The sequence below is a fragment of the Phyllobacterium sp. 22229 genome (assembly GCF_052056495.1).
In the GTDB taxonomy this organism is placed as follows: domain Bacteria; phylum Pseudomonadota; class Alphaproteobacteria; order Rhizobiales; family Rhizobiaceae; genus Phyllobacterium; species Phyllobacterium myrsinacearum.
Genome location: NZ_JBQEPA010000001.1, coordinates 294,546 through 461,781, shown reverse-complemented (window position 1 = coordinate 461,781; position 167,236 = coordinate 294,546). Strand labels below are relative to the sequence as shown.

Annotated in this window: 167 protein-coding genes, 6 tRNA genes and 1 pseudogene (1 of these 174 running past the window's edge); 112 read left to right on the top strand and 62 right to left on the bottom strand. The window is 58.7% G+C overall.

Translation table 11 applies throughout. From position 1 onward, the window contains the following. Window positions 1–49: 49 nt before the first annotated feature. Window positions 50–1,117, top strand: a complete 1,068-nt coding sequence (locus ACTJJ7_RS02335) for a peptidoglycan DD-metalloendopeptidase family protein (RefSeq protein ID WP_440965112.1) — start codon at window positions 50–52, stop codon at window positions 1,115–1,117. Between the two features lie 56 nt (window positions 1,118–1,173). Here ACTJJ7_RS02335 and ACTJJ7_RS02330 read toward each other — a convergent pair whose 3' ends face one another. Further along, entirely contained in the window at window positions 1,174–2,037 is an 864-nt protein-coding gene (locus ACTJJ7_RS02330) for an ATP-binding protein (protein WP_440965087.1), read from the bottom strand. A 163-nt stretch (window positions 2,038–2,200) separates the two neighbouring features. Between ACTJJ7_RS02330 and yajC the strand changes: the two genes are divergently transcribed. From yajC to ACTJJ7_RS02310, 4 genes are read left to right on the top strand one after another with little or no spacing between them, the layout of a single operon-like run. Beyond that, window positions 2,201–2,539, top strand: a complete 339-nt coding sequence (yajC, locus tag ACTJJ7_RS02325) for a preprotein translocase subunit YajC (RefSeq protein ID WP_105732596.1) — start codon at window positions 2,201–2,203, stop codon at window positions 2,537–2,539. 56 nt (window positions 2,540–2,595) lie between these two features. Continuing rightward, a complete protein-coding gene (secD, locus tag ACTJJ7_RS02320; RefSeq protein WP_440965085.1) occupies window positions 2,596–4,857 on the top strand; it encodes a protein translocase subunit SecD in 2,262 nt (753 codons plus the stop codon). A 4-nt stretch (window positions 4,858–4,861) separates the two neighbouring features. Beyond that, complete coding sequence (locus ACTJJ7_RS02315; protein ID WP_105732598.1) at window positions 4,862–5,251, top strand: Mth938-like domain-containing protein; 390 nt, start codon at window positions 4,862–4,864, stop codon at window positions 5,249–5,251. Window positions 5,252–5,278: 27 nt separating this feature from the next. Further along, complete coding sequence (locus ACTJJ7_RS02310) at window positions 5,279–6,115, top strand: phytoene/squalene synthase family protein (protein WP_440965083.1); 837 nt, start codon at window positions 5,279–5,281, stop codon at window positions 6,113–6,115. Between the two features lie 46 nt (window positions 6,116–6,161). On the opposite strand, the gene trmFO is transcribed toward ACTJJ7_RS02310, so the two are convergent. The 3 genes from trmFO to ACTJJ7_RS02295 form a co-directional block, all read right to left on the bottom strand. Continuing rightward, window positions 6,162–7,571: a methylenetetrahydrofolate--tRNA-(uracil(54)-C(5))-methyltransferase (FADH(2)-oxidizing) TrmFO gene (gene trmFO, locus ACTJJ7_RS02305; protein WP_440965081.1), complete on the bottom strand. Its 1,410-nt coding sequence runs from the start codon at window positions 7,569–7,571 to the stop codon at window positions 6,162–6,164. A gap of 80 nt (window positions 7,572–7,651) precedes the next feature. Beyond that, a complete protein-coding gene (locus ACTJJ7_RS02300; protein WP_440965079.1) occupies window positions 7,652–8,596 on the bottom strand; it encodes an aldo/keto reductase in 945 nt (314 codons plus the stop codon). A 295-nt stretch (window positions 8,597–8,891) separates the two neighbouring features. Further along, complete coding sequence (locus tag ACTJJ7_RS02295; protein ID WP_091878374.1) at window positions 8,892–9,038, bottom strand: DUF1127 domain-containing protein; 147 nt, start codon at window positions 9,036–9,038, stop codon at window positions 8,892–8,894. Between the two features lie 269 nt (window positions 9,039–9,307). Here ACTJJ7_RS02295 and ACTJJ7_RS02290 point away from each other — a divergent pair, with 269 nt between their 5' ends. Beyond that, window positions 9,308–10,420: a DUF2157 domain-containing protein gene (locus ACTJJ7_RS02290; RefSeq protein WP_440965077.1), complete on the top strand. Its 1,113-nt coding sequence runs from the start codon at window positions 9,308–9,310 to the stop codon at window positions 10,418–10,420. Then, window positions 10,417–10,974, top strand: coding sequence for a GDYXXLXY domain-containing protein (locus ACTJJ7_RS02285; RefSeq protein ID WP_440965075.1), 558 nt, complete (start codon window positions 10,417–10,419; stop codon window positions 10,972–10,974). Before ACTJJ7_RS02290 ends, ACTJJ7_RS02285 begins: the two co-directional genes overlap by 4 nt. Before the next feature lie 64 nt (window positions 10,975–11,038). Here ACTJJ7_RS02285 and ACTJJ7_RS02280 read toward each other — a convergent pair. The 4 genes from ACTJJ7_RS02280 to ACTJJ7_RS02265 all read right to left on the bottom strand — a co-directional run bounded on the left by ACTJJ7_RS02280 (window position 11,039) and on the right by ACTJJ7_RS02265 (window position 17,712). After that, a tRNA-Leu gene (locus ACTJJ7_RS02280) sits at window positions 11,039–11,121 on the bottom strand. An 89-nt stretch (window positions 11,122–11,210) separates the two neighbouring features. Next, entirely contained in the window at window positions 11,211–13,292 is a 2,082-nt protein-coding gene (locus tag ACTJJ7_RS02275) for a prolyl oligopeptidase family serine peptidase (RefSeq protein WP_440965073.1), read from the bottom strand. A 143-nt stretch (window positions 13,293–13,435) separates the two neighbouring features. After that, window positions 13,436–16,609 (bottom strand): efflux RND transporter permease subunit, encoded by a 3,174-nt coding sequence (locus ACTJJ7_RS02270; RefSeq protein WP_440965071.1) that lies wholly within the window; start codon window positions 16,607–16,609, stop codon window positions 13,436–13,438. After that, window positions 16,606–17,712 carry an efflux RND transporter periplasmic adaptor subunit gene (locus tag ACTJJ7_RS02265; RefSeq protein WP_105732606.1) on the bottom strand — a complete coding sequence of 369 codons (1,107 nt, stop codon included), beginning with the start codon at window positions 17,710–17,712 and terminating at the stop codon, window positions 16,606–16,608. The genes ACTJJ7_RS02270 and ACTJJ7_RS02265 overlap by 4 nt, the downstream gene beginning before the upstream one ends. 694 nt (window positions 17,713–18,406) lie before the next feature. Here ACTJJ7_RS02265 and tig point away from each other — a divergent pair. Next, window positions 18,407–19,831 carry a trigger factor gene (gene tig / locus ACTJJ7_RS02260; protein WP_440965069.1) on the top strand — a complete coding sequence of 475 codons (1,425 nt, stop codon included), beginning with the start codon at window positions 18,407–18,409 and terminating at the stop codon, window positions 19,829–19,831. Window positions 19,832–19,901: 70 nt separating this feature from the next. Here the strand turns inward: tig and ACTJJ7_RS02255 are convergent, their stop codons facing one another. From ACTJJ7_RS02255 to phaC, 9 genes are all read right to left on the bottom strand, one after another. Next, window positions 19,902–20,618 (bottom strand): 3-keto-5-aminohexanoate cleavage protein, encoded by a 717-nt coding sequence (locus tag ACTJJ7_RS02255; RefSeq protein ID WP_440965067.1) that lies wholly within the window; start codon window positions 20,616–20,618, stop codon window positions 19,902–19,904. 73 nt (window positions 20,619–20,691) lie between these two features. Beyond that, on the bottom strand, window positions 20,692–21,525 hold the full coding sequence (locus ACTJJ7_RS02250) for an AraC family transcriptional regulator (RefSeq protein ID WP_130270559.1): 834 nt from the start codon (window positions 21,523–21,525) through the stop codon (window positions 20,692–20,694). 84 nt (window positions 21,526–21,609) lie between these two features. Then, entirely contained in the window at window positions 21,610–22,395 is a 786-nt protein-coding gene (gene radC / locus ACTJJ7_RS02245; protein WP_440965065.1) for a RadC family protein, read from the bottom strand. 14 nt (window positions 22,396–22,409) lie between these two features. Next, window positions 22,410–23,240: a type I methionyl aminopeptidase gene (gene map, locus ACTJJ7_RS02240; RefSeq protein WP_105732611.1), complete on the bottom strand. Its 831-nt coding sequence runs from the start codon at window positions 23,238–23,240 to the stop codon at window positions 22,410–22,412. 18 nt (window positions 23,241–23,258) lie between these two features. Continuing rightward, window positions 23,259–23,960, bottom strand: a complete 702-nt coding sequence (sfsA, locus tag ACTJJ7_RS02235) for a DNA/RNA nuclease SfsA (RefSeq protein ID WP_440965062.1) — start codon at window positions 23,958–23,960, stop codon at window positions 23,259–23,261. A 56-nt stretch (window positions 23,961–24,016) separates the two neighbouring features. Beyond that, window positions 24,017–24,139: a hypothetical protein gene (locus ACTJJ7_RS02230; protein WP_264319114.1), complete on the bottom strand. Its 123-nt coding sequence runs from the start codon at window positions 24,137–24,139 to the stop codon at window positions 24,017–24,019. A 422-nt stretch (window positions 24,140–24,561) separates the two neighbouring features. Continuing rightward, window positions 24,562–24,636 (bottom strand) — tRNA-Glu (locus tag ACTJJ7_RS02225). A 145-nt stretch (window positions 24,637–24,781) separates the two neighbouring features. Next, window positions 24,782–26,008 (bottom strand): D-Ala-D-Ala carboxypeptidase family metallohydrolase, encoded by a 1,227-nt coding sequence (locus ACTJJ7_RS02220; protein ID WP_440965060.1) that lies wholly within the window; start codon window positions 26,006–26,008, stop codon window positions 24,782–24,784. 322 nt (window positions 26,009–26,330) lie between these two features. After that, complete coding sequence (gene phaC, locus ACTJJ7_RS02215; RefSeq protein WP_105732614.1) at window positions 26,331–28,151, bottom strand: class I poly(R)-hydroxyalkanoic acid synthase; 1,821 nt, start codon at window positions 28,149–28,151, stop codon at window positions 26,331–26,333. Window positions 28,152–28,399: 248 nt separating this feature from the next. Here phaC and ACTJJ7_RS02210 point away from each other — a divergent pair, with 248 nt between their 5' ends. The 8 genes from ACTJJ7_RS02210 (at window position 28,400) to ACTJJ7_RS02175 (ending at window position 37,602) form a co-directional block, all read left to right on the top strand. After that, on the top strand, window positions 28,400–28,744 hold the full coding sequence (locus ACTJJ7_RS02210; protein WP_105732615.1) for a hypothetical protein: 345 nt from the start codon (window positions 28,400–28,402) through the stop codon (window positions 28,742–28,744). 186 nt (window positions 28,745–28,930) lie between these two features. Continuing rightward, window positions 28,931–30,148 (top strand): LL-diaminopimelate aminotransferase, encoded by a 1,218-nt coding sequence (locus ACTJJ7_RS02205; RefSeq protein ID WP_105732616.1) that lies wholly within the window; start codon window positions 28,931–28,933, stop codon window positions 30,146–30,148. Between the two features lie 75 nt (window positions 30,149–30,223). Next, window positions 30,224–31,540 (top strand): homoserine dehydrogenase, encoded by a 1,317-nt coding sequence (locus ACTJJ7_RS02200; RefSeq protein ID WP_130270610.1) that lies wholly within the window; start codon window positions 30,224–30,226, stop codon window positions 31,538–31,540. Window positions 31,541–31,703: 163 nt separating this feature from the next. Next, window positions 31,704–32,366, top strand: coding sequence for a VOC family protein (locus ACTJJ7_RS02195; RefSeq protein ID WP_440965057.1), 663 nt, complete (start codon window positions 31,704–31,706; stop codon window positions 32,364–32,366). A 217-nt stretch (window positions 32,367–32,583) separates the two neighbouring features. Beyond that, window positions 32,584–33,573 carry a class II fructose-bisphosphatase gene (glpX, locus tag ACTJJ7_RS02190; RefSeq protein ID WP_105732619.1) on the top strand — a complete coding sequence of 330 codons (990 nt, stop codon included), beginning with the start codon at window positions 32,584–32,586 and terminating at the stop codon, window positions 33,571–33,573. 151 nt (window positions 33,574–33,724) lie between these two features. Then, window positions 33,725–34,366: a hypothetical protein gene (locus tag ACTJJ7_RS02185; protein WP_440965055.1), complete on the top strand. Its 642-nt coding sequence runs from the start codon at window positions 33,725–33,727 to the stop codon at window positions 34,364–34,366. Window positions 34,367–34,437: 71 nt separating this feature from the next. Further along, window positions 34,438–36,228, top strand: coding sequence for a single-stranded-DNA-specific exonuclease RecJ (recJ, locus tag ACTJJ7_RS02180; RefSeq protein WP_440965053.1), 1,791 nt, complete (start codon window positions 34,438–34,440; stop codon window positions 36,226–36,228). A gap of 129 nt (window positions 36,229–36,357) precedes the next feature. After that, window positions 36,358–37,602 carry a Y-family DNA polymerase gene (locus tag ACTJJ7_RS02175; protein WP_130270618.1) on the top strand — a complete coding sequence of 415 codons (1,245 nt, stop codon included), beginning with the start codon at window positions 36,358–36,360 and terminating at the stop codon, window positions 37,600–37,602. Window positions 37,603–37,692: 90 nt separating this feature from the next. On the opposite strand, the gene ACTJJ7_RS02170 is transcribed toward ACTJJ7_RS02175, so the two are convergent. After that, window positions 37,693–37,950, bottom strand: a complete 258-nt coding sequence (locus ACTJJ7_RS02170) for a YjhX family toxin (protein WP_105732623.1) — start codon at window positions 37,948–37,950, stop codon at window positions 37,693–37,695. A 212-nt stretch (window positions 37,951–38,162) separates the two neighbouring features. Beyond that, complete coding sequence (locus ACTJJ7_RS02165) at window positions 38,163–39,116, bottom strand: GlxA family transcriptional regulator (protein WP_440965050.1); 954 nt, start codon at window positions 39,114–39,116, stop codon at window positions 38,163–38,165. Between the two features lie 115 nt (window positions 39,117–39,231). Between ACTJJ7_RS02165 and ACTJJ7_RS02160 the strand changes: the two genes are divergently transcribed. Further along, window positions 39,232–39,873, top strand: coding sequence for an HD domain-containing protein (locus tag ACTJJ7_RS02160; RefSeq protein WP_105732625.1), 642 nt, complete (start codon window positions 39,232–39,234; stop codon window positions 39,871–39,873). Window positions 39,874–39,882: 9 nt separating this feature from the next. Here ACTJJ7_RS02160 and ACTJJ7_RS02155 read toward each other — a convergent pair whose 3' ends face one another. The 5 genes from ACTJJ7_RS02155 to ACTJJ7_RS02135 all read right to left on the bottom strand — a co-directional run bounded on the left by ACTJJ7_RS02155 (window position 39,883) and on the right by ACTJJ7_RS02135 (window position 42,719). Beyond that, window positions 39,883–40,506: an ATP-dependent Clp protease proteolytic subunit gene (locus ACTJJ7_RS02155; protein ID WP_440965048.1), complete on the bottom strand. Its 624-nt coding sequence runs from the start codon at window positions 40,504–40,506 to the stop codon at window positions 39,883–39,885. Between the two features lie 36 nt (window positions 40,507–40,542). After that, window positions 40,543–40,923 carry an SRPBCC family protein gene (locus ACTJJ7_RS02150; protein WP_440965046.1) on the bottom strand — a complete coding sequence of 127 codons (381 nt, stop codon included), beginning with the start codon at window positions 40,921–40,923 and terminating at the stop codon, window positions 40,543–40,545. Next, window positions 40,920–41,234 (bottom strand): ArsR/SmtB family transcription factor, encoded by a 315-nt coding sequence (locus ACTJJ7_RS02145; RefSeq protein ID WP_105732628.1) that lies wholly within the window; start codon window positions 41,232–41,234, stop codon window positions 40,920–40,922. The genes ACTJJ7_RS02150 and ACTJJ7_RS02145 overlap by 4 nt, the downstream gene beginning before the upstream one ends. A 137-nt stretch (window positions 41,235–41,371) precedes the next feature. Next, complete coding sequence (locus ACTJJ7_RS02140; protein ID WP_105732629.1) at window positions 41,372–41,857, bottom strand: anthrone oxygenase family protein; 486 nt, start codon at window positions 41,855–41,857, stop codon at window positions 41,372–41,374. A 1-nt stretch (window position 41,858) separates the two neighbouring features. After that, window positions 41,859–42,719, bottom strand: coding sequence for an NAD(P)H-binding protein (locus tag ACTJJ7_RS02135; protein WP_440965043.1), 861 nt, complete (start codon window positions 42,717–42,719; stop codon window positions 41,859–41,861). A gap of 107 nt (window positions 42,720–42,826) precedes the next feature. Here ACTJJ7_RS02135 and ACTJJ7_RS02130 point away from each other — a divergent pair, with 107 nt between their 5' ends. Further along, complete coding sequence (locus tag ACTJJ7_RS02130; protein WP_440965042.1) at window positions 42,827–43,474, top strand: TetR family transcriptional regulator; 648 nt, start codon at window positions 42,827–42,829, stop codon at window positions 43,472–43,474. Between the two features lie 555 nt (window positions 43,475–44,029). On the opposite strand, the gene ACTJJ7_RS02125 is transcribed toward ACTJJ7_RS02130, so the two are convergent. Further along, entirely contained in the window at window positions 44,030–44,665 is a 636-nt protein-coding gene (locus ACTJJ7_RS02125; protein WP_440965040.1) for a cysteine hydrolase family protein, read from the bottom strand. 201 nt (window positions 44,666–44,866) lie between these two features. On the opposite strand from ACTJJ7_RS02125, the gene gatB reads away from it, so the two are divergent. From gatB to ACTJJ7_RS02100, 5 genes are all read left to right on the top strand, one after another. Then, window positions 44,867–46,369, top strand: coding sequence for an Asp-tRNA(Asn)/Glu-tRNA(Gln) amidotransferase subunit GatB (gatB, locus tag ACTJJ7_RS02120; protein ID WP_440965038.1), 1,503 nt, complete (start codon window positions 44,867–44,869; stop codon window positions 46,367–46,369). Window positions 46,370–46,372: 3 nt separating this feature from the next. Next, window positions 46,373–46,882: a GNAT family N-acetyltransferase gene (locus tag ACTJJ7_RS02115; RefSeq protein WP_105732633.1), complete on the top strand. Its 510-nt coding sequence runs from the start codon at window positions 46,373–46,375 to the stop codon at window positions 46,880–46,882. After that, window positions 46,879–47,367, top strand: coding sequence for a GNAT family N-acetyltransferase (locus ACTJJ7_RS02110; protein WP_440965036.1), 489 nt, complete (start codon window positions 46,879–46,881; stop codon window positions 47,365–47,367). Before ACTJJ7_RS02115 ends, ACTJJ7_RS02110 begins: the two co-directional genes overlap by 4 nt. A 70-nt stretch (window positions 47,368–47,437) precedes the next feature. Then, complete coding sequence (locus ACTJJ7_RS02105; protein WP_105732635.1) at window positions 47,438–47,836, top strand: NADH:ubiquinone oxidoreductase subunit NDUFA12; 399 nt, start codon at window positions 47,438–47,440, stop codon at window positions 47,834–47,836. Window positions 47,837–47,920: 84 nt separating this feature from the next. Continuing rightward, window positions 47,921–48,358: a DUF2155 domain-containing protein gene (locus ACTJJ7_RS02100; protein ID WP_440965034.1), complete on the top strand. Its 438-nt coding sequence runs from the start codon at window positions 47,921–47,923 to the stop codon at window positions 48,356–48,358. Window positions 48,359–48,402: 44 nt separating this feature from the next. Here the strand turns inward: ACTJJ7_RS02100 and ACTJJ7_RS02095 are convergent, their stop codons facing one another. The 8 genes from ACTJJ7_RS02095 to ACTJJ7_RS02060 form a co-directional block, all read right to left on the bottom strand. Next, a complete protein-coding gene (locus tag ACTJJ7_RS02095; RefSeq protein WP_440965032.1) occupies window positions 48,403–48,810 on the bottom strand; it encodes a VOC family protein in 408 nt (135 codons plus the stop codon). Window positions 48,811–48,970: 160 nt separating this feature from the next. Then, window positions 48,971–49,585 carry a leucyl/phenylalanyl-tRNA--protein transferase gene (gene aat, locus ACTJJ7_RS02090; protein ID WP_440965030.1) on the bottom strand — a complete coding sequence of 205 codons (615 nt, stop codon included), beginning with the start codon at window positions 49,583–49,585 and terminating at the stop codon, window positions 48,971–48,973. Continuing rightward, window positions 49,582–50,946 carry an acetyl-CoA carboxylase biotin carboxylase subunit gene (gene accC, locus ACTJJ7_RS02085; protein WP_114949233.1) on the bottom strand — a complete coding sequence of 455 codons (1,365 nt, stop codon included), beginning with the start codon at window positions 50,944–50,946 and terminating at the stop codon, window positions 49,582–49,584. The genes aat and accC overlap by 4 nt, the downstream gene beginning before the upstream one ends. Window positions 50,947–50,958: 12 nt before the next feature. Continuing rightward, window positions 50,959–51,435, bottom strand: coding sequence for an acetyl-CoA carboxylase biotin carboxyl carrier protein (gene accB / locus ACTJJ7_RS02080; RefSeq protein ID WP_114949232.1), 477 nt, complete (start codon window positions 51,433–51,435; stop codon window positions 50,959–50,961). A 38-nt stretch (window positions 51,436–51,473) separates the two neighbouring features. Next, window positions 51,474–51,917, bottom strand: a complete 444-nt coding sequence (aroQ, locus tag ACTJJ7_RS02075; RefSeq protein ID WP_105732638.1) for a type II 3-dehydroquinate dehydratase — start codon at window positions 51,915–51,917, stop codon at window positions 51,474–51,476. A gap of 239 nt (window positions 51,918–52,156) precedes the next feature. Continuing rightward, on the bottom strand, window positions 52,157–52,945 hold the full coding sequence (locus ACTJJ7_RS02070; RefSeq protein WP_105732639.1) for a DsbA family protein: 789 nt from the start codon (window positions 52,943–52,945) through the stop codon (window positions 52,157–52,159). A 52-nt stretch (window positions 52,946–52,997) separates the two neighbouring features. After that, on the bottom strand, window positions 52,998–54,392 hold the full coding sequence (locus ACTJJ7_RS02065) for a M48 family metalloprotease (protein WP_440965110.1): 1,395 nt from the start codon (window positions 54,390–54,392) through the stop codon (window positions 52,998–53,000). A 196-nt stretch (window positions 54,393–54,588) separates the two neighbouring features. Then, on the bottom strand, window positions 54,589–57,510 hold the full coding sequence (locus ACTJJ7_RS02060; RefSeq protein WP_440965028.1) for an Rne/Rng family ribonuclease: 2,922 nt from the start codon (window positions 57,508–57,510) through the stop codon (window positions 54,589–54,591). Between the two features lie 782 nt (window positions 57,511–58,292). Here ACTJJ7_RS02060 and ACTJJ7_RS02055 point away from each other — a divergent pair. The 3 genes from ACTJJ7_RS02055 to prfB all read left to right on the top strand — a co-directional run bounded on the left by ACTJJ7_RS02055 (window position 58,293) and on the right by prfB (window position 63,537). After that, window positions 58,293–59,546 (top strand): N-acetylmuramoyl-L-alanine amidase, encoded by a 1,254-nt coding sequence (locus ACTJJ7_RS02055; RefSeq protein WP_245420978.1) that lies wholly within the window; start codon window positions 58,293–58,295, stop codon window positions 59,544–59,546. A gap of 289 nt (window positions 59,547–59,835) precedes the next feature. Beyond that, entirely contained in the window at window positions 59,836–62,295 is a 2,460-nt protein-coding gene (locus ACTJJ7_RS02050; RefSeq protein ID WP_105732642.1) for a penicillin-binding protein 1A, read from the top strand. Between the two features lie 113 nt (window positions 62,296–62,408). Then, window positions 62,409–63,537 (top strand): peptide chain release factor 2 gene (prfB, locus tag ACTJJ7_RS02045; RefSeq protein WP_105732643.1). Its coding sequence is split into 2 segments (ribosomal slippage): window positions 62,409–62,477 and window positions 62,479–63,537, totalling 1,128 coding nucleotides; the frame shifts between segments, so codons are not numbered across the junction. Between the two features lie 91 nt (window positions 63,538–63,628). Here the strand turns inward: prfB and ACTJJ7_RS02040 are convergent. Together ACTJJ7_RS02040 and bcp are read right to left on the bottom strand one after the other, a co-directional pair. Beyond that, window positions 63,629–64,921, bottom strand: a complete 1,293-nt coding sequence (locus tag ACTJJ7_RS02040) for a M23 family metallopeptidase (protein ID WP_245420979.1) — start codon at window positions 64,919–64,921, stop codon at window positions 63,629–63,631. A gap of 117 nt (window positions 64,922–65,038) precedes the next feature. Beyond that, complete coding sequence (gene bcp, locus ACTJJ7_RS02035) at window positions 65,039–65,506, bottom strand: thioredoxin-dependent thiol peroxidase (RefSeq protein WP_440965025.1); 468 nt, start codon at window positions 65,504–65,506, stop codon at window positions 65,039–65,041. Between the two features lie 202 nt (window positions 65,507–65,708). Between bcp and ACTJJ7_RS02030 the strand changes: the two genes are divergently transcribed. Then, complete coding sequence (locus ACTJJ7_RS02030) at window positions 65,709–69,053, top strand: RNA-binding protein (RefSeq protein ID WP_440965023.1); 3,345 nt, start codon at window positions 65,709–65,711, stop codon at window positions 69,051–69,053. A 28-nt stretch (window positions 69,054–69,081) separates the two neighbouring features. On the opposite strand, the gene tyrS is transcribed toward ACTJJ7_RS02030, so the two are convergent. Then, on the bottom strand, window positions 69,082–70,335 hold the full coding sequence (gene tyrS / locus ACTJJ7_RS02025; RefSeq protein WP_440965022.1) for a tyrosine--tRNA ligase: 1,254 nt from the start codon (window positions 70,333–70,335) through the stop codon (window positions 69,082–69,084). Window positions 70,336–70,446: 111 nt separating this feature from the next. On the opposite strand from tyrS, the gene ACTJJ7_RS02020 reads away from it, so the two are divergent. Beyond that, window positions 70,447–71,580, top strand: a complete 1,134-nt coding sequence (locus ACTJJ7_RS02020; protein ID WP_440965020.1) for an anhydro-N-acetylmuramic acid kinase — start codon at window positions 70,447–70,449, stop codon at window positions 71,578–71,580. Window positions 71,581–71,628: 48 nt separating this feature from the next. Here ACTJJ7_RS02020 and ACTJJ7_RS02015 read toward each other — a convergent pair whose 3' ends face one another. Next, the gene (locus ACTJJ7_RS02015; RefSeq protein ID WP_342588452.1) at window positions 71,629–72,372 is read right to left on the bottom strand and encodes an alpha/beta hydrolase; all 744 of its coding nucleotides are present in this window, start codon (window positions 72,370–72,372) and stop codon (window positions 71,629–71,631) included. Between the two features lie 138 nt (window positions 72,373–72,510). Between ACTJJ7_RS02015 and ACTJJ7_RS02010 the strand changes: the two genes are divergently transcribed. The 7 genes from ACTJJ7_RS02010 to ACTJJ7_RS01980 all read left to right on the top strand — a co-directional run bounded on the left by ACTJJ7_RS02010 (window position 72,511) and on the right by ACTJJ7_RS01980 (window position 79,940). Then, the gene (locus ACTJJ7_RS02010; protein ID WP_440965017.1) at window positions 72,511–73,686 is read left to right on the top strand and encodes a cysteine desulfurase family protein; all 1,176 of its coding nucleotides are present in this window, start codon (window positions 72,511–72,513) and stop codon (window positions 73,684–73,686) included. 168 nt (window positions 73,687–73,854) lie between these two features. After that, window positions 73,855–75,384: a Fe-S cluster assembly protein SufB gene (gene sufB / locus ACTJJ7_RS02005; protein WP_105732650.1), complete on the top strand. Its 1,530-nt coding sequence runs from the start codon at window positions 73,855–73,857 to the stop codon at window positions 75,382–75,384. A gap of 90 nt (window positions 75,385–75,474) precedes the next feature. Then, the gene (gene sufC / locus ACTJJ7_RS02000) at window positions 75,475–76,230 is read left to right on the top strand and encodes a Fe-S cluster assembly ATPase SufC (RefSeq protein ID WP_105732651.1); all 756 of its coding nucleotides are present in this window, start codon (window positions 75,475–75,477) and stop codon (window positions 76,228–76,230) included. Window positions 76,231–76,241: 11 nt separating this feature from the next. After that, window positions 76,242–77,513 carry a Fe-S cluster assembly protein SufD gene (gene sufD, locus ACTJJ7_RS01995; protein WP_105732652.1) on the top strand — a complete coding sequence of 424 codons (1,272 nt, stop codon included), beginning with the start codon at window positions 76,242–76,244 and terminating at the stop codon, window positions 77,511–77,513. A gap of 77 nt (window positions 77,514–77,590) precedes the next feature. Further along, window positions 77,591–78,832 carry a cysteine desulfurase gene (locus ACTJJ7_RS01990; RefSeq protein ID WP_130270650.1) on the top strand — a complete coding sequence of 414 codons (1,242 nt, stop codon included), beginning with the start codon at window positions 77,591–77,593 and terminating at the stop codon, window positions 78,830–78,832. A gap of 5 nt (window positions 78,833–78,837) precedes the next feature. Further along, entirely contained in the window at window positions 78,838–79,257 is a 420-nt protein-coding gene (locus ACTJJ7_RS01985; RefSeq protein WP_130270652.1) for an SUF system Fe-S cluster assembly protein, read from the top strand. A gap of 143 nt (window positions 79,258–79,400) precedes the next feature. Next, window positions 79,401–79,940, top strand: a complete 540-nt coding sequence (locus ACTJJ7_RS01980) for a DUF1236 domain-containing protein (protein ID WP_440965013.1) — start codon at window positions 79,401–79,403, stop codon at window positions 79,938–79,940. 53 nt (window positions 79,941–79,993) lie between these two features. On the opposite strand, the gene ACTJJ7_RS01975 is transcribed toward ACTJJ7_RS01980, so the two are convergent. Then, window positions 79,994–80,614: a hypothetical protein gene (locus ACTJJ7_RS01975; RefSeq protein WP_199537960.1), complete on the bottom strand. Its 621-nt coding sequence runs from the start codon at window positions 80,612–80,614 to the stop codon at window positions 79,994–79,996. Window positions 80,615–80,739: 125 nt separating this feature from the next. Here ACTJJ7_RS01975 and sufA point away from each other — a divergent pair, with 125 nt between their 5' ends. Then, complete coding sequence (gene sufA, locus ACTJJ7_RS01970; RefSeq protein ID WP_440965011.1) at window positions 80,740–81,114, top strand: Fe-S cluster assembly scaffold SufA; 375 nt, start codon at window positions 80,740–80,742, stop codon at window positions 81,112–81,114. A gap of 79 nt (window positions 81,115–81,193) precedes the next feature. Continuing rightward, window positions 81,194–81,514 (top strand): TfoX/Sxy family protein, encoded by a 321-nt coding sequence (locus ACTJJ7_RS01965; protein ID WP_440965009.1) that lies wholly within the window; start codon window positions 81,194–81,196, stop codon window positions 81,512–81,514. A gap of 38 nt (window positions 81,515–81,552) precedes the next feature. Here the strand turns inward: ACTJJ7_RS01965 and ACTJJ7_RS01960 are convergent, their stop codons facing one another. From ACTJJ7_RS01960 to ACTJJ7_RS01950, 3 genes are all read right to left on the bottom strand, one after another. Further along, the gene (locus ACTJJ7_RS01960) at window positions 81,553–81,954 is read right to left on the bottom strand and encodes an NUDIX domain-containing protein (protein ID WP_440965007.1); all 402 of its coding nucleotides are present in this window, start codon (window positions 81,952–81,954) and stop codon (window positions 81,553–81,555) included. 11 nt (window positions 81,955–81,965) lie between these two features. After that, entirely contained in the window at window positions 81,966–83,495 is a 1,530-nt protein-coding gene (locus ACTJJ7_RS01955; protein ID WP_440965005.1) for a DEAD/DEAH box helicase, read from the bottom strand. A gap of 189 nt (window positions 83,496–83,684) precedes the next feature. Then, window positions 83,685–84,458 carry an NAD kinase gene (locus ACTJJ7_RS01950; protein WP_105733116.1) on the bottom strand — a complete coding sequence of 258 codons (774 nt, stop codon included), beginning with the start codon at window positions 84,456–84,458 and terminating at the stop codon, window positions 83,685–83,687. 155 nt (window positions 84,459–84,613) lie between these two features. Between ACTJJ7_RS01950 and ACTJJ7_RS01945 the strand changes: the two genes are divergently transcribed. Beyond that, a tRNA-Thr gene (locus ACTJJ7_RS01945) sits at window positions 84,614–84,689 on the top strand. 131 nt (window positions 84,690–84,820) lie between these two features. Here ACTJJ7_RS01945 and ACTJJ7_RS01940 read toward each other — a convergent pair. The 3 genes from ACTJJ7_RS01940 to ACTJJ7_RS01930 form a co-directional block, all read right to left on the bottom strand. Then, window positions 84,821–85,201 (bottom strand): pyrimidine dimer DNA glycosylase/endonuclease V, encoded by a 381-nt coding sequence (locus ACTJJ7_RS01940; protein ID WP_440965002.1) that lies wholly within the window; start codon window positions 85,199–85,201, stop codon window positions 84,821–84,823. Window positions 85,202–85,286: 85 nt separating this feature from the next. Then, a complete protein-coding gene (locus ACTJJ7_RS01935) occupies window positions 85,287–85,556 on the bottom strand; it encodes a hypothetical protein (protein WP_440965000.1) in 270 nt (89 codons plus the stop codon). A 96-nt stretch (window positions 85,557–85,652) separates the two neighbouring features. Then, a complete protein-coding gene (locus ACTJJ7_RS01930; RefSeq protein ID WP_440964998.1) occupies window positions 85,653–86,183 on the bottom strand; it encodes a cytochrome b in 531 nt (176 codons plus the stop codon). A 237-nt stretch (window positions 86,184–86,420) separates the two neighbouring features. Here ACTJJ7_RS01930 and ACTJJ7_RS01925 point away from each other — a divergent pair, with 237 nt between their 5' ends. From ACTJJ7_RS01925 to ACTJJ7_RS01915, 3 genes are all read left to right on the top strand, one after another. After that, window positions 86,421–86,954 (top strand): cupin domain-containing protein, encoded by a 534-nt coding sequence (locus tag ACTJJ7_RS01925; RefSeq protein WP_440964996.1) that lies wholly within the window; start codon window positions 86,421–86,423, stop codon window positions 86,952–86,954. Window positions 86,955–86,988: 34 nt separating this feature from the next. Beyond that, a complete protein-coding gene (locus ACTJJ7_RS01920; protein WP_440964994.1) occupies window positions 86,989–87,897 on the top strand; it encodes an aminoglycoside phosphotransferase family protein in 909 nt (302 codons plus the stop codon). Window positions 87,898–88,090: 193 nt separating this feature from the next. Further along, window positions 88,091–89,194, top strand: coding sequence for an ABC transporter substrate-binding protein (locus ACTJJ7_RS01915; protein WP_440964992.1), 1,104 nt, complete (start codon window positions 88,091–88,093; stop codon window positions 89,192–89,194). Window positions 89,195–89,303: 109 nt separating this feature from the next. Here ACTJJ7_RS01915 and ACTJJ7_RS01910 read toward each other — a convergent pair whose 3' ends face one another. Continuing rightward, window positions 89,304–89,879 (bottom strand): transglycosylase SLT domain-containing protein, encoded by a 576-nt coding sequence (locus ACTJJ7_RS01910; RefSeq protein ID WP_105733118.1) that lies wholly within the window; start codon window positions 89,877–89,879, stop codon window positions 89,304–89,306. A gap of 256 nt (window positions 89,880–90,135) precedes the next feature. Here ACTJJ7_RS01910 and ACTJJ7_RS01905 point away from each other — a divergent pair, with 256 nt between their 5' ends. Together ACTJJ7_RS01905 and ACTJJ7_RS01900 are read left to right on the top strand one after the other, a co-directional pair. After that, entirely contained in the window at window positions 90,136–91,140 is a 1,005-nt protein-coding gene (locus ACTJJ7_RS01905) for an alpha/beta hydrolase (RefSeq protein ID WP_440964990.1), read from the top strand. 374 nt (window positions 91,141–91,514) lie between these two features. Continuing rightward, window positions 91,515–92,501 (top strand): sterol desaturase family protein, encoded by a 987-nt coding sequence (locus tag ACTJJ7_RS01900; protein WP_105732665.1) that lies wholly within the window; start codon window positions 91,515–91,517, stop codon window positions 92,499–92,501. 16 nt (window positions 92,502–92,517) lie between these two features. Here ACTJJ7_RS01900 and ACTJJ7_RS01895 read toward each other — a convergent pair whose 3' ends face one another. From ACTJJ7_RS01895 to rlmB, 3 genes are all read right to left on the bottom strand, one after another. Beyond that, window positions 92,518–93,111, bottom strand: a complete 594-nt coding sequence (locus ACTJJ7_RS01895; RefSeq protein ID WP_105732666.1) for a YceI family protein — start codon at window positions 93,109–93,111, stop codon at window positions 92,518–92,520. Next, the gene (locus tag ACTJJ7_RS01890) at window positions 93,108–93,722 is read right to left on the bottom strand and encodes a cytochrome b (protein ID WP_440964988.1); all 615 of its coding nucleotides are present in this window, start codon (window positions 93,720–93,722) and stop codon (window positions 93,108–93,110) included. Before ACTJJ7_RS01890 ends, ACTJJ7_RS01895 begins: the two co-directional genes overlap by 4 nt. A gap of 113 nt (window positions 93,723–93,835) precedes the next feature. Continuing rightward, window positions 93,836–94,699, bottom strand: coding sequence for a 23S rRNA (guanosine(2251)-2'-O)-methyltransferase RlmB (rlmB, locus tag ACTJJ7_RS01885; protein WP_105732668.1), 864 nt, complete (start codon window positions 94,697–94,699; stop codon window positions 93,836–93,838). Window positions 94,700–94,958: 259 nt separating this feature from the next. Between rlmB and ACTJJ7_RS01880 the strand changes: the two genes are divergently transcribed. From ACTJJ7_RS01880 to tuf (ACTJJ7_RS01870), 3 genes are all read left to right on the top strand, one after another. Then, window positions 94,959–95,043: transfer RNA gene (locus ACTJJ7_RS01880), tRNA-Tyr, on the top strand. 122 nt (window positions 95,044–95,165) lie between these two features. Next, window positions 95,166–95,239: transfer RNA gene (locus ACTJJ7_RS01875), tRNA-Gly, on the top strand. 239 nt (window positions 95,240–95,478) lie between these two features. Continuing rightward, entirely contained in the window at window positions 95,479–96,654 is a 1,176-nt protein-coding gene (tuf, locus tag ACTJJ7_RS01870) for an elongation factor Tu (protein WP_105732669.1), read from the top strand. A 103-nt stretch (window positions 96,655–96,757) separates the two neighbouring features. Here the strand turns inward: tuf (ACTJJ7_RS01870) and ACTJJ7_RS01865 are convergent, their stop codons facing one another. Further along, a complete protein-coding gene (locus ACTJJ7_RS01865; RefSeq protein WP_130502060.1) occupies window positions 96,758–97,222 on the bottom strand; it encodes an STM3941 family protein in 465 nt (154 codons plus the stop codon). A gap of 405 nt (window positions 97,223–97,627) precedes the next feature. Between ACTJJ7_RS01865 and ACTJJ7_RS01860 the strand changes: the two genes are divergently transcribed. From ACTJJ7_RS01860 to ACTJJ7_RS01805, 12 genes and pseudogenes are all read left to right on the top strand, one after another. Continuing rightward, window positions 97,628–98,575 carry a hypothetical protein gene (locus ACTJJ7_RS01860; RefSeq protein ID WP_440964986.1) on the top strand — a complete coding sequence of 316 codons (948 nt, stop codon included), beginning with the start codon at window positions 97,628–97,630 and terminating at the stop codon, window positions 98,573–98,575. Between the two features lie 232 nt (window positions 98,576–98,807). Then, window positions 98,808–98,883 (top strand) — tRNA-Trp (locus tag ACTJJ7_RS01855). Window positions 98,884–99,108: 225 nt separating this feature from the next. Then, the gene (gene secE / locus ACTJJ7_RS01850) at window positions 99,109–99,309 is read left to right on the top strand and encodes a preprotein translocase subunit SecE (protein ID WP_091886799.1); all 201 of its coding nucleotides are present in this window, start codon (window positions 99,109–99,111) and stop codon (window positions 99,307–99,309) included. 23 nt (window positions 99,310–99,332) lie between these two features. Continuing rightward, window positions 99,333–99,863, top strand: coding sequence for a transcription termination/antitermination protein NusG (gene nusG, locus ACTJJ7_RS01845; protein WP_105732672.1), 531 nt, complete (start codon window positions 99,333–99,335; stop codon window positions 99,861–99,863). A 138-nt stretch (window positions 99,864–100,001) separates the two neighbouring features. Further along, window positions 100,002–100,430, top strand: a complete 429-nt coding sequence (gene rplK, locus ACTJJ7_RS01840; RefSeq protein WP_105732673.1) for a 50S ribosomal protein L11 — start codon at window positions 100,002–100,004, stop codon at window positions 100,428–100,430. A 4-nt stretch (window positions 100,431–100,434) separates the two neighbouring features. Next, entirely contained in the window at window positions 100,435–101,133 is a 699-nt protein-coding gene (gene rplA, locus ACTJJ7_RS01835) for a 50S ribosomal protein L1 (RefSeq protein WP_105732674.1), read from the top strand. Between the two features lie 348 nt (window positions 101,134–101,481). Then, window positions 101,482–102,000, top strand: coding sequence for a 50S ribosomal protein L10 (rplJ, locus tag ACTJJ7_RS01830; protein WP_105732675.1), 519 nt, complete (start codon window positions 101,482–101,484; stop codon window positions 101,998–102,000). Window positions 102,001–102,047: 47 nt separating this feature from the next. Continuing rightward, the gene (gene rplL, locus ACTJJ7_RS01825; RefSeq protein WP_105732676.1) at window positions 102,048–102,425 is read left to right on the top strand and encodes a 50S ribosomal protein L7/L12; all 378 of its coding nucleotides are present in this window, start codon (window positions 102,048–102,050) and stop codon (window positions 102,423–102,425) included. A 194-nt stretch (window positions 102,426–102,619) separates the two neighbouring features. Beyond that, a complete protein-coding gene (rpoB, locus tag ACTJJ7_RS01820) occupies window positions 102,620–106,774 on the top strand; it encodes a DNA-directed RNA polymerase subunit beta (RefSeq protein ID WP_105732677.1) in 4,155 nt (1,384 codons plus the stop codon). A gap of 143 nt (window positions 106,775–106,917) precedes the next feature. After that, window positions 106,918–111,126 (top strand): DNA-directed RNA polymerase subunit beta', encoded by a 4,209-nt coding sequence (gene rpoC / locus ACTJJ7_RS01815; RefSeq protein ID WP_105732678.1) that lies wholly within the window; start codon window positions 106,918–106,920, stop codon window positions 111,124–111,126. 288 nt (window positions 111,127–111,414) lie between these two features. Next, the gene (locus ACTJJ7_RS01810) at window positions 111,415–112,302 is read left to right on the top strand and encodes a DMT family transporter (RefSeq protein ID WP_440964983.1); all 888 of its coding nucleotides are present in this window, start codon (window positions 111,415–111,417) and stop codon (window positions 112,300–112,302) included. 33 nt (window positions 112,303–112,335) lie between these two features. Beyond that, window positions 112,336–112,488 (top strand): annotated as a pseudogene (locus ACTJJ7_RS01805) (DNA-directed RNA polymerase subunit beta'); the annotation flags it as partial. A 57-nt stretch (window positions 112,489–112,545) separates the two neighbouring features. On the opposite strand, the gene ACTJJ7_RS01800 reads toward ACTJJ7_RS01805, so the two are convergent. The 3 genes from ACTJJ7_RS01800 to ACTJJ7_RS01790 form a co-directional block, all read right to left on the bottom strand. After that, the gene (locus ACTJJ7_RS01800) at window positions 112,546–113,358 is read right to left on the bottom strand and encodes a CPBP family intramembrane glutamic endopeptidase (RefSeq protein WP_440964981.1); all 813 of its coding nucleotides are present in this window, start codon (window positions 113,356–113,358) and stop codon (window positions 112,546–112,548) included. Window positions 113,359–113,500: 142 nt separating this feature from the next. Further along, window positions 113,501–113,782 carry a hypothetical protein gene (locus tag ACTJJ7_RS01795; protein ID WP_105732680.1) on the bottom strand — a complete coding sequence of 94 codons (282 nt, stop codon included), beginning with the start codon at window positions 113,780–113,782 and terminating at the stop codon, window positions 113,501–113,503. 24 nt (window positions 113,783–113,806) lie between these two features. Next, on the bottom strand, window positions 113,807–115,549 hold the full coding sequence (locus tag ACTJJ7_RS01790; RefSeq protein ID WP_130273171.1) for an ATP-binding cassette domain-containing protein: 1,743 nt from the start codon (window positions 115,547–115,549) through the stop codon (window positions 113,807–113,809). A 476-nt stretch (window positions 115,550–116,025) separates the two neighbouring features. On the opposite strand from ACTJJ7_RS01790, the gene ACTJJ7_RS01785 reads away from it, so the two are divergent. The 38 genes from ACTJJ7_RS01785 (at window position 116,026) to ACTJJ7_RS01600 (ending at window position 141,879) form a co-directional block, all read left to right on the top strand. Beyond that, window positions 116,026–116,892 (top strand): McbB family protein, encoded by an 867-nt coding sequence (locus tag ACTJJ7_RS01785; RefSeq protein ID WP_130273170.1) that lies wholly within the window; start codon window positions 116,026–116,028, stop codon window positions 116,890–116,892. A gap of 21 nt (window positions 116,893–116,913) precedes the next feature. Then, window positions 116,914–117,720, top strand: coding sequence for a nitroreductase family protein (locus ACTJJ7_RS01780; protein WP_130273169.1), 807 nt, complete (start codon window positions 116,914–116,916; stop codon window positions 117,718–117,720). Beyond that, window positions 117,704–118,876 (top strand): YcaO-like family protein, encoded by a 1,173-nt coding sequence (locus tag ACTJJ7_RS01775; protein WP_130273168.1) that lies wholly within the window; start codon window positions 117,704–117,706, stop codon window positions 118,874–118,876. The genes ACTJJ7_RS01780 and ACTJJ7_RS01775 overlap by 17 nt, the downstream gene beginning before the upstream one ends. 502 nt (window positions 118,877–119,378) lie before the next feature. After that, window positions 119,379–119,750, top strand: a complete 372-nt coding sequence (gene rpsL, locus ACTJJ7_RS01770) for a 30S ribosomal protein S12 (protein ID WP_008121760.1) — start codon at window positions 119,379–119,381, stop codon at window positions 119,748–119,750. Window positions 119,751–119,810: 60 nt separating this feature from the next. Continuing rightward, window positions 119,811–120,281, top strand: coding sequence for a 30S ribosomal protein S7 (rpsG, locus tag ACTJJ7_RS01765; RefSeq protein WP_105732683.1), 471 nt, complete (start codon window positions 119,811–119,813; stop codon window positions 120,279–120,281). A gap of 33 nt (window positions 120,282–120,314) precedes the next feature. Continuing rightward, complete coding sequence (gene fusA, locus ACTJJ7_RS01760) at window positions 120,315–122,402, top strand: elongation factor G (protein ID WP_105732684.1); 2,088 nt, start codon at window positions 120,315–120,317, stop codon at window positions 122,400–122,402. Between the two features lie 66 nt (window positions 122,403–122,468). Next, complete coding sequence (tuf, locus tag ACTJJ7_RS01755; RefSeq protein ID WP_105732669.1) at window positions 122,469–123,644, top strand: elongation factor Tu; 1,176 nt, start codon at window positions 122,469–122,471, stop codon at window positions 123,642–123,644. Window positions 123,645–123,706: 62 nt separating this feature from the next. Beyond that, window positions 123,707–124,015 carry a 30S ribosomal protein S10 gene (gene rpsJ, locus ACTJJ7_RS01750; protein ID WP_008124902.1) on the top strand — a complete coding sequence of 103 codons (309 nt, stop codon included), beginning with the start codon at window positions 123,707–123,709 and terminating at the stop codon, window positions 124,013–124,015. A 25-nt stretch (window positions 124,016–124,040) separates the two neighbouring features. Beyond that, window positions 124,041–124,778, top strand: coding sequence for a 50S ribosomal protein L3 (rplC, locus tag ACTJJ7_RS01745; protein ID WP_105732685.1), 738 nt, complete (start codon window positions 124,041–124,043; stop codon window positions 124,776–124,778). Beyond that, a complete protein-coding gene (rplD, locus tag ACTJJ7_RS01740; protein WP_105732686.1) occupies window positions 124,778–125,398 on the top strand; it encodes a 50S ribosomal protein L4 in 621 nt (206 codons plus the stop codon). The genes rplC and rplD overlap by 1 nt, the downstream gene beginning before the upstream one ends. Beyond that, a complete protein-coding gene (locus ACTJJ7_RS01735; protein ID WP_105732687.1) occupies window positions 125,395–125,688 on the top strand; it encodes a 50S ribosomal protein L23 in 294 nt (97 codons plus the stop codon). The genes rplD and ACTJJ7_RS01735 overlap by 4 nt, the downstream gene beginning before the upstream one ends. A gap of 20 nt (window positions 125,689–125,708) precedes the next feature. Then, window positions 125,709–126,542 (top strand): 50S ribosomal protein L2, encoded by an 834-nt coding sequence (gene rplB, locus ACTJJ7_RS01730; RefSeq protein ID WP_105732688.1) that lies wholly within the window; start codon window positions 125,709–125,711, stop codon window positions 126,540–126,542. A gap of 15 nt (window positions 126,543–126,557) precedes the next feature. After that, window positions 126,558–126,836, top strand: coding sequence for a 30S ribosomal protein S19 (rpsS, locus tag ACTJJ7_RS01725; protein WP_008124912.1), 279 nt, complete (start codon window positions 126,558–126,560; stop codon window positions 126,834–126,836). A 2-nt stretch (window positions 126,837–126,838) separates the two neighbouring features. After that, window positions 126,839–127,228, top strand: coding sequence for a 50S ribosomal protein L22 (gene rplV, locus ACTJJ7_RS01720; protein WP_008124914.1), 390 nt, complete (start codon window positions 126,839–126,841; stop codon window positions 127,226–127,228). Next, complete coding sequence (gene rpsC, locus ACTJJ7_RS01715; RefSeq protein WP_105732689.1) at window positions 127,228–127,935, top strand: 30S ribosomal protein S3; 708 nt, start codon at window positions 127,228–127,230, stop codon at window positions 127,933–127,935. The genes rplV and rpsC overlap by 1 nt, the downstream gene beginning before the upstream one ends. Before the next feature lie 41 nt (window positions 127,936–127,976). Continuing rightward, window positions 127,977–128,390, top strand: coding sequence for a 50S ribosomal protein L16 (gene rplP / locus ACTJJ7_RS01710; protein WP_091877000.1), 414 nt, complete (start codon window positions 127,977–127,979; stop codon window positions 128,388–128,390). Window positions 128,391–128,402: 12 nt separating this feature from the next. After that, complete coding sequence (gene rpmC / locus ACTJJ7_RS01705; RefSeq protein ID WP_105732690.1) at window positions 128,403–128,603, top strand: 50S ribosomal protein L29; 201 nt, start codon at window positions 128,403–128,405, stop codon at window positions 128,601–128,603. A gap of 11 nt (window positions 128,604–128,614) precedes the next feature. Further along, entirely contained in the window at window positions 128,615–128,857 is a 243-nt protein-coding gene (gene rpsQ, locus ACTJJ7_RS01700; RefSeq protein WP_099999158.1) for a 30S ribosomal protein S17, read from the top strand. An 84-nt stretch (window positions 128,858–128,941) separates the two neighbouring features. Continuing rightward, window positions 128,942–129,310, top strand: coding sequence for a 50S ribosomal protein L14 (gene rplN / locus ACTJJ7_RS01695; RefSeq protein ID WP_008124924.1), 369 nt, complete (start codon window positions 128,942–128,944; stop codon window positions 129,308–129,310). 11 nt (window positions 129,311–129,321) lie between these two features. Beyond that, a complete protein-coding gene (gene rplX, locus ACTJJ7_RS01690) occupies window positions 129,322–129,636 on the top strand; it encodes a 50S ribosomal protein L24 (protein ID WP_105732691.1) in 315 nt (104 codons plus the stop codon). Then, window positions 129,629–130,192, top strand: coding sequence for a 50S ribosomal protein L5 (rplE, locus tag ACTJJ7_RS01685; RefSeq protein ID WP_105732692.1), 564 nt, complete (start codon window positions 129,629–129,631; stop codon window positions 130,190–130,192). Before rplX ends, rplE begins: the two co-directional genes overlap by 8 nt. Before the next feature lie 25 nt (window positions 130,193–130,217). Continuing rightward, complete coding sequence (gene rpsN, locus ACTJJ7_RS01680) at window positions 130,218–130,523, top strand: 30S ribosomal protein S14 (protein ID WP_105732693.1); 306 nt, start codon at window positions 130,218–130,220, stop codon at window positions 130,521–130,523. Between the two features lie 12 nt (window positions 130,524–130,535). Then, window positions 130,536–130,934, top strand: coding sequence for a 30S ribosomal protein S8 (rpsH, locus tag ACTJJ7_RS01675; RefSeq protein WP_091876988.1), 399 nt, complete (start codon window positions 130,536–130,538; stop codon window positions 130,932–130,934). A 25-nt stretch (window positions 130,935–130,959) separates the two neighbouring features. After that, the gene (gene rplF, locus ACTJJ7_RS01670) at window positions 130,960–131,493 is read left to right on the top strand and encodes a 50S ribosomal protein L6 (RefSeq protein WP_105732694.1); all 534 of its coding nucleotides are present in this window, start codon (window positions 130,960–130,962) and stop codon (window positions 131,491–131,493) included. 12 nt (window positions 131,494–131,505) lie between these two features. After that, window positions 131,506–131,868: a 50S ribosomal protein L18 gene (rplR, locus tag ACTJJ7_RS01665; protein WP_105732695.1), complete on the top strand. Its 363-nt coding sequence runs from the start codon at window positions 131,506–131,508 to the stop codon at window positions 131,866–131,868. A gap of 101 nt (window positions 131,869–131,969) precedes the next feature. After that, complete coding sequence (rpsE, locus tag ACTJJ7_RS01660; RefSeq protein ID WP_105732696.1) at window positions 131,970–132,533, top strand: 30S ribosomal protein S5; 564 nt, start codon at window positions 131,970–131,972, stop codon at window positions 132,531–132,533. 66 nt (window positions 132,534–132,599) lie between these two features. Further along, the gene (gene rpmD, locus ACTJJ7_RS01655) at window positions 132,600–132,800 is read left to right on the top strand and encodes a 50S ribosomal protein L30 (RefSeq protein ID WP_105732697.1); all 201 of its coding nucleotides are present in this window, start codon (window positions 132,600–132,602) and stop codon (window positions 132,798–132,800) included. A gap of 20 nt (window positions 132,801–132,820) precedes the next feature. Then, entirely contained in the window at window positions 132,821–133,297 is a 477-nt protein-coding gene (gene rplO / locus ACTJJ7_RS01650) for a 50S ribosomal protein L15 (RefSeq protein ID WP_105732698.1), read from the top strand. Between the two features lie 217 nt (window positions 133,298–133,514). Next, entirely contained in the window at window positions 133,515–134,855 is a 1,341-nt protein-coding gene (gene secY, locus ACTJJ7_RS01645; protein ID WP_130269410.1) for a preprotein translocase subunit SecY, read from the top strand. Then, window positions 134,852–135,502: an adenylate kinase gene (locus ACTJJ7_RS01640; protein WP_105732700.1), complete on the top strand. Its 651-nt coding sequence runs from the start codon at window positions 134,852–134,854 to the stop codon at window positions 135,500–135,502. The genes secY and ACTJJ7_RS01640 overlap by 4 nt, the downstream gene beginning before the upstream one ends. A 211-nt stretch (window positions 135,503–135,713) precedes the next feature. Then, entirely contained in the window at window positions 135,714–136,082 is a 369-nt protein-coding gene (rpsM, locus tag ACTJJ7_RS01635; RefSeq protein ID WP_008124949.1) for a 30S ribosomal protein S13, read from the top strand. 136 nt (window positions 136,083–136,218) lie between these two features. Next, window positions 136,219–136,608 carry a 30S ribosomal protein S11 gene (gene rpsK, locus ACTJJ7_RS01630; RefSeq protein WP_008124952.1) on the top strand — a complete coding sequence of 130 codons (390 nt, stop codon included), beginning with the start codon at window positions 136,219–136,221 and terminating at the stop codon, window positions 136,606–136,608. Window positions 136,609–136,717: 109 nt separating this feature from the next. Beyond that, the gene (locus ACTJJ7_RS01625; RefSeq protein ID WP_105732701.1) at window positions 136,718–137,731 is read left to right on the top strand and encodes a DNA-directed RNA polymerase subunit alpha; all 1,014 of its coding nucleotides are present in this window, start codon (window positions 136,718–136,720) and stop codon (window positions 137,729–137,731) included. 67 nt (window positions 137,732–137,798) lie between these two features. Further along, a complete protein-coding gene (gene rplQ / locus ACTJJ7_RS01620) occupies window positions 137,799–138,227 on the top strand; it encodes a 50S ribosomal protein L17 (protein WP_091876971.1) in 429 nt (142 codons plus the stop codon). Window positions 138,228–138,360: 133 nt separating this feature from the next. After that, the gene (locus tag ACTJJ7_RS01615) at window positions 138,361–138,603 is read left to right on the top strand and encodes a type II toxin-antitoxin system Phd/YefM family antitoxin (RefSeq protein ID WP_440964978.1); all 243 of its coding nucleotides are present in this window, start codon (window positions 138,361–138,363) and stop codon (window positions 138,601–138,603) included. Beyond that, on the top strand, window positions 138,603–139,025 hold the full coding sequence (locus ACTJJ7_RS01610) for a type II toxin-antitoxin system VapC family toxin (RefSeq protein WP_440964977.1): 423 nt from the start codon (window positions 138,603–138,605) through the stop codon (window positions 139,023–139,025). Before ACTJJ7_RS01615 ends, ACTJJ7_RS01610 begins: the two co-directional genes overlap by 1 nt. 98 nt (window positions 139,026–139,123) lie before the next feature. After that, window positions 139,124–140,551 (top strand): DegQ family serine endoprotease, encoded by a 1,428-nt coding sequence (locus ACTJJ7_RS01605; RefSeq protein ID WP_105732704.1) that lies wholly within the window; start codon window positions 139,124–139,126, stop codon window positions 140,549–140,551. 17 nt (window positions 140,552–140,568) lie between these two features. Further along, window positions 140,569–141,879, top strand: coding sequence for a replication-associated recombination protein A (locus ACTJJ7_RS01600; RefSeq protein ID WP_440964976.1), 1,311 nt, complete (start codon window positions 140,569–140,571; stop codon window positions 141,877–141,879). A gap of 90 nt (window positions 141,880–141,969) precedes the next feature. Here ACTJJ7_RS01600 and ACTJJ7_RS01595 read toward each other — a convergent pair whose 3' ends face one another. Beyond that, window positions 141,970–143,748 carry a glucan ABC transporter ATP-binding protein/ permease gene (locus tag ACTJJ7_RS01595; protein ID WP_105732706.1) on the bottom strand — a complete coding sequence of 593 codons (1,779 nt, stop codon included), beginning with the start codon at window positions 143,746–143,748 and terminating at the stop codon, window positions 141,970–141,972. Between the two features lie 205 nt (window positions 143,749–143,953). Between ACTJJ7_RS01595 and crcB the strand changes: the two genes are divergently transcribed. Genes crcB through ACTJJ7_RS01570 form a run of 5 tightly spaced genes read left to right on the top strand, consistent with a single transcriptional unit; the run spans window position 143,954 to window position 146,808 of the window. Beyond that, window positions 143,954–144,331, top strand: coding sequence for a fluoride efflux transporter CrcB (gene crcB / locus ACTJJ7_RS01590; protein ID WP_440964975.1), 378 nt, complete (start codon window positions 143,954–143,956; stop codon window positions 144,329–144,331). 36 nt (window positions 144,332–144,367) lie between these two features. After that, window positions 144,368–145,357 carry an RluA family pseudouridine synthase gene (locus ACTJJ7_RS01585; protein WP_105732708.1) on the top strand — a complete coding sequence of 330 codons (990 nt, stop codon included), beginning with the start codon at window positions 144,368–144,370 and terminating at the stop codon, window positions 145,355–145,357. A 35-nt stretch (window positions 145,358–145,392) separates the two neighbouring features. After that, the gene (locus ACTJJ7_RS01580; protein WP_440964973.1) at window positions 145,393–146,184 is read left to right on the top strand and encodes an ATP12 family chaperone protein; all 792 of its coding nucleotides are present in this window, start codon (window positions 145,393–145,395) and stop codon (window positions 146,182–146,184) included. 48 nt (window positions 146,185–146,232) lie between these two features. Beyond that, on the top strand, window positions 146,233–146,511 hold the full coding sequence (locus tag ACTJJ7_RS01575) for a type II toxin-antitoxin system RelE/ParE family toxin (RefSeq protein WP_130269405.1): 279 nt from the start codon (window positions 146,233–146,235) through the stop codon (window positions 146,509–146,511). Between the two features lie 9 nt (window positions 146,512–146,520). Further along, on the top strand, window positions 146,521–146,808 hold the full coding sequence (locus tag ACTJJ7_RS01570; RefSeq protein ID WP_130269404.1) for a HigA family addiction module antitoxin: 288 nt from the start codon (window positions 146,521–146,523) through the stop codon (window positions 146,806–146,808). Window positions 146,809–146,859: 51 nt separating this feature from the next. Here ACTJJ7_RS01570 and glnA read toward each other — a convergent pair whose 3' ends face one another. The 5 genes from glnA to uvrA all read right to left on the bottom strand — a co-directional run bounded on the left by glnA (window position 146,860) and on the right by uvrA (window position 153,250). Next, entirely contained in the window at window positions 146,860–148,269 is a 1,410-nt protein-coding gene (glnA, locus tag ACTJJ7_RS01565) for a type I glutamate--ammonia ligase (RefSeq protein WP_105732709.1), read from the bottom strand. A gap of 73 nt (window positions 148,270–148,342) precedes the next feature. Further along, complete coding sequence (locus tag ACTJJ7_RS01560) at window positions 148,343–148,681, bottom strand: P-II family nitrogen regulator (protein WP_008123000.1); 339 nt, start codon at window positions 148,679–148,681, stop codon at window positions 148,343–148,345. Window positions 148,682–148,917: 236 nt separating this feature from the next. Next, window positions 148,918–149,340: a type II toxin-antitoxin system VapC family toxin gene (locus tag ACTJJ7_RS01555; protein WP_440964969.1), complete on the bottom strand. Its 423-nt coding sequence runs from the start codon at window positions 149,338–149,340 to the stop codon at window positions 148,918–148,920. Then, on the bottom strand, window positions 149,340–150,251 hold the full coding sequence (locus tag ACTJJ7_RS01550; RefSeq protein ID WP_440964967.1) for a DUF72 domain-containing protein: 912 nt from the start codon (window positions 150,249–150,251) through the stop codon (window positions 149,340–149,342). The genes ACTJJ7_RS01555 and ACTJJ7_RS01550 overlap by 1 nt, the downstream gene beginning before the upstream one ends. Before the next feature lie 77 nt (window positions 150,252–150,328). Next, the gene (uvrA, locus tag ACTJJ7_RS01545) at window positions 150,329–153,250 is read right to left on the bottom strand and encodes an excinuclease ABC subunit UvrA (RefSeq protein WP_105732711.1); all 2,922 of its coding nucleotides are present in this window, start codon (window positions 153,248–153,250) and stop codon (window positions 150,329–150,331) included. Between the two features lie 435 nt (window positions 153,251–153,685). Here uvrA and ACTJJ7_RS01540 point away from each other — a divergent pair, with 435 nt between their 5' ends. From ACTJJ7_RS01540 to ACTJJ7_RS01530, 3 genes are all read left to right on the top strand, one after another. After that, the gene (locus ACTJJ7_RS01540) at window positions 153,686–154,219 is read left to right on the top strand and encodes a single-stranded DNA-binding protein (RefSeq protein ID WP_130269402.1); all 534 of its coding nucleotides are present in this window, start codon (window positions 153,686–153,688) and stop codon (window positions 154,217–154,219) included. Window positions 154,220–154,725: 506 nt separating this feature from the next. Then, complete coding sequence (locus ACTJJ7_RS01535; RefSeq protein WP_440964964.1) at window positions 154,726–155,784, top strand: LacI family DNA-binding transcriptional regulator; 1,059 nt, start codon at window positions 154,726–154,728, stop codon at window positions 155,782–155,784. A 105-nt stretch (window positions 155,785–155,889) separates the two neighbouring features. Beyond that, entirely contained in the window at window positions 155,890–156,327 is a 438-nt protein-coding gene (locus ACTJJ7_RS01530) for a YqaA family protein (RefSeq protein ID WP_440964963.1), read from the top strand. An 8-nt stretch (window positions 156,328–156,335) separates the two neighbouring features. Here the strand turns inward: ACTJJ7_RS01530 and ACTJJ7_RS01525 are convergent, their stop codons facing one another. Further along, the gene (locus ACTJJ7_RS01525) at window positions 156,336–156,743 is read right to left on the bottom strand and encodes a DUF2000 family protein (RefSeq protein ID WP_105733120.1); all 408 of its coding nucleotides are present in this window, start codon (window positions 156,741–156,743) and stop codon (window positions 156,336–156,338) included. A 19-nt stretch (window positions 156,744–156,762) separates the two neighbouring features. Here ACTJJ7_RS01525 and ACTJJ7_RS01520 point away from each other — a divergent pair, with 19 nt between their 5' ends. Both ACTJJ7_RS01520 and ACTJJ7_RS01515 read left to right on the top strand, forming a co-directional pair. Next, window positions 156,763–157,656 carry an AraC family transcriptional regulator gene (locus tag ACTJJ7_RS01520; protein WP_440964960.1) on the top strand — a complete coding sequence of 298 codons (894 nt, stop codon included), beginning with the start codon at window positions 156,763–156,765 and terminating at the stop codon, window positions 157,654–157,656. Between the two features lie 51 nt (window positions 157,657–157,707). After that, window positions 157,708–159,003, top strand: a complete 1,296-nt coding sequence (locus tag ACTJJ7_RS01515; RefSeq protein WP_440964958.1) for an NAD(P)/FAD-dependent oxidoreductase — start codon at window positions 157,708–157,710, stop codon at window positions 159,001–159,003. Between the two features lie 4 nt (window positions 159,004–159,007). Here ACTJJ7_RS01515 and ACTJJ7_RS01510 read toward each other — a convergent pair whose 3' ends face one another. After that, a complete protein-coding gene (locus tag ACTJJ7_RS01510; protein WP_105732717.1) occupies window positions 159,008–159,637 on the bottom strand; it encodes a MarC family protein in 630 nt (209 codons plus the stop codon). 316 nt (window positions 159,638–159,953) lie between these two features. Here ACTJJ7_RS01510 and gyrA point away from each other — a divergent pair, with 316 nt between their 5' ends. Continuing rightward, entirely contained in the window at window positions 159,954–162,674 is a 2,721-nt protein-coding gene (gyrA, locus tag ACTJJ7_RS01505; RefSeq protein WP_245421013.1) for a DNA gyrase subunit A, read from the top strand. On the opposite strand, the gene ACTJJ7_RS01500 is transcribed toward gyrA, so the two are convergent. After that, on the bottom strand, window positions 162,671–162,829 hold the full coding sequence (locus ACTJJ7_RS01500) for a hypothetical protein (protein ID WP_162800146.1): 159 nt from the start codon (window positions 162,827–162,829) through the stop codon (window positions 162,671–162,673). The two genes, gyrA and ACTJJ7_RS01500, sit on opposite strands and share 4 nt — an antisense overlap. A gap of 193 nt (window positions 162,830–163,022) precedes the next feature. On the opposite strand from ACTJJ7_RS01500, the gene coaD reads away from it, so the two are divergent. From coaD to tgt, 5 genes are read left to right on the top strand one after another with little or no spacing between them, the layout of a single operon-like run. Beyond that, window positions 163,023–163,514, top strand: coding sequence for a pantetheine-phosphate adenylyltransferase (gene coaD / locus ACTJJ7_RS01495; RefSeq protein ID WP_105732719.1), 492 nt, complete (start codon window positions 163,023–163,025; stop codon window positions 163,512–163,514). 38 nt (window positions 163,515–163,552) lie between these two features. Beyond that, window positions 163,553–164,137: a peptidylprolyl isomerase gene (locus tag ACTJJ7_RS01490; RefSeq protein WP_105732720.1), complete on the top strand. Its 585-nt coding sequence runs from the start codon at window positions 163,553–163,555 to the stop codon at window positions 164,135–164,137. Between the two features lie 22 nt (window positions 164,138–164,159). Next, window positions 164,160–164,669 (top strand): peptidylprolyl isomerase, encoded by a 510-nt coding sequence (locus tag ACTJJ7_RS01485; RefSeq protein ID WP_440964955.1) that lies wholly within the window; start codon window positions 164,160–164,162, stop codon window positions 164,667–164,669. 17 nt (window positions 164,670–164,686) lie between these two features. Then, window positions 164,687–165,766 (top strand): tRNA preQ1(34) S-adenosylmethionine ribosyltransferase-isomerase QueA, encoded by a 1,080-nt coding sequence (gene queA, locus ACTJJ7_RS01480; RefSeq protein ID WP_440964953.1) that lies wholly within the window; start codon window positions 164,687–164,689, stop codon window positions 165,764–165,766. Continuing rightward, on the top strand, window positions 165,763–166,896 hold the full coding sequence (tgt, locus tag ACTJJ7_RS01475) for a tRNA guanosine(34) transglycosylase Tgt (RefSeq protein ID WP_440964951.1): 1,134 nt from the start codon (window positions 165,763–165,765) through the stop codon (window positions 166,894–166,896). The genes queA and tgt overlap by 4 nt, the downstream gene beginning before the upstream one ends. Here the strand turns inward: tgt and ACTJJ7_RS01470 are convergent, their stop codons facing one another. Beyond that, on the bottom strand, window positions 166,897–167,236 hold the 3' portion of the coding sequence (locus tag ACTJJ7_RS01470; RefSeq protein WP_440964949.1) for a TetR/AcrR family transcriptional regulator. 239 nt of this gene lie beyond the right edge of the window; the window shows 340 of its 579 coding nt (coding positions 240–579); its start codon lies beyond the right edge, outside the window — the gene reads right to left on this strand; it ends in the stop codon at window positions 166,897–166,899.

The following is a 167,236-nucleotide window of genomic DNA, read 5'->3' as shown; positions in this document are numbered from 1 at the left end:
CGCTGGTCAGAGGGGAAGCCTGCACAGTCATACTGGTACCTCAGCGGAAATGGAATCGGCTTGGGTACCAGCTTCTGCGCTTCCGCCGGTCTCCTCGCAGCCGGTGCGTCAGATCGCCAACAATGCCCCCGTTCGCCAGCAGGTGGCATCGGCGCAGCCCATGGGCAATGTGCAGGCTCCGCCGCTTGCCGCGCCAGCGGGAACGCTGAAGACGCCTGACGGCCGCGAAGCGCGCATGCCGACCAAGCCGGCGACACCGGGGCAGGCATCCGCCAACACGGCGGCCATTCTTCCACAAGCCCCGCAGGTCAAGGACCGGAACGGCGCGGCAACGACGACGGCCAACAATACGACGCCACCCAGCCATGCCGGTTCCTACACGGTTCAAAGCGGCGATACGCTGCATGCGATCTCCCGCAAGACGGGCACCAATGTCGAGGCCATCAAGCAGGCCAACAACATGAAGGACGGCACCGTTCGTGTTGGCCAGTCGCTGGTCATTCCGGCGTCAAGTGCCTCGATGGCGCAGAATGTCGCCAACAACATGAAATCGAAGGGTTCCGTCGATCAGGTGAAGACCGCCGCGACGCCACCGGTTGAACAGCCGAAGGTTGTTGCAAGTACAGCGCCGAACGCGGCGATTGCTGCGCCGCAGGCCGACGGCCAGGCAAAACCCTATACGCCGCCGCAGGCGAGCGAAAAGGTGATCGACGATGCCGAGAAGGATGTTGCATCAGCACCGTCCGCCACGGGTGCATCGCAGATGCGCTGGCCGGTTCGCGGCCGGGTTGTCGCCAATTACGGCAAGGGCAATGACGGTATCGACATTTCGGTTCCCGAAGGCACGCCGATCAAGGCCGCTGAAAACGGCGTGGTCATTTACTCCGGCGATGGCCTGAAGGAGTTCGGCAACACCGTTCTCGTGCGCCACGACAATGGTCTGGTCACGGTTTACGGCAATGCGAGCAAGCTGAACGTGCAGCGCGGCCAGAAGGTGAAGCGCGGCGAGGAACTTGGCCGGTCGGGCATGACAGGCAATGCGACATCGCCAAAGCTGCACTTCGAGGTGCGCAAGAACTCGACCCCGGTCGATCCGACGAAATTTCTCGAATCCTGATCGGGTCAGGTTTGAATCAGAAGGCCCGCGCAGCGATGCGCGGGCCTTTTCGTTTGTCAGAGCTTCTTGCCGAGACGTCCGGCCAGATCCTGCGTGAACTGCCACGCGACACGGCCGGAGCGTGAACCGCGGGTGGTCGACCATTCCAGCGCTTCCGCATGCAATTGTTCCTTCTGCATCGGCAGGTCGAAATGCGCGGCATAGCCATCGATCATCGATAGATAATCGTCCTGGCTGCATTTGTGGAAACCGAGCCATAGGCCGAAGCGATCCGACAGGGACACTTTTTCTTCAACGGCTTCGGATGGGTTGATTGCCGTCGAGCGCTCGTTCTCGATCATGTCGCGCGGCAACAGATGCCTGCGGTTCGAGGTGGCGTAGAAGATGACATTGTCGGGACGGCCTTCCACGCCGCCTTCCAGCGCCGCCTTCAATGACTTGTAGGACGTATCGTCATGGTCGAAGGAAAGATCGTCGCAGAACAGGATGAAACGATATTTCGTGTCCTTGATGGCTGCCATCAGGGAAGGGAGGCTGTCGATGTCCTCGCGGTGGATCTCAACCAGCTTCAGCGTGCCGGTATCGTCGGGTGCGGCCATGTTGACGGAGGCATGGACGGCCTTCACCAGGGATGACTTGCCCATGCCGCGGGCGCCCCACAAAAGCACGTTGTTGGCCTGCAACCCATCGGCAAAGCGCTTGGTGTTGTCGAAGAGAATATCCCGGACGCGATCGACCCCGCGAATGAGTGAAATATCGACCCGGTTGACCTTTTTGACGGGGTCGAAGGCAAGTTTGTCCGGGTTCCAGACAAAGCAATCCGCCGTATCGAGATCGACGGGTTGCGGTTTTGGCGGTGCCATGCGCTCCAGCACTGCAATCAGACGGTCAAGCTTATCTGCCAGCAATTCCTCGGACATTCTTATCAAGCCTTTGTTTTTTCTATGTTCAAGCCACTATCATGTTGATGGGAAATCGAAAAGCGCGGTACGGGATTTTGCACGGTTGCTTTTCCCATTCCAAACATTGTATTGCGCAGGCTCTATAAACTTTCAAACACGTATTACTCTGGAGATTGTCTCTATGTTCGTAACTCCCGCATATGCACAGACAACAGGTATCGGTGGTGCGCCGGAAATGCTGATGAGCATCCTGCCATTCATCCTGATTTTCGTGATCATGTACTTCCTGATCATCCGCCCGCAGCGCACGCAGATGAAGAAGCGCGAAGAGCAGCTCAAGAACATCCGCCGTGGCGATACGATCATCACCGGCGGTTTCGTTGCCAAGGTGACGAAAGTGTTCGATGACAGCGGTGAACTCGAGGTCGAAATCGGCGAGGGCGTCAAGGCTCGCGTCATCCGCGCACTGGTGTCCGATGTGCGCGTCAAAGGTGAACCGGTTGCCGATAACAAGAAATAAGTCATAGTGACGGGGCGGCATCAGGCCGCCCTGTTGATTCTTGAGGTCGGGACTGCATGCTCTATTTTAGCCGCTGGAAGACACTTCTCATCTGGGCCGTTGTTCTCGTCGGCGTGATCCTGGCTCTGCCAAATCTCTTTACGCCCATCCAGCTGGCGAACCTGCCGAACTGGCTGCCGAAGAAGCAGCTTGCCCTCGGACTTGATCTGGAAGGCGGCTCGCGCATACGGCTGCAGGTGGACAAGGACAAGCTGGCGCAGACCGGCGCGGCCATCGAGGTGATGAACCGCCGTCTCAGCGAACTCGGCTATGCCAATCCCAATGTGGAGAGCCAGAGAAGCGGGCGTGTGCTGGTCGAGGTTTCGGGTTTGTATGACTCGCAGCTGCTCAAGGATATTCTGAGCCTGACCGGCCAGCTGAGCTTCCGCATGATCGATACATCCGTGCCGGTGCAGCAGGCGATTGACGGCACGCCGCCGGAAGGTTCGGATGTTGTCTATTCCTTTGACGATCCGCCCGTGGCTTACCTCGTCAAGAAGGAGGCCATCGTCACCAACCAGAATTTCGTCGGGGCGCAGGCGGGTGTCGATACGGCCACCCAGCAGCCGGTCATCACCTTCAAGCTGGACAGCGCCGGGGCAGAACGGTTCTCCACTGCGACAAAGGAAAACATCGGAAAGTCCTTCGCCATCGTGCTTGACGATCAGGTGCTGTCCGCACCGGTGATCAGCGAAGCCATTCCCGGCGATACGGGCCAGATCACCGGCAATTTCGACCTGTCCGGTGCCAGCAACCTTGCCATCGTCATGCGTGCCGGAGCATTGCCTGCACCTGTCACCGTGATTGAAGAACGCTCAGTCGGTACCGACCTTGGCGCCGCCGCCGTGTCTGCAGGCAAGATCGCTGCGCTCATCGGCGCCGGTCTCGTCATCCTGTTCATGTTGCTGACCTATGGCCTGCTGGGCGTGATTGCGAGCATCGCGCTTGTTGTCAACATCGTCCTGATCCTGGCGGTTCTGACCGTGTTCGGCGTGCCGCTCAGCCTTGCAGGCGTAGCCGGTATCGTCCTGACCATCGGCATGGCGGTGGACTCCAACGTTCTGATCTATGAGCGCATTCGTGAAGACCGGCGCGCTGGCTTTTCGGTCATTCAGGCCATCGATTCCGGATTTGCCCGCGCGCAGGCCACGATCGTCGATGCCAATGTGACAACGCTGATCGCTGCGCTCGTCCTGTTTATCCTGGGCACCGGCCCCGTGCATGGCTTCGCCGTCACGGTCACCATCGGCATCGTCACCACGCTGTTCACCACCTTCACGCTGACGCGCTGGATGGTATCCGCCTGGGTGCAGTGGTCGAAGCCCAAGGAAGTGCCGCGCGCGCCGCTGAAGCTCGTTCCCAACAACACCAAAATACCCTTCATGCGCCTGCGCGGGCTGACGCTGGGTTTCTCCGCGCTGTCGAGCATTGCCGTCATCGTGCTGTTCCTTGTCGTCGGCATGAATTTCGGCATCGATTTCAAAGGCGGAACCATGGTCGAGATCGCCTCCAATGAAGGGCCGATCGATCTGGACGATGTCTACAGCCGGCTGGATGACCTGAACATCGGCGATGTGAAGATCGAGCCGTTCAAATCGGACAGCCGGGCGCTGATCACGGTCGGCAGTCAGCGCGAGGGCGAAAACGCCGAGCAGACCGTCGGTGTCAAGATCCGCGGCGAGCTTGATCAGGATTATGAATTCCGTCGGGTTGATGTCATCGGCCCGACCGTATCGGGCGAGCTTGCCAAGGCAGGCGGACTGGCGGTCGCGCTCTCTCTGGCGGCAATCTTCGCCTATGTGTGGTTCCGCTTCGAATGGCACTTTGCCCTTGGCGCAATCATCGCGACCATCCATGACGTGGTGCTGCTGCTTGGCATGTTCATTGTCTTCCAGATGGAGTTCAATCTGTGGAGCATTGCGGCGCTTCTGGCCATTGTCGGCTATTCGCTCAATGACACGGTGGTGATTTACGACCGCGTCCGGGAAAACCTGCGGCGGCATGGCAACAGCGTTTCGCTGTCGGCGGTTCTCGATGCCTCGATCAACCAGACATTGTCACGCACCATCCTGACATCGCTGGCCACCTTCCTTGCGCTGGTCGTGCTCTATGCCTATGGCGGCGACGATGTCCGCTCCTTTGCGCTGACCATCGCGGTCGGTATTGTCGTTGCGACCTATTCGTCGATCTTCATTGCCGGGCCCTTGCTGATGCTGTTCGGGCTCAAGGGACGCGATGTGATCGACGATGCTCACCCCGCCGGGCAGAGCGGGGCATAACGCCGTGGCCAAGGGCATTGAAATCCGTGACGCACATTTTCCGGGCCGGGCACCCATCGATGCCTATGGCAATGGCGGATTCCGGTTTGCCGACATGTCGCATCGCGGGTCTATTTTGTGCCTGCCATCGGGCATCCATGGCTGGGCACCGAAGATCGAAACTGCCCTGACGGCGGAGGATCTGGCGCTTGTGTTCAAAGAGGCCGCCGATATCGAGATTCTGCTGGTGGGAACGGGCACCGAGTTGCGCCGCCTGCCGCAGGCCCTGCGTGACCTTTTGCGCGAGCACCGCATTTCCTCCGATCCCATGAGCACCGGCGCGGCCGTGCGCACCTACAATGTTCTGCTGGCGGAAGACCGCGCCGTCGCCGCGGCACTGATTGCAGTGGATTAAACCAGCGGTTCTCTGTATCTCAACCCCATGAACGCGAACCAGACCCACTGCCTGCAATTGCTGCGCGATGCCGACCCCGACCGCTACCTCTCGGTGCTTTATGCGCCGGAGGACAAGCGGGGTGCCCTGGCCGCCCTTTACGCATTCAATGTCGAGATTGCCCGTATCCGCGACCTGATCCATGATCCGCTGCCGGGCGAGGTGCGCCTGCAATGGTGGCGCGATCTGATCAACGGCACGGAGCATGGCGAGGCCGTCGGCAATCCGGTGGCGGCGGCGCTGCTGGAGGCGATCAAGGCACATAATCTGCCGCGCGCCGCCTTCGACAATTACTGCGAAGCCCGCATTTTCGACCTTTATGACGATCCCATGCCCAGCCGCAACGATCTTGAGGGCTATTGCGGCGAGACGGCCTCGGCCTTGATCCAGCTTGCTTCTCTTGTGCTTGATGCGGAAAAGGCGCCCGCCCATGCGGATATGGCTGGGCATGCGGGGGTTGCGCAGGCCATTACCGGCCTTCTGCGTCTCCTGCCGCTGCACCGGCGGCGCGGTCAGGTCTATATCCCGGCCGATATTCTTTCTGCCGTCGGCTGCAGCGCCGAAACAGTGCTTGACGGCGCCGACAAGGACGGGGTCAAGCGCGCCATCGATGCGATGATTGCACTGGCGGAAGATCATCTCGGCAAATACGAGGCCGGTGCAAAATCGCTCCCCGCCGCTTTGCGTCCGGCCTATCTGCCGGTCAGCCTGACGAGAACCTATCTGAAGGGGATCAAGGCCAGCGGCGCCGCCGCAGCCGATGAAACAGCGGTGGTTTCACCGTTGAAGCGCCAGTGGGTGATGTTCAGGGCATCCATGCGCTAGCCTTGGATGGTGTTAGCGTTGTGCGTGTTTCGACACGCTTTGCTCGTTACTCCGCAGCCTCGGCCACCGCAGGCAGGCCCAGCCATGCCCGGCAATCCGCAAGTGCGCGCGCGCTCATGGCCCGTTTCTTGGCGTTGGTCTTTTCCTTGCCGCGCAGCCGTTTGCCTTCTGACTTCGGTGCCTCAATCGACGGGAACAGGCCGAAATTGACATTCATCGGCTGGAAGGAGCGTTTGCCGGGCTCTTCATCACTGACGATGTGACCGCCGGTGATGTGTCCGAGCAGCGCGCCGAAGGCCGTGGTGAGCGGCGGCGGTGTCAAAGTCTGCCCTAGTCTTTCCGCCGCGGCGAACCGTCCGGCAAGCAGGCCGATGGCCGCCGATTCCACATAGCCTTCGCAGCCGGTGATCTGACCGGCAAAGCGCAGGCCCGGACGGGATTTCAGCTGCAGCGTCGGATCCAGCAGGATGGGCGAATTCAGGTAGGTGTTGCGGTGCAGGCCGCCCAGCCGCGCAAACTCCGCATGCTCGAGGCCGGGGATCATCCGGAAAATCTCGGTCTGCGCCCCGTATTTCAGCTTCGTCTGGAAACCGACCATGTTGTAGAGCGTGCCAAGCGCATTGTCCTGCCGCAGCTGCACGACGGCATAGGCCTTGACCGTGGGGTTGTGTTCGTTGGTCAGGCCCATCGGCTTCATCGGGCCGTGACGCAGCGTTTCGACACCGCGTTCGGCCATGACTTCGATGGGCAGGCAGCCGTCGAAATAGGGCGTGCCTTCCCATTGCTTGAATTCGGTCTTGTCGCCGGCAATCAGCGCCTGCACGAAAGCCTCATACTGCTCCTTGGTCATCGGGCAGTTGATGTAGTCCTTGCCGGTGCCGCCGGGGCCAACCTTGTCATAGCGCGACTGGAACCAGCAGGTGTTCATGTCGATGCTGTCGAAATGCACGATGGGTGCAATGGCATCGAAGAAGGCGAGGGCATCGGCGCCGGTCTGCCTGCCGATGGCTTCGGCCAGCGATGGTGCCGTCAACGGCCCGGTGGCGATGATGACCTTGTCCCACTCTGCCGGGGGCAGGCCGGTGATCTCTTCGCGCTCGATGGTGATCAGCGGGTGGACTTCAAGCTTCGCCGTGACGGCCTGGGCAAAGCCATCGCGATCCACTGCCAGCGCGCCGCCCGCGGGAACCTGATGGGAATCGGCCGATGCCATGATCAGCGAATTGGCGAGACGCATTTCCGCATGCAGCACGCCGACGGCGTTGGTTTGCGCGTCATCGGAGCGGAACGAGTTGGAGCAGACAAGCTCGGCGAGATCCTGCGTCTTGTGCGCGTCCGTGCCGCGAACAGGACGCATCTCGTGCAGGATGACGGGAATGCCTGCCTCGGCGAGTTGCCATGAAGCTTCGGAACCGGCGAGACCGCCGCCAATGATGTGTACGGGTGTGTGTGACATAAGACCCCAATAAACCGTTTGGCGTCCGGCTTCAATGGTGCAAAAGCCGCTGCGGATACTCCGCAGCGGCCTGCGGTGTGTCAGGCGCTGGCTTTGTCGAGTTCGGCGATGTCCGCCGTGTCGAGTGTCAGCGTTGCCGCCTTGATCAGGCTTTCCAGCTGTTGCAGCGACGTGGCGCTGGCGATGGGGGCGGTGACGCCTTCGCGTGCCATAATCCAGGCCAGGGCAATCTCGGCCTGCTTGGCGCCATGCTTGGCTGCAACCGCGTCCAGCGCCGCGAGGATGCGGTAGCCGCGCGCATTGAGATAGGCTTTGACAGCGCCGCCGCGCTGGCTCTGTCCAAGATCGGCTTCGCTGCGGTATTTGCCCGAGAGAAACCCGCGTGCAAGGCTGAAATAGGTGATGACGCCGATATCCTCGGCCATGCACAGGTCGCGCAGCGCGCCATCATAGCCGGCGCGGTCATAGAGATTGTATTCCGGCTGGAGCACGTCATAGCGCGGCAGGCCATCGGCCTTGGCGGTGTCGAGCGCCGCGCGCAGCTGGTTCGCATCGTAATTGGACGCGCCGATGGATTTGATCTTGCCGGCTTTCAGCAGCTTGTCATAGGCGGCGAGTGATTCCGCATGCGGCGTTGCCGGATCCGGCCAATGGGAGAGGTAGAGATCGATGGCATCCACCTGCAGGCGCTTCAGCGATGCTTCGACGGCCTCGGCGATATTGGCGGCCTGAAGGTTCTTGCCCTTGCCCATGTCGCCGCCGACCTTGGTGATGATGATCATCCTGTCGCGGGTGCCGCGGGATTTCATCCATTCGCCGATGATGGTTTCCGATTCACCGCCGCTGTTTCCCGGAACCCAGCTTGAATAGACATTGGCGGTATCGACCGTGTTGAGGCCCGCATCGGCAAAGCGGTCAAGCAGGTCAAAGGAGGTTTTCTTGTCGGCGGTCCAGCCGAAGACATTGCCGCCGAAAACCAGCGGAGCAATCGACAGGCCTGTGCGGCCAAGAGGGCGTTTGTGCATGGTAAGTCTCCCGGGGAGGACGTGAAGGGGGACTCAGACTGTAGAACTCCGGCGTTCGTCTTTCCAGCCTGGCTTTGACCCGAATGGTCGCAGGCGTGGATTGCAACGGACGTCGTTTGAAATGCAGGCGGTGAGCAGATGTCTCGAACCGCATACCCCCGAAACAACAACACCCACCGCGGGAGGAGGTGCGGTGGGTGCCGTTTTGTAAAGACCGGCTGGGAGGAGGAGTGCCGGCCTTTGATCGCGGGGGCTCTGGGAGGAGGATGAACCCCGGCGATATTCTGTTATGCGATTAGCGTACTGCGGACTTCTTGGCGACGAACGGGATGTCCGAGCGGGAGATGCCCAGGTCGTTCAGTTCGCGGGTCGACAGACGGTTCAGCTCGGAAACCGTGTCACGGTAACGGCGCCAGTTGCTGTAGGAGCGGATAAGGTTCATTTCATTCACCATTCGGTTCAGTTGTTTCGTTGATCACTCTTGATCGTTGAGCTGAAGATAGTGGATGCCTTGGCGAATGTGCAGAGCCAAGTTTGCAGATCAGCTATGCATATGTTGCATTGCATCATTAATCGATTTTAATTGCTGCGTCGCACAAATGTCATCTTCATGACCTTTAGCCCGAATCCGGCTGCAATTGCGTTTTCAATGTGGCTGGCATTATCAGGGGCAGGACCCTAATCTTACATCTCGAGTCGGGAGCAGAATGCATGATAGTCGGTTTTACCCTGCGCAAGCACATTGCACGGTGGCAGCGTGACGGGTTGATCGATGACGCCACGGCGGAGCGCCTGCGCAAGGATATTGCCGGGCAGGGCCCGGGTTTCGGTCTGGGGAATGTTTTGGCCATACTGGGCGTCATTCTGCTTGGCGCTGCCCTGCTGTCGCTGATTGCCGCCAATTGGGAAGCCATGCCGCGCCTTGTTCGCGTCGGATTGATCTTTGCCGTGCTCTGGTGCGGTTATCTCGGCGGCGCATGGCGGGCGAACAAGGGCGATGCGATTTTCAGTGAGGCGCTCTATCTCCTTGGGGCCATCGCCTTCGGTGCGGGGATCGCCCTGGTCGGCCAGATGTATCATCTGTCGGGGGATGTGGCGTCCGCGGCGCTGCTCTGGGCTGGAGGGACGGTTGTCGCCGCGCTGCTCCTGCGGTCATCGACCCTTGCTGCCGCCAGCATCGTGATTGCCGGTTTCTATCTCGTTGCCAGCCTGGAACCGGAAACGGCATCGCGCCTGTCCTATATCTGGATCGTTCCGGTCTTTGCGGTGATTGCGGCGGGCCTGATATGGTATACGGGCGCGCAGGTGGCCCGGCATTTTCTCGCTGTCCTCGTGCTGGCCTTTGTCTGCATCGTTCACTTCGACAGGGATGTCACTGTCGTCTTGTGGATGACGCTGATTGCCGGACTGGGGCTGTTTCTGCTGGACGCCTTGTATCCGTACATACTGGACCGGGCGACCGGATGGAGCATCGGTCTTGGCGCTTATGGATTTCTCGCGGTGCAGATGGTGCTGCTGATTTTCCAGTTCAACGATCACATCTTTGCCCGGACTCGCGATGTCATGACGGGTATTGTCATCCTTGCCGTGGCGATCGCCGGTCTGGCCCTGTCGGGGCATCGCAATCTCGCGATACGGTGGAGCGCCTATGGATTGTTTTCGCTTGAGGTCCTCTACATCGCTTTCGAGACCATCGGCACGATGATCGGCACGGCGGGCTTCTTCCTGACCGTCGGCGTGCTTGTCCTGTTGCTTGCGGTGTTCGTTATCCGCATGGAGCGCCGTCTTCACAAAAAGAGTCTGGTGAAAGGTGCAGCATCATGAAAACAAAGTATTTTTTGCTGCCGGCTTTGATTGTTGCGCTTCTGCAGTCGGGCGCGCTTTATGCCATGGTGGAAAAGCACGCGATGATTTTGCGCCACGGCACAATGATCACGCTGGCCACGCAGCCGGTCGATCCGCGTGACCTGTTGCGCGGCGAATATGTGCGGCTCGGCTATGGGATTTCATCCGTCGAAGCCGACAAGGTGAGCGGCACCAAGCCGGATACCACCGGTCTTGCCGACATCTATGTCACGCTGAAAGAGGGGGCGGATGGCCGGTGGGGTCTTACTGGTGCCTCCTGGCAGAAACGCCGGGATCTGGCGGCGGGCGAAGTCCAGATGCGTGGTCAGACGCTGACGGGTGCCATGGGCGCCTTTGCGGTGCAGTACGGCATTGAACGCTATTACCTCCCAGAAGGATGGGGCCGTGCGGTCGAGAAGGTGCAGGGCGAACGCGGGGTCGATGCGGTGATTGCCGTCTCCGGTTCGGGTGAAGCCCAGATTCGCTCGCTCAAATACAATGGACGCCTGCTTTATCAGGAGCCGGCATACTGAAGCAGCGCGTCATCGCGCAGCTTTGAAGAAGCCATTCAACCTATTGAAATATTTGAAAAAAGAGTGGTGCGGATAGAGGGACTCGAACCCCCACGGTCTCCCGCCAGAACCTAAATCTGGTGCGTCTACCAATTTCGCCATATCCGCAGATGAGGGCCGTATCCGGCCCTCAAGCGCCGGTCTCTATATCACCCTCTTTCCGGGGGTCAAAGGAAAAAGCCGCCGCTTGAACAGGATTACGCCGGCGTCCAGCCGATTGCATCCCGCAGGAAGGCGTAGCCCAGCGCAATGAAGCTGGCACGCTCCCTGTTGTCCTTGCCATATCCGTGTCCGCCCGCCTCTGGCTCATAGAAAGAGGCGGTGTAGCCGAGTTCCTGCAGCTTTGCCGCCATCTTGCGGGCATGTCCGGGGTGTACGCGGTCATCCCTGCGGGTTGTGGCGATGAGGATCGGCGGATAGGGGCGGCCGGGTACAGCCGCGTGATAGGCCGACATTTCCTTCAGGAAGGCCCAGTCTTCCGGCTTGTCCGGGTCGCCATACTCGTCGACCCAGCTCGCCCCGGCGAGAAGCTTGTTGTAGCGGCGCATGTCGATCAGCGGAATGGTGCAGAACAGGGCGCCGAAGCGTTCGGGATAGCGCGTCAGCATGTTGGAAATCAGCAGGCCGCCATTGGAGCCGCCTTCCGCCGCGATACGGTCCGGCCGTGTGACGCCGCGCCGCACGAGATCGGCGGCCACGGCGGCAAAATCATCGTGGGAGAGCTTTTTGCCTGCGCGGCGCCCGGCATCGTGCCAGGGCGTGCCGAATTCGCCGCCGCCGCGCAGATTGGCGACCACGCTGGTGCCGCCGCGCTCGAGCCACAGCTTGCCCACGGATGCGCTGTAATAGGGCTCCATCGACAGGCCAAACCCGCCATAACCGGTCATGTGCACCGGTGCATCGCCGGTTTCGGCCCTGGGGCCGATCTGCGTATAGGGGATCGACTCGCCGTCGCTGGAGATCGCCTCGTGCCGGGTCACCACCAGTCCGGTGGCGTCGAAGACCGCAGGACTTTGTTTCAGCAGCGTGGGCGCAGCCAGTGTGTCGGGTTCGGCAATGTCGAGGAGCAGGACCTGCGCTGGGGTTATCGGGTCCTGCGCCGCAACCAGCAGTTCCCCATTGGTGTGGTTGTGTTCGACATCCAGCGACCAGACGTGGACCATGCCTTCGGCCGGCAGAACGGCGATGGGCCGCCTCGTCCATTTGCCAGTAGCAGGCTCGAAAATCTCGAAGCGCGGCGCAAGATTGTCGAGATAGGAGACGACCAGTTTCTTGTCGTTCCAGAAGAACCCTTGCAGGGCGCGGCGCGGTGCCGGTTCGAACAGAACCTGGAAATCACGGTCTCCGGCGAGAAATGCCTGGAGCGAAATGCCGAGCAGCGTGTCGGCGGGGTGGGTAACACCGGCGACTGTCCAGTCTTCCCTCGGCTTGACCGTCAGCCATTGGTCGTAGGAATTCCACCATGCTGTCGCAGGCACATCCATGCGCTGCCTGGGGCCGCTGCGATCGCCCTGCCAGCCAGCGGTTTCAAAGAAGGAACGCTGTTCGACAAACCAGAGGCGTTCGCTGCCCGTGCTGTGATCGATGTCGACGCCAACAGCCATGGAGTCCGGCGGGCATTCAAAAATCACGGCCGCTGCCAGCGGATCGGTCCCGCGGGGCCACAGGCGGACGGTGCGCGCATAGCCCGATTGCGTGGCCATGCCGTCGCCAAGGGCGCTTGATATCAGCACCGTGTCATGATCGAGCCAGCCAAGACCGCCCTTTGCCTCGGGAAGGTTGAATCCATCCGCGATGAACCGCAGCGTTTCCAGATCGAACTCGCGGTTGACCACCGCATCGCTGCCGCCGCGCGACAGGGAGAGAATGGCGCGTTGCCGCTTCTCCGGCTCGATCTGCGCGCCCGCCCAGATCCAGTCGTCATTTTCGGCTGTGGCCAAAGCGTCGATGTCGAGCAGAAGTTCCCATTCGGGCTCCGGCGTCTTGTAGGACACCATGGTGGTCCGGCGCCACAGGCCGCGCGGGTTCTTCTCGTCCTGCCAGAGGTTGTAGAGGTAATCGCCGCGCCGTGCGACCATCGGGATCTTGTCCGGCCGGTTGAGAATGGCGGTCAAAACATCGCGGTCATGCTCGAACTGCTGGCCGCCGAAGCGCTGCATGGCGATGGCGGATTGTTTCTCCACCCATTCAAGCGGTTTTGCGCCGTCGATTTCTTCGAGCCAGATGCGCGGATCGTCATCGGGAGCATCGATGGTCGGGCGAATATCCTGATTGGTCATGAGCGTCACTTTCCCTTGGAATCTGCCAGGCAGTGTCTTGAAAGCACGGTTTTTTGCAATGCCTCAAACCATCAAATTCGGCATCGATGAAAAATCGCGCCGGTGATGAGCCGGCGCGATCTTTCGTATTGGAGGCTTTGACCTTAGTGGGCCGCTGCTTCTTCCGCCGGTTTTTCGACCGGAGCCTTCTTGCGTCCGAAGGAACGGAGCGCAACGTAGAACACCGGTGTGAGGAACAGGCCGAAGAAGGTCACGCCCAGCATGCCGGAGAACACCGCCGTGCCGAGTGACTGGCGCATTTCCGCGCCGGGGCCCTGGGCAATCATCAGCGGCACGACACCGAAGATGAAGGCAAAGGCGGTCATCAGGATCGGGCGCAGCCGCAGACGGCTGGCTTCGATGGCGGCTTCGACCGGCGTTGCACCTTCCGCCTGATGCTGGCGGGCGAATTCCACGATCAGGATCGCGTTCTTCGCCGCCAGGCCGATCAGAACGACAAGGCCGATCTGAGTCAGGATGTTGTTGTCCATCCCGCGCAGGAACACGCCGATCAGCGCGGCCAGAACCGCCAGCGGCACGATCAGGATGATCGCCAGCGGCAGCACCCAGCTTTCGTACTGCGCGGCAAGGGCGAGGAAGACGAACACCACCGACAGTCCGAAGATCAGGATTGCCGTGTTTCCGGTCTGCCGTTCCTGAAGTGCCAGTTCCGTCCACTGGAACGTCGTTCCGCTGGGCAGCGTCTTGGCGGCAAGGGCCTCCATCTTGTCGAGCGCCGTACCGGTGGAAACCCCGGGCGCGGCGTTGCCCTGCAGCGGCACCGATACATACATGTTGTACCGCTGCACGAGCGAGGGGCCGTTGGTGTCCTTGATGTTGATCAGCGTGCCCAACGGGACCAGAGCGCCCGTTGCCGAGCGTACTTTCAGGGCAAGGATGTCGGTTCGATCAAGCCGGTATTGCTGGTCGGCCTGCGCCCGCACCTGATAGACGCGGCCGAAGGCATTGAAGTCATTGACATAGGAGGTGCCAAGGTTGGTGGATAGCGCCTCAAAGATGTTGGGAATGGGCACATTCAAGGCCTGCGCCTTGTCACGGTCCACCTCCAGGAAATATTGCGGGCTGTTGGCGGAGAACGTGGTGTAGACGCCGGTCAGGCCCGGTGTCTGATTGGCTTCGCCCATCATCTGATAGGCCAATCCCAGGACGCGGCGCATATCGGAGCTGTCGCGGTCGAGGAGCTGCATCTTGAAGCCGCCGGCATTGCCGACACCGCGGATCGGCGGCGGCGGCACGGCGATGATGAAGGCCTCCTGAATGCTTTGCAGGCTGCCATAGACCTGGCCAATGATGGAATTGGCCGTTTGTCCATTCTTGATCCGCTCGGCGAAAGGCTGGAACGGAACGAACACCACGCCGGAATTCGACGCATTGGTGAAGGTCGCGCCGTTGAACCCGGCAAAGGCAATGGCGTTGCGCACGCCCGGAATGCCCTTGATGATCTTCGATGCCTTTTCGATCACCGCGTCCGTGCGGGCGAGCGAAGCGCCGTCGGGCAGCTGGACGACGACGATGGCATAGCCCTGATCCATCGGCGGCACAAAGCCGCGGGGGATCGTCACCGCCATGAACCAGGTGGCGACCAGCAGCCCTGCGAACACCAGCAGGGAGGCGAGGAGGCCGATGGTCGACCCGACGAGATGCCGGACAATCCAGGAATAGCCGTTCGCCATCCTGTCGAAGCCGGTGTTGAAGCCATTGGCCAAGGCCCGGCCAAACCGCGCCAGAGGGTTGTTGGAGACCGCATGGCCGTGCGGGCGCAACACGATCGCTGCAAGGGCAGGAGAGAGTGTGAGCGAGTTGATGGCCGAAATGGCGGTTGCTGCCGAGATGGTCACGGCAAACTGGATGTAGAACTGGCCCGATATGCCGGGAATGAATGCTGTTGGCGCGAACACCGCAATCAGCACCAGCGAAATGGCGATAACGGCGGTTCCCACCTCATCCATGGTCACATGCGAGGCCTGTTTCGGGCTCATGCCCGCCGCAAGGTTTCGCTCGACGTTCTCCACCACGACGATGGCGTCGTCCACCACGATACCGATGGCAAGGACCAGACCGAACAGGGTCAGCATGTTCAGCGAGAAGCCGAAGGCCGAGAGGATGGCGAAGGTACCGATCAATGAAACCGGGATGGCCACGATCGGGATGATCGCCGTCCGCCAGGATTGCAGGAAGACGAGAACGACCAGCGCCACGAGGATCACGGCTTCGAAGATCGTCTTGTAAACGTCGGAGATCGATTCAGCGATGAACTCCGTCGGATCATAGACGATGTCGTATTTCAGGCCCGGAGGAAAATCCTTGGAGAGTTCCGCCATGGTGGACCGGATTGATTCTGCGGCGGCCAGCGCATTGGTGCCCGGACGGCTGAAGATACCCAGCGCAACGGCAGGACTGCCGTCGAGATAACTGTTGGTTACATAATCCTTGGCGCCGAGTTCAATGCGCGCGACATCCTGCAACTGTACCAGTCGGCCGTCACCGCCGGTTTTGACGATGACATAACGGAATTGCCGCGCATCGCTGAACCGGCCCTGCATGGTGACCGTGTACTGGAAGGCGCTTGTGCCCGGTGTGGGCGGTCCGCCAATGGCACCGCCATTGACCTGCACGTTCTGGTCGCGCAGTGCCTGAACCACGTCAGCCGATGTCATGGAGTAGGCGGCGAGTTTCTGCGGATCGAGCCAGATACGCATGGAATATTGCCGTTCGCCGAAGATGGTGACTTCGCCGACGCCGTCAAGCCGCAACAGCACGTCGCGGATGCGGGTGTTGGCGTAGTTGGAGGCATAGAGCTGGTCATAACGGTTGTCAGGCGAAAGCACGTGCACGACCATCATCAGGTCGGGCGAGCTTTTCGTCGTGGTGATGCCGTTGCGCTGCACGTCCTGCGGCAATTGCGGTACGGCAATGGCGACGCGGTTCTGTACCAGAACCTGTGCCTTGTCGAGATCGGTGCCGAGCTTGAAGGTGATGGTCAGCGCCATCGAACCATCGGCGGTCGAGTAGGAAGACATATAGAGCATGTCCTCGACGCCGTTGATCTGCTGTTCGATGGGGGTGGCGACCGTGTTGGCAATGGTTTCGGCATCGGCGCCGGGATAGGCGGTGCGCACGACAATGGTCGGCGGCGCGATTTCCGGATACTGGGCGACGGGAAGCTGCGTGTAGGCGATACCGCCGACAATCAGCAGCACAATCGACAGGACGGATGCGAAGATCGGCCTGTCGATGAAAAAATGCGCAAATCTCATTGGCCCGCCTCCGCAGCCTTCACCTCCGGCGGAAGCTGGACGACGTCGGGTTTGACCTTGATGCCGGGGCGAATCCGCATCAGGCCGTTGACCACGATGGTCTCATCGCCGGTTATGCCGCTGCGGATCACCCGGTAACCGTAGAGTTTGGGGCCGAGACGCACGGGCTTGGTCGTGACCGAGTTGTCCGCATTGAGGACATAGACAACCCGCTCGTTCTGATCGGAGCCAACCGCTTCGTCAGGCACCAGAATGCCCTTATAGGTGTTCGAGGCGGCCACTTCGACCCGGCCGAACAGCCCTGGCTGCAGCACGAAATCCGGATTGTTGAAGCGGGCACGCACCCGCATCGTTCCGGTGGCATCATCGAGCCGGTTCTCGGCAAAATCCAGCTTGCCCTTGAAGGGCGGCTGATTGGAATCGGTCAGCTTGACCGTCACTTCGAGGCCGCCACCGCCTTCCTGCAGATTGCTGCCGTTTTCACGCGCCGTCTTGGCATAGGACAGGAGGTTGCGCTCATCCACGTCGAAATAGAAATCGATCGGATCGAGCGAAACGATGGTTGTCAGGATGGTGTTGTTGGCATTGACGAGATTGCCGACGGAAATGAGCCTGCGGTCGATGCGGCCATCCTGCGGTGCCGTGATCTGCGTATAGTTCAGGTTGAGCTGCGCCGCATCGACGGCGGCCTGGGCGCCGGCCACGCTGGCCTGACCGGCGAGATAGGCGCGGCGCTGATCGTCCAGCGTCGATACGGACAGCGTGCCGCTGCCGGTGAGCGACTGGGTGCGCTTGAACTGGGCTTCCGCATAGGTTTCCGTTGTTTTGGCCACTTCCAACGCGGATTGGGCCTGCGCCAGGGCGGATATATAGGGGCGCTGGTCGATGGTGAAGAGCGGATCGCCCTTCTTGACCAGTGAGCCATCCTTGAAATGCACGGTATCGAGATAGCCGTCGATGCGCGAGCGCACCGAAACCTGATCGACAGCTTCAAAGCGGCCGATGAATTCATCGCTGTCGATGACATCGCGGACAACAGGCTTTGCCACCGTGACGGTTGGAGGCGGGGGCGCAGTCTGCGCCAATGCCGGAGAGGCGGCCATAAGCGCAATTGCAACACCGATTTTGAAGGTAGAGAGAGAATTCCGTGACAAGGGCAGGCCTCCATGACGATCAGACTTCCAGGCATATCGGGATGCCTGGGCATCGCGGTTCAGCGCTGGTGATTCATCGTACGGCCAAGGGTCAGGTGATGAGCTGACCCGAACAGCTGGAATGCTGGCGCCGCAGACAAACAAGTCAATTTCTCAGATTGTATCGATTTAGTATTTAGTTTCGATAGGGACCAGCGCAAGGGCAGTTCCAAATTCCGTGAAGGCATATTTCCAGTTGGCTATCGATGGTCCCCACACGGGGAAGATTTGCACAGTTGCACATTGTTGTCATCAGGCAAATATTCACGTGTTGTTGTGATCATGAAAGTGGCTGACCTGCCGTGCACAAGTTTGTCCGACCCTGAGGCTCTGCCATTGATTTTTGTACGCAGTGCAAGTAAATGGAGCCACCAATCGGTAAGGGTGCAATTTCTTGCGCGGCTTTGTGACGGGTTCTGTGATATGAATTGTGTCACAAAAAATGAGCTGAAAGAGAAATAAAGCAATAAAATCAACGTGGATGGTGAGGGCATGGCTCGCCCCATCTGCACCAGAAGCCACGATGGCAGACAGTTTTTCTCCCGCAAATTGGCTCAAAGGCCGGCGACGGCGGGACAAATGTTAAAAAAGTGAAGGTTTGGACATGCAGGTTACTGAAACGCTCAACGAAGGGCTGAAGCGCGAGATCAAGGTCGTCGTTCCGGCTAAGGATCTGGAAGCAAAGCTTTCCGAACGCCTCCAAGGTGCCAGCGCCAAGGCGCGCATCAATGGCTTCCGCCCCGGCAAAGTGCCGCTCAATCACCTGCGCAAGATGTACGGCAAGTCGTTCATGGCTGAAGTCGTCAACGAGATCCTCAGCGATTCCTCGCGCACGATCCTTGCAGAGCGCAACGAAAAGTCGGCGACCCAGCCGGAAGTTGCGATGACGGAAGACGAGAAGGAAGCGGACAAGGTTCTGAACGGCGAAGCCGATTTCGAATTCACCCTGAACTACGAAGTCCTGCCGGTCATCGAGCTTAAGGACGCCTCCAAGATCAGCGTCACGCGCGAAGTCGTCGATGTGACGGACGCGGAAGTTGAAGAGCAGGTCAAGCGCGTTGCCAGCTCCGCCCAGACGTTCGAGCCCAAGAAGGGCAAGGCCGAAACCGGCGATCGCGTCACCATGGACTATCTCGGCAAGATCGACGGCGTGCCGTTCGATGGCGGCGCCGACACCGATGCGACCCTGATCCTCGGTTCGGGCCAGTTCATTCCCGGCTTCGAAGATCAGCTGATCGGCACCAAGGCTGGCGACGAAAAGCAGATCAAGGTGACGTTCCCGGCTGAATACGGTGCAGCGCACCTCGCCGGCAAGGATGCAACCTTCGACATCACCGTCAAGGAAATCGGCAAGCCGGGCGAACTCGAAATCAACGACGAGACCGCCAAGAAGCTCGGCATCGAAAGCGCCGACCGTCTGCGTCAGGTTATCCGCGAACAGATCGAAAGCCAGTACGGCTCGTTCACCCGCCAGAAGGTCAAGCGTCAGATTCTCGATGCGCTCGACGGCGAGTACAAGTTCGAATCGCCGGAACGCCTGATCAATGCCGAGTTCAACAACATCTGGGCACAGATCGGCCAGGACCTCGCACAGGCCGGCAAGACGTTCGAAGACGAAGAGACCACGGAAGAAGAAGCACGCGAAGAATATCGCAAGCTGGCTGAACGCCGCGTTCGTCTTGGCCTCGTTCTCTCCGAAATCGGCAACAAGGCCGGTATCGAAGTGACCGAAGAGGAATTGCAGCGCGCCGTTTACGATCAGGTTCGCCAGTATCCGGGCCAGGAACAGCAGATCTATGAATTCTTCCGCAAGACTCCGGAAGCGATCAACAATCTGCGCGCTCCGATCTTCGAAGAAAAGGTTGTCGATCACCTTCTCACCTCGATCAACGTCACCGACAAGAAGGTGACGAAGGAAGAGCTGATGGCTGAAGACGAGTCGGATGAAAAGTCCGGCGAAGCCAAGAAGCCTGCCAAGAAGGCAGCGCCGAAGAAGGCCGCCAAGAAGAAGACCGAAGACGAAGCGTAAGCTTTTTATCATTCACATTGGAAAGGCCGCCTTCGGGCGGCCTTTTCATTTTTGCCGTGTGGCAACAGTCTCAGCGGGGTGCGAGGGCAAGGGCGGCGCGGATCAATTCGGCATTATCCCCAGCCATTCGTCCCGAGGCCAGGAGATTGCCGTCCTCCAGGCCGATACGGCTGTCAAAACCCCTCGCCATGGCTTCGCCGTAGATGGGCCAGACGCTGGCTTCATCGCCGTGCATGAGGATAGGCAGTGTATTGCCTGCCTTGCGCAGAACCGCCTGAATACCATCGGCGGCCCGCAATCCCTCGTCGATGTCCTGCTCGTTGATTTCGATCAGCACGCGCAAGCATTTTGCCGCATCCTTCAGGCCGACAAAGCGCTGCGCATCGCTGACGGACCAGAGCCCCGCTTCGACGCCGATTCCCTTGCCGAGCACAAGCGCAATCATATCCTCAGCGTCTTCTTCGATCAGGTTGATCGAGACGTAGTCGGGCAGGGTCGTCCAGCGGCGGATGGGTTCCTGCCGCGACAGGCCGCCGGGAGGGATACGCCAATGGGTGGAAAGGCCGACGGGAATGCCCGGCACGGCCGAACGAACGGCCTGCAGGGTTTCGGCGATATGCTCCGGCTCCAGCGTTTCCGCTCCATCCGGCCCACGCGGATGGATATGCAGCTCGCGGGCGCCAGCGGCCACGGCGAGCGCGGCGTCGCTGGCGATTTCCGTTGCTGTAAACGGAAGCGCCGGGTGAAAATCCCGCATGCGTCCGCCATTCAGACATGCCTGCAACATGGTGGTGTCTCCGCTACAAAGACCCATCATAGCGGATTTCCTCCTGACAGCACTCCGTCAGCATGGATCGAGGTCACGGCTCGACGGGAATCCAGATCTCCATTCCGCCATTGCCGGTCCGCGGGTCGAATTCCGGACCATAACGTTCGAAATTCGGCGCGTCTGCCACCGTGCGGCCGGATTCGGGCAGCCATTTGCCCCAGATCGTCATGATCGTGCTGCGAATGGTCGAAATATGCGCGCGATGGGAAAACACCAGATAGGTCTGGCCGGGGATGCGTATGCGGGCAAATTCCGGCGGTACATCGGAAAAATCCCTGACTTCGGCACCTGCGATGTAGTCGAAATTGTCCGCGTCATCGCTGTTGCAGCAGACGCCATAGGCGACGTCGCCGATCTGGCCGGTGATATGGCCGAAATAGGGGGTGAAACGCTGCCATTGCGCCGGAATGCCGCTGCTGGTTTGGCAGGTGTATCGCTCGCCTATGCCGGCAATGAGCATGGGTTTGCCGTTCTCGATGCGCGGCTCCTCGATATCGGTGATAAATTGTTCGTCCATTTTGATCGGCTCCACCAATGGGATGTTGCGGGTATGGCGCTGTGCGCGGACCTGTTCGGGTGTCAGGCCGAACTGATCGCGGAACGCCCGTGTGAAGGCCTCATGGGAGCTGTAGCCGGCATCGAGCGCGACGCTGAGAATATCCGGAGCGCCGTCGCACAGGGATTTTGCCGCTTCGGACAACCGGCGTCCACGGATGTGGCTGCTGACGGAACGGCCGGCAAAAACGCCGAAGGCGCGGGACATGTGAAACCGCGACAGGCCCGCCACAGCGGCGATGTCGTCGAGCGTGATCTCCTCGGCGAAATGACTTTCCACATACCAGATCGCTTTCTCAACCGAATTCATGCAACTCTCCATTGAGACACGGCACAGCAATACACGGTACCGGCGGCGTGCATTTGATCACGCTTGCGGTTCGATCCGCCAGCCTCAGAAGAGTTTCATGCCCTTCAGGCTGGCATGGCCGTTCTTGCCGATAATGATGTGGTCATGAACGATGATTCCCATCTGTCCGCCGATGCTGGCAATGGTCTTTGTCATCTCGACATCCGCCTTCGACGGCGTCGGGTCGCCCGAGGGATGATTGTGGACGAGAATGAGCGCGCTTGCCGACAATTGCAGGGCGCGGGCGATCACCTCACGCGGATAGACCGGGGTATGGTCGACGGTGCCCACCTGCTGCACCTCGTCGGCAATCAGCGTGTTCTTCTTGTCGAGAAAGAGGATGCGCAGTTGTTCGCGTGATTCATGCGCCATGGCCGCGGTGCAATAGTCGATCAGTTTGTTCCATGAGCCAAGTGTCATGCGTTCGCCCATGCCGCTGCGCATGGCCCTGTGGGCGAGGGCGGCGATGAATTTGAGATCAAAGGCCACGGTCGGGCCGCAGCCCTTTACCTCCCGCAGGAGATGTTCCGGCGCGCCGAGGACCTCCGCCAGGCTGCCGAAGCGGGCGAGAAGCGCCTTGGCCAGCGGCTTGGTGTCGCCCTGCCTGATGGGGCGGTACAGCAGCATTTCCAGCATTTCATAATCGGCAAAGCCCTGATGGCCGATTTTCTGGAAACGCTCCTTCATCCGCTCGCGATGGCCGGTGTAATGCGGCTCCGCGGGATGGCTATTGGATGTACCGGCGGCTTTCTCAACACCAGGTTGTTTCGGCAGCGGTTTCGGTGAGGGCTCTTTGAAGAAGAAGGTCTTGGGTGGCTCGTCTTCGCTCATGGGCCCCGGCGTTCCTAATCGAGTTTCAAACCCGGAGCGAACAGGCCAGCGGGTGAGAGGGTGAAGACTTCACAGCCGTCCTTGGTGACGCCGACCGTGTGTTCGTACTGCGCTGTGAGCGAACGGTCACGGGTCACGGCGGTCCAGCCATCGGCAAGGACTTTCACATGCGGGCGGCCGAGATTGATCATCGGCTCGATGGTGAAGATCATGCCTTCGCGCAGTTCGACGCCTTCATTCGGCGTGCCGTAATGCAGGATGTTCGGTGCGTCGTGGAAAAGCTGGCCGACGCCGTGGCCGCAGAAATCGCGAACGACGGAGCAGCGCTCGGCTTCCGCGTAATTCTGGATGGCGGCGCCGATCGCGCCGGTCCGGGCGCCGGGGCGAACCGCTGCGATGCCGCGCATCAGGCTTTCATGCGTCACTTCCATCAGGCGCTCGGCGGCGCGCTTGATCTCGCCCACGGGGTACATGCGGCTGGAATCGCCGTGCCAGCCGTCGAGTATGTAGGTGACGTCGATATTGACGATATCGCCCTCGCGCAGCGGCTTGTCATCGGGAATGCCGTGGCAAACGACGTGGTTGATCGACGTGCAGGATGATTTCGTGTAGCCGCGATAGTTGAGGGTCGCGGGCAGGGCACCGTGATCGGCACCGAATTCGAAGACAAAGCGGTCGATGGTGTTGGTGGTCACGCCCGGCGCAACAAGGCCGGCGAGTTCATCGAGGCAGCGCGCCGTGAGCTGGCACGCCTTGCGCATGGCCGCGAAACCCTCAGGGCCGTGAAGCCTGATCTGTCCGGTGTTCTTCAGGGGCGCTGTCTGCGCATCGAGATAGGTGACCATGGTGCTTTCCGCTTGGCGTCAATCAATAATGGGTATTGCGGCTGTCGCAGCAATTCCCGAAGGCGTGATGTGGCATCTTATTGCGTAAGCTTCAACCCCGCGGCCCATTGCCCGCTCGAATGCCCTTGCGTAGACCGGATCCAGGTCGCCGCAAATTCTCAGGCGGTCGCAATCGTCGCGCTGGATCACGTAAAGCATGACACCACGATGACCATTCTCAACCATGTTGCCAAGCTCGTCCAGATGTTTTGCGCCGCGGGCGGTCGGAGAATCGGGAAATTCCGCCAGGTCTGCCGTGCGGGAGAAGTGCACGTTCTTCACTTCGACATAGGCAGGCGGCCGTTCAGGATCGGTCAGCAAAATGTCGATGCGGGAATTCGCGCCATATTTCTGCTCGCGCTTGAGGTCGCGATAGCCGCTGAGGGCGGGCAGAAGCCCGGCCAGAATGGCTTCCTCGGCGATCCGGTTGGGCAGGCCCGTATTGATGCCGACCAGCGTGCCCTGTGCCTCGACGATCTGCAGCGTGTGGGCATATTTGCGCTTTCTGTCATCGGACTGGGACAGCCAGACCCGGATGCCAGGATCGGTCAGCCCGAGCATGGAGCCGGTATTGGGCACGGAACTGGTGATCGCGCCGCCCTCATCGAGGATAATATCGGCAAGAAAGCGCTTGTAGCGCTGAACCAGTCGGCCGGTGACGAGGGGCGCAGAGAAAATCATGCGCGAGGTCTACCCGACCGCGACAGGCCGGACAATCGCTAATCGCTCCTGAAACGTCAGGACAGGCCCTGAACCGTCCTGATCACATCGGCCAGGGACAGATTGGCCATGAGCATGGCGGCCGTCGCCGCGAGGCCCGCCAGAAAGAACGTCACTGTAATCTTTGTTTGTCTGCTCATGAATATGTTTTCCTGCATGGTGACAGAGGATGGGAAAAACATGCTTAGATTGTGGCTCGTCTGTGCCTATTCGCAGGCAGCGAGGCGCACTTGAAAAGATAGGCCGAACCGGTTGGTGAACAAAAAAGGCCTGCCTTGGGAAAGGCAGGCAAATTTGCTCTGGGGTGGGAGAATTCGGGCTGGTTTGGAGGTTAAACCGAACCCTACTGCCAAAGATCGGAATCTTAGCAGTGATTGATGATAGGTCAGGTCAGGAATAGAGCCTCATAACTTTCTTTAACAGCTGGTGACAAAGCTTGAACGGCTGGAAAAGAGCGGCAAGCGGGCAGCATGTGCCGGGAACTGGCCGTTCCGCATGGATTGATAAACCGGCGGTGTATGAGCCGGCTTTTGCAATATGCTGATTTTACAGGGAGAAAGCCTGGTACGCCCAAGGGGAATCGAACCCCTGTTTGCGCCGTGAAAGGGCGCCGTCCTAACCGCTAGACGATGGGCGCCTGCAGGTAAGCGGCTTATAGTGAAACAGTTTTTCGACTGCAACCCCATATTTCATTCTTTTTCGGGAAAAGTGAAAATTCTTCGCGGGTCTGTGCACAAATGCTGCTTGCATGGGCGATTGCGAACGGCCGCAATCGATCCGGATCAGCCGCGGCGGCTGCCGCAACGCCAATTCCAGTCGCGAGTCGGGCCGATATCGACGTGGACCGATTCGGTGTAGCAATAGGTGCCCACACCGCCGCGGCCGGGCATTGTCCGGGCAAAATTCGCCAGATCCCACTTGGAAACGCCGGGAACCTGGATATCCGCAGCCGCGCAGGACATGTGGAGAGAAGCCTTTGCGCCGTTCACCAGCCGGTTATAGGGCGGGCTGCGATAGCCCGACGTTACGATCACCGATTTGCCGAAGCGGCGTTCGATCGTTTTGAGCATGCCGACCAGTTGCGGTTTCAGGCAGGCGACATCGACGCTTTCGCGCTGAACCTTGAGGCCGTTGGGGGCCAGCCGGGCCAGTCCCGCCGCCGAGGCCAGAATCACCGGCGCCGCCGCTGATTCGTCATCGTCCTGATAAAGACTGTCGCGCTGCATGATCTGAATGCCGCCATTCGGGCGCACGCCGGGCAGGGACGAGAGATGTTCGGTCGGCTTGTAATTGGATGGCGAAGGCAAGCCGGCGGCGCTGGCCACCTGTCCGGTGGCATTGCCGCTGATGGCCTTGAGCTGCGCCTGTGCCTTGGGCTGAATGACGGCCACCTGGCGTTTTGAGGCGGAAGCGCCTGCATTGTTGGCAAAGAGCCGCATCAGCAAGCCATTGTCCTTGCCGGATGCTGGCGCATGCGCTGCTGGTTTGGCGTCGGGAACGGCAATCGTCTGCCCGGCTTCGCCGGAAGCAGCCTGCGCCGCCTTGGTCTCCGCGTCCGCCTTGGTTGGCTTTGCCCCGGTCTCCGGCGCGGCATGCGCTTCAGCCGCCTGCGGCTGCTCGGCCGTTTCCGGCGCAGCGCTTCCGAAGAGGGATGTCTTTACCGGCGGCTTCACGGCGGCGGGCGCAAAGGCCGTGACGTGCTGCCCCGTTTCCGCCGTGGCTTTGGCCGCTTGCTGGGCTGCGGCTGCCTCCTTCGGTGATTGCGGGTGGCCGGCAACCGTTTTGCCCTGCGCTTCCGCTGCGGCTGCCTGAGTGGCTGCCTTGGCAGCGTTCGTCTCGGTGCCGCCCGCAAGAGCCAGTGCTTCGGGGGATGTTTTTTCGGATCCGGCTGCCGGTATCGCATGCGGATCGGCGCTGGCTGTCGCCGTGCTTGTCGTGGCCGAGGCGACATTGAGGACGGAGCCGGCAGTCGGCGCGGAGCCCGTCGACGTGCAGGACGCCGTCGCCATCGCAAAAATCGTTACGAAGCAAATAGCGGTGCTTGCCCGGAAGGCTGCTACTGAGGCTGACAGCTTGTTCAACGATTCCCCCGTCTCGTCTTTTCCGGCTTTTGCAATGGTTCGGTCCAATCCGCTTTGAGATGAGCAGGATGCTCGCGAAGTTTAGGTGAAGTGCAAAAACACCGGCAGAGAGAGCGTAAAGTTAACGATTTTTAAACGTCTCCACAAGCTCCGGGCTATCGCCAGAATAAGGCGAAAACGTGATTGGCCACCTTCCTGCCATGGTTTTCATGGCCGGGATCAACTCAAAAGCCAGCAAAATAGCGGGTTTTCAGACACGGATGCGGACATAGGTTCCCGGCGCTTCGCCGAGAATTTCTGTGCCATTTTCACCGGGCTGGCGTGCGGAAACACGCGCATCGTCCTGCGATTCGATCCATTTCTGCCAATGATTCCACCAGGAGCCGGGATGTTCCGACGTGTTGGTGAGCCATTCATCGAATGCGCCGGCGGGCGAACCGCCGGTCCAATACTGGTATTTGTTCTTGGCGGGCGGGTTGACCACACCGGCGATATGGCCGGAGCCGGCCAGGACGTAGGTGACATCGCCGCCGAAATATTTGCAGCCGGTAAAAACCGACAGCGCCGGAGCAATATGGTCCTCCTTGGCGGCGAGATTGTAGATGGGGATTTTGACATCGCCCAGTGACAGGTTTTGTCCGGCGAGCTTCATCATCCCGCGCACCAGATTGTTGTCGAGATAGCAGTTGCGCAGATAGTAGGAATGATTGGCTGCGCTCATGCGCGTGGCATCCGCGTTCCAGTAGAGAAGGTCAAAGGGCACGGGATCGCGGCCGCGCATGTAATTGTTGACGACATAGGGCCAGATCAGGTCGCCGGACCGCAGCATGTTGAAAGCGGTCGCCATGCGCGTGCCGTCCAGATAGCCTTCGGCCGACATGGCGGCTTCCAGGGCGCGAATCTGATCCTCGTCAACAAAAACCTTGAGATCGCCCGCATAGGTGAAATCGACCTGCGTGGTGAAAAGGGTCGCGCTCCTGATCCTGTTTTCGCCTTCCTGGGCAAACAGGGCGAGGGCGGCGCTCAGGAGCGTTCCGCCGACGCAATAGCCGATAGCATTGACGGCCTTTTCGCCCGTTGCGTTCTCGATGGTGTCGAGGCCAAAGCGCAGGCCTTCATTGATATAGGCAGTCCAGTCCTTCATGGCGTGACGCTGGTCCGGATTGACCCAGGAGATCACGAACACGGTATGTCCCTGGTCGATGGCCCATTTGATGAAGGATTTTTCCGCGTTGAGATCGAGAATATAGAATTTGTTGATCCAGGGCGGGCAGATCAAAAGGGGACGCTTCAGGACATCCGGCGTCGAAGGTTCATACTGGATGATTTCGGCGACATCGCTGCGCGCGATCACCTTGCCGGGGGTGGTCGCCACATTTTCGCCAAGGGCGAACTTGGTCATGTCCGATTGCCGCAGGCGCAGGTCGCCGCCGCCGGCGACGATGTCCTCCGCCAGCATCTTCATGCCCTTGACCAGATTCTCGCCATTGCTGGCGACCGTTTCCTTGTAGAGTTCCGGATTGGTCAGCAGGAAGTTGCTGGGCGATATCGCCGTGGTCAGCTGCTTGACGTAGAACGCTGCCTTGTGGCGCGTGTGATCGTCGAGGCCTTCGGCATGGGTGACCAGTTCCCCGGCCCAGTTTGCCGTGACGAGATAGGCCTGCTTGAGGAAGTCGAAGAAAGCGTTCTTGCCCCAGTCCTCATCGGCAAAGCGCTTGTCGCCCTTGTCGGGCTTGACGACATCGTCGACCTGTTCGCCGCTCATGCGGCGGATGGAATTGGACCAGATGGCCATGTAGCTGGCGAACAGCTTGGTCTGCGCTTCCAGCGCGCGGCCCGGTTCGGACAGCCAGTATTCGGAAACACGCGAGAGGGTTTTCACCACATCGGTGACGGGATCGGCGATCGTGTCGCGTTTCAAGCCCTTTTCACGCGGTTCGACCCAGGCGGAGGCGGCCTTGCCGGCCTGTTCGATCATATGGGCGACATTGCGTGCGAAGGCTTCCGGATCCTTGATGACATAATTGTCGAGGTTCGGCGTTTTAGCGCTCTTGTCGCCTGGGTTATCCATATATTCGCTCCCTCCCGCCGATCCTCCGATCAGCTTAGTAGATATGATACCACAAGTCAGAGCAACGGACATTCAATTGCGGTCATTGTGCAGGAAAGATCACGGCCTTGTCACCTGTTTCGCAGATTGTATTTCCATGGGAGAAACGGAGTTGAACCTATTTGAATGTCGGTTGCTCTAATGCTATCCCTCTAATGTGCATTTCATATCACTATGATGAATATCGATTCCGGCAGTCAGGACAAACAATGAATATCTCGGTCAAGACCATCACAAGCTACGCGGTTGGCGCCGTTCTGATTGCCGGTTTGAGCGCCTGCGCGAACATGCCGCCCGAGCCCATGTCGAATTCGCCGCTGACCGGTCCGGTCAACACCGGCACCTTTCCGGTTTTCACGCCCGATCCGAAGGGCGAAACCGCGCAGCTCACGCCGCAGGAGAAGGACAATCTGCACAAGAACCTCGTCGCGGCCAAGGGCGGGCAGGGCAATGCCACCGCCGATCCGGCCGCCGTTGCCAGACGGCAGGCGGAGATGAAGAAGCTGGTCCAGCAGCAGCAGGATGATTTGAAGGCCATTGAAAGCGGGCAATAACGCGCCGCAGGCAAGGCCATGAAGACACCATGAACGGGTGTCTTTATCAGGGAAATCCCGGGCTGGATGGCATGAGGGCGATGGCCCCGGCGCTCAATGCGCGATGCCAATGATCGCTCGACCGCCGTGCAGTTTGGGTGTATAGCGCACCCGCACATTGAACCCATTTTTACCGGACCCAAACCTATGGAAGAATTTCATAAAGTTCGCCGCCTGCCACCTTACGTTTTTGAACAGGTCAATCGCCTGAAGGCGAGCGCGCGAGCGGCGGGTGCGGACATTATCGATCTGGGTATGGGCAATCCCGATTTGCCGACGCCGCAGGGTATTGTCGACAAGCTGTGCGAGGCCGTCCAGGACCCGCGCACGCACCGCTATTCCTCGTCGAAAGGCATTCCCGGCCTGCGCCGCGCCCAGGCCGCCTATTACGAGCGGCGTTTCGGCGTCAAGCTCAATCCCGATACGCAGGTCGTGGCGACCCTTGGCTCGAAGGAAGGCTTTGCCAACATGGCGCAGGCGATCACCGCGCCCGGCGATGTCGTGCTGTGCCCCGATCCGACCTATCCGATCCATGCGTTCGGCTTCATCATGTCCGGCGGCGTCATCCGTTCCATCCCGGCGATGCCTGACGATCAGTTCATTCCGGCTTTGGAACGCGGCATTCGTCATTCGATCCCCAAGCCGCTGGCGCTGATCCTCAACTACCCCTCCAATCCGACCGCCCATGTGGCATCGCTGGATTTCTACAAGGATGTGGTCGCCTTTGCCCGCAAGAATGAAATCATCATTCTGTCGGATCTGGCCTATTCCGAAATTTACTTCGACGATGCGCCGCCTCCGTCCGTCCTGCAGGTGCCGGGCGCGATCGATGTCGCGGTGGAATTCACCTCCATGTCGAAGACATTCTCGATGCCGGGCTGGCGCATGGGTTTTGCCGTCGGCAATGAACGCCTGATCTCGGCGCTCACCCGGGTCAAATCCTATCTCGATTATGGTGCGTTCACGCCCATTCAGGTTGCCGCCGCGGCGGCGCTGAACGGCGATGGTTCCGACATTGCGGAAGTGCGTGCGGTTTACAAGCATCGCCGCGATGTGCTGGTCGACAGTTTTGCCCGCGCCGGCTGGGATATCCCGTCACCGGCAGCGACGATGTTTGCCTGGGCGCCGATCCCGGAAAAGTTCCGCAGCCTTGGCTCGCTGGAATTCTCCAAGCTGCTGATCGAGCACGCGGATGTGGCCGTGGCGCCGGGCATCGGCTTCGGCGAGCATGGCGATGACTATATCCGCATCGCGCTGGTCGAGAACGAGCATCGCATTCGTCAGGCAGCCCGCAACCTCAAGCGGTTCCTTGCAACGGCGGATGAAAAGCTGCACAACGTCATTCCGTTGAACGCGCGCCGCTGACGCGGCGTGCCGACACCGGAACTCGCGGCGCCGCCGGGCGCCGCTTCAGGCTAAAACACTTCAGGGAAATGAACGATGAGTGATGCGCTGCGCGTGGGAATCGCCGGACTGGGCACTGTTGGTGCCTCGGTCCTGAAAATTTTGCGGGACAAGGGCGACATGCTCACCCGTCAGTGCGGCAAGGAAATCATCGTCACCGCCGTGTCCGCCCGTGATGCCAAGCGGGATCGCGGCGTGGATTTCTCGTCAGCCACCTGGTTCGACGATCCGGTTGCCCTGGCCAAGTCGAACAATATCGACGTGTTCATCGAGCTGATCGGCGGCGACGAAGGTCCGGCGCGCGCTGCCGTCGAGGCGGCGCTCAAGTCGGGACGGCATGTGGTCACCGCCAACAAGGCGCTTCTGGCCAAGCACGGTGTTTCTCTCGCCAAGATCGCCGAGGAAAAAGGTGTCCTGCTCAACTTCGAAGCGGCGGTGGCTGGCGGTATTCCCGTTATCAAGGCCCTGCGCGAATCTCTGACGGGCAATACCGTGTCGCGCGTCTACGGCATCATGAACGGTACCTGCAACTACATCCTGACGCGGATGTGGGACGAAGGCATTTCCTTCGAGGATTGCCTCGCCGACGCCCAGCGTCTCGGCTATGCGGAAGCCGATCCGACATTCGATATCGAGGGCAATGACACGGCGCACAAACTGGCGATCCTGACCAGCCTTGCCTTCGGCACGCAGATTGCCGCCGACGATATCTATCTCGAAGGGATCAGCAATATCTCGCTGGCCGATATCAAGGCCGCCGATGAACTCGGTTACCGCATCAAGCTGCTTGGCGTCGCATTGAAGACCGACAGCGGCATCGAACAGCGCGTGCATCCGACCATGGTGCCGGTCGAATCGGTGATTGCGCAGGTGCATGGCGTAACCAATGCGGTGGCCATTGAAACCGATCTTCTCGGCGAATTGCTGTTGTCGGGTCCGGGGGCGGGCGGTGCGGCAACCGCATCGGCGGTTATCGGTGATCTCGCCGATATCGCCAAGAGCCGTCCGGGCTTTCAGCATGGCCCCGTCTTCGGCACGCCGGCAAAGGCGCTGGCTCCGTACAAACGCGCCAAAATGCGTTCGCACGAGGGCGGATACTTCATCCGCCTAACCGTGCATGACCGCGCGGGCGTCTTTGCGGCGATTGCCAAGCGCATGGCCGACAATGAGATTTCGCTGGAATCCATCGTCCAGCGCCAGAGTGCCGTGAATCACCCGGATGCCACCAAGACGGTCATCCTCGTTACCCACGAAACCACCGAGGCGGCAGTCAAGAAAGCGCTTGAGGGCATCGTCAAGGATGGTCATTCCACGGATAAGCCGCAGATGATCCGCATCGAACGCGCCGGCTGATACGCCCGGTCCTCTTGAAAAGCCAGCGCCACCCCGGAGATACCGGGGTGGCGTTTTGCTTTCCCGAATAAAATTTTAAAAAACAATTGTTTGTTGCTGTTGACCTCAACCATGGTTGAGGAATTACGGTCGCCGGATCTCATGATTTCCAGGGATCCAGGACATGAAAATTCTCTCCGCGCGCATCACCGTGCAGGATTTGGCCGCCGCTGCGGCCTTCTATCGCGACGTATTGCAGTTTCCCGTCGACGAGCATGCCGGACATGCGGCGGTAACCATCGGTTACAGCCGTCTCATCATGGAAAAGGGCGAGGCTTTCAGCGGTGTGCATCACCTGGCATTTGGCATTGCGCCGACGAAATTCGGCCGGATCAGGGACTGGCTGAGCAAGCGCGCCACGCTGATTTCCGTCGGCGATTCAGATGTGGTCGGCGGGCCGGATGGCTGGCACTCGCGCTCGCTCTATTTCATCGGCCCGGAAGGCATCATCCTGGAGTACATTGCCCATGATGAGTATAGCGGGCTGCCATTTGTCGGGTTGCAGCCCTTTTCCATTGCCGAGGTTGGCTTTGCCGTCGACAACGTCAAGGCAACCATCGATGCGCTGGCGGCGGATTTCGGCCTGCCGGCTTTCCCGCCGCAGACGAAGGCCTTTGCCCCGGCGGGCGATACGGATGGCCTGCTGATCCTTGTCGACAGGAACCGCCTGTGGTTTCCCACGCTTGACAGGCATGCGGCGCGGGCGCCGCTAATGATCGGGATCGATGCGCCCGTGCGCGCCCGCACCAGTTCGCTCTCCGAATGGACGACGCTGGTATCCCTGTAGTTTTCCCTGCCGCATATGACCGTTTGTAAAAGGCTTGTATTGCTTCGTGAACGGTAGCTACCCCGTTTAATCGATTAGCTTTTTCGGTGAAGGCACTTTCCTGCCGGCGGGGTCTTGCCGCTGCTCTGCGACTTTGACAAAAGGTTTGCACAGCAATGCTAGGAAGTGCCCTGTTGATCCGCAAAAGGGTAACTCCCACACGAACGCAGGATAGATTATGCCGAAAACTTCTGACCAGACTTCGATGGGCCTCGACCGTATTTTGACCCTTGAGCTTGTCCGCGTGACCGAGCGTGCCGCCGTTGCCGCCGCACGTCTGCGCGGGCGCGGCGATGAAATGGCCGCCGATCAGGCCGCCGTGGATGCCATGCGCCAGGAACTCAATCGTCTTCCCATCAGCGGTACCGTTGTCATCGGCGAGGGCGAGCGTGACGAAGCGCCGATGCTCTACATCGGTGAGGAAGTCGGCACGCGCACAGGCCCCGAGGTCGACATTGCGCTTGATCCGCTTGAAGGCACCACCATCTGCGCCAAGAACCTGCCCAACTCGCTCGCCGTCATCGCCATTGCCGAAAAGGGCAACCTGCTTTACGCGCCCGACGTCTACATGGAAAAGATTGCCGTCGGACCGGGCTATCCCGCCGGTATCATCCAGCTCGACGCGCCTGCGGCAGAAAATATTGCTGCTGTGGCCAAAGCCAAGGGCGTTCCGGTCAATGAAATCACCGCCTGCATCATGGACCGCCCGCGCCATGCGCGCCTGATCGAGGAAGTGCGTGCAACCGGCGCTTCCATCCGTCTCATCGGTGATGGCGACGTCGCCGGGGTGATCCACACGACCGATCCCGACGAAACCGGCATCGATATCTACATCGGCATCGGCGGTGCCCCGGAAGGCGTTCTTGCCGCAGCGGCTCTGCGCTGCATCGGCGGCCAGATGCAGGGCCGCTTGCAGCTCAACAGCGATGACAAGATTGCCCGCGCCGCCAAGATGGGCATCAGCGATCCGAAGAAGATCTACACCATGGAAGAAATGGCCAAGGGCGATGTGCTGTTCGCGGCCACGGGTGTTACCGATGGCAACATGCTCTCCGGCGTCAAGTTCGCGCGCGACTACATCCAGACCCACACGATCGTCATGCGCTCGCATTCGCAGACCGTGCGCGAGATCAAGGCGAAGCATCAGGATATGACGAAGTTCCAGTAAGTCGCCTGAACCAAATCACTTTTTGCCCTGCGGGTCAGCTGATCCGCAGGGCATTTTATTAACTGCGTTCATGCCTCAATAGGAAATGCCCTATTGAGGCCATGCTTTTTGAGGTATTTTCACAGCGGGAGTTCAGATCGGTGGAACAGCCATGAATATCCGAACGAAAATAACCGGTTGCCTTGTATCAACGCTCGTTCTTCTGGGCCCGCTGACCAGTGCCTTTGCGCAGGACCCTTACCTTGATCTCATTCAAGGTTATCGTTCCAATTCGATTGCCGACCGGTTTCCGCAGATGGTCGGACCCTTTACGCTGGTCAAACACAGCGTCAATCCGCAGGATTTCACCGTGACGGCCGAGTATGAAGCCGTTGACGCCAGGGCGACGGTCACGATGGCGGGCGTGCGGGCCAGCAACAAGGATGCCGCTTACCCGATCAAGGACGGTGCCGACGATCCCGTCGTGCGCGATCTCTTTGAAAAGGCCACCCAGTACCATTCGACCCAGCCCGGTGAAATCGCGGTGCAGACAACGCTGCCCTATAGCGCCGGCCGGGCCATGCCGTGCGTGACCGCCGATGCGGCACAGGAGAAGCACGCCTTCCTGGTTTGCGTGGTCGGCATGCACAGCCGCTATCTGCTGATCCAGCCCGCCGCCAACTATGCCAAGGGCAGCAAGGACGCGGCCGAGCGCAGCCTTGCCGATTTTGCGACCTCGATTGCCACGACGATGAATGATCTGGGCACGCCGCCGGTCAATGGTCAGGCTGCGCCCGCGGCGGCCCCACAGTAATTGCGGGTTTGTGCACCGGATAGATCGTTCGGAGCATTGCATTCGGCGCTGCCGGATGATTGAACCCTTGCATGGCACCAGAACGGCTTTTCCTCGGCGTTGAACATTCTGCAACCGGTCTGAAATGGATTGACCGGCTGGGGCCGCGTGAAGCCAATATTGCGCTCGCCATGGCGCAGAACCATGGTTTTCCCGATCTCGTCACCCGCGTTCTCGCCGGGCGCGGCGTCGGCGTTGACGATGCGCCCGCTTTCATGGACCCGACCATCAAGGGCCTGATGCCCGATCCCGCATCGCTGACCGATATGGAAAAGGCAGCCGCTCGTATCGCACAGGCCATCGGCAAGCACGAAAAGGTGGCGATTTTCGGCGATTACGATGTGGATGGCGCCTGTTCGTCGGCCATTCTCTCGCGCTTTCTCAGCCATTACGGCGTTGCCAACCATATCTATATCCCCGACCGGATTTTCGAGGGCTATGGGCCCAATCCGCAGGCCATGCGCGAACTGGCGCAGAACGGCGCCTCGCTGATCGTGACGGTGGATTGCGGCACCAACAGTGCGGCGGCCATCGAGGCTGCGCGCGAAGCGGGTGCCGATGTGGTGGTGCTCGACCATCATCAGGTCGGCGGCGAGCTGCCTGCCGCAGCCACGGCGGTGGTCAATCCCAACCGCGAGGACGATCTGTCCGGGCAGGGCCATCTCTGCGCAGCCGGTGTGGTGTTCCTCACCCTGGTGCAGGTTCTGCGCACCTTGCGCGCGCAGCGCATTGCGACGGGAACGCTGGCGCCTGATCTGTTGTCGATGCTCGATCTGGTGGCGCTTGCCACCGTGTGCGATGTGGTGCCGCTGAAGGAACTCAACCGTGCCTTCGTGGTCAAGGGCCTGCTCGTCGCGCGGGCGCAGCAGAATGCCGGGCTGGCCGCCCTGGCGCGGGTTTCGCGCATTGGCGAACCGCTCAGCGCCTTTCATTTCGGCTATCTCATCGGTCCGCGCATCAATGCGGGCGGGCGCATCGGCGATGCCGGGCTCGGTGCGCGGCTGCTGACGCTGGATGATCCGAACGAGGCGGCGCGGATTGCCGCCGAACTCGACCGGCTCAACACCGAGCGGCAGGCGATGGAAACCATCATGCTGGAGCAGGCGGAAGCCGAAGCCATGCTGGAAATGTCGAGCGGCGGCGGACCTGCCGTTCTGGTGACCGCCAGCGACGACTGGCATCCGGGCATTGTCGGCCTGATCGCGGCCCGGCTGAAGGAGCGGGCGCGGCGCCCGGTCTTTGCCATCGCCTTCAACGTCAATGGAACCGGCAGCGGTTCCGGCCGTTCGATCAGCGGGTTTGATCTGGGAAAACTGGTGCGCAGCGCCGTCGATGCCGGGCTGCTGGTCAAAGGCGGCGGCCATGCCATGGCGGCCGGCATCACGGTGGAGCGCGGCAAGATGGGCGCGCTGCGGGCCTTCTTCGAGGAGCAGGCGGCCGAAATGGTTGGCCAGCTGCGCGCGAACCAGTCATTGGCCATTGACGGAGCGCTCAGCGCATCCGGCGCGACGGTGCCGCTCTACGAGACCATGGAACGGGCGGGGCCGTTTGGTTCCGGCCATCCGCAACCGGTGCTGGCATTGCCGCACCACCGGCTCGTCGATGCGCGCACTGTCGGCACGAACCATGTCAAGGCGACGCTGGCGGGTGCCGACGGCAAGCGCATCAACGCCATTGCCTTTCGTGCAACGGGCGGGCCGCTGGGTGATTTCCTCTTCGCCAATCTCGGCCAATCCATGCATGTGGCGGGCAATCTGGCCTTGAACCACTGGAACGGCTCGACAACCACGCAGTTCCGCATCATGGATGCGGCGCGGGCCTGACCCCTCGCTGTTGAGGCTCCACAGCCCGGTGTCAGCAGGGATTGCGGCATTTTCTGATTCAGTTTGCATTGAATGGCTGTATGTTCTATTTTTGTTCTCATTCTGCAACGAGAACAGACCCCGTGGCCCATGCGTAAACCAACCCATCTGGAAAAGCTCTATCTGGATTTTGACAGCTTTTTTGCCAGTGCCGAGCAGCAGCTCAATCCGGCGCTGCGCAACCGGCCCGTCGCGGTGGTACCGCTGGATTCGCCGCATACAAGCGTCATTGCCGCCAGCCGCGAAGCAAAACCCTTCGGCATAAAGACAGGCACCTCGGTGCGCGATGCGCGCGAACTCTGCCCGGATATTGTGTTTCTGGAAGCGCGGCCCGATGTCTATGTGAAGCTGCACAACCGGATTCTGTCGACCATCGAGACCTGCGTGCCAATTGCCGCCGTGCGCTCGATTGACGAGGTGGCGTGCACGCTGCTGGCCTCCGAAGCCAGGGACCCGCACGGCTTGGCGGCGCGCATCAAGCGGGCGCTGCACGAGGAAATGGGCGCGGTGCTGACCTGTTCGATCGGCGTTTCCGTCAACGAGCTGCTTGCCAAGATCGCCGCTGAGATGGACAAGCCCGATGGCTGCGTGGTGCTCGGCCATGACGACCTGCCGGGACGGCTGTTCGACCTTCGCCTGAAGGATTTGCCGGGTATCTCCAAGGGAATGGAACAGCGCCTCGGGCAGTCCGGCGTGAACGATGTGCGTGGTCTCTGGGCGCTGGCGCCCAAACATGCCCGTGCGATCTGGAACAGTGTGGAAGGCGAGCGTTTCGTCGCGGCACTGCATGGCTATGCCGTGGAAAAGCCGGAGACCGTCAAGCGCATGTTCGGTCACGGCCGCAATCTGCCGCCGGATTGGCGCGCGCCCGACAAGGTGCTGCAATGCGCGCGGCTGCTGTGCCTCAGTGCGGCGCGGCGTTTGCGCCGATCGCATTACCGTGCCGGGGCGCTCAGCTATACCGTGGGCACGCGCTGGGATAGCCGTGTGACAGTGGAAGGCCAGTTCCGCCCGGCGCGGGATGATCATAGTTTTCTCAATTGCCTCAATGGGTTGCATGAGAACCTGGTCAAGGCGGGTGAAATGAAGAAGGTCAATTCGGTCACCGTCGTGCTGCACGATCTTTCCGGCGAGACGGAGGCAAGCCTTGATCTGTTCGATACGCGAGGGATGACCGAGCAGCGAGGCCAATGGGAACGTGTTTCGGACCTGCTCGACAAGGTGCGGGTGCGCCATGGCTCCAAGGCCCTCAATCTCGGGCTGACGACCGGTCCCGGCAATTACATCGGCTCCAAGATCGCTTTCGGGCGGATTCCGGAACCGGAAGATTTTTGAGGAGGCAATATTTGCATCGCCATTGTGCATGGTTTGTGGAAACCCGTTGCATAAAACCAGCGGCGTGTTTCCACGCCGCCGGCCATGCCATTACCGGTTGTCCAGCTCCGAGCGGACCAGTTGCAGGCCGCGCCGGGTCACCCGGTAGGGGCCGCCGCCTGATGAGGCGATGGCCTTTTTCTGTTTGAGCTTGCGGAAGAGCCTGATGTCGCAGGCGGTGTAGCGGGAACCATCGCGGGTCAGGCAGATGATATCCGTGATGGCCTTGCGCTCATCTTTTTCAAGCAAGATTTTGCCGCCCTGGGCGAGCAGGTGAAGTATGCGCTGTTCGTCGCGCGAAATATCCATTGATCCAAGTCCTGGGAAAACGGGCAAAAGCCCATGAGAACACGTCCGCTGCCAAAGAACTTTGGCGCGGGGCTCCTGTTTTCACGCCCCAACCTTCAAAGAAGCTGGGGCTTTAGAGGGACTCAGACTGGTTAGACATAAACACTCCATCGGTGTGGATGAGCCGTATAAAAGAAGAAAACGGCGATGTCAAAGTGCGGCGCGCCGCACCGCTACAGATACCGCCGCCTGTACTCTGCCGGCGTTACGCCGACATGGCGCATGAAGGCGCGGCGCAGCGTGTCGGCATCGGCAAAGCCGCATTCGGCTGCGACCTGCTTCGGCAGCTGGTGGCTGTCTTCGAGGCGCTTGCGCGCGGCATCGATGCGCGCCGTTTCCACCCATGCTGCCGGTGTCATGCCCACTTCCTGCTGGAAAATGCGGGCAAAATGGCGCGGACTGAGCCCGGCCCGCTGCGCAAGGCTCGCGACGGAATGGTCTTCCGCAGGGCGGGCGATAACCCAGCGCTGCACCTCCTGCAGGGCGGAACGTCCGCCCGGTTCCGCTTCGCCGCGGCGGCTGAACTGCATCTGTCCGCCGGGACGCTTGAAGAACATCACCAGCTGCGCGGCGACTTTCAGGGCGATATCCCGGCCAAGATCCTCTTCGACCAGGGCGAGCGCCATGTCGAGACCGGCGGTGACGCCCGCAGCCGTGCGCACAGGTCCATCGCGCACATGCAGCGCATCGGCATCCACCCGCAGCGCGGGATAGGCCGCCGCGAGCGCATCCGCCATGGCCCAGTGCGTCGTCACCCGCCTGTCATCGAGAAGTCCGGCGGCTGCAAGCAGGAAAGCGCCGCTGCAGACCGAACCAAAGCGCCGCGCCTGAAGACAGGCGTCCCGCAGCCATTGCCGCTGCGCCCCAGTCAGGCGGATATCCGCCGCATGCGGGCAGCCGGCAACCAGAACGGTGTCGCTGATATCAGGCCGGGCATCGGTCATTAAGCGGTCCGGCAGCAGCCGCACCCCGGAAGAGCTGCTGACCGGACCGGCCTCGGCGCCCGCCACCAGCAATTGATATTCCGTATGGCCCGCCTGCACATTGGCTTCGGCAAACACGTCCATGGGGCCGGAGACGTCGAGAAGCTGGACGCCGGGCATGGCCAATAGGGTGATGATCCGCATATCCCGCTCCGTGGCACTTGAGGTCGCATAATGGCAGAATTAGCCGTATTGCGTCAATTGCTGCCATGAGCTGCGCCCGGTAGGGTAAAACTCCCGAGACAAAGGAGAAAGCGATATGTCCATTTCCATCGGCGGCATCAGGATTCCCGACACGAAACTGGCGCGAGGTGTGACGGAGCTGGTGCGCGACACGGCTTCGGAACTGCTCTTCAACCATTCGAGCCGCGTCTATTATTTCGGCGCCATTGCCGGGCAGCAGAAAGGTCTGACATTCGATCCCGAGCTGCTCTATACCGGCGCCATGTTCCACGACATGGGCCTCACGCATCGGCATTCCAGCGCCGATGAGCGCTTCGAGGTCGATGGCGCCAATGCGGCGCGGGATTTTCTGCGCAGCCACGGCATTGCGCAGGCGGATATCGACACGGTGTGGACGGCAATTGCCCTGCACACGACGCCGGGTATTCCGCAGCATATGCATCCGGTGGTGGCGCTGGTGACCGCGGGCGTGGAAATGGATGTGCTGGGCCTGACCTACAGGCACTATAGCGATGCGGAGCGCGAGGCCGTGGTGAAAGCTTTCCCGCGCAGCGCGCATTTCAAGGAGGATATCATTCAGGCCTTCTATGACGGCATCAAGCACAAGCCGCAGACGACATTCGGCAACGTCAAGGCCGATGTGCTGGCGGACAAGGATCCGCATTTCCATCGCGGCAATTTCTGCGAGGTGATCCGCTGCTCGCACTGGAAGGCCTGAACGGTTGCCTCAGTCTTTTGTCAGCTGCAGCGGATGACCGTCGCGTTTGCTGATGATCGTGTCGACAAGGCCCCAGTCGAGGCCTTCTTGCGCGGTCATGAAATGGTCGCGGTCGAGGGTTTTCTCGACCTCTTCCACGGTGCGGCCGCAGTGCTCGGCATAGAGCCGGGTCATGCGCTGCTTGACCACCGCCATTTCCTGCGCCTGAATGAAAATATCCGAAGCTTGGCCCTGAAAACCGCCGAGCGGCTGGTGCACATGCAGGCTCGAATTGGGCAGGGCGGCGCGGTGGCCGGGTTCGCCTGCCATCAGCAGGAACGATCCCATGGAGCGCGCCGTGCCCATGCACAGCGTGGCGACCGGGCAGGTGATGAACTGCATCGTGTCATAGATGGCAAGGCCCGAGGTGATGACGCCGCCGGGCGAGTTGATGTACATCGAGATCGGCTTTTTCGGGTTTTCGGATTCGAGAAACAGCAGTTGCGCGCAGATCAGCGCTGCCATGCCGTCCTCCACCTGGCCGTTCAGGAAGACAATGCGCTCCCTGAGCAGGCGCGAATAAATATCGAACGACCGTTCGCCGCGACTGGATTGTTCCACGACTATAGGGACGAGCTGCATCATGTCGCGCATGGCGAACACTCCTTCATCAGTTGTATTTCTGTGTGTTTAAGCGGCGAGGCGCATGGTCGTCGGCGGCGCATTGCCATTGGCGGCGGTGCGGCCCTGGGGCATCACCGCGACAACAGGCTCATGCACGATGCTGAAAATCGTACCGCCGGAGCCATTGGGATCGAGCCGGAAGGTAACGATGCTGTCCGGCACGGTATCGTTGTCTTCGCGCATGGAATAGCGGACAAAGCGCTCCGCATCGGCTTCGATCACCTCAAGCGAAATGCGCGGTGGCTCCTGCGGCGCCTGCGGGTCGGGTAGCAGCCAGCGGGCCACGAATTCCGGCACGGTCAGCGCGCGCCAGACTTTTGATGGAGCGGCATCCAGATCATATTCATAACGCAGTGCCGGGCCGGTCTCTGCCGTTTCGCTGGTCATTGATCCATTTCCTTCAAAAGCTGTTTCAATTCATCGACGCGCTGCGGCCAGAAGGCGCGGTAGCGGTGGAGCCATTGATGCAGTTGCGCAAGGCCATCGGGGTTGACCCGGTAATGAACGTGGCGGCCCGATTTCTGCTCGGCAACAAGGCCGGCGGAGCGCAGGACGGCCAGATGCTGCGACATCGCAGGCTGCGACAGGGAAAAACCCTCGCGCAGCTCGGTCGCATTCTTCTCGCCATCGGCCAGCCGTTCAAACACGGCGCGGCGGGTGGGGTCGGCAAGGGCCTTGAATATATCGACTTCGGACATGCCAATACATAAGCACAGACTTATGTGAGTCGCAAGTGTGATTTTACGAGAACTCTGCAAAGCAAAAACCCGGCCGTGGGACGGCCGGGTTTCATTGTATGGGCAGAGCGGATGAACGCTTCAGCTTGCCGGATGCTTCAAGCCTGCGACTGCTGGGCGAAGGCGAAGATGAAGGCGGCGAGGGCGGCGAAATTCGCCACTGTCCGCACATGGTTCCACGGCAGCCAGCCATTCAGATAGGTTGTCCATGCACTCGCGCCTTCGGCGCTTGTCGGGCTGATTGCAGCCAGTGTGTCATTGAGCGGCACGTTGAACACCATGGTGACGATGATGGTGCCGACGAGGAAAAGCACGCTGCCCGCAAGCAGGGCCAGCGATCCGGATTCACCCCAGCGCATGACGCTGACCACGCCGAGGACGACACAGATCGCCGCCGTGCCGAAAAAGGCCAGGGAGAATGAGAAATTGAGGATCGTCACGTTGATCGAGTTCATCGCGGCGATACCCTGTTCGGCTGGCAGTTTTGCCAGCGCCGCCATGACGAAGCTTGAAAAGGCGAAGAACAACCCTGCCATCAGGCCGCTTCCCAGGGCGGCCAAAAGGGTGAGAATAGGTAGCCACATGTTACTGTCCCTCCGAAATACCGGACCAGATGCCGGTTGCTGCTGTTTCCTGAACGTAGTGCGAGAAGTCACGCGGGGCGCGGCCCAGCGCCCGTTGCACGCCATCGGCGAGATATTCGTTGCGCCCGTCAAGCACCTGGGTGAAGAGCTCATTGAGCAGGCCGACGATCTCGGGCGGAAGCTGTTCCTGGGCCAACCCCTGCGCGAACTGTTCCGGCGTGATCGTCACATAGCGAATATCGCGTTTGACGGCGCTGGCGATTTCTGCCGTGGCATCGGCAAAAGTCAAGAGACGCGGCCCGGTGACCTCATAGAGCTCACCGATATGGCGATCGTCCGTCAGCGCTGCCGCCACCACGTCGGCGATATCGTTGGCATCGATGAACGGCTCGCCCACATCGCCGACCGGCAGGGCGAGTTCGCCGGCAAGGATGGAGGCCAGCATGACGTTTTCGCTGAAATTCTGGGCGAACCAGCTGGCGCGGACGATGGTCCAGTCGGCGCCGGACTGCTGAAATGCCGTTTCGGCACGCTGGGCCTCGTGCTCGCCGCGCCCCGACAGGAGCACGAGCCGCTTCACGCCATTGTCCACGGCAAGCCGCGCGAATGCCTCGACGGTCTGTGTGGCACCGGGAATGGCAATGTCCGGATAATAGGTGATGTAGGCGGCTTTGACGCCATCAAGCGCGGGAAGCCATGTGTTGCGGTCTTCCCAGTCAAAGGCCGGGTTGCCGCTGCGCGAACCGATGCGCACAGGCACATTCTGCGCGGTGAGCCGTTGCGCCACGCGGCGTCCGGTCTTGCCCGTACCGCCGACGATGAGAATGGGTTTTGCTGTCGATATGCTGTTGCTGCTGGTCATGATGATCTCCCTTGTGCAAATATGAGTAATCCTCACATTTGCAATATGTGATAAATCCTCATATTCTGCGAGTCAAGCGGAATTTGAGAACCCTGGAGATCCTGCCCATGAACGAGATTGCGTCTGTTGTGCCTGCCTCCGGCGACAGGGAAGCCACCATGCCGCGCAAGGAGCCGACGCAGCGGCGCAGCAAGGAGAGGGTGGAACGCATCCTGTCCTGTGCCTCGACGCTCATCGCCACGGGCGGCAGCGACGCCATGCGCATGAGCGACGTGGCGCAGATGGCGGAAATATCGATCGGGTCGCTCTACCAGTACTTTCCGGACAAGGGGTCGATCATCGGGACTCTGGCGGAAAGGTACAATGCACTGGGGCGCGAATGCATTGCGGACGCGCTGCAAAATGTCAGTGATATGAAGGACTTGCAGACATCTTTTGCCGAATTGATCGATACGTATCACGCGATGTTTCTGGCGGAACCCGTCATGCGCGACATCTGGTCGGGAACGCAGGCGGACAAGGCGCTGCGCGATATCGATCTGCATGACAGCCGGCTGAATGGCGCCGTGCTTGCCGCGGCGCGTTTGCGCATCAACCCGGCGGCGGACAGGGCGTGGCTGGAAAGCTCGAGTTTCCTGATCATGCATCTGGGGCAGGCCACCATGCACCTTGCGATTTCCGTCGAGCGCGGGGAAGGCGATGCGCTGGTCGAGACGTTCAAGCGGATGGTGTTGCGGGAAATGCTGGCGGGTTAGAAAAGGCATTCATGCGCTAAGCCTTTGTCTGATTGTCACCCCCCTCTGGGCTGCCGCCCATCTCCCCCACAGGGGGGGAGATCACATTGGCATCAACGCCTTTGCGCTATCTTCAATGTTGAAGATTAGCTGAAACAGCAATGACAGCTGATCTCCCCCCTTGTGGGGGAGATGGGCGGCAGCCCAGAGGGGGGTGAAAAATAATTGGGGTGAAACTTATCCACGTTCTCCCAACCCAAGTTATCCTTCTCCTCGTCCTTTCCGGCGGGAATGCTTCCGGAAACTTTCGAAAGTCGGGAAAGGATCGGCGCTTTGGCCATGCAGGGAGGAAAACCTGTGCGGCCGGGGAGGTTTGGCCCAATGGTGAAACATCGGGTGAAAACTTGAAAACGCCGGGGCGGGTGGTCCTTGGATCGCAAGCATCGCATATAGACTACCCCAAGACCCGCGTTCCAAGGACCGCCCGTCATTCTCCTCTTTCAACAGCCAGACGCATTTGCGGGCGTGGCAACGGGGAGAGAGTGCTACAGAACCACGCACTTTGTATCCCTTGGCCTATCGAACCGCTGCTGAGAGTTCCTCGACCGTGCACAGCATCGCATCACCCATATAGGCAAGGTTGGCCATCGACCGCTCTGCCGCTTCCGCGTGGCCGCCGCCGCAGGCATCGGTCAGGACAACCGGAACAAAGCCAAGATCGGCGCCGTGGCGAACCGTCGGGTCGATACCGATCTCTGTCGCTATCCCGCAGATGATGAAACTCTTCAGACCGCAGTCGCGCATGGCGATCGCCAAAGGCGTGCCTTCGAACGCCGAGAAGGTGATCTTGTCGAGAATGGCTTCATCCTCGCGAACATCAAGTTCCGGCGCAAGCGCAAAACCGGGGCTGTCGCGCAGGAACCACGGTTCGACATCGCTGGCGGATGTCTTGCGCTGCCAGGCCATCATCTGCTTGAATTGAAACACGCCGGCCATCTTTTTCGGCAGGGACATATGGCGCATGAAGAAGATGCGGATACCGGCGGAACGCGCGATCTCGAGGGTTTGCAGCACCTTGCCGAGAATGGCGCCGCCGTCCTGCATCTGCTGCAATATGCCGACCTGCATGTCATAAACGACCAGCGCCGTTGTCTCGGGCCTGACCATTTCGGCAAGAGTCTCAGGAATGGCGAGACCATTGATGTTCTGCATGAATATCCTCCGAATGTCTCCGGCGATCCTCTCCCGATCACCGCCAGCGAGAATCAACGGTAGCATTGCTGCGCCGGAAAAACAGGCCGAAGCGGCGCATTTGCGCAATCGCGCGGCCGCAAGATGGAGAAACACTTGCCTCAAGGGGCTGTTTCGACTAGCCAGTAGACAGATAAATTTAGCCAGGAATGACAGCCCAGCATGACTCTCGTTGATACCCGTACGCCCGAACCCAAGCGTTTCATTTCCGGTGCCACAGGCGACTGGGAAATTGTCGTCGGCATGGAAGTTCATGCGCAGGTCACATCCAATTCGAAGCTGTTCTCCGGTGCCTCGACAACGTTCGGTGCCGAACCCAACGAGAATGTGTCACTTATCGACGCCGCCATGCCCGGCATGCTGCCCGTCATCAATGAATGGTGCGTGCGCCAGGCGATTCGGACCGGTCTTGGCCTGAAGGCGCAGATCAACCTGAAATCGGTCTTCGACCGGAAGAACTATTTTTATCCGGATTTGCCGCAGGGTTACCAGATCTCGCAGTTCAAGCAGCCCATCGTCGGCGAAGGCACGATGCTCATTTCCGTCGGACCCGACAACAAGGGCCAGTTCGAAGATATCGAAATCGGCATCGAGCGTCTGCATCTGGAGCAGGACGCCGGCAAGTCCCTGCACGACCAGAACCCCACCATGTCCTATGTGGACCTGAACCGGTCCGGCGTGGCGCTGATGGAAATCGTCTCCAAGCCGGACATGCGCTCGGCCGACGAAGCCAAGGCGTACCTGACCAAGATGCGCACCATCGTGCGCTATCTCGGCACCTGCGACGGCAATATGGATGAAGGCTCCATGCGCGCCGACGTCAACGTGTCCGTGCGCCGTCCCGGCGGTGCGTTCGGCACCCGGTGCGAAATCAAGAACGTCAACTCGATCCGCTTTGTTGGCCAGGCGATCGACTACGAAGCCCGCCGCCAGATCGCCATTCTCGAAGATGGCGGATCGATCGATCAGGAAACGCGCCTGTTCGATCCGGTGAAGGGCGAGACGCGCTCGATGCGCACCAAGGAAGAGGCGCACGACTACCGCTATTTCCCCGATCCTGACCTTCTGCCCCTCGAATTCGAGCAGGCCTATGTGGACGAACTGCGCGCCGATCTGCCGGAACTGCCCGACGACAAGAAGGCGCGGCTTGTCTCGGCGCTGGGTCTGTCGGTCTATGACGCATCCATTCTGGTGACGGAAAAGGCAATTGCCGATTATTTCGAAGCCGTGGCTGAAGGGCGCGACGGCAAGCTTGCCGCCAACTGGGTGATCAACGATCTGCTCGGTGCGCTGAACAAGGCGGGCAAGGGCATCGAGGAATCCCCCGTATCGCCGGTCCAGCTTGGCGGGATTATCGATCTGATCCGGGAAGGCACGATTTCCGGCAAGATCGCCAAGGACCTGTTCGAGCTTGTCTGGAATGAGGGCGGCGATCCGCGGGCGCTGGTTGAAGAGCGCGGCATGAAGCAGGTAACCGACACCGGCGCCATCGAGAAAGCTGTCGATGATGTCATTGCCGCGAATCCTGATAAGGTCGAGCAGGCGAAGGCAAAGCCCACCATGGCCGGCTGGTTTGTCGGGCAGGTGATGAAGTCCACTGGTGGCAAGGCAAATCCGCAGGCTGTCAGCGATCTGGTCAAGGCAAAACTCGGGATTGTCGATTAAAGCATGTGGATTCGAAGCGCGACGAAGGACGATCTGGCAACTGTCCGTGAATTGCTCGTAGCGACCTGGCACGCCACCTATGACGATGTTTATGGCGTCGAGAAGGTCAATGCGGTCACCAATCGCTACCACTCGCTGGACGCCTTGAAAAAGCAGCTGGCCAAGCCCTATTCCGAGTTCATTCTCGCCGATGACGGCGCCGATCTCTATGGCATGGCCTATGCCTCGCAGAAGGACCACAAGCTGGCACTGCTCAACCAGCTCTACGTGCATCCGGAAAAGCAGAGCAACGGCGTAGGGTCGCTGCTTTTGGCGGAAGTGGAAAGCGCGTTTCCCGGTGTCTTCATGCTGCAGCTCGAAGTGATCGAAGCGAACCACAAGGCCCGGCGCTTCTATGAAAGCCGGGGCTTTGACCTGACCGGTGCGCGAACCGACAATTGGGGAGAGGCCAATTCCGGTATTTCCGTTCTGGTCATGGAAAAATCCCTGTCCGGATATGAGCTTGCACCGTGACCTCAGCCGCTGAACCTGTTTTCCGCCGGGCTGAACGCGCTGATTTGCCGGCGCTGATTGCGCTTTTTGCCGCCGATGCCCTGGGCGGGCATGGCGATACGGTCCATCCGGATGCGTTTGCGCGCTATGAGCGGGCCTTCGAGCGGATCGAGGCGAGCGCCAACGATATCCTTCTGGTGGGCGTCCTCGGCGGTGAGGTGGTTGCCACGGCGCAGGTCACCTTCACAACCTCGCTTCCCAGCCGCGGCCGGACCAACATGACGATTGAAGCCGTGCAGACGCGCGACGACATGCGCGGCCAGGGCATCGGCGCCAAGCTGATCCATCATTGCATTGCGCTCGGCAGGGAACGCGGCGCGGGGCTGATCCAGCTTATGTCGAACGCCAAGCGCGCGGATGCGCACCGTTTCTACGAAAGGCTGGGGTTCAAGAAGAGCCATGCCGGTTTCAAAATGGTTCTGGAAGCCCTGCCAGCGGCAACTTGACCCTTGCTATCGCCCGGCGATACGGCCATAACCCGAAGAGTTGAACGACAGAGTTCGAAGCAGGATTGCAATGAAGACCTTCCTTTTACAGTTTTTCACCTGGTGGAACAGTCAGACGATCGGTACACGCGTCTTTACCTGGCGCAAGGGTACGAAAGTCGGTGAGGACGAGTTCGGCAATGTCTATTATGAAGGCACGCAGGACTCCGAAGGCCGTACGCGCCGCTGGGTGATCTACAAGGGCTATGCGGAAGCGTCGGCCATTCCTGCTGGCTGGCACGGCTGGATTCATCATCGCGCCGAAACACCGCCATCGCGTGAAAACTACAAGGCGCATGCTTGGGAAAAGACCCACCAGCCGAACCTCACCGGTTCTGCCGCCGCCTACCGTCCGAAGGGTTCCATTGCCCATGGCGACAATCGTCCTGTTGTGACGGGCGATTATGATGCGTGGACACCGGGATCCTGAGCGGATTTTCTTCTGCCACAATTGGCGATTATCGACGGGCTGGTATGAAACCGTCCCGTCAGCCTGAACACAGCCGGAATTGAAATGATCCGTCCCAGCATGTCCTTTCTGTTCCACAGCAAAGCCCGTCTTCTCGCAGCCGGTCTGATGGCCGCCGGCCTTTGCGCACCAGCACATGCCGCCGACGACAAGATTTCCAATCCGATCGCTGTTTTTTCCGGGCTCGACAAGATCACCGGACGAATCACCTCGTTTGACGTCTATATCGACGAGACGGTTCAGTTCGGCGCGCTGCAGCTGACGCCGCGCGTATGCTATACGCGTCCGGATACGGAAACGCCGAAAACCGATACATTTGTCGAAGTGGACGAGATTACCCTCGACCGTAAGATCCGCAAGATTTTCTCCGGCTGGATGTTTGCCGACAGCCCCGGTCTCAACGCCGTCGAGCATCCCGTGTATGACGTCTGGCTCAAAGGCTGCAAACAGTCCTCGGATGTTCCCGCGCCAGCCAAAAGCTGATCGATCCCGGCACCAGGGCACCGGGATCTGGCTATCCCGCCCGATTACATCGGCTTGGCGTGGTTGATGATCCAGGGTGTGCCAAACCGGTCTACGAGCATGGCAAAGCGTGTGGCCCAGGAAGTCTCGCCTATTGGCATGGTAACGTTGCCGCCATCGCTCAACGCGGCAAAAATCCTGTCGGCCTCGGCAGCGCTATCGACATGCAGGGAAACGTGCATGCCCTGCGGCTTTTCGAAATAGGACGGCGGTGCGTCGGCCCCCATCAGTTCGTTTTCGCCGACGGTCATGTGGGCATGGATGATCAGATGTTCCGATCCGACCATTTGAACGCCTTCGGGCATGTCAGCGAAACGGGCCATGTATTCGATCTTGCCGTTCAGGACCTTCTCGTAGAATTTGAATGCTTCTTCGCATTGTCCGTTGAAACTGAGATAAGCATTGATTTTCATAACAGTTCTCCTCGCATGGATTGGGCTCTTCCCGTCCAAGGACGTATGGAGAGATCGCAACCCGACACTGTTCATCAGAAAAATAACCGGCCGGTCTGCTCCCGTCGACAGCTAGGGCCAAGGGCACAATACTACAAATTCACGCAGGGACTATGACGTTTCAGAACTCTGCTGACTGTGCGAGGGCATTGTCGAGCATCTTCTGGTACTGCCGCCGCGGCACTTCAACGGCGCCGAAGCTTTCCAGATGGGTTGTGGTGAACTGGGTGTCGAGCAGGGTAAAACCCTTTTCGATCAAATGACCAACCAGATGAACAAGACAGACCTTTGAGGCATCGCGCTGGCGCGAGAACATGCTTTCGCCGAAGAAGGCCGATCCCAGCGAGATGCCGTAGAGGCCGCCGACAAGCCGGTCCTCCTGCCACGCCTCGACCGTATGGCAATGGCCAAGGGCAAACAGCTTGCCATAGGCTTCGCGGATGGGCTGATTGATCCAGGTGCGCGCACGCTCGCCGCTGCCGCTGGCGCAGCCGTCGATCACACCGGCAAAGTCCGTATCGAAACGGATGGCAAAGCGGCCCTGGCGGATGGTTTTGCGCAGGCTGTGCGAAACGTGAAAATTCTCGAAGGGAATGATGCCGCGCCGTTCCGGACGAACCCAGAAGATTTCCGGGTTGTCGGCCTCTTCGGCCATGGGAAAGACCCCGGTTGCATAAGCGCGCAGCAGCAACTCGGGGTCGATTTTGAAGCTCTCTGCCGGGTCCTTGCCCGTCATGCCTCTTCTTCGGCGGTCGCAGGATCGCCGGCCAGATATTTTTCGAGCCAATGGATATCGTAGTCGCCGTTGGCGATATCAGGATTGTTGATCAGGTCCTGAAACAGCGGCAGCGTCGTCTTGATGCCATCCACCACGAATTCATCCAGCGCCCGGCGCAGACGCATCAGGCATTCCACGCGGTTGCGGCCATGCACGATCAGCTTGCCGATGAGGCTGTCGTAATAGGGCGGAATCTTGTAGCCGGTGTAGACGCCGGAATCGACGCGGATGCCGAGCCCACCGGGTGTGTGGTAGTGGGTGATCTTGCCGGGCGAGGGCGCAAAGGTGCGGGGGTCTTCCGCATTGATGCGGCACTCGATGGCATGGCCAAGGAAGCGGATGTCGTCCTGGGTGACGGAGAGACCGCCGCCGGAAGCAACACGGATCTGCTCGTGCACGAGATCGATGCCGGTGATGGCTTCGGTGACCGGATGCTCCACCTGCAGACGGGTGTTCATCTCGATGAAATAGAACTCGCCGTTCTCGTAGAGGAATTCGATCGTACCGGCCCCGCGATAGCCCATATCGGCCATGGCGTTGGCGCAGATCATGCCGATGCGGTCGCGCGCATCCGCATTGAGCGCCGGGGAATTGGCTTCCTCCCAGACCTTCTGGTGGCGGCGCTGCAGCGAGCAGTCGCGTTCGCCCAGATGCACGGCCTTGCCCATGCCGTCGCCCATCACCTGAACTTCGATGTGGCGCGGCTTCTGCAGGTATTTTTCGATGTAGACCGCGTCGTCGCCGAAGGCTGCACCGGCTTCCGAGCGGGCCGTCGACAGGGCAACGGAAAGCTCGTCTTCGCTCAGCGCCACCTTCATGCCGCGTCCGCCGCCACCGGCCGAAGCCTTGATGATGACGGGATAGCCGATCTCGGCAGCGATGCGCGCGGCTTCCTTGTCATCGGTCACGCCGCCATCGGAACCCGGAACGACCGGAATGCCGAGGCGTTTGGCCGTGCGCTTGGCTTCGATCTTGTCGCCCATGATGCGGATATGCGCCGCGGTGGGGCCGATGAAGGTGATGCCGTGCGCTTCGAGGATTTCCGCGAATTTTGCGTTTTCGGACAGGAAGCCGTAGCCGGGGTGAATGGCATCGGCACCGGTGATTTCGCAGGCGGCAACGATCTGGTGAATATTCAGATAGCTTTCGCGCGAAGGGGGCGGTCCAATGCAGACGCTTTCATCCGCCAGGCGGACATGCATGGCGTCGGCGTCGGCGGTCGAATGGACCGCGACAGTCTGAATGCCGAGCTCCTTGCAGGCGCGCAGGACGCGCAGGGCAATTTCGCCGCGGTTGGCTATGAGAATTTTCTGAAACATCACGCTCTCGATTTATTCGATCACAACTAGCAATTCGCCGTACTCGACCGGCTGGCTGTCCTCGATGAGAATGGCCGTGACTGTGCCGGCGCGCGGCGATGGAATCTGGTTCATCGTCTTCATGGCCTCGATGATCATTAGCGTCTGGCCTTCCTTGACCTTCGAACCAACCTCGATGAAGGCGCGGGCGCCGGGTGCCGGCGAGAGGTAGGCGGTGCCGACCATCGGCGAGGGCACTGCATTCTTTGAGGTATCACCGGCCGGCTTGGCCGCCTCGGCGGGCGCAGCGCCTGCGGCGGGAGCGGCAATGGCGGCGGGCGCCTGCGCATAGACAGCCTGCGGTGCCGCGGCCTGCATCGTGATCTGCCGCGATACGCGGATACGCAGATCGCCCTGTTCGATCTCGATGTCGGTGAGATCCGTCTCGTTCAGAATTTCTGCGAGATCACGGATCATGACCTTGTCGATCCCGGTGTTTCTGCTAGCCATGCTTTTTCAAGCCCCTTATTTCTGTTCGGCAACCCTTGTTATTGCGGTGCCGCTGCTTTGACGAGTGCGCGCAAGCCCATCACATAGCCATCCACTCCGAAGCCACATATCACCCCTTTGGCCAAAGGGGAAACGTAGGAGTGATGGCGGAATGACTCGCGCGCGTGAATATTGGACAGATGAACTTCCACCAGCGTGACGGCAGCCGCGCGAATGGCATCATGCAATGCGATTGACGTATGTGTATAGGCGGCCGGATTGATCAGGACAGCGGCGTTTTTCTCGCCTGCCTCCTGAATCCACGAGACCAGATCACCCTCATGATTGGACTGGCGGAATTCGATCCCGGCGCCAAGTTTTTCAGCCTCGGCACGGCAGAGGGCCTCGATGTCGCTCAATGTGGAAGCACCATAGATCCCCGGCTCACGCTTTCCCAGCATGTTCAGGTTCGGGCCATTGAGGACAAAAATCAGCTGTTTCATACCATACCGGACAGATTGACGGGTTTCGGAACCCGATGACGGGTCCCATATAGAGCAATGAATAGCCAAATGGAACTAGCTGTGTTTCCCGGATGGCGAAGCAATCCACAAGGAAGGTAGCAGGTCCGATGTTTATCCACCGGACGAAACTGCCTGACAAAGCGGGTGTTCGCCAGCCGGAAATTCACGCGATTGCCTGTCCGCAAATGGTTTCTGCAGTCATTGGCATGAATGCAGCATTATTTGTTGCGAATATGGCTGATTTTTTCCGCCAGCGCATCGGCACCGAGGGCACCGGGAACCACCTCATTGCCGATGACGTAGGACGGCGTGCCATTGATGTTCAGGGCATTGGCGAGATCGTAATTCTGCTGGAAGGCCTGGGCGATGTCGGGCGACTTCATCTTCTCGCGGATCGCCTTCTCGTTTCCGCCAAGCTTGACGGCAATCTGCATGGCCGCGTCTTCCGTGGCGCGGCCGTCACGGCCGAGGAGATCGCGGTGGAATTCCAGGTATTTTTCCGGCATCAAAGCCTTGAATGCCTTGGCGACGATGTGGGCCTTGGTGGAATCAGGCCCGAGGATCGGGAATTCCTTCATCACGAAGCGCAGCTTCGGGTCGCTCTTGAGCAGGGCGTCCATGTCGGGCAGGGCGCGCTTGCAATAGCCGCAATTGTAATCGAAGAACTCGACGACGGTGACATCGCCCTTGGGATTGCCGAAGACCGCATCGAGCGGCGAGTTGAACAGCTTGTCGCGGTTCTGGCTGATGACCTGGCCCTGCGCCTGCTGCTGGGAGGCTTCCTGCTTGGCGCTGAGCGCCGCCTGCGCTTCGAGCAGCACTTCCGGATTCTTGATCAGGTAATCCTTGATGATGGCTTCCACTTCCGCGCGGTTGACGGTCGAGGACATGGCGGGCTGCGGCGTTGCAGCCGTGCTGGTCTGTGCCATGACAGCCTGTTGGCTGAAACCGAGTGCAGCCAGGACCGCGAGGCCTGCGGATGCACTTACCAGAGCGACTTTTTTCATAACGTCATGTCCTTGTTTGTATCAGTGTCGGCAAAAAGCAGGATGATCCTGCTCAATTGCGCTTGGAATTGATGATGTCCTGGGCGCGAACCCAGTCCGGTGATCCCTTGGCAAGGGCGCGCTGGGCCCTTATGGCGAAGATTTGCGCGTCCTGGATCTTGCCGGAATAGTATTTCTCCTCGGCCGCGGCGAGGTCCGAACGCGGCCCGTCGCCAAGCTGGCCATAGGCCTGCGCCAGATAGCCATACCCGTCGGGGAATTCGCGGTCCCGGTCGATCCCGGCCTGGATTTCCTTGATCGAAGCCTTCAGGTTGGCGGGCGTGCCGCTCAGCATCAGCGCGCGGCCATAGGCCATGCGGATGAGGCTCGATTTGCGTGGATCGAGCGTACCGGCCTTCTTGTAGGCGGCAGCCGCCTCCATGACCTTGTTCTGCTTCAGGAGGATTTCACCGCGCATTTCCTGAAAGTAGGGATTTTTTGGCTGCTCGCGGATGAGCGCATCGATTTTCGTAAGTGCTTCCTGCGACGAGCCGTTGAGGTAGGTGGCAATGGCGCTGCCATAGCGGGCGCCGATATTGTTCGGGTCCTTGCGGAAGTTCTGCAGCACGCTGGCGCCGCCGCCGGTATAGGCGGCGATCTTGCCGCGCATCAGGTCGTGACGCTGCTGCAGCGCGGGGCTGTCCGCCTTGTCGAAATAGGGACTGGCGCGGGCGAGCGTTTCCAGATTGGCGATGCGCTCGCGCGGCATGGGGTGGCTGATGCGGTAGGGATCGGTGCGCGTGCCGCTGAGCGACAGGGCGTTGGAGAAACGCTCGAATGTCGTCAACATGCCTTTTGCCGATTGTCCGGTGTTGGCGAGATAGGTGATTGCCGAGCGGTCCGCCGCCATTTCTTCCGTGCGCTGATAGCTGAGCAGGCTGCGCATGGCGATCTCCGTGCCGCCCATGGCCACGCCGGTCCCGGCCTGGGCCACGCCGCTTTGCTTCGTCGCGGCGCCCGCAACGGCGGCGCCAAGGCCAAGCAGCCCGGCAACGACCGCCATCGTCTTGGCGCGCGACATCTGCTCGCGCAGCTGGAACTGGTGCCCGCCGGCCAGATGCCCGGTTTCATGGGCGAGAACGCCGATGATCTCATTGGGTGTCTCGGCCTGCAGCAGGGCGCCGGTGTTGATGAAAATGCGCCGTCCGTCCACAAACGCATTGAAACTGCTGTTGTTGACGAGAACGATGCGGATGGCATGCTTGCCAAGGCCCGCCGTGTTGATGATCGGCGTGGCGTAGTCGGTCACCAGCGCTTCGATTTCGGCATCCCGGACAATGGGAAGGTTGGATTGCGCCGCAGCAATGCCCGTCTGGACCAGGCTGACAGCGCCCGCAACGAGGGCCGCGACCGTGCTGCGCGCCATGGCAGTGAACGATTGACGGGAAATGATCTGTCGAACTGTCATCATGGCTTATACGTATCGAAGTCGGACTTTGAAGGAAAGAGAAGCAAACCGTGTTCTCTTTTTTGTGAGATGGCGGATTATTCCGGCAAATCTGAGGCCTGGACCCTGTCCTGCTTAGGGAAGAGGCGGGGCCTGATAAAGAAGAACCGGCAAAGATGCCGGTTCTCCAGTTCAGTTATCCACGCGTTTCTGGCTCTCAGAAGAAACCCTTCTTCTGCCACCAGCCGCGCTTGGGAGCGGCTTCGCCGTCCTTCTTGTCCTTGGCCGTGGTCGAGGTGACCACCGGGGTGCTGTTGTCCGCCTTCGCCGGTTCGGCCTGCGCAGGCGCAGCGGGTTCCGGTTCGATTTCTGCCGGAGCGGCAGCCGGTGCTTCCGCTTCGACCTCTGGTGCCGGCTCGGCAACCGTTTCCCCGGCAACGGCCTTCTTCGCGGTCTTGCGCGGTGCGCGTTTCGGCTTGGCTGGAGCCTCGGCTTCGGCTTCCACGGGCGCAGCCTCTGCTGTGGCTTCTGCGACCGGCTCGGCTCCCGCCTTGGCGCGCGGCTTGCGGCGGGAAGGCTTTTTGGCCGGGGCTTCCTCGGCAACCGCCGGTTCCGCATCCGCAACGGCTTCAACCACCGTGCTTTCAACGACAACTGTCTCTTCAACCGCAGCCGCCGGCTTGCTGAAATCGGGCAGGGGAATAGTTACGAAGACCGGTTCGGCATCGGGCACGGATTTGGCTGCGATCTCCTGATCGTCGCCATCTTCCGGACGCCGGTTCTTGCGTCCGCCGCGACGGCCGCGCCGGCGCTTCTTGCGGCGTTCATTCTCTTCCTCGCGGGCTTTGGTTGCCGCGGCATCCTCGCCCTCGACAGCCGGAACATCCGCATCGTCGCCATCGGTGTCGCCGCGCACGGCCTGGCCAGGTTCACCGGCTGCCGCTTCCTGACGGTCACGGCCGCCGCGCCGCCGCCGCTTGCGCCGGCGTTTGCGCGACGATTCGTCGTGATCGCCCGAACGGGCGGTGTCACCCGGCTGGGCTTCGCTGTCGGCGTCTTCGTCGATCTCCTCGATCACCGGATCGCTCTCGTCAAAGTCGTCGGCAAGGCCAAGCGCCGGTGTTTCGCTGAGCGGAACGACCGGGCCAACGGCAATGGAGCCCTTGTCGATGGCAAAATGCTGCGCACCCACGCTGTCGTCGGCCTCGATGCTGATCGTCAGGCCGAAACGGGCCTCCAGATCGGCAAGGTTCTGACGCTTGTGGTTGAGCACATACAGCGCCGTTGCAACCGTGGTGCGAACGATGATGTTGTTCTGCGAATGGCGCAGCAGGTATTCTTCGATCGAGCGCATGACATGCAGCGCGATGGAGGAGGCGGAGCGCACATGGCCGGTGCCGCCGCAATGCGAGCAGATCTGCGTGGTGCTTTCCAGCACGCTGGCGCGGATGCGCTGGCGCGACATTTCAAGCAGGCCGAAGTGCGAAATGCGGCCGACCTGGATGCGGGCGCGATCGTCCTTCAGGCAATCCTTCAGGCGCTTTTCCACTGCACGGTTGTTGCGGTTTTCTTCCATGTCGATGAAATCGATGACGATCAGACCGGCAAGATCGCGCAACCGCAACTGGCGCGCGACTTCATCTGCCGCTTCAAGATTCGTCTGCAAGGCCGTGTCTTCAATCGAATGTTCGCGCGTTGACCGCCCGGAGTTGACGTCGATTGCAACCAGCGCTTCCGTCTGGTTGATGATGATGTAACCGCCGGATTTCAGCGTCACCTGCGGTTGCAGCATGCGGTCGAGCTGCGCTTCGATGCCGTTGCGCGCAAAGATCGGCGTCAGTTCGCGATAGGGCTGCACCACCTTGGCATGGCTCGGCATGAGCATGCGCATGAAGTCCTTGGCCTCGCGATAACCGTTTTCACCGGCCACGAGAATTTCCGTGATGTCCTTGTTGTAGAGATCGCGGATGGAGCGCTTGATCAGGCTGCCTTCCTCGTAGACGAGGGTCGGCGCGCTGGAGGCGAGGGTGAGGCTGCGGACATTTTCCCACAGGCGCATCAGATATTCGTAGTCGCGCTTCACTTCCGGCTTGGTGCGCATTGCACCGGCCGTGCGCAGGATCACACCCATGCCCTTGGGCACTTCGAGGTCCTTGACGATATCCTTCAGGCGCTTGCGGTCCTGAATGCTGGTGATCTTGCGCGAAATGCCGCCGCCGCGTGCGGTGTTCGGCATCAGAACCGAATAGCGGCCGGCGAGCGAGAGATATGTGGTCAGGGCTGCGCCCTTGTTGCCGCGTTCTTCCTTGACGACCTGAACCAGCAGGATCTGCCGGCGCTTGATCACGTCCTGGATGTTGTACTGGCGGCGCTGGAAGCGCTGATGCGTCGGAACTTCTTCCATGGCATCTTCGGCGCCGATGGAATCGACTTCGTCGAGCTCGTCGTGCTGCTCTTCCTTGTCGTCCTGCGAACGGCGTTTCGACCGCCGCGGCTGGTGGTCGCCGTCGTCAGCCTTTTCAGCGGCATCACTGGCAGCGTCAACCGCATCGTCGGCATCGACGACAACGGCTTCGGAAATAACATCGGCGTCGATGGCGGCAGCGAGCGTCTGTCCGCCATTGTTTTCGGAGGACGGATTTTCATCCGATGCAGCCTGCTCCGATGATTCATGGCTGTCGCCGGCATCATCGGCGGCGGCGTTTTCATCATCCGCCGATTCGAGCTTGACCGATTCGTCGCCCTGGCGCGTACCGCGGCGGCTGCGGCGGCGATTGCGTTGTCCGCGATCGTTGCGATCACGGGCGCGCTGTTCACCGGCTGCTTCCTCGTGGTCTTCGTCCTGGCTGGCTGCCTCGGCTTCCGCCTCGATCAGAGCCTGACGATCCGCCATTGGAATCTGGTAATAGTCAGGATGGATTTCGCTGAAGGCGAGAAAGCCATGGCGATTGCCGCCATATTCAACGAAAGCTGCCTGAAGCGATGGTTCTACACGTGTGACACGCGCGAGATAGATATTGCCTTTGATCTGTTTCTTGTGTTCCGACTCAAAGTCAAATTCTTCAATCCGGTTGCCGCGAACCACGACAACGCGCGTTTCCTCCTGGTGGGAGGCGTCGATTAGCATTTTGTCCGACATTATAATTCTTCTCCCCGGCTGAAACGCTCAAAACGCGGGACAACCGGGACGCCCAAAGGGGTGCCGGAGCCGCGTTTTCACATTTGCCGGATATATTAAGGTTCGCAGAAACAGACAGACACGGCATCACGCGGCGTTGCTTTTCAGCACCCGCGGCGTTCAAGCCGGTAATAGTCACGTCTGTATCAAACATTTCTGTTCCTGACGAAACGACCTCTACGAATGGCATGCTTTGAAGCATTGCCGACCCGTTACTGCGCCGTGCGTCTTTTCGGACGCACAGAGACGCAGTAACACCTAAGATTGCGCATAATCCTTATCCAAAAATCGAAAATGATTTCTGGGGTTATGCGGTAACACCCTCGAAAGGGCTGGCTCGACGCGCCTTGTCTGCGCCATCTGCCGTTCACACAAAGCGCAGCCGACATTCCCTGTCTGCTCACGCCAAATTCTTTTCCGGTTACCACAGCGATGCTTCGCTTCTGCCACTCCGTGTCTCTGCCTTCAGTGCCAGCCGGCCAATGGCCGTGACATAGCGAGCATGATTCCGGATGGCGGAAAGTAACCCACCTTTGCTTTTAGGAGGTGTGTCGCGTTATGACAAGGCCTTCTTCATAATCGTGTCATCGGTATGGCACAGAAGTGGCGGTCGCGATGGCGGGGGAATAGCGGGGATAGGCGGTTAATAAGACTAAATTAACCACGACGGGTTACTCATCGTTCACATATAATGTGGCTCCGTCTGATACGAAATAGCACCAGAGGGGATGATTGCCCGGCACATGCCGGCGTCCATCTGCAATGACATGAATGTGATCTGCCGGTTTTTGGTAACAGTCTTTCTGGCTTCGGTTGCTGTCATGCAGTCGAACCAGGGCGTCTTTGCGGCCAATGATCTGGCGGCGCTGACCTATCAGGCGGCGGGCGACGAGCTGCGAACCCGCGTTGTCATCAATTTCGACCATGAGCCTGAAGTGTCGACGCTGCTGCTGGGCGAGCCGCATCGCCTGGTGATCGATCTGCCGAAAACGGTCTTTGCCTTTGACAAGAAGTCGGTCGAGCCGCGCGGCCTGATCGACAATGTGCGCTACGGGATGATCAGCGATGCGCGTTCGCGGCTGATCTTCACGGTCAAGGGGCCATTCCGTGTCGAGCGCATCGATGTTCTCAAGAATGACAACAGCCCGGGCTATCGTCTCGTTGCCGATCTCGTCGCCTCGTCGGACCGGCAATTTGCCGAAGCGCTCAAAAACCAGAATGCCACCACGGCGTCGACGCAGGTTGGTGCCAAGGGCGACCGTCTTGCCAGTACGGCGGCAGAAGAAGTCGGCAAGGCGCCGAAGCCGTTCACCGTCGTCGTGGATGCCGGGCATGGCGGCATAGACAGCGGCGCCGAAAGCACCGGCGGCATCATGGAAAAGGACGTCACCCTGATGTTCGCACGCGAGCTGCGCGACCAGCTGCGCAAAATTCCGGGCCTGCGGATCGAGATGACCCGTGACAGCGATGAATTCCTGCGCCTGACGGAGCGCGTGCGCATTGCCCGGCAATACGAGGCTGATCTGTTCATCTCGGTGCACGCCGACACGATCAACCAGCGCAACATCCGCGGGGCAACGGTCTATACGGTTTCAGACAAGGCATCCGATGCCGCATCGCGGGCCATGGCCGACCGCGAAAACAAGGCCGATGCGGTTGCCGGTGTCGCCTTTGACAACGAGACGCCGGAGATTGCCGATATTCTCATGGATCTGACCCGGCGCGAGACGCATACATTTTCGCTCAGTTTCGCCAAGGGGGTGGTGCGGGCGCTCAAGGGCGACGTGAACATGATCAACAATCCGCATCGCTTTGCCGGATTCCAGGTGCTGCGCGCGCCTGACGTGCCGTCCGTGCTGGTTGAAATCGGCTATCTGTCGAATGATGAAGACGCAAAACTGATGCTTGACCCGGCATGGCGGACCCATGTGGCTGAGCGGCTTGCTGCAGCCGTGGGCGAATTTTCAGGAAAAAAGACAGCGGGCGCATCGAATTGACAGTTTCCGACAGCGTTCATGCAACGATTGACCATAACGCAGTTTGCCGGGCCTAATATACTTGTGCGTGCGTTGCCGAAACTCCACAATTGGTATTTAAATTGTGCGCAGAACCGGGTTGTCCTTGCCTTTGTCACATTTGTCGCTCAATTGCGTCACTGAAATTGCCGGGCGTTGTGTAATCCGGTTGAGTGCCGGGAAAACCACGTCCCGGCGTGCAATTTGCATTGACCAAGATCGTGCATCGACTATCGACATGCCAAATGGATGAAACGGGTTCCGGATACAAATGATACGCTTGATCGGATATTTTTTCGGAATCGGTACCGTCGTCGCGTTGCTGGCCGCAGGCGGCGCAGCGCTCTATGTGGTCAAGGTATCCAAAGACCTGCCTGACTATGAAGTTCTGGCCAAGTACGAGCCGCCTGTCATGACGCGCATTCACGCGTCCGATGGAGCGCTGATGGCCGAATTCGCCAGGCAGCGCCGGCTTTACCTGCCAATCCAGGCCATTCCCGACCGGGTGAAGGCGGCATTCGTGTCGGCGGAAGACAAGAATTTCTATCAGCATCCCGGCATCGACATCAGCGGCCTTGCCCGCGCGATCATCGTCAACGTGCAGAACTGGGGCTCGCGCCGCCCGGTCGGTGCCTCCACCATCACCCAGCAGGTGGCGAAGAATTTCCTTCTGTCGTCCGACCAGACGATGGGCCGCAAGGTGAAGGAGGCAATCCTGTCCTTCCGCATCGAGCAGGCCTATTCGAAGGACCGTATTCTCGAACTCTATCTCAACGAAATCTTTTTCGGTCTGAATTCCTACGGTATCGCCGGTGCGGCACTGACCTATTACAACAAGTCGGTCAACGAGCTTACCATCGCCGAGGCGGCCTATCTGGCTGCGCTGCCCAAGGGACCGTCCAACTATCATCCCTTCCGCCAGACGGAGCGGGCGCTCGAACGCCGCAACTGGGTGATCGACCGCATGGCCGAGAACGGCTACATCACAACGGACGAAGCCAAGACAGCCAAGACCGAACCGCTGGGCGTAACCCCGCGCCATACCGGCAACTACCTGTTCGCCTCTGAATATTTTACGGAAGAAGTCCGCCGCCAGATCATCGGCAAGTATGGTGAAAACGCGCTCTACGAGGGCGGCTTGTCCGTGCGGACGACGCTCGACCCGAAGATGCAGGTGCAGGCCCGCGCCGCCCTGCAGCACGGGCTGTTCAAATATGACGAGGCCAAGGGGTATCGCGGCCCGTACAAGACGATTTCCACCATCGGCGACTGGGGTATTCCCCTGGCCGAGATCAAGGCATTCTCCGACGTTCCGGACTGGCAGCTCGCGGTTATCCTCGAGGTGACGCCAACCCAGGCTGTCATCGGTCTGCAGCCCGAGCGCAACGATGCCAATGGTCTGGTTGCCGAGCGCAAGAAGGGCACGATTGCCGCCGCCGACATCAAATGGGCGTTCCGTTTGCTCAAGGCCGGCAAAGCCAGCTCGGTAAAGTCGCTTGACGGCGTGTTCAAGCCCGGCGACGTGGTGTTCGTGCAGAAGAAGGAAGGCAGCGATACGGCCTACGACCTGCATCAGATACCGGGAATCGAAGGCGCAATGGTTGCCATGGACCCGCATACGGGCCGTGTGCTGGCGATGGTCGGCGGCTTCTCCTTTGCCGAATCGGAATTCAACCGCGCCACGCAGGCGATGCGGCAGCCGGGTTCGTCGTTCAAGCCGTTCGTCTATTCGGCCGCGCTGGACAATGGCTATACCCCGGCATCGGTGGTGCTCGATGGCCCGATCTCGATCGATCAGGGCGGCAGTCTCGGCGTCTGGGCGCCGAAGAACTATGGCGGCAACTTTGCCGGTCCGTCCACCCTGCGCTATGGCATCGAGCAGTCGCGCAACCTGATGACGGTGCGCCTGGCGCAGGACATGGGCATGAAGCTGGTTGCCGAATATGCCGAACGCTTCGGCATCTATGACAAGATGCTGCCGGTTCTGGCCATGGCGCTCGGATCGGGTGAAACCACGGTCATGCGCATGGTGACGGGCTATTCGATCATCGCCAATGGCGGACGTAAGATCACGCCATCGATCATCGACCGCGTGCAGGACCGGTACGGCAAGACCATCTTCAAACATGATGAACGCAAATGCGACAACTGCACCGCCGAGGACTGGAAGAACCAGCCGGAGCCGGAGCTGGTCGACGACCGCGACCAGGTGCTCGATCCGATGACCGCCTATCAGATCACGTCGATGATGGAAGGCGTCATCCAGCGCGGTACGGCAACCATCCTGAAGAGCCTCAACCGTCCGATCGCCGGCAAGACCGGTACGACGAACGACGAAAAGGACGCCTGGTTCATCGGCTTCACGCCGGACCTCGTTGTTGGCCTGTATATGGGGTATGACACCCCGACGCCGATGGGTCACGGCGGCACCGGCGGCGGCCTTGCCACCCCGGTCTTCAAGGATTTCATGGACGCTGCCATGAAGGGCCAGCGTTCGGTTGATTTCCGCGTGCCGGAAGGCATGACGGTTGTGGCGATCGACCGCAAGACCGGCATGCGCGCCACCGAAGGCCAGCCCAATGTGATCATGGAAGCCTTCAAGCCGGGCACGGGTCCTGCGGACAGCTATTCCGTCATCGGAGCCAATTCCTTCTCCGAAGGCGCGCCTGTCGAGGTGCAGTCCCCGAACGTCAACAGGGTCATTCAGGGCGGCGGCGGCGGACTTTTCTGACCGCCGGGACCGGTGAATTTTCGTAAAGTCTGAAGACTTTACATCGCGCGGACCAGTGAATATGGTCCGCCGCAATTGGAAAACAATGCAAAAACAGAAGGAACGGACAGCCAATGCGCGCTGAAATCGAGACGCTGGTCGACGAGATCAAGCAGGCCATAAGCCTGCTGAGGAGGCATCTTTGACTGGGATACGTCAATCAAACGACTTGGCTATCTGAACCAGCTTGCCGAAGATCCCGCGCTGTGGAATGACGCGCAGGAAGCCCAGAAGCTCATGCGCGAGCGCCAGCAGCTGGAAGACGGTATCAATTCCATCCGCACGCTCAGCCAGTCGCTCGAAGACAATATCGAGCTGATTGCCATGGGCGACGAAGAGGGCGACAAGTCCATCGTCGCGGAAGCGGAAGAGGCCATTCGCGCCATCAAGGTCGAAGTGGACCGGCGCCAGATCGACACGCTGCTGTCGGGCGAAGCCGATGCCAACGACACCTATGTCGAAGTGCATTCGGGTGCCGGCGGCACGGAAAGCCAGGACTGGGCGTCGATGCTGCTGCGCATGTATACGCGCTGGGCCGACCGCAAGGGCATGAAGGTCGAGCTGCTCGAAATTCACGACGGCGAAGAAGCGGGTATCAAGTCGGCCACCATCCTGATCAAGGGCCACAATGCCTATGGCCTGATGAAGACGGAATCGGGCGTGCACCGGCTGGTGCGCATCTCGCCGTACGATTCCAATGCGCGGCGGCATACATCCTTCTCCAGCATCTGGGTCTATCCCGTCGTCGATGACAATATCGAGATCGCGGTGACGGAATCGGATGTGCGCATCGATACCTATCGCGCGTCCGGCGCCGGCGGCCAGCACGTCAACACCACGGACTCGGCGGTGCGCATCACGCACATTGCAACGGGTATCGTCGTGCAGTGCCAGGCGGAACGTTCCCAGCACAAGAACCGTGCCACGGCGTGGTCGATGCTGCGCGCCCGCCTCTATGAAGCGGAACTGGAAAAGCGCGAGCAGGCGGCCGATGCCATCTCCGCCTCCAAGACCGATATCGGCTGGGGCCACCAGATCCGCTCCTACGTCCTGCAGCCCTATCAGCTGGTCAAGGATTTGCGCACCGGCGTCGAAAGCACCAGCCCGCAGGATGTGCTCGACGGCGACGTCGACATGTTCATGGAAGCAGCGCTGGCGCACCGCGTGCACGGCAGCGACGTGGAAGTGCAGGATATCGCTTAAGCCCAGCATGACGGCTGAATCAAAATCCCCCGGCAGGAGATGTCCTGCCGGGGGATTTTTTATGATGATCTGATCGCCCGCGTTCAGCGGCCTAAAGTTCAGCGGCAACCTCGCGGCCGATGGTCAGGAAGCCCGCGGGATTGACCGCGCTGCCGTTCCGGCGCACCTCGTAGTGGAGATGCGGGCCGGTGGAGCGTCCAGTGCTGCCGACTTTGCCGACGACGTCGCCGATCTTGATTTTCTGGCCGGGGGTGACGAGAATCTGGCTCATATGGCCGTAGCGGGTGGAAAGACCATTACCGTGGTCGACCTCCACCATATTGCCGTAGCCGCCATTGTAACCCGCTTCGGTGACCGTGCCATTGGCCGTGGCGCGAACCGACGAGCCGCTCATGGCGCGAAAATCGATGCCGGAGTGAAACGCCATCGAACCGATGATCGGGTCCTTGCGTACGCCGAACGTGCTGGAAACAGGCATGCCGGGGACGGGATTGGAAATCGGGATGGATTTGGCAAGCGCCTTGGCGCCTTCCAGACGTTCCAGCGCCTGATCGAGGTCGTTCAGCTTGGCGTCAAACGGGGCAACGCTGCCAGCGGGAATGAAGGGGCCGCCCGTATCCGATTTGTCATCGAGAACGGGTTTGACCCCGGTTGCGGCAAGCGCTTCCATGATCTTGTCGGCATTCTCATAGGCGGTGTTGGACAGCGCCTGCATCTGGGCGATCTGCCTGGCCTCGATATCCGTCAGCGATGTAGTGACCGATTTCAGCAGCAGTTCGGCCTTGTCGACGCTCTTGCGCGGCCTGTCATCGCGCGGTGCCGGTTTGTGGGTCACGCTGGTCGGACCGGTGATGATCGGATCGATGCCATAGAACGCATCATCGTCGTTCGATCTGACGATATCCTGGCCGTTGCTGTCCATCGGCGCATTGCTGTCCGCCTCGGGCGGAATGGCTGCACCGGCATGTTCGGCCCGCTCCAGCATGGGGGCAAGCTTCGCGTGGCGTTCCGTGAGGGATTTTTGCCGCTGGATGAGTTCGGCGACCTTGCCTTCCATTGCCTGCTGGTCAAGCAGCTGGCGGCTGGTGACCTGGTCGAGCTGCGTGCGCAGGCTGGCGATGCGGTCCTCATAGGCCTGCTGCAGCCGCGCCTGGCGCGCCACGCTGCCGTTGATCAGGTCGTCGCGGAAAACCAGATAGGAGGTGGCGATGAGGTAAGTGCCGGCCAGCGCAAAGGCCAGCGTGCCGCCGAGGATGGCGGCCCAGGGGCGCAGGGTGAAATGACGGATCGTTTCACCCCGCGCGATGATGATCGTGTGGGGTTCCTGCTGGTTGCTGAAGATGGGGGAATGTTTTGCCTTCTTCATGGCCGCTTCGCTCGTCATTTTGCAGCTTCAATTTATAGAAGGTATTACACCCGGTTATGGTTAACAAATCCTGACGGAACCCCGATTTTCCATCAATTTCAGGTAGAATGCGGTAGTGGCGGCCCTGGATCTGCCCTAGAGAGCCTTCACTGCTTCGAGGACTTCGGCGGCGTGATTGGGAACTTTGACCTTGTTCCAGATCCGGGCGATCCTGCCGTTCGAATCGATCAGGAAGGTGGTGCGCTCCACACCCATATATTTGCGGCCATACATGCTTTTTTCGACCCAGACGCCATAGGCTTCCAGAATCGTTTTTTCTTCATCGGCAACGAGATCCACCTTGAGATCGTACTTCGTCTTGAACTTGTCGTGCTTCTTGGTGGGATCGGGCGACATGCCGATGACCTTGGCCCCCAGTTTTTCGAATTCCGGCTTCAGCCCGGAAAACTCGATGGCTTCCTGGGTGCAACCGCTCGTATCGTCCTTGGGATAGAAATAGAGAACAACGGGTTTCCCGCGCAATTCAGCCAGGGAAAGCGTTCCGCCGCCATCGCGGGGAAGGGTGAAATCCGGGGCAGAACTGCCGATATCGAGCGTTGTCATAGGAAAGCCTTTCTTTCATCATTGAATGCGCGCCTCACTTGGGCAACTATAAGAGAGGCACGGGAATCGCCTACGGTTTCCCACATGATTCCTCAATTGGCTTGGGAATTTGACAGAGAAACCGAAAAGAGTCCGTTTTACAAAGCGGGACTTTCTAAAATTTCATCATTACCCCTCTGCGGTCGAGCAAGGCGAGGTGCCCGTGGCCATGCCCGCGCGCCGCTCGCGGTTTCGGTTCGCCTGCGGGGCGCTGGCGTCGTTCCTGATTCTTCTGGTGGTTCTGGCCGGCGTGGCGTTTGTCGTGCTGCGGGTGGGTATCGGCGGTGAAGCCCTGACCCAGCGCGCCCAGGCCGCGCTCAAATCCGTTGTCGGTCCCGATACCGACGCGACGATCCAGTCGGCGCAAATTTCCCTCGACCAGCGCAAGCACGTGGCGCTTGAAGCGCGCAACGTCAATATTTCGGACGTGAAGCGCGGGGTCGAGATCAAGAACATCCGTTCCGTGCGCATCGGCCTTGCCACCCTGCCGCTGCTGCAGGGCGATGTGAAGGTGCAGAGCCTCGAACTGACCGGCGCGCAGATCAAGGTCGCAGCCAGCCAGGAGCCGTTCGACTTCATGTCGATCGTGCCGCAGGACGATCGCGGCCTCGTCAACCTCGACGGGGTTTCCAAACTCATTTTCACCGGATTACAGAACGCGGTTTCGCTGCTGGACCAGCGGGAAACCCGCGATATCACGGTTGCCGATGCAAGCTTTGATTTTACCATTGCCGGGCGCCCGGAAAACCTGCGCATCATCCATCTGGAACTGACGGAAACCGGCGGTCCCGTGGCCATCAAGGGCATGGTGGAATGGCGCGGAAAAATCATCGATGTCGCGGCGCAGGTGAAGCGTGCGGCCCTTGGCGCCAAGATCGATTCGTTCTCCCTTGCGATCAGCAAAATTCCGCTCATCGGCGAACAGGGTGAAGCGCCGGTTGCCGATGCCGATGGCATCAAGCCGGACACTTCCTATTTCGCCTACAACAATGAAGCTGAAATCCGGCTGGAGGGCGTGGCCGGGGCGGACACCATCCCCATGCGGATTTCGGGGTCGCTCAATGTGGGCGAAGGGCCGGTGAGCATCGGCAATGTGGAGAATATGGGCGCCAGTGCCCAGATCAATTTCGAGCATCTCTTCGGTACTGAGAAGATTGAAATCACGCCGTCGGCCATCCATTTTGGCGGTTTCAAAGGCGTGATCGAGGGAGCGGTCGGACCCGAACCGCTGCCGGAGGATGCGACGGCGGTCGCCGCCGTTGCCAATCCCGGCTATCGTTTTGAACTGATCACCCAGGAAGCTGTTTCCGCCCCGGCGGATTCGAGCGAACCGCCATTCGCCTTCAACGCGCGTCTTGCCGGCCGGTTTGCGCCCGATGAGGCCAAGCTGGACATTTCCGAGATCGCCGTGCGCGCCGATGGCGAGAGTGAGCTTTACGGGCAGGGCAGTGCCATCTTCGGCAAGGGGTCGCCAGCCATGACGCTGGCGCTGCGCATACCGAAAATGCCCACCGCCCAGGTCAAGCAGCTGTGGCCGATCTGGGTGGCGACCGGCGCGCGCCGCTGGGTGCTCGACAATCTGTTCGGCGGCGATGTCAGGGACAGCCGGGTCGACGTGATGTTTGCCGCCGGCCGTTTCGATGGTCCGGGCAAACCGCCGCCACTGACGGCCGATGAAGTGCAGGTGGATTTCAACGTGCAGGACACGCGCTTCGACATTGTCGGCGATCTGCCGCCCATTCGCGATGCGGATGGTGCAATCAGCGTGCGCGGTGCCTATACCACGATCAAGCTGCTCAAGGGCTCGGCGTTCACGCCCGGCAACCGGGAGGCGCACATTGTGGACGGCACGCTGATCATCCCGTGGGGCCCGCAGCGTCCGGTGCTGTCGGAGCTTGATCTGAATATAGCAGGCGATGCCTCGGCCATTGCCGAAATCGCCGGTTTCAAACCGATCAATGCGGTCAAGGGTGTGCCTTTCACCCCGGCGGATATCAGCGGCGATGTGAAAACCCATGTCCTCGTGACATTCCCCGTGACCCGCCATGCGCCGGAGGGAAGCCTGCAATGGTCGGCGGAGATCGCGCTGAACGGCGTCAATCTTGCCAAAAAGGTCGATGGCCAGACCATAACCAATGCCAACGGGACGCTGAACGTCAACGACACCGAGGCGAATATCGATGTCAAAGCCCAGCTGAACGGCGTTCCGGCCGATATCATGATGTTCGAGCCGCTTGGCAGCAATCCGGCCAAGCGCAAGCAGTCGGTTTCGCTGCAGCTGGACGACAAGACCCGCAACGCCCTGTTTCCAAGCCTCGATCCGTTCATATCCGGCCCGGTCAGCATCGATATCGACAAGGCGGCGGATGGCTCGCAGGTCGCGGTCGCGGATTTGTCCAAGGCCGAGGTCAGGCTTGCGCAGCTTGGCTGGACCAAGGGCGCCGGCGTGAAGGCCACCGCCAAATTCGGCTTGCAGCAGGATGCGGACAATATCAGCATCCGCAACCTCGATATTGCGGGAGAAACGTTCCGGCTGCGCGGCGACATCCTGGTGGCCAAGGGCGATCTCGTCAGCGCGGATTTCAGCCAGGTCAGCCTCAACCGGACCGACGATATCGCCGTCAAGGTATCGCGCACCGGCTATGGCTACCGGGCCGATGTGAAGGGAAAATCCTTCGATGCACGGTCGCTGCTGAACCAGGTGACCGACAAGAAGCAGGCGGGCGACAGCAATGACAAGAAGCGCATTCTGGTCAATGCCGATATCGATGACGTCCAGGGTTTTTATTCCGAAAGTTTTGGCAATGTCTCGCTGTCCTATGAGGGGGTCGGCTCGCACGTGTCGGGCCTTGCCTTCAACGCCGTGACCAAATCTGGCCAGAAGGTCATTGCGACGGACAGTTCGGAAAGCGGCGCCCGTTCCGTCAGCCTGCAGTCGAAAGATGCGGGCGCGGTCCTGCGCTTCACCGGCTTCTATGACAAGATGCAGGGTGGCAGCATTGTTGTCGCGCTGGATTCAAAGGGCGATGGCCCCCTGCGCGGGCAGATCGATGCGCGCGACTTCACCCTCGTCAACGAGCCGAGACTGGCAAGCCTCGTGTCGTCCTCGCCCAATGGCACAAGCCTCAACGATGCGGTGAAAAAGAACATCGACGTGTCGGTCGTCACCTTCGAGCGCGGCTTTTCGCAAATCGAGAAGGGCAAGAACTATATCAACCTCGCCAATGGCGTGGTTCGCGGTTCGACCATCGGTACCACCTTCCAGGGCGTGCTCAGCGATCCCCAGGGCAATATGGCGCTGACGGGCACCTTCATGCCCGCCTATGGCATCAACCGCATTTTTGGCGAATTGCCCGTCCTTGGCCTTCTGCTCGGCAATGGACGCGACCGCGGCCTGATCGGCATCACCTACAAGTTGCAGGGGCCGATCAAGCAACCGCAGATCATCGTCAATCCGATTTCGGTGATCGCGCCGGGTATTTTCCGCTCGATCTTCGAGTTTCAGTGAGAAGCACAATCGCACTTCCCGTCCGGTCTTAGACCGGACGAACGAGAATGTGCTTCTTCTTGCCCAGCGACAGCTTGACGATGCCGTCGCCTGTCACGTCAGCGGTCGAAACCTGCGCCTTTTCGTCGGAAACACCGGCGTCGTTCACCCGGACCGCACCGCCCTGAATATGGCGGCGGGCCTCGCCATTCGAACCGGCAAGGCCGGCCTTGACCAGCAGCGTCAGGATGCCGATGCCGCCCTCGAGCTCGCTCGTCGCGATGTCGATGGATGGCAGGTTGGCCGCCAGCGCGCCTTCCTCGAAGGTCGTGCGCGCGGTTTCTGCGGCCATGGCGGCGGCTTCGCGGCCATGAACGATGGCGGTGGCTTCGGTCGCGAGGATTTTCTTCGCCTCGTTGATTTCCGAACCGCCAAGCGCTTCCAGCCGGGCAATTTCATCGAGCGGCAGGCGCGTGAAGATTTTCAGGAAGCGGCCGACATCGGCATCTTCCGTGTTGCGCCAGTACTGCCAGAAATCATAGGGACTGAAGACATCTTCGTTGAGCCAGACCGCGCCGGTGGCCGATTTGCCCATCTTGGCGCCGGAGCTGGTGGTCAAGAGCGGCGTCGTCAGTGCGTAGAGCTGCGGCGTTCCCATGCGGTGGCCAAGGTCAACGCCGTTGATGATGTTGCCCCATTGGTCCGAACCGCCCATCTGCAGCACGCAGCCATGGCGGCGGTTGAGTTCAACGAAATCATAGCCCTGCATGATCATGTAGTTGAATTCGAGGAAGGAGAGAGACTGCTCCCGGTCCAGCCGCAATTTGACGCTGTCGAAGGACAGCATGCGGTTGACGGAAAAGTGGCGGCCGACCTCGCGCAGGAATTCGACATAGCCGAGGCCCATCAGCCAATCGGCATTGTTGACGAGGAAAGCATCCGTCGGGCCATCGCCGAAGCGCAGGATGCGGGCAAAGATCCGCTTGATGCCTTCGATGTTGGTGTTGATGGCTTCGGGTGTCAGCAGCTTGCGCTGTTCGTCGCGGAAAGAGGGGTCGCCCACCATCGAGGTGCCGCCGCCCATCAGGGCAATCGGCCGGTGGCCGGTTTCCTGCAGCCAGTACAGCATGGTTGCTGATATGAGGTTGCCGATGTGCAGGCTCGTCGCCGTCGCATCATAGCCGACATAGGCTGTCACTGTCTCCTTGGCGAAAAGCGCATCCAGACCGGCCTCGTCGGAGACCTGGTGGATGAAGCCGCGCGTGGAAAGCGTGTGCAGAAAGTCGGATTTGAAGGCAGACATGAGTTTTTCCTGAAACTTTTACGTAGGGAAGCGTCCGGCTTGAAGAAACGTGCCGAACAAGACGTGGCCGTTTAACATCATTCGGGGCCGAATCACAAGAAAGGGTGTGACGTGACAGCGATAAGGCGGGCAATTGGCCTGATGAGCGGGACATCCATGGATGGAATCGACATCGCGCTCATCGAAACCGACGGCAGAAACGCGGTGCAGCGCGGGCCTTCGGGGTTTGTACCCTATGAGTCGGCCTTTCGCCGCCGCATCGAAGCGGGACTTGAGGAGGCCAAATCCATCCGCAGGCGCGATGAGCGGCCCGGCGGTCTCGCTGCCATCGAGCAGGAACTGTCCAGGCGCCATGGCGAGGCGGTGCTCGGCTTCCTCTCGGACTATAAGTTCAGCGCCGATTCCATTGATATCATTGGGTTTCATGGCCAGACCGTTCTGCACCGCCCGCAGGAGCAGCTGACCGTGCAGCTGGGTGATGGCCGGTTGCTGGCTGATATGACAGGCATTCCCGTCGTTTACGACATGCGCGCCAATGACATGGTGCATGGCGGGCAGGGTGCGCCGCTGGTGCCGGTCTATCATCAGGCACTCGCGGCAAGGGTTCCGGTCGGGCCCGGCAGGGGCAAGCCGGTCGTCTTCGTCAATATTGGCGGTATTTCCAATGTGACGATTGTGTCGGGCACGGCTGATCCGATTGCCTTCGATACGGGTCCCGGCAACACGCTGATCGATCAATGGGTCGCGGACAGAGCGGGCATTGCCTATGATGCGGGCGGCATGATTGCCAGCGAGGGTCAGGTGCTGGGCGGCGCCGTGGCGCGTTATATGGCAAAGCCGTTTTTCGCGCTGAAACCGCCGAAATCGCTCGACCGCAATGATTTCACGCTTGAGGATCTTGGCAATCCGGAACTGGCCGATGGCGCCCGCACGCTCGCCAGGGTGACCGCCGATGCCATTCTCCAGGCCAGTATCTATGCACCGGAACAGCCGGCGCTCTGGGTGATCTGCGGCGGCGGGCGCAAGAATGCGACTGTCATGGCTGATCTTGCCGAGGGGGCGGCCAAATCGGGCGCAGCGGTCATTGCGGCGGAGGAATTGGGCCTAAACGGCGATTCGATGGAAGCCGAAGCCTGGGCCTATCTTGCCGTGCGGGCCCTCGATGGCCTGCCGCTGACTTTTCCAACCACGACGGGATGTGAGGTGGCCGTGTCGGGCGGGGTGATGGTGAGCCCCAACAAATAGGGGCTCACCGCAATCTATAGCTGCAACAACGCCGTGCAGCGGTTTTTTTTAGCGCAGGCGCTTCGGCTTGGCTTCGACCAGTTCGCCGTTCAGGCGGCGGTCGAGATATTCGGAGCATTCGCCGATGACTTCATCGGTCATGCCGGTGAAGAAGTGATTGGCGCCGACCATCGTCTTCTGCGTGATGGTGATGCCCTTCTGGGTCTTCAGCTTGTCGACAAGGCCCTGCACATCCTTGGCGGGAGCAACCTTGTCCTGATCGCCGTGAATGATCAGGCCGGATGAGGGGCAGGGAGCAAGGAACGAGAAATCATAGGTGTTCGGCTGTGGCGCGACCGAGATGAAGCCTTCGATTTCCGGGCGGCGCATCAGGAGCTGCATGCCGATCCAGGCGCCGAAGGAATAACCGGCGACCCAGCAGGTCTTGGAGTCCGGATGCAGCGACTGCACCCAGTCAAGCGCGCCAGCCGCGTCGGACAATTCACCCGAGCCATGGTCGAATTCGCCCTGGCTGCGGCCAATGCCGCGGAAGTTGAACCGCAATGTCGTGAAGCCGCGCTGCTGGAACATGTAGAACAGATCGTAGACGATCTTGTTGTTCATGGTGCCGCCAAACTGCGGATGCGGGTGCAGCACAATCGCGATTGGTGCATTTTTTTCCATCGAAGGCTGATAACGGCCCTCAAGACGCCCTGCAGGTCCATTGAAAATTACTTCAGGCATGTGTACTCCACTCTTCGCCACAGGGCGTCTGTCGATCAGCCGGACTTGACGGCGATCAACAGCACCCATAAAACCAGTTTAGAACCGTTCAAAACTGGTGTAGGATTTTGTCTCGAAGCGGCTTCATAGGCCGGTCCGAGGTTGAATTTCAAGAAAATTGCGCTTTTTGCCCGCGCAGAGTTTAAAAGAACAGGAATCGCGACAGATATGGCCCAAAAACGCGCCTATCTCGACTACAATGCCAGTGCGCCACTGCTTGCGGTGGCGCGCGATGCTGTTGTCGATGCTTTGGCGCAGACGGGCAATCCATCGTCTGTTCATTGGGAAGGCCGTGCTGCAAAAGCCATTCTCGAACGCGCCCGCCGCGACGTGGCTGCTCTCGTGAATGCCAAGGCCGACCACGTGTTCTTTACATCGGGTGCCACCGAGGCTGCGTCAACCCTTCTGACGCCGCATTACGTGATGGGACGGGCGCCTGTGCGGCTGTCGCGGCTTTATGTCAGTGCCAGCGAGCATCCGTGCGTTCTGGCGGGCGGGCAGTTTGCCGCCGGTCAGATCGAAACGGTTCCGGTGGATCGCAGCGGCCTGCTCGACCTTGAGCGGTTGCGTGCGCTGCTGGCCGCCCATGACAAGGGCGAAGGCCTGCCGCTGGTTGCCGTGCAGGCCGCCAACAACGAGACCGGCGTCTTGCAGCCGATCGATGAAATCGGCAGGCTTGTCAAAGCGTTCGGCGGCTTTTTTGTCGTCGATGCGGTACAGGCGGCCGGGCGCGTTCCTATCGATATTGCAACGGCTTCTGCCGATTACCTCATTCTCTCGTCGCACAAGATCGGCGGTCCGAAGGGCGTCGGCGCCATCGTTGCGGTGTCCGATCTGATCATGCCGAAGGCGCTGGTGCGCGGCGGCGGACAGGAAAAGGGCCACCGGGCCGGGACGGAAGCCTTGCCGGTCATTTCGGGTTTCGGCGCGGCGGCGCGGGTTGCCCGCGAACAGCTGCTGGCTGGTGGCTGGGGGCTTGCCAACCGGCAGCGGATTGAGGACAGCATCCGGGCGATTGCAGCCGATGCGGTGATTTATGGCGATGCTGTCGAGCGGCTCGCCAATACAACCTTCTTCAGCCTGGCGGATATGAAGGCGGAAACCGTGCAAATCGCTTTCGATCTGGCGGGAATTGCGCTATCGGCAGGCTCTGCCTGTTCGTCGGGAAAAGTCGGGCCAAGCCATGTGCTTGCCGCCATGGGGTTTGGCGATGGAACCGGGGGACTGCGGGTTTCCACAACGCCGGATACCACGCAGGAGGAGATTGCGCTGTTTCTTGATGCGCTGACGAAAATTGTCGCGCGGCGGGACCGGACGAAGCCGGTATCTGCCGATGCGGCATGAATTATCGCAGATATCGACAATAAATAGTCGATAAATGCAAAAGAATCCGGTGAATACCGGTGTTAAATCGTGCGATTGCACACTACATTGAGGCAAATATTCAAGACGACACACGCCTTGACGTTTGCAACTGCGGGACCTTGAATCCCGCGAGGATGGAGAACGCCAATGCCTGCCGTGCAGGAAACTATTGATCAGGTCCGCACCCTGGACGTGGACCAGTATAAGTATGGCTTTGAGACCCTTATCGAAATGGATAAGGCGCCAAAGGGCCTCAGCGAAGACATTATCCGCTTTATTTCGGCCAAGAAGAACGAGCCGGAATGGATGCTGGAATGGCGTCTGAAAGCCTATGAACGCTGGCTGACGATGGAAGAGCCCACATGGGCGCGGGTGAATTACCCGAAAATCGATTTTCAGGACATGGTCTATTATGCCGGGCCGAAGAATCAGACCGGGCCGACATCGCTTGCCGAGGTCGATCCCGAGCTGCTGCGCACCTATGAGAAGCTGGGAATTCCGCTGAAAGAGCAGGAAATCCTTGCGGGCGTGCGCAAGATGGGCGAACCGAGCCCTTCGGACGAAGGCGAAGAAGCCAGCGACAATGTCTATAAATCCGGCCGCGTCGCCGTGGATGCGGTGTTCGACAGCGTGTCTGTGGTGACGACCTTCAAGGCGGAGCTGGCCAAGGCCGGCGTCATTTTCTGCTCGATCTCCGAGGCGATCCGCGAACATCCGGAGCTGGTCAAGAAGTACCTTGCATCCGTGGTGCCGGTTTCCGACAACTTCTACGCGACGCTCAATTCAGCTGTCTTCACCGACGGCTCCTTCGTCTATGTGCCGAAGGGCGTCCGCTGCCCGATGGAACTGTCGACCTATTTCCGCATCAACGAGCGGGATACCGGCCAGTTCGAACGCACGCTGATCATTGCCGAAGAGGGCGCCTATGTGTCCTACCTCGAAGGCTGCACCGCGCCGCAGCGCGATGAAAACCAGCTGCATGCGGCTGTCGTGGAACTGATTGCCCTCGACGATGCCGAGATCAAGTACTCGACCGTGCAGAACTGGTTCCCCGGCGATGCGGAAGGCAAGGGCGGCATCTACAATTTCGTCACCAAGCGTGGCGATTGCCGCGGCGTCAATTCCAAGATCTCCTGGACGCAGGTTGAAACCGGTTCGGCGATCACCTGGAAATATCCGTCGGTGATCCTGCGCGGCGACAATTCACGCGGTGAATTCTATTCCATCGCCGTGTCGAACGGTCATCAGCAGATCGACAGCGGCACCAAGATGCTGCACCTCGGCAAGAACACCTCGAGCCGCATCATCTCCAAGGGTATTTCGGCGGGCAAGTCGAACAACACCTATCGCGGCCAGGTTTCGGCGCACCGCAAAGCGGAGAATGCGCGCAACTTCACCCAGTGCGACTCGCTGCTGATCGGCAATGATTGCGGTGCGCATACGGTGCCTTACATCGAGGCGAAGAACGCCACGGCGCAGTTCGAGCACGAAGCCACCACCTCCAAGATTTCCGAAGATGCGCTGTTCTACGTGATGCAGCGCGGCATTCCGGAAGAGGAGGCGATTGCGCTGATCGTCAACGGCTTCGTCAAGGAAGTCATTCAGGAACTGCCGATGGAATTTGCCGTGGAAGCGCAGAAACTGATCGGCATCAGCCTTGAGGGCTCAGTCGGATAGCCATGGGGCGGCCATCGGCCTGCCACTCGCCAAACAAGATTATTGTTGGGATCGCCGAGGCTGATCCTGAGGAATTCAAAGGGTAATACAATGCTGGAAATCAGAAACCTTCATGCGAAGATCGCAGATACGGACACCGAAATCATTCGCGGCCTGAACCTCACGGTCAAGGCGGGCGAAGTGGCTGCTATCATGGGACCGAACGGTTCCGGCAAGTCGACACTGTCCTATATTCTTGCGGGCCGCGAAGACTACGAAGTCACGTCGGGTGACATTCTTTACAACGGCGAATCCATTCTGGAACTCGACCCGTCGGAACGCGCCGCCAAGGGCATTTTCCTGGCATTCCAGTATCCGATGGAAATACCCGGCGTTGCCACGATGGAATTTTTGAAAGTGGCGATGAATTCGCAGCGCAAGGCGCGCGGTGAAGAGCCGCTGAAGATTCCGGAATTCATCGCCCGGGTGAAGACGGCTGCCGCCTCGCTCGACATGGATATCGCCATGCTGAAGCGTCCGCTCAATGTCGGTTTCTCCGGCGGCGAGAAGAAGCGTGCCGAAATCCTGCAGATGAAGCTGCTGGAGCCAAAGCTCTGCGTGCTGGATGAAACCGATTCCGGCCTCGACATCGATGCGCTGAAGATCGTTTCCGACGGTGTGAATGCACTGCGCTCGCCTGATCGCGCGGTGATCGTCATCACCCACTATCAGCGCCTGCTCGACTACATCGTTCCGGACAGCGTGCATGTTCTCTACAAGGGACAGGTCATCAAGTCAGGCGACAAGAACCTTGCCCTCCATCTCGAAGAGAACGGCTATGCCGATATCATCGGCGAGGCAGCCTGAGGAGCGACGTCATGAATGTTCATACAGGACGCCAGCCGACAACCGCAGAAGCGGCGCTGGTCGACTCCTTTGTCGACCGGATGGGCGAACTGCCCGGCGATGCGGAAATCGTCAGCGCGCGTGACAATGCCATCGAGGCATTGAAGACGCAGGGTCTGCCGTCGCGCCGTATCGAGGCGTGGCACTATACCGATCTGCGCACGCTTCTGCGCAGTGTCGCCGCCTATGACGGCTCGGCGGGCACCAATGCCCTGCCGGCGGTCATTCCAGGATCGGCGGTTGCCACCGTTTCCAACGGCGTGGCACTGACATCGCCGCGGGTCGAGGGCGTTGAGTTCGTCAAGTACAGCGACAGGCTGGCCGACGGATCGGTGATCCGCGATCTCGCCATCCGTGGCGGCGACGATGCGATCGGCCAGATCAACGCCGCCTATGTAACCGATGGCTGGTCTGTTTCCATTGCCGATGGCCTCGAACTGGAAGCGCCGCTGGAACTGCAGAATGCGCAGGTGCGCGGACAGGGCCACGTGCGCTTTCCCGTCACGTTCGGCAAGGGCAGCAAGGCAACCGTCATCGAACGCCAGACCGGCGGCGCGGGCGAGGGCTTTTCGACCAGCGTCAGCAATGTCACCGTTGCCGACGATGCCGAGATTGTCTGGATCATCCTGCGCGAGCACGGCGTTGAGGCAACGCAGCTTGCCCAGTTTACCGCGACCATCGGCACCAATGCCAGGCTGACGCTCTACATCGTCAATGCCGGCGGCAAGCTGGTGCGCCAGGAAGTGCATGTGCTGTCGAAGGGCGAAGGCTCCGACTTCCAGCTGCGCGGCGTCAATCTGCTCGGCGGCGACAGCCACACGGATATCACGATGACGCTCGGCCATCTCGTCGAGAACACCACGTCGGTGCAGATCGTCCGCAATGTGGTGACGGACCGCGCGCGCGGCGTTTTCCAGGGACAGATCAAGGTCAACAGGATCGCCCAGAAGACCGATGCACGCATGGCCTGCAACACGCTGCTCCTGTCGGATGACGGGGAATTCGACGCCAAGCCGGAGCTGGAAATCTTTGCCGACGACGTGGCCTGCGGCCATGGGGCGACGGTGACCGAGATCGACGGCAACCACCTGTTCTATCTGCAGGCGCGCGGCATCCCGGAAAGCGAGGCGCGCGGCCTGCTGATCAAGGCATTCGTGGCGGAGGTCATTGAAGAACTGGAAAGCGAACCGCTGGTCGAGGCTCTTGAAGCCATTCTCGACAAGTGGCTGGCGGCGCATGTCTGATGGATTGCCTGCCGGCTGGTCCGGCGGGCACCCCTATGCATAAACATCCGACCGAAACGCAGGAAAGCGCGGGCACTATGGATACGAAGATCATTCGAGCCGGTTATGATGTCGAGGCGATCCGCCGCGACTTCCCCATCCTGTCGCGCGAGGTCTACGGCAAACCGCTGGTTTATCTCGACAACGGCGCCTCGGCGCAAAAACCGCAGGCGGTCATCGACGCGATCACCCATACCTATTCGAACGAATATGCCAATGTGCATCGCGGTCTGCATTTTCTGTCGAATGCGGCCACCGATGCCTATGAAAAGGCCCGCGAAAACGTCCGCCGCTTTCTCAATGCGTCATCGGTCGACGAGATCGTCTTCACCAAATCGGCAACCGAGGCGATCAACACGGTTGCCTATGGCTATGGCATGCCGCATATCGGCGAGGGCGACGAGATCGTCCTGTCGATCATGGAGCACCATTCCAATATCGTTCCCTGGCACTTCATCCGCGAAAGGCAGGGCGCAAAGCTGGTCTGGGTTCCCGTCGACGAGCAGGGCGCCTTCCATATCGAGGAATTCGAAGCACGGCTGACGGAACGCACCAAGCTGGTCGCCATCACCCATATGTCGAACGTGCTCGGTACCGTGACCCCGATCAAGGACATCGTGCGCATTGCCCATGCGCGCGGCATCCCTGTGCTTGTGGATGGCAGCCAGGGCGCGGTGCATCTGCCGGTTGACGTGCAGGATCTCGGCTGTGACTGGTACATTTTCACCGGGCACAAGATTTATGGCCCGTCCGGTATCGGTGTTCTCTATGGCCGCAAGGAAAAGCTGGAGGCCATGCGTCCGTTCCAGGGTGGCGGCGAGATGATCGAAGAGGTGACGGAGGATATCGTTACCTACAATCACCCGCCGCACCGCTTCGAGGCGGGTACGCCGCCGATCGCCCAGGCGATCGGTCTTGGTGCTGCCATCGAATATGTCGAAAAGATCGGCCGCGCCGCCATTCTCGCCCATGAGGAAGATTTGCGCGATTACGCGCATGAACGGCTGCGTGAGATCAATTCGCTGCGCATTTTTGGCGATGCCAAGGGCAAGGGCGCCATCATCTCCTTCGAGCTTGAAGGCATCCATGCCCACGATGTCTCCATGGTCATCGACCGGGCCGGTGTCGCCGTGCGCGCCGGTACACATTGTGCCCAGCCGCTCTTGAAACGGTTCGGCGTAACGTCCACATGCCGTGCATCGTTTGCGATGTATAATACGAGAGACGAGATCGATGTTCTCGCCGATGCGCTGGAAAAGGCGCGGAAATTCTTTGGGTGAAGGCCATGACCGATAAAGTCGAAACGCTGGAAAAAGACGAGGCGCTGAAGCCGGATGCATCCGTGGAGGTTTCCGCGGTGAGCGGTGCGGTTTCCGCTTCCGCCATTCCAGCCGATGAACTGGCCCGCATGACCGATGACATCATCGGCGCGCTGAAGACGGTCTATGACCCGGAAATTCCGGCCGATATCTATGAGCTTGGCCTCGTCTACAAGATCGATATCGAAGACGACCGTTCCGTGAAGATCGAAATGACGCTGACGGCACCCGGCTGCCCGGTTGCCGGTGAAATGCCGGGCTGGGTGCAGGATGCCGTCGGTGCCGTCGAAGGGGTCAGCTTTGTCGATGTGACGATGACCTTCGATCCGCCCTGGACACCCGACCGCATGTCGGAAGAAGCGCAGGTCGCCGTCGGCTGGTACTGACCGCTTCGCGATCCGTTGAATTCCTGCAGACATCTTCGTCCAATGTCTAATTGTCAGATACATCGCAGTTCGTCACTGTAGGGTGTCCCACGCTGCAGCCTGTGGGCAGCCGATTAACGGAACAGCCCCTCAGGAGGTCTGCGATGAGTGCTTTCTGGATCGTGCGCCTTGGCAGTGCGGGCCTGATCTTCTTCGCGCTCAAGGCCGCTTGGCATTGGCAGGCGTCAGCCCTCATTCTGACACGCGCGGATATTGCAGGAGTGCTGGACGCCCGGTCCGCCATGGGGGTTGTCGCCGAATCCGCACTGGAACAGGCACGGCAGAATGCGCGGGGCTCCCGGTCAGCTGCTCTGGCCGGGGTGCTGGCCGCCGCCGTCGCTTTCGTATTGGCGCAGGACAGGATCATCGTGGAGATGTCGCGCTCCGCGGGCGACTATGCGGCTGCAAGTCCATTTCATCGGGTTGTCACCGGCGGTAATCCTGTGTCCGATGACGTCATCAGCTATATCGAACACAACCCCGTTAAACCCGCGCCTATCGGCGATATGACGGTCGGCGCCTTGATTCCTGAAGATATTGGTGTGACCCCGGTGCCGTCCGAGCCAGGTTATGCCTATATCTATGTTGACGGTGCCCCGGTGTTGATCGATGTGCGAACGCGCCGGGTCGCCTGGATACCCTGACGGCAACCGGCAGGCGAATGGGGTACCAGGCGCATCATGCGGCTGTCAGACGGTTATGGCGCCTCGCAGCCTTCGGGAACGCTCTGGTCGAGTGGCTTGTCGAATTTCTGCAACGTGCCGTCGAGGATGGACAGGGGAACGAAGGGAACACCCTGGATGGCGGCATTCGCCAGCCGGAGGCGGTAGCAGCCATTATAGACGGTGAGCTTGCCGTCCTTCTGCTTCGATTCGATGGCGAGCGGCAGGCTCCAATAGGTGGAACCGGCAGCACCTTCGCTTTCGGCCTTGCCGAGGCGCAATTCGACCGAGACGGTGTTCTCGTACCCGGCCTGGAACTGCGGAAACGGCTGGGTATGGCCTTCCTCGGCGTAATAGCTGTAGGCGCGCGCATATTCCTGCCGGTTGATGGCATTGTAATAGGATTTGACCAGTTGCTCCGGCGTGCTGCGGTCGTCGAGATAGTCCGGCACAGACTGATTGGGCGCTTCGGCCGCTTCCTTGGCTGCAGGTGCTTCCTTGAGGGCAGGTGCTTCCGGTGCGGCCCCGGCGGGCGCTGCGGGCTTGGCGCCGGTTTCCTGCTTCGGCTCGGGCTTCTTGGCCTCCTGTGCAAGGGCAGGCGTCAGGCTCAGCGCCATACCGGCGATGCTGGTGAAAATGAGATGGCGGTAATTCATGATTTCTGCCTTCTGCGTGCGGGTTTTTGGGACGGGACGAGTTTGAACACTTGCGGTGACGGTTGTGTAACACTAACTATGGTACAGACGGATCGTTACACGATCTGAACCAAGAGAGATGAGAAATGGGTCGTTTTTCTGTCATGACGCTGACTGAGGCTGCCGCTGCCCGCGTAAGCGAGATCGTAGCGGCGCGCGAGAATGCGCTCGGCATTCGCGTCGGCATCAAGAAGGGCGGCTGCGCCGGGATGGAATATACCATCGACCTCGTCACCGAAGCCAAGCCCGGCGACGATATCGTTGAAAAGGACGGCTCCAAGGTCTTCGTTGCACCGGAGGCCGTGCTTTATCTTCTGGGAACGCAGATGGACTTTGAGGTCACGACCCTGCGCACGGGCTTTGTGTTCAACAATCCCAACCAGACATCGGCCTGCGGCTGCGGCGAGTCGGTCGAACTGACACCGGCCAAGCCGGAAGCCTTGGCGCCAGCCGCATCCTGATTTTTCACAATTGAGCCGCCAAGACGACGGCGGCGCATTTTGCGCGTGACCTCCCTGTTGCTGCCTGCAATAATCGGGCATGGACAATGATGCGATTCACGATCTGTTTTCGGGCCTTGGGCCAGTTACCATCAAGCGCATGTTTGGCGGCAAGGGCATCTATCACAATGGCCTGATCATCGCGCTTGAGGTGGCCGACGAAATCCTGCTCAAGGCCGATGCGATTTCCGCCCCCGACTTCGAAGCGGCAGGCTGCCGGCGCTGGAGTTACGAGGGGAAGTCAAAGCCCGTCGATATGCCGTACTGGTCCATTCCCGCCGATGCGTTCGATGATCCCGACATTATGACCGAATGGGCGCGCAAGGCCTATGAGGCGTCATTGCGCGCACGGCAGGCATAGGGCGCCGGGAAACGCGCTGGCGGGCTTCCCTGGGGCTGTCAGGCCGTCCGGCGGATCAGGTCCAGGGCATGAATGGTGGGAAGTGTCAGCCTGTCCGGCAAGTTATCGAGGGCGAACCAGTCGATACCGCCATGCTTGTCCGGTTCAAGCAATTGCATCTCGCCGGAAAAGCTTTCCGCCTGAAACAGAACACCGAACCAATGCTGCTTTTCATCGGGGAAGAGCTGTTCGCTAAGGCCCAGCAGTTTGATATCACCGGCTTCCAGCCCGGTTTCTTCAAGCGCTTCGCGCCGGATCGCCTGTTCGGCGGTTTCCAGGAAGTCGATCTTGCCGCCCGGTATGCCCCAAGCGCCGATCTCCGGGCTTTTCCTGCGCTGCAACAACAGGATATGGCCGTCCCTCAAGAAGACGATTCCGCATCCAACGCCCGGTGCATTCACGGTTGGAACCTTCAGATTTTCGTGTCGATCAGCATGAAGGCGGGGATTTCATCGCCAAAGCCGACCGGCGATGGTTCATTGTCGCCCCGGTCGCGGCGGTGGTCGCGATCGCGTTCACGGCGTGGTTGTTCCTGCGGTGCAGCAGGACGGGCGCGGCGCTGTTCATTCTCGGCCTTGATGGCGGCCTTCTGTGGCTTTTCAGCGGTCTTCCTGGCCGGTTTTTCCTCGATAACCGGCTGTTCACCGGTTTCCTTGGCGCGCTCGGCGGCGGCAATGATGTCGATTTCCGATTGCGGGCGCTCGCGCTCGCGGCCTTCATTGCGCGGCTTGCGCTTGCTCTCGCTCTTGCCGCGAGCGTTGCGGCCGCGGCGCGGCGCTTCGTCGGTTTCTTCCGAAACGGGCAGGGTGGAGAGATCTCCGTCATACCAGTTGATGTCTTCGCCGATCAGTTTTTCGATGGAGGCGAGATGTTTGACATCCGATGGCGTGACCAGTGTGAACGCCTTGCCCGAGCGTCCGGCGCGGCCCGTGCGGCCGATGCGGTGAACGTAATCTTCCGAATGGATCGGCACGTCGAAATTGAAGACATGGCTGACATCGGGAATGTCGAGGCCGCGGGCCGCCACATCGGAGGCGACAAGGATCTTCAGCTTGCCGTCCTTGAAATTGGCCAGCATCGTCGTGCGGGCACGCTGATCCATGTCGCCGTGCAGGGCGCCGGCATCGAATTCGTGCTTGACGAGCGAGCGGAACAGCTCCGAAACATCCTTCTTGCGGTTGCAGAAGATGATTGCGTTCTTCAGGCCATCCTCTTCGGCGCGGATGAGATCGCGCAGCTTGGCGCGTTTTTCCCAATCCTTCTTGCCGGATTTGACCAGCTGCTGCTCGACGGTCTTGGCCGTCGTCGCCGCCTTGGCGACTTCAACACGCACCGGCGCATGCAGGAACTGTTCCGTCAGCTTTGTGATCTCCGGCGGCATGGTGGCCGAGAAGAACAGCGTCTGGCGGGTGAACGGGATCAGTTTGCAGATGCGCTCGATATCGGGAATGAAGCCCATGTCGAGCATGCGGTCGGCTTCGTCGATGACGAGGATGTCGACGCCGGTCAGAAGCAGTTTGCCGCGCTCGAAATGATCGAGCAGGCGGCCGGGCGTGGCAATCAGGACGTCGGCGCCGCGCTCGAGCTTGCGCAGCTGGTCGTCAAAGGAGACGCCGCCGATCAGCAGTGCGACGTTGAGGCGATGGTTCTTGCCGTATTTGACGAAGTTTTCCTCGACCTGCGCTGCAAGCTCGCGTGTCGGCTCCAGAATGAGCGTGCGCGGCATGCGGGCACGGGCACGGCCCTGTTCCAGCAGCGTCAGCATCGGCAGCACGAAGGAAGCGGTCTTGCCGGTCCCCGTCTGGGCAATGCCGAGCACGTCCTTGCGCTGCAGCGCATGCGGGATGGCGCCTGCCTGGATCGGAGTGGGGATGGTGTATCCTGCTGCTTCGACAGCGTCGAGCACTTTCGGCGAAAGGCCCAGATCAGCGAACGTGGTCAATGGAGGTTTAACTTTCTATCTGCAGTCGATGCCGCACATGTCCGTCATTTTTGCCAATGGAATGGGTGCTTTGTATTGCACATTGTCTTGCAGGAATGGCGTTAGGGCCCATGCCCGCAAAAGTCAACTCTCGCGTCCCTCGAGATTTAAGAGTCTGTTACAATTGTGCATCACTTTAATCTAATGTTGTCAATAAAGGAACTGTTCTTTGAGAATTCGCTCATTCCACGAATGGTTCTTGTCGAACAGGATGGTTGCGCGCAGTTGCGAGGCTTCTTCGATCGTAACCGAAAGAACCGACTTCACTTCCGTGTGATCGGCAACGGCGTTGACCGGGCGCTTCTCCGGCTCGAGGATATCGAACCGCACGGTGACCTTGTTGGACAGGAGCGCCCCGCGCCAGCGCCGCGGGCGGAAGGGTGAAACCGGGGTGAGGGCGAGCAGGCGCGCATCGAGCGGCAGGATCGGCCCCTGTGCCGACAGGTTGTAGGCCGTCGATCCGGCCGGTGTTGCCACCATCACACCATCGCAGATCAGCTCTTCGAGCCGCACCTGATCGTCAACGGTGATCCGGATTTTCGCAGCCTGGTAGGATTGGCGCAGCAGATAGACGTCGTTGAGCGCAAATGAGGTGACGGTGCCTTCTTCGGCCGATTCCGCCACCATCTTGAGCGGGCGGATGGTTTCCGCCTGGGCCGCTTCCACGCGTTCCTTCAGGCCGGTCTCGCTGTACTCATTCATGAGAAAGCCGACGGAACCGCGATTCATGCCATAGGTCATCTTGCCCTGGTTCATGTGGTTCTGCAGCGTCTGGAGCATGAAGCCATCGCCGCCGAGCGCGATGATGACATCGGCATCCTTGGGCGCTGTCTGTCCATACAGCTTGACCAGCGAGGCCATGGCCTCATCGGATTCCGGCGTTCCGGAGGAGAGAAAAGCAAAGGTTTCAATATTCCGGGTCATGGCTGCCTGCGTGTCCGAGCATGTCGAGGATGTATCGCCTAGCACGGCGCGCTTGATCTGGCAAAATGCGGCCCGGCCAAAAAAACCGGAAAAAAAGCGCAAACCGTTGTTTTTTCATTTTACAATGGGGGCGTTTATGCTAATCGGACGCCGCTGCCCTTATAGCTCAGTTGGTAGAGCATCTGATTTGTAATCAGAGGGTCGGGAGTTCGAGTCTCTCTGGGGGCACCACCTTTCCTTTGATGTTGTTCGTTTGCTTTTTCGATGATCCCGCACCGGGTTTCGGGCGAGGAGTTGCGTTTCCGCTGTGGCAGCAATCCGCGCGAATGGGATGATTCCATGCGTCGTCCAGCCGGCAGGCGTCAACGCGCTGCGAGCCGCTCGGCAATTCGCGCCCGGTTGATGCGCATGGCTTCCCCGGTCGGTTGCCAATCAGCACACCATTCCGCGGGAAAACCGGCGAGCAGCTGATCGGTGTCTGCAAATTGTGGCGCGTATCCGCGTGCACGCATTTCAGCGACGAGTTGCGCTTGCCGTTTGGCAAGGTAACCCAGGCGCGGATAGAAGAACCGGACATGACCTGTACCAAGGGTGTAGCTCGATGGATTGCGCCGATCGTCCGGCGTTTCTCCCCTGGCTATCGCGGCCCTGACGAGTGCGAAGACACGGGGAAGCTCCCGGTACTCCGCAACCAGATGCGGGCCTGTAAGCTCAGATGACGGAATGCAGTTGATCCGCGTCAATCGTCTGACTTCCTCATTGTTCAATCCTGTTCGTGTTTTAAGGCACAATGCTCAAGCGTTTTTCAGCCGAGGCTTCACGCCGGTTCTACAGAAACCCAAACTGCCGGCACTTGCTGAGAAAACTTTTCACCGGCTCGGCGTCTTTTGCCGGATCGCGCGCAAAATTCTCGCAGACGGTGCGAACCTTCTCGGTTTCTCCCGCCTTTGCTCCGGCGGCGTCATAAAATGCGTTCTCGGCATCCCGCATCGGCCGGGTTTGTTCCTTCTGTTCCGTGTCAGCCGCGTTTCGCGTTGCTCCGTAATAGGCGCCACCCGCGATAAGCGCGATACAGACTGCCGCAATCAGGTGTTTCATCCGGTTGTCCCTACGCTGCTGCTCTTTGCCTGGCAGGACGCTATCGCAGGTTCGATACCAAGGCAAAGGCCATTCCAGGCAATCCGTCTTGGCGGATCACGGCAGCATTCGCTGCATCACCTCATCCCTGCGGATGAAGCGGTGCCAAAGTGCGGCCAGGGCGTGAATGCCGGCCAGAATCAGTATTCCATTGGCGCAAAGGCCGTGCAGTTCCCTGATCGAGCGCGCGGTTTCCCTGTTGGGAACAAATGGCGCGGGAATGGTGAAGAGGCCGAAAAAGCTCAAGGCATCACCCCTGAACCAGGTCAGCAATATGCCAAGGACGGGAATGGCAATCAGCAAGGCATAGAGCAAAAGATGCCCGATCTTTGCCAGCGGACGCTCCAGACCGGTCATCGAAGATGGAAGCTCCGGGGCGCCGCGCGCCATGCGCAAAGCCACCCGCCAGAACACGAGTGCGGCCAAAAGCAAGCCGAACGAAATGTGCAGCCGCCATGCCAGAGCCCGGCTGGGGTCGCCGCGCGCAAAAATATCATTGCCATAGGTCAGCGCATAGATCAGCAGGACCAGGACGAACAGCGACCAGTGCAGCGCCTTCTGCACCGGTGAATATCCATTGACCGCCATCGTGTACTCCAATTTATAATCATTCTAATGTTTCCAGATTGATGTGAAACGCGGTGCTTCGGCAACGGTTTTTTTCTTAACGATTCGTAAGGTTCCGGGCTATGGTTTCCCGGCGAGGTGCATGCGCATCCTTCCATCGCCGGACGGCTTGAAAGCGGATCACCGGTCACATACCATTCGCCCGGATTCATGATCACACGGCCCGGTGCGCGCCGTTCATTTCATCGGGAGCTTGATATGACAGGGAAAGACCGGCCGTCCTCCATTGCCCATTGGTCGCAGATCGAAGGGGCGGATGACAACCACTACAAGGGCGACGACGAACTGCTCGCCATCAATGCAGCCTTCGGCCGGCATTTCGGGCTTGGCAGGATCGGCATCCACCATCAGCGTCTGCTGCCCGGACGGCGGACATCGTTTCCGCACGCCGAGAGCGCGGAAGAGGAGTTCGTCTATGTCATCGAAGGCACGCCCGATGTCTGGCTGGATGGTGAACTGCACCGGTTGAAGGCGGGCGATGCGGTTGGTTTTCCGGCAGGCACCGGGATTGCCCATAGTTTTCTCAACAATACCGGGGAGGAGGTCCGTCTTCTCGTGGTGGGCGAAACGCCGAAACCGGAGAATCTGATCTATTATCCACGCCATCCCGAGCGCAAGGCACTGCGTTCCGACTGGTGGGACAATCCTCCCGAGCGCCCATTGGGCGGTCATGACGGCATGCCGGACAAAGTCCGGCTCTGGAAAGCGGCCAAAGCCGCCAAAGCGGAATAGGGGCCGTCATCCTGTTGCATGGGGATATTGCGCAATGCCGAATGATACTTCGCGTGAAGCACCCGTCGTGATCGATGCGGCGCTGGTCAGAACGCTGATTGCGGCGCAATTCCCGCAATGGTCGGATCTGGCGATAAAGCCGGTCCGGCAGGGCGGATGGGACAACAGGACCTTTCATCTCGGCGATCACATGACGGTGCGGTTGCCGAGCGACGCTTCCTATGCGGCGCAGGTGCTAAAAGAGCAGTATTGGCTGCCGCGGCTTGCGCCGCAACTGCCTTTGCCCATTCCCGAGCCGGTTGCCCTGGGAGAGCCGGACGAACATTATCCCTGGCACTGGTCGGTTTACCGATGGCTTGCCGGAGAAACCGCCAAGCGGGAGCGGATCGCTGACCTGCCGCAGTTTGCCAATGATCTTGCGGCGTTCCTCACGGCGCTGCAGGGCGCCGATGCAACAGGCGGCCCGGTGCCAGGCGCACATAATTTTCATCGCGGCGGATCGCTGTCGGTCTATGACGCGCAAACCCGCCAAGCCATTGCGGTGCTTGGCGGTGCGATCGATACCGGCTTGGCGACGGCCGTCTGGGATGCGGCCCTTGCAGCGGCATGGTCCGGACCGCCAGTCTGGCTTCATGGCGATGTCGCCTCCGGCAATCTTCTGGTCAGAGACCACAGGTTGAGCGCCGTGATTGATTTTGGCACGTGCGGTGTGGGCGATCCCGCCTGCGACCTTGCCATTGCCTGGACCCTTTTCGAAGGGGAAAGCCGGCAAAGCTTCAAGGCTGCGCTGCCGCTTGATCCGGCAACCTGGGCGCGGGGGCGCGGCTGGACATTGTGGAAGGCGCTGATCGTCTATGCCGGACTTCCCGGCACCAATCCCCTGGAAAAAGAAAACGCAAAGCACATCCTTGGAGAGGTGCTTGCGGATGACAGGGATCCTTGAAAAGCGTTTGAGATTTACAGCGGATTTGCATGTCGAGAATGGCTGTTTTCCCGCGATAAACCATGCCAGATTTTTCATACTAAATGAGCATTGGCGGGGCGTGGTATTTCATTTTTACTTATAGTACGGTTCGCTCGTCCTTGCGGACCATCGAAGAAAAATGAGGGGAAAAACCATGTCTTTGAAGAGAATAATGCAAGCTGCATTACTGAGTGTTGCTTTGGGCGCTCCAGTTGCGCTGGCCGATGATCTGAAGATCGCGGTCGCAGGTCCGATGACCGGCCAGCTTGCCAATATCGGTGACCAGTTCAAGCAGGGTGCACAGGCCGCAGCCGCGGCGATCAACGAAAAGGGCGGCATCAAGGGACGGCAGATCAAGCTGGTGATCGAAGATGACGTCTGCGATCCCAAACAGGCCGTTTCCATTGCCAACCGCATCGTTGCGGAAGGGATCAAGTTCGTCGATGGCCATGCGTGCTCCGGGTCCAGCATTCCGGCGTCGGCGGTTTATGCCGAGGCTGGCGTGCTGATGATGACGCCGGCGTCGTCCAATCCCGACCTGACCGATGCGGCGGCGAAAAAGGGCTGGCCGACGATCATGCGCCTTTACACGCGCGATGACGGCCAGGGTGAGTTTGTCGGTCCGTGGATCGCCAAGACCTACAAGGGCAAGCGCGTTGTCATCCTGCATGACAAGGGCGCCTATGGTAAGGGCCTTGCCGACGCGGTGAAGGCCAAGATGAACGAGAGCGGGCTGAAGGAAGTGCTGTATGACGGCATCAATGCCGGCGACAAGGACTATTCGGCGCTCATCACCAAGCTGAAGGAAGCAAAGGCCGACTTCGTCTATTTCGGCGGCTATCATCCGGAAGCAGGCCTCATTCTGCGCCAGGCGGCCGACCAGAACTTCAAGTTCCAGCTGATGATGGGCGATGCGATTGCCTCGCCGGAATTCTGGGCGGTGGCAGGACCGGCAGGCGAGGGCGTGATGTTCACATTCCCGGCCAACCCGCAGGCCCGGCCCGAGGCGAAGGCGGCCGTGGAGAAGATCAAGGCCAGCGGCTTCACGCCGGATGGATTCACGCTGTTCTCCTATGCGGTCGTCGAGGCTTTCGCTCAGGGCATTGAACGGGCGGGCAGCGATGATCCGGTCAAGGTTGCGGCGGCGCTCAAGGATGGAAAGCCGGTCAATACGGTCATTGGCCCGGTGGTTTTCGATGCGAAGGGCGATATCAAGGACGCCAAATATGACATCAATATCTGGCACGACGGCGCCTATGCGGCGATGAAGCCGTAAGACAGCGGACGGCAGGCGGTCATTTCCTCCACCCGTTCGGGTCACCATGAAAACGGGCGCTTCGGGCGCCCGTTTTTCATTGTCAGGAAAGGTTCAAGGGTCCTGACCCCTAGAGTCCGCAGCTCTGCATCTGCGCGGCGTAGCGGCTTGCCATGGCGGCGGTGCGCCGCGCTGCCCGGTCGACACCCGGCCGGTTTCGCCAGGTTCCGCGCGCATATTCCTTGGGACCGGCATAATAGGCGGCGTAGAGATTATAGGCGTCGTTGAGCGGGATGCCGTTCTTCTTGTTGCTTTGCGCGTGATACCAGCCGACGAAATACACCGCATCGGCAAAACTGGTGCGGCCGCTGCCATAGCGTCCGGTGCTGCGCTGGAATTCCGCCCAGGTGCCGTCGAGCGCCTGCGAATAGCCATAGGCGCTGGAGGGACGCGTCCAGGGAATGAAGCCGAGCAATTTGGTGCGCGGCGGTCTTGCCCGGGCCTGAAAGCCGGATTCGGTATTGATCGTGGCCATGAGAATGGGAACCGGCACGCCATATTGCGCTTCCGCGCCCTTGGCGTAGGAATACCAATTGTTGAAAAAGCCGTCCTTTTGATCGAATACGGCGCAAACATTGTTGGTCTGGGTGGGCGCCGAGGCGCAGCCTGCCAGCAACAACAAGGGTATCATCATGATGCGGCGCATGGGCAAGTCCTTTGTCTTGCCCAACCAACTAGTCCTCAATTCCTAATGGAATCTTACCAAACGGCCGCGGAAGCCGATCACATTCGATCAAATTTGATGTGACAATTTATTGTTTCTTAAACGCTGCCGCAGTGATCCCCCGATGTGCCCCGGACGATAAAGAGACTTGCCTTCGTGCCGGAGCGGGATCAGGCTTGCTCCGGCGAATCCGTTTCGTGCAATGGAAGTCGCCGGTCATTTATCCAGAGGTTTCCCCATGCGTGCCACCCTTCATCCCGCCGGAACCGTGCATCGGCTGATCATCGACGGTGTTTCCCTTCGCAACAATCTGCTGGGCGATCCGACCGCCCGCGTGGTGGATGTCTACGTGCCCGCCGGGCATGATGGCACCGGTCTGCCGCTGCTTGTCGATCTCGTGGGGTTCACCGCCGGCGGTCCCGCGCACACCAACTGGAAGGGGTTTGGCGAGAACGTTCCGGAACGGCTGGACCGGCTGATCGGTTCGGGCGCCATGCCGCCGGTCGTGGTTGCCTTCCCGGATTGTTTTACGCGGCTCGGCGGCAACCAGTACATAAACAGCGCGGCTATGGGCAATTGGGAAGATTTCCTCATCGATGAAATGCTGCCGGCCGTCGAAGGCCGGTTCGGCTGCGGCGGTCAGGGCAAGCGCGGGGTTTTCGGCAAAAGCTCCGGCGGCTACGGCACGCATGTCCACGCCATGCGCCGGTCCGATATCTGGTCCGCGGCCGCCAGCCACTCCGGCGATGCGGGCTTTGAACAGCTTTATCTGCCGGAATTTCCCGGCGTCCTGCGGGCGCTCGCCGAACATGACCTGTCTATCGAAGCCTGGATGAAGGCTTTCGAGGCGAAACCGAAAAAGAGCGACAGTGACACGCTGGTCATCATGATTTTGGCCCAGGCGGCAACATTCGATCCCGATCCGCAGGCGTTTCTGGGTCTGCGGCTGCCCGTCGATCTGGAAACCTGCGAACTGATCGAGGAGCGGTGGGCGAACTGGCTGGCCTGGGACCCGGCGCAGCTGGCGCAAACCCATGGGCACAATCTGGCCAAGCTGAAGGCCGTCTATTTCGATTGCGGCACCAAGGACCAGTACAACATTCTCTATGGCTCGCGCCGGGTGCACCGGACGCTTGACCGGCTTGGCATTGCGCACCGCTACGAAGAATTCGACGATAATCATTCGGCTGTCGACTACCGTATGGATGTGAGCCTGCCGTTTCTCGCCCGGGCCTTGAGCTGAGGCATCGGGCGCCCCAGATAGGGTAGGCCCGACCGGGCGACCAACATGGAGAGCAGGTATCCCGGTCAGGCCCTTGCTGGAGGACCAGCGACAAGGGAACGCCGCCACGGAGCGAAAGTTCCGGTTGGCAACCGGACAAACGGGGTTTTATGCAATGTTCTTGCAATCTAATGTGGTGACAACCCAAGTGTGGTAACAACCCGGTTTGATCTGCTGATCAGAATTGACCGATGCCTCGCAACCTGCTCTTCAGATGAAGAAGCACCTTGCAGTGCCTGAAATTTAGCCGATGAAAAACGACGTGAACCCAATATGACTGCGACAAACAACGAATACAGCTTGAGAGCCATGATTCCTGCCAGGGGGAGAATCCAATGCTGATCCCCAAGAATTCGTGGCTCTACGCAGCACTCTCCTATTCACTGTGGCCCTTGTTCTATTGCGTTGGTCTCATCGGAACCTATGCGGCGTTTCAGACACAGTCACCGCTTCTCTGGTTCAACGTGGTGTATTTCTCCGTGGTGGCGCTGATTGCCATCTTCGAGCGCATCATGCCGTACGAGCAAACCTGGCTGAAACGCGATGGCGAAACCTTCAATGACATCGCCCATACATTGCTGACCAAGGGCGCCGTGCAGATCGCCGCGGCCATTGGCGCGTCGTTCCCCATGCTGGTGGCCATCGTCGCCCAGCCTGTGCTCAGCACCTCGGCGCATATCTGGCCGAGTGCGTGGCCATTGGCGATCCAGGTCGTCCTTGGACTGATCATCGCCGAATTCGGGCTCTATATCGCCCACCGGCTGGCCCATGAAAAACTGGCGCTCTGGCGCTTTCACGCCTTGCACCACAGTGTCGAGCGTTTGTGGGTGGTCAATACCGGGCGCTTCCATGTGATCGATTCGCTGTTCAAGATTGCGCTCAGCCAGATCCCGCTCTACCTGCTCGGTGCCCCGCTGCCGGTGTTCCTGTGGATCAGCGCCGTGACGGCGTTTACCGGGCTTTTGACCCATTGCAATGTCGATGTGCGCACCGGGCCGCTCGACTGGGTTCTCAGCACGCCGCGGTTGCATCGCTGGCACCACTCCAAGGAATTGTCGGAAGGCAATACCAACTACGGCGAGAACCTGGTGCTGTGGGACCAGATTCTGGGGACCTATTTCAATCCGCCGCGTCCATCGCCTGTCGATATCGGTATCAGCGGCAAGGTGGCCAAGAGCTTTCTCGGCCAGCTGGCGCAGCCCTTTTCGGCCAAGGGGGTCAGGCAGATTCTCGGTTATGCCCCGAAGAAGAGCGATGAGGCTGGCGCTTCATCGGTTGCGGCGAAAGCGCTCGCCGGCGACAAGGTTGGCGACAAGGATTGAGGCGGCGATCGCCGGTTCAACCGCGCTGGCCGTGGATGGTCATGTTGAACTGCACGACGTTCGAATAGATCGGCGTGCCGACATCCATGCCGTATCGGGAACGCATGACCTTGCCTTCGACGTGAAAAACGATGGCGTTGCGGTCGTGGGTGGCAAGGCTGGCCTGAAAGCTGGCCGGACTGCTCTTGCCGCGGGCCGTCAATATTCCGTCGATGGTGGCGGTGTTGGCGCTGGTCTGGGTGATGTGCGTTGACTTGAATGTGACGGTTGGAAAGTTCTGCGCATCGAACACGGCGTCGGACCGCAGGAAGTTTTCGATCCGCGACTGGCCGGTGTTGACGCTTTCGGGAAACAGCGTGAATTCAATGCTGGACCGGCTGATATCGCCATTGTTGAGGGCAAAGACGCCGGAAAACTTCTTGAAATCGCCGGATATGCCGCCGCCGCCGATTTGCTCAACGACAAAGCCGATGCGGGACGATGCATCGATCCTGTAACGGCCTGCCACATCGGCCAGCGTATCGGCGTTTGCCAGTGCCGGCGCTATGGCGAACAGGAGTGGTATGGCGGCCTTGAGAATGGCGCTGACGCAGGTTCGGGCGATGGTCATGATCGGGTATCCTTGTTCGCAATGCGCAGGGGATCGGCATGCGGCCGAACCGGGGCCGGGCGGCGCGCGCCGAGCATGCGCAGGAGGACAGCGTCCCTTTTCCAGAAATGATGGTGCAGGGCCGCCAGTATGTGTGCGGTGGCAACAATGGCGGAGAGATAGGCAAGCCAGGCGTGGCTCATTGCCCAGAATGCTTCGGCCTGATCCGAGATGGCCAGAGGCAATGGCGGTATCACGACCAGATTGAAAGCATAGGTCGGTATCTGCAACGGTGAGCTTGAGGCAACCGCCCATCCGGTCAATGGAATGACAAAAAGGGCAAGATAGAGAAATCCGTGCGCGGCATGCGCCGCGGCGCGCTCGATCCGGCTGATGACATCCGGCATGGGCGGGCGCGGGTTTACCATCCGCCATAAAAGCCGCAGGCCCGAGAGCAGCAGAATGAGAAAGCCGAGGGATTTATGCCACTGGAAGAGGCTGAACTGCAGGGTGTAATTGCCGGTGCGGACCATCAGATAGCCCAGCAGAATCTGTCCAAGGAAAATGACGGCAATGATCCAATGGAAGAGGATCGTCACCACGCCATAGGATTCGGCATCATTTCGCAGCATCGGTGCACTCCATCGCACGAGCCGCCCCTGGGGAGGGACAACCCTGATGTGGAATGAACACCGCAGCCGCGATAATTATTCGGTGCGCCGGTTCTTTTGTCCGGCCGCGTGGATTATCCGGCTTTTGTGCTCAGAAAGCGCTGCGCCGCATAGAGCGAGATGGCTGCGGCATTCGAGACATTGAGCGATTTGATCGCGCCGGGCATGTCGAGACGGGCGAGATGGGTCACCGTTTCGCGGGTCTTCTGCCGCAAGCCCTTGCCTTCGGCGCCGAGAACCAGCGCGATGCGGTCATGCGCCATGGTTTTTTCAAGCTCCAGCGGGCCTTCCGAATCAAGGCCGATGGTGGCGAAGCCAAGTTCGTGCAGCTCGTTGATGGCATCGGCGAGGTTGCGCACCTCGATATGCGCAATGAGTTCGAGCGCACCCGAAGCAGCCTTGGCCAGCACACCCGATTCCTGCGGGCTGTGGCGGGCGGTGGTAACGATCGCCCCGGCACCGAAGGCAACGGCGGACCGCATGATCGCGCCGACATTGTGCGGATCGGTGACCTGGTCGAGAATCAGCAGGAGCTGGCTGTCTTTCAAAGCCTTCAGCGACTGGGTCTTCAGCGGCCTGACTTCGATCATGACGCCCTGATGCACGGCCTCGGAACCGGTTTCGCGATCAATGGCGCGGGGATCGACAATATCGACATCGAAGGGCAGGGCGGACGAATCAGCGATCTCCAGCCGGTCGAGGGCATTCTTGGTCACCAGCATGCGTTTGATCTGGCGCTGGGGGTTGTCCAGGGCCGCGCGCACCGTGTGCAGGCCATAGAGGCGCACCAGCCCATCGGGCGCCTGCGTGCCTTCGACAGCGGGCCGAGTCGCGCGCTGGGCCTGCGGCGGCCCTCCGGCCTTCTTGTCGCGGAACTGGCGGCGCAGCGTGGCATAGTGGGAATCTTTGGGTGTACGGGATGGTTTTTCTTCGCTCATGCCGCAACCTATAACCCTTCATGCCGCCCGGCGATATATGCTTCTTGGCGAAAATGCAGATGCTCCCGCTTTCCTGCTGCGGCCGCACCGGGGAGCGGCCCGGGACAATGATTTTCACAGGACCCGTCATTTTCTTCCGCAGACTGTTGACACCACGAAAGCTAGTCGGCATAAGGCCACCCGCAAGCCGCCGCTGGAAAACAAATCCGGCAGCTGGTTTTGCAGAGTGCCTGATGGCGCGGTTCTATCGGTAGTGACCGGAGGAGTGCCCGAGTGGTTAAAGGGGACGGACTGTAAATCCGTTAGCTTGGCTTACGTTGGTTCGAATCCAACCTCCTCCACCACTGCCGGAACCGAGCGCCTGATGCACAAGCCAAAACCGGAACTGGTTTTGGTATGGCTTGTGCACCGTTTAAAATGTTACGGTGGTTCCAGTGCGTTTCGCATGCACGGCACTGTAATATGTGCGGGTATAGCTCAGTGGTAGAGCAGCAGCCTTCCAAGCTGAATATGCGGGTTCGATTCCCGCTACCCGCTCCAGATTTGCAAGAGCACCGCGTGCACGCGTGAGCGCGCAGAGGTGCTCTTCGATTTTTGTCTTGAGCATTGCACGCCGCTCATGTGTCCCCATATGAACGAGCATGAACAAGACGAAACCAACCTGATCCGGTTGATTTGGCCGGGCGGGAGACTGAGCTGACGGACGGCTTGCTGTCTCGTCTGAGCTACAAACATGGTACCGGCCCTAGACCGGTTGTGATGACGAGAGAACGACAGCTATGGCTAAGAGCAAGTTTGAACGTAACAAGCCGCACGTCAACATCGGCACGATTGGTCACGTTGACCATGGCAAGACGTCGTTGACGGCAGCGATTACGAAGTATTTTGGTGAGTTCAAGGCGTACGACCAGATCGACGCTGCGCCGGAAGAAAAGGCGCGCGGCATCACCATTTCGACGGCGCACGTTGAGTATGAGACGGCAGCGCGCCACTACGCGCACGTCGATTGCCCCGGCCACGCCGACTATGTGAAGAACATGATCACCGGTGCGGCGCAGATGGACGGCGCGATCCTGGTTGTATCGGCTGCCGACGGCCCGATGCCGCAGACGCGCGAGCACATCCTGCTTGCCCGCCAGGTTGGCGTTCCGGCCATCGTGGTTTTCCTGAACAAGGTCGACCAGGTTGACGATGCCGAGCTTCTGGAACTGGTTGAACTGGAAGTGCGCGAACTTCTGTCGAAGTACGACTTCCCGGGCGACGATGTGCCGATCGTCAAGGGTTCGGCTCTGGCTGCGCTTGAAGACAGCAACAAGGAAATCGGCGAAGACGCGGTGCGCGCGCTGATGGCGGAAGTCGACAAGTACATTCCGACGCCGGAACGTCCGGTTGACCAGCCGTTCCTGATGCCGATCGAAGACGTGTTCTCGATCTCTGGCCGTGGTACGGTTGTGACGGGCCGCGTTGAACGCGGAATCGTCAAGGTCGGCGAAGAAGTTGAAATCATCGGCATCAAGCCGACGACGAAGACGACGGTGACCGGCGTTGAAATGTTCCGCAAGCTGCTCGACCAGGGCCAGGCAGGCGACAACATCGGCGCGCTGATCCGCGGCGTTGGCCGTGAAGACGTCGAGCGCGGCCAGATCCTGGCCAAGCCGGGTTCGGTCAAGCCGCACACGAAGTTCAAGGCAGAAGCCTATATCCTGACGAAGGACGAAGGTGGCCGTCATACGCCATTCTTCTCCAACTACCGTCCGCAGTTCTACTTCCGCACGACCGACGTGACGGGCGTGGTGACGCTGCCGGAAGGCACGGAAATGGTCATGCCCGGCGACAACATCTCGGTTGATGTAACGCTGATCGTGCCGATCGCAATGGAAGAGAAGCTGCGCTTCGCTATCCGTGAAGGTGGCCGCACGGTTGGCGCCGGGATTGTTGCTTCGATCATCGAGTAATTGTCGCAAGACAATGTGAATACGGAAAAGGCGGCCAGTGGCCGCCTTTTTTATTTGCATGCTGCTGTTGTCTGGCTGCCCGCTTGTTGTCTATCCGATTGACTCAGACGGATTTCGGTTTGCCGTAGGTGCGATGGTAGGCAGCAACGAGTTCGAACAGGCGTTCGAAGTCGATCGACAGGACCCGGCCGTCGATGTAGATGCCCTTCGGCATCCGGAACAGCGATGCCCGGACGATCCTCGACTTGATGCCCCGGCCGAGCTGATCCACCTGATGGGGATCGATACCCAGCACGATTGTCTGTTCGCGGTTGTCATTCCACGACGCCACTTCGTTGATGTTCTTCCAGGGAATGGTCTCGTCGGCCAGGCGCCTGTCACACAGGCCTTCCGGCGAGATGGTGATGGCATCGCGGGTCTTCAGCAGCCGCCAGACCAGGCGGGCCGTGAGAAGCGGGAACACAACGGAACCGGCACAGGCGATGTACTCGATCAGGTTTTCGGGTTCACTGCCGAGCAATTCGTAGATGACGACCCCGATTGAATAGAAGGACAGCATGCTTGTCATGGCAATATGCTGCAATGGCCTCGAAAACGAGGATTTGATTTTGATCGTTTGGCGCGCGTCCATTTTGATCTCTTTCACCATTCGCCGCGACCGCCGGTCGAGGCCGGGACGGGTCGAGGGAAGGGGCAGGTTGAATTCACGAAAATGTGATGGCTTAAATCGATGACGTGAGCATGACATTCCTATGACGCGTCAATTCATACTTTGTTTCAATTGTACACTTATCGAGAGCGCGGCGTTTTCACACACTGCCCTAACAGGCAACGCGCCCCTGCGGCGAAAGGGCAACTGCTTTCTGTTTACCCTTCCGGACCCTTGGTTTATCCTTGCGGCACTAGAGCATATTCGGCTTCAAGGATACCGCCGCGATCCGGCAGCGGGCAATTGGTAGTTATCGGGATTGACATGTTTGGTTTTCGTTTGGCCGGATGCAGCGTTCTCTCAGGTATGGTTGCCGGTGTTCTCCTGGCATTGCTGGTGCAGCTGGTGCTTGTCGCGCCTGTTCTGGCGGGCAAGAAGCAGGCGAGGGAGCCTGCGCTGCAATCCATGCGCTTTGCCATTGTCCGCAGCGCGGTGTCGAGTTGTGAGCCCGCCTGTCCGGAATGGATATGGGCTTCCGGCACCATATTGGACGACACGCCGGCCAAGCTGCGGAAAATTCTGAAGGCGATGGGCAACAGGCGCCTGCCGATCATCATGGAATCGAATGGCGGCAATGTGGATGCGGCCATGCAGGTCGGCCGCATGATCCGCAAGCGCGGTCTGGACATCGCCATTGGCAGGACCCGCTTTGAGGGATGCAGCCCCGATCAGAAATGCAAGCCCGGCCGTTATGTCGATGGGGCCTATGCGGGATACCCCTATCCGGCGGGTGCCTACTGCCTCTCCGCCTGTCCCTATATCTTTGCCGCGGGCGAAAGGCGCCTTGTCGGTCCCTGGGCGCTGATGGGCGTACACCAGATCACGCAGGTCTACACCCAGACGCGCATCACCTACGAGACGCGCTACCGCATGGTGAACGGCAAGAAGAAGATACTGGATACCAAGATCATCGGGCGCAAACCCGCCGGTTCCTACGAGCGTACCGATCTGAGCAAGGGCTACCGCAAGAAACTGCTCGTCTATTTCACCGGTATGGGTATCGATCCGGCCATTGTCGACCGGATGCTGTCGATTCCGGCCAAGGATATCTCGGTTCTGACTCAGGACGAGCTGGTTCAGTACAGGCTCGTGACCGGGGCGGGGGATGTCAGCGACCTGGCGGCGACGCGCATCTGCGAGCAGGAGCCGAAGGCCGTCAACTGCGTCGGAATCAAATCTGCCAGTTCCAAGGTAGTTTCGAGGATGAATTGACGGGTTGCGGCCGGGCTGATTCTCGCAATTCTGCGATCAGCGCGGCCAGAAAGTGGGATTTCGCGCTCCGGTCCGGTTTAAATCCCGGTGAACAATCACCATTTCATTGCCAGGGAGCGACAGGGCTCTGCCAAATGCCATGGCTGCCGGTTGAATTCCTCATAAAGTACCGTGCAGCCGGAATAGGGGCTTGAAAAGCGCAGCGCTTTATGGAATGTACGCCCCGGACTGTAGGGGAGTAGCTCAGTTGGTAGAGCGGCGGTCTCCAAAACCGTAGGTCGCAGGTTCGAATCCTGTCTCCCCTGCCACTCATAGTCTGCCCGCACACGATTGGATGGTGTGCTGACAGATGTTTGGAAAGAAACGAAACCGGGGACTTGTGTTTTACCGGAATCGGTTCTATGTAACATCAACAGACACGCGGTGCGTGGAGCTGAACGATCAGCTTTACGGGCCGTAATGGTGTGAACAAAGCGTGTTGTTACCATGACAACATATTGAGTTTACAACAACATGACACGCACGAGCGGTAAATGGCATCCAAGACGAACCCGATAAGTTTTTTTCAGCAAGTGCGCGCGGAAACGGCAAAGGTCACCTGGCCTTCACGCCGTGAGACGCTCATTTCCACCGCTATGGTGATGGTGATGGCGTTTTTTGCTGCGATTTTCTTCTTCGCAGCTGATCAGTTGATGGCCTTCGGGATTGATCTCGTTCTCGGTCTTGGTCGTTAACGCAGGCTGACAAGGAAATTTGAATGACCGCGCGCTGGTATATCGTTCACGCCTATTCGAACTTTGAAAAGAAGGTCGCCGAGTCGATCGAAGAAAAGGCGAGGCAGAAGGGTCTGTCGCATCTTTTCGAGCGGATCCTCGTGCCAACCGAAAAGGTGGTTGAAGTGCGCCGCGGCCGCAAGGTTGATGCTGAGCGCAAGTTCTTCCCGGGTTATGTCCTTGTTCGCGCCGACCTGACGGATGATGCCTATCATCTGATCAAGAATACGCCGAAGGTGACGGGTTTCCTCGGTTCCGACAACAAGCCGGTCGCGATTTCCGACAAGGAAGCCGAGCGGATCCTGACGCAGGTTCAGGAAGGTGTCGAGCGTCCGAAGGCTTCGATCTCGTTCGAGATCGGCGAAAGCGTTCGCGTTGCCGATGGTCCGTTCGCCTCGTTCAACGGCATCGTTCAGGAAGTCGACGAAGAGCGTTCGCGCCTCAAGGTGGAAGTTTCGATTTTCGGCCGCGCTACGCCGGTCGATCTGGAATTTGGTCAGGTCGAAAAGATCTGATCAACCGGCCGCCTGACGGGCGGCCAGCCACGTCAGTGGCGAATGGTGGGAGGTGAGGCGGCCTTTAGCCGGGTCTTCAATCCGCACCACCAAACTGCAACCGCCGGTTTTCCGGCATAATGATAAGGCAGAGAAGTTATGGCTAAGAAAATTGCAGGCCAGCTCAAGCTGCAGGTCTCGGCAGGATCGGCAACGCCGTCCCCGCCGATCGGACCGGCACTTGGTCAGCGCGGCATCAACATCATGGAATTCTGCAAGGCCTTCAATGCGGCCACGCAGGAACTGGAAAAGGGTTCGCCCATTCCGGTCGTGATCACATACTATCAGGACAAGTCCTTCACTTTTGTGATGAAGACGCCGCCGGTGTCTTACTTCCTCAAGAAGGCCGCAAACCTGAAGTCCGGTTCGAAAGAGCCAGGCAAGGTGGTTGCTGGCAAGATCTCGCGCGACAAGGTCCGTGAAATCGCGCAGGCGAAGATGAAGGACCTGAACGCAGCGGATGTTGAATCCGCCATGCGCATGGTCGAAGGTTCTGCCCGTTCGATGGGCCTGGAAGTGGTGGGCTGAGACGATGGCAAAAGTATCAAAGCGTGTAGCCAAGGTTCGTGAAGGCGTTGACCGCAACAAGCTCTATGATCTGACTGCGGCTGTTGCCATGGTCAAGGAACGTGCCGTTGCCAAGTTCGACGAGACGATCGAAGTATCGATGAACCTCGGCGTTGATCCCCGCCATGCGGACCAGATGGTTCGCGGCGTTGTCAACCTGCCAAACGGCACGGGCCGTACGGTTCGCGTTGCTGTTTTCGCTCGCGGCGACAAGGCTGAAGAAGCCAAGAAGGCCGGTGCTGACATCGTTGGCGCGGAAGACCTGTTCGAGATCGTCAATGGCGGCAAGATCGATTTCGATCGCTGCATCGCCACGCCGGACATGATGCCGCTCGTCGGCCGTCTCGGCAAGGTTCTCGGACCGCGCGGCATGATGCCGAACCCGAAGGTCGGCACCGTAACGACGGATGTTGCGGCAGCGGTCAAGGCTTCCAAGGGCGGTGCTGTCGAGTTCCGCGTCGAGAAGGCCGGTATCGTTCACGCAGGCGTCGGCAAGGCATCGTTCGATGTCAAGGCGCTGGAAGAAAACATCAAGGCATTCACCGATGCCGTCACCAAGGCAAAGCCAGCAGGCGCCAAGGGTGAATATGTCAAGCGCGTCGCGATTTCGTCGACGATGGGCGTTGGCGTCAAGGTTGATCCGTCGACTGTGCGCCCTGCGTAACAATCGATGTGAAGTCTTGGACCTAACGGTCTGAGTTTTAAAGAATTCCAGGCCTTTCGGGGCCTGGATAACCGGATGAAAGTCCGGTTATCCTGTCCGAGATTGCAGGTGGCTCGCCTTAATTGTCATGAGCCTGCATGAGACGTGGAACAGCTTTGTTAGGGTGGAAAAATCCACCGAGACAAGGTTCGAACCGTAGTTGCCTTTCGCTTGCAGCCGGGTTTCCGGCGAAGCAGGGGGGACAGGATCCTCAAGTGTTGTTTGGCTTCCGTTTCTGGATTGAAGCCTTGCAACAAAAGGCAACCCGGCAGGGACGCACCGTGCGTTTCTGCCAAATGGAGAGAGACAGTGGAAAAAGCGGAAAAGCGCGAATTTGTCACGTGGCTGAACGGCGTCTTCAAGGACTCCGGTTCAGTTGTCGTGGCCCACTATACCGGTCTCACCGTTGCGCAGCTGAGCGATCTTCGCTCCAAGATGCGTGATGCTGGTGGCACCGTTAAAGTCGCGAAGAACCGCCTTGCCAAGATCGCTCTTCAGGGCACGGAATCGGAAGGCATTTCTGACCTGTTCACAGGCCAGACACTTGTTGCCTATTCGAATGATCCGATTACGGCACCAAAGATCGCCATCGAATTTGCCAAGGGTAACGAAAAGCTCGTCATCCTCGGTGGCTCGATGGGAGCAACAACTCTCGACGCTGATGGCGTGAAGGCTCTTGCCGCACTGCCGTCACTCGACGAGTTGCGTGCAAAGCTGGTTGGTATGATCCAGACACCAGCAACGCGCATCGCTCAGATCGTCAACGCACCGGCAGGCCAGCTTGCCCGCGTTTTCGGCGCCTATGCCCGGAAGGACGAAGCGGCATAAGGCCGTTCTCGCTGTCAATATATCGAACCTTGTAAAGGAAAACCAAAATGACTGATCTCGCAAAGATCGTAGACGACCTGTCCAACCTGACCGTTCTGGAAGCTGCTGAACTTTCGAAGCTTCTGGAAGAGAAGTGGGGCGTTTCTGCTGCTGCTCCTGTTGCTGTTGCTGCTGCCGCTGGCGGCGGTGCAGCTGCTGCAGCCGTTGAAGAAAAGACTGAATTCGACGTCGTTCTGACCGATGCCGGCGCTAACAAGATCAACGTGATCAAGGAAGTCCGCGCAATCACCGGTCTCGGCCTCAAGGAAGCCAAGGACCTCGTTGAAGCTGCTCCCAAGCCAGTCAAGGAAGCTGCTACGAAGGACGAAGCTGACAAGATCAAGGCACAGCTCGAAGCAGCTGGCGCCAAGGTTGAACTGAAGTAAGTCTAGCATTTTTGGCGGGCAGGGCGACAAGCCCTGTCCGCTGATCTGCCCTTTTTGGGCAACCCGGTACTGAACCCTTTTCCTGACGGCAATTCCGATGCTTTCAGGAAACGGGTTTTGTCCCGTTCACGGGGCCGCAAAAGCGGTTTTAAGAAACATGCCAGTTTCCGCTGGCGCAAAGACGAGGAGCGACGATGGCTCAGACCCATACTTTTAACGGTCGTAGGCGCGTACGCAAGTTTTTCGGTAAGATCCCTGAAGTCGCAGAGATGCCGAACCTCATCGAGGTTCAGAAGGCTTCCTACGATCAGTTCCTCATGGTTGAGGAACCGAAAGGCGGGCGTCTTGATGAAGGTCTGCAGGCTGTGTTCAAGTCTGTGTTCCCGATCCAGGATTTCTCCGGCGCTTCCATGCTTGAATTCGTCAAGTATGAATTTGAAGCTCCAAAATTCGACGTTGACGAATGCCGTCAGCGCGATCTGACCTATGCTGCACCGCTGAAAGTCACGCTGCGTCTGATCGTGTTCGATATTGACGAGGATACGGGCGCCAAGTCGATCAAGGACATCAAGGAACAGGACGTTTACATGGGCGACATGCCGCTCATGACCGATAACGGCACGTTCATCGTCAATGGTACCGAGCGCGTCATCGTTTCGCAGATGCACCGGTCGCCGGGCGTTTTCTTCGATCACGACAAGGGCAAGACCCATTCGTCGGGCAAGCTGCTGTTTGCCGCGCGCGTCATTCCTTACCGCGGTTCCTGGCTTGACATCGAGTTCGATGCCAAGGACGTGGTCTATGCGCGTATCGACCGCCGCCGCAAGATTCCTGCGACATCGCTTTTGATGGCGCTGGGCATGGACAGCGAAGAAATCCTGTCGACGTTCTACAATTCGCTGATGTTCAGCCGTGACGGCGACACCTGGCGCATTCCGTTCTCCGTCGACCGTTTCCGCGGGTTCAAGGCGACAACAGACGTTATCGATGCCGATACCGGTGAAGTCATTCTCGAGTCCGGCAAGAAGCTGACCGCCCGTGCGGCCAAGCAGCTTGCTGAAAAGGGCCTGAAGTTCATCAAGGCAACGGAAGACGACCTGTTCGGCATGTATCTGGCCGAAGACATCGTCAACATGGAAACCGGTGAAGTCTATCTCGAAGCCGGTGACGAGCTGGACGAGAAGACCCTCAAGGTTCTGCTCGATACCGGTGTAGCCGAGATCAACGTTCTCGATATCGACCATGTCAATATCGGACCGTATATCCGCAACACGCTGGCCGTCGACAAGAACGAGAGCCGTCAGGACGCGCTGTTCGATATCTACCGCGTCATGCGTCCCGGTGAGCCGCCGACAATCGACTCGGCCGAAGCCATGTTCAAGTCGCTGTTCTTCGACAGCGAGCGCTATGATCTCTCGGCTGTTGGCCGCGTGAAGATGAACATGCGTCTCGACCTGAACGCGGAAGATACCGTCCGCATCCTGCGCAAGGAAGACATCCTTGCCGTGGTCAAGATGCTGGTCGATCTGCGCGATGGCCGCGGTGAAATCGACGACATCGACAATCTCGGCAACCGCCGTGTGCGCTCGGTCGGCGAATTGATGGAAAACCAGTACCGCGTTGGCCTGCTCCGCATGGAGCGCGCCATCAAGGAACGCATGTCGTCCATCGAAATCGACACCGTGATGCCGCAGGACCTGATCAATGCGAAGCCGGCAGCTGCTGCCGTTCGCGAATTCTTCGGCTCCTCGCAGCTGTCGCAGTTCATGGATCAGACCAACCCGCTTTCGGAAATCACCCACAAGCGCCGTCTTTCGGCACTTGGACCTGGTGGTCTGACCCGTGAGCGCGCCGGCTTCGAAGTCCGCGACGTGCATCCGACGCATTACGGCCGTATCTGCCCGATTGAAACGCCTGAGGGACCGAATATCGGTCTGATCAACTCGCTCGCAACCTTTGCCCGGGTCAACAAGTACGGCTTCATCGAAAGCCCGTACCGCCGGATCGTTGACGGCAAGGTCACGGACGACGTCGTCTATCTCTCGGCCATGGAAGAAGCCAAGTATCACGTGGCACAGGCCAATGTGGAACTCGACGCTTCCGGCGCCTTCACGGACGAATTCGTTGTCTGCCGCCATGCGGGTGAAGTTCTGATGGCTCCGCGTGAAAACGTGGATCTGATGGACGTGTCGCCGAAGCAGCTCGTATCGGTTGCCGCAGCGCTCATTCCGTTCCTGGAAAACGACGACGCCAACCGCGCTCTGATGGGTTCGAACATGCAGCGTCAGGCCGTTCCTCTGGTTCGTGCGGAAGCGCCGTTCGTCGGTACCGGCATGGAGCCGATCGTTGCCCGTGACTCCGGCGCCGCCATCGGCGCACGCCGCACAGGTATCGTCGATCAGGTCGATGCAACGCGTATCGTTATCCGTGCGACGGAAGATCTCGTACCGGGTAAATCAGGCGTCGATATCTACCGCCTGATGAAGTTCCAGCGTTCGAACCAGAACACCTGCATCAACCAGCGTCCGCTGGTGCGTGTTGGCGACCGGATCGAAAAGGGCGACATCATTGCCGACGGTCCTTCGACGGATCTGGGCGATCTGGCGCTTGGCCGCAACGTGCTCGTCGCGTTCATGCCGTGGAATGGCTACAACTACGAAGACTCCATCCTTCTGTCTGAAAAGATCGTTTCGGATGACGTCTTCACCTCGATCCACATCGAGGAGTTCGAAGTCATGGCCCGCGATACGAAGCTTGGACCGGAAGAAATCACGCGCGACATTCCGAACGTTTCGGAAGAAGCCCTGAAGAATCTGGACGAAGCCGGTATTGTCTACATCGGTGCGGAAGTTCAGCCGGGTGACATTCTCGTCGGCAAGATCACGCCGAAGGGCGAAAGCCCGATGACGCCGGAAGAAAAGCTTCTGCGCGCCATCTTCGGTGAAAAGGCTTCCGATGTCCGTGACACCTCGATGCGCATGCCGCCCGGGACTTACGGTACAGTTGTGGAAGTTCGCGTTTTCAACCGCCACGGCGTTGAAAAGGACGAACGCGCCATGGCGATCGAGCGCGAGGAAATCGAGCGTCTGGCCAAGGACCGCGACGACGAACAGGCTATTCTTGACCGCAACGTCTATGGCCGTCTGGCTGACGTTCTCAATGGCAAGCCTGCCGTTGCCGGACCGAAGTCGTTCAAGAAGGGCACCGTTGTCACGACGGAAGTCATGGGTGAACACCCGCGCTCCCAGTGGTGGCAGTTTGCCGTGGAGGACGAAAAGCTTCAGGGCGAGATCGAAGCTCTGCGCAACCAGTACGACGACTCCAAGAAGCTGCTCGAACAGCGTTTCATGGACAAGGTCGAAAAGGTACAGCGCGGCGACGAGATGCCTCCGGGCGTCATGAAGATGGTCAAGGTCTTCGTTGCTGTGAAGCGCAAGATCCAGCCAGGCGACAAGATGGCCGGCCGTCACGGCAACAAGGGTGTTGTCTCGCGTATTGCCGCCGTTGAAGACATGCCGTTCCTCGAAGACGGAACGCATGTGGACATCGTGCTCAATCCGCTTGGCGTGCCAAGCCGCATGAACGTTGGCCAGATTCTGGAAACGCATCTGGGCTGGGCCTGTGCCGGAATGGGCAAGAAGATCGGCGATCTGATCGAAGCCTACAAGGCGCAGCATGCTGCAAGCGGACAGGGCGACATCCAGCCGCTGCGGGCGACGATCGAGTCGATCATCCCCGACAACGACCGGAACGAGCCAGTGCGCAACTATGACGACGAGAGCATCGTGCGTCTTGGTGAGCAGATGAAGCGCGGCGTGTCGATTGCAACGCCGGTGTTTGACGGTGCGCATGAGCCGGACATCAATGTGATGCTGGAACAGGCGGGTCTGAAGGCTTCCGGTCAGTCGACGCTCTATGACGGACGTACGGGTGAAACTTTCGATCGTCAGGTGACTGTCGGCTACATCTATATGCTGAAGCTGCACCACCTGGTCGACGACAAGATCCACGCCCGTTCGATCGGACCTTACTCGCTCGTCACGCAGCAGCCTCTGGGTGGTAAAGCCCAGTTCGGCGGCCAGCGCTTCGGTGAAATGGAGGTCTGGGCCCTGGAAGCATACGGTGCGGCTTACACGCTGCAGGAAATGCTCACGGTCAAGTCCGATGACGTCGCCGGCCGTACCAAGGTCTATGAAGCGATCGTCCGCGGTGACGATACGTTCGAGGCCGGTATTCCCGAGAGCTTCAACGTTCTCGTCAAGGAAATGCGTTCGCTCGGCCTCAATGTCGAGCTGGACGATACACGCCAGCAGGACCAGCAGCAGGCCTTGCCTGACGCGGCAGAGTAGAAAAGTTGGGGTGCGCGGCTTGCCGCGCACCCGACCATTTTGTTTCGAGCCGCTGCAGAAGCGGCATTTGATCTAGATGGACCCGCGACGGCGGATCATTCCATCGCAAGCAGAGGGCAATTTTTGCCCCATGGAGAAACGGCATGAACCAAGAGGTCATGAATCTTTTCAATCCTCAGGTGCCTGTACAGGCATTCGATTCCATCCGGATTTCGATCGCCAGCCCTGAGAAGATTCTGTCCTGGTCATACGGTGAGATCAAGAAGCCGGAGACGATCAACTACCGCACGTTTAAGCCGGAGCGGGATGGTCTCTTCTGCGCTCGGATCTTCGGGCCGATCAAGGACTATGAATGCTTGTGCGGCAAGTACAAGCGCATGAAATACAAGGGCATCATCTGCGAAAAGTGCGGCGTGGAAGTAACGCTGTCGCGCGTTCGCCGTGAGCGCATGGGCCATATCGAACTCGCAGCTCCGGTTGCGCATATCTGGTTCCTGAAGTCTCTGCCAAGCCGTATCGGCACATTGCTCGACATGACCCTCAAGGGTATCGAGCGCGTTCTCTATTTCGAGAACTACATCGTGACCGAACCCGGCCTGACATCCCTGAAAGAGCATCAGCTGCTTTCAGAAGAAGAATACATGATCGCTGTCGATGAGTTCGGTGAAGATTCCTTCACGGCACTGATCGGCGCGGAAGCTATTCATGAGCTTCTGGCTTCCATGGATCTGGAGAAGATTGCCGGCGACCTGCGGGAAGAGCTGGCAACGACAACATCGGACCTGAAGCAGAAGAAGCTGATGAAGCGTCTGAAGATCGTCGAAAACTTCCTGGAATCGGGCAACCGTCCGGAATGGATGATCATGAAGATCGTTCCGGTCATTCCGCCGGACCTGCGCCCGCTCGTTCCGCTGGATGGCGGCCGCTTTGCGACATCCGATCTCAACGACCTCTATCGTCGCGTGATCAACCGCAACAACCGTCTGAAGCGCCTGATCGAACTGCGCGCGCCTGGCATCATCATCCGCAACGAGAAGCGCATGCTTCAGGAATCGGTTGATGCACTGTTCGACAACGGCCGCCGCGGCCGCGTCATCACCGGCGCCAACAAGCGTCCGCTGAAGTCGCTGTCCGACATGCTCAAGGGCAAGCAAGGCCGCTTCCGCCAGAACCTGCTCGGCAAGCGCGTCGACTATTCCGGCCGTTCGGTCATCGTGACCGGTCCGGAGCTGAAGCTGCACCAGTGCGGTCTGCCGAAGAAGATGGCGCTCGAACTGTTCAAGCCGTTCATCTACGCCCGTCTCGACGCCAAGGGTTACTCCTCGACCGTCAAGCAGGCGAAGAAGCTGGTTGAAAAGGAAAAGCCAGAAGTCTGGGATATTCTCGACGAGGTCATCCGCGAGCATCCGGTTCTTTTGAACCGCGCGCCGACGCTGCACCGTCTTGGTATCCAGGCATTCGAACCCACCCTGATCGAAGGCAAGGCAATCCAGCTGCATCCGCTCGTCTGTACCGCTTTCAACGCGGACTTCGACGGCGACCAGATGGCTGTTCACGTTCCGCTTTCCCTGGAAGCGCAGCTTGAAGCCCGCGTTCTGATGATGTCGACGAACAACATCCTGCATCCCGCCAACGGTCTGCCGGTTATCGTTCCGTCACAGGACATGGTTCTGGGCCTGTACTATCTGTCGATCGTTGCGGCCAAAGAGCCGGGCGAAGGCATGGCCTTTGCCGATATGGGCGAGCTTCACCATGCCATCGGCAGCGGTGCGGTGACCCTGCACACCAAGATCAAGGGCCGCTTCAAGAGCATTGATGCGGACGGCAAGCCGACATCGAAGATCTACGAGACCACGCCTGGCCGTATGATCATCGGCGAACTGCTGCCGAAGCACCACAACGTGCCTTTCGACATCTGCAACCAGGAAATGACCAAGAAGAACATCTCCAAGATGATCGACACGGTCTATCGTCACTGCGGACAGAAAGAGACGGTCATTTTCTGCGACCGCATCATGCAGCTCGGTTTCTCCCATGCCTGCCGCGCCGGTATTTCCTTCGGCAAGGACGACATGGTCATTCCGGAAACCAAGGCGAAGCTCGTTGCCGAGACCGAAGCTTTGGCGACCGAATATGAGCAGCAGTACAATGACGGCCTGATCACCCAGGGCGAGAAGTACAACAAGGTCGTTGACGCTTGGGGCAAGTGCACCGAGAAGGTCGCCGACGAAATGATGGCCCGCATTAAGGCTGTCGAGTTCGATCCTGTCACTGGCCGCCAGAAGCAGATGAACTCGATCTACATGATGTCGCACTCGGGTGCCCGCGGTTCGCCGAACCAGATGCGCCAGCTGGGCGGCATGCGCGGACTGATGGCCAAGCCTTCGGGCGAAATCATCGAAACGCCGATCATTTCGAACTTCAAGGAAGGCCTGACCGTGAACGAGTACTTCAACTCGACCCACGGTGCCCGTAAGGGTCTTGCCGATACCGCCTTGAAGACGGCCAACTCCGGTTACCTGACACGCCGTCTGGTTGACGTCGCGCAGGATTGCATTGTCATCTCGGTGGATTGCGGCACGACAACGGGCCTCACCATGCAGCCGATCGTCGATGCCGGCCAGGTCGTTGCGACCCTCGGCCAGCGCGTCCTCGGCCGCACGGCACTCGAAGACATCCTGCATCCGGTTTCCGGCGACGTTCTGGTCACCGGCGGCAACATCATCGACGAGTTCGATGTGGATGCCATCGAGAAGGCCGGCGTCCAGTCCATCCGCATCCGTTCGGCTCTCACCTGTGAGACCCGCGGCGGCATCTGCGCCAAGTGCTACGGCCGCGATCTGGCCCGTGGTACGCCGGTCAACCAGGGTGAAGCTGTCGGCGTTATCGCCGCGCAGTCGATTGGTGAGCCGGGCACGCAGCTGACCATGCGTACGTTCCACCTTGGTGGTACGGCGCAGGTTGTGGATCAGTCGTTCCTCGAAGCCAGCTATGAAGGCACGGTGCAGATCCGTAACCGCAACGTGGTGCGCAACTCCGACGGCCATCTGGTCGTCATGGGCCGCAACATGGCTGTCATCATCCTCGATGCGACAGGCAAGGAACGGGCGACACACCGCGTCACCTACGGTTCGCGCATCTATGTCGATGATGGCGATACGGTAAAGCGCGGCCAGCGTGTGGCCGAGTGGGATCCGTACACCCGTCCGGTCATGACGGAAGTCGAAGGTCATGTCGAATTCGAAGACATGGTCGACGGTCTTTCCGTTTCGGAAACGACGGACGAATCCACCGGCATCACCAAGCGCGTGGTCATCGACTGGCGTTCGACCCCGCGCGGTTCGGATCTCAAGCCTGCCATCGTCGTCAAGGACAAGGCCGGCAAGGTTCTCAAACTGGCAAAGGGCGGCGATGCACGCTTCCAGCTGTCGGTTGAATCGATCCTGTCGGTTGAACCCGGTTCGCATGTGAAGGCGGGTGACGTTCTTGCCCGTATTCCGATGGAAAGCGCCAAGACCAAGGACATCACCGGTGGTCTGCCGCGCGTTGCGGAACTGTTCGAAGCCCGCCGTCCGAAGGACCATGCAATCATCGCCGAAATCGATGGTACGGTTCGCTTCGGCCGCGACTACAAGAACAAGCGCCGCATCGTCATCGAACCGAACGACGAGACGCTCGAGCCTGTCGAATATCTGATCCCCAAGGGCAAGCCTTTCCATCTTCAGGATGGCGATGCGATCGAAAAGGGCGATTACATCCTCGACGGCAACCCGGCGCCGCATGACATTCTGGCCATCAAGGGCGTGGAAGCACTCGCTTCGTATCTCGTCAATGAAATCCAGGAAGTCTATCGTCTGCAGGGCGTTCTGATCAACGACAAGCACATTGAAGTGATTGTCCGCCAGATGCTGCAGAAGGTCGAAATCACCGAATCCGGTGACACGGGCTTCATCGCCGGTGACCATGTCGACCGGATCGAGCTGGACGAGATCAACGAACGTCTTGAGGAAGATGGCAAGAAGCCGGGCTATGGTACGCCGGTTCTCCTGGGTATCACCAAGGCTTCGCTGCAGACGCCGTCCTTCATTTCGGCTGCCTCCTTCCAGGAAACAACACGCGTCCTCACGGAAGCGGCTGTTGCCGGCAAGATGGATGCGCTGCAGGGCCTGAAGGAAAACGTCATCGTTGGCCGTCTGATCCCGGCCGGTACGGGCGGCACGGTCAAGCAGATCCGCCGCATTGCCGGTGCCCGCGACGAACTGATCATCGACGAACGCCGCAAGGAAAGCGGTGCCGGTGCTGCCAAGGCCGACGCCATGCTCACCGACATGACAGGCACCCCGGCCGAATAAGCCGGTTGCCCATGACGACATTGAAAAGGCCGCCTTTCGGGGCGGCCTTTTTGTTTGGGCTGTGATGCTAAGGTATTATTGATTGACTTCGACGCATGTGAGACACTGTTATCTACATAATATTGATTTATGTTTTTATATATTATTCAAAATAGTGGTGGCAAAGATGTTTGTGCGCCCCAAGATTTTTGTAACCGGTGACGGTTATTCAGAAAACCACTTTGAGCTTCTTAAATTGTCGGGATTTGATCGGCAGGCCATAGGAATTATCGCGCGCGCGCTACCACTATGAGAGCACGATCTGCCAATACTCTCCTGTTGGTGACGGCGGCAATTTGGGGGATCGGCTTCATCGGCCAGTCAAGCGCAATGACGCATATAGGCCCCTTCACATTCATTTTCTTTCGCTTCTTGTTTGCGTCTCTTACAATCTCGCCGCTGATGGTACGAGAAGTTAAAATGTCTCGAACATCGCTCACATCAAACGAATGCCGCCTGTTCCTTTTTACCGGAATGGCGTTGTTTGCAGCTGTGGCGTTTCAGCAATCCGGGCTTGTGACCGCAACGGTTACGAACACTGGGTTTTTAACCGGATTGAATGTCGTATTCGTTCCGATTCTCGCCATAGTGCTGTTCGGTCAATACCAACCTGTTACCGTTTGGCTTGCTGCGCTAACGGCATTTACCGGTATCTATTTGTTGTCCGATGCAAATCTAGAAAACTTGAACGGCGGGGATTGGCTGATCGTCGCGTGCGCGTTTTTCTGGGCGCTGCAGGTGGTTTTTGTCGGCCGTGCAGCGTCAGCGGTCAACAGGCCAATCACACTTTCGCTCTTTCAGTTCATTGTTTGCGGAATTCTCGGACTCGTTGTTGCTCTTTTTACCGAAGAATTCAATGCAGGCAAACTGATGATGGCAGCGCCAGCATTGTTGTTTGTTGGTGTCGTTTCAACAGGCGTCGCTTTCACATTGCAGACGATCAGCCAGCGTTTTACATCGGCGTCTCAAGCTGCAATTTCGCTCTCGTCGGAAGCCCTGTTCGCCGCATTCTTTGGCCGTGTAATTTTGGGCGAACAGTTGTCGTGCCTGCGCGCAATCGGTTGTGGTCTCATCTTCCTGGCCATGATTGCATCCCAGCTGAATCTGGTGCCCCCCGCTCCATCAATTGAAGAATAAGCTCAACTATTCGTTAAACTCGATCAGTGCAGCCCGGCCGGTACGGGCGGCACGGTCAAGCAGATCCGCCGCATTGCCGGTGCCCGCGACGAGCTGATCATTGACGAGCGCCGCAAGGAAAGCGGTGCCGGTGCTGCCAAGGCCGACGCCATGCTGACCGACATGACAGGCACCCCGGCCGAATAAGCCGGGTGCCCATGACGACATTGAAAAGGCCGCCTTTCGGGGCGGCCTTTTTGTATGTCAGGGCAGGCTGAAACCGAGCGCCTGCAGGCTGAGCTCGATGCCCCTCTGATTGCCCGCATACCAGAGAAACAGCAGCGTCTGCAGCGGAATGCAATTGATGATGGCGTGCAGCAGAATGGGCCAGAAAATTGCTCCGCTTTTCAATCTCAGCCATCCCGTGTAAAAGGCAGCGGGAAGGGTGACAATGAAGCTGAAAACACCCGTCTCGGCTGATATGTGCATGAACGAAAAGGCCAGACCCGTCGCGATCACGACGGCGGTATTGGAAAACCCCAATGCCTGGCCGCGTGAGAAGAGCAGCCCGCGAAAGCCGAGTTCTTCGGTTATGGGTACGGCGAGACTTTTGACAATCAGCAGCATCCACAGGGCATTCCACGGCGGAACGGATCCCATATGGAAACCGAGATGAAACACAGCGTCGAGCGCAACGTAGATGGCGCATGGCATCAAGGGGACGATCAGGATGATGGGCAGAAACGACCAGTGAAACTGTCCGAACCTGAGAAGGCTCCGCACGCGCAAGCTGAAAAAGGGAAACAGGTGCGATAAAACACCTGCCGTCATCACCGCTTCCAGCACCGCGTTGAGAAAGGCAAACAGCGTTATGTATTGCGGGCTTTCCCCATGAAGCGTGTAAATCCAGGCGTCATAATCGATAAGCCTGATCATGATGAGGAACAGATCCGCAGTCACATAGGCAACCGACTTTGCCAGGGGAACGATGCCGACGATCATGAAGAGCGTGAGAAGCCATGCGGTTCTGCGGGATGCATTGCCTGAACCGGATTGTTCCACCTTGATGCCCCGCACGACCTCGTGATCCGGGGACTTATCGATCCGATCCGCCGGGCCCCTTAAACAGGTGCACAATTACGCCAACGGCACGCCCGGGGCTATACTCCTTTATTCCTATAGCTCGCCAGCAATATACGGGAACAGACCGTGCAAGGCGCTATTGATCAAACTCGATCAGCGCGGCCTGGCCGGTGAGGGCGGTCTTCCAGGCGGACAGGTGGGGTTCTTCCTCCGGCTCGCTTGTCAGCGTGCCGATCTCCAGGAGTTCTGCCTCTTCATAGCCTTCATTGGCCAGAATCTGCAGGGCCGTTTCAACCAGCCCGTCGGCATCGTCATTCATCAGCAGAACATGCACCTGCAGCGGCTCTTCCTCGCCCTTCTTCCAGACGTCGGCAACGATGAGGTGGACTGTTTTCGGTTCGGGATTATCTGTTGGCATAGAATTGATTCCAGAGTTTGATCGTCATTCTGTCTGTAATGAAATCGTACCATTTATGAAATCAGAATATTCTTTCGAGTTGAGCAGGTCGCCGTGTGTTCCGCAACGTATTTTGCCGGGGCCAATCATATAGAGAACAGCATCATTCGGCGCGATAAGCTCCATATCGTGGGTGACGATGATTGCGGTCTGTTTGTTTTTCCGATTGCTTAAAGCCTTGATCACGCGTGATCTGTTTACTTCATCAAGTGCGGCTGTCGGCTCATCCAACAGCAAGAGATGGGACGGCTTCAAGAGCGCGCGAGCAAGGGAGATGCGTTGCTTCTCGCCACCGGACAATCTGCTGCCGCGCTCCCCCACGGTCGGCTCGTTTTCATCCCGGTGCCGCTTTACAACCTCGCTCAATCCCAGTTCGGCCATCACGGCTTCAATAGCGGCATGAGGGGCGTCAGAGCCGAGCGCAATATTTTCTGTGATGGTCAGATCGAACAGCAGACAATCCTGATACGCCACGGCGATACCATTTCTGAATGCTTCTGCGTTGGTTTCGGTCACCTCGACGTTTTCTATATTGAAATGCCCGCTCGATGCTGGAACCAGGCATGCAAGAACACGCAAAAGGCTGCTCTTGCCAGCTCCCGATGGGCCGACGATATACAGACGGCTGGCCGCAGGAACGGAGAGGTTCAACCCCGAAATGACGGGTGTCGCATCGATTGTAACGCCCAGATCGCGTAAATCCAGCGACCAGGGACCGCTCGAGACCGGCAGGTCGACACACAGAGAAGCCGGAACAGGGTTTTCGGCTAGAAGCCGCATCAGGAGAGTAGCTTCTCCGGCTGCCGCATGCATTTCGCGATAGACGCGAGCCAAGGTTTCCACTGGTTGCAGCAGGCGGATAATATATGTGTTGATCAACACAAGTTCGCCAACCGTGAGCGAGCCCGTCGAAACATCTAATGCGCCGCGCCATAGAACCCAGATCACGACGCCGCCGAATATGATCGTTTGCAGCACGCCATAATAGACCCGCTGGGTGAACGTCACTTTCCAGTGCGCGTCGTTCAGCTTCAGCCGCTTGTTGAGCTGTTCCATGATTACCGAACGCAAATTTGCTTGCTGGACCTGATCAACATTGACAATGGCATCGAGGCCATAGGTCCATGCCTCGGTGCCGCTTTCCATGGCGTTTTCCGTTGCTACCCGAATGCGTTCCGCCGACAGATTCGCCAAATAGCCATACAGGCAAAGAGCGGCGATCAGCACCGCTGCAATCCATGGATCCACCATGAACGCAATCACGAAGGCTGCGATGATGAGCTCAACGATCGTCGGTGCAACGGAAAAGGCAAGGCTGGATGTAATATCCCGTACAGCGTCGAGACCTTTCTCAACGATCCGGCCAATCTCGTGCGAACTATGCTGCCGCATGACTTGATAGGGAAGAGACAGTGCGTGGCTGAAGACGTGCAATGTGAGGTGCCGCTGCAAACGGAGATTGAATGGTCCGAATGTCAGCCATTCGAATTGAGAAATGATGGAGGCGATCAGCAGACTGACGGAAAATGCAAGAATGAGAGATATGCCCGATTCTATGTCACTTCCCTCCGATAGGCGATCAATGCCCTTGGCGAACAGTATCGGAATGGCAGACATTGCCGCGCTGACTATGGTAATTGTGCCGATCAAAACAGGTAATAATACAAACTGCCTCTTATTTTTAAATACTAGTAAAAATGCATACTTGAATACGGTGGATTCATTCACGGAATTTTCCTATTGTTTAAGTAATATATTATCAAAACCAAAATTATTCGGGCCATAATGCCTCATCTTCAGCCGTTTCTCTATGAGACTAATGTATAATATACATTGTGGTGCAGTTCGCTATGGTGTGTTTGTTACAAATTTTCCAAGGAGGTATGGGATGCTGATCCATTTTCTGAGCCCAGGACAATTCGGTGATCAAGTTGAGTTCGATGATGATGACAATACGACCATGGCGAGCGGCGGACTGAGTGGAGTAAGCCCCAGTAGCTCGAAATCGAATAGCAGCTCAAAGTGTGATAGTAGCAGTAAATGTGGCTCATCCGGCAAAAGCAACAGTTCTTCGGCCTCTAGCAAGGGGTGGAACACCTAAACCAAATGGCGGTACGCAAGCTGCGCGTACCGCCCCTTTTTACCTGACACTTCGTTGCATTGATCCAAGGCACCACAGATCACTCCAAATTTGGAGGTTGAGGATGCGATTTAATATTCAGCCCTATGCCAAAATCGTCGGTGATGATGACGGCATACCTTTTATATGCACGCCATCCGGTATCACGCGCCTGCATGACCACTCGATGATCAATGTGCTGACACATCTGAAGGCGTTGGGCGTCTCGACCAATCAACCAGCCGTTGATCAACTCTTTGCAGACCAAAATATTGATCCTGGGGCTGGCCGGAGTTTTCTTGAAAAAATCAACGTATTAAAGCGATATCGCGATGATGTACGGGTTGCGGTCCACTCAACAGACGGGGCCATTGCAGCAATGGTTGCTGCGCAAATCGAGCGGAATGATGCGATCGATGTCATCGTCATTGATGAGCTTGGTGACATTTCAGGATCAACAATACTCATTTGTATTCAGGCGCAGTATGATTATGGGTTAGCACGCGTTATTGTCGATCTTTGTCATCAAAAACCTGATCTGTTCCTATTACATGCCTACTTTGTATTGAGGCACTTTGTAATTGATGGTTTCTATTCCGTGCGTATGGCGCTGCCCGACCACTTTAGTTCGCTCTACAATCTTGCGGGTCTCGATCGATCATCCAAATTCAAACCTTCCAGTTGGGCGGATGTTTTTTTCGCTCATGCCAGCGCAGTCAGCACCACTGCTATCCCAACCTTACCAAGGTCCTTACTTGAGGAGAGTGCTGCTCTACATTTGCTTTATACCCGCTTCCGACAATTGATCGCGTCCGAAATGGTTCCCGTCTTCTCCGACGATCTGGGTACGGTCACGGAGATGAACCTGGATAGCGGACATATTCAACGCCATCGCGCCAGTCACTCAAATTTCAGTTCGTCCATGCGTGATTGGGCCGTTTCGTCCACCTAGCCTAAATGGGGAGGGTCAATCATGAAAACTGACGAGATCGCATCGTTCAATCAAATCGGCTTCGCCAGTCAATTCGTTGATGCCGATGTGGAATACCATGTAAGGGAATTCCATCAGGCTTGTATGACTCCGGTCGGGTCTGGATTTGAGAATTTGTTTGCATCTTCCGCGGTGACAACCCACCATTTGAAGCGCACCGAATTTGTCGAAGCTAGATTTTCGCACCTTACGCAGACCATCGACATCCCGCAGGAAAAGCCCATTTGCAATGTCACGCGTTTCGAGTCGTTGCACCATGGTGATGAAGGCATCGAGATTGCGTTTTCATTGATCGGCCGCATATTCAGTCATGCACTGGCAGCCGATCAACAGAAGCGGCGACCCTATCCCTCCGGCGGAGCGCTTTATGCAGTAGAAGCAATTTTGATTACCGGGCCCCGAGTTCAGGGGATGCAGAGGTTGTCAGCCTTCCACTTTCTTCCCGTGTCAAGAGCATTCGAACAACTGACCGCGCACATTTCAGAATCTGAGTTTTCTAGCCTGAGCGACGTACCAAATCCATCTTTCTACGTTCTTTACTGCGTCAATCTGAAAAAATCGATCTTCAAATATCGTACGCGTGGCTACAGGCTTTCACTTTTGGAGGTAGGGTCGATGTACCAGAATATGCTGCTGTGCGCCCAATCAGTTGGCGTTTCATCGCGTGTCCTGTCAGGCTTCCCCGAGCGCCAGGTTGCACATATGTGTCATCTGGACGGCCGGTTGCTGCTGCCGACTATTGTTCAGGCATTTGGGTTCGAAAAGAAACAAGATGGCAATCCAGCATAGATTTCGGCCCGTCATCGCAACTGTGCCAAACTTTGCCGTTGAGGCATCGAGCCCGCCACTCATATCGGAACCTTGTGTTTTTGGAGCACACGATAGTAGCCGTATACAAGGACACGGTTTTGGCTACGGACCAGATATACATCTCAAGGCTTTCGGAGAGTATATGGAGCGCTTTATTGCCTACCGAAGTATCGGTTCAAGCGGTTGTGCGACTATCAATGAACTGAACGTTTCACTTGACACCAAGAATGCGTTGAACGCCGCGATAACCGAGGCGTGCGGCGATGAGCATATCGGCAAACTAGTTTCCAGGCATAGGTTTGATACTGTTGAGGTTCTTGATCTGAGTTCGGGCGAGACAGTTCGGCTACCACGGATACTGTTTTCCCTTCACACCGCAGAGGATCAGCAATTCGTTCCAACCCGCGACACATCCGGATCGGCGCTTCACGCTAGCAAAGAGACAGCTTTCCAAAACGCCGTACTTGAATTTGTCGAACGGCAAAGTCTAGCCGCGATGTGGGCTTCGAGGCGCTGTCAGGCGCTGTCGGTGCTGGAACCCGATGACATTGCAGAGCCGAGGATCAAAATATTGCTCCAGCGGTTGAATGTGCGGGGAATACTGCGCTGCTACAACATTTCATTTCTTAAGGGCGCACATGTCTTATTTGTGGTCTACAAGGCGCGGTCCGAATACGACTTCGTGCAGTTTGCATGCGGCGCTTCAGCGGCCTTTTCCTGGCAAGCCGCGCTTGCAAAGGCGCTCACCGAGGTTTGGCAGACGAGCGTCCTCCTTCAGCAGATGAACTTCTTCGATTTCACCGAATATGGCGGGAGCGAACTCAAGGAAGGTTTTCAGAAAGCCAACCGCAGTGACTATGACCTTGATCTGGAGTTAGCTCCTTTGTTTGGCGTGAACGTCAAAGATGGGTCTTTGGTCGAATTGAGAGAGTCCCTGTTTAGCGTAAGCAGCAGCATATTTGCCTTTTTACAGAGCCATTACATGGGCCTTAACAAGCTCACATTCTGCAAATTGTTTTCTCCAGACTTCTTCATTCACATGAATCCGGGGGCGGGAAACAACAACCGGAACCGCTGGCTTCAGACGATTGCCAAGGATCGGCCCCTGCGGCTGACGTCTATGCCGTTTAGCTAGTGCAAGAATGCGTGGAAGGTCATGATTCTGGCTGTCCTGCGACTCGCCGGCGCTGCCTGTTGCCGCGATGGTCAAAATCGCTGTGCAGAAAGAGAAATTTAACTTGAATTAACCGCAGTCCGGCGAAACAATCTTACCATCAGGCCGCAAAGTGCCCCGAAACGCTCCAATCCTTAATAAAATTTGGAGTTCAGGCTTGACGTGGAGCAGGGGACAAAGTATCAGCAGCACATCTGAGCCGATGTGAGATTGGCTGTTTCGGAGCGACACGTTCTGGAGTTCATCTCAAACAGGGTTCGTTTTACGATCGAAATGCAATTTGCCGCTCGCATGAAGCTTACAAGGCTTCCTCTGCTTTTATTCGGGCAACCACCCTCGCGGTGGTTTAGTTGCCCGAATTCGTGCATGAGCATGGCGCTGAAACGGCCCTGACGGGCGAAGATACGAGATTTGTGCCGAAGCGCGTGCGCTTTGATACGCATTACCAAAGAGGGAAGGTTGAATGCCTACCGTAAACCAGTTGATCCGCAAGCCGCGCACTGCGCCGGTAAAGCGCAATAAAGTTCCTGCCCTGCAGGAAAACCCGCAGAAGCGCGGCGTTTGCACCCGCGTCTATACGACGACCCCGAAGAAGCCGAACTCGGCTCTGCGTAAGGTTGCCAAGGTGCGTCTGACGAATGGCTTCGAAGTGATCGGATACATTCCAGGTGAGGGCCACAACCTTCAGGAACACTCTGTCGTGATGATCCGCGGCGGCCGTGTCAAGGATTTGCCGGGCGTTCGTTATCACATCATCCGTGGTGTTCTCGATACGCAGGGCGTCAAGAACCGTAAGCAGCGCCGTTCCAAGTACGGTGCAAAGCGTCCGAAGTAAGATTTTCCGGGACTTTGGCCACCAGGTAGGTCAACCCGATGCAGATAAGAGACAAAAAGTATGTCCAGACGCCATAGTGCAGAAAAGCGTGAGATCAATCCCGATCCTAAGTTCGGCGATCTCGTTCTGACCAAGTTCATGAATGCAGTCATGCATCATGGCAAGAAGTCGATCGCTGAGCGTATCGTTTACGGTGCGCTTGAGTCGGTTGAAGCCAAGAGCAAGCAGGAGCCGGTTGCCCTGTTCCATCAGGCCCTCGACAATGTTGCGCCGCACGTCGAAGTGCGCTCGCGCCGTGTTGGTGGTGCAACATACCAGGTTCCGGTCGATGTTCGTCCAGAGCGTCGCCAGGCTCTTGCCATCCGTTGGCTGATCAATGCTGCCCGTGGCCGCAACGAGACCACGATGATTGATCGCCTGTCCGGCGAACTCCTGGATGCGGCAAACAACCGTGGCTCGGCTGTGAAGAAGCGTGAAGACACGCATCGCATGGCAGAAGCCAACCGCGCATTCTCGCATTACCGCTGGTAATCGTCGAAACCCTATTCTTGAAGGCACCATATCATGGCCCGCGAATATAAAATCGAAGACTACCGTAATTTCGGTATTATGGCGCACATCGACGCCGGCAAGACGACGACGACTGAGCGTATTCTCTATTACACCGGCAAGTCGCACAAAATCGGTGAAGTCCATGATGGCGCTGCAACCATGGATTGGATGGAGCAGGAACAGGAACGTGGCATCACGATCACGTCCGCTGCAACCACCACCTATTGGACCGGCCGCGATGGCAAGAAGCGTCGCTTCAACATCATCGACACACCAGGTCACGTCGACTTCACGATTGAAGTCGAGCGTTCGCTGCGCGTTCTCGACGGTGCGATTGCACTGCTCGATGCCAATGCCGGCGTAGAGCCGCAGACGGAAACCGTTTGGCGCCAGGCCGAGAAGTATCATGTCCCGCGCATGATCTTCGTCAACAAGATGGACAAGACCGGCGCCGATTTCGATCGCTGCGTTGAAATGGTCAAGACCCGTCTTGGTGCCAAGGCTGTTGTCATGCAGCTGCCGATCGGTGCAGAGACAGAATTCAAGGGCGTCGTCGATCTGATCGAAATGAAGGCTTTGGTCTGGCGTGATGAGCAGCTGGGTGCGCAGTGGGATGTCGTTGAGATCCCTGCTGATCTGCAAGCCAAGGCTGAAGAATACCGCGAAAAGCTGATCGAAGCTGCCGTTGAAGTCGATGAAGCTGCGATGGAAGCGTATCTGGAAGGCAACATGCCTGACAACGACGCTCTGCGCGCTCTGATCCGCACCGGCACCTGCCGCGTTGAATTCCACCCGGTATTCTGCGGTTCGGCCTTCAAGAACAAGGGCGTACAGCCTCTGCTCGACGGTGTTGTCGAATTCCTGCCTTCGCCGGTTGATGTTCCCGCGATCAAGGGTATCGACCCGAAGACCGATGGTGAAACAACCCGCAAGTCCTCGGATGAAGAGCCTCTGTCGATGCTCGCATTCAAGATCATGAACGATCCGTTCGTTGGTTCGCTGACTTTCTGCCGCATCTATTCCGGCAAGCTGACCAAGGGCGTTTCGCTCGACAACACAGTCAAGAACAAGCGCGAACGTATCGGCCGTATGCTGCAGATGCATTCCAACTCGCGTGAAGACATTGAAGAAGCGTTTGCCGGCGACATCGTTGCTCTGGCAGGCCTGAAAGAAACAACGACAGGTGACACGCTCTGCGATCCGCTGAAGCCGGTTATCCTGGAACGCATGGAATTCCCAGATCCGGTTATTGAAATCGCGATCGAGCCGAAGACCAAGGCCGACCAGGAAAAGATGGGCATTGCGCTGAACCGTCTTGCTGCTGAAGATCCTTCATTCCGCGTCAAGTCGGATGAAGAGTCGGGTCAGACAATCATCGCCGGCATGGGCGAACTTCATCTCGACATTCTCGTTGACCGTATGCGTCGCGAGTTCAAGGTCGAGGCGAATGTCGGTCAGCCGCAGGTTGCCTACCGTGAATCGATCACACGCAAGAAGGAACAGGACTACACCCACAAGAAGCAGTCGGGTGGTTCGGGTCAGTTCGCTCGTGTCAAGATCATCTTCGAACCCCACGATGGCGACGATTTCATCTTCGAATCGAAGATCGTCGGCGGCTCTGTACCGAAGGAATACATTCCGGGCGTTCAGAAGGGTATTGAAAGCGTCATGGGTGCGGGTCCGCTCGCAGGCTTCCCGATGCTCGGCGTGAAAGCCACGCTGATCGACGGTGCCTACCATGATGTCGACTCGTCGGTTCTGGCATTCGAAATCGCAGGCCGTGCGGCATTCCGCGAAGCTGCCCGCGAAGCCGGTGCCCAGCTGCTCGAGCCGATCATGAAGGTCGAAGTTGTAACGCCTGAAGATTATGTCGGTGACGTAATCGGCGATCTGAATTCACGTCGTGGTCAGATTTCGGGCACCGAAGCCCGTGGCATTGCTACGGTCGTCAATGCAAACGTGCCGCTGGCCAACATGTTTGGTTATGTGAACACGCTGCGTTCGATGAGCCAGGGTCGTGCACAGTACACGATGCAGTTTGATCACTACGAACCTGTTCCGACAGCAGTCGCGCAGGAAATTCAGAAGAAGTTTGCGTAACCGCTAACGGTTGCGCGTGACAGTTGAGTTAAGCCTGAGCAGGCGAACATATAACGGAGAGCTCAGATGGCTAAGAGCAAGTTTGAACGTAACAAGCCGCACGTCAACATCGGCACGATTGGTCACGTTGACCATGGCAAGACGTCGTTGACGGCAGCGATTACGAAGTATTTTGGTGAGTTCAAGGCGTACGACCAGATCGACGCTGCGCCGGAAGAAAAGGCGCGCGGCATCACCATTTCGACGGCGCACGTTGAGTATGAGACGGCAGCGCGCCACTACGCGCACGTCGATTGCCCCGGCCACGCCGACTATGTGAAGAACATGATCACCGGTGCGGCGCAGATGGACGGCGCGATCCTGGTTGTATCGGCTGCCGACGGCCCGATGCCGCAGACGCGCGAGCACATCCTGCTTGCCCGCCAGGTTGGCGTTCCGGCCATCGTGGTTTTCCTGAACAAGGTCGACCAGGTTGACGATGCCGAGCTTCTGGAACTGGTTGAACTGGAAGTGCGCGAACTTCTGTCGAAGTACGACTTCCCGGGCGACGATGTGCCGATCGTCAAGGGTTCGGCTCTGGCTGCGCTTGAAGACAGCAACAAGGAAATCGGCGAAGACGCGGTGCGCGCGCTGATGGCGGAAGTCGACAAGTACATTCCGACGCCGGAACGTCCGGTTGACCAGCCGTTCCTGATGCCGATCGAAGACGTGTTCTCGATCTCTGGCCGTGGTACGGTTGTGACGGGCCGCGTTGAACGCGGAATCGTCAAGGTCGGCGAAGAAGTTGAAATCATCGGCATCAAGCCGACGACGAAGACGACGGTGACCGGCGTTGAAATGTTCCGCAAGCTGCTCGACCAGGGCCAGGCAGGCGACAACATCGGCGCGCTGATCCGCGGCGTTGGCCGTGAAGACGTCGAGCGCGGCCAGATCCTGGCCAAGCCGGGTTCGGTCAAGCCGCACACGAAGTTCAAGGCAGAAGCCTATATCCTGACGAAGGACGAAGGTGGCCGTCATACGCCATTCTTCTCCAACTACCGTCCGCAGTTCTACTTCCGCACGACCGACGTGACGGGCGTGGTGACGCTGCCGGAAGGCACGGAAATGGTCATGCCCGGCGACAACATCTCGGTTGATGTGACGCTGATCGTGCCGATCGCAATGGAAGAGAAGCTGCGCTTCGCTATCCGTGAAGGTGGCCGCACCGTCGGTGCAGGCATCGTCGCTTCGATCATTGAATAATATTAAGGTTTTATGCAGAGGCGCCTGCTATAGGCGTCTCCGCTAAACAAGGAAAAGATGAAATGAACGGTCAAAACATCCGCATTCGCCTCAAGGCGTTTGATCATCGGATCCTTGACGATTCGACGCGGGAAATCGTGTCGACTGCCAAGCGTACCGGTGCCAATGTGCGCGGACCGATCCCGCTTCCTACACGGATCGAGAAGTTCACAGTAAACCGCTCGCCGCACATCGACAAGAAGAGCCGCGAACAGTTCGAGATGCGCACTCATAAGCGTCTTCTCGATATCGTAGACCCAACCCCGCAGACAGTAGACGCGCTGATGAAGCTCGATCTTTCCGCTGGTGTTGATGTCGAGATCAAGCTGTAAGGCTTGAGGACGGAAGGACGAACCGATGCGTTCAGGTGTAATTGCACAGAAGCTGGGCATGACTCGCGTCTACAATGACGCAGGCGAGCATGTACCTGTGACAGTTCTTCGTATGGAGAATTGCCATGTCGTGGCTCAGCGTACAGTCGAGAAGAATGGCTACACAGCTGTTCAGCTCGGTGTTGGACTGGCCAAAGTAAAGAATACAACGCAGGCATTGCGCGGTCATTTCGCGAAGGCCTCCGTTGAGCCAAAGGCGAAAGTGGCTGAGTTCCGCGTTTCTGCCGACAACCTTCTGGATGTCGGTGTTGAGATCACGGCCGAGCATTTCGTTGCTGGTCAGAAGGTTGATGTGACGGGTACGTCGATCGGTAAAGGTTTTGCCGGTTCGATGAAGCGCCACAACTTCGGTGGTCACCGCGCCACACACGGTAACTCGGTAACACACCGCGCTCACGGTTCGACCGGTCAGCGCCAGGATCCGGGTAAAGTGTTCAAGGGCAAGAAGATGGCCGGTCACATGGGTCAGACCCGCGTGACGACCCAGAACATCGAAGTTGTTTCGACGGATCTGGATCGTGGTCTCATTCTCGTTCGTGGTGCTGTTCCTGGCTCCAAGGGTGCATGGATCCTGGTACGCGATGCCGTCAAGGTAGCGCTGCCGGCAACTGCCCCCAAGCCAGCTGGTGTTCGCCAGGCCGCAAACGCCGCAGCAGCTGTGTCTGATGCAGAAGTAGCTCAGACGACTGAGGGAGCCGTATAATGGATCTCACGATTACAACACTTGAAGGCAAGGACGCCGGCAAGGTGAAGCTCTCGGAAGAGATCTTCGGTCTTGAGCCACGCGACGACATCCTTCAGCGCATGGTCCGTTACCAGCTCGCCCGCAAGCAGCAGGGAACGCACAAGGCAAAGGGCCGTTCGGAAATCGCACGCACCGGCGCCAAGATGTACAAGCAGAAGGGTACGGGCCGCGCCCGTCACCATTCGGCACGTGCTCCGCAGTTCCGCGGCGGTGGTAAGGCGCATGGTCCGGTTGTTCACAGCCATGATCATGACCTGCCGAAGAAGGTTCGCGCTCTTGCGCTCCGTCACGCCCTGTCGGCCAAGGTAAAGGCTTCCGAACTCATCATCATCGATGAGCTGGCCGCTACCGAAGCCAAGACAAAGGTACTTGTTTCGCAGTTCGCCAAGCTGGGCTTCGAAAATGCGCTTCTCATCGGCGGTGCCGAGATTGATGCGAATTTCCGCCGCGCTGCTTCGAACATCCCGAACATCGATGTTCTGCCGATCCAGGGCATCAATGTTTATGACATTCTGCGTCGCGGCAAGCTCGTGCTTTCCAAGGCTGCAGTTGAAGCTCTCGAGGAGCGTTTCAAATGACCGATCTTCGCCATTACGACGTGATCGTCAGCCCGGTCATCACCGAAAAGTCGACCCTGGTTTCCGAACATAACCAGGTCGTCTTCAACGTGGCCCGCAAGGCAACGAAGCCGGAAATCAAGGCTGCAGTCGAAGCGCTGTTTCGCGTGAAGGTAACTGCAGTCAACACAACTGTGCGCAAGGGCAAGGTGAAGCGGTTCCGCGGCATCGTCGGGCGCCAGAGTGATGTCAAGAAAGCAATCGTGACGCTTGCCGAAGGGCAGTCGATCGATGTTTCGACTGGTCTCTGAGGGGCCGTGGAGTAAAGACAATGGCACTCAAACATTATAATCCAACCACACCAAGCCAGCGTCAGCTGGTCATCGTGGACCGTTCGGAGCTCTACAAGGGCAAGCCTGTGAAGGCTCTGACCGAGGGTCTGTCGTCAAAGGGTGGTCGTAACAACTCCGGTCGCGTCACTGCACGCTACCAGGGTGGTGGTCACAAGCGCACATACCGCTTCGTTGATTTCAAGCGCCGCAAGCATGACGTGGCTGCCAAGGTTGAACGCCTTGAATACGATCCGAACCGGACCGCATTCATTGCTCTCATCCGCTACGAAGACGGCGAGCTGAGCTACATCCTGGCTCCGCAGCGTCTGGCTGTTGGCGACAGCGTTATCGCTGGCGCACAGACCGACGTGAAGCCAGGCAATGCGATGCCATTGTCGTCGATCCCGGTCGGCACCATCATCCACAATGTGGAGATGAAGCCAGGCAAGGGCGGTCAGATCGCCCGTTCCGCCGGTACCTATGCGCAGCTCGTCGGCCGCGACCAGGGCATGGCCATCCTTCGCCTGAATTCAGGTGAACAGCGCCTCGTCCACGGTTCGTGCTTCGCTACGGTCGGTGCAGTATCCAATCCCGACCATGGCAATATCAGCCTTGGTAAGGCAGGCCGCAGTCGTTGGCTTGGCAAGCGTCCGCACGTTCGCGGTGTTGCCATGAACCCGGTTGATCACCCGCACGGTGGTGGTGAAGGTCGTACGTCAGGTGGTCGTCATCCTGTTTCTCCGTGGGGCAAGCCCACGAAGGGCAAGAAGACGCGCTCCAACAAGTCGACGGACAAGTTCATCGCTCGTTCGCGTCATCAGCGCAAGAAGTAAGAGAGGTAGTCTGAAATGGCTCGTTCAGTTTGGAAAGGCCCGTTCATCGATGGCTATCTTCTCAAGAAGGCTGAGAAGGTACGTGAGGGCGGTCGCAGTGAAGTTATCAAGATCTGGAGCCGTCGCTCCACGATCCTGCCACAGTTCGTCGGTCTGACCTTCGGCGTGTACAATGGTAACAAGCATGTGCCGGTTTCGGTCAACGAAGAGATGATCGGACACAAGTTTGGTGAATTCGCTCCGACGCGTACCTATTACGGTCACGGCGCGGACAAGAAAGCGAAGAGGAAATAAAGATGGGCAAGGCTAAGGCTCCGCGCCAGCTTAAGGACAACGAGGCGAAAGCCGTTGCCCGTACGCTCCGTATCAGCCCTCAGAAGCTAAATCTGGTGGCTGCTCTGATCCGTGGCAAGAAGGTTAACGCCGCTCTTGCCGATCTGGAATTTTCGCGCAAGCGGATTGCAGGGACGGTGAAAAAGACTCTCGAATCAGCTATCGCCAACGCAGAGAACAACCATGACCTGGATGTTGATGCTCTGGTTGTTGCTGAAGCCTACGTTGGCAAGTCAATCGTGATGAAGCGTTTCCATGTTCGTGGCCGCGGTCGTGCAAGCCGGATCGAGAAGCCATTCTCGCATCTGACGATCGTTGTCCGCGAAGCTGAGGAAAAAGGGGAGGCCGCATAATGGGCCAGAAGATTAATCCGGTTGGCTTCCGCCTTGGCATCAACCGGACCTGGGACTCGCGTTGGTACGCGAACACAGGTGAATACGGCAAGCTGCTGCATGAAGACCTGAAGATCCGCAAGTATCTGATGGATGAGCTGAAGCAGGCTGCCATTTCCAAGGTGGTGATCGAGCGTCCGCACAAGAAGTGCCGGGTGACGATCCATGCTGCACGTCCAGGTCTGATCATCGGCAAGAAGGGCGCCGATATCGAGAAGCTGCGCCGCAAGCTGTCAGAAATGACAAATGCGGAAACAGCGCTCAATATCGTTGAAGTCCGCAAGCCGGAAACAGACGCAGTCCTGGTTGCGCAGTCCATCGCTCAGCAGCTGGAACGCCGCGTTGCATTCCGCCGTGCCATGAAGCGTGCCGTTCAGTCGGCCATGCGTCTTGGTGCAGAAGGCATTCGTATCAATTGCTCGGGTCGTCTCGGCGGCGCGGAAATTGCGCGTATGGAATGGTACCGTGAAGGTCGCGTGCCTTTGCATACACTTCGTGCCGACATCGACTACGGAACTGCTGAAGCACACACCGCCTACGGCATCTGCGGCGTCAAGGTCTGGGTATTCAAGGGCGAGATCCTTGAGCATGACCCAATGGCCTCCGAACGCCGCGCTGTTGAAGGTGATGGTCATCAGGGTCAGAACCGTCGCCGCGAAAACGCTTAAAATAGCGTCTTTCCGGAAAGAGAATTTTGGAGTAGAGAACAATGCTGCAGCCTAAGCGCACAAAGTTCCGCAAGCAGTTCAAGGGCCGTATCCACGGCGCGTCGAAAGGCGGCACGGATCTTAATTTTGGTGCTTTCGGCCTGAAGGCCCTCGAGCCGAACCGCGTTACCGCGCGTGAGATCGAAGCCGCTCGCCGTGCAATTACCCGTCACATGAAACGTGCCGGCCGTGTGTGGATCCGGATTTTCCCGGATGTGCCCGTAACATCGAAGCCTACCGAAGTCCGCATGGGTAAAGGTAAGGGTTCCGTGGACTACTGGGCATCTCGTGTAGCACCAGGCCGCGTCATGTTTGAACTCGACGGCGTTCCGGAAGACGTGGCTCGTGAGGCTCTTCGCCTTGGTGCTGCCAAGCTTTCGGTCAAGACGCGCTTTATTCAGCGCATCGCAGAATAAGGGGTGGATGCTATGAAATCCGCAGAAGTCCGGGCCTTGAGCCTCGATCAGTTGAATGAAGAGTTGGCTACGCTGAAGAAAGAGCAGTTCAACCTGCGCTTCCAGAAGGCGACTGGCCAGTTGGAAAAAACCGCACGTGTCCGGCAGATCCGCCGTGATATCGCGCGCATCAAGACAGTCGCCCGCCAGAAAGCGGTCGAGAGCAAGGCTTAAGGAAGAAAACCATGCCTAAACGCATTCTGCAGGGCGTTGTCGTCAGCGACAAAAACGACAAGACCGTCGTGGTCAAGGTCGAGCGGCGCTATTCGCACCCGCTCCTCCAGAAGACTGTGCGCCAGTCCAAGAAGTACAAGGCGCACGACGAGAATAACCAGTTCAAGGTCGGCGATGCCGTTTCCATCCAGGAATCGAAGCCGATTTCGAAAGACAAGCGTTGGGTTGTCGTTACAGACGCCCCAGCAAGTTAATATTAATATCTGTATGTAAGTACGCAACAATCGCGAGGGGCAAGGAAAGCCCAGTCCGGTTGAACAAGAAGAAGGCGGCTAGTCATGATTCAGATGCAAACAAACCTCGACGTCGCGGATAATTCCGGCGCACGTCGTGTCATGTGCATCAAGGTGCTGGGCGGCTCGAAGCGGAAATATGCTTCGGTCGGCGACATTATTGTCGTTTCGATCAAGGAAGCAATTCCGCGCGGCCGTGTTAAAAAAGGTGACGTGATGAAGGCGGTGGTTGTTCGTACCGCCAAGGATATCCGTCGCGCGGATGGGAGCGTGATTCGTTTCGACAAGAACGCCGCCGTCCTGATCGACAACAAGAAAGAGCCTATCGGCACGCGTATCTTCGGACCGGTTCCGCGCGAACTCCGCGCAAAGAGCCACATGAAGATCATCTCGCTGGCTCCAGAAGTACTCTAAAGGAGCAGACGATGCAGAAGATCCGTAAAGGCGACCGCGTTGTCGTTCTTGCTGGTAAGGACAAGGGCCGTACCGGCGAAGTAATCAAAGTTTTGCCGAAGGACGAGCAGGCGCTCGTTCGCGGCGTTAATGTTGTCAAGCGTCACCAGAAGCAGACACAGACCCAGGAAGCCGGCATCATTTCGAAAGAAGCGCCGCTCCATCTGTCGAACCTCGCGATCGCCGACCCCAAGGATGGCAAGCCGACCCGCGTTGGCTTCAAGGTTCTTGAAGACGGCAAGAAGGTACGTGTAGCAAAGCGCTCAGGAGACCTGATCGATGGCTAATACCAGTGCAAAGATCGAACCACGCTTGAAGAAGCAGTACCTGGAAGTGGTACGCAAGGACCTTCTCGAGCAGTTCAAATATGACAATGAGATGCAGATCCCGCGCATCACCAAGATTGTCATCAACATGGGCGTTGGTGAAGCGACAGCTGATTCCAAGAAGCCGAGTGTCGCAGCTGAAGATCTGGCATTGATTGCTGGTCAGAAGCCGGTTATTACCCGGGCGCGTAATTCGATCGCTACCTTCAAGGTGCGTGAGAATATGCCGATCGGCACGAAGGTCACCCTTCGTAAAGAGCGCATGTATGAATTCCTGGATCGCCTGATCACGATCGCGCTGCCGCGCGTTCGAGATTTCCGTGGTCTGAACCCGAAGAGCTTTGACGGTCGTGGCAATTTCGCCATGGGCATCAAGGAACACATCGTGTTCCCGGAGATCAACTACGATAAGGTTGATCAGATCTGGGGCATGGACATCATCGTTTGCACGACTGCAAAGACGGATGATGAAGCCCGCGCTCTCCTGCGCGCCTTCAACTTCCCCTTCCGCCAGTAACGGCAAGCGTAGCGAGGTATTTGAAATGGCAAAGACTAGCGCAGTCGAAAAGAACAAGCGCCGTGGTTTGCTCGTCAAGCAGTATGCTGCAAAGCGTGCACGTTTGAAGGCAATCGTGATGGACCAGTCGCTTCCGCTGGACGAGCGCTTCCGCGCGACGATCCAGCTGGCAGAACTGCCACGGAATTCGACCAAGGTTCGCATTCGCAATCGTTGCGAAGTATCCGGTCGTCCACGCGGTTATTACCGCAAACTGAAAATGTCGCGTATCGCATTGCGCCAGCTGGGTTCGCTCGGCCAGGTGCCCGGCGTCGTGAAGTCGAGCTGGTAAGGGAGAAGACGGATGTCTATGACAGATCCTCTCGGCGATATGCTGACACGTATCCGCAACGCCATCATGCGCAAGAAGGGCAAGGTTTCTACACCTGCTTCCAAGCTGCGCGCCCGCGTTCTGGATGTTCTGCAGTCTGAAGGTTATATCCGCGGGTACAGCCAGGTTGATTTCGAGAACGGCAAGTCCGAGATCGAAATCGAGCTGAAGTACTTTGAAAACGTACCGGTGATCCGTGAGATCACCCGTATTTCGAAGCCAGGCCGTCGCGTTTACGTTTCGGTCAAGTCGATCCCGCAGGTTGCTAACGGTCTTGGTATTTCAATCCTGTCGACGCCGAAGGGCGTGATGGCAGACCACGAGGCACGTGAACAGAATGTCGGCGGCGAATTGCTCTGCCGTATATTCTAATCGCTGGCTGGAAAAGGTTTGAAAAATGTCTCGTATCGGTAAAAAACCAGTGGCAGTCCCGCCAGGCGTAACAGCCAGCGTTGACGGCCAGACCATCAAGGCCAAGGGCCCCAAGGGTGAACTGAGCTTTGTCGCCAACGACGAAGTTCTGGTCAAGTTCGAAGATAATGCCGTTCGCGTTGATCCGCGTGACAGCAGCAAGACCGCCCGGTCGAAGTGGGGCATGAGCCGCACGATGATCGTCAACATCTTCACGGGTGTTAAGGACGGTTTTGAAAAGCGCCTTGAGATCAACGGGGTTGGTTATCGTGCGGCCATGCAGGGCAAGAACCTGCAGCTGTCGCTCGGTTTCAGCCACGAAGTGATCTATGACGTACCAGCTGGCATCACAGTTGCTGTACCGAAGCCGACGGAAATCGTCGTCACGGGCATCGACAAGCAGCAGGTCGGCCAGGTCGCCGCTGAGATCCGCGAATATCGTGGTCCAGAACCCTACAAGGGCAAGGGCGTTAAATATGCGGGCGAGAAGATCGTTCGCAAAGAAGGTAAGAAGAAGTAAGGAATTCGTGTCATGGCATCGCCGAAAGAAATTATTCAGCGTCGCGCTGCGCGTGTTCGCCGCCAGCTCAAGGCGGTTGCCGGTGACCGTCCGCGGCTCAGCGTCCACCGTTCTTCAAAGAATATCTATGCGCAGATCATCGACGATGCGCGTGGACATACAATTGCATCCGCATCGACACTTGACCTTGACCTGAAGGGTCAGCTCAAGACCGGTGCAGACCAGGGTGCAGCAGCACTCGTCGGCAAGCTCGTTGCAGAGCGCGCTGTCAAGGCTGGCATCAAGGAAGTTGTCTTCGATCGTGGCGCCTATATTTACCACGGCCGTGTAAAGGCACTTGCTGAAGCTGCTCGCGAAGCTGGTCTCAGCTTCTAAGGCAAGACATCCGAAATCCGGAACTGCAGGAGCTTGTCTCCTGCAAGCCGGATTTCGTCACTATCATTCGTGCTACCGGAAAAGAAAAAGGAATTAGGAGCATGGCACAGGAAAAACGGAACCGCGAGGATCGCGGTCGCAACGAAGAGCGCGATAGCGAATTCGTTGACAAGCTTGTTCACATCAACCGCGTCGCCAAGGTCGTCAAGGGCGGCCGGCGTTTTGGTTTCGCAGCTCTCGTCGTCGTTGGCGACCAGAAGGGCCGCGTTGGCTTCGGTCATGGCAAGGCGCGCGAAGTGCCGGAAGCCATCCGCAAGGCAACCGAATCCGCCAAGCGCGAAATGATTTTCGTACCGCTGCGTTCGGGCCGTACCCTTCATCACGATGTTGAAGGCCGTCATGGCGCCGGCAAGGTTCTGCTTCGTGCAGCCACAGCTGGTACAGGTATCATCGCCGGCGGTCCAATGCGCGCTGTCTTCGAGACACTGGGCGTACAGGACGTTGTTGCCAAGTCGCTTGGCTCGTCGAACCCGTACAACATGGTTCGTGCGACATTCGATGCCTTGAAGCACCAGATGCACCCCAAGGACATCGCTGCCCAGCGCGGTATCAAGTACTCCACACTGCAGGCTCGTCGCCGCGACGTGGTCGGTTCGGAAGAATAGGCCAGAAGCTGGCGCAGCAGGGCAGGGATCTCGATCCCGCTAGCTGTAGACTAAAGGATATAAGTCATGGTTGAGAAGAAGAAGGGTAAGACGGTTACGGTCGAACAGATCGGCAGCCCTATCCGCCGTCCGGCAGAACAGCGCGCAACGCTGATCGGCCTGGGCCTCAATAAGATGCATCGTCGCCGGGTTCTGGAAGATACACCTTCCGTCCGTGGCATGATTGCAAAGGTTCAGCATCTCGTCCGCGTTGTGGACGAGGCTTAAGAACTCCGGAGATTGATCAAATGAAACTCAATGATCTGAGTGAAAACCCAGGCGCCACCAAAGCCCGCAAGCGCGTTGGCCGCGGTATCGGCTCCGGCTCCGGCAAGACCGCTGGCCGCGGTGTGAAGGGCCAGAAGTCGCGTTCCGGCGTTGCCATCAACGGCTTCGAAGGCGGCCAGATGCCGGTTTACCGTCGCTTGCCAAAGCGCGGCTTTACCAACATCTTCATGAAGAACTTCAATGAAGTATCGGTTGGCCGTATCCAGACTGCCATCGACGCCAAGAAGCTCGATGCCAAGGTTGCGATTACGATTGAAACCCTGAAGGCTGCCGGTGTTATCCGCCGCGCCAAGGACGGCGTTCGTCTGCTGTCCGGTGGTGATATCACAACCGCGGTAACGATTGAAGTTGCCGGTGCCTCCAAGGCCGCGATCGAAAAGATCGAAAAGGCTGGCGGTTCGGTCAAGCTTCCTGCTGTTGCAGCGGCTGCAGAATAATTCTATTGAATGAGCGGCGGCCCTCCGGGTCGCCGCTTGTATCTTGTCTTCCCCGATCATATTTACCAAAACAATCCCGCATCATTCTTTTGGTAAATATGATGGGTAAATCTTAGTGTTGATGCATTCCTTGACGTTTTGGGAAAGCACGGCGCAGTAACGGCACATATCTGGGTAGGACCGTCAGTGCCTGACGGGCGCAGACCGGAGACTACTTATGGCATCAGCCGCTGAACAGCTCGCCTCCAATCTTAATTTCTCTGCTTTTTCCAAAGCCGAAGAGCTTAAAAAGCGCATCTGGTTTACACTTGGCGCATTGCTGGTTTACCGGCTCGGCACCTACATCCCGCTTCCGGGTATCAATCTTGCCGCCTATGCCCAGGCCTTCAACCACCAGGCGCAGGGCATCCTCGGCATGTTCAACATGTTCGCCGGCGGCGCCGTGGCCCGTATGGCGATTTTCGCCCTGGGCATCATGCCCTACATCTCCGCATCGATCATCGTTCAGCTGATGACGTCGGTCATCCCGGCTCTGGAGCAGCTGAAGAAGGACGGAGAGCAGGGCCGCAAGGTCATCAATCAGTATACGCGCTACGGCACGGTGCTTCTGGCAACGGTGCAGGCCTATGCGATTGCCGTTGGCCTGCAGGGAAGCCAGGGTATCGTAACCAATCCCGGACCATTCTTCCTGTTTTCCACCGTCATCACGCTTGTCGGCGGAACCATGTTCCTGATGTGGCTGGGCGAGCAGATTACGGCACGCGGTATCGGCAACGGTATTTCGCTGATCATCTTCTCCGGCATTGTCGCCAACCTGCCGCAGGCGATTTCCGGCACGCTGGAACTCGGCCGTACCGGCGCTCTGTCGACGCCCGTTATTCTGGCGATCATCATCCTGACCATCGCCGTCATCGGTATCATCGTGTTCGTGGAACGTGCGCAGCGCCGCCTTCTGATCCAGTATCCGAAGCGCCAGGTCGGCAACCGCATGTTCCAGGGCGATACATCGCACCTGCCGCTGAAGCTCAACACCGCAGGCGTTATTCCGCCGATCTTCGCATCCTCGCTGCTGCTGCTGCCTGCAACTATTGCCGGTTTCGCACGGAACGAGAACCTTCCGGGCTGGGCAACGACGATCCTGTCTTCGCTTGGTCACGGCCAGCCGCTGTACATGGCATCCTATGCGGCGATGATCGTGTTCTTTGCCTTCTTCTATACGGCACTCGTCTTCAATCCGAAGGACACGGCCGACCAATTGAAGAAGCACTCCGGCTTTATTCCCGGCATTCGCCCCGGCGAGCGCACGGCGGAATATATCGACTACGTTCTGACCCGCATTACGGTTCTTGGCGCAGCCTATCTCGTGTTGATCTGCATGCTGCCGGAGTTCCTGATTTCCTGGGCTGGCGTTCCTTTCTATCTCGGCGGTACGTCGCTGCTGATTGTCGTGAGCGTCACGCTCGATACGGTTGCACAGATCCAGGGTCACCTGATCGCGCATCAATATGAGGGGCTTATCAAGAAGTCTAAGCTCCGTGGAGGGAAGCGGAACAGATGAGATTAATACTTCTCGGACCACCGGGGGCAGGTAAGGGAACTCAGTCTCAGCGCTTGGTAGAAAAACTAGGGATACCGCAGCTCTCCACCGGGGACATGTTGCGGGACGCAGTCAAAGCCGGAACCGATGTCGGTTTGCGCGCCAAGGCTGTGATGGATGCCGGCAAGCTGGTATCCGATGAAATTGTCAATGCGATCGTTTCCGAGCGCATTGACCAGCCCGATGCGGCCAATGGCTTCATTCTCGACGGTTACCCGCGGACGCTTGTCCAGGCGGATGCCGTTGAACAGATGCTGTCGGACAAGGGCTTTGAGCTGGATTGTGTCATTGAGCTTGAGGTCGACGACAATGTGCTCGTCGAGCGGATATCCGGACGGTATACCTGCGCCAAATGCGGCACGGGTTATCATGACACCAACAAGCAGCCCAAAGTACCGGGTGTGTGCGACAAATGCGGATCGACGGAATTCAAGCGGCGTCCTGATGACAATGCTGAAACGGTCCGCACGCGGCTTGAGGCCTACTACAAGCAGACATCGCCCCTGATCGGCTATTACTACGCCAAGGGCAAGCTGAAGAAGGTCGATGGCATGGCAGACTTCGAAGAAGTCACCAAATCGATCGAAAAGATTTTGGCGGAACTTTAGTTTCCGACAAAAATGTACGGGAGGAGTTGACTTTTCGGAGCGATTCCTTCAAAGACGGCGGAAATTCGCTTGGATATGAAGCGATCGGCGCCGATCCGGTAAAGCAGGTTCGGGGCTGATCGTTTGTGTTTGTCCCGGATATCATTTTCATCCCGTCATCTGGCCGGTCGCGTTGACTGCCCAGCTCTGCCGGTTAACAAGGAGAACAGACGTGGCTCGTATTGCTGGCGTCAACATCCCGACGAACAAGCGCGTTGTTATCGCGCTTCAGTACATTCACGGGATTGGTCAAAAGTTTGCACAGGAAATCGTCGAGAAAGTCGGCATTCCTGCGGAGCGTCGTGTCAATCAGTTGACCGATGCCGAAGTCTTGCAGATTCGTGAAACGATCGACCGCGATTACCACGTTGAGGGTGATCTGCGTCGTGAAGTTTCGATGAACATCAAGCGTCTGATGGATCTGGGCTGCTACCGCGGTCTGCGTCATCGCCGCTCCCTGCCGGTTCGCGGCCAGCGTACGCATACCAATGCGCGTACCCGCAAGGGTCCTGCCAAGGCAATCGCCGGCAAGAAGAAGTAAGAATTGGTGGGTGGTGAGTAGTAAGCAGTGAGTGATGGCAGCAGCCAGTTAATCATTCACTGCTTACTACTCACCACTCGCTACTGGTGGAGCCTCTGGAAATACGGAGGCGTCGAGATCAACTGAAAGGACTACTATGGCCAAGGAAGCCACACGCGTTCGCCGTCGCGAGCGTAAAAATATTTCGTCGGGCGTTGCCCACGTTAATTCGACATTCAACAACACGATGATCACCATCACGGATGCGCAGGGCAATGCGATTGCCTGGTCCTCCGCCGGTGCGCAGGGCTTCAAGGGTTCGCGTAAATCCACGCCTTTCGCTGCACAGATGGCTGCTGAAGATTGTGCCAAGAAGGCACAGGAACATGGCATGCGTTCGCTCGAAGTTGAAGTTTGCGGACCGGGCTCCGGCCGTGAATCGGCTCTGCGCGCGCTCCAGGCTGCTGGTTTCACGATCACGTCGATCCGCGATGTGACCCCGATCCCGCACAATGGCTGCCGCCCGCGCAAGCGTCGCCGCGTCTAATCTGTTTCGACAAGATTTGGCCGCATGAGCTGATTTTCAGCTCCTCTGCGGTTTCCACGCTTCATTGCCACGATTGGATGGTGGCAAGGCAAGGATAGGGAAAAACTAGATGATCCAGAAAAACTGGCAAGAACTGATCAAGCCGAACAAGGTCGAGTTCCAGACCTCCGGCTCGAAGACAAAGGCAACGGTCGTCGCCGAGCCGCTTGAACGCGGTTTCGGCTTGACGCTCGGCAATGCTCTGCGCCGTGTGCTCCTGTCTTCGCTGCGCGGCGCTGCCGTGACTGCCGTACAGATCGATGGCGTTCTGCATGAATTCTCGTCGATCCCCGGCGTTCGCGAAGATGTGACGGATATCGTCCTGAACATCAAGGAAATCGCGATCCACATGGAAAGCGACGGTCCCAAGCGCATGGTCGTGCGCAAGGAAGGCCCAGGCGTTGTAACGGCTGGCGACATTCAGACGGTTGGCGATATCGAAATCCTCAATCCGGATCACGTTATCTGCACGCTGGACGAAGGCGCTGAAATCCGCATGGAATTCACCGTCAACACCGGCAAGGGCTACGTCCCGGCTGACCGCAACCGTGCGGAAGATGCACCGATCGGCCTGATCCCGGTTGACAGCCTCTATTCGCCGGTCCGCAAGGTATCGTACAAGATCGAAAACACCCGCGAGGGACAAGTTCTCGATTATGACAAGCTGATTTTGCAGATCGAGACCGATGGTTCGATCTCGGGTGAAGATGCCGTTGCCTATGCAGCACGCATCCTGCAGGACCAGCTGGCGATTTTCGTCAACTTTGACGAGCCGCAGAAGGAAGTACAGCAGGAACAGGTCACTGAACTTGCGTTCAATCCGGCTCTGCTCAAGAAGGTCGACGAACTCGAACTTTCCGTACGCTCGGCAAACTGCCTGAAGAATGATAATATCGTCTATATCGGCGATCTTATTCAGAAGACAGAAGCAGAAATGCTGCGCACACCGAACTTTGGTCGCAAGTCGCTGAACGAAATCAAGGAAGTTCTGGCTTCCATGGGTCTCCATCTCGGTATGGAAGTCCCGTCCTGGCCGCCAGAAAACATTGAAGATCTCGCGAAGCGTTACGAAGATCAATATTAATCCGGGCTTTGCCCGACAACCAAGCCCGGGCAATGAGCCCGAACTGAGAAATTGAAGGAGAAGGCTCATGCGCCACGGTAATTCAGGCCGCAAGCTTAACCGGACTGCCAGCCATCGTAAGGCGATGTTTGCCAATATGGCTGCATCATTGATTGAGCATGAGCAGATCGTTACAACGCTGCCCAAGGCCAAGGAAATTCGTCCCATCGTTGAAAAGCTTGTCACACTCGGCAAGCGCGGTGACCTGCACGCCCGTCGTCAGGCCATTTCGGCGATCCGCGATGCCAAGCTCGTAGCAAAGCTGTTTGACACGCTTGCTCCGCGCTATGGTCAGCGCAATGGCGGTTACATCCGCATCATGAAGGCCGGCTTCCGCACCGGTGACAATGCACCGCTGGCCGTTGTCGAATTCGTTGATCGTGATGTCAGCGCCAAGGGTTCCAAGGATCTGGCCCGCGTTGCTGCCGAACAGGCAAGCGAAGCCGAAGCCGCATAATCCAGCGCTTTTGCATCGATGATTTTGGGACAGGGGCCTTTGCGGGCCCCTTTTCTGTTTTGCTCGACTTTCGCATCGTTGAAATTGCGCTGTATTGACTATATATGACTAGTTAAATGGTCAGGAGAGTCAAATGAGCACAGTCAACCTTGTTGAAGCAAAGGCGCATCTGAGCGAGTTGATTGATCAGGTCGAAGCGGGAGAGACGGTGCAGATTTTGCGCCGGGGTAAACTGGTGGCCCAACTGGTGCCAGCTGGCGTGCCGCGCAAGCCGATCGATATGGCGGCATTGCGGCTGCTCACGGAAGATATGCCGGAACAGCCGGTCTCCAGCGGCGACTTTGTCCGCGAGATGCGTGATCAAGACCGCTATTGATGCTTTACCTCGACACATCCGTTCTCGTCGCCGCGCTGACGCTGGAAAGCCAGACGGCGCGCGTGCTCGACTGGCTTGCAAGTCAGCAAGCGGAGAAACTGGCTGTCAGTGATTGGACCATCACCGAGTTCTCATCAGCCTTGTCACTCAAGGTGCGTACAGGGCAACTGCAGTCGCCGCATCGCAACAGGTCCCTTGCTGCCTTTCATCGCCTTGTCAGCGAATCCCTTGAAACGCTGCCGGTCACCGGATTGATGTTTCGATCCGCCGCGCAGATGGCAGATCGGCACGTGTCGGGGATCAGAGCTGGCGATGCACTCCATCTGGCGGTTGCTATTCATTACGGCGCCACCATCTATACTCTGGACCGCAAATTTGCCGAAGCGGGCGAGACTATGGGTGCAATGACAAGGCTGCTTTGAATGTCTCAAATTTGCTTTGTTTCGTGGCTGGTATCCGCGTTGAAATTCAGCACATTGGGTTAACAGGTTTTACTGATTCATCAGTTCGGGAGATCGACATGAGTTGTTCCAAAATCGCGCAATCCGCCCGGGCGCTGCTCGTCACCTCGGCCCTCGTTTCCGCGATGATCGTACCGGTCCATGCGCAAACGGCCGCCGATACGGCAAAGCAGGCTCCGGCATCGCGGGTGGAGGCGCAATTGTCGTTTGCACCGCTCGTCAAACAGACGGCCGGAGCAGTTGTGAACGTCTATGCGGCGCGGGAAGTGCAGCAGCGTTCGCCCTTTGCCGGTGACCCGTTTTTCGAGCAGTTCTTTGGCGGCCAGTTCAATGGCCCGCCGCGCATCCAGTCGTCGCTCGGTTCCGGCGTTATTGTAGATGCTTCGGGCATCGTGGTCACCAACAACCACGTTATCCGCGATGCGGAAACGGTCAAGATTGCCCTCTCGGATGGCCGCGAGTTTGAATCGCGCATTCTCCTGAAGGATGAATCGACGGATCTTGCCATCCTCAAGATCGAAGCTGGAGAAAAGTTGCCGATCCTGCCGCTGGCGGATTCCGATAAGGTTGAAGTGGGGGATCTGGTGCTGGCCATCGGCAATCCCTTCGGCGTGGGCCAGACCGTCACCAGCGGCATCGTCTCGGCGCAGGCGCGTACCCGGGTGGGGATTTCCGATTTCGATTTCTTCATCCAGACCGATGCGGCGATCAATCCCGGCAATTCTGGCGGCGCACTGATCGGCATGGACGGCAAGCTTGTCGGCATCAACACGGCAATCTTTTCCAAGTCCGGCGGTTCGGTGGGCATCGGTTTCGCCATCCCCTCGAACATGGTGCGGGCCGTGGTTGAAGCCGCAAAGCAGGGCAGCGACAAGTTCGAGCGCCCCTATATCGGCGCAACCTTCCAGAACGTGACATCCGATGTGGCGGAAGGGCTGGGGATGAAACAGCCCTATGGTGCGCTTGTCACCAATATTGCCAAGGATGGACCGGCGGAGAAAGGCGGGCTGCAGGTTGGCGACGTCATTCTGGCGGTGGATGATTTCCGCATCGAGAATTTCGATGGCCTTGGCTACCGCCTGTCGACAGCCGGGATCGGCAAAACCGTCAAACTCAATGTTTTGAGCCGGTCGCAGGAGAAGGTGATTTCCCTTGTTCTGGAAAAGCCGAGGCCGGATGATCCCGCCAACAAGTCGGTGATCCAGGGCAACAATCCGCTTTCCGGCGCGCAGGTGATCACGCTCACGCCGAGCAGCGCAGAACGATTGCATCTGCCGCCGCAAACGGCCGGCGTCGCAGTGGACAAGATTTTCGCCAATACACCGGCCGCGCGCATCGGCCTGCAGCCCGGCGACATCGTGCGCAGGGTCAATGGGCGTGATATTGCAACCGCCGCCGATCTGGCTGCTGTGATGGCCACCAAGCCGGTCCTGTGGCGTTTTGAATTCGAACGGGATGGTGCAATCATCCGGCAGATCATTCGATAGATGAGGCGCATAGGACAATGACGGATCTGTTTGCAGCAAAGGAGGATCCGGCTTCGGACCGGAGCAGGCCGCTTGCTGACCGTTTGCGTCCGCGTTCTCTGGGCGAAGTCACCGGCCAGGAGCACCTGACCGGGTCGGAAGGCGCGTTGACGCGCATGATCGAATCCGGTTCGCTCGGTTCGATGATTTTCTGGGGACCGCCAGGAACGGGTAAAACCACCGTGGCACGTCTGCTGGCAGGCGAGACCAATCTTGCTTTCGAACAGATATCGGCCATTTTTTCCGGTGTTGCCGACCTGAAGAAGGTTTTTGACATGGCGCGTGCCCGCAAAATGTCGGGCGGCCAGACCCTGTTGTTCGTTGACGAGATTCATCGGTTCAACCGTGCCCAGCAGGATTCGTTTCTGCCTGTCATGGAAGACGGGACGATTGTGCTCGTGGGTGCGACCACGGAAAACCCGTCCTTTGAACTCAATGCCGCTCTCTTGTCCCGTGCGCGCGTTCTTGTGTTCCATCCGCACGACGAAGCCAGCCTGATGGCCCTGATGCAGCGCGCCGAGGACCATGAAGGCAAGCCGCTGCCGCTCGACGAGGAGGCGCGGGCGAGCCTGGTGCGCATGGCAGACGGCGATGGCCGGGCAATCCTGACGCTGGCCGAGGAAGTCTGGCGCGCGGCGCGTGAAGGCGAAGTTTTTAATGTCGAGCGGGTTCAGCAGATCGTGCAACGGCGTGCCCCTGTCTACGACAAGGGGCAGGACGGGCACTACAACCTGATCTCGGCCCTGCACAAATCCGTGCGCGGATCCGATCCCGACGCGGCGCTGTACTACCTCTGCCGCATGTTCGATGCGGGGGAAGACCCGCTGTTTATCGGCAGGCGTCTGGTGCGCATGGCAAGCGAGGATATCGGGCTCGCCGATCCGCAGGCTCTGGTCATCTGCAATGCCGCCAAGGATGCCTATGATTATCTCGGCTCGCCGGAGGGTGAACTGGCGCTGGCACAGGCCTGCGTCTATCTGGCGACGGCACCCAAATCGAACGCGGTCTATACGGCTTTTGCCGCGGCAATGCGCACGGCCAAGGAGAACGGCTCGCTCGTGCCGCCCAAACATATCCTGAATGCACCGACCAAGCTGATGAAGGGCGAAGGCTATGGCAAGGGCTATGCCTACGATCATGATCAGCCGGACGCATTTTCCGGGCAGAACTATTTTCCCGACGCGCTCGGCCGCCAGACCTTTTACAATCCGCCCGAGCGCGGCTTCGAACGCGAAATCCGCAAGCGCATCGAATACTGGAACCGGTTGCGGGTCGAACGCGGCGAATAGGGCGCGCCAAGCGCTTTCACTTCCAATTGGGATCAAGAAAAAGGCCGCCTCTTTCGAAGCGGCCTTTTTATCAGGTTGAATATGCCTGGCTTACGCGGCTTCCGGCGGCTTGCGCGGGAAGGGCGTGACGTTTGCAGTGTCATCATCCAGCTTCAGGCCGCCAGCCTTGAGCAGCGCGGTGAAGCGCCCGTTCTGGTGTGCCAGCTCATCGAAGCTGCCGGACTCGACGATCTCGCCATGATCCATGAAGAGAACGATGTCAGCGTCGCGAACCGTCGACAGGCGGTGGGCGATGATGAAGGTCGTGCGGTTCTGGCACAGCTTGTCGACCGCGGCCTTGACGCGTGCCTCGGTTTCGACGTCGAGCGCACTGGTCGCTTCGTCGAGGACGAGGATCGGCGCATCCTTCAGGATGGCGCGGGCAATGGCAACGCGCTGGCGTTCGCCGCCGGAAAGCTGCGAGCCGCGCTCACCGACAATGGTGTCAAAACCGGCTGATTTCGACAGGATGAAGTCGCTGGCATCGGCGGCGGCTGCCGCTGCGGCAACGTCCTCGTCTGTTGCCTTCGGACGGCCGACGCGGATGTTCTCCTCGATGCTGCGGTTGAACATGCCGGCATCCTGGAACACCGTGGCGATTGCGTTGCGCAGCGAGCGGCGGCTGATCGTGCGGGTATCGATGCCATCGACAAGCACACGGCCTTCCTTGGGGTCGTAAACGCGCTGCAGCACGTTGATCAGCGTCGTCTTGCCCGCACCTGTCGGGCCGACAATGGCAACGGTCTGACCAGCCTTCGCCTTGAACGACACATTCTTCAGGCCCTGGGTGGACTTGGCAAATTCGAACGAGACGTTCTGGAACTCGACTTCACCGCTGATGTTGTCGAGGTCATGCACAGCCTTCGGTTCGGCCTGATAGGCAGCGGAATCTTCCATTTCATAGAAGTCTTCCAGCTTGGCACGGGCGGCAAAGATCTGGTTCACAAAGGCGCTGAGCTGGTCAAGACGGCCGATGAGCAGGGCGGCAAAGCCGGTGAAGGCAACAACCTGGCCGACATTCATCTCGTTGTGCACGACGAAATACGAACCGAGGAACAGGATGACAACCATCGAAATGATGGAGGCCATGCGGTTGATACCGGCTGCAAGCGCCCACCAGTTCAGGACTGGGTACTGCGAGTCCAGCAACTGCTTGGTGTAGGACTGCAAGGCACGGGTTTCTTCGTCGATGCGGTTGTAGCTCTGCAGGACAGAGATATTGCCCATGGAGTCGGTGACGTGGCTGAATGCCTTGATGTGGTGACGTTCAACCTGTGCCTGACCATCCTTGGTCTTGGCTGTGACAACACGGCTGACGATCACGTAGATGACGCCAAGGACGGCCAGAACCGATGCCAGGCGCCAATCCTGGGCCAAAGCCAGCGGAACAAGCCCGAGCAGAGCAACGGTCGTGGCAAGGTGCGTGCGCATGAATTCAAGCCAGAGGCTGAACAGGGTTTCAATCGCGCGCAGAAGCGTGTGCATGGCGTTGGATGTGCCGCGCTGATGATGCCATGCCAGCGGCATGCTGATCACGCGGTTATAGGATTCCGTCAGCACCGACAGCTTGCGGCGATGCGCAAGCCGGTCCGCTTCGCGCGAAACCAGAACGTTGGCGACGATATGGAACAAACCAACACCGGCCAGCTGGCTCAGGGGAGGCCAGATGGCCGTCTTGGTTGAAATAGCCTGAATGACGCGGCCCACAAGCACGGGCTCGAACAGCATTGTCAGGGCCAAGGCAATGTTGACCAGGCAGATAAACGTGGTCGCACGCTTTTCCGCCCCGAGATATTGGAGAGATTTCCAATAGATCTGTATCAATGACACTTTGCCACTCCGCTCGTTATGCCCGCTTCTGCGCACATTCCTCAATTTTTGACTCTGCATGAGGTGCTTGTGCGCTGCAATATTCAATGCTCTAAAGTTGTGTCAGTTCCGCGTCTGTTCAAGGAACATTTTTCTACGTTTGTTAACGTCCCGTGATGAGTCAAATATTTGACTTCATAGAATAAACCGCCGGAGGCAAGGCAAAGTGAACGCAATATTACTGGTTGCATCAGGCGGCGCTATCGGTTCGGTTGCCCGTTATCTCGTGGGCGTGCTGATGACCCGGATTTTTGGCGTGGCTTTTCCCTGGGGAACGCTGACCGTGAACGTGGCTGGCGGCCTGCTGATGGGGCTGTTCATTGAGCTTTTGGCCCGGCGTTTCAATGGTTCCACGGAGCTGCGCCTGTTTGTTGCGGTGGGCATTATGGGAGGCTTCACCACCTTTTCCTCGTTCTCGCTCGATGTTGCGCTGCTGTGGAACCGCGGCGAGGCCTTTTTCACGCTCATTTATGTGCTTGCGAGCGTCATCTTGAGCATTGGGGCGTTGTTTTTCGGATTATGGCTCGCAAGAGCGGTCGCTTAGTGCTAAGCGCATGCCTGATTAGACAAGGTATGACTTATGGCAGTGGTAGAGCAGAAGACAGTTGACACCGGCGAAGCGGAAATGCGCCTCGACCGATGGTTCAAGGTACATTATCCGGGATTGGGTTTCGGGCACCTGCAGAAATTGCTGCGGTCCGGGCAGATCCGGGTGGATGGCTCGCGCGCCAAATCCGATACGCGCCTGCAGGCCGGCCAGACCGTACGCATTCCGCCCTTGCAGGTGGACGCCAAGGCCGAAGGCCAGCATCTGACCGGCAAGAGCATTCGCGGACGGGAAGATGGCGACGTCCTCTCCCAGATGCTGCTGTATGAAGACCCCAAGGTTTTCGTGTTCAACAAGCCGGCTGGCCTGGCAGTGCAGGGCGGCTCCGGCGTCAATCGCCATGTGGATGACATGCTGGAAGCCTGGCGCAACAAGAAGGGTGAAAAACCCCGGCTTGTGCACCGGCTCGACCGCGATACGTCGGGCGTTCTCGTGGTGGCCCGCACGCGCGGTGCCGCGCAGGCCCTGACCGCGGCGTTCCGCGAACGCGAGACCAAGAAAACCTATTGGGCACTGGTCAAGGGCATTCCGCGCAAGCGCGAGGACAAGATCACCACCTGGCTGGTCAAGGAAACAACGCCCGATGGCGACCGGATGCGCGTTGCGCAGCACGGCGAGCCGGATTCCGATCATGCGGTTTCCTACTACCGGGTGATCGAATCCGCCGGGCAGGTGCTGACGTGGCTGGAAATGGAGCCCTATACGGGCCGTACGCATCAGTTGCGCGTCCATGCCGCCCATATCGGCTGCCCGATCATCGGCGATCCCAAATATTTCGAGGCGGACACCAACTGGTCGTTCCCCGGCGGCATTCAGAACCGCCTGCACCTGCACGCGCGCCGCATCCGCGTTCCCAATCCGTCGGGCGGGATCATCGATGTCACGGCACCGCTGCCGCCGCATATGGTGCAGACGTGGAACCTTCTGGGCCTCGATGAAAGTGATGGCGACGAAGAGAATTAGAACAGGCTGACCGGCAAGGCATACGGACGATGACGATGAACAATGACCTTTTCAATATGGACATGCCGCAAGGTCCGTCGGATACGGATCCGGTGCGCCGGGCGCAGATCCAGTCGAAGCTGCCGTTTCCCAAGCGGTTCTACAAGGCTGTGGCGGTTGTTGAGCGGGATGGTCAGTTTGCCGTTGAACTCGACGGCAAGCGTGTCAAGACACCGGCACGGCAGGACCTTCTGCTGCCAAGCCGCGCCCTGGCGCAGATGGTTGCCGATGAATTTTCCGCGCAGGACAAGGATATCGTCCCGGCACGCATGCCTGTCACCCGTCTCGCCAATACGGCGATCGATGGGATCGTCAGCGACCCCCAGGTTGTGCTCGAGGACGTGCTGCGTTTCGCCTCCTCGGACATGCTGTGCTACCGCGCGGGTTCGCCCGAACGGCTGGTCAATCGCCAGACGGAACTCTGGGACCCCATTATCGATTGGGCTGCCTCGGATCTTGGCGCACGTTTCGTCCTTGCCGAGGGCGTCATGCATGTGGAACAGCCGCGCGAGACGCTTGCCGTGCTCGGCGTGCATCTCGGGCAATTCAGGGATGCTTTCACCGTTGCTGCCCTGCACACGATCACGACGCTGACCGGATCGGCCATCCTGGCGCTTGCCGTGGCAAAGGGCCGTATTACCGGCGATGAAGCCTGGATATTGGCGCATGTCGATGAAGACTGGACCATCGAGCAGTGGGGCGAAGATGCGGAAGCATCAGCCCGGCGAGCTTTGCGTGAGCGCGAGATGGTCGCTGCGGTGAAGGTGCTTCAGGCGGTGTCGATCTAAGACAAGAGTTGTACTTGTCTTTCGTGATGTGATACATCACATTTACCTATGATCCGAAGTTTTCGTCATAAGGGACTGAAGCTCTTTTACGAGAGCGGTTCGACTAGAGGTATCAACGCTGCCCATTCCAAGCGGCTGTCTCGTATATTGGCTTTTTTAGATCGTGCTACGGGACCGGACGACGTGAATATCCCTGGTTGGCGGCTCCATGCATTGCACGGTGAGCTGGAAGGTTTCTGGTCAGTGACGGTCAATGGAAATTGGCGGATCATATTTCAGTTCATCGACGATGACGTCGAGCTTGTTGATTATCTGGACTATCACTAAGGATCGAAAATGCCGATATTCAACCCTCCTCATCCGGGCGAAACGTTATTGGAAGATATATTGCCAGCGCTTCAAATCACCCGAAGCGAGCTTGCACATCGTCTCGGGTTCGCACGCGAAACACTGTCGCGCATAATGCATGGAAAGGCGCCTATCAGCCCGGATCTTGCGGTTCGTCTTGAACGCGCCGGTATTGGCAAGGCACGGACATGGCTTGGTATTCAGGCCGACTATGATCTTTGGCAGGCAGAACATCGAGAGCAGCCAAAGATCGAGCGCTTTGCAAATATCTCCTAGAAAAAACCCCGGGACATGCCCGGGGTTTTCCTTGTCGACAGACCGGTCCGGTCAGACCGAGTAGTACATGTCGTATTCAACGGGATGCGGGGTCATTTCGTAGCGCATCACTTCGGCCATCTTCAGTTCGATGAAGCTGTCGATCTGATCGTCATCGAACACGCCGCCAGCCTTGAGGAAGCCGCGATCCTTGTCGAGGCTCTGGAGCGCTTCACGCAGCGAACCGCAGACGGTCGGGATCTTCTTGAGTTCCTTGGCCGGAAGATCATAGAGATCCTTGTCCATGGGCTGGCCGGGATGGATCTTGTTCTTGATACCGTCGAGACCGGCCATCAGCATCGCAGCAAAGCCGAGATAGGGGTTGGCTGTCGGATCCGGGAAGCGGATTTCAACGCGCTTCGACTTCGGCGAGGAGCCGAACGGAATACGGCAGGAAGCCGAACGGTTGCGGGCGGAGTAAGCCAGCAGAACCGGTGCTTCGTAGCCCGGGACCAGACGCTTGTAGGAGTTGGTCGACGGGTTTGTGAAGGCGTTGATGGCCTTGGCATGCTTGATGATGCCGCCGATGAAGAACAGGCAGTTTTCCGACAGGCCGGCATATTCATTGCCAGCGAAGGTCGGCTTGCCATCTTTCCAGATCGACATATGCACGTGCATGCCCGAGCCATTGTCGCCGAAAATCGGCTTCGGCATGAAAGTGGCGGTCTTGCCATAGGCATTGGCAACCTGATGCACGACGTACTTGTAGATCAGCATCTTGTCGGCGTTGCGGGTGAGGGCGTCGAACTTGATGCCCAGCTCGTGCTGTGCTGCGGCCACTTCGTGGTGGTGCTTTTCAACGCGAACGCCCATTTCGGTGAGAACCGTGAGCATTTCCGAACGCATGTCCTGGCAGGAATCGATCGGAGGAACCGGGAAATAACCGCCCTTGACGCGCGGGCGGTGGCCAAGGTTGCCGGTTTCATAGTCGGTGTCGTCGTTGGATGGCAGTTCGGTGGAGTCGAGCTTGAAGCCTGTATTGTACGGATCGGCCTTGTACTTCACGTCGTCGAAGACGAAGAATTCTGCTTCCGGGCCGACGAAGATGGTGTCGCCGACGCCTTCCGCCTTCATGTAGGCTTCGGCTTTCTTGGCGGTGCCGCGCGGATCGCGGTTGTAGGCTTCGCCGGAGACCGGGTCGAGAATGTCGCAGAGGATAACCATTGTCGACTGCGCAAAGAACGGGTCCATGTGCACCGTGTCGGTGTCAGGCATGAGAACCATGTCGGATTCATTGATGGCCTTCCAGCCGGCAATGGAGGAACCGTCGAACATGACGCCGTCGGCAAACATGTCTTCGTCCACTTCGGCAACGTCCATCGTCACATGCTGCAGCTTGCCCTTCGGGTCGGTGAAGCGAAGGTCAAGGAATTTTACATCATTGTCCTTGATCTGTTTGAGAATGTCTTTTGCGGTCGTCATGTCAATTTTCCTTGTTCAGCGACGATGATAGCGGATGGGCCGGTACGCGGGCACCGGCAATGGGATAGCAGGGTCAGATGGCGTCGATACCGGATTCGCCGGTACGGATACGCACGACTTCCTCGATGTTGGAAACAAATATCTTTCCATCGCCGATACGGCCGGTCTGTGCGGCCTTGCGGATCGCTTCAATGGCTGCCTCGACGGACTCGTCGCCCAGAACGATCTCGACTTTCACCTTTGGCAGGAAGTCGACGACATATTCAGCGCCGCGATACAGTTCCGTATGGCCTTTCTGGCGGCCAAAACCCTTGGCCTCCGTCACGGTAATGCCCTGAAGCCCCACTTCCTGCAGTGCCTCTTTCACCTCATCCAGCTTGAATGGTTTGATGATGGCTTCAATTTTCTTCATCAGAGAATAAACTCCCTATGTATGGCGAGCGGACCTCTTGCCCGCTTGCACAACAAAAAGCAGGAAGCATGCCAAGTCGACCCCTAAAGCGAATTTATTCGAGGAATGGGATTTTACCGATGACAGGACCGGAAGTTTTGCAGGTAGACATTCAACTTATTCACTTAGAATGTACACTGTGCTATTTGGGTTTGATTAAAAAATAGGCTTATTGCGCATTTTTTAATCAACAAAATCTATAATGATTCAACCTTTGCTCCTAAAGCGTCCGCTGCATACGCAAGGCGTCGATCCAAGGTGCATATTGTGGCGTCTAGATCCAAAACCACGGCAAGATGTAATGCATCTCCAGCTCGCAGACCTAAATCGTGCTGTTCAACGAGTTTCGCAGCCTCAGAGAAATGCGTATTGGATATAGAAAAGACTTTAAAAGATTTACTTATCATCTCCTTAAATGCTACCACAGCAACATCTCGATGTTTTATTTGAATTTGTTTGGTCCGCAACTTTATCGAAAGTGCGGAATAGAATTCAGTAATCGTCCAATTACTTATGATAATTTTACCTTCGATTTGTTGGGCAAGCCATTTTTGTATCCTATCTGTATCCTCTTCTTTAATTAGAGCAGCTACGAGTACGGACGTATCTAGGTACATCATCAATATCGATCTTCGTCCCTCATTTTACGTGTAAATTCACCGGCGGTTTCGCTTTTGATTCGTATTTTGTTCGCGTCGTTTACCGCTTGCGAAGTTGCAATAGTTTCGCAGGATACCAGTTCTCTAAGCGCCTGGGCTGCCTGCGGCGCGCGCACTTTGCCCTCATGGATGAAATAGGCAAAAACATCGCGCGGCTGCTTGTCCGGTTTGGCCAGGGGAGCGGCCAGCGGCAGGTCATCCGGCGCATCGCCCTTTGCCCATAGCTTGACCCGCTCGGCCCACTGGTCGAGCTCCTTGGCCGGGTAAGCAGTCTCGATGGCGTCATCACCCTTCTGCAGGCGGGCATAGACGAAATCGGCGGTCACGTCGGCGAACTCCGGATAGTCGAAATGATGGGCATAGACCAGAGCGACGTTCTTCTTGCGCAGAAGCGCGATGAAATCGGGATCGATGAAGGAGGGGTGGCGCACCTCGACCGCGTGACGCAGGGCAATGCCGCCTTCCTTCCCGGGCAGCAGATCAAGGAAGGCGCCAAAATCCTCGGCATCGAACTTCTTGGTGGGAGCAAACTGCCAGAGCAGCGGCCCCAGCCGGTCAGCAAGTTCGGCGATGCCGGACTTGATGAAACGTTCCATCGACTCGCCAGCCTCCGCCAGAACGCGGCGATTGGTGACGAACCGGTTGCCCTTGACCGAAAAAATGAAACCGTTCGGCACCGAACTTGCCCATTTGGCGAAGGTTTCCGGCTTTTGCGTGCCGTAATAGGTGCTGTTGATCTCGATGGTGCTTAGATGCTGCCCGGCATATTCAAGCTCTTTGGCTTTCGACAGGCCCTTGGGGTAGAAAGTGCCGCGCCAGGGTTCGAAAATCCAGCCGCCAATGCCTGTTCTGATCGTTCCGCTTGCGGTCATGATGATATCCTCCCGTCAATCCGTATTCATTCAAACCGGCCATAAACAAAACCCGCCGTTTCCGGCGGGTTTGTCTGTTATTCCGCCGCCGCCTGGGCGCGATTGCCCGGTCGCCGTTGCAGCAGTTCCTTCAGGAACCTGCCGGTATAGGAGCGTGGTTCGGCCACGATATCCTCGGGGCGTCCGACGGCAACGATTTCACCGCCGCCATCGCCGCCTTCGGGGCCAAGATCGATGACCCAGTCCGCCGTCTTGATGACTTCGAGATTGTGCTCGATGACAACAACCGTATTGCCCTGGTCAACAAGCTCATGCAGAACTTCAAGAAGCTTGGCCACATCATGGAAATGCAAGCCTGTTGTCGGTTCGTCGAGGATATAGAGCGTGCGTCCGGTTGCCTTGCGTGACAATTCCTTGGCGAGCTTGATGCGCTGGGCTTCGCCGCCGGACAGCGTATTGGCCTGCTGGCCGACATGGATGTAGCCAAGGCCGACTTTTGCCAGCGTCTGCAGCTTGTCGCGCACGGCGGGAACGGCGGAGAAGAACTCCGCGCCTTCCTCGACCGTCATGTCGAGCACATCGGCGATGGATTTGCCCTTGAACAACACTTCCAGCGTTTCGCGGTTGTAGCGCTTGCCGTGGCACACGTCACAGGTGACATAGACATCGGGCAGGAAGTGCATCTCGATCTTGATCACGCCATCGCCCTGGCACGCCTCGCAGCGGCCGCCCTTGACGTTGAACGAGAACCGCCCCGGCTGGTAGCCGCGCGCCTTGGCCTCCGGCAGGCCGGCGAACCAGTCGCGGATCGGGGTGAACGCACCGGTATAGGTGGCGGGATTGGAACGCGGCGTGCGGCCGATCGGCGATTGGTCGATGTCGATGACCTTGTCGAGGAATTCCAGGCCGTCGATGCGGTCATGGTCCGCCGGTTGCTCGCGCGAACCCATGATGCGGCGCGAGGCCGATTTGAACAGGGTTTCGATGAGGAAGGTGGACTTGCCGCCGCCGGACACGCCGGTCACGGCCGTAAAGGTGCCAAGCGGAATTTCCGCCGATACATTCTTCAGATTGTTGCCGCGCGCGCCGACAATCTTGATGCGCTTTTTGTTCAGCTTGCGCCGTTCGGACGGCACGGCCACTTCGATGGCGCCGGACAGATATTTTCCGGTCAGCGATTTCGGGCTGGCCATGATATCGGCCGGTGTCCCGGAAGCGATGATTTCACCGCCATGGATGCCGGCAGCCGGCCCGATATCGACGACATAGTCGGCGGTGAGGATCGCGTCCTCGTCATGCTCCACCACGATCACGGTGTTGCCGAGGTCGCGCAGGTGCCGCAGCGTCTTCAGAAGCTGCTCGTTGTCACGCTGATGCAGGCCGATGGACGGCTCATCCAGAACATAGAGTACGCCGGTCAAGCCGGAGCCGATCTGCGACGCCAGACGGATACGCTGGCTCTCGCCGCCCGACAGCGTGCCGGAATTGCGCGACAGAGCGAGATAATCCAGCCCGACATCGTTGAGGAAGCGCAGGCGCTCGCGAATCTCCTTGAGGATGCGCGCGGCGATTTCGGTCTGCTTGTCATTAAAGCTCTTGTCGATGTCACTGAACCAGGCATCCGCATGGCGGATCGACTTTTCAGTGATCTGGCCGATATGCAGGCCGCCAATCTTCACGGCCAGTGCTTCCGGCTTCAGGCGATAGCCGCCGCAGGCCGGGCAGGGCGTGCCGGACATGAAGCGCTCGATTTCCTCGCGCGACCAGGCCGAATCCGTTTCCTTCCAGCGGCGCTCCAGATTGGGAATGACACCTTCGAAGGGTTTTGTCGTCTTGTAGGAGCGCAGACCATCATCATAGGAAAAATGCACCTCGCGGCTGCCGGTGCCGTAGAGAATGGCCTTCTGCGCTTCCTCATTGAGGTCGCGCCAGCGGTCGCCCAGCTTGAAGCCGTAGCTGCCGCCGAGGGCGTCCAATGTCTGGTTGTAATAGGGCGAACTTGACTTCGACCACGGAGCAATGGCGCCATTCTTCAGCGTCAGGCTTTCATCGGGCACGATCAGGTTGGGGTCGATGGCCTTCTGGGTGCCCAGACCATCGCAGGTCGGGCAGGCACCGAACGGATTGTTGAACGAGAACAGGCGCGGTTCGATTTCGGCGATGGTGAAACCGGAGACCGGGCAGGCGAACTTTTCCGAGAACATCAAACGCTCATGCGTCTCGTTCTTGGATTTGTTGGCCGATTCCCCGGATGTCTCGTCAGCGGGCAGCGGCTTGTCGGCGAACTCCGCCAGGGCAATACCATCGGCAAGCTTGAGCGCGGTTTCAAGGCTGTCGGCCAGACGCGCTGATATATCGGGGCGGACGACGACGCGGTCGACGACCACGTCAATGTCGTGCTTGTATTTCTTGTCGAGCGCGGGAACGTCCGCGATCTCATAGAATATCCCGTCGACCTTCACGCGCTGGAAGCCGCGCTTCTGCAGATCGGCCAGTTCCTTGCGGTATTCGCCTTTGCGGCCGCGCACGATGGGAGCGAGAATGAACAGGCGCGTGCCTTCATCCTGTGCCAGAACACGGTCCACCATCTGGCTGACGGTCTGGCTTTCAATCGGCAGGCCGGTCGCCGGCGAATAGGGAATGCCGACGCGGGCATAGAGCAGGCGCAGATAGTCGTAGATTTCCGTGACGGTGCCGACGGTGGAGCGCGGGTTGCGGCTCGTCGTCTTCTGCTCGATGGAGATAGCCGGAGACAGACCGTCGATCTGGTCGACATCGGGCTTTTGCATCATCTCCAGAAACTGCCGGGCATAGGCCGATAGGCTCTCGACATAACGCCGCTGACCTTCCGCATAGATGGTATCGAAGGCAAGCGAAGATTTGCCCGATCCCGACAGGCCCGTCATGACAATCAGCTTGTCGCGCGGCAGGTCGAGATCAATGTTCTTCAAATTGTGTTCGCGGGCACCACGAATGGATATAAATTTCTGATCGCTCATGACTGTCACGCCGTTATGGGGGAGGAACTGGCTCGCTGGCCGGAGTCTTTCCCTTATTTAGAAAGTTTCCAGCAGATTGCGAGGCCGTACCTGGGTTGGAATCACCATAGCCATGTTGACATCCATAGAGCAAGTGATAGAACAAAAAAAGAACAAATATTGCGCGCGGGGTAAAAGCGGCGTAAAATCCTTGGGTTCCGTGCCTGACACGCCAGACAGGTGCGGGATGAGGGTACTGAATGGATGGTGCCTGCGCAAAGCCTACTGACAGATTTGTCAGGAGAGTGTCAGTTGCCACTCAATTGTCAGGAGGCTGGCGGCATCGAAGGTGCGATCGAGCAGTATTTTGTGGATAGAGCCAGACAGTTGGCCGCTGGGTGAGCGGTTTCTGTATGATGGCGCAAAATCGAAAAGCTAATTTTGTGGAGTATTTTTATGGCTGGCAGTGTCAACAAAGTAATTTTGGTCGGCAATCTTGGCGCTGATCCGGAAGTCCGGCGTCTTGGTTCGGGCGATCCCGTCGTCAATCTGCGCATTGCCACCTCGGAAAGCTGGCGCGACAAGAACAGTGGCGAGCGCAAGGAAAAGACCGAATGGCACAGTGTCGTCATTTTCAACGACAATTTGGCCAAGGTGGCTGAACAGTACCTGAAGAAGGGCATGAAGGTTTATCTGGAAGGCGCGCTGCAGACCCGCAAGTGGCAGGATCAGACCGGCAATGACCGCTATTCGACGGAAATCGTCCTGCAGAAATTCCGCGGCGAATTGCAGATGCTCGATTCCCGCGGCGAGGGTGCTGGTTCCGGCGGCGGCCGCTCGTTCGACAATTCGAGCCGGGGCCAGGTCTCTGACAATGGCGATTATGGTTCGGACTTCGGCCGTTCCAACGCATCGTCGTCCAGCAGCGGCGGCGGCGGCAATGCAGGCGGCAATTTCTCGCGCGATCTCGACGACGAAATTCCGTTCTGAGCCAGGCCGTTAGGTCAAGCCCCAGGAACCAGTGTCAGCGCCCGCATGTCTGCGGGCGTTGACATTTTTTGGAAAGCCGTCCGGTTTCACTTCTCGAAAATTCGGTTTGCCGGGAAGATGGACGGCGCGCGCATAGGGCAGTGATAAAGCTGTAAATCCGCGTGGCATATCCCTTGCAGTGCCCATGGCGTGGAAGGGGTGGCGCCGGCCGCCGCAAACCGGATGGTTTTCCCCAGCGCTGATCATAAATTTCCCTGAAGAGATAACTTGCCGGTATCATTTTCTCTCTCATTTTGGATCGGTTCAATATTAAATCGGATATGGGAATTGAATCGGTTCAATATTGTGCTTTGCCATTTGAATGTCAAGCATGATTGAATCGATACAACCCTGTGCTAAGCTGATTGCTGTCGATGGGAGGGATTTGATTGGTAAAGGGCAAGGTCAGGCTGGCGGATATCGCCAAGGCAGCGGGCGTATCACAGGGGTCGATGGGAGGGATTTGATTGGTAAAGGGCAAGGTCAGGCTGGCGGATATCGCCAGGGCAGCGGGCGTATCACAGGGAACGGCATCGAATGTCTTCAGCCGGCCGGACGTGGTCCGGGACGAAGTGCGCGAGCATGTCCTGGCGGTGGCCAAGAACCTCGGTTACGCCGGCCCAAGCGTGACAGGCCGGCTTCTGAGAGCCGGAAAGGTCAATGCGATCGGCGTGGCGGCCATTGAACCACTGGCGTATTTTTTTGACGATCCGTGGGCAAGGGCGTTTTTGGCGGCGCTTGCCGAGGTGTGCGATGCCAAGGGCACAGGCCTGACCCTGGTGTCGGCCAGAAACCAGCAACGATTGAGCTGGAACATCAAGAGCGCGCTCGTCGACGGATTTGTTCTGCTCTGCGTCGAGGGCGGGGAGCGGCTTGTCGAACTCACGCGGGAGCGGCAGCTGCCTTTCGTCAGCCTGGCGCTGGGTGTCGATGATCCGACCATCCCGGCAATCGGTGTGAACAATGTCGACGGGGCGGCAGCGGCCGCGCATCATCTGACGGCGCTGGGCCACCGGCGTTTTGTCATCCTTTCCACCGAATTCACGGATGATCATGTCGGGCGCATCGATGTGCACGATATCGAGCGCGGCGTTTATTCGACATCACGCGACCGGGCAGCCGGATATTGGCGTGCCCTGGCGCGGGCCGGTATCGCCCGGGAGACGGTTCCGGTGTTCGAAACCCAGAACGACCGGCAAAGCGTCCATGCCTGTCTGGAGCAGGTTTTCGCGGCTGCCGAGCATCCGACGGCCATTCTTGCCATGTCCGATAACATCGCCATGCTGGCAATGGCGTGGCTTGCCGATCGGGGGCTGACTGTTCCCGATGATATCTCGATCATCGGCTTTGACGGTGTACCGGAAGGCGGCATCTGCAAGCCGGGTCTCACCACCATGGCACAGCCTTTCCAGGAGCTGGCTTTGCGCGCCGTGCGCGCCATTCTCGATGATGCCATGCCAGAGGAACGCGAGATCATCGCGGTAAAACTGATTGAGCGCGGCAGCACCGCCGCGCCAAAAGCTTGACACAGAGCACAGCGGGCACCATCAGACTGCCGGTCATGCCTGTCTCTCATTTTGTTTTCCCCGGTCCCATGGATTTTCAACCGCAGTTTCAGGTGCCGCCAGATCATGCTCGTTGATCTGGGCGTCTATGCCGGCCTGTTCGCGGCGGCGTTTGTCGCTGCAACCATTTTGCCGATGCAATCCGAGGCACTGCTTGGCGGACTGCTGCTCACCCATTCCTATCCGGCGTCCGCCTTGATCGCTGTCGCCAGCGTGGGCAATATCCTTGGATCGGTGGTCAATTGGCTGCTCGGGCGCGGGATCGACCAGTTCCGCCACAGGCGATGGTTTCCCGCGAGCGAAGCACAGCTCGACCGTGCCACGGGCTGGTACCAGCGCTATGGCAAGTGGACCCTGCTGTTGAGCTGGGCACCCGTGATCGGCGATCCGCTGACGGTGATTGCCGGAGTACTGCGTGAGCCGCTGTGGCGCTTTGTGCTGCTGGTGTCCATTGCCAAGACGGCGCGGTATCTTGTGGTATTTGCTCTCGTATCCGGCTGGTAGCGCCGGTGCTACGGGTGCATTCTGGCGCCTTTGGTGATCTTGTCGATGATCTTCTTTTCCGCGCGCAGCGCAATGCCGACGACCCTCGCATCATCCGGCGCAAACCGGGCAAACATGGCACGATTGGCCTGGTCATACCCGGTTGAAAACATCTCCTCAATGTACAGGCAGGATTTGACCTCGCGTTCAAGCGAGCGGCGGTGGATGGTTGACAGGGTTGCCTGATCCGCCGTGAGCACGATCAGCGGCTGGATGGGCAGGGGATGGTAGTGGTAGCCTGCGCGGTCGATATAGGGGTCGCCGATCAATCCGGGAAATTGGGCGACAAGGCCGCTCGTCAGGAACGATGAAACGTTGAGTTTCTGCCAGGTCGCAAGATCATCACGCACGACAATTGCAATTTTCGTATCAAACACCAAATCTAGGTCTCCATTCATGGATCGAGTCTGCCGGATGCCGGGTGAAAATCTAAAAGAGGAAGTGCTGCGCGGTCTTGGACGTTTGTGCGAGCGTCCGGCGCACGATGCCATCCTGTCGGCGCCGTCCAATCCGGGTGTCGAGCGCATGGAAGCGCGCTTCACCGGCGACGCATTCGAACCGCACCGGCACGATACCTATGCCATCGGCGTGACGCTGCACGGCATCCAGACATTCCGCTATCGCGGGGAAAAGCGGCAAAGCCTTCCCGGCAACATCATGGTTCTGCATCCCGACGAGGTGCATGATGGCGGGGCAGGCACCGATGATGGCCTGCACTACCGGATGATTTATCTCGAACCGGCACTGGCTATCGAAGCCCTCGGTGCCGATCGTGCCATGCTGCCTTTCGTGCGGGAGCCGGTCTTTTCCGACGCGCCGCTTGTCTCGGCCATATCGGCGGCGTTTGGCAATCCCGATGCGGAAATGGATGAATTGCTGGTCGATGACATCGTATCGCGGCTGACGCTGGGATTGGCGCGCCATGCCAGGCAGCCGGTGAAACCGATGGGCAGGCCTGCGGTGAGGCAAGCGGGAATGGCACGCGACTATCTTGCGGACAATGCCCTGCGGCTGGTGCGCTCGCGGGAGCTGGAGGCCGTCAGCGGCCTCGACCGTTACACGCTGTCACGGCATTTTCGCAGCCTCTATGCCACCAGTCCGCATCGCTTCCTGCTGATGCGCCGCCTGCAGCACGCCAAAGAGCTGATGAAACGGGGCGTGCCGCTGGCGGAAATCGCGGTGGAAACCGGATTTGCCGACCAGAGCCATCTCAACCGGCAGTTCAAGAAAGCCTTTGGCATGACGCCGGGCCGCTGGGCCACGTTGACCACCGCAAGCCGCGATGTTTGACCTTTCCACCCGAGGTCTGATACGTGTTGTGCAGTGCACAAGGAGCCTGTCATGACAGACACCGCAACGCCCCCCAACGCCCCGCACCAGGTGGTCATCGTCGGAGCCGGATTCGGCGGCCTGGAAGCCGCCAATTCACTGCGCAATGCGGATGTCGCCGTCACCGTTGTTGACCAGCGCAATCACCATCTGTTCCAGCCGCTGCTCTATCAGGTCGCGACATCGACGCTGGCGACTTCGGAAATTGCCTGGCCCATCCGGCATCTCCTGCGTAAATACAAAAATATCAAGACATTGCTTGGAACTGTTGAAAGCGTGGATACGGCTGCGCGCACCATTTCAACCGCCGATGGCGAGGTCATTGCCTATGACACGCTGGTGCTGGCGACGGGCGCGCGCCATGCCTATTTCGGCCATGATGACTGGGAGCCCTTTGCGCCGGGGCTGAAGACACTCGAAGATGCCACGACCATCCGCAGGCGTATTCTGACCGCCTTTGAAAAGGCCGAGCGCGAGCCGGATCCGGCGCGCCGGGCGGCATTGCTGACCTTCGTCATCATCGGTGCCGGACCGACGGGTGTGGAAATCGCCGGAACGATTGCCGATCTCGCCCGTGATACGCTGAAAGGCGAGTTTCGCGTCATTGATCCCGCCACAGCGCAGGTGATCCTGATCGAAGGCGGAGCGCGCGTGCTTGGCGCGTTTGCGCCCGATCTGTCGGCCTATGCACAGCGCGCGCTCGAAAAGCTCGGCGTGCAGGTGCATCTGGGCAATCCCGTGATGAAATGCACGGCGGACGGCGTGGAATATGCCGGGAAATTCGTCGGCGCGGCCACGATCATCTGGGCTGCGGGTGTCCAGGCATCGCCGGCGGCGAAATGGCTTGACGTACCTGCGGACCGGGCAGGGCGTGTTGTCGCCAACGACGATCTGACTGCTCCGGGACATCCGGATATCTTTGTCATCGGTGATACGGCAACGGTCAAGAATGGGGACAAGGGCACGGTTCCCGGCATTGCGCCCGCCGCCAAGCAGCAGGGAATCCATGTGGCAAAAGCCATCAGGGCGCGATTGGCCGGGGATGCCACGCCAAAACCCTTCCGCTACCGCCATGCGGGTGATCTTGCAACGATCGGCAAGCGGGCGGCGGTGACGGATTTCGGCTGGATCAAGTTCAAAGGCTATGTGGCCTGGTGGCTGTGGGGCCTCGCGCACATCTATTTTCTTATCGGCGTGCGCAACCGTCTTGCCGTGGCCATGAGCTGGTTATGGATTTCGGTGAGCGGCACGCGCAGCGCCCGCCTGATCACGCAGAAGGATGCGGCGGACGAAGATCACCTGAAATAGCCATCTATGTGGTGATGAAGGTTTTGATGCCGTCGGCCACGAACTGCACCGCCAATGCCGCGAGGATGACGCCCAGAAGGCGTGTGAGGATCGAACGGCCTGTTTCACCCAGAAAGCGGTCGACGCGCTCAGCGAGGAAAAATACGACATAGGATGCGGCGATGCAGATCAGGATGATGCCGATCAGCGCCAGCCGCGAGGTTGGCTCGGACAAGGTGCCGGCAAGCAGGATTGTTGCCGAAATGGCGCCGGGCCCGGCAATCAGCGGAATGGCCAGCGGAAAGGCAGCGATGTTGCGGATATGGTCCTTGGTGATGGCGACCGTCGCGCTCTTCTCGTGGCGCTCCTGGCGCTTTTCGAAAATCATCTCGAAGGCGATCCAGAACAGGAGCAGGCCGCCCGCGATACGGAAGGCGCCGATGGTAATGCCGAACAGCGCCAGAATCTGCGCGCCCGCTATGGCGAAGATCGTCAGCACGACAAAGGCGGTGATGCTGGCACGCAGGGCGACCTGACCGCGCTCCTTGCGATTCATGCCCCTGGTCAGCGCCAGAAACAGCGGCGCCAGTCCCGGTGGATCGATCGTTACCATGAGGGTAACGAGCGCATTGAGCAGGGTGTCATAAAGCGCCACGATTTTGCTTTTCTTCTCTGATTGAAGCTGAGCCAGAGTAGCGGATTCGCGGTTAAGCGTCGATAAAGTTGGGATTTTGCAACCAAGTTTTTCACCGATTGAAATGAACTGTTGTATCCTATTGAAAACAAAGGGTTTTCAGCTGTGTATTGCGGTGCCTCCGGTTGGCTTTTGCCTTGAAAAGCCGCTATAAGATGAAGATTGATTCTATACGAAAGATGAGTGCCTCGTGTCTGAACTAACCCCACCATCCGGCCCAGAAGACGATAAACCAGGCGGAAATTTCGGCATTGAGCCCATTTCCATTATCGAGGAGATGCAAAGCTCCTATCTCTCCTATGCCATGAGCGTGATTGTCAGCCGCGCACTGCCCGACGTGCGTGACGGCCTGAAGCCAGTGCACCGGCGCATTCTGCATGCGATGAACGAAATGGGCCTGTCCTGGAACAGGTCCTACCGTAAATCTGCCGGTGTGGTCGGTGAAGTCATGGGTAAATACCATCCCCATGGCGACGCCTCGATCTATGACGCCCTGGTGCGCATGGCCCAGGACTGGTCGCTGCGCGATCCGCTGGTCGACGGGCAGGGCAATTTCGGCTCCATCGACGGCGATTCCCCGGCGGCGATGCGTTACACCGAGTGCCGTCTCGAAAAAGTGACGGAATCCTTGCTTGAGGATATCGACAAGGAAACGGTCGATTTCCAGGACAATTATGACGGCCGCGAACAGGAGCCGGTGGTTCTTCCCGCCCGTTTCCCCAACCTTCTGGTCAATGGCTCCGGCGGTATTGCCGTGGGCATGGCCACCAATGTTCCGCCGCACAATCTGGCTGAAGTGATCAATGGCTGCATTGCCCTGATCGACAATCCCGCCATCGATCTGCCGGAACTGATGGAAATCATTCCCGGTCCGGATTTCCCGACAGGCGGCATTATTCTCGGCCGTTCCGGCATTCATTCCGCCTACAGCACCGGCCGCGGCTCGATCCTGATGCGCGGCAAGGTCGCCATCGAGAGCATGCGCGGCGACCGCGAAGCCATCATCATCACCGAAGTGCCTTATCAGGTGAACAAGGCGACGATGATCGAAAAGATGGCTGATCTCGTGCGCGAAAAGCGCATCGAGGGCATTTCGGACATTCGCGATGAGTCAGACCGCGACGGTTACCGCGTGGTCGTCGAACTGAAGCGCGATGCCGTCGCCGATGTCATCGTCAACCAGCTCTATCGTTTCACCCCGCTGCAATCCTCGTTCGGCGCCAATATGGTGGCGCTCAATGGCGGCAAGCCGGGCCTGTTGAACCTGATGGATATCCTGCGCGCATTCGTTGCCTTCCGCGAGGAAGTGGTCAGCCGCCGCACGAAATTCCTGCTGCGCAAGGCGCGCGACCGCGCGCATGTGTTGGTCGGTCTGGCGATTGCCGTTGCCAATATCGACGAGATCATTGCGCTGATCCGCCAGGCGCCCGATCCTGCAACGGCGCGCGATCAGCTGATGGAGCGCCGCTGGCCTGCCAATGACGTGGCGCCGCTGATCACGCTGATTGCCGATCCGCGCCACACGCTCAATGACGACAATACCTACAATCTGTCGGAAGAGCAGGCACGCGCCATTCTCGATCTGCGCCTGCAGCGCCTGACCGCCCTCGGGCGCGATGAAATCGCCGATGAACTCAACAGGATCGGCGTTGAAATCAAGGATTATCTCGAAATCCTCGCATCGCGCCTGCGCATCATGACCATCGTCAAGGACGAACTTGCCGCCATCCGCGACGAGTTCGGCACACCCCGCCGCACGGAACTGACCGATGGCGGTGCAGATATGGACGACGAGGACCTGATCGCCCGGGAAGACATGGTCGTGACCGTCAGCCATGCCGGCTATATCAAGCGCGTGCCATTGACGACCTATCGCGCACAGCGCCGCGGCGGCAAGGGCCGCTCCGGCGTGACCATGAAGGACGAGGATTTCGTCACGCGGCTGTTCGTGGCCAACACCCACACGCCCATGCTGTTCTTCTCGTCGCGCGGCATTGTCTATAAGGAAAAGGTCTGGCGCCTGCCGATCGGCACGCCGCAGTCACGCGGCAAGGCACTGATCAACATGCTGCCGCTGGAGCAGGGCGAACGTATCACGACAATCATGCCGCTGCCCGAAGATGAGGCAAGCTGGACCAATCTCGACGTCATGTTTGCCACGACGCGCGGCACTGTGCGCCGCAACAAGCTCTCCGACTTCGTTCAGGTCAACCGCAACGGCAAGATTGCGATGAAGCTGGAAGAAGAGGGCGATGAGATCCTCGGCGTCGATACCTGCGATGAGTTCGACGATGTGCTTCTGACCGCTGCCGGCGGCCAGTGCATCCGCTTCCCGGTTACGGACGTGCGTGTGTTTGCCGGCCGTAATTCGATCGGCGTGCGCGGCATTACGCTGGCCCCGGGCGATACGCTGATCTCAATGGCTATCCTGGGGCACGTGGATGCAACACCAGCCGAACGTTCTGCCTATCTGAAGCAGGCGGCCGCCGACCGGCGTGCACAGGGTGCCGATGATGTCGAGGAAATCGCGCTGGTTGGCGAAGAAGCCACCGATGTGGCCGATCTCAATGCCGAGCGCTATGCCGAATTGCGTGACCGCGAGCAGACAGTCCTGACTGTCAGCGAATACGGCTACGGTAAGCGCTCGTCATCCTATGAATTCCGTGTCTCGGGACGCGGCGGCAAGGGCATTCGCGCCACCGATACGTCGAAGACCGACGAGATCGGCAAGCTTGTGTCGCTGTTCCCGGTCGAGGCTTCGGATCAGATCCTGCTGGTTTCGGATGGCGGCCAGCTCATCCGCGTGCCGGTCAACGGCATTCGTGTCGCCGGACGCTCCACCAAGGGCGTGACGATCTTCAATACGGCCGATGGTGAGAAGGTTGTTTCGGTCGAGCGGATTTCGGAAACCGACAGCGATGACGAAGAGCTCGAAGCAGTCATTCCCGCCGAAGGCGGAGCCGAGACGGCAGGGGAAAGCGGTTCTGACGAAAGTTAGAACCGCGGATGGTCGTTCTGACCGTTCATGGGATAAACACCGAAGCGGGATGTCTTAACTTTGGCTTCCCGCTTTTTGTTTTCTTCCAGCATCATGACGACGGCGGAAACCATCATTGCGATCATCATGCCTACACTCAGAAGTACAAACATCATTTATCCCTTCAATCTTCAGCTTTCCTATGGTTAACAACGCAGTAGGGGCCAAAAGGTTTCATTTACTGTGTTCTTTATAGTTGGCGGGAACTGAATGCTTGCTGATTACCCCGTTCATCTTCCGTTCATTTATCATGGAGGGAGCAGTGCTTCCGGCCATTGAAAGCGCCCGATAAAACGGTTAGGAGACGGTATGACAATCGCGATTTATGCCGGATCCTTCGACCCGATCACCAATGGACATATGGATGTCCTGCAGGGCTCGTTACGCCTTGCCGACAAGGTATTTGTCGCCATTGGCATTCATCCGGGCAAGGCGCCGCTGTTTTCCTTCGATGAGCGCGTGGACCTGATCAAACGGGTGGCTGCGGACGTTTTCGGCAAGGACAGCCAGCGGCTCGAGGTCATCTCCTTCGATGGCCTGCTGATCGATGCCGCCCGCAAACACGGGGCTTCGCTCATGGTGCGCGGCCTGCGGGACGGCACGGATCTCGATTATGAAATGCAGATGGCCGGCATGAACGGCACGATGGCGCCGGAACTGCAAACCGTGTTCCTGCCGGCTGATCCTTCGGTTCGCACGATTACTGCCACATTGGTTCGCCAGATTGCGGCCATGGGCGGCGACGTCCGGCATTTTGCTCCCGCTCTTGTCGCCGAGGCGCTCAGGGCCAAATTCAAATAGGGCTTTCTTCTCATCCCCATCCTTTGGAGACTTTCTTCATGTCCGTATTTCGCACTGCGCTTCTTGTGGCAGCCGTTTCTTCCCTGTCTTTTGCTGCTTTGACCCCAAGCTGGGCCGATGACCAGAACACCATGACGATCAAGCTGAAGGACGGCGACGTCAAGATCGAGCTGCGCCCTGACCTTGCCCCCAAGCATGTCGAGCAGATCAAGGCGCTGGCTAAGGAAGGCGCTTATAATAGCGTCGTGTTCCACCGCGTCATTCCCGGCTTCATGGCCCAGACCGGTGACGTGCAGTATGGCAACACCGAAAAGGGCTACAATCAGGCTGCCGCAGGAACCGGCGGCTCGAAGCGTCCGGACCTGCCAGCCGAATTCTCGAAGGAACCATTCGTGCGCGGCACCGTCGGCATGGCGCGCTCCTCCAACCCGAATTCCGCCAATTCCCAGTTCTTCATCATGTTCGACAAGGGCGCGTTCCTGAATGGCCAGTATACGGTCGTCGGCAAGGTGACGAGCGGCATGGAAGCCGTCGACAAGATCAAAAAAGGCAATGAAGCGCAGAATGGCGCCGTTGAAAATCCGGACAAGATGATCAAGGTCACTGTCGGTCCGGCAAAGTAGTCTAACAAAGGAGATGCCGGAAATGGCTTACAAAGATCCAGAAAACACGATCCTGCTCGAAACCACCAAGGGCAATGTCGTCATCGAACTCTATCCCGATCTCGCACCCGGCCATGTCGAGCGCATCAAGGAACTGGCACGCGAAGGCGCCTATGACGGCGTCGTCTTCCACCGCGTCATCGACGGGTTCATGGCCCAGACCGGCGACGTGAAGTTCGGCAAGAAGGGCGGCTCGTCCTTCAATCCATCGCGCGCCGGCATGGGTGGTTCGGAAAAGCCCGACCTGAAGGCAGAGTTCTCCAATGCCAATCATGGCCGCGGTGCTTGCTCGATGGCCCGTTCGCAGAACCCGAATTCCGCCAATTCCCAGTTCTTCATCTGCTTTGACGATGCGGGCTTCCTCAATCGCCAGTACACGGTTTGGGGCCAGGTCATCGAAGGCATGGACAATGTCGACAAGATCAAGCGCGGCGAGCCTGTGCAGGACCCGGATTCGATCATTTCCATGCGCGTTGCCGCAGACGCCGAATAAGATCGCATTGACAGACCATGCGTGTTGATCTTTTCGATTTTGATCTGCCGGAAGAAAACATCGCATTGAGACCTGCAGAGCCGCGCGATTCCGCGCGGCTTTTGCTTGTGAAGGCGGACAGTTCCGGATTTGACGACAGCAGCGTTCGCAATCTCGGCGATTTTCTGCGTCCCGGCGATGCTCTTGTTTTCAATGATACCAAGGTGATACCCGCACAACTTGAAGGGTTTCGCGAGCGCGAAGGCGTCACAGCCCAGATCAGCGCGACGCTGCACATGCGGGCGGGACCGGATCGCTGGAAAGCCTTTTTGCGTCCGGCAAAACGCATCAGGCAGGGCGAGCGGATCGATTTCGGCCACGGCAACAATGCCTGCCTGCTCGGGTCGTTGCAGGCGACCGTCGCCGAAAAGGGCGATGCGGGTGAAGCCTTGCTGGTGTTTGATTTTAGCGGCGCGGATCTCGATCAGGCCATCGCGGCGGTGGGGCATATTCCGTTGCCGCCCTATATCGCCTCCAAACGGGCCGAGGATGGCCGCGACAAGGAGGATTACCAGACTGTCTATGCCCGTGAGGAAGGTGCCGTTGCCGCACCGACTGCGGGACTGCATTTTACCGCCGGTCTGCTGGATGATCTGAAAAAGCGCGGCATCGAAGAGCATTTCGTCACGCTGCATGTGGGCGCGGGCACGTTCCTGCCGGTCAAAGCGGACGATACCGCAGACCACAAGATGCATGCGGAAATCGGCCATGTGGACCAGAAGACGGCGGATGCACTCAATGCGGTGAAGGCGCGGGGCGGGCGCATTGTCAGCGTCGGCACGACGTCGCTGCGTCTGCTTGAAAGCGCGACGGGTGACGACGGCATCATCCGGGCATGGTCGGGCCCGACGGATATTTTCATCACGCCGGGTTACAGGTTTAGGGCTGTCGATCTGCTGATGACCAATTTCCATCTGCCGAAATCCACCCTGTTCATGCTGGTTTCGGCCTTCAGCGGCTTTGAGCGCATGCACGCAGCCTATGCCTATGCGATCAAAAATCACTACCGCTTCTATTCCTATGGCGATGCAAGCCTGTTATGGCGATCCGCATCATGACAGAAAATTTCGAATTCAAGCTGATTGCAACCGATGGCAAGGCCCGGCGCGGTGAAATCACCATGCCGCGCGGCACTGTCCGCACACCCGCCTTCATGCCGGTTGGCACGGCCGGGACGGTCAAGGCCATGTATATGGACCAGGTTGCCGAGCTTGGCGCCGATATCATTCTCGGCAATACCTATCATCTGATGCTGCGCCCGAGCGCCGAACGGATTGCAAAACTGGGCGGCCTGCATGATTTTGCCCGCTGGCCCGGTCCGATCCTGACGGATTCCGGCGGTTTCCAGGTTATGTCGCTGGCGCAGCTGCGCAAGCTTGATGAAAAGGGCGTGACTTTCCGCTCGCATATCGATGGGCGTGCCCACGAGATGAGCCCGGAGCGCTCGATTGAAATCCAGGGGCTGCTCGACTCCGATATCCAGATGCAGCTCGATGAATGCGTGGCCCTGCCGGCAACGCCAAAGGATATCCAGCGCGCCATGGAATTGTCGCTGCGCTGGGCCGAGCGCTGCAAGACGGCATTCGGCACCCAGCCGGGCAAAGCCATGTTCGGCATCGTGCAGGGTGGCGATGTGCCGGATCTGCGCATCCGCTCGGCGCAGGCGCTGAAGGCGATGGACCTGAAGGGATATGCCGTCGGCGGTCTTGCGGTCGGCGAACCGCAGGAGGTCATGCTCGACATGCTGGATGTGACCTGTCCCGAGCTTCCCGAGGAAAAGCCGCGCTATCTCATGGGCGTCGGTACGCCCGACGACATCCTGAAATCCGTGGCGCGCGGCATCGATATGTTCGATTGCGTCATGCCGACACGGGCAGGGCGGCACGGCCTCGCCTTTACCCGCCGCGGCAAGGTCAATCTGCGCAATGCGCGCCATGCGGATGATCCGCGCCCGCTGGATGAGGAATCCCCATGCCCGGCCGCGCGCGATTACAGCCGCGCCTATCTGCATCATCTGGTCAAGTCGGGTGAAGCGCTGGGCGGCATGCTGCTGACATGGAACAATCTGGCCTATTACCAGCAGCACATGCAGGGTATCCGCGATGCCATCGAAGCAAAGCGCTTCGATGCTTTCAGCGCGGAAACCCAGGCCGCGTGGGCCGAGGGCGACATCAAGCCCTATGCGTGATCAGCTGCCAGCAGGCTGGGACGGCTTGTCGGGATCGCATGGCGCGAAGAGCTGACGCAGGCCGTCGATGGCGGCGATCTGGTCTTCGTGGGTGAGGGTGTCCATATCCAGCAGCTTCAAACTGCGCAAACCCTCGATGGTCAGGAAGGCGATGAGGGCCATGGTCGGATCCTCCGAGTTCTCCTTCATGCGATCCAGCAACTGCTTGTTGTAGCGGCGGATCGGATCGATGAAGCTCGGATCATTGGCAATGGCTGCCAGAATGCCCGACGGCTCCGGCTCATTGAGTACAAATTCAGCGCGATAGACCTCGATGCAGGCCTGAACAACACTGTTCACC

Excerpts from the sequence above, each read along its gene's own strand:
- ACTJJ7_RS02335 (WP_440965112.1), top strand. The coding sequence starts at position 50 with ATGGAATCGGCTTGGGTACCAGCTTCTGCGCTTCCGCCGGTCTCCTCG.
- ACTJJ7_RS02330 (WP_440965087.1), bottom strand. The coding sequence starts at position 2,037 with ATGTCCGAGGAATTGCTGGCAGATAAGCTTGACCGTCTGATTGCAGTG.
- yajC (WP_105732596.1), top strand. The coding sequence starts at position 2,201 with ATGTTCGTAACTCCCGCATATGCACAGACAACAGGTATCGGTGGTGCG.
- secD (WP_440965085.1), top strand. The coding sequence starts at position 2,596 with ATGCTCTATTTTAGCCGCTGGAAGACACTTCTCATCTGGGCCGTTGTT.
- ACTJJ7_RS02310 (WP_440965083.1), top strand. The coding sequence starts at position 5,279 with ATGAACGCGAACCAGACCCACTGCCTGCAATTGCTGCGCGATGCCGAC.
- trmFO (WP_440965081.1), bottom strand. The coding sequence starts at position 7,571 with ATGTCACACACACCCGTACACATCATTGGCGGCGGTCTCGCCGGTTCC.
- ACTJJ7_RS02300 (WP_440965079.1), bottom strand. The coding sequence starts at position 8,596 with ATGCACAAACGCCCTCTTGGCCGCACAGGCCTGTCGATTGCTCCGCTG.
- ACTJJ7_RS02295 (WP_091878374.1), bottom strand. The coding sequence starts at position 9,038 with ATGAACCTTATCCGCTCCTACAGCAACTGGCGCCGTTACCGTGACACG.
- ACTJJ7_RS02290 (WP_440965077.1), top strand. The coding sequence starts at position 9,308 with ATGATAGTCGGTTTTACCCTGCGCAAGCACATTGCACGGTGGCAGCGT.
- ACTJJ7_RS02285 (WP_440965075.1), top strand. The coding sequence starts at position 10,417 with ATGAAAACAAAGTATTTTTTGCTGCCGGCTTTGATTGTTGCGCTTCTG.
- ACTJJ7_RS02275 (WP_440965073.1), bottom strand. The coding sequence starts at position 13,292 with ATGACCAATCAGGATATTCGCCCGACCATCGATGCTCCCGATGACGAT.
- ACTJJ7_RS02270 (WP_440965071.1), bottom strand. The coding sequence starts at position 16,609 with ATGAGATTTGCGCATTTTTTCATCGACAGGCCGATCTTCGCATCCGTC.
- ACTJJ7_RS02265 (WP_105732606.1), bottom strand. The coding sequence starts at position 17,712 with ATGGCCGCCTCTCCGGCATTGGCGCAGACTGCGCCCCCGCCTCCAACC.
- tig (WP_440965069.1), top strand. The coding sequence starts at position 18,407 with ATGCAGGTTACTGAAACGCTCAACGAAGGGCTGAAGCGCGAGATCAAG.
- ACTJJ7_RS02255 (WP_440965067.1), bottom strand. The coding sequence starts at position 20,618 with ATGTTGCAGGCATGTCTGAATGGCGGACGCATGCGGGATTTTCACCCG.
- ACTJJ7_RS02250 (WP_130270559.1), bottom strand. The coding sequence starts at position 21,525 with ATGAATTCGGTTGAGAAAGCGATCTGGTATGTGGAAAGTCATTTCGCC.
- radC (WP_440965065.1), bottom strand. The coding sequence starts at position 22,395 with ATGAGCGAAGACGAGCCACCCAAGACCTTCTTCTTCAAAGAGCCCTCA.
- map (WP_105732611.1), bottom strand. The coding sequence starts at position 23,240 with ATGGTCACCTATCTCGATGCGCAGACAGCGCCCCTGAAGAACACCGGA.
- sfsA (WP_440965062.1), bottom strand. The coding sequence starts at position 23,960 with ATGATTTTCTCTGCGCCCCTCGTCACCGGCCGACTGGTTCAGCGCTAC.
- ACTJJ7_RS02230 (WP_264319114.1), bottom strand. The coding sequence starts at position 24,139 with ATGAGCAGACAAACAAAGATTACAGTGACGTTCTTTCTGGCGGGCCTC.
- ACTJJ7_RS02220 (WP_440965060.1), bottom strand. The coding sequence starts at position 26,008 with ATGGCGACGGCGTCCTGCACGTCGACGGGCTCCGCGCCGACTGCCGGC.
- phaC (WP_105732614.1), bottom strand. The coding sequence starts at position 28,151 with ATGGATAACCCAGGCGACAAGAGCGCTAAAACGCCGAACCTCGACAAT.
- ACTJJ7_RS02210 (WP_105732615.1), top strand. The coding sequence starts at position 28,400 with ATGAATATCTCGGTCAAGACCATCACAAGCTACGCGGTTGGCGCCGTT.
- ACTJJ7_RS02205 (WP_105732616.1), top strand. The coding sequence starts at position 28,931 with ATGGAAGAATTTCATAAAGTTCGCCGCCTGCCACCTTACGTTTTTGAA.
- ACTJJ7_RS02200 (WP_130270610.1), top strand. The coding sequence starts at position 30,224 with ATGAGTGATGCGCTGCGCGTGGGAATCGCCGGACTGGGCACTGTTGGT.
- ACTJJ7_RS02195 (WP_440965057.1), top strand. The coding sequence starts at position 31,704 with ATGAAAATTCTCTCCGCGCGCATCACCGTGCAGGATTTGGCCGCCGCT.
- glpX (WP_105732619.1), top strand. The coding sequence starts at position 32,584 with ATGCCGAAAACTTCTGACCAGACTTCGATGGGCCTCGACCGTATTTTG.
- ACTJJ7_RS02185 (WP_440965055.1), top strand. The coding sequence starts at position 33,725 with ATGAATATCCGAACGAAAATAACCGGTTGCCTTGTATCAACGCTCGTT.
- recJ (WP_440965053.1), top strand. The coding sequence starts at position 34,438 with ATGGCACCAGAACGGCTTTTCCTCGGCGTTGAACATTCTGCAACCGGT.
- ACTJJ7_RS02175 (WP_130270618.1), top strand. The coding sequence starts at position 36,358 with ATGCGTAAACCAACCCATCTGGAAAAGCTCTATCTGGATTTTGACAGC.
- ACTJJ7_RS02170 (WP_105732623.1), bottom strand. The coding sequence starts at position 37,950 with ATGGATATTTCGCGCGACGAACAGCGCATACTTCACCTGCTCGCCCAG.
- ACTJJ7_RS02165 (WP_440965050.1), bottom strand. The coding sequence starts at position 39,116 with ATGCGGATCATCACCCTATTGGCCATGCCCGGCGTCCAGCTTCTCGAC.
- ACTJJ7_RS02160 (WP_105732625.1), top strand. The coding sequence starts at position 39,232 with ATGTCCATTTCCATCGGCGGCATCAGGATTCCCGACACGAAACTGGCG.
- ACTJJ7_RS02155 (WP_440965048.1), bottom strand. The coding sequence starts at position 40,506 with ATGCGCGACATGATGCAGCTCGTCCCTATAGTCGTGGAACAATCCAGT.
- ACTJJ7_RS02150 (WP_440965046.1), bottom strand. The coding sequence starts at position 40,923 with ATGACCAGCGAAACGGCAGAGACCGGCCCGGCACTGCGTTATGAATAT.
- ACTJJ7_RS02145 (WP_105732628.1), bottom strand. The coding sequence starts at position 41,234 with ATGTCCGAAGTCGATATATTCAAGGCCCTTGCCGACCCCACCCGCCGC.
- ACTJJ7_RS02140 (WP_105732629.1), bottom strand. The coding sequence starts at position 41,857 with ATGTGGCTACCTATTCTCACCCTTTTGGCCGCCCTGGGAAGCGGCCTG.
- ACTJJ7_RS02135 (WP_440965043.1), bottom strand. The coding sequence starts at position 42,719 with ATGACCAGCAGCAACAGCATATCGACAGCAAAACCCATTCTCATCGTC.
- ACTJJ7_RS02130 (WP_440965042.1), top strand. The coding sequence starts at position 42,827 with ATGAACGAGATTGCGTCTGTTGTGCCTGCCTCCGGCGACAGGGAAGCC.
- ACTJJ7_RS02125 (WP_440965040.1), bottom strand. The coding sequence starts at position 44,665 with ATGCAGAACATCAATGGTCTCGCCATTCCTGAGACTCTTGCCGAAATG.
- gatB (WP_440965038.1), top strand. The coding sequence starts at position 44,867 with ATGACTCTCGTTGATACCCGTACGCCCGAACCCAAGCGTTTCATTTCC.
- ACTJJ7_RS02115 (WP_105732633.1), top strand. The coding sequence starts at position 46,373 with ATGTGGATTCGAAGCGCGACGAAGGACGATCTGGCAACTGTCCGTGAA.
- ACTJJ7_RS02105 (WP_105732635.1), top strand. The coding sequence starts at position 47,438 with ATGAAGACCTTCCTTTTACAGTTTTTCACCTGGTGGAACAGTCAGACG.
- ACTJJ7_RS02100 (WP_440965034.1), top strand. The coding sequence starts at position 47,921 with ATGATCCGTCCCAGCATGTCCTTTCTGTTCCACAGCAAAGCCCGTCTT.
- ACTJJ7_RS02095 (WP_440965032.1), bottom strand. The coding sequence starts at position 48,810 with ATGAAAATCAATGCTTATCTCAGTTTCAACGGACAATGCGAAGAAGCA.
- aat (WP_440965030.1), bottom strand. The coding sequence starts at position 49,585 with ATGACGGGCAAGGACCCGGCAGAGAGCTTCAAAATCGACCCCGAGTTG.
- accC (WP_114949233.1), bottom strand. The coding sequence starts at position 50,946 with ATGTTTCAGAAAATTCTCATAGCCAACCGCGGCGAAATTGCCCTGCGC.
- accB (WP_114949232.1), bottom strand. The coding sequence starts at position 51,435 with ATGGCTAGCAGAAACACCGGGATCGACAAGGTCATGATCCGTGATCTC.
- aroQ (WP_105732638.1), bottom strand. The coding sequence starts at position 51,917 with ATGAAACAGCTGATTTTTGTCCTCAATGGCCCGAACCTGAACATGCTG.
- ACTJJ7_RS02070 (WP_105732639.1), bottom strand. The coding sequence starts at position 52,945 with ATGAAAAAAGTCGCTCTGGTAAGTGCATCCGCAGGCCTCGCGGTCCTG.
- ACTJJ7_RS02065 (WP_440965110.1), bottom strand. The coding sequence starts at position 54,392 with ATGACAGTTCGACAGATCATTTCCCGTCAATCGTTCACTGCCATGGCG.
- ACTJJ7_RS02060 (WP_440965028.1), bottom strand. The coding sequence starts at position 57,510 with ATGTCGGACAAAATGCTAATCGACGCCTCCCACCAGGAGGAAACGCGC.
- ACTJJ7_RS02055 (WP_245420978.1), top strand. The coding sequence starts at position 58,293 with ATGCCGGCGTCCATCTGCAATGACATGAATGTGATCTGCCGGTTTTTG.
- ACTJJ7_RS02050 (WP_105732642.1), top strand. The coding sequence starts at position 59,836 with ATGATACGCTTGATCGGATATTTTTTCGGAATCGGTACCGTCGTCGCG.
- ACTJJ7_RS02040 (WP_245420979.1), bottom strand. The coding sequence starts at position 64,921 with ATGACGAGCGAAGCGGCCATGAAGAAGGCAAAACATTCCCCCATCTTC.
- bcp (WP_440965025.1), bottom strand. The coding sequence starts at position 65,506 with ATGACAACGCTCGATATCGGCAGTTCTGCCCCGGATTTCACCCTTCCC.
- tyrS (WP_440965022.1), bottom strand. The coding sequence starts at position 70,335 with ATGTCTGCCTTCAAATCCGACTTTCTGCACACGCTTTCCACGCGCGGC.
- ACTJJ7_RS02015 (WP_342588452.1), bottom strand. The coding sequence starts at position 72,372 with ATGGGTGCTGTTGATCGCCGTCAAGTCCGGCTGATCGACAGACGCCCT.
- ACTJJ7_RS02010 (WP_440965017.1), top strand. The coding sequence starts at position 72,511 with ATGGCCCAAAAACGCGCCTATCTCGACTACAATGCCAGTGCGCCACTG.
- sufB (WP_105732650.1), top strand. The coding sequence starts at position 73,855 with ATGCCTGCCGTGCAGGAAACTATTGATCAGGTCCGCACCCTGGACGTG.
- sufC (WP_105732651.1), top strand. The coding sequence starts at position 75,475 with ATGCTGGAAATCAGAAACCTTCATGCGAAGATCGCAGATACGGACACC.
- sufD (WP_105732652.1), top strand. The coding sequence starts at position 76,242 with ATGAATGTTCATACAGGACGCCAGCCGACAACCGCAGAAGCGGCGCTG.
- ACTJJ7_RS01990 (WP_130270650.1), top strand. The coding sequence starts at position 77,591 with ATGGATACGAAGATCATTCGAGCCGGTTATGATGTCGAGGCGATCCGC.
- ACTJJ7_RS01985 (WP_130270652.1), top strand. The coding sequence starts at position 78,838 with ATGACCGATAAAGTCGAAACGCTGGAAAAAGACGAGGCGCTGAAGCCG.
- ACTJJ7_RS01980 (WP_440965013.1), top strand. The coding sequence starts at position 79,401 with ATGAGTGCTTTCTGGATCGTGCGCCTTGGCAGTGCGGGCCTGATCTTC.
- ACTJJ7_RS01975 (WP_199537960.1), bottom strand. The coding sequence starts at position 80,614 with ATGAATTACCGCCATCTCATTTTCACCAGCATCGCCGGTATGGCGCTG.
- sufA (WP_440965011.1), top strand. The coding sequence starts at position 80,740 with ATGGGTCGTTTTTCTGTCATGACGCTGACTGAGGCTGCCGCTGCCCGC.
- ACTJJ7_RS01965 (WP_440965009.1), top strand. The coding sequence starts at position 81,194 with ATGGACAATGATGCGATTCACGATCTGTTTTCGGGCCTTGGGCCAGTT.
- ACTJJ7_RS01950 (WP_105733116.1), bottom strand. The coding sequence starts at position 84,458 with ATGACCCGGAATATTGAAACCTTTGCTTTTCTCTCCTCCGGAACGCCG.
- ACTJJ7_RS01935 (WP_440965000.1), bottom strand. The coding sequence starts at position 85,556 with ATGAAACACCTGATTGCGGCAGTCTGTATCGCGCTTATCGCGGGTGGC.
- ACTJJ7_RS01930 (WP_440964998.1), bottom strand. The coding sequence starts at position 86,183 with ATGGCGGTCAATGGATATTCACCGGTGCAGAAGGCGCTGCACTGGTCG.
- ACTJJ7_RS01925 (WP_440964996.1), top strand. The coding sequence starts at position 86,421 with ATGACAGGGAAAGACCGGCCGTCCTCCATTGCCCATTGGTCGCAGATC.
- ACTJJ7_RS01920 (WP_440964994.1), top strand. The coding sequence starts at position 86,989 with ATGCCGAATGATACTTCGCGTGAAGCACCCGTCGTGATCGATGCGGCG.
- ACTJJ7_RS01915 (WP_440964992.1), top strand. The coding sequence starts at position 88,091 with ATGCAAGCTGCATTACTGAGTGTTGCTTTGGGCGCTCCAGTTGCGCTG.
- ACTJJ7_RS01910 (WP_105733118.1), bottom strand. The coding sequence starts at position 89,879 with ATGCGCCGCATCATGATGATACCCTTGTTGTTGCTGGCAGGCTGCGCC.
- ACTJJ7_RS01905 (WP_440964990.1), top strand. The coding sequence starts at position 90,136 with ATGCGTGCCACCCTTCATCCCGCCGGAACCGTGCATCGGCTGATCATC.
- ACTJJ7_RS01900 (WP_105732665.1), top strand. The coding sequence starts at position 91,515 with ATGCTGATCCCCAAGAATTCGTGGCTCTACGCAGCACTCTCCTATTCA.
- ACTJJ7_RS01895 (WP_105732666.1), bottom strand. The coding sequence starts at position 93,111 with ATGACCATCGCCCGAACCTGCGTCAGCGCCATTCTCAAGGCCGCCATA.
- ACTJJ7_RS01890 (WP_440964988.1), bottom strand. The coding sequence starts at position 93,722 with ATGCTGCGAAATGATGCCGAATCCTATGGCGTGGTGACGATCCTCTTC.
- rlmB (WP_105732668.1), bottom strand. The coding sequence starts at position 94,699 with ATGAGCGAAGAAAAACCATCCCGTACACCCAAAGATTCCCACTATGCC.
- tuf (WP_105732669.1), top strand. The coding sequence starts at position 95,479 with ATGGCTAAGAGCAAGTTTGAACGTAACAAGCCGCACGTCAACATCGGC.
- ACTJJ7_RS01865 (WP_130502060.1), bottom strand. The coding sequence starts at position 97,222 with ATGACAAGCATGCTGTCCTTCTATTCAATCGGGGTCGTCATCTACGAA.
- ACTJJ7_RS01860 (WP_440964986.1), top strand. The coding sequence starts at position 97,628 with ATGTTTGGTTTTCGTTTGGCCGGATGCAGCGTTCTCTCAGGTATGGTT.
- secE (WP_091886799.1), top strand. The coding sequence starts at position 99,109 with ATGGCATCCAAGACGAACCCGATAAGTTTTTTTCAGCAAGTGCGCGCG.
- nusG (WP_105732672.1), top strand. The coding sequence starts at position 99,333 with ATGACCGCGCGCTGGTATATCGTTCACGCCTATTCGAACTTTGAAAAG.
- rplK (WP_105732673.1), top strand. The coding sequence starts at position 100,002 with ATGGCTAAGAAAATTGCAGGCCAGCTCAAGCTGCAGGTCTCGGCAGGA.
- rplA (WP_105732674.1), top strand. The coding sequence starts at position 100,435 with ATGGCAAAAGTATCAAAGCGTGTAGCCAAGGTTCGTGAAGGCGTTGAC.
- rplL (WP_105732676.1), top strand. The coding sequence starts at position 102,048 with ATGACTGATCTCGCAAAGATCGTAGACGACCTGTCCAACCTGACCGTT.
- rpoB (WP_105732677.1), top strand. The coding sequence starts at position 102,620 with ATGGCTCAGACCCATACTTTTAACGGTCGTAGGCGCGTACGCAAGTTT.
- rpoC (WP_105732678.1), top strand. The coding sequence starts at position 106,918 with ATGAACCAAGAGGTCATGAATCTTTTCAATCCTCAGGTGCCTGTACAG.
- ACTJJ7_RS01810 (WP_440964983.1), top strand. The coding sequence starts at position 111,415 with ATGAGAGCACGATCTGCCAATACTCTCCTGTTGGTGACGGCGGCAATT.
- ACTJJ7_RS01795 (WP_105732680.1), bottom strand. The coding sequence starts at position 113,782 with ATGCCAACAGATAATCCCGAACCGAAAACAGTCCACCTCATCGTTGCC.
- ACTJJ7_RS01785 (WP_130273170.1), top strand. The coding sequence starts at position 116,026 with ATGCGATTTAATATTCAGCCCTATGCCAAAATCGTCGGTGATGATGAC.
- ACTJJ7_RS01780 (WP_130273169.1), top strand. The coding sequence starts at position 116,914 with ATGAAAACTGACGAGATCGCATCGTTCAATCAAATCGGCTTCGCCAGT.
- ACTJJ7_RS01775 (WP_130273168.1), top strand. The coding sequence starts at position 117,704 with ATGGCAATCCAGCATAGATTTCGGCCCGTCATCGCAACTGTGCCAAAC.
- rpsL (WP_008121760.1), top strand. The coding sequence starts at position 119,379 with ATGCCTACCGTAAACCAGTTGATCCGCAAGCCGCGCACTGCGCCGGTA.
- rpsG (WP_105732683.1), top strand. The coding sequence starts at position 119,811 with ATGTCCAGACGCCATAGTGCAGAAAAGCGTGAGATCAATCCCGATCCT.
- fusA (WP_105732684.1), top strand. The coding sequence starts at position 120,315 with ATGGCCCGCGAATATAAAATCGAAGACTACCGTAATTTCGGTATTATG.
- tuf (WP_105732669.1), top strand. The coding sequence starts at position 122,469 with ATGGCTAAGAGCAAGTTTGAACGTAACAAGCCGCACGTCAACATCGGC.
- rpsJ (WP_008124902.1), top strand. The coding sequence starts at position 123,707 with ATGAACGGTCAAAACATCCGCATTCGCCTCAAGGCGTTTGATCATCGG.
- rplC (WP_105732685.1), top strand. The coding sequence starts at position 124,041 with ATGCGTTCAGGTGTAATTGCACAGAAGCTGGGCATGACTCGCGTCTAC.
- rplD (WP_105732686.1), top strand. The coding sequence starts at position 124,778 with ATGGATCTCACGATTACAACACTTGAAGGCAAGGACGCCGGCAAGGTG.
- ACTJJ7_RS01735 (WP_105732687.1), top strand. The coding sequence starts at position 125,395 with ATGACCGATCTTCGCCATTACGACGTGATCGTCAGCCCGGTCATCACC.
- rplB (WP_105732688.1), top strand. The coding sequence starts at position 125,709 with ATGGCACTCAAACATTATAATCCAACCACACCAAGCCAGCGTCAGCTG.
- rpsS (WP_008124912.1), top strand. The coding sequence starts at position 126,558 with ATGGCTCGTTCAGTTTGGAAAGGCCCGTTCATCGATGGCTATCTTCTC.
- rplV (WP_008124914.1), top strand. The coding sequence starts at position 126,839 with ATGGGCAAGGCTAAGGCTCCGCGCCAGCTTAAGGACAACGAGGCGAAA.
- rpsC (WP_105732689.1), top strand. The coding sequence starts at position 127,228 with ATGGGCCAGAAGATTAATCCGGTTGGCTTCCGCCTTGGCATCAACCGG.
- rplP (WP_091877000.1), top strand. The coding sequence starts at position 127,977 with ATGCTGCAGCCTAAGCGCACAAAGTTCCGCAAGCAGTTCAAGGGCCGT.
- rpmC (WP_105732690.1), top strand. The coding sequence starts at position 128,403 with ATGAAATCCGCAGAAGTCCGGGCCTTGAGCCTCGATCAGTTGAATGAA.
- rpsQ (WP_099999158.1), top strand. The coding sequence starts at position 128,615 with ATGCCTAAACGCATTCTGCAGGGCGTTGTCGTCAGCGACAAAAACGAC.
- rplN (WP_008124924.1), top strand. The coding sequence starts at position 128,942 with ATGATTCAGATGCAAACAAACCTCGACGTCGCGGATAATTCCGGCGCA.
- rplX (WP_105732691.1), top strand. The coding sequence starts at position 129,322 with ATGCAGAAGATCCGTAAAGGCGACCGCGTTGTCGTTCTTGCTGGTAAG.
- rplE (WP_105732692.1), top strand. The coding sequence starts at position 129,629 with ATGGCTAATACCAGTGCAAAGATCGAACCACGCTTGAAGAAGCAGTAC.
- rpsN (WP_105732693.1), top strand. The coding sequence starts at position 130,218 with ATGGCAAAGACTAGCGCAGTCGAAAAGAACAAGCGCCGTGGTTTGCTC.
- rpsH (WP_091876988.1), top strand. The coding sequence starts at position 130,536 with ATGTCTATGACAGATCCTCTCGGCGATATGCTGACACGTATCCGCAAC.
- rplF (WP_105732694.1), top strand. The coding sequence starts at position 130,960 with ATGTCTCGTATCGGTAAAAAACCAGTGGCAGTCCCGCCAGGCGTAACA.
- rplR (WP_105732695.1), top strand. The coding sequence starts at position 131,506 with ATGGCATCGCCGAAAGAAATTATTCAGCGTCGCGCTGCGCGTGTTCGC.
- rpsE (WP_105732696.1), top strand. The coding sequence starts at position 131,970 with ATGGCACAGGAAAAACGGAACCGCGAGGATCGCGGTCGCAACGAAGAG.
- rpmD (WP_105732697.1), top strand. The coding sequence starts at position 132,600 with ATGGTTGAGAAGAAGAAGGGTAAGACGGTTACGGTCGAACAGATCGGC.
- rplO (WP_105732698.1), top strand. The coding sequence starts at position 132,821 with ATGAAACTCAATGATCTGAGTGAAAACCCAGGCGCCACCAAAGCCCGC.
- secY (WP_130269410.1), top strand. The coding sequence starts at position 133,515 with ATGGCATCAGCCGCTGAACAGCTCGCCTCCAATCTTAATTTCTCTGCT.
- ACTJJ7_RS01640 (WP_105732700.1), top strand. The coding sequence starts at position 134,852 with ATGAGATTAATACTTCTCGGACCACCGGGGGCAGGTAAGGGAACTCAG.
- rpsK (WP_008124952.1), top strand. The coding sequence starts at position 136,219 with ATGGCCAAGGAAGCCACACGCGTTCGCCGTCGCGAGCGTAAAAATATT.
- ACTJJ7_RS01625 (WP_105732701.1), top strand. The coding sequence starts at position 136,718 with ATGATCCAGAAAAACTGGCAAGAACTGATCAAGCCGAACAAGGTCGAG.
- rplQ (WP_091876971.1), top strand. The coding sequence starts at position 137,799 with ATGCGCCACGGTAATTCAGGCCGCAAGCTTAACCGGACTGCCAGCCAT.
- ACTJJ7_RS01615 (WP_440964978.1), top strand. The coding sequence starts at position 138,361 with ATGAGCACAGTCAACCTTGTTGAAGCAAAGGCGCATCTGAGCGAGTTG.
- ACTJJ7_RS01610 (WP_440964977.1), top strand. The coding sequence starts at position 138,603 with ATGCTTTACCTCGACACATCCGTTCTCGTCGCCGCGCTGACGCTGGAA.
- ACTJJ7_RS01605 (WP_105732704.1), top strand. The coding sequence starts at position 139,124 with ATGAGTTGTTCCAAAATCGCGCAATCCGCCCGGGCGCTGCTCGTCACC.
- ACTJJ7_RS01600 (WP_440964976.1), top strand. The coding sequence starts at position 140,569 with ATGACGGATCTGTTTGCAGCAAAGGAGGATCCGGCTTCGGACCGGAGC.
- ACTJJ7_RS01585 (WP_105732708.1), top strand. The coding sequence starts at position 144,368 with ATGGCAGTGGTAGAGCAGAAGACAGTTGACACCGGCGAAGCGGAAATG.
- ACTJJ7_RS01580 (WP_440964973.1), top strand. The coding sequence starts at position 145,393 with ATGAACAATGACCTTTTCAATATGGACATGCCGCAAGGTCCGTCGGAT.
- ACTJJ7_RS01575 (WP_130269405.1), top strand. The coding sequence starts at position 146,233 with ATGATCCGAAGTTTTCGTCATAAGGGACTGAAGCTCTTTTACGAGAGC.
- ACTJJ7_RS01570 (WP_130269404.1), top strand. The coding sequence starts at position 146,521 with ATGCCGATATTCAACCCTCCTCATCCGGGCGAAACGTTATTGGAAGAT.
- glnA (WP_105732709.1), bottom strand. The coding sequence starts at position 148,269 with ATGACGACCGCAAAAGACATTCTCAAACAGATCAAGGACAATGATGTA.
- ACTJJ7_RS01560 (WP_008123000.1), bottom strand. The coding sequence starts at position 148,681 with ATGAAGAAAATTGAAGCCATCATCAAACCATTCAAGCTGGATGAGGTG.
- ACTJJ7_RS01555 (WP_440964969.1), bottom strand. The coding sequence starts at position 149,340 with ATGATGTACCTAGATACGTCCGTACTCGTAGCTGCTCTAATTAAAGAA.
- ACTJJ7_RS01550 (WP_440964967.1), bottom strand. The coding sequence starts at position 150,251 with ATGACCGCAAGCGGAACGATCAGAACAGGCATTGGCGGCTGGATTTTC.
- uvrA (WP_105732711.1), bottom strand. The coding sequence starts at position 153,250 with ATGAGCGATCAGAAATTTATATCCATTCGTGGTGCCCGCGAACACAAT.
- ACTJJ7_RS01540 (WP_130269402.1), top strand. The coding sequence starts at position 153,686 with ATGGCTGGCAGTGTCAACAAAGTAATTTTGGTCGGCAATCTTGGCGCT.
- ACTJJ7_RS01530 (WP_440964963.1), top strand. The coding sequence starts at position 155,890 with ATGCTCGTTGATCTGGGCGTCTATGCCGGCCTGTTCGCGGCGGCGTTT.
- ACTJJ7_RS01520 (WP_440964960.1), top strand. The coding sequence starts at position 156,763 with ATGGATCGAGTCTGCCGGATGCCGGGTGAAAATCTAAAAGAGGAAGTG.
- ACTJJ7_RS01515 (WP_440964958.1), top strand. The coding sequence starts at position 157,708 with ATGACAGACACCGCAACGCCCCCCAACGCCCCGCACCAGGTGGTCATC.
- gyrA (WP_245421013.1), top strand. The coding sequence starts at position 159,954 with ATGCAAAGCTCCTATCTCTCCTATGCCATGAGCGTGATTGTCAGCCGC.
- ACTJJ7_RS01500 (WP_162800146.1), bottom strand. The coding sequence starts at position 162,829 with ATGATGTTTGTACTTCTGAGTGTAGGCATGATGATCGCAATGATGGTT.
- coaD (WP_105732719.1), top strand. The coding sequence starts at position 163,023 with ATGACAATCGCGATTTATGCCGGATCCTTCGACCCGATCACCAATGGA.
- ACTJJ7_RS01490 (WP_105732720.1), top strand. The coding sequence starts at position 163,553 with ATGTCCGTATTTCGCACTGCGCTTCTTGTGGCAGCCGTTTCTTCCCTG.
- ACTJJ7_RS01485 (WP_440964955.1), top strand. The coding sequence starts at position 164,160 with ATGGCTTACAAAGATCCAGAAAACACGATCCTGCTCGAAACCACCAAG.
- queA (WP_440964953.1), top strand. The coding sequence starts at position 164,687 with ATGCGTGTTGATCTTTTCGATTTTGATCTGCCGGAAGAAAACATCGCA.
- tgt (WP_440964951.1), top strand. The coding sequence starts at position 165,763 with ATGACAGAAAATTTCGAATTCAAGCTGATTGCAACCGATGGCAAGGCC.